At 56.9% G+C, this 200,368-nt stretch carries 188 protein-coding genes, 3 tRNA genes, 2 pseudogenes and 1 other annotated feature; of the genes and pseudogenes, 105 read left to right on the forward strand and 88 right to left on the reverse strand.

The window, feature by feature from the left end:
* The first annotated feature begins 585 nt into the window (after positions 1 to 585).
* From leuL to aroD, 6 genes are all read left to right on the forward strand, one after another.
* Positions 586 to 672, forward strand: coding sequence for a leu operon leader peptide (gene leuL / locus AC007G_RS16370; RefSeq protein WP_049267590.1), 87 nt, complete (start codon positions 586 to 588; stop codon positions 670 to 672).
* 96 nt (positions 673 to 768) lie between these two features.
* The gene (gene leuA / locus AC007G_RS16375; protein WP_032697254.1) at positions 769 to 2,340 is read left to right on the forward strand and encodes a 2-isopropylmalate synthase; all 1,572 of its coding nucleotides are present in this window, start codon (positions 769 to 771) and stop codon (positions 2,338 to 2,340) included.
* Entirely contained in the window at positions 2,340 to 3,431 is a 1,092-nt protein-coding gene (gene leuB, locus AC007G_RS16380; protein ID WP_032689491.1) for a 3-isopropylmalate dehydrogenase, read from the forward strand. Before leuA ends, leuB begins: the two co-directional genes overlap by 1 nt.
* Positions 3,432 to 3,433: 2 nt before the next feature.
* Complete coding sequence (gene leuC, locus AC007G_RS16385) at positions 3,434 to 4,834, forward strand: 3-isopropylmalate dehydratase large subunit (protein ID WP_032689492.1); 1,401 nt, start codon at positions 3,434 to 3,436, stop codon at positions 4,832 to 4,834.
* 10 nt (positions 4,835 to 4,844) lie between these two features.
* Complete coding sequence (gene leuD, locus AC007G_RS16390) at positions 4,845 to 5,450, forward strand: 3-isopropylmalate dehydratase small subunit (RefSeq protein WP_032689493.1); 606 nt, start codon at positions 4,845 to 4,847, stop codon at positions 5,448 to 5,450.
* A gap of 111 nt (positions 5,451 to 5,561) precedes the next feature.
* Positions 5,562 to 6,317 (forward strand): type I 3-dehydroquinate dehydratase, encoded by a 756-nt coding sequence (gene aroD / locus AC007G_RS16395; RefSeq protein ID WP_142630736.1) that lies wholly within the window; start codon positions 5,562 to 5,564, stop codon positions 6,315 to 6,317.
* A gap of 40 nt (positions 6,318 to 6,357) precedes the next feature.
* On the opposite strand, the gene AC007G_RS16400 is transcribed toward aroD, so the two are convergent.
* Both AC007G_RS16400 and sgrT read right to left on the reverse strand, forming a co-directional pair.
* Complete coding sequence (locus tag AC007G_RS16400; RefSeq protein WP_032698168.1) at positions 6,358 to 7,542, reverse strand: sugar efflux transporter; 1,185 nt, start codon at positions 7,540 to 7,542, stop codon at positions 6,358 to 6,360.
* A gap of 188 nt (positions 7,543 to 7,730) precedes the next feature.
* The gene (gene sgrT, locus AC007G_RS16405; protein ID WP_004857824.1) at positions 7,731 to 7,883 is read right to left on the reverse strand and encodes a glucose uptake inhibitor SgrT; all 153 of its coding nucleotides are present in this window, start codon (positions 7,881 to 7,883) and stop codon (positions 7,731 to 7,733) included.
* 87 nt (positions 7,884 to 7,970) lie between these two features.
* Here sgrT and sgrR point away from each other — a divergent pair, with 87 nt between their 5' ends.
* The 4 genes from sgrR to thiQ all read left to right on the forward strand — a co-directional run bounded on the left by sgrR (position 7,971) and on the right by thiQ (position 13,194).
* A complete protein-coding gene (sgrR, locus tag AC007G_RS16410; protein WP_064384852.1) occupies positions 7,971 to 9,626 on the forward strand; it encodes an HTH-type transcriptional regulator SgrR in 1,656 nt (551 codons plus the stop codon).
* A gap of 313 nt (positions 9,627 to 9,939) precedes the next feature.
* Entirely contained in the window at positions 9,940 to 10,923 is a 984-nt protein-coding gene (gene thiB / locus AC007G_RS16415; RefSeq protein ID WP_032697251.1) for a thiamine ABC transporter substrate binding subunit, read from the forward strand.
* Positions 10,899 to 12,509: a thiamine/thiamine pyrophosphate ABC transporter permease ThiP gene (gene thiP, locus AC007G_RS16420; RefSeq protein WP_142630737.1), complete on the forward strand. Its 1,611-nt coding sequence runs from the start codon at positions 10,899 to 10,901 to the stop codon at positions 12,507 to 12,509. Before thiB ends, thiP begins: the two co-directional genes overlap by 25 nt.
* Positions 12,493 to 13,194, forward strand: a complete 702-nt coding sequence (thiQ, locus tag AC007G_RS16425) for a thiamine ABC transporter ATP-binding protein ThiQ (RefSeq protein ID WP_047664033.1) — start codon at positions 12,493 to 12,495, stop codon at positions 13,192 to 13,194. The genes thiP and thiQ overlap by 17 nt, the downstream gene beginning before the upstream one ends.
* On the opposite strand, the gene AC007G_RS16430 is transcribed toward thiQ, so the two are convergent.
* Positions 13,181 to 13,945 carry a DedA family protein gene (locus AC007G_RS16430; protein ID WP_032689573.1) on the reverse strand — a complete coding sequence of 255 codons (765 nt, stop codon included), beginning with the start codon at positions 13,943 to 13,945 and terminating at the stop codon, positions 13,181 to 13,183. The genes thiQ and AC007G_RS16430 overlap by 14 nt on opposite strands.
* Before the next feature lie 128 nt (positions 13,946 to 14,073).
* Entirely contained in the window at positions 14,074 to 14,919 is an 846-nt protein-coding gene (gene araC, locus AC007G_RS16435; RefSeq protein ID WP_004857813.1) for an arabinose operon transcriptional regulator AraC, read from the reverse strand.
* 337 nt (positions 14,920 to 15,256) lie between these two features.
* Between araC and araB the strand changes: the two genes are divergently transcribed.
* The 6 genes from araB to rluA all read left to right on the forward strand — a co-directional run bounded on the left by araB (position 15,257) and on the right by rluA (position 25,580).
* Entirely contained in the window at positions 15,257 to 16,966 is a 1,710-nt protein-coding gene (gene araB / locus AC007G_RS16440; RefSeq protein WP_142630738.1) for a ribulokinase, read from the forward strand.
* A 10-nt stretch (positions 16,967 to 16,976) separates the two neighbouring features.
* Complete coding sequence (araA, locus tag AC007G_RS16445) at positions 16,977 to 18,479, forward strand: L-arabinose isomerase (protein ID WP_032697249.1); 1,503 nt, start codon at positions 16,977 to 16,979, stop codon at positions 18,477 to 18,479.
* Positions 18,480 to 18,578: 99 nt separating this feature from the next.
* Positions 18,579 to 19,274, forward strand: coding sequence for an L-ribulose-5-phosphate 4-epimerase (gene araD / locus AC007G_RS16450; RefSeq protein WP_032689502.1), 696 nt, complete (start codon positions 18,579 to 18,581; stop codon positions 19,272 to 19,274).
* Between the two features lie 181 nt (positions 19,275 to 19,455).
* Positions 19,456 to 21,813, forward strand: a complete 2,358-nt coding sequence (gene polB, locus AC007G_RS16455) for a DNA polymerase II (RefSeq protein ID WP_032689503.1) — start codon at positions 19,456 to 19,458, stop codon at positions 21,811 to 21,813.
* Positions 21,814 to 22,001: 188 nt separating this feature from the next.
* A complete protein-coding gene (gene rapA / locus AC007G_RS16460) occupies positions 22,002 to 24,908 on the forward strand; it encodes an RNA polymerase-associated protein RapA (protein WP_032689505.1) in 2,907 nt (968 codons plus the stop codon).
* A gap of 12 nt (positions 24,909 to 24,920) precedes the next feature.
* The gene (gene rluA, locus AC007G_RS16465; RefSeq protein WP_032689506.1) at positions 24,921 to 25,580 is read left to right on the forward strand and encodes a bifunctional tRNA pseudouridine(32) synthase/23S rRNA pseudouridine(746) synthase RluA; all 660 of its coding nucleotides are present in this window, start codon (positions 24,921 to 24,923) and stop codon (positions 25,578 to 25,580) included.
* Positions 25,581 to 25,698: 118 nt separating this feature from the next.
* On the opposite strand, the gene citX is transcribed toward rluA, so the two are convergent.
* Together citX and AC007G_RS16475 are read right to left on the reverse strand one after the other, a co-directional pair.
* A complete protein-coding gene (gene citX, locus AC007G_RS16470) occupies positions 25,699 to 26,229 on the reverse strand; it encodes a citrate lyase holo-[acyl-carrier protein] synthase (RefSeq protein ID WP_032697244.1) in 531 nt (176 codons plus the stop codon).
* A gap of 170 nt (positions 26,230 to 26,399) precedes the next feature.
* Positions 26,400 to 27,764 (reverse strand): 2-hydroxycarboxylate transporter family protein, encoded by a 1,365-nt coding sequence (locus tag AC007G_RS16475; RefSeq protein ID WP_032689508.1) that lies wholly within the window; start codon positions 27,762 to 27,764, stop codon positions 26,400 to 26,402.
* Positions 27,765 to 28,215: 451 nt separating this feature from the next.
* Here AC007G_RS16475 and AC007G_RS16480 point away from each other — a divergent pair, with 451 nt between their 5' ends.
* Positions 28,216 to 29,841, forward strand: a complete 1,626-nt coding sequence (locus AC007G_RS16480) for an ATP-binding protein (RefSeq protein ID WP_032697242.1) — start codon at positions 28,216 to 28,218, stop codon at positions 29,839 to 29,841.
* Entirely contained in the window at positions 29,831 to 30,529 is a 699-nt protein-coding gene (locus AC007G_RS16485) for a response regulator (RefSeq protein WP_032689511.1), read from the forward strand. Before AC007G_RS16480 ends, AC007G_RS16485 begins: the two co-directional genes overlap by 11 nt.
* 30 nt (positions 30,530 to 30,559) lie before the next feature.
* On the opposite strand, the gene djlA is transcribed toward AC007G_RS16485, so the two are convergent.
* Complete coding sequence (djlA, locus tag AC007G_RS16490; RefSeq protein ID WP_032698180.1) at positions 30,560 to 31,387, reverse strand: co-chaperone DjlA; 828 nt, start codon at positions 31,385 to 31,387, stop codon at positions 30,560 to 30,562.
* Positions 31,388 to 31,631: 244 nt separating this feature from the next.
* On the opposite strand from djlA, the gene lptD reads away from it, so the two are divergent.
* The 6 genes from lptD to apaH all read left to right on the forward strand — a co-directional run bounded on the left by lptD (position 31,632) and on the right by apaH (position 38,478).
* On the forward strand, positions 31,632 to 33,977 hold the full coding sequence (gene lptD, locus AC007G_RS16495) for an LPS assembly protein LptD (RefSeq protein ID WP_015585172.1): 2,346 nt from the start codon (positions 31,632 to 31,634) through the stop codon (positions 33,975 to 33,977).
* A 54-nt stretch (positions 33,978 to 34,031) separates the two neighbouring features.
* The gene (gene surA, locus AC007G_RS16500; protein ID WP_032689512.1) at positions 34,032 to 35,318 is read left to right on the forward strand and encodes a peptidylprolyl isomerase SurA; all 1,287 of its coding nucleotides are present in this window, start codon (positions 34,032 to 34,034) and stop codon (positions 35,316 to 35,318) included.
* Positions 35,319 to 35,437: 119 nt separating this feature from the next.
* Complete coding sequence (pdxA, locus tag AC007G_RS16505; RefSeq protein WP_180888722.1) at positions 35,438 to 36,427, forward strand: 4-hydroxythreonine-4-phosphate dehydrogenase PdxA; 990 nt, start codon at positions 35,438 to 35,440, stop codon at positions 36,425 to 36,427.
* Positions 36,424 to 37,245 (forward strand): 16S rRNA (adenine(1518)-N(6)/adenine(1519)-N(6))-dimethyltransferase RsmA, encoded by an 822-nt coding sequence (rsmA, locus tag AC007G_RS16510; RefSeq protein ID WP_004857784.1) that lies wholly within the window; start codon positions 36,424 to 36,426, stop codon positions 37,243 to 37,245. The genes pdxA and rsmA overlap by 4 nt, the downstream gene beginning before the upstream one ends.
* Before the next feature lie 2 nt (positions 37,246 to 37,247).
* Positions 37,248 to 37,625: a Co2+/Mg2+ efflux protein ApaG gene (gene apaG / locus AC007G_RS16515; RefSeq protein ID WP_004857782.1), complete on the forward strand. Its 378-nt coding sequence runs from the start codon at positions 37,248 to 37,250 to the stop codon at positions 37,623 to 37,625.
* Positions 37,626 to 37,629: 4 nt separating this feature from the next.
* Positions 37,630 to 38,478, forward strand: a complete 849-nt coding sequence (gene apaH, locus AC007G_RS16520; RefSeq protein WP_142630740.1) for a bis(5'-nucleosyl)-tetraphosphatase (symmetrical) ApaH — start codon at positions 37,630 to 37,632, stop codon at positions 38,476 to 38,478.
* A gap of 82 nt (positions 38,479 to 38,560) precedes the next feature.
* Here apaH and folA read toward each other — a convergent pair whose 3' ends face one another.
* The 6 genes from folA to AC007G_RS16550 form a co-directional block, all read right to left on the reverse strand.
* On the reverse strand, positions 38,561 to 39,040 hold the full coding sequence (gene folA, locus AC007G_RS16525) for a type 3 dihydrofolate reductase (protein ID WP_004857778.1): 480 nt from the start codon (positions 39,038 to 39,040) through the stop codon (positions 38,561 to 38,563).
* A 197-nt stretch (positions 39,041 to 39,237) separates the two neighbouring features.
* Positions 39,238 to 41,103: a glutathione-regulated potassium-efflux system protein KefC gene (kefC, locus tag AC007G_RS16530; protein ID WP_032689514.1), complete on the reverse strand. Its 1,866-nt coding sequence runs from the start codon at positions 41,101 to 41,103 to the stop codon at positions 39,238 to 39,240.
* Positions 41,096 to 41,626: a glutathione-regulated potassium-efflux system oxidoreductase KefF gene (gene kefF / locus AC007G_RS16535; protein ID WP_032697241.1), complete on the reverse strand. Its 531-nt coding sequence runs from the start codon at positions 41,624 to 41,626 to the stop codon at positions 41,096 to 41,098. The genes kefC and kefF overlap by 8 nt, the downstream gene beginning before the upstream one ends.
* A 95-nt stretch (positions 41,627 to 41,721) precedes the next feature.
* Positions 41,722 to 43,026 carry an MFS transporter gene (locus tag AC007G_RS16540; RefSeq protein WP_032689516.1) on the reverse strand — a complete coding sequence of 435 codons (1,305 nt, stop codon included), beginning with the start codon at positions 43,024 to 43,026 and terminating at the stop codon, positions 41,722 to 41,724.
* Positions 43,027 to 43,098: 72 nt separating this feature from the next.
* Positions 43,099 to 44,049: a 2-hydroxyacid dehydrogenase gene (locus AC007G_RS16545; protein ID WP_080724360.1), complete on the reverse strand. Its 951-nt coding sequence runs from the start codon at positions 44,047 to 44,049 to the stop codon at positions 43,099 to 43,101.
* Positions 44,050 to 44,259: 210 nt separating this feature from the next.
* Positions 44,260 to 45,252 (reverse strand): LacI family DNA-binding transcriptional regulator, encoded by a 993-nt coding sequence (locus AC007G_RS16550; protein ID WP_142630741.1) that lies wholly within the window; start codon positions 45,250 to 45,252, stop codon positions 44,260 to 44,262.
* A 287-nt stretch (positions 45,253 to 45,539) separates the two neighbouring features.
* On the opposite strand from AC007G_RS16550, the gene idnO reads away from it, so the two are divergent.
* The 3 genes from idnO to AC007G_RS16565 are packed head-to-tail and all read left to right on the forward strand — an operon-like array spanning position 45,540 to position 47,313.
* Complete coding sequence (gene idnO, locus AC007G_RS16555; RefSeq protein WP_032689519.1) at positions 45,540 to 46,304, forward strand: gluconate 5-dehydrogenase; 765 nt, start codon at positions 45,540 to 45,542, stop codon at positions 46,302 to 46,304.
* Between the two features lie 14 nt (positions 46,305 to 46,318).
* On the forward strand, positions 46,319 to 46,849 hold the full coding sequence (locus AC007G_RS16560) for a gluconokinase (protein ID WP_228724112.1): 531 nt from the start codon (positions 46,319 to 46,321) through the stop codon (positions 46,847 to 46,849).
* Positions 46,846 to 47,313, forward strand: coding sequence for a NanQ anomerase/TabA/YiaL family protein (locus AC007G_RS16565; RefSeq protein ID WP_004857760.1), 468 nt, complete (start codon positions 46,846 to 46,848; stop codon positions 47,311 to 47,313). The genes AC007G_RS16560 and AC007G_RS16565 overlap by 4 nt, the downstream gene beginning before the upstream one ends.
* Positions 47,314 to 47,366: 53 nt before the next feature.
* On the opposite strand, the gene AC007G_RS16570 is transcribed toward AC007G_RS16565, so the two are convergent.
* The 5 genes from AC007G_RS16570 to AC007G_RS16590 all read right to left on the reverse strand — a co-directional run bounded on the left by AC007G_RS16570 (position 47,367) and on the right by AC007G_RS16590 (position 54,615).
* Positions 47,367 to 47,600: a YgdI/YgdR family lipoprotein gene (locus AC007G_RS16570; RefSeq protein WP_032689522.1), complete on the reverse strand. Its 234-nt coding sequence runs from the start codon at positions 47,598 to 47,600 to the stop codon at positions 47,367 to 47,369.
* Positions 47,601 to 47,769: 169 nt separating this feature from the next.
* The gene (gene carB / locus AC007G_RS16575; protein ID WP_032689523.1) at positions 47,770 to 50,994 is read right to left on the reverse strand and encodes a carbamoyl-phosphate synthase large subunit; all 3,225 of its coding nucleotides are present in this window, start codon (positions 50,992 to 50,994) and stop codon (positions 47,770 to 47,772) included.
* Positions 50,995 to 51,010: 16 nt separating this feature from the next.
* On the reverse strand, positions 51,011 to 52,159 hold the full coding sequence (gene carA / locus AC007G_RS16580; RefSeq protein ID WP_032689524.1) for a glutamine-hydrolyzing carbamoyl-phosphate synthase small subunit: 1,149 nt from the start codon (positions 52,157 to 52,159) through the stop codon (positions 51,011 to 51,013).
* A 458-nt stretch (positions 52,160 to 52,617) separates the two neighbouring features.
* Complete coding sequence (gene dapB / locus AC007G_RS16585; protein WP_032689525.1) at positions 52,618 to 53,439, reverse strand: 4-hydroxy-tetrahydrodipicolinate reductase; 822 nt, start codon at positions 53,437 to 53,439, stop codon at positions 52,618 to 52,620.
* A gap of 144 nt (positions 53,440 to 53,583) precedes the next feature.
* Positions 53,584 to 54,615: a LacI family DNA-binding transcriptional regulator gene (locus AC007G_RS16590; protein ID WP_032689526.1), complete on the reverse strand. Its 1,032-nt coding sequence runs from the start codon at positions 54,613 to 54,615 to the stop codon at positions 53,584 to 53,586.
* A gap of 189 nt (positions 54,616 to 54,804) precedes the next feature.
* On the opposite strand from AC007G_RS16590, the gene AC007G_RS16595 reads away from it, so the two are divergent.
* The 5 genes from AC007G_RS16595 to AC007G_RS16615 are packed head-to-tail and all read left to right on the forward strand — an operon-like array spanning position 54,805 to position 59,115.
* The gene (locus tag AC007G_RS16595; protein ID WP_142630743.1) at positions 54,805 to 56,550 is read left to right on the forward strand and encodes a class I mannose-6-phosphate isomerase; all 1,746 of its coding nucleotides are present in this window, start codon (positions 54,805 to 54,807) and stop codon (positions 56,548 to 56,550) included.
* Between the two features lie 4 nt (positions 56,551 to 56,554).
* Complete coding sequence (locus tag AC007G_RS16600; protein WP_032689529.1) at positions 56,555 to 56,983, forward strand: PTS sugar transporter subunit IIA; 429 nt, start codon at positions 56,555 to 56,557, stop codon at positions 56,981 to 56,983.
* Positions 56,984 to 56,994: 11 nt separating this feature from the next.
* The gene (locus AC007G_RS16605) at positions 56,995 to 57,489 is read left to right on the forward strand and encodes a PTS sugar transporter subunit IIB (protein ID WP_032689531.1); all 495 of its coding nucleotides are present in this window, start codon (positions 56,995 to 56,997) and stop codon (positions 57,487 to 57,489) included.
* Between the two features lie 10 nt (positions 57,490 to 57,499).
* Positions 57,500 to 58,297, forward strand: a complete 798-nt coding sequence (locus AC007G_RS16610) for a PTS mannose/fructose/sorbose/N-acetylgalactosamine transporter subunit IIC (protein WP_004857742.1) — start codon at positions 57,500 to 57,502, stop codon at positions 58,295 to 58,297.
* The gene (locus AC007G_RS16615; protein ID WP_099973342.1) at positions 58,297 to 59,115 is read left to right on the forward strand and encodes a PTS system mannose/fructose/sorbose family transporter subunit IID; all 819 of its coding nucleotides are present in this window, start codon (positions 58,297 to 58,299) and stop codon (positions 59,113 to 59,115) included. The genes AC007G_RS16610 and AC007G_RS16615 overlap by 1 nt, the downstream gene beginning before the upstream one ends.
* Positions 59,116 to 59,230: 115 nt before the next feature.
* Here AC007G_RS16615 and AC007G_RS16620 read toward each other — a convergent pair whose 3' ends face one another.
* The 3 genes from AC007G_RS16620 to AC007G_RS16630 form a co-directional block, all read right to left on the reverse strand.
* Entirely contained in the window at positions 59,231 to 60,013 is a 783-nt protein-coding gene (locus AC007G_RS16620; protein WP_032689534.1) for a glucose-6-phosphate isomerase family protein, read from the reverse strand.
* Entirely contained in the window at positions 60,000 to 60,569 is a 570-nt protein-coding gene (locus tag AC007G_RS16625; RefSeq protein WP_032689535.1) for a glucose-6-phosphate isomerase family protein, read from the reverse strand. Before AC007G_RS16625 ends, AC007G_RS16620 begins: the two co-directional genes overlap by 14 nt.
* 117 nt (positions 60,570 to 60,686) lie before the next feature.
* Positions 60,687 to 61,316 carry a serine-tRNA(Ala) deacylase AlaX gene (locus tag AC007G_RS16630; RefSeq protein WP_046853112.1) on the reverse strand — a complete coding sequence of 210 codons (630 nt, stop codon included), beginning with the start codon at positions 61,314 to 61,316 and terminating at the stop codon, positions 60,687 to 60,689.
* Positions 61,317 to 61,410: 94 nt separating this feature from the next.
* On the opposite strand from AC007G_RS16630, the gene AC007G_RS16635 reads away from it, so the two are divergent.
* Positions 61,411 to 62,358, forward strand: coding sequence for a LysR family transcriptional regulator (locus AC007G_RS16635; protein WP_032697302.1), 948 nt, complete (start codon positions 61,411 to 61,413; stop codon positions 62,356 to 62,358).
* On the opposite strand, the gene rihC is transcribed toward AC007G_RS16635, so the two are convergent.
* The 7 genes and pseudogenes from rihC to AC007G_RS16670 form a co-directional block, all read right to left on the reverse strand.
* Positions 62,319 to 63,233 (reverse strand): ribonucleoside hydrolase RihC, encoded by a 915-nt coding sequence (gene rihC, locus AC007G_RS16640; RefSeq protein WP_142630981.1) that lies wholly within the window; start codon positions 63,231 to 63,233, stop codon positions 62,319 to 62,321. The genes AC007G_RS16635 and rihC overlap by 40 nt on opposite strands.
* 66 nt (positions 63,234 to 63,299) lie before the next feature.
* Positions 63,300 to 64,250, reverse strand: a complete 951-nt coding sequence (gene ispH, locus AC007G_RS16645; RefSeq protein ID WP_032689538.1) for a 4-hydroxy-3-methylbut-2-enyl diphosphate reductase — start codon at positions 64,248 to 64,250, stop codon at positions 63,300 to 63,302.
* Between the two features lies 1 nt (position 64,251).
* Entirely contained in the window at positions 64,252 to 64,701 is a 450-nt protein-coding gene (fkpB, locus tag AC007G_RS16650) for an FKBP-type peptidyl-prolyl cis-trans isomerase (RefSeq protein WP_032689539.1), read from the reverse strand.
* 118 nt (positions 64,702 to 64,819) lie between these two features.
* Positions 64,820 to 65,320 (reverse strand): signal peptidase II, encoded by a 501-nt coding sequence (gene lspA, locus AC007G_RS16655; protein WP_032689540.1) that lies wholly within the window; start codon positions 65,318 to 65,320, stop codon positions 64,820 to 64,822.
* Positions 65,320 to 68,136: an isoleucine--tRNA ligase gene (gene ileS / locus AC007G_RS16660; protein ID WP_032697301.1), complete on the reverse strand. Its 2,817-nt coding sequence runs from the start codon at positions 68,134 to 68,136 to the stop codon at positions 65,320 to 65,322. The genes lspA and ileS overlap by 1 nt, the downstream gene beginning before the upstream one ends.
* A 44-nt stretch (positions 68,137 to 68,180) precedes the next feature.
* Positions 68,181 to 69,119, reverse strand: a complete 939-nt coding sequence (gene ribF / locus AC007G_RS16665) for a bifunctional riboflavin kinase/FAD synthetase (protein WP_004857719.1) — start codon at positions 69,117 to 69,119, stop codon at positions 68,181 to 68,183.
* Positions 69,120 to 69,126: 7 nt separating this feature from the next.
* Positions 69,127 to 69,330 (reverse strand): annotated as a pseudogene (locus tag AC007G_RS16670) (DUF2575 domain-containing protein); the annotation flags it as partial.
* A gap of 119 nt (positions 69,331 to 69,449) precedes the next feature.
* Here AC007G_RS16670 and rpsT point away from each other — a divergent pair.
* Positions 69,450 to 69,713 (forward strand): 30S ribosomal protein S20, encoded by a 264-nt coding sequence (gene rpsT / locus AC007G_RS16675; protein ID WP_003018940.1) that lies wholly within the window; start codon positions 69,450 to 69,452, stop codon positions 69,711 to 69,713.
* Positions 69,714 to 69,775: 62 nt separating this feature from the next.
* On the opposite strand, the gene nhaR is transcribed toward rpsT, so the two are convergent.
* From nhaR to dnaK, 4 genes are all read right to left on the reverse strand, one after another.
* The gene (gene nhaR, locus AC007G_RS16680; RefSeq protein ID WP_479466630.1) at positions 69,776 to 70,675 is read right to left on the reverse strand and encodes a transcriptional activator NhaR; all 900 of its coding nucleotides are present in this window, start codon (positions 70,673 to 70,675) and stop codon (positions 69,776 to 69,778) included.
* 52 nt (positions 70,676 to 70,727) lie between these two features.
* Positions 70,728 to 71,900: a Na+/H+ antiporter NhaA gene (gene nhaA / locus AC007G_RS16685; protein WP_032697235.1), complete on the reverse strand. Its 1,173-nt coding sequence runs from the start codon at positions 71,898 to 71,900 to the stop codon at positions 70,728 to 70,730.
* Positions 71,901 to 72,123: 223 nt separating this feature from the next.
* Positions 72,124 to 73,260, reverse strand: coding sequence for a molecular chaperone DnaJ (dnaJ, locus tag AC007G_RS16690; protein WP_032697234.1), 1,137 nt, complete (start codon positions 73,258 to 73,260; stop codon positions 72,124 to 72,126).
* Positions 73,261 to 73,347: 87 nt separating this feature from the next.
* On the reverse strand, positions 73,348 to 75,264 hold the full coding sequence (gene dnaK / locus AC007G_RS16695; RefSeq protein ID WP_004857708.1) for a molecular chaperone DnaK: 1,917 nt from the start codon (positions 75,262 to 75,264) through the stop codon (positions 73,348 to 73,350).
* 439 nt (positions 75,265 to 75,703) lie between these two features.
* Between dnaK and satP the strand changes: the two genes are divergently transcribed.
* A complete protein-coding gene (gene satP, locus AC007G_RS16700) occupies positions 75,704 to 76,270 on the forward strand; it encodes an acetate uptake transporter (RefSeq protein WP_004857706.1) in 567 nt (188 codons plus the stop codon).
* Between the two features lie 47 nt (positions 76,271 to 76,317).
* Here the strand turns inward: satP and AC007G_RS16705 are convergent, their stop codons facing one another.
* The 3 genes from AC007G_RS16705 to tal form a co-directional block, all read right to left on the reverse strand.
* Complete coding sequence (locus tag AC007G_RS16705; RefSeq protein ID WP_032698194.1) at positions 76,318 to 77,628, reverse strand: MFS transporter; 1,311 nt, start codon at positions 77,626 to 77,628, stop codon at positions 76,318 to 76,320.
* 122 nt (positions 77,629 to 77,750) lie between these two features.
* On the reverse strand, positions 77,751 to 78,338 hold the full coding sequence (gene mog, locus AC007G_RS16710; protein WP_032689545.1) for a molybdopterin adenylyltransferase: 588 nt from the start codon (positions 78,336 to 78,338) through the stop codon (positions 77,751 to 77,753).
* A gap of 110 nt (positions 78,339 to 78,448) precedes the next feature.
* Positions 78,449 to 79,402: a transaldolase gene (gene tal, locus AC007G_RS16715; RefSeq protein ID WP_004857701.1), complete on the reverse strand. Its 954-nt coding sequence runs from the start codon at positions 79,400 to 79,402 to the stop codon at positions 78,449 to 78,451.
* Between the two features lie 204 nt (positions 79,403 to 79,606).
* Here tal and AC007G_RS16720 point away from each other — a divergent pair, with 204 nt between their 5' ends.
* The gene (locus AC007G_RS16720) at positions 79,607 to 81,037 is read left to right on the forward strand and encodes an alanine/glycine:cation symporter family protein (protein ID WP_142630980.1); all 1,431 of its coding nucleotides are present in this window, start codon (positions 79,607 to 79,609) and stop codon (positions 81,035 to 81,037) included.
* Between the two features lie 77 nt (positions 81,038 to 81,114).
* Entirely contained in the window at positions 81,115 to 81,891 is a 777-nt protein-coding gene (gene yaaA, locus AC007G_RS16725; RefSeq protein WP_032698197.1) for a peroxide stress protein YaaA, read from the forward strand.
* Between the two features lie 41 nt (positions 81,892 to 81,932).
* On the opposite strand, the gene AC007G_RS16730 is transcribed toward yaaA, so the two are convergent.
* The 7 genes from AC007G_RS16730 to yjjY form a co-directional block, all read right to left on the reverse strand.
* Positions 81,933 to 82,220: a DUF2502 domain-containing protein gene (locus tag AC007G_RS16730; protein WP_032697231.1), complete on the reverse strand. Its 288-nt coding sequence runs from the start codon at positions 82,218 to 82,220 to the stop codon at positions 81,933 to 81,935.
* Between the two features lie 226 nt (positions 82,221 to 82,446).
* Positions 82,447 to 83,733, reverse strand: a complete 1,287-nt coding sequence (gene thrC / locus AC007G_RS16735) for a threonine synthase (protein ID WP_032689549.1) — start codon at positions 83,731 to 83,733, stop codon at positions 82,447 to 82,449.
* Positions 83,734 to 83,736: 3 nt separating this feature from the next.
* Positions 83,737 to 84,666, reverse strand: a complete 930-nt coding sequence (thrB, locus tag AC007G_RS16740; protein ID WP_032689550.1) for a homoserine kinase — start codon at positions 84,664 to 84,666, stop codon at positions 83,737 to 83,739.
* 1 nt (position 84,667) lies between these two features.
* On the reverse strand, positions 84,668 to 87,130 hold the full coding sequence (gene thrA, locus AC007G_RS16745) for a bifunctional aspartate kinase/homoserine dehydrogenase I (protein ID WP_032689551.1): 2,463 nt from the start codon (positions 87,128 to 87,130) through the stop codon (positions 84,668 to 84,670).
* Positions 87,131 to 87,155: 25 nt separating this feature from the next.
* Positions 87,156 to 87,273: a sequence feature (Thr leader region), on the reverse strand.
* A complete protein-coding gene (gene thrL, locus AC007G_RS16750) occupies positions 87,212 to 87,280 on the reverse strand; it encodes a thr operon leader peptide (RefSeq protein ID WP_071824685.1) in 69 nt (22 codons plus the stop codon). Its footprint overlaps the feature before it by 62 nt.
* Before the next feature lie 212 nt (positions 87,281 to 87,492).
* Positions 87,493 to 88,179: a tRNA/rRNA methyltransferase gene (locus tag AC007G_RS16755; protein WP_032689552.1), complete on the reverse strand. Its 687-nt coding sequence runs from the start codon at positions 88,177 to 88,179 to the stop codon at positions 87,493 to 87,495.
* A gap of 396 nt (positions 88,180 to 88,575) precedes the next feature.
* Positions 88,576 to 88,716, reverse strand: coding sequence for a YjjY family protein (gene yjjY, locus AC007G_RS16760; RefSeq protein ID WP_049268126.1), 141 nt, complete (start codon positions 88,714 to 88,716; stop codon positions 88,576 to 88,578).
* Positions 88,717 to 88,811: 95 nt separating this feature from the next.
* Here yjjY and arcA point away from each other — a divergent pair, with 95 nt between their 5' ends.
* The gene (arcA, locus tag AC007G_RS16765; RefSeq protein ID WP_002887843.1) at positions 88,812 to 89,528 is read left to right on the forward strand and encodes a two-component system response regulator ArcA; all 717 of its coding nucleotides are present in this window, start codon (positions 88,812 to 88,814) and stop codon (positions 89,526 to 89,528) included.
* 87 nt (positions 89,529 to 89,615) lie between these two features.
* On the opposite strand, the gene creA is transcribed toward arcA, so the two are convergent.
* The gene (gene creA / locus AC007G_RS16770; protein ID WP_004857687.1) at positions 89,616 to 90,089 is read right to left on the reverse strand and encodes a protein CreA; all 474 of its coding nucleotides are present in this window, start codon (positions 90,087 to 90,089) and stop codon (positions 89,616 to 89,618) included.
* A gap of 213 nt (positions 90,090 to 90,302) precedes the next feature.
* Between creA and robA the strand changes: the two genes are divergently transcribed.
* Positions 90,303 to 91,172, forward strand: coding sequence for an MDR efflux pump AcrAB transcriptional activator RobA (gene robA / locus AC007G_RS16775; RefSeq protein WP_004857685.1), 870 nt, complete (start codon positions 90,303 to 90,305; stop codon positions 91,170 to 91,172).
* On the opposite strand, the gene gpmB is transcribed toward robA, so the two are convergent.
* Positions 91,169 to 91,816 carry a 2,3-diphosphoglycerate-dependent phosphoglycerate mutase GpmB gene (gene gpmB / locus AC007G_RS16780; RefSeq protein ID WP_004857683.1) on the reverse strand — a complete coding sequence of 216 codons (648 nt, stop codon included), beginning with the start codon at positions 91,814 to 91,816 and terminating at the stop codon, positions 91,169 to 91,171. The two genes, robA and gpmB, sit on opposite strands and share 4 nt — an antisense overlap.
* 113 nt (positions 91,817 to 91,929) lie before the next feature.
* Between gpmB and yjjX the strand changes: the two genes are divergently transcribed.
* The gene (yjjX, locus tag AC007G_RS16785; RefSeq protein ID WP_032689554.1) at positions 91,930 to 92,445 is read left to right on the forward strand and encodes an inosine/xanthosine triphosphatase; all 516 of its coding nucleotides are present in this window, start codon (positions 91,930 to 91,932) and stop codon (positions 92,443 to 92,445) included.
* Here the strand turns inward: yjjX and trpR are convergent.
* Positions 92,432 to 92,758: a trp operon repressor gene (gene trpR / locus AC007G_RS16790; protein ID WP_015585187.1), complete on the reverse strand. Its 327-nt coding sequence runs from the start codon at positions 92,756 to 92,758 to the stop codon at positions 92,432 to 92,434. The genes yjjX and trpR overlap by 14 nt on opposite strands.
* Positions 92,759 to 92,911: 153 nt before the next feature.
* Complete coding sequence (sltY, locus tag AC007G_RS16795) at positions 92,912 to 94,849, reverse strand: murein transglycosylase (protein WP_032689556.1); 1,938 nt, start codon at positions 94,847 to 94,849, stop codon at positions 92,912 to 92,914.
* A gap of 233 nt (positions 94,850 to 95,082) precedes the next feature.
* Between sltY and ettA the strand changes: the two genes are divergently transcribed.
* Complete coding sequence (gene ettA / locus AC007G_RS16800) at positions 95,083 to 96,750, forward strand: energy-dependent translational throttle protein EttA (RefSeq protein ID WP_032689558.1); 1,668 nt, start codon at positions 95,083 to 95,085, stop codon at positions 96,748 to 96,750.
* A 68-nt stretch (positions 96,751 to 96,818) separates the two neighbouring features.
* Here the strand turns inward: ettA and nadR are convergent, their stop codons facing one another.
* The 3 genes from nadR to serB form a co-directional block, all read right to left on the reverse strand.
* Positions 96,819 to 98,051 (reverse strand): multifunctional transcriptional regulator/nicotinamide-nucleotide adenylyltransferase/ribosylnicotinamide kinase NadR, encoded by a 1,233-nt coding sequence (nadR, locus tag AC007G_RS16805; RefSeq protein WP_032689559.1) that lies wholly within the window; start codon positions 98,049 to 98,051, stop codon positions 96,819 to 96,821.
* A 148-nt stretch (positions 98,052 to 98,199) separates the two neighbouring features.
* On the reverse strand, positions 98,200 to 99,582 hold the full coding sequence (gene radA / locus AC007G_RS16810) for a DNA repair protein RadA (RefSeq protein WP_004857671.1): 1,383 nt from the start codon (positions 99,580 to 99,582) through the stop codon (positions 98,200 to 98,202).
* A gap of 10 nt (positions 99,583 to 99,592) precedes the next feature.
* On the reverse strand, positions 99,593 to 100,564 hold the full coding sequence (gene serB / locus AC007G_RS16815) for a phosphoserine phosphatase (protein WP_004857669.1): 972 nt from the start codon (positions 100,562 to 100,564) through the stop codon (positions 99,593 to 99,595).
* Between the two features lie 103 nt (positions 100,565 to 100,667).
* On the opposite strand from serB, the gene AC007G_RS16820 reads away from it, so the two are divergent.
* Both AC007G_RS16820 and lplA read left to right on the forward strand, forming a co-directional pair.
* Positions 100,668 to 101,309 carry a YtjB family periplasmic protein gene (locus tag AC007G_RS16820; protein WP_032689562.1) on the forward strand — a complete coding sequence of 214 codons (642 nt, stop codon included), beginning with the start codon at positions 100,668 to 100,670 and terminating at the stop codon, positions 101,307 to 101,309.
* An 11-nt stretch (positions 101,310 to 101,320) separates the two neighbouring features.
* Complete coding sequence (lplA, locus tag AC007G_RS16825) at positions 101,321 to 102,337, forward strand: lipoate--protein ligase LplA (protein WP_142630979.1); 1,017 nt, start codon at positions 101,321 to 101,323, stop codon at positions 102,335 to 102,337.
* Positions 102,338 to 102,433: 96 nt separating this feature from the next.
* Here lplA and deoD read toward each other — a convergent pair whose 3' ends face one another.
* From deoD to AC007G_RS16885, 12 genes are all read right to left on the reverse strand, one after another.
* The gene (deoD, locus tag AC007G_RS16830; protein ID WP_004857662.1) at positions 102,434 to 103,153 is read right to left on the reverse strand and encodes a purine-nucleoside phosphorylase; all 720 of its coding nucleotides are present in this window, start codon (positions 103,151 to 103,153) and stop codon (positions 102,434 to 102,436) included.
* A 103-nt stretch (positions 103,154 to 103,256) separates the two neighbouring features.
* A complete protein-coding gene (gene deoB / locus AC007G_RS16835) occupies positions 103,257 to 104,480 on the reverse strand; it encodes a phosphopentomutase (RefSeq protein WP_004857660.1) in 1,224 nt (407 codons plus the stop codon).
* Positions 104,481 to 104,532: 52 nt separating this feature from the next.
* Positions 104,533 to 105,855 carry a thymidine phosphorylase gene (gene deoA / locus AC007G_RS16840; protein ID WP_032689576.1) on the reverse strand — a complete coding sequence of 441 codons (1,323 nt, stop codon included), beginning with the start codon at positions 105,853 to 105,855 and terminating at the stop codon, positions 104,533 to 104,535.
* A gap of 143 nt (positions 105,856 to 105,998) precedes the next feature.
* Complete coding sequence (gene deoC, locus AC007G_RS16845) at positions 105,999 to 106,778, reverse strand: deoxyribose-phosphate aldolase (RefSeq protein ID WP_004857657.1); 780 nt, start codon at positions 106,776 to 106,778, stop codon at positions 105,999 to 106,001.
* A gap of 493 nt (positions 106,779 to 107,271) precedes the next feature.
* Positions 107,272 to 108,051, reverse strand: a complete 780-nt coding sequence (locus AC007G_RS16850) for a TatD family hydrolase (RefSeq protein ID WP_354634419.1) — start codon at positions 108,049 to 108,051, stop codon at positions 107,272 to 107,274.
* Positions 108,048 to 109,121: a patatin-like phospholipase family protein gene (locus tag AC007G_RS16855; protein ID WP_032689578.1), complete on the reverse strand. Its 1,074-nt coding sequence runs from the start codon at positions 109,119 to 109,121 to the stop codon at positions 108,048 to 108,050. The genes AC007G_RS16850 and AC007G_RS16855 overlap by 4 nt, the downstream gene beginning before the upstream one ends.
* Before the next feature lie 250 nt (positions 109,122 to 109,371).
* Positions 109,372 to 109,533: a DUF1328 domain-containing protein gene (locus AC007G_RS16860; protein WP_004857650.1), complete on the reverse strand. Its 162-nt coding sequence runs from the start codon at positions 109,531 to 109,533 to the stop codon at positions 109,372 to 109,374.
* A 254-nt stretch (positions 109,534 to 109,787) separates the two neighbouring features.
* Complete coding sequence (gene osmY, locus AC007G_RS16865) at positions 109,788 to 110,399, reverse strand: molecular chaperone OsmY (protein WP_032689579.1); 612 nt, start codon at positions 110,397 to 110,399, stop codon at positions 109,788 to 109,790.
* Positions 110,400 to 110,616: 217 nt separating this feature from the next.
* On the reverse strand, positions 110,617 to 112,206 hold the full coding sequence (prfC, locus tag AC007G_RS16870) for a peptide chain release factor 3 (RefSeq protein WP_004857644.1): 1,590 nt from the start codon (positions 112,204 to 112,206) through the stop codon (positions 110,617 to 110,619).
* Between the two features lie 91 nt (positions 112,207 to 112,297).
* On the reverse strand, positions 112,298 to 112,975 hold the full coding sequence (gene yjjG, locus AC007G_RS16875) for a pyrimidine 5'-nucleotidase (protein ID WP_032689580.1): 678 nt from the start codon (positions 112,973 to 112,975) through the stop codon (positions 112,298 to 112,300).
* A gap of 101 nt (positions 112,976 to 113,076) precedes the next feature.
* Positions 113,077 to 113,523: a ribosomal protein S18-alanine N-acetyltransferase gene (gene rimI, locus AC007G_RS16880; RefSeq protein WP_032689581.1), complete on the reverse strand. Its 447-nt coding sequence runs from the start codon at positions 113,521 to 113,523 to the stop codon at positions 113,077 to 113,079.
* The gene (locus AC007G_RS16885) at positions 113,492 to 113,905 is read right to left on the reverse strand and encodes a DNA polymerase III subunit psi (protein ID WP_032698206.1); all 414 of its coding nucleotides are present in this window, start codon (positions 113,903 to 113,905) and stop codon (positions 113,492 to 113,494) included. The genes rimI and AC007G_RS16885 overlap by 32 nt, the downstream gene beginning before the upstream one ends.
* A 205-nt stretch (positions 113,906 to 114,110) precedes the next feature.
* Here AC007G_RS16885 and rsmC point away from each other — a divergent pair, with 205 nt between their 5' ends.
* The 4 genes from rsmC to AC007G_RS16905 all read left to right on the forward strand — a co-directional run bounded on the left by rsmC (position 114,111) and on the right by AC007G_RS16905 (position 115,628).
* Positions 114,111 to 115,139 carry a 16S rRNA (guanine(1207)-N(2))-methyltransferase RsmC gene (rsmC, locus tag AC007G_RS16890; RefSeq protein WP_032697940.1) on the forward strand — a complete coding sequence of 343 codons (1,029 nt, stop codon included), beginning with the start codon at positions 114,111 to 114,113 and terminating at the stop codon, positions 115,137 to 115,139.
* Positions 115,140 to 115,308: 169 nt separating this feature from the next.
* Positions 115,309 to 115,395 (forward strand) — tRNA-Leu (locus tag AC007G_RS16895).
* A gap of 28 nt (positions 115,396 to 115,423) precedes the next feature.
* Positions 115,424 to 115,510: transfer RNA gene (locus AC007G_RS16900), tRNA-Leu, on the forward strand.
* Between the two features lie 31 nt (positions 115,511 to 115,541).
* Positions 115,542 to 115,628: transfer RNA gene (locus AC007G_RS16905), tRNA-Leu, on the forward strand.
* A 21-nt stretch (positions 115,629 to 115,649) separates the two neighbouring features.
* Here AC007G_RS16905 and AC007G_RS16910 read toward each other — a convergent pair.
* Entirely contained in the window at positions 115,650 to 115,889 is a 240-nt protein-coding gene (locus AC007G_RS16910) for a DUF1435 domain-containing protein (protein WP_032689583.1), read from the reverse strand.
* A gap of 263 nt (positions 115,890 to 116,152) precedes the next feature.
* Here AC007G_RS16910 and AC007G_RS16915 point away from each other — a divergent pair, with 263 nt between their 5' ends.
* Together AC007G_RS16915 and fhuF are read left to right on the forward strand one after the other, a co-directional pair.
* Positions 116,153 to 117,199, forward strand: a complete 1,047-nt coding sequence (locus AC007G_RS16915) for a GGDEF domain-containing protein (RefSeq protein WP_032689584.1) — start codon at positions 116,153 to 116,155, stop codon at positions 117,197 to 117,199.
* Positions 117,200 to 117,316: 117 nt separating this feature from the next.
* Positions 117,317 to 118,111 (forward strand): siderophore-iron reductase FhuF, encoded by a 795-nt coding sequence (gene fhuF, locus AC007G_RS16920; RefSeq protein ID WP_032689585.1) that lies wholly within the window; start codon positions 117,317 to 117,319, stop codon positions 118,109 to 118,111.
* A 43-nt stretch (positions 118,112 to 118,154) separates the two neighbouring features.
* Here the strand turns inward: fhuF and AC007G_RS16925 are convergent, their stop codons facing one another.
* The gene (locus AC007G_RS16925; RefSeq protein WP_032689586.1) at positions 118,155 to 119,498 is read right to left on the reverse strand and encodes a PTS sugar transporter subunit IIC; all 1,344 of its coding nucleotides are present in this window, start codon (positions 119,496 to 119,498) and stop codon (positions 118,155 to 118,157) included.
* A 339-nt stretch (positions 119,499 to 119,837) separates the two neighbouring features.
* Between AC007G_RS16925 and AC007G_RS16930 the strand changes: the two genes are divergently transcribed.
* Positions 119,838 to 120,296 carry a YbaK/EbsC family protein gene (locus AC007G_RS16930; RefSeq protein ID WP_032689587.1) on the forward strand — a complete coding sequence of 153 codons (459 nt, stop codon included), beginning with the start codon at positions 119,838 to 119,840 and terminating at the stop codon, positions 120,294 to 120,296.
* Positions 120,297 to 120,312: 16 nt separating this feature from the next.
* On the opposite strand, the gene bglJ is transcribed toward AC007G_RS16930, so the two are convergent.
* The 4 genes from bglJ to pobA all read right to left on the reverse strand — a co-directional run bounded on the left by bglJ (position 120,313) and on the right by pobA (position 124,029).
* Positions 120,313 to 120,990, reverse strand: coding sequence for a DNA-binding transcriptional activator BglJ (gene bglJ / locus AC007G_RS16935; protein ID WP_032689588.1), 678 nt, complete (start codon positions 120,988 to 120,990; stop codon positions 120,313 to 120,315).
* The gene (locus AC007G_RS16940; protein WP_064385483.1) at positions 120,939 to 121,691 is read right to left on the reverse strand and encodes a helix-turn-helix domain-containing protein; all 753 of its coding nucleotides are present in this window, start codon (positions 121,689 to 121,691) and stop codon (positions 120,939 to 120,941) included. The genes bglJ and AC007G_RS16940 overlap by 52 nt, the downstream gene beginning before the upstream one ends.
* Before the next feature lie 261 nt (positions 121,692 to 121,952).
* The gene (locus AC007G_RS16945; RefSeq protein ID WP_032689590.1) at positions 121,953 to 122,822 is read right to left on the reverse strand and encodes a helix-turn-helix domain-containing protein; all 870 of its coding nucleotides are present in this window, start codon (positions 122,820 to 122,822) and stop codon (positions 121,953 to 121,955) included.
* Positions 122,823 to 122,844: 22 nt separating this feature from the next.
* Positions 122,845 to 124,029 (reverse strand): 4-hydroxybenzoate 3-monooxygenase, encoded by a 1,185-nt coding sequence (gene pobA / locus AC007G_RS16950; RefSeq protein ID WP_032689591.1) that lies wholly within the window; start codon positions 124,027 to 124,029, stop codon positions 122,845 to 122,847.
* A gap of 286 nt (positions 124,030 to 124,315) precedes the next feature.
* Here pobA and AC007G_RS16955 point away from each other — a divergent pair, with 286 nt between their 5' ends.
* From AC007G_RS16955 to opgB, 6 genes are all read left to right on the forward strand, one after another.
* Positions 124,316 to 125,092 carry a threonine/serine exporter family protein gene (locus tag AC007G_RS16955; protein WP_032689592.1) on the forward strand — a complete coding sequence of 259 codons (777 nt, stop codon included), beginning with the start codon at positions 124,316 to 124,318 and terminating at the stop codon, positions 125,090 to 125,092.
* On the forward strand, positions 125,083 to 125,556 hold the full coding sequence (locus AC007G_RS16960) for a threonine/serine exporter (RefSeq protein WP_032689593.1): 474 nt from the start codon (positions 125,083 to 125,085) through the stop codon (positions 125,554 to 125,556). The genes AC007G_RS16955 and AC007G_RS16960 overlap by 10 nt, the downstream gene beginning before the upstream one ends.
* Positions 125,557 to 125,757: 201 nt before the next feature.
* Complete coding sequence (gene dnaT / locus AC007G_RS16965) at positions 125,758 to 126,297, forward strand: primosomal protein DnaT (RefSeq protein ID WP_032697935.1); 540 nt, start codon at positions 125,758 to 125,760, stop codon at positions 126,295 to 126,297.
* Positions 126,298 to 126,299: 2 nt separating this feature from the next.
* Positions 126,300 to 127,037: a replicative helicase loader DnaC gene (gene dnaC, locus AC007G_RS16970; RefSeq protein WP_015585195.1), complete on the forward strand. Its 738-nt coding sequence runs from the start codon at positions 126,300 to 126,302 to the stop codon at positions 127,035 to 127,037.
* Positions 127,038 to 127,102: 65 nt separating this feature from the next.
* Positions 127,103 to 127,597 carry a YjjA family protein gene (locus tag AC007G_RS16975; protein ID WP_032689595.1) on the forward strand — a complete coding sequence of 165 codons (495 nt, stop codon included), beginning with the start codon at positions 127,103 to 127,105 and terminating at the stop codon, positions 127,595 to 127,597.
* A 256-nt stretch (positions 127,598 to 127,853) separates the two neighbouring features.
* Complete coding sequence (gene opgB / locus AC007G_RS16980; RefSeq protein WP_032689596.1) at positions 127,854 to 130,145, forward strand: phosphatidylglycerol--membrane-oligosaccharide glycerophosphotransferase; 2,292 nt, start codon at positions 127,854 to 127,856, stop codon at positions 130,143 to 130,145.
* Positions 130,146 to 130,204: 59 nt separating this feature from the next.
* Here opgB and AC007G_RS16985 read toward each other — a convergent pair whose 3' ends face one another.
* On the reverse strand, positions 130,205 to 131,023 hold the full coding sequence (locus tag AC007G_RS16985) for a GNAT family N-acetyltransferase (protein ID WP_142630976.1): 819 nt from the start codon (positions 131,021 to 131,023) through the stop codon (positions 130,205 to 130,207).
* 32 nt (positions 131,024 to 131,055) lie between these two features.
* On the opposite strand from AC007G_RS16985, the gene AC007G_RS16990 reads away from it, so the two are divergent.
* Positions 131,056 to 131,589, forward strand: coding sequence for a GNAT family N-acetyltransferase (locus tag AC007G_RS16990; RefSeq protein ID WP_032689598.1), 534 nt, complete (start codon positions 131,056 to 131,058; stop codon positions 131,587 to 131,589).
* 280 nt (positions 131,590 to 131,869) lie between these two features.
* Here AC007G_RS16990 and AC007G_RS16995 read toward each other — a convergent pair whose 3' ends face one another.
* The 5 genes from AC007G_RS16995 to AC007G_RS17015 all read right to left on the reverse strand — a co-directional run bounded on the left by AC007G_RS16995 (position 131,870) and on the right by AC007G_RS17015 (position 138,028).
* Complete coding sequence (locus AC007G_RS16995; RefSeq protein WP_032698211.1) at positions 131,870 to 132,880, reverse strand: Ldh family oxidoreductase; 1,011 nt, start codon at positions 132,878 to 132,880, stop codon at positions 131,870 to 131,872.
* 11 nt (positions 132,881 to 132,891) lie between these two features.
* A complete protein-coding gene (locus AC007G_RS17000; protein WP_046853121.1) occupies positions 132,892 to 134,493 on the reverse strand; it encodes an APC family permease in 1,602 nt (533 codons plus the stop codon).
* A 15-nt stretch (positions 134,494 to 134,508) separates the two neighbouring features.
* Positions 134,509 to 136,113 (reverse strand): aldehyde dehydrogenase (NADP(+)), encoded by a 1,605-nt coding sequence (locus AC007G_RS17005; RefSeq protein WP_142630975.1) that lies wholly within the window; start codon positions 136,111 to 136,113, stop codon positions 134,509 to 134,511.
* 14 nt (positions 136,114 to 136,127) lie between these two features.
* Positions 136,128 to 137,048 carry a dihydrodipicolinate synthase family protein gene (locus tag AC007G_RS17010; protein WP_032689600.1) on the reverse strand — a complete coding sequence of 307 codons (921 nt, stop codon included), beginning with the start codon at positions 137,046 to 137,048 and terminating at the stop codon, positions 136,128 to 136,130.
* 152 nt (positions 137,049 to 137,200) lie between these two features.
* A complete protein-coding gene (locus tag AC007G_RS17015) occupies positions 137,201 to 138,028 on the reverse strand; it encodes an AraC family transcriptional regulator (RefSeq protein WP_032689601.1) in 828 nt (275 codons plus the stop codon).
* A 310-nt stretch (positions 138,029 to 138,338) separates the two neighbouring features.
* On the opposite strand from AC007G_RS17015, the gene AC007G_RS17020 reads away from it, so the two are divergent.
* The 4 genes from AC007G_RS17020 to AC007G_RS17035 are packed head-to-tail and all read left to right on the forward strand — an operon-like array spanning position 138,339 to position 141,898.
* Positions 138,339 to 139,286, forward strand: a complete 948-nt coding sequence (locus AC007G_RS17020) for a 4-hydroxyproline epimerase (RefSeq protein WP_142630974.1) — start codon at positions 138,339 to 138,341, stop codon at positions 139,284 to 139,286.
* Positions 139,283 to 140,392: an NAD(P)/FAD-dependent oxidoreductase gene (locus tag AC007G_RS17025; protein ID WP_032698214.1), complete on the forward strand. Its 1,110-nt coding sequence runs from the start codon at positions 139,283 to 139,285 to the stop codon at positions 140,390 to 140,392. The genes AC007G_RS17020 and AC007G_RS17025 overlap by 4 nt, the downstream gene beginning before the upstream one ends.
* Complete coding sequence (locus tag AC007G_RS17030) at positions 140,389 to 140,652, forward strand: 2Fe-2S iron-sulfur cluster-binding protein (RefSeq protein WP_142630973.1); 264 nt, start codon at positions 140,389 to 140,391, stop codon at positions 140,650 to 140,652. Before AC007G_RS17025 ends, AC007G_RS17030 begins: the two co-directional genes overlap by 4 nt.
* Positions 140,633 to 141,898 (forward strand): FAD-dependent oxidoreductase, encoded by a 1,266-nt coding sequence (locus tag AC007G_RS17035; protein ID WP_128319381.1) that lies wholly within the window; start codon positions 140,633 to 140,635, stop codon positions 141,896 to 141,898. The genes AC007G_RS17030 and AC007G_RS17035 overlap by 20 nt, the downstream gene beginning before the upstream one ends.
* A 1-nt stretch (position 141,899) precedes the next feature.
* Here the strand turns inward: AC007G_RS17035 and hpaR are convergent, their stop codons facing one another.
* Positions 141,900 to 142,346: a homoprotocatechuate degradation operon regulator HpaR gene (gene hpaR / locus AC007G_RS17040; RefSeq protein WP_032689606.1), complete on the reverse strand. Its 447-nt coding sequence runs from the start codon at positions 142,344 to 142,346 to the stop codon at positions 141,900 to 141,902.
* Between the two features lie 289 nt (positions 142,347 to 142,635).
* Between hpaR and AC007G_RS17045 the strand changes: the two are divergent.
* The 4 genes and pseudogenes from AC007G_RS17045 (at position 142,636) to AC007G_RS17060 (ending at position 146,811) form a co-directional block, all read left to right on the forward strand.
* Positions 142,636 to 144,029 (forward strand): annotated as a pseudogene (locus tag AC007G_RS17045) (fumarylacetoacetate hydrolase family protein).
* Positions 144,026 to 145,492, forward strand: coding sequence for a 5-carboxymethyl-2-hydroxymuconate semialdehyde dehydrogenase (gene hpaE / locus AC007G_RS17050; protein WP_032698218.1), 1,467 nt, complete (start codon positions 144,026 to 144,028; stop codon positions 145,490 to 145,492). The pseudogene AC007G_RS17045 and the gene hpaE overlap by 4 nt, the downstream one beginning before the upstream one ends.
* Positions 145,493 to 145,563: 71 nt before the next feature.
* A complete protein-coding gene (hpaD, locus tag AC007G_RS17055) occupies positions 145,564 to 146,421 on the forward strand; it encodes a 3,4-dihydroxyphenylacetate 2,3-dioxygenase (RefSeq protein ID WP_032689610.1) in 858 nt (285 codons plus the stop codon).
* 9 nt (positions 146,422 to 146,430) lie between these two features.
* Positions 146,431 to 146,811: a 5-carboxymethyl-2-hydroxymuconate Delta-isomerase gene (locus tag AC007G_RS17060; RefSeq protein WP_032689611.1), complete on the forward strand. Its 381-nt coding sequence runs from the start codon at positions 146,431 to 146,433 to the stop codon at positions 146,809 to 146,811.
* Between the two features lie 188 nt (positions 146,812 to 146,999).
* Here the strand turns inward: AC007G_RS17060 and AC007G_RS17065 are convergent, their stop codons facing one another.
* Positions 147,000 to 147,131, reverse strand: coding sequence for a hypothetical protein (locus AC007G_RS17065; RefSeq protein ID WP_260612556.1), 132 nt, complete (start codon positions 147,129 to 147,131; stop codon positions 147,000 to 147,002).
* A gap of 32 nt (positions 147,132 to 147,163) precedes the next feature.
* On the opposite strand from AC007G_RS17065, the gene hpaH reads away from it, so the two are divergent.
* From hpaH to yjiA, 9 genes are all read left to right on the forward strand, one after another.
* A complete protein-coding gene (gene hpaH / locus AC007G_RS17070; protein WP_032689612.1) occupies positions 147,164 to 147,967 on the forward strand; it encodes a 2-oxo-hept-4-ene-1,7-dioate hydratase in 804 nt (267 codons plus the stop codon).
* Positions 147,968 to 147,977: 10 nt separating this feature from the next.
* Complete coding sequence (hpaI, locus tag AC007G_RS17075; protein WP_064793504.1) at positions 147,978 to 148,775, forward strand: 4-hydroxy-2-oxoheptanedioate aldolase; 798 nt, start codon at positions 147,978 to 147,980, stop codon at positions 148,773 to 148,775.
* A gap of 21 nt (positions 148,776 to 148,796) precedes the next feature.
* Positions 148,797 to 150,155 carry a 4-hydroxyphenylacetate permease gene (gene hpaX, locus AC007G_RS17080; protein WP_032689614.1) on the forward strand — a complete coding sequence of 453 codons (1,359 nt, stop codon included), beginning with the start codon at positions 148,797 to 148,799 and terminating at the stop codon, positions 150,153 to 150,155.
* 9 nt (positions 150,156 to 150,164) lie between these two features.
* Entirely contained in the window at positions 150,165 to 151,055 is an 891-nt protein-coding gene (gene hpaA / locus AC007G_RS17085) for a 4-hydroxyphenylacetate catabolism regulatory protein HpaA (RefSeq protein WP_047663958.1), read from the forward strand.
* A 323-nt stretch (positions 151,056 to 151,378) separates the two neighbouring features.
* Positions 151,379 to 152,941, forward strand: coding sequence for a 4-hydroxyphenylacetate 3-monooxygenase, oxygenase component (hpaB, locus tag AC007G_RS17090; RefSeq protein WP_032689616.1), 1,563 nt, complete (start codon positions 151,379 to 151,381; stop codon positions 152,939 to 152,941).
* Between the two features lie 20 nt (positions 152,942 to 152,961).
* The gene (locus AC007G_RS17095; RefSeq protein WP_032689617.1) at positions 152,962 to 153,474 is read left to right on the forward strand and encodes a 4-hydroxyphenylacetate 3-monooxygenase reductase subunit; all 513 of its coding nucleotides are present in this window, start codon (positions 152,962 to 152,964) and stop codon (positions 153,472 to 153,474) included.
* Positions 153,475 to 153,808: 334 nt separating this feature from the next.
* On the forward strand, positions 153,809 to 155,959 hold the full coding sequence (gene btsT, locus AC007G_RS17100; protein WP_032689618.1) for a pyruvate/proton symporter BtsT: 2,151 nt from the start codon (positions 153,809 to 153,811) through the stop codon (positions 155,957 to 155,959).
* 95 nt (positions 155,960 to 156,054) lie between these two features.
* Positions 156,055 to 156,258, forward strand: a complete 204-nt coding sequence (locus tag AC007G_RS17105; RefSeq protein ID WP_004857555.1) for a YbdD/YjiX family protein — start codon at positions 156,055 to 156,057, stop codon at positions 156,256 to 156,258.
* 11 nt (positions 156,259 to 156,269) lie between these two features.
* Complete coding sequence (gene yjiA / locus AC007G_RS17110; RefSeq protein WP_032698225.1) at positions 156,270 to 157,226, forward strand: GTPase; 957 nt, start codon at positions 156,270 to 156,272, stop codon at positions 157,224 to 157,226.
* 49 nt (positions 157,227 to 157,275) lie between these two features.
* Here yjiA and AC007G_RS17115 read toward each other — a convergent pair whose 3' ends face one another.
* Complete coding sequence (locus AC007G_RS17115) at positions 157,276 to 157,755, reverse strand: Hcp family type VI secretion system effector (protein WP_032689619.1); 480 nt, start codon at positions 157,753 to 157,755, stop codon at positions 157,276 to 157,278.
* Positions 157,756 to 157,995: 240 nt separating this feature from the next.
* Entirely contained in the window at positions 157,996 to 158,688 is a 693-nt protein-coding gene (locus AC007G_RS17120) for a hypothetical protein (protein WP_046853132.1), read from the reverse strand.
* Between the two features lie 575 nt (positions 158,689 to 159,263).
* On the opposite strand from AC007G_RS17120, the gene AC007G_RS17125 reads away from it, so the two are divergent.
* On the forward strand, positions 159,264 to 159,809 hold the full coding sequence (locus AC007G_RS17125; protein ID WP_032689621.1) for a YfaZ family outer membrane protein: 546 nt from the start codon (positions 159,264 to 159,266) through the stop codon (positions 159,807 to 159,809).
* A gap of 66 nt (positions 159,810 to 159,875) precedes the next feature.
* Here the strand turns inward: AC007G_RS17125 and AC007G_RS17130 are convergent, their stop codons facing one another.
* The gene (locus tag AC007G_RS17130; protein ID WP_142630971.1) at positions 159,876 to 161,246 is read right to left on the reverse strand and encodes an NAD-dependent succinate-semialdehyde dehydrogenase; all 1,371 of its coding nucleotides are present in this window, start codon (positions 161,244 to 161,246) and stop codon (positions 159,876 to 159,878) included.
* 212 nt (positions 161,247 to 161,458) lie between these two features.
* Here AC007G_RS17130 and AC007G_RS17135 point away from each other — a divergent pair, with 212 nt between their 5' ends.
* From AC007G_RS17135 to AC007G_RS17145, 3 genes are read left to right on the forward strand one after another with little or no spacing between them, the layout of a single operon-like run.
* Positions 161,459 to 162,274: an AraC family transcriptional regulator gene (locus AC007G_RS17135; RefSeq protein ID WP_032698231.1), complete on the forward strand. Its 816-nt coding sequence runs from the start codon at positions 161,459 to 161,461 to the stop codon at positions 162,272 to 162,274.
* A 46-nt stretch (positions 162,275 to 162,320) separates the two neighbouring features.
* The gene (locus tag AC007G_RS17140; RefSeq protein WP_142630970.1) at positions 162,321 to 162,986 is read left to right on the forward strand and encodes a LysE family translocator; all 666 of its coding nucleotides are present in this window, start codon (positions 162,321 to 162,323) and stop codon (positions 162,984 to 162,986) included.
* On the forward strand, positions 162,979 to 164,262 hold the full coding sequence (locus AC007G_RS17145; protein WP_074398969.1) for a DUF445 domain-containing protein: 1,284 nt from the start codon (positions 162,979 to 162,981) through the stop codon (positions 164,260 to 164,262). Before AC007G_RS17140 ends, AC007G_RS17145 begins: the two co-directional genes overlap by 8 nt.
* 43 nt (positions 164,263 to 164,305) lie before the next feature.
* Here the strand turns inward: AC007G_RS17145 and metC are convergent, their stop codons facing one another.
* A complete protein-coding gene (metC, locus tag AC007G_RS17150; protein ID WP_032689625.1) occupies positions 164,306 to 165,496 on the reverse strand; it encodes a cystathionine beta-lyase in 1,191 nt (396 codons plus the stop codon).
* A 37-nt stretch (positions 165,497 to 165,533) separates the two neighbouring features.
* The gene (locus tag AC007G_RS17155; protein WP_047663951.1) at positions 165,534 to 166,766 is read right to left on the reverse strand and encodes a dicarboxylate/amino acid:cation symporter; all 1,233 of its coding nucleotides are present in this window, start codon (positions 166,764 to 166,766) and stop codon (positions 165,534 to 165,536) included.
* A 224-nt stretch (positions 166,767 to 166,990) separates the two neighbouring features.
* On the opposite strand from AC007G_RS17155, the gene AC007G_RS17160 reads away from it, so the two are divergent.
* The 5 genes from AC007G_RS17160 to AC007G_RS17180 all read left to right on the forward strand — a co-directional run bounded on the left by AC007G_RS17160 (position 166,991) and on the right by AC007G_RS17180 (position 170,484).
* On the forward strand, positions 166,991 to 167,917 hold the full coding sequence (locus tag AC007G_RS17160) for a LysR family transcriptional regulator (RefSeq protein WP_032697909.1): 927 nt from the start codon (positions 166,991 to 166,993) through the stop codon (positions 167,915 to 167,917).
* Between the two features lie 51 nt (positions 167,918 to 167,968).
* On the forward strand, positions 167,969 to 168,208 hold the full coding sequence (locus AC007G_RS17165; protein ID WP_032689628.1) for a DUF2164 domain-containing protein: 240 nt from the start codon (positions 167,969 to 167,971) through the stop codon (positions 168,206 to 168,208).
* A 96-nt stretch (positions 168,209 to 168,304) separates the two neighbouring features.
* Positions 168,305 to 169,456 carry a double-cubane-cluster-containing anaerobic reductase gene (locus tag AC007G_RS17170; RefSeq protein ID WP_032697908.1) on the forward strand — a complete coding sequence of 384 codons (1,152 nt, stop codon included), beginning with the start codon at positions 168,305 to 168,307 and terminating at the stop codon, positions 169,454 to 169,456.
* A gap of 9 nt (positions 169,457 to 169,465) precedes the next feature.
* Positions 169,466 to 170,233, forward strand: coding sequence for a putative 2-hydroxyacyl-CoA dehydratase activator YjiL (gene yjiL, locus AC007G_RS17175; protein ID WP_136894979.1), 768 nt, complete (start codon positions 169,466 to 169,468; stop codon positions 170,231 to 170,233).
* Positions 170,230 to 170,484: a putative Se/S carrier protein gene (locus AC007G_RS17180; RefSeq protein ID WP_136894977.1), complete on the forward strand. Its 255-nt coding sequence runs from the start codon at positions 170,230 to 170,232 to the stop codon at positions 170,482 to 170,484. The genes yjiL and AC007G_RS17180 overlap by 4 nt, the downstream gene beginning before the upstream one ends.
* 215 nt (positions 170,485 to 170,699) lie before the next feature.
* Here the strand turns inward: AC007G_RS17180 and AC007G_RS17185 are convergent, their stop codons facing one another.
* The 4 genes from AC007G_RS17185 to AC007G_RS17200 form a co-directional block, all read right to left on the reverse strand.
* The gene (locus AC007G_RS17185; RefSeq protein WP_032689632.1) at positions 170,700 to 171,764 is read right to left on the reverse strand and encodes a DUF2955 domain-containing protein; all 1,065 of its coding nucleotides are present in this window, start codon (positions 171,762 to 171,764) and stop codon (positions 170,700 to 170,702) included.
* Positions 171,754 to 172,821, reverse strand: a complete 1,068-nt coding sequence (locus AC007G_RS17190; RefSeq protein ID WP_032689633.1) for an HlyD family secretion protein — start codon at positions 172,819 to 172,821, stop codon at positions 171,754 to 171,756. Before AC007G_RS17190 ends, AC007G_RS17185 begins: the two co-directional genes overlap by 11 nt.
* A gap of 6 nt (positions 172,822 to 172,827) precedes the next feature.
* Positions 172,828 to 173,292: a MarR family winged helix-turn-helix transcriptional regulator gene (locus tag AC007G_RS17195; RefSeq protein ID WP_032689634.1), complete on the reverse strand. Its 465-nt coding sequence runs from the start codon at positions 173,290 to 173,292 to the stop codon at positions 172,828 to 172,830.
* Positions 173,293 to 173,582: 290 nt separating this feature from the next.
* Positions 173,583 to 173,747, reverse strand: a complete 165-nt coding sequence (locus AC007G_RS17200; protein ID WP_064497381.1) for a DUF1127 domain-containing protein — start codon at positions 173,745 to 173,747, stop codon at positions 173,583 to 173,585.
* Positions 173,748 to 173,924: 177 nt separating this feature from the next.
* Between AC007G_RS17200 and AC007G_RS17205 the strand changes: the two genes are divergently transcribed.
* Positions 173,925 to 175,337, forward strand: coding sequence for an aminotransferase-like domain-containing protein (locus AC007G_RS17205; protein WP_032697905.1), 1,413 nt, complete (start codon positions 173,925 to 173,927; stop codon positions 175,335 to 175,337).
* Positions 175,338 to 175,500: 163 nt separating this feature from the next.
* Here AC007G_RS17205 and AC007G_RS17210 read toward each other — a convergent pair whose 3' ends face one another.
* Together AC007G_RS17210 and AC007G_RS17215 are read right to left on the reverse strand one after the other, a co-directional pair.
* The gene (locus tag AC007G_RS17210) at positions 175,501 to 175,944 is read right to left on the reverse strand and encodes a FosA family fosfomycin resistance glutathione transferase (protein ID WP_047663948.1); all 444 of its coding nucleotides are present in this window, start codon (positions 175,942 to 175,944) and stop codon (positions 175,501 to 175,503) included.
* The gene (locus AC007G_RS17215) at positions 175,938 to 176,846 is read right to left on the reverse strand and encodes a LysR family transcriptional regulator (RefSeq protein WP_032689638.1); all 909 of its coding nucleotides are present in this window, start codon (positions 176,844 to 176,846) and stop codon (positions 175,938 to 175,940) included. Before AC007G_RS17215 ends, AC007G_RS17210 begins: the two co-directional genes overlap by 7 nt.
* 87 nt (positions 176,847 to 176,933) lie before the next feature.
* Between AC007G_RS17215 and AC007G_RS17220 the strand changes: the two genes are divergently transcribed.
* From AC007G_RS17220 to trpS, 18 genes are all read left to right on the forward strand, one after another.
* Positions 176,934 to 177,737: an NAD(P)H-dependent oxidoreductase gene (locus tag AC007G_RS17220; RefSeq protein WP_032697902.1), complete on the forward strand. Its 804-nt coding sequence runs from the start codon at positions 176,934 to 176,936 to the stop codon at positions 177,735 to 177,737.
* A 126-nt stretch (positions 177,738 to 177,863) separates the two neighbouring features.
* On the forward strand, positions 177,864 to 178,442 hold the full coding sequence (locus AC007G_RS17225; protein WP_032689640.1) for a TetR/AcrR family transcriptional regulator: 579 nt from the start codon (positions 177,864 to 177,866) through the stop codon (positions 178,440 to 178,442).
* 142 nt (positions 178,443 to 178,584) lie between these two features.
* Positions 178,585 to 179,397: a winged helix-turn-helix domain-containing protein gene (locus AC007G_RS17230; RefSeq protein WP_046853150.1), complete on the forward strand. Its 813-nt coding sequence runs from the start codon at positions 178,585 to 178,587 to the stop codon at positions 179,395 to 179,397.
* The gene (locus AC007G_RS17235) at positions 179,394 to 179,912 is read left to right on the forward strand and encodes a FidL-like protein (protein ID WP_032689643.1); all 519 of its coding nucleotides are present in this window, start codon (positions 179,394 to 179,396) and stop codon (positions 179,910 to 179,912) included. The genes AC007G_RS17230 and AC007G_RS17235 overlap by 4 nt, the downstream gene beginning before the upstream one ends.
* Before the next feature lie 405 nt (positions 179,913 to 180,317).
* Complete coding sequence (locus tag AC007G_RS17240) at positions 180,318 to 180,596, forward strand: BMC domain-containing protein (RefSeq protein ID WP_010634659.1); 279 nt, start codon at positions 180,318 to 180,320, stop codon at positions 180,594 to 180,596.
* 16 nt (positions 180,597 to 180,612) lie between these two features.
* Positions 180,613 to 180,897, forward strand: a complete 285-nt coding sequence (locus AC007G_RS17245) for a BMC domain-containing protein (protein ID WP_004857488.1) — start codon at positions 180,613 to 180,615, stop codon at positions 180,895 to 180,897.
* 14 nt (positions 180,898 to 180,911) lie between these two features.
* Positions 180,912 to 181,190, forward strand: coding sequence for a BMC domain-containing protein (locus AC007G_RS17250; RefSeq protein WP_015585230.1), 279 nt, complete (start codon positions 180,912 to 180,914; stop codon positions 181,188 to 181,190).
* Positions 181,191 to 181,243: 53 nt separating this feature from the next.
* Positions 181,244 to 182,854, forward strand: a complete 1,611-nt coding sequence (locus tag AC007G_RS17255; protein WP_132467427.1) for an acetaldehyde dehydrogenase (acetylating) — start codon at positions 181,244 to 181,246, stop codon at positions 182,852 to 182,854.
* A gap of 26 nt (positions 182,855 to 182,880) precedes the next feature.
* Positions 182,881 to 183,138, forward strand: a complete 258-nt coding sequence (locus tag AC007G_RS17260) for a EutN/CcmL family microcompartment protein (RefSeq protein ID WP_004857483.1) — start codon at positions 182,881 to 182,883, stop codon at positions 183,136 to 183,138.
* 15 nt (positions 183,139 to 183,153) lie between these two features.
* Entirely contained in the window at positions 183,154 to 184,296 is a 1,143-nt protein-coding gene (locus AC007G_RS17265) for a 1-propanol dehydrogenase PduQ (protein WP_032689644.1), read from the forward strand.
* Positions 184,297 to 184,445: 149 nt separating this feature from the next.
* Entirely contained in the window at positions 184,446 to 187,838 is a 3,393-nt protein-coding gene (gene cutC / locus AC007G_RS17270) for a choline trimethylamine-lyase (protein WP_032689645.1), read from the forward strand.
* A 56-nt stretch (positions 187,839 to 187,894) separates the two neighbouring features.
* On the forward strand, positions 187,895 to 188,842 hold the full coding sequence (gene cutD / locus AC007G_RS17275) for a choline TMA-lyase-activating enzyme (RefSeq protein ID WP_004857478.1): 948 nt from the start codon (positions 187,895 to 187,897) through the stop codon (positions 188,840 to 188,842).
* Positions 188,843 to 188,854: 12 nt separating this feature from the next.
* Positions 188,855 to 189,295 (forward strand): BMC domain-containing protein, encoded by a 441-nt coding sequence (locus tag AC007G_RS17280; RefSeq protein WP_032697898.1) that lies wholly within the window; start codon positions 188,855 to 188,857, stop codon positions 189,293 to 189,295.
* Positions 189,292 to 189,912 (forward strand): phosphate propanoyltransferase, encoded by a 621-nt coding sequence (locus tag AC007G_RS17285; protein WP_032697897.1) that lies wholly within the window; start codon positions 189,292 to 189,294, stop codon positions 189,910 to 189,912. The genes AC007G_RS17280 and AC007G_RS17285 overlap by 4 nt, the downstream gene beginning before the upstream one ends.
* 12 nt (positions 189,913 to 189,924) lie before the next feature.
* Positions 189,925 to 190,617, forward strand: a complete 693-nt coding sequence (locus AC007G_RS17290) for a hypothetical protein (RefSeq protein ID WP_318328542.1) — start codon at positions 189,925 to 189,927, stop codon at positions 190,615 to 190,617.
* A gap of 14 nt (positions 190,618 to 190,631) precedes the next feature.
* Positions 190,632 to 191,051 carry a DMT family transporter gene (locus tag AC007G_RS17295; protein WP_032689651.1) on the forward strand — a complete coding sequence of 140 codons (420 nt, stop codon included), beginning with the start codon at positions 190,632 to 190,634 and terminating at the stop codon, positions 191,049 to 191,051.
* A 17-nt stretch (positions 191,052 to 191,068) separates the two neighbouring features.
* On the forward strand, positions 191,069 to 191,398 hold the full coding sequence (locus tag AC007G_RS17300) for a DMT family transporter (protein WP_004857466.1): 330 nt from the start codon (positions 191,069 to 191,071) through the stop codon (positions 191,396 to 191,398).
* A 275-nt stretch (positions 191,399 to 191,673) separates the two neighbouring features.
* The gene (gene trpS / locus AC007G_RS17305) at positions 191,674 to 192,681 is read left to right on the forward strand and encodes a tryptophan--tRNA ligase (protein ID WP_032697894.1); all 1,008 of its coding nucleotides are present in this window, start codon (positions 191,674 to 191,676) and stop codon (positions 192,679 to 192,681) included.
* A gap of 18 nt (positions 192,682 to 192,699) precedes the next feature.
* On the opposite strand, the gene AC007G_RS17310 is transcribed toward trpS, so the two are convergent.
* Positions 192,700 to 194,109, reverse strand: a complete 1,410-nt coding sequence (locus tag AC007G_RS17310; protein ID WP_318328541.1) for a diguanylate cyclase — start codon at positions 194,107 to 194,109, stop codon at positions 192,700 to 192,702.
* Between the two features lie 415 nt (positions 194,110 to 194,524).
* Here AC007G_RS17310 and AC007G_RS17315 point away from each other — a divergent pair, with 415 nt between their 5' ends.
* The 3 genes from AC007G_RS17315 to AC007G_RS17325 are packed head-to-tail and all read left to right on the forward strand — an operon-like array spanning position 194,525 to position 199,454.
* Positions 194,525 to 195,592 carry an HlyD family secretion protein gene (locus tag AC007G_RS17315; RefSeq protein WP_032698244.1) on the forward strand — a complete coding sequence of 356 codons (1,068 nt, stop codon included), beginning with the start codon at positions 194,525 to 194,527 and terminating at the stop codon, positions 195,590 to 195,592.
* A complete protein-coding gene (gene rbbA, locus AC007G_RS17320; protein ID WP_318328540.1) occupies positions 195,589 to 198,330 on the forward strand; it encodes a ribosome-associated ATPase/putative transporter RbbA in 2,742 nt (913 codons plus the stop codon). Before AC007G_RS17315 ends, rbbA begins: the two co-directional genes overlap by 4 nt.
* Positions 198,330 to 199,454, forward strand: a complete 1,125-nt coding sequence (locus AC007G_RS17325) for an ABC transporter permease (protein WP_032689657.1) — start codon at positions 198,330 to 198,332, stop codon at positions 199,452 to 199,454. The genes rbbA and AC007G_RS17325 overlap by 1 nt, the downstream gene beginning before the upstream one ends.
* A gap of 53 nt (positions 199,455 to 199,507) precedes the next feature.
* Here AC007G_RS17325 and AC007G_RS17330 read toward each other — a convergent pair whose 3' ends face one another.
* A complete protein-coding gene (locus AC007G_RS17330; RefSeq protein ID WP_032689658.1) occupies positions 199,508 to 199,825 on the reverse strand; it encodes a hypothetical protein in 318 nt (105 codons plus the stop codon).
* Between the last annotated feature and the right edge of the window lie 543 nt (positions 199,826 to 200,368).

Here is a 200,368-nt window from a genome sequence, read left to right on the forward strand (position 1 = left end):
TGCGGCAATCAATAGAGGAAATATCATTTACCATACATATGTCATTTACAAAAGAGCAGGCGCGCATTTTAGGAATTTATCAAAATTATAAGTGAAGCCAGATCCGCTAAATTATCGGGAAAATTCCTAACTCACTTAAACCCTATCCGTTACTTGATAATGTAAAGTGTACCCATAATTAGCAAAAACAAACAATACCCACCGCAATTAACTTTAATTTAAGTATGATTAACACATTATTTCGCCGTCTGTTTTAAATGAATACTCTGTTATCATTGATGATTCACATGCTCTCAAGACAAAATGTTCATAAAATCAATAAATCTGGCGACTTCATTTCGATATACACTCCCACTTATTCACGTTTTTCCCCTCCCGGATGAAACAGAATAGCGGTGGCCCGTTTACTTTCATTCCTGACAACTTCACCTCCTGATACTATCGTCGGCAAAAATGCGCGATCGCCAGCACAATTAGCTAATACCTCCCGACAGCAAACAGGTGTTTTTCTTTATCAGGGGTTGACATCAAAACGCGTATCCAGTAACTCTAAAAGCATATCGATTTCATCTGGAGCATGACGCAATGATTCGCACCACTCGTTTCACCGGCCTACTACTACTAAACGCATCCACTATGCGCGGTAGGCTGTTGGGCGACGTTCAGCGTTAAGTCATCTTCCAGCAAGACTATAAAACCCGCGCCATTGCGCGGGTTTTTTTATGCTCGTCAGCAAGGCGCCCAGGACACCGATTAAGGATCTAAACCATGAGCCAGCAAGTCATTATTTTCGATACGACCTTACGTGACGGGGAGCAAGCGTTACAGGCCAGCCTGAGCGTGAAAGAGAAGCTGCAGATTGCGATGGCCCTGGAGCGGATGGGCGTTGATGTGATGGAAGTCGGCTTCCCGGTCTCATCTCCTGGCGACTTCGAGTCCGTACAAACCATCGCGCGTACCATCAAAAACAGCCGCGTCTGCGCCCTGGCCCGCTGCGTCGAGAAAGACATTGATGTGGCGGCAGAATCCTTAAAAGTCGCTGAAGCGTTCCGCATTCACACTTTTATCGCCACCTCGCCGATGCACATCGCTACCAAGCTGCGTAGCACCCTGGATGAGGTCATCGAGCGCGCAATCTATATGATTAAACGCGCACGAAATTATACCGACGACGTCGAATTCTCCTGTGAAGATGCGGGCCGTACGCCGATCGCCGATCTGGCGCGCGTGGTAGAAGCCGCCATCAACGCCGGCGCCACGACGATTAATATCCCGGACACCGTCGGCTACACCATGCCGTTCGAGTTCTCTAACATCATTACCGGCCTGTACGATCGCGTCCCTAATATCGACAAAGCCATCATCTCCGTGCACACCCATGACGACTTAGGTCTGGCCGTCGGCAACGCCATCGCTGCAGTCCACGCCGGCGCGCGTCAGGTCGAAGGCGCCATGAACGGCATCGGTGAGCGCGCGGGCAACTGTTCGCTGGAAGAAGTGATTATGGCCATCAAGGTGCGCAAAGACATTATGAATGTCCGCACCGGCATTAATCACAATGAAATCTGGCGTACCAGCCAGACGGTCAGCCAGATTTGCAACATGCCGATCCCGGCGAACAAAGCCATCGTCGGCACCGGCGCCTTCGCCCACTCCTCCGGTATCCACCAGGACGGCGTGCTGAAGAACCGCGAAAACTACGAAATCATGACCCCGGAATCCATCGGTCTGAATCAGGTGCAGCTGAACCTGACTTCCCGCTCCGGCCGTGCGGCAGTGAAACACCGTATGGAAGAGATGGGCTACAAAGATACCGACTACAACATGGATCACCTCTACGACGCATTCCTGAAGCTGGCAGACAAAAAAGGCCAGGTCTTTGATTACGATCTGGAAGCGCTGGCGTTCATCAACAAACAGCAGGAAGAGCCGGAGCATTTCCGTCTGGATTACTTCAGCGTGCAGTCAGGCTCCAGCGATATCGCCACGGCCTCGGTAAAACTGGTCTGCGGTGAAGAGACCAAAGCGGAAGCCGCTAACGGCAACGGTCCGGTCGACGCTATTTATCAGGCAATCAACCGTATCACCGGCTATGACGTTGAGCTGGTCAAATATGACCTGAACGCCAAAGGTCAGGGCAAAGACGCGCTGGGTCAGGTAGATATCGTCGTGACCTACAACGGTCGTCGCTTCCACGGCGTTGGTCTGGCGACGGATATCGTTGAATCCTCCGCGAAAGCCATGGTTCACGTGCTGAACAATATCTGGCGCGCAGCAGAAGTCGAAAAAGAATTGCAACGCAAAGCTCAAAATAACGAGAACAAGAAGGAAACCGTGTAATGTCGAAGAATTACCATATTGCTGTTTTGCCAGGTGATGGCATTGGCCCGGAAGTCATGAACCAGGCGATGAAAGTACTGGAAGCCGTTCGTCACCGTTTTGATATGCGCATTACTACCAGTCAGTATGACGTCGGCGGCATCGCTATCGACCGTCAGGGCACCCCGCTGCCGCAGGCAACCGTAGAAGGCTGTGAGCAGGCCGATGCGATTCTGTTCGGCTCCGTAGGCGGCCCGAAATGGGAACATCTGCCGCCGGCCGGTCAGCCGGAGCGCGGCGCGCTGCTGCCGTTGCGTAAACATTTCAAACTGTTCAGCAACCTGCGTCCGGCGAAGCTGTACCAGGGGCTGGAAGAGTTTTGCCCGCTGCGCGCGGATATCGCGGCAAACGGCTTCGACATTCTGTGCGTCCGCGAATTAACCGGCGGCATCTACTTCGGCCAGCCGAAAGGCCGCGAAGGCAGCGGTCAACACGAAAAAGCGTTTGATACCGAGGTCTATCATCGCTTTGAAATCGAGCGCATCGCGCATATCGCGTTTCAGTCCGCGCGCAAACGTCGTAATAAAGTGACTTCTATCGATAAAGCGAACGTTCTGCAGTCATCCATTCTGTGGCGCGAAGTAGTCAGCGAAGTCGCCAAAGAATACCCGGACGTTGAGCTGGCGCATATGTACATCGACAACGCCACCATGCAGCTGATTAAAGACCCGTCCCAGTTCGACGTTCTGCTGTGCTCCAACCTGTTCGGCGACATCCTGTCTGACGAATGCGCCATGATCACGGGTTCAATGGGCATGCTGCCGTCGGCCAGCCTCAATGAACAAGGTTTTGGTCTGTATGAACCGGCAGGTGGCTCAGCCCCGGATATCGCTGGTAAAAATATCGCTAACCCTATCGCGCAGATCCTCTCTCTGGCGCTGCTGCTGCGCTACAGCCTGGATGCCGATAACGCGGCAACCGCGATTGAAAATGCGATCAACCGTGCATTAGAAGAAGGCGTGCGTACCGGCGATTTAGCGCGGGGAACGGCAGCGGTCAGTACCGATGAAATGGGCGATATCATTGCCCGCTATGTCGCTGAAGGGGTGTAATCATGGCGAAGACCTTATACGAAAAGTTGTTTGATGCGCATGTCGTTTATGAGGCGCAAAACGAAACCCCGCTGCTGTATATCGATCGTCATCTGGTGCATGAAGTGACCTCGCCACAGGCCTTTGACGGCCTGCGCGCGCACAACCGTCAGGTTCGTCAGCCGGGGAAAACCTTCGCTACCATGGACCATAACGTTTCCACTCAGACGAAAGATATCAACGCGTCCGGTGAAATGGCGCGCATTCAGATGCAGGAGCTGATCAAAAACTGCAAAGAGTTCGGCGTTGAGCTGTACGATCTGAACCACCCGTACCAGGGTATCGTCCACGTGATGGGGCCGGAACAGGGCGTCACCCTGCCGGGGATGACCATCGTCTGCGGCGATTCCCACACCGCCACTCACGGCGCGTTTGGCGCGCTGGCTTTCGGTATCGGCACCTCCGAAGTTGAGCACGTCCTGGCGACTCAGACCCTGAAGCAGGGCCGCGCCAAAACCATGAAGATTGAAGTTAATGGCAAAGCGGCGCCGGGCATCACCGCCAAAGATATCGTGCTGGCCATCATTGGCAAAACCGGTAGCGCCGGCGGCACCGGTCACGTGGTGGAGTTCTGTGGTGAAGCCATTCGCGATCTGAGCATGGAAGGTCGTATGACGCTGTGCAATATGGCCATCGAAATGGGTGCGAAAGCCGGTCTGGTCGCGCCGGATGAAACCACGTTTAACTATGTGAAGGGCCGTTTGCATGCGCCAAAAGGCCAGGACTTCGACGCTGCCGTTGAATACTGGAAAACCCTGAAAACCGACGCTGACGCCACCTTTGATACCGTCGTGACCCTGCAGGCTGAAGAGATTGCCCCGCAGGTTACCTGGGGCACCAACCCCGGCCAGGTCATCTCCGTCACCGAGATGATTCCCGACCCGGCCTCTTTCGCCGATCCGGTCGAGCGGGCGAGCGCGGAAAAAGCGCTGGCCTATATGGGCCTGAAGCCGGGTATCCCGTTAACCGACGTAGCGATCGATAAAGTGTTCATCGGCTCCTGTACCAACTCGCGTATTGAAGATTTGCGTGCCGCGGCCGAAGTCGCTAAAGGCCGTAAGGTCGCGCCGGGCGTACAGGCATTAGTGGTTCCGGGTTCTGGCCCGGTGAAAGCGCAGGCGGAAGCCGAAGGCCTGGATAAGATCTTTATCGAAGCCGGTTTTGAATGGCGCCTGCCGGGCTGCTCCATGTGCCTGGCCATGAACAACGATCGCCTGAATCCCGGCGAGCGCTGCGCATCAACCAGCAACCGTAACTTTGAAGGCCGTCAGGGCCGCGGCGGACGTACCCACTTAGTCAGCCCGGCTATGGCCGCAGCGGCAGCCGTGACCGGCCATTTTGCCGATATCCGCGACATCAAATAAGGAGACCATCATGGCAGAGAAATTTACCCAACATACGGGCCTGGTGGTTCCGCTGGATGCCGCAAACGTCGATACCGATGCGATCATTCCTAAGCAGTTCCTGCAGAAAGTGACGCGCACCGGTTTTGGCGCGCATCTGTTCAACGACTGGCGTTTTCTTGACGATCGGGGACAACAGCCCAACCCGGAATTCGTCCTGAACTTCCCGGAGTATAAAGGCGCATCGATCCTGCTGGCGCGGGAAAACTTCGGCTGCGGCTCCTCCCGTGAGCATGCGCCGTGGGCATTAACCGATTACGGTTTTAAAGTGGTTATCGCCCCCAGCTTCGCCGATATCTTTTACGGTAACAGCTTTAACAACCAGCTGCTGCCGGTGACGCTGAGCGATGAACAGGTCGACGAGATGTTCAAGCTGGTCCAGGCAAACCCCGGTATGACGTTCGAAGTGGACCTGGAATCCGAATTGGTGAAAGCGGGTGACAAAACCTACAGCTTTAAAATTGATGCCTTCCGCCGCCACTGTATGCTCAACGGACTTGATAGCATCGGCCTGACGCTGCAGCACGAAGAGGCGATTTCAGCCTACGAAAACAAACTGCCGGCCTTTATGAACTAACCACGCCGTTGATACCCGAGCCCGGTCCTGTGACCGGGCATTTTTTTAGCTTTTTTCGCGCGGATGATGACCCGAAATACGCCCGCCCGGCCCTGACCGATGGACCCTCACATGACGACAGCTGTCACCATTAAAAATATCACCTTTCAGGAAGGCGCTACGTTAATCTGCGTGCCGCTCATCGGCCAGACGCTCGATGAGCTGAAAGCCCATGCCCTTACGCTGGCGGAGGCCGGGGCCGATCTTATCGAATGGCGCGTCGACCACTTTATCCGCGTCCATGACCAGCAGCAGGTCCTGCTGGCGCTGACGGAGATTCGCCGGCTGCTCACCGATATACCGCTGCTGTTCACGTTCCGTAGCCACAAAGAGGGGGGTGCAACGGAGCTCGGCGATGACGCGTACTTCGCCCTCAACCGCCTGGCCGTCGCCAGCGGGCTGGTGGACATCATTGATATTGAGCTCTTCAATGATGAAGCGCCGATCCGGGCGTTGATCGCCGAAGCTCATACTGCCGGGGTGAAAGTGATTATGAGCAATCATGATTTCCAAAAAACACCGCCGCAGGAAGAGATCATCGCCCGGCTACGCCGCATGCAGGAGCTGGGCGCCGATCTGCCGAAAATAGCGGTCATGCCTCAGTCGCCACAAGATGTGCTGACATTACTGTCCGCCACGCTGGTCATGAAAGAGCAGTACGCCACTCGCCCGTTAATCACGATGTCGATGGGCAAACTGGGCGGCGTCAGCCGGGTCACCGGGCGCCTGTTCGGCTCAGCGATGACGTTTGGCAGCGTGGGCCAGGCGTCGGCGCCCGGACAAATTGCCGTGCGTCAGCTGGGGGAAATGATGAATATTCTGTCCTGAAAGCACGCCGCATCACAGCAGTCTGCGGTGCGGCGTCTGGCTAAATATCTTTGACTTTGCTGGTCAAAAACAGCGTCAGCAGCGAGATGGCGGCAATGACCCAGTACACGCTGGCGTGGCCGTAGTTTTGCGACAACGCTCCCTGCAGCACGCCGGCGAGAATCACCCCGGTGGAAATACTGTTGGTAAACAGCGTCGTGGCCGCCCCGGCCCGCCCCGGCATCAGATCCTGGAACCACAGCATGCCAATCCCGGCGACAATACCGATAAAAATGGCGTTAAACAGCTGCAGCGCCAGCAGCGCGCTACGATCGTGAAACACGATCAGACCAAGATAAAACAGCACGCCGGCAGCCACCGCAGCGACCATCATTTTACGTTTACCCCAGCGCTTGACGTAATACCCCGCCAGGATCATCGCCGGGATCTCCAGCCCGGCCGCCGTCCCCATCAGGATCCCGGCCAGACTATCCGGCAAGCCAAGATCGCTACTGATCCACAGCGGCATATCGATGATATACATGGTGTTGCAGGTCCACATCAGCGTCGACGCGATAAACAGCATACGCACGTTTTTATCTTGCCAGCCGCCGGCCTGCGCTACGACGCCCGCCGCTTCCGTGGGCTGTTCCACCCGGGCAACCGACGGCAGCTTAACGGCAATTAACGCCAGGCTAATCACGAAAATACCGGCCGCAATCGCGAACATGGTGGTAAAGCCATAGTTCAGCGCCAGCATGAAGGCCAGCGGCGGCCCGATCACCCACGCCAGCGACAGCTGGGCACGCATGACCGAGCTGAACATCACCACTTCCCGCGCCGAACTATCGGCATATTCCCGCGCCAGGGCGAACAATTGAGGCATCGCGGCATTGGCAATCGACGCCAGCATCACCCCGCAGGTGATCAATGTTAAGTAGTGACGGTTAAACGCAAACAGCAGCGCGTTGCCCACCGCCATCAGGCAGCAGAACATGATCAACCGCCGACGATCCCCCCGGCTATCGGAACGTTTCGCCAGCGCCAGACTCACCAGAATACCGGCGATCGCGTTCACGGTATAAAACAGGCCGACCCAGAAAGGCTGTGCGCCCACCTCGCGGCTGAGGAACAAGCTGAGGGTTGGCGCCTGCAGCGCGCCCGCAATACCCATCATAAAAGCGACCAGCATAAACGCCGCGTATACACCGTTAAGCCGCCGTCCCATCGTCATCAACCAGAGCATGTCATGTCCTTAAAGCACGCGAAGAAAACGAAAAAAGCCAGCAGAAGTCATCTGCTGGCGGGTGATTTTATACTCTATCTATTTCAAGTGACAGGCTGGCGACCGAAACGTTATGGCTCAGTCAACTGGCCTGGGTCTGAAAGAGGATAAGTACACACCAATACTCAGTCACACATGATGTGGGCAAGTCAATGATCAGAGGTCTGTGACGTAACTCCCCACTGCATCAGCTCGCCAAGAATCTTCTGCTGTCTCCCTGCCATCAGGCGGGCCAGCCATGACGCGTCCTGCGTCGCAGAAAAGTAGCGTTGGTAGAACTGTTTCGCGGTAGACCTCATCATATTCACCTCCTCGCTTCATCGGAATGCATTATTGGCCTAATATAGGGATTAATAAATTGCTGAGTTTTCATCAGGAGTTCCCCTTTTATGTCTTCTGCTCGTCTGCAACAACAGTTCATCCGCTTATGGCAGTGCTGCGAAGGTAAATCGCAGGAGACAACCCTTAACGAACTGGCGGAGATGCTCTGCTGCTCGCGCCGCCATATGCGTACGCTGTTGAATATGATGGAAGAACGCGGCTGGTTAACCTGGGAAGCGGAAGCCGGGCGCGGCAAGCGTTCAAAGCTGGCTTTCCTGTATACCGGCCTGGCGCTGCAGCAGCAGCGGGCCGAGGATCTGCTGGAACAGGATCGTATCGATCAGCTGGTCCAGCTGGTGGGCGATAAGGCCGCGGTTCGTCAGATGCTGGTCTCGCATCTGGGCCGCAGCTTCCGTCAGGGGCGGCATATTCTGCGCGTTCTCTACTACCGGCCGATGAAAAACCTGCTCCCCGGCAGCGCGCTGCGCCGCTCGGAAAACCATATCGCCAGGCAGATCTTTAGCGCCCTGACGCGGGTAAATGAGGAAAACGGGGAACTGGAAGCCGATATTGCGCACCACTGGCAGCAGCTTGCGCCCACCCACTGGCGTTTTTTTCTCCGCCCCGGCATTCATTTTCACCACGGGAGAGAGCTGGAGATGGAGGATGTCATTGCTTCGTTGCAGCGCAGCAACAATCTGCCGCTCTACTCACATATTGAACGTATTGCCTCCCCCACCGCCTGGACGCTGGATATACATCTGACGCAACCCGATCGCTGGCTACCGTGGCTGCTCGGCCAGGTGTCGGCCGTCGTCTTGCCGCGTGAATGGCAGTCGATGGAGAATTTCTCGGCAATGCCGGTAGGTACCGGGCCTTATGCGGTGGTGCGCAACAATCAAAACCAGCTGAAGATCCATGCTTTTGACGATTATTTCGGTTACCGGGCGTTAATTGATGAAGTTAACGTCTGGGTCCTGCCAGAGATTAGCGAAGAGCCCAACGGCGGCCTGACGCTACAGGGGACCACGCAAAGTGAGAAAGCGGTTGAGAGCCGGCTGGAGGAAGGGTGCTACTATTTGCTGTTTGATGCCCGCACTCCCCTCGGCAGCAATCTCGCGGTTCGCCAGTGGCTCAGCTATCTGCTACAGCCCGCCAATCTGCTGTATCACGCCGGTGAACAGTACCAGGGCAACTGGTTCCCGGCCTATGGTCTGCTGCCCCGCTGGCACCACGCTCGCAGTCATGCCTGTGAAAAACCGCCGGGGCTGGAGTCTGTCACCCTCACCTACTATCGGGATCACGTCGAACACCGCGTGATGGGCGGGATCATGGCAACACTGCTGGCGGAGCATCAGGTCAAGCTGGAGATTCAGGAGCTGGAATACGAAGAGTGGCACCGTGGCGAGGTGGTCAGCGATATCTGGCTAAACAGCGCCAACTTTACCCTACCGATTGATTTTTCTCTGTTTGCCTTACTGTATGAGGTCCCGCTGATACGACATTGTATTCCTGTCGACTGGGAGCAGGATGCCCGTCGCTGGCACGCAGGCGAGCTCAACCCGGCGACCTGGAGCCAGCAACTGTTGGCCAATCAAACCATCGTGCCGCTGATCCACCACTGGCTGATGATCCAGGGGCAGCGCAGTATGCGTGGCGTAAGAATGAATACGCTCGGCTGGTTTGATTTCAAATCCGCATGGTTTGCGCCGCCGGATCCCTGATAGCCCTCCCGGCAGGCGCTGAAGCGCTTTCCGTCAGTTCACAAAATCATTACACTATCGCCGTTCTCAACGGGGTGCTGATATACGTACACAATTTCATTCGGGTTGCATCAAGACGGCAAGCAAGTGAATCCCCAGCAGCATAGAAAACTATGTGACTGGGGTGAACACGCGATGCTAACGCAGAGGCAGCGCGAAGGATGAAGTGTATAGGCTGAGAAAATACCCGTCGAACCTGATCCGGATAACGCCGGCGAAGGGATTTGAGGCCTACTCAAAATCCTTTGCCCCCCCTTTGTTTATGAGGTGCAAAGTGTTGAAAAAATTACTCCCGCTGCTGGCGCTGGTCGCCGCTCCCGCGTTTGCTAAACCTGTACTCACCGTCTACACCTATGACTCCTTTTCGGCAGACTGGGGCCCTGGACCGGTAGTGAAAAAAGCCTTTGAAGCCGACTGCAACTGTGAACTGAAGTTCGTGGCGCTGGAAGATGGCGTTTCGTTGCTTAATCGTCTGCGGATGGAAGGTAAGAATAGCAAAGCCGATGTGGTACTCGGCCTGGATAACAACCTGCTGGAAGCGGCTACGCAGAGCAAATTGTTCGCCAAAAGCCAGGTACCGGCCAGCGCGGTCACGGTCCCGGGCGGCTGGGATAACGACACTTTTGTGCCGTTTGATTACGGCTATTTCGCCTTTGTCTACGACAAAAACAAGCTGAAAAACCCGCCGAAAAGCCTGAAAGAGCTGGTGGAAAGCGATCAAAAATGGCGCGTGATCTACGAAGATCCCCGCACCAGCACCCCGGGTCTGGGGCTACTGCTGTGGATGCAAAAAGTGTATGGCAAGCAGTCGCCGGAAGCCTGGCAAAAACTGGCGGCGAAAACCGTCACCGTCACCAAAGGCTGGAGCGAGGCCTACGGTCTGTTCCTTAAAGGGGAAAGCGACCTGGTTCTTAGCTACACCACATCGCCGGCCTACCACATCATTGAAGAGAAAAAAGACCAGTACGCGGCCGCCAGTTTCGCCGAAGGCCACTATCTGCAGGTTGAAGTCGCCGCGCGCACCGCCGCCAGCAAACAACCGGAGCTGGCGGAGAAATTCCTCAAGTTTATGGTATCTCCGGCGTTCCAGAATGCCATCCCGACCGGCAACTGGATGTATCCGGTCACCCAGGTTGCGCTACCCGCGGGCTTTGAGACATTACCGAAACCGCAAACCACGCTGGAATATACCCCGCAGCAGGTCGCCGCAGAACGTCAAAACTGGATTAATGCATGGCAACGCGCCGTCAGCCGCTAAATATCGGCTGGCTGGAGCCGGGTCTAACGGCCGCTGCGCTGCTGGTCGCCGTCGCACTGGCCGCATTCCTCGCGCTCTGGGGCAGTGCGCCGGAGGCGTCGTGGCGTTCGATTTTCAGCGACAGCTATCTGTGGCACGTTATCCGTTTCTCTTTCTGGCAGGCGTTTCTCTCCGCGCTCTTCTCCGTCGTACCGGCGATTTTTCTCGCCCGCGCCCTCTATCGTCGTCGCTTCCCGGGGCGTACGCTGCTGCTGCGCCTGTGCGCCATGACGCTGATTCTGCCGGTACTGGTGGCCGTCTTTGGTATTCTCAGCGTCTATGGCCGTCAGGGCTGGCTGGCGACACTGTTTAACGCCGTCGGCTGGCAGTGGGATTTCTCGCCGTATGGACTGCAAGGCATCCTGCTGGCGCACGTTTTTTTCAATATGCCGATGGCAACCCGGCTGCTGCTGCAGGCGCTGGAGAATATCCCCGGAGAGCAGCGCCAGATCGCCGCCCAGCTGGGCATGCGCGGCTACCACTTTTTCCGTCTGGTGGAGTGGCCCTGGCTACGGCGGCAAATTCCCCCGGTCGCGGCACTGATCTTTATGCTCTGCTTCGCCAGCTTTGCCACCGTGCTGTCGCTCGGCGGCGGCCCACGGGCCACAACGATTGAGCTGGCAATCTACCAGGCGCTGAACTTTGATTATGACCCGGCCCGTGCGGCGATGCTGGCGCTGATCCAGATGGTCTGCTGTCTTGGGCTGGTGCTTCTCGCCCAGCGCCTGAGCAAGGCCGTTGCTATCGGCACCACGCAAGTTCACGGCTGGCGCGATCCGGACGATCGCCTGCACAGTCGCCTGAGCGATACCGCGCTGATCGTTCTCACGCTACTGTTACTGCTGCCCCCGCTGCTGGCGGTCGTGGTCGACGGTCTGAATAACAACCTGCTCAGCGTCCTGGCGCAGCCCGCGTTGTGGCAGGCATTCTGCACTTCGTTACGCATCGCGGTTTCCGCCGGTCTGCTCAGCGTCATGTTAACGATGATGCTGCTGTGGAGCAGCCGTGAATTGCGTCTTCGTAAGCGACCGCTGGCGGGCCAGACGCTGGAACTCAGCGGTATGCTGATCCTTGCAATGCCGGGAATCGTGCTGGCGACCGGCTTCTTTTTATTGCTCAATAACAGTATTGGACTGCCGGCTTCCGCCGACGGGATTGTGATCTTCACCAATGCGCTGATGGCTATCCCCTATGCCCTGAAGGTGCTGGAAAACCCGATGCGCGATATTGCCGTCCGCTACGGTATGCTCTGTCACTCTCTGGGCATGAGCGGTTTTACCCGCTTGAGGGTTATCGAGCTGCGCGCATTAAAGCGTCCGCTGGCCCAGGCGCTGGCGTTTGCCTGCGTCCTGTCCATCGGCGATTTCGGCGCCGTGGCGCTGTTCGGTAACGAACAATTCCGTACGCTGCCGTTCTATCTGTACCAGCAAATTGGCTCTTATCGTAGCCAGGATGGCGCCGTCACTGCCCTGCTGCTGCTACTGCTGTGCTTTTTACTCTTTACCGTGATTGAGAGACTTCCGGGACGTGATGTTAAAACTGAATGATGTGACCTGGCTTTACCAGCATCTGCCGATGCGCTTCACGCTCTCCGTCCAGCAGGGTGAACGCCTCGCCGTGCTCGGCCCCAGCGGCGCGGGCAAAAGCACGCTGCTCAATCTGATCGCCGGCTTTCTCCCCCCGGTGAGCGGCACGATTCTGATTAACGACCAGCCTCATACCACTACGCCGCCGGCCCGGCGTCCGGTATCGATGCTGTTTCAGGAAAACAATCTCTTTCATCATCTTACCGTCCGCCAGAATATCGCTCTCGGGATGCATCCGGGGCTGAAGCTTAACCCGGCGCAGACCGCCAGCCTGCAGACGATAGCCGGACAAATGAGCATCGATTCACTGCTGGACAGATTACCGGGCGAGCTCTCCGGCGGACAGCGCCAACGCGTGGCGCTGGCGCGCTGTCTGGTCCGGGAACAGCCGGTCCTGCTGCTGGACGAGCCTTTTTCTGCACTCGACCCCGCACTGCGCCAGGAGATGCTGACGCTGGTGAGCGATGTCTGTCAGCGTCAGCATCTGACGCTGCTGATGGTGTCACATAGCGTGGAAGATGCCGCCCGCATCGCGCCGCGCTCGCTGGTGGTGGCCGACGGGCGGATAGCCTGGGACGGCGCGACCGAAACGTTGCTCAGCGGCAACAGCAGCGCCTCTCACCTGTTAGGTATTAGCGCGCGATAACCTTGTGCAGAATATCGAGATAGACAGGCATCAGAGGATGGCGAATCACCAGGGTTAGCGCTGCGCCGGCGAGAACCACCGTCACCGGCGTCAGCCACAGCAGACGCGAGCGAGGTAAGAGCCGCGTCAGGCGATCGCGCATTTTCGCGCTGCGCCACAATCGCCAGCACAGCCAGCCCGCCAGCCAAACCAGCAGCGCGGCAGCCAACAGCAGCCACTTGAAGCTGCCGCTGTGCTCATTGGTGGGAATATCAATCGCCGCGCCGGCCAGAATACCCGGCAAGAAGTACAGCGGCGGCCACAGCAGGCAACCAATAATATTGGGCAGAATAAACTTCGCCAGCGGGAGATCGAGCATGCCGGCGACCATCGGCACCAGCGGCCGCGTCGGGCCAACAAAGCGGCCGATAAGAATCGTGATCATGCTGTGCTGATGCAACGCATGTTCCGTTTTATCCAACAGCGCCTTGTTTTTCTTCATAAAAGACCAGCGATGGAGCGGTTTTTTAAACCGCCAGCCGAGCCAGAAAGAGATCCAGTCGCCGAGTAAACACCCGATAATCCCCGCCAGCCACGCCTGCCAGAAATTGACGTCTCCGCTGCCAATCAGCGCCCCCAGCCCGGCCATCATCACCGTTCCCGGTAATATCAGCCCCACCAGCGCCAGTGATTCAAGGAAGGCGACCAGCATCACGGCTATCAGGGAATAGACCGTAGACTGGGTGATAAAATGTTCCAGCAATGCTTGCATAATGTGCCCGGTATCAAAACGAAGCACGGATTCTCCGGAGCCGTCGCGCCTTCGTCAAGTCATCAATTGTCTGGATAGTTTACTGGTTGTGACAATTATCCGGCGCAACATTTCATTTTCTTTACGTTTTATTCACACCCGGCACGGAATTCACTGGGGCTGGCCCCGGTGCATTTCTTAAACACCCGCGAAAAGTAGAGCTGGTCTTCAAACCCGACGTTGCGCCCTACCGTGGCGATGGGCATACGCGTGGTGCTGAGCAGCAGCTTCGCCTGGCTGATGCGCTGATCTTCCCGCCACCCCAGCACGCTGATTCCCAGCTGCTGGCGGAACAGATGAGACAGGCGCGAAGGCGACAGGCAGACATGCTGGGCGACGCTGGCGATATCGAAATGGCTATCCGCGAGGTGATCGCTGATGTACTGGCAGGCATCGCGCACGCGATTGTCCAGCGGCGGATGCAGAGACTCATTAATCGCCTCCATGCGCCGTAACAGCAGCTGCTCGAGCAAATTGATCGCCAGCAGCTCCGAATAGCGTCCGGCCCCCTGACCCGCCTCAACGATCTGGCCAAACAGCTCGCAAAAACGCGCCTGCCACTGCTCATCAGGACGGAAAAAGCCGGTCTGGGCGAATATCGTCGGCCAGTTCAGCCATTCATGCCAGTAGGCGCGCGGCCGGAAGTAGACCCACTGGTGATACCATTCGCGGGCATCGGGATGGCGGCCATAGTGATGAATTTCTCCCGGCGGAAAAAGCAAAATATCCCCCGGCCGGCAGATAAACTGCTCATCGTGATTGTTAATCACCCCTTCACCGCGCACCGTCAGGTTCAGAATATATCCCTTCATCCCGAGCGGACGGTCAATAAAGAAATCCAGATAGCCATCGGCATCAATCGGCGTCAGCCCCGTCACCAGATGGGCATTAAACGAGTAGCCCGGCAGCAGCGGATCGTTTTGTGTTTCAGCCATAGGCTCAGCTCTCCTGGATATATTATGGAAACCAATTGTCCATATTCAACATTGTACTGCTAACGCGGGTCGCCGTACTGGGACGGCGGTTGAAATTTCGATCAAAACCCGCCTCGTCACAGCAAAAATCGATGATAGCGCACAATGAAAGCACTTTTATCGCATAACAGAAGTGTCTATAAATACGGCAGAAAAGTCCACATTGAATATTTGCACGGCGTCACACTTTGCGATGCAATAGCAAAATAGTCCATAAGATTAGCGAATACGGCCTGACGGTTTTTGGCGTGAATATCTACTGTTTCACCATGAATGGTTTTCTGCATGGAGTAACAGCATGGCAATTGCGATTGGCCTCGATTTTGGTAGTGATTCCGTACGCGCACTGGCAGTGGAATGCGCCACCGGCGAGGAGCTGGCCACCAGCGTAGAGTGGTATCCGCGCTGGCAGGAGGGGCTGTTTTGCGATGGCCCGAATAACCGGTTTCGCCACCATCCGCGCGACTACATTGAATCGATGGAAGCCGCGCTGAAAAGTGTGTTGGCATTGTTAAGCGCCGAACAGCGTGCCGGGGTCGTGGGTATCGGCGTCGATAGCACCGGCTCAACGCCGGCGCCGGTCGATGCCGACGGCAACGTGCTGGCGCTGCGCGAAGAGTTTGCCGATAACCCCAACGCCATGTTCGTGCTGTGGAAGGACCACACGGCGGTCGAAGAGGCGGAAGCCATTACTCGTCTGTGCCATCAGCCGGGTAAAGAGGACTACTCCCGCTACATTGGCGGCATCTACTCCAGCGAGTGGTTCTGGGCCAAAATACTCCACGTCACCCGTCAGGACAGCGCCGTCGCCGAGGCAGCCGCTTCGTGGATTGAGCTGTGCGACTGGATTCCCGCCCTGCTTTCCGGCACCACCCGCCCACAGGATATTCGTCGCGGCCGCTGCAGCGCCGGCCACAAATCACTGTGGCACGAAAGCTGGGGCGGACTGCCGCCGGCCAGCTTCTTCGATGAACTCGATCCGATTATCAACCGGCACCTGAGCTGGCCGCTGTTTAGCGACACCTGGACCGCCGATGTACCGGTCGGCACCCTCTGCGCCGAATGGGCGCAGCGCCTGAGCCTGCCGGAAACCGTCATTCTGTCCGGCGGCGCCTTCGACTGCCATATGGGCGCAGTCGGCGCCGGCGCGCAGCCTAACGCCCTGGTCAAAGTCATCGGCACCTCCACCTGCGACATTCTGATCGCCGATAAACAGAGCGTGGGCAATCGCACGGTCAAGGGGATCTGCGGCCAGGTCGATGGCAGCGTCGTCCCTGACTTTATTGGTATGGAGGCCGGACAATCCGCCTTTGGCGATATCTACGCCTGGTTTGGCCGTATTCTCGGCTGGCCGCTGGAACAGCTGGCACAGCAGCATCCGGAGCTGAAAACACAGATTGCTGCCCAGCAAAAACAGCTGCTGCCATCGCTGACCGAGGCCTGGGCCAAAAACCCGTCGCTGGAACATCTGCCGGTGGTTCTGGACTGGTTTAACGGCCGTCGCACCCCCAATGCCAACCAGCGCCTGAAAGGGGTCATTACCGATCTGAATCTCGCCACCGATGCGCCGGCGCTCTTTGGCGGTCTGGTGGCGGCCACCGCCTTCGGCGCACGCGCCATTATGGAGTGCTTCACCGAACAGGGTATCCCGGTTAACAACGTGATGGCGCTGGGCGGTATTGCGCGGAAAAACCCGGTCATTATGCAGGCCTGCTGTGACGTGCTGAACCGGCCGCTGCAAATCGTCGCCTCCGATCAGTGCTGCGCGCTCGGCGCGGCTATCTTCGCTGCCGTCGCCGCAGGCGTACACCAGGATATCCCGACCGCCCAGCACAGCATGGCAAGCGAGGTCGAAAGCACCCTGCAGCCGCGTCCTGCCCAGGCTCAACGCTTTGAACAACTTTATCAGCGCTACCAGCAGTGGTCGGTCAGCGCCGAGCAACAGTATCTCCCTTCGGCTGCGAAGGCGGACAAAGCCCCGCTTTCTCAGGCAGCTCTCACCCATTAAGGACACCAAAATGACGATTTTTGATAACTACGAAGTATGGTTCGTGATTGGCAGCCAGCATTTGTATGGCCCGGAAACGCTGCGTCAGGTCACGAAGCATGCCGAGCATGTGGTGAACAGCCTGAATGCGGAAGCAAAGCTGCCGTGCAAGCTGGTGTTAAAGCCGCTGGGCACCACGCCGGATGAGATTACCCATATCTGCCGCGACGCTAACTATGATGATAAATGTGCCGGCATGATGGTGTGGCTGCATACCTTCTCTCCGGCCAAAATGTGGATTAACGGCCTGACTATCCTCAATAAGCCGCTGCTACAGTTCCACACGCAATACAACGCGTCGCTGCCGTGGGACAGTATCGATATGGACTTTATGAACCTGAACCAGACCGCGCACGGCGGCCGCGAGTTCGGCTTCATCGGCGCGCGCATGCGCCAGCAGCACAGCGTGGTCACCGGCCACTGGCAGGACCAGAGCGCCCATCAGCGCATCGGCTCCTGGATGCGCCAGGCGGTTTCTAAGCAGGATACCCGTCATCTGAAAGTCTGCCGCTTCGGCGACAACATGCGTGAAGTCGCGGTCACCGATGGTGATAAAGTTGCCGCCCAGATCAAATTCGGCTTTTCGGTCAATACCTGGGCGGTGGGCGATCTGGTTCAGGTGGTCAACAGCATCAGCGAGGGGGAGATCAGCGCGCTGGTTGATGAGTATGAAAGCAGCTATCGCCTGACCCCGGCGGCGCAAATCCACGGTGATAAGCGGCAGAATGTGCTCGATGCCGCGCGCATTGAGCTGGGGATGAAACGCTTTCTTGAACAGGGCGGTTTCCATGCTTTCACCACCACCTTTGAAGATTTGCACGGCCTGAAGCAGCTCCCGGGCCTCGCCGTACAGCGTCTGATGCAGCAGGGCTATGGCTTTGCCGGCGAAGGCGACTGGAAAACCGCCGCCCTGCTTCGCATCATGAAGGTGATGTCAACCGGTCTGCAGGGCGGCACCTCCTTTATGGAGGACTACACCTACCACTTCGATAACGGCAACGATCTGGTGCTGGGCTCGCATATGCTGGAAGTGTGCCCGACTATCGCCACGGCAGACAAACCGATCCTCGACGTTCAGCCGCTGGGCATCGGCGGTAAAGCCGATCCGGCGCGCCTGATCTTCAATACGCAGACCGGCCCGGCCCTCGTCGCCAGCCTGATCGATCTTGGCGATCGTTTCCGCCTGCTGGTTAACACCGTGGAAACGGTACCGACGCCGCACGATCTGCCGAAGCTGCCGGTTGCCAACGCGCTGTGGAAAGCCCAGCCGGATCTGCGCACCGCGTCTGAAGCCTGGATCATCGCCGGTGGCGCGCATCACACCGTCTTTAGCCACGCGCTGACGCTCGATGATATGCGCCAGTTTGCCGAGCTACAGGATATCGAACTGGCGGTAATCGATAACGAAACCCGTCTGCCTTCCTTTAAAGACGCGCTGCGCTGGAACGAAGTTTATTACGCTGCAAAACGTTAACCACGGCAGCCAATTGCCCGGCGGCACTTCGTTTGCCGGGCCTACAAACTGCGGTTTGGTAGGCCCGGTCAGGGAAGCGCCATCGGCAAGGAGAACGCAATGCTCGAAGCCTTAAAGCAGCAGGTGCTTGACGCTAACCTGGCCCTGCCGAAACACAATCTCGTCACCCTCACCTGGGGCAACGTTAGCGCCGTCGATCGCGAGCGCGGCGTGCTGGTGATTAAGCCATCGGGCGTCGACTACAGCGCAATGGGCGCCGACGATATGGTGGTGGTGAGTCTTGAAAGCGGCGAGGTGGTCGAAGGGAAAAAGAAACCCTCTTCAGATACACCGACCCATCGCCTGCTCTACCAGGCCTTCCCGTCATTGGGCGGGATTGTCCATACCCATTCGCGCCACGCCACCATCTGGGCGCAGGCCGGGCAAGCGATTCCGGCGACCGGTACCACCCATGCCGATTATTTCTATGGCCCGGTGCCCTGCACCCGCCTGATGACCGATGAGGAAATCAACGGCGAATATGAGTGGGAAACCGGGCGCGTCATCGTCGAAACGTTCCGCGAACAGGGCATTGATCCGGCGCAGATGCCCGGCGTGCTGGTGCATTCGCACGGCCCCTTCGCCTGGGGGAAAAACGCCGAAGATGCGGTACATAACGCCATCGTGCTGGAAGAGATCGCCTATATGGGGATTTTCTGCCGCCAGCTGGCGCCGCAGCTGCCCGCGATGCAGCAAACGCTGCTGGACAAGCACTACCTGCGCAAACACGGGGCCAAAGCCTACTACGGCCAGTAAGCCTCGCCTCGCCGGTCGCGCTGCGTTTACCGGGGTAACCTCATTCTACCCCGTAGCCCGGATAAGGCGTCCCGCGCCGCCATCCGGGATTTCCCCGGTCGCGCCATACCTGTATAAAACCCCAGCATTATCAGTTGAACCAGGCTATAATCAGGCCTGGTTTATTTGATGAGAACACGGCGTGACCCAGCCACGAGAAGGTTTCTTACTGACCCGTCACTGGCGGGATACCCCGCAGGGCACCGAACTGTCCTTCTGGCTGGCGACAGACGACGGCCCGCTTCAGATCACCCTCCCGCCGCAGGAGTCGGTGGCGTTTATTCCCGAGGCGCAACGCGCCCAGGCAGAACGCCTGCTGCAGGGCGAAAACGGCCAACGCCTTGCCCCGCTCAGCTTAAAAGACTTCCACCGTCAGCCGGTTTTTGGCCTCTATTGCCGCGCGCATCGTCAGCTGATGCGTCTGGAAAAGAAGCTGCGTGAAAACGGCATCACCGTCTATGAAGCCGATATCCGCCCGCCGGAACGCTACCTGATGGAGCGCTTTATTACCGCTCCGGTTTGGGTCGAAGGCGACGCGCGCGGGGCGCAGTTGGTCAACGCCCGCATGAAGCCCAACCCGCACTATCGGCCGCCGCTGAAGTGGGTGTCGCTGGATATTGAAACCAGCCGCCACGGCGAGCTGTACTGTATCGGGCTGGAAGGCTGCGGGCAACGGGTGGTCTACATGCTCGGGCCGGAACCGGCGACCTCTCCCGCCGTCGATTTCCAGCTGGAGTACGTCTCCAGCCGCCCGCAGCTGCTGGAAAAACTCAACGCCTGGTTTGCCGAACACGACCCGGATGTCCTGATCGGCTGGAACGTTATCCAGTTCGACCTGCGGGTCCTGCAAAAGCATGCCGAACGCTATCGCATTCCGCTGATGCTCGGCCGTGGGAATACGGAACTGGAGTGGCGCGAGCACGGCTTTAAGCAGGGCGTCTTCTTTGCCCAGGCCAACGGCCGGCTGATTATTGACGGTATCGAAGCATTGAAATCGGCCTTCTGGAACTTCTCCTCTTTTTCCCTTGAGGCGGTAGCGCGTGAGCTGCTCGGCGAGGGGAAAGCGATAGATAATCCCTGGGATCGGATGGACGAAATCGACCGCCGCTTCAACGAAGATAAACCGGCGCTGGCGACCTATAATCTGCAGGACTGCGAGCTGGTCACGCGTATCTTCCATAAAACGGAGATCATGCCGTTTCTGCTCGAGCGGGCCACGGTCAACGGCCTGCCCGCCGACCGCCACGGTGGTTCCGTTGCCGCCTTCAGCCATCTCTATTTTCCACGCATGCACCGGCTGGGTTACGTCGCCCCTAACCTGGGCGAAGTGCCGCCGCAGGCCAGTCCCGGCGGTTACGTCATGGACTCGCGCCCCGGTCTCTATGATTCGGTGCTGGTTCTGGATTATAAAAGCCTCTACCCTTCGATTATCCGCACCTTTTTGATCGACCCGGTCGGGCTTATCGAAGGGATGGCGCAGCCGGACAATGCGCACAGCACCGAGGGTTTTCTCGGCGCCCGTTTCTCGCGGCAGAGCCATTGTCTGCCGGGGATTGTCGGGCAAATCTGGCACGGCCGCGATGATGCCAAACGGCACCAGAATAAACCCCTTTCTCAGGCGCTGAAGATCATTATGAACGCCTTCTATGGCGTGCTCGGCACCAGCGCCTGTCGTTTTTTCGATCCCCGTCTGGCCTCTTCTATCACCATGCGCGGGCATGCGATTATGCGCCAGACCAAAGCGCTGATTGAGTCGCAGGGCTATGACGTTATCTACGGCGATACCGACTCCACCTTCGTCTGGCTTAAACGTCCTCATCGCGAAGAAGAGGCGACGCAAATCGGCCGCTCGCTGGTCGCTTTCGTCAACGACTGGTGGGCCGCTGAGCTGAGTAAAGACCAGCTCACCAGCACTCTCGAGCTGGAGTTTGAAACCCACTTCAGCCGCTTTTTAATGCCGACCATTCGCGGCGCCGATACCGGCAGTAAGAAACGCTACGCCGGAATGATTCAGGAGGGAGAGGCGCAGCGAATGGTCTTCAAAGGACTGGAGACGGTGCGCACCGACTGGACGCCGCTGGCCCAGCAGTTCCAGCAGGAGCTGTATCTGCGCATTTTCCGCCACCAGCCCTATCGCGACTATATTCTGGAAACCATTGCTAAGCTGATGAGCGGTGAGCTCGACGATCGCTTGATCTACCGTAAGCGCCTGCGCCGCCCGCTGGCCGAATACCAGCGCAACGTGCCGCCGCATGTCCGTGCCGCACGGCTGGCCGATGAGCAAAACGTCAGGCTGGGCAGGCCGCAGCAGTACCAGCAGCGCGGCAGCATCCAGTATGTCTGGACCACCAGCGGCCCGGAGCCGGTGGATTATCAGCTGTCGCCGCTCGATTATGAGCACTATTTGTCAAAGCAACTTCAGCCGGTCGCGGAAGGAATACTTCCCTTTGTCGACGATGATTTTGCTACAATAGTAACAGGGCAACTGGGGCTATTTTGATTTCCTCGCCATTTCAATTTCCAGCCACCATATCTGCAAATTGAAGGGCGACGAGGACGTGACGAACGCGCTGCCATCCAGTAATATAGCGCCCTTTCCATTCCTGGACCCAATCTTGATCTCTCTCTGGCTTGCCTGGAGAAGATTAACTATTGCCTGCAATTTAAGAACACAAGAGCTGAACATATATGCCTTTTACACTTGGTCAACGCTGGATTAGCGACACAGAGAGCGAACTGGGATTAGGGACGGTAGTTGCGCTGGATGCGCGCATGGTGACCTTGCTTTTCCCCGCCATCGGCGAAAACCGTCTGTACGCGCGCAATGATTCCCCGATCACCCGCGTGATGTTTAACCCGGGTGATACCATCACCAGCCATGAAGGCTGGCAGCTCCAGGTTGACGAAGTTAATGAAGAAAACGGCCTGCTGGCCTACACCGGTACCCGTCTCGATACCGAAGAAACCAACGTCACGCTGCGCGAAGTGCTGCTCGACAGCAAACTGGTGTTCAGCAAACCGCAGGACCGCCTGTTCGCCGGTCAGATCGACAGGATGGACCGTTTTGCGCTGCGCTACCGCGCCCGCAAATACCAGAGCGAGCAGTATCGGATGCCGTGGAGCGGCCTGCGCGGACAGCGCACCAGCCTGATTCCCCACCAGCTGCATATCGCCCATGATGTCGGCCGTCGCCACGCGCCGCGCGTCCTGCTGGCCGATGAAGTCGGTCTGGGTAAAACCATCGAAGCCGGGATGATTCTGCATCAGCAGCTGCTTGCCGGCGCCGCCGAACGCGTGCTGATCATCGTCCCGGAAACCCTGCAGCATCAGTGGCTGGTCGAGATGCTGCGCCGCTTCAACCTGCGTTTCTCGCTGTTTGACGATGAGCGTTATGCCGAAGCCCAGCACGATGCCTATAACCCGTTCGAGACCGAACAGCTGGTGATCTGCTCGCTGGATTTCGTGCGCCGCAGCAAGCAGCGCCTGGAACACCTGTGCGATGCCGAATGGGACCTGATGATCGTCGATGAAGCGCACCACCTGGTGTGGAGCGAAGAGGCGCCGAGCCGCGAATATCAGGCAATCGAGCAGCTGGCCGAACGTGTGCCGGGCGTGCTGCTGCTGACCGCTACGCCGGAACAGCTGGGTATGGAAAGCCACTTCGCCCGTCTGCGCCTGCTGGATCCCAACCGCTTCCACGATTTCGAGCAGTTCGTTGAAGAACAACAGAATTACCGCCCGGTGGCCGATGCCGTCGCCCTGCTGCTGGCCGGCAACAAGCTGAGCGATACCGAGCTGAACACCCTCGGCGATCTGATCGGCGAGCAGGATATCGAACCGCTGCTGCAGGCCGCTAACAGCGATCGCGACGATGCCCAGGCCGCTCGCCAGGAGCTGGTCTCGATGCTGATGGATCGCCACGGCACCAGCCGCGTACTGTTCCGTAATACCCGTAACGGCGTCAAAGGCTTCCCGAAACGCGAGCTGCACACTATTCGTCTGCCGCTGCCCACCCAGTATCAGACGGCGATTAAAGTCTCCGGCATTATGGGGGCGCGTAAAACCGCGGAAGAGCGCGCGCGCGACATGCTCTACCCGGAGCAGATTTATCAGGAATTTGAAGGTGATACCGGTACATGGTGGAACTTCGACCCGCGCGTTGAGTGGCTGATGGGCTATCTCACCAGCCACCGCTCGCAGAAAGTGCTGGTGATCTGTGCGAAAGCGGCCACCGCCCTTCAGCTGGAGCAGGTTCTGCGCGAGCGCGAAGGGATCCGCGCAGCGGTCTTCCATGAAGGTATGTCCATCATTGAGCGCGACCGTGCCGCCGCATGGTTCGCCGAAGAAGATACCGGCGCCCAGGTGCTGCTGTGTTCTGAAATTGGCTCCGAAGGCCGTAACTTCCAGTTTGCCAGCAACCTGGTGATGTTCGATCTGCCGTTCAACCCGGATCTGCTGGAGCAGCGTATTGGCCGTCTCGACCGTATCGGTCAGGCGCACGATATTCAGATCCACGTTCCGTATCTGGAAAGAACCGCGCAGTCCGTACTGGTTCGCTGGTACCACGAAGGGCTTGATGCGTTTGAACATACCTGCCCGACCGGTCGCACCGTGTACGACAGCGTGCACAACGAACTGATTAATTATCTTGCCGCACCGGAAACCAGCGAAGGCTTCGATGAGCTGATCAAAGCCTGCCGCCAGCAGCACGATGCGCTGAAAGCACAGCTGGAACAGGGGCGCGATCGCCTGCTGGAGATTCACTCCAACGGCGGCGAACAGGCGCAGAAGCTGGCCGAAAGCATTGAAGAGCAGGATGACGATACCAACCTGATCGCCTTTGCCATGAACCTGTTTGATATTGTCGGCATCAACCAGGACGATCGCGGCGAAAACCTGATCGTGCTGACGCCATCCGACCATATGCTGGTTCCGGACTTCCCGGGTCTGCCGGAAGACGGCTGCACCATCACCTTTGAACGTGATGTCGCGCTGTCCCGCGAAGATGCGCAGTTCGTCACCTGGGAGCACCCGCTGATTATCAACGGTCTGGACCTGATCCTGTCCGGCGATACCGGCAGCAGCACTATCTCACTGCTGAAGAACAAAGCGCTGCCGGTCGGTACACTGCTGCTGGAGCTGATTTACGTGGTGGAAGCTCAGGCGCCGAAGCAGCTGCAGCTTAACCGCTTCCTGCCGGCGACGCCGGTGCGCATGCTACTGGATAAAAACGGCAATAACCTCGCCGGTCAGGTGGAGTTTGAAAGCTTCAACCGCCAGCTGAGCGCCGTCAACCGCCATACCGGCAGCAAACTGGTCAACGCGGTGCAGCAGGACGTGCATGCGATCCTCCAGCTCGGCGAGGCGCAGGTTGCCAAAGCCGCGCAGGCGCTGATCGACGCGGCCCGCGATGAAGCCAACGACAAGCTGTCGGCGGAACTCTCTCGCCTGGAAGCATTAAAAGCGGTTAACCCGAACATCCGCGACGATGAACTTGCTGCGATTGAGAGCAACCGTCAGCAGGTGATGGACGCGCTGGCGCAGGCGGGCTGGCGTCTCGATGCGCTGCGCTTAATCGTGGTCACCCACCAGTAACGGAACGCGAATATGGCGATGGAAAACTACAATCCGCCACAGGATCCCTGGCTGGTTATCCTCTATCAGGATGAGCACATCATGGTGGTCAACAAGCCGAGCGGCTTGTTGTCCGTCCCGGGGAGACTGGAGGAGCATAAAGACAGCGTGATGACGCGCGTTCAGCGCGACTTCCCGCAGGCCGAGTCGGTGCACCGCCTCGACATGGCCACCAGCGGCGTGATTGTGGTGGCACTGACCAAAGCGGCGGAACGCGAGCTGAAGCGTCAGTTTCGCGAGCGTGAGCCGAAGAAGCAGTACGTCGCCCGCGTGTGGGGACATCCGGAAAAAGCGGAAGGGCTGGTGGATTTACCGCTCATCTGCGACTGGCCGAACCGGCCAAAGCAGAAGGTGTGTTACGAAACCGGCAAAGCGGCACAAACTGAGTATCACGTGCTGGAGTATGCGGACGATAACAGCGCCCGCGTGCGCCTGAAGCCGATTACCGGTCGTTCTCATCAGCTGCGCGTGCATATGCTGGCGCTGGGCCATCCGATTCTTGGCGATCGCTTTTATGCGACGCCAGAGGCGCTGGCGATGGCGCCGCGGCTGCTGCTGCACGCCGAAACGCTGACCATTACCCATCCGGCCTTCGGCAACGCGATGACCTTTCGCGCGCCCGTCGATTTCTGAATCCCGGTATTCCCGGCGCAGCCTAACCCGTAAGCCCTGGAAGCCGCGTGCGACCGGGATATGACCCCGGATGATGCCTTAGCGGCTTATCCGGGCGACATATTCACGATTTCATCCGTTAATCGCGGGCAAACCACCCATCGATCATCTGCTCAACGCGAGCGACAACCTCTTCGGCATCATGGCGATGCAGGCTCTCACAGGTCTGAGCGGCGTCATCGCACAGCAGGCAACGACGAGTGCCTTCATCCTGTACCTGGCGCCCTTGTTGCGGACAAATCACCTCGATATTCCATAAGCGGCCAAGCGGATGCGTCTGCAGCAGCTCCGTGCATAGCGCATTGACTTCGCTGGCAGGATGCTCAACGCACCACAGTGCCTCCGGCCCGGTTGGCAACCACAGCACCTGACGGTCCAGCGTTTTCCAGCGGCGTTTCCACAGCAGCTGGTCGCAGGCCTGCAGCGCCACGCCCATCATATTGCGATAGCGGATGCTGTCTTTTACCACGCCCGGCGTCACCAGCGTCAGCGCAATGACCGGTTGTTGATAATGGCCGAGCCACTCGGCCTGGCGGGCTGCACGCTGCGCTTTCGTCGCCAGCTCGGTTTCTACGCTGGCGCCCGCACGGGCGGGAGTATCCACAGACATTAATTCCTCTCCTTCACTTGATAAAATGACGGCGGCAAAGCCGCCGCCGCGATAGCGGATTACGGTGCTGATTGTATCGCTAAACGAACAGAATTTAGGACACAGGACAAAGAAATTTTCTTCGTCCTGTGGAGGAAAATTGCAGATTTTCCTGTTAGCGCAGAGCTAAATCATGCAAGGAAATGACTGAGGAACAGCAGACCCAATGAAACATTAATCGCGCCGCCGATACGGGTGGCGATTTGGGCGAACGGCATCAGGCTCATGCGGTTGCCGGAGGTCAGAATTGCCACATCGCCGGTGCCTCCCTGACCACTCTGGCAGCAGGAGACAATCGCCACATCAATCGGGTGCATACCAATCTTTTTACCCACCAGGAACCCGGTCGCCACCAACGCGGAGACGGTACTGACGATCACCAGCAGATTCGTTATCGTAAAGGCGTTCACCAGCTCCTGCCACGGCGTAATGGCGACGCCCACGGCAAACAGAATCGGGTAGGTCACCGCGGTGCGGAAGAATTTGTAGACCATCTGCGACCCTTCCTGCAGGCGCGGCGAGACGCCGTTAACCAGCTTGAGCAGTACCGCCAGAAACAGCATACCCACCGGCGCCGGTAAACCGGTCATTTTCTGTCCCAGCATCCCCAGCATATACAGCAGCACCGCCAGAAGAGCGCCGGAGGCCAGCGTCGTCACGTCGGCCTTGCCGCCGGATGTCTCAACGTCGTCTGCACGATGCGTTTCATTGCTGCGGTTCGGCATCAGTTGGCCTTCACCGGTCAGGTGCGGGAAGCGCTTGCCCAGTTGGTTCAGGCAACCGGCAATCACTATTGCCGTCAGGCTGCCCAGCATCACCATCGGTAACACGCGGCCTAATGCCACGCCCTGATCCATATGCATCAGGGCGGCATAGCCGATTGACAATGGAATCGCCCCCTCTCCTACGCCACCGGCCATAATCGGCAGCACGATAAAGAAGAACACCTGAAACGGCTCCATCCCCAGAGCCGTACCGACGCCGATGCCCACCAGCATGCCAACGATTTCACCGCACAGCATCGGAAAGAAGATACGCAGAAAGCCCTGAATCAGGGTCGTACGGTTCATGCTCATAATGCTGCCGACGATAATGCAGCAGATATAGAGATAAAGAATATTGGTCGATTTGTAGAATTTGGTCGTGGATTCCACCACCACGTCCGGCAGCAGACCGTAATGTACCAGCGCGGAAGGGATAAAGGTGGCGCAGATCGCGGCCGCGCCCAGTTTACCGAGGATCGGCAGACGCTTGCCAAACTCACCGCAGGCAAAACCGAAAAAGGCCAGCGTCGCGACCATGACCACGATATCGCTCGGCAACTTTCCGCCCAGACAGTCGAGGGCGATCAATCCACCGGCCAGCAGGAACAAAGGCAGCGGGATAATCCCGACTTTCATATTATCCATCACGTGCCACCAGCGTTGTTTCAAGGTGGCTTTCGGGGTGTCGATGGGATCGAGGGTCGCAGAGAATGCATTGTCAGTGGTGCTCATAGGTTTGGCCCTTTCGTTATTATTCATTTTTGAGATTAGGGGGCCTGATGCAGACTTAATGTGAGGCGTGACGAATTAGAAATGAAGTTTTAATGGTCATTATGGTTTTTATGGTTTCTATTCCAGGGCGTGATATCTCTCTGATTTATTAGCGTGGTTTTTATGGTTTTTATCGCCAGGCCCGTGCGGAATTGGACAAAGAGCGGCTCGGCAACGCCTCGCCACCGCTGACCACAGCGGGCTCCGGCGGATTGAGTGATCGCCGGCTTGCTCGTCCGCCGGGCGATCTGGCGGAATGGGCGGCCTGCCGTGGCGTCTTGATAAATCATCGTCAGTAGATGATTCTGGTTTCTCATCGCCTGCGGTAACGCTCACCACGTTCCCGCCTAACCCATGTCGGCACCAGGACTATGTGACAGTTCCGGCGCCGTAGAGACGTTGCACACGACTTATGAAGGTTTCCTTTCAATTTAAGCTGTTTATTTCGCTGGTCGCCTTTTTCTCCGTATTATTCGCGCTGCTGGGCGTCTATTACTACATCGATGCCAGCCATCAGCTGTATCAGGAAATGAGTACCCGCGCCAAAATACAGGCTGAAGAGATCGCGCTGATGCCGGATTTACGCCAGCAGGTTATCGAGGAAGACCCGCAGTCGCTAACGTCATTTATGCAAAAAATCGCCGCCCGCAGCGACGCGAGCTTTATTGTCATTGGCAATGCGCAGGGCGTACATCTGTTTCATTCCGTCCACCCGGAGTGGGTCGGTACCCGGCTGGTGGGCGGTGATAACCAGGCGGTGCTGGAAGGGAAAAGTATCACCACTATCCGTAAAGGAGGGCTCGGGGTGTCGCTGCGCAGCAAGGCGCCGATCTTCGACCCCTCCGGCCGGGTTGTGGGCATCGTCTCCGTGGGCTACCTGACCAGTTATCTCGATAGCATCACGCTGACAAAGGTCATTAATATCTTCATCGCCGCCGTGCTGCTGCTGATCGCGCTGTTTATTTTTTCCTGGTATTTTACCCGCAGCATTAAAAAACAGATTTTTTCGCTGGAACCGCGAGAAATCGGCCTGCTGGTGCGTCAACAAAAGGCGATGATGGAATCAATCTATGAGGGGGTTATCGTTATCGATCGCCACCGGCGTATCGAGGTGATCAACCACGCCGCGCGCAGCCTGCTGGGACTGAGCCAGCCCGCGCGTCTGCTGCGCGGTCAATCGATCGATAGCGTCATCGCCCCGCAGCCCTTTTTCGCCAGCGGTGAAATGCTGGAAAACGACACTCACGATGAGCTGTGTCGCTTCAACCAGCTGACCGTACTCGCCAGCCGGGTGCGTATCATGCTGGAGGAGTCGCTGCAGGGCTGGGTGATTACTTTCCGCGATCGTGATGAAATCAACTCCCTCAGCGCCCAGCTAAGCCAGGTTAAACGCTATGTTGATAACCTGCGCATCATGCGCCATGAACAGCTGAACCGAATGACCACCCTCTCCGGCCTGCTGCATATGGGTCACTATGACGAAGCGATTCGCTATATTCAGGCGCAGTCAGAACACGCGCAGGAGCTGCTGGACTTTATCTCTTCCCGTTTCAGCTCGCCAACGCTCTGCGGCCTGCTGCTGGGTAAGGCGGCCCGCGCCCGTGAAAAAGGGGTGGCGCTCAGCTTTGACCCCGCCTGTCAGCTCGACCGGCCGCTGCCTTCATTAATTGAATCGGAGCTGATTTCGATTATCGGCAACCTGCTGGATAACGCGATTGAAGCCACCCAGCGCGCCGAGCTGCCGCACGAACCGGTGGAAGTACTGATTCAACTGAATGCCCGCGAGCTGATGATTGAAGTTGCCGACCGCGGCATCGGCATTGACCCGGCTATCCGCGATCATATCTTTGAACGCGGCATTACCACCAAAACCCGTGGCGATCACGGTATCGGCCTGTATCTTATTGAACATTATGTGACACAGGCTGGCGGCACCATTGAAGTCGCCGATAACTCACCGCGCGGCGCGATCTTTACCCTGTTTATCCCCGCCGACGGCCCTGTTCATTCCCGACACGAGGCGAACTATGCATCATGATCTGGTCGATGTGTTGATCATCGAAGATGAAAGCGAACTGGCGAGGCTGCATGCCGAGCTGATTCAGAAGCATCCGCGTATGCGGCTGACAGGCATGGCCGCCTCCCTCTCCCAGGCGCGGCAGATGCTCAATAGCCAACCGCCGCAGCTGATACTGCTCGATAACTATTTACCTGACGGTAAAGGGGTCACATTGATGACCGACCCGATTCTGGCAGAGGCCAACTGTTCGGTGATTTTTATTACCGCCGCCAGCGATATGGAAACCTGTAGCCAGGCGATTCGCAACGGCGCCTTCGACTACATTCTTAAACCCGTCTCCTGGAAGCGCCTGAGCCAGTCGCTGGAGCGTTTTGTGCAGTTTTACGATCAGCAGCGAGAATGGAAAATCGTCGATCAACAAAACGTTGATTCGCTGTACCAGCTGCAGGCGAAGAACTATCGCGCCGATAGCGGCAGTAAAGGGATCGAGGAGAAGACGCTGGCGCTGGTGCAGAATCTGTTCAACGGCCGGGAAGAGCACAGTTTTTCCGTGGATGAGGTGGTAAACGATGCCGGGTTAAGTAAAACCACCGCCCGCCGTTACCTGGAACACTGTGTGGAAATCGGTTATCTCGAAGTCGAGATGTTGTACGGAAAGATTGGTCACCCGCGACGGATGTACCGACGCGCTCAGCGCGCATCATGAGGCCTCTCCCGCCAGGGAGAGGCCTGCGGCTCAGAACCCGCGCTGCTCTTTGATCAGCTCCCAGGCCTTCTGAATATCCTGTGCTTTCTGCTTCGCCATCTCCATCATTTCCGGCGGCAACCCTTTTGCCACCAACTTATCCGGATGGTGCTCACTCATCAGCTTGCGATAGGCGCGCTTCACCGTCGCGGCATCATCGGTAGGCTTCACCCCCAGCACGTTGCATGCATCTTCCAGCGTGGGTCCGCGCTGCGCCTGCTGCCAGCCGGCATTTCCACCGCCCTGGCCGTAAGAGCCTTGCTGAGAACCGCCGCCAAACTGAGCACCGCCCTGCATCATTCGCAGGAACTGCTCGAACTGCGCGCGGGAAATCCCCAGCTCATCGGCAATCACAAACAGAACTTCACGTTCATTAGGATGTAATTCGCCATCGGCGAAGGCCGTCTGCAGCTGAATTTCCAGAAACATCCGAATCAAATCGAAGCGCCCGAAACAGACGCTGCGCAGCTGGCGCATTTTTTCACGCAGCGGATAATCATCGGATTTCCCCACGCGAAAGGCCTGCTGTGCCGCCGTACGCGACTCGCCATGCAAATTCATGCGATCCATCAGGATGCTGGCGACATGAATATCGGCTTCGGTGACGCGACCTTTGGATTTGGTTAAATGGCCCATCACCTCAAAGGTGGTGGAGAAAAACAGCGCCTGCCGCTCCTGCTGATTGGCAAACACATTGATACGGCGGCTTCGCGCCCGGTCAAATATATGGCCGACCAGCAGGCCCAGCACCAGTCCCCAAAAGCCTGCGCCCATCATCAGCGCGACCGCAACCCCAATTATTTTTCCCAAATACTGCATAGACTCCCCAATCTTTACGCCGCCAGTTAAGCTATATATGACCGCACGTTACAAAGCGCTGACGCTTAGGTCAATTGTGGGACATAGCCTATATTTTGCTTTATCATACTCGTCATTCTACACGGTGCCTAACGCTCGGGATTCAAACCGGCAGGATTAACACTAGCGCGATGAAGATGAGTACGTTAGGCTCTGACCGTTTGCAAGCCGCTGCCACAAGATGACGGAACAACAAATACAACGTATGAAAAAACGTATTCCCAGCCTCCTGGCCACCATGATCGCCAGCGCCTTGTATAGCCAACAAGGCCTCGCCGCCGATCTCGCCACGCAATGTATGCTTGGCGTACCAAGCTATAATCGTCCCCTCGTTGAAGGTCAAACTAACGAGCTGCCGGTGACGATCAACGCCGATCATGCGAAGGGCAATTATCCTGATAATGCCGTATTTACCGGTAATGTTGATATTAACCAGGGTAATAGCCGTCTCCAGGCGGATGAAGTCCAGCTTCATCAGCAGCAGGCTGCTGGCCAGCCGCAACCCGTTCGCACGGTTGACGCGCTCGGCAACGTTCACTATGACGATAATCAGGTTATCCTGAAAGGCCCGAAAGGCTGGTCAAACCTGAACACCAAAGATACGAATATCTGGCAGGGCGATTACCAGATGGTTGGTCGCCAGGGCCGCGGTACCGCCGACCTGATGAAACAGCGCGGCGAAAATCGCTATACCATTCTGGAAAACGGCAGCTTTACCTCCTGTCTGCCGGGTTCTGACACCTGGAGCGTGGTTGGTAGCGAAGTGATCCACGACCGCGAAGAGCAGGTCGCAGAAATCTGGAACGCCCGTTTCAAACTCGGTTCGGTCCCTGTTTTTTATAGCCCCTACCTGCAGCTGCCGGTGGGCGACAAACGTCGTTCAGGCTTCCTGATTCCTAACGCCAAATACAGCACCAAAAATGGCGTAGAGTTTTCACTGCCGTACTACTGGAATATCGCGCCAAACTTCGACGCCACCCTGACGCCGCACTACATGAGCAAGCGTGGCGGCGTGATGTGGGAAAACGAATTCCGCTATCTGACCAAAGCGGGCGCGGGTCTGTTCGAATTTGACTACCTGCCGTCCGATAAAGTCTACCAGGACGATCACTCCAGCGACAGCAACAGCCGCCGCTGGTTGTTCTACTGGAATCATTCGGGTGTCATTGACCAGGTATGGCGCCTTAACGCCGACTACACCAAAGTCAGCGATCCGGACTACTTTAACGATTTCAGCTCGAAATACGGCTCCAGTACCGACGGCTACGCCACGCAGAAATTCAGCGCGGGCTACGTCAACCAGAACTTCGACGCCACCGTGTCAACGAAACAGTTCCAGGTCTTCAACCGTGAGTCGAGCAACTCCTACGCCGCTCAACCGCAGCTGGACGTGAACTATTACCAGAACGATGTCGGTCCGTTCGATACCCATCTCTATGGTCAGGCGGTGCACTTCGTCAACACCAACGGCAACATGCCGGAAGCCACGCGCGTTCACTTCGAGCCGACCATCAACCTGCCGCTGTCTAACGGCTGGGGCAGTATTAATACCGAAGCCAAACTGCTGGCGACCCACTACCAGCAAAGCAACCTCGACAATTACAATTCCACCAATAATGCGGACTTAAAAGAGTCTGTTAACCGCGTCATGCCGCAGTTTAAAGTCGACGGTAAAATGGTCTTCGAGCGCGATCTGCAGGAGGGGTTCACCCAAACCCTGGAGCCGCGCATGCAGTATCTGTATATCCCGTATCGCGATCAGAGCCAAATCGGTTCCTATGACTCCACGCTGCTGCAGTCAGACTACAGCGGCCTGTTCCGCGACCGTACCTACAGCGGCCTGGACCGTATTGCTTCCGCGAACCAGCTCACTACCGGCGTGACCTCGCGCGTATATGATTCCGCCGCCGTTGAACGTTTTAATATTTCCGTTGGTCAAATCTATTATTTCACCGAGTCCCGGACCGGTGATGACAACATCAACTGGGAGAACAACGACACAACGGGTTCACTGGTATGGGCCGGCGATACTTACTGGCGCATCGCTGATAACTGGGGTTTACGCGGGGGAATTCAGTACGATACGCGTCTGGATAACGTCGCTACCGGTAACGGCACCGTGGAATACCGTCGCGATGAAAACCGTTTAATACAGCTTAACTATCGTTATGCCAGCCCGGAATACATTCAGGCCACGCTGCCGTCGTACTCCACCGCTGAGCAGTACAAAAATGGTATTTCTCAGGTGGGCATGACCGCCAGCTGGCCGGTTGTCGATCGCTGGTCGGTGGTCGGTGCATACTACTTTGACACCAATACCAGAAAGAGCGCCGACCAGATGTTAGGGGTCCAGTATAACTCCTGCTGCTACGCGATTCGTCTCGGCTATGAACGCAAGATCAACGGCTGGGATAGTAACGGCAACGGCGAGAGCAAATACGATAATACCTTTGGCATCAACATTGAGCTACGTGGCCTGAGCTCCAACTACGGTCTCGGCACTCAGCAGATGCTGCGTTCGAACATTTTACCGTACCAGAACTCCCTGTGATGTGGCTGGTTTAAAACGTAATCCGCATTTGCGGTTAATTGAAATGGAAAAAGTATGAAGAACTGGAAAACGCTGCTTCTCGGTATCGCCATGATCGCGAATACCAGTTTCGCTGCCCCACAGGTTGTCGATAAAGTAGCGGCTGTCGTCAATAATGGCGTCGTTCTTGAAAGCGACGTCGATGGCTTATTGCAATCGGTTAAGCTCAATGCTGGCCAGGCCGGTCAACAGCTGCCGGATGACGCGACCTTACGTCATCAGATCCTCGAAAGACTGATCATGGACCAGATCGTTCTGCAGATGGGCCAGAAGATGGGCATGAAAATCACTGACGATCAGGTCGATCAGGCGATTGCCAACATCGCGAAACAGAACAACATGACCATGGACCAGATGCGCAGCCGTCTGGCCTATGACGGTCTCAACTACAACACCTACCGTAACCAGATTCGTAAAGAGATGCTGATTGCGGAAGTGCGCAACAACGAAGTCCGTCGTCGCATTACCGTGCTGCCGCAGGAAGTCGAATCGCTGGCGAAACAGATTGGCGATCAGAACGATGCCAGCACCGAGCTGAATCTTAGCCACATCCTGATTCCGCTGACAGAAAACCCGACCTCCGACGACGTAGCGAAAGCGCAGGAACAGGCTAACGCGATCGTTGAGCAGGCGCGCAGCGGCGCTGACTTCGGCAAACTGGCTATCACCTACTCTGCCGACCAGCAGGCGCTGAAAGGCGGCCAGATGGGCTGGGGTCGTATTCAGGAACTGCCGGGGATCTTCGCCCAGGCGCTGAGCACCGCGAAGAAAGGTGATATTGTCGGCCCGATTCGCTCTGGCGTCGGCTTCCATATCCTGAAAGTGAACGATATGCGCGGCGGCAGCAAGAACATCTCCGTCACCGAAGTTCACGCGCGTCACATTTTGTTGAAGCCATCGCCGATCATGAATGACGATCAGGCGCGGGCTAAGCTGGAGCAGATCGCCGCGGATATTAAGAGCGGAAAAACCACCTTCGCTAAAGCAGCAAAAGAGTTCTCTGAAGATCCGGGTTCCGCAAACCAGGGCGGTGATTTAGGCTGGGCAACGCCTGATATCTTCGATCCGGCGTTCCGCGATGCGCTGATGCGTCTGAACAAAGGCCAGACCAGCGCGCCGGTTCACTCCTCCTTCGGCTGGCACCTGATTCAACTGATGGACAGCCGTCAGGTAGACAGAACCGACGCCGCGCAGAAAGACCGCGCGTACCGGATGCTGATGAACCGTAAGTTCTCTGAAGAAGCGGCAACCTGGATGCAGGAACAACGCGCCAGCGCTTACGTCAAAATTCTGAGCAACTAATATCACGGCCTCATACACAACGGCACTCAGGGTGTATTGAGGCGGCAAGCCGTCGAGCCCGGATAACTCACGATGTGAGCGGACCCGACGGCGTTGCCAACAGAAAGACGTCCTGAAGGATGAAGTGTATGAATCGAGTTGTTATCACTCCCGGCGAACCCGCCGGTATCGGCCCCGACCTTGTTGTACAGCTTGCGCAGCGCGACTGGCCGGTAGAGCTGGTGATTTGCGCCGACGGCGCCCTGTTATCCGACCGAGCTCAACAGCTCGGTCTTCCTTTATCTCTCCTGCCCTACGATCCTTCTCTTCCCGCAGCGGCACAACGCGCTGGCACTCTGACGCTCCTCCCGGTCGCGCTGAACGCCCCCGTCGAACCCGGCGTGCTGAACGTGCGCAACGGAAGCTATGTGGTTGAGACGTTGGCTCGCGCCTGCGACGGCTGCCTGAGCGGCGAATTTGCGGCGTTGATTACCGGGCCGGTCCATAAGGGCAATATCAACGACGCGGGGATCGCTTTTACCGGCCATACCGAGTTCTTTGAAGAGCGCGCCCACGCCAGCAAAGTGGTCATGATGCTGGCGACGGAAGAACTGCGCGTCGCCCTGGCAACCACTCATCTGCCGCTGAAAGCGATCAGCGACGCGATCACCCCGGATTTGCTCCGTGAAGTGATAACGATTCTGGACCACGATCTGCGCCATAAATTCGGTATCACCCGGCCGCACGTGCTGGTCTGCGGTCTGAACCCCCACGCCGGCGAAGGTGGACATATGGGGACGGAAGAGATCGATACGATTATTCCCGTGCTGGAAGAGATGCGCGCCCGGGGGATGAATCTGAGCGGCCCGCTGCCGGCAGATACCCTTTTCCAGCCCAAATATCTCGACAATGCCGATGCGGTACTCGCGATGTACCACGATCAGGGCCTTCCCGTGCTAAAATACCAGGGCTTTGGCCGTGGCGTGAACATTACGCTCGGTTTACCTTTTATTCGCACCTCTGTTGACCACGGTACCGCGCTTGAACTGGCGGGCCAGGGAAAAGCGGATGTCGGCAGTTTTATCACGGCGCTTAATCTCGCCATCAAAATGATTGTTAATACGCAATGAATAATCGAGTCCATCAGGGCCACTTAGCCCGTAAACGCTTCGGGCAAAACTTCCTCAACGATCAGTTCGTGATCGACAGCATTGTCTCGGCCATTAACCCCCAGAAAGGGCAGGCAATTGTCGAGATCGGTCCGGGCCTGGCGGCGCTGACCGAGCCGGTCGGTGAACGCCTGGACGCACTTACTGTTATCGAGCTGGATCGCGATCTGGCCGCTCGTCTGCAGACGCATCCGTTCCTCGGGCCGAAGCTGACCATTTATCAGCAAGATGCCATGACCATGAACTTCGGCGAGCTGTCGCAGACTATGGGTCAGCCGCTGCGCGTGTTCGGCAACCTGCCGTACAACATCTCGACGCCGCTGATGTTCCATCTGTTCAGCTATACTGATGCCATCGCCGACATGCACTTTATGCTGCAAAAAGAGGTCGTCAATCGCCTGGTTGCCGGACCGAACAGCAAGGCGTATGGTCGACTGAGCGTTATGGCGCAGTATTACTGCCAGATTATCCCGGTACTCGAAGTGCCGCCGGGCGCCTTTACGCCGCCGCCTAAAGTGGATTCCGCCGTTGTGCGTCTGGTGCCTTACCGCACGCTGCCGCACCCGGTGAAAGAGGTTCGCGTGCTGAGCCGAATCACTACCGAGGCCTTCAACCAGCGTCGTAAAACGATTCGTAACAGCCTCGGCAACCTGTTCAGTGTTGAGGTACTGACCGAGCTGGGCATCGACCCGGCAAAACGTGCAGAGAATATTTCCGTGGCGCAATACTGTCAGCTGGCTAACTGGCTATCTGACAACTCGCCCACCAAGGAGAGCTAACCATGATTAATTCGCCTCGAGTTTGCGTGCAGGTGCAAAGCGTCTATATCGAATCGCAGTCTTCCCCGGAAGAAGAGCGCTACGTTTTCGCTTATACCGTCACGATTCGCAATCTGGGGCGGACTCAGGTTCAGCTTCTTGGCCGCTACTGGCTTATCACCAACGGCCACGGTCGTGAGACTGAAGTGCAGGGTGAAGGGGTTGTCGGCGAACAGCCACATATTCCCGCAGGCGGTGAATTCCAGTATACCAGCGGAGCCGTCATTGAAACGCCGCTGGGCACCATGCAGGGACATTATGAAATGATCGATGTGAACGGCGCGCCGTTCTCGATCGATATCCCTGTTTTCCGTCTCGCAGTACCAACGCTCATTCACTAAAACAATGTCTACATACCTTATTGGCGACGTTCACGGTTGCTACGATGAACTGCTCGCATTATTAAAGCAGGTGGAGTTTACCCCAGGGAACGATACGCTGTGGCTCACGGGCGATTTAGTCGCACGCGGCCCGGGTTCGCTGGAGGTTTTGCGCTACGTTAAATCTCTTGGCGATAATGTGCGTCTTGTCCTCGGCAATCACGATCTGCACCTGCTGGCCGTCTTCGCCGGCATCAGCCGCAACAAACCCAAAGATCGCCTGAAATCGCTGCTCGAAGCCCCGGATGCCGACGAGCTGCTCAACTGGCTGCGCCGTCAGCCGCTGATGCAGGTTGATGAAGAGAAAAAGCTGGTGATGGCCCATGCGGGTATCACGCCACAATGGGATCTGGAAACGGCAAAACAGTGCGCGCGCGATGTTGAAGCCGTGCTTGCCAGCGACTCCTATCCGTTCTTCCTCGACGCGATGTATGGCGATATGCCGAATAACTGGAGCCCTGAGCTGAGCGGTCTCGCCCGCCTGCGCTTTATCTCCAATGCCTTTACCCGTATGCGCTACTGTTTCCCGAACGGGCAGCTGGATATGTATGCCAAAGAAGCGCCGGAAAACGCCCCTGCGCCGTTAAAACCGTGGTTTGCCATTCCCGGCCCGGTGAGCAACGAGTACAGCATTGTGTTTGGTCATTGGGCTTCGCTGGAAGGCCGCGGTACGCCGGAGGGGATATACGCCCTCGATACCGGCTGCTGCTGGGGCGGGGATCTCACCTGCCTGCGCTGGGAAGACAAGCAGTACTTTACTCAGCCCTCAAACCGGCAGAAAGAGCCGGACGAAGGCGAGGCGGTCGCCTCCTGAAAAAAATCCCGGATAACGGTAAGCGCTATCCGGGATATCATCATGTTGCCCCGGCCAACGCTACGCGCTGCCCGGAATGCCATCAGCGACGTTCGAGAATCTCGAAGCAGTAGCTATGCGAGTTCTGCGCATCGGCATCGTGAAATTCGCTGAATACCGACTCCCACTGGTCCGGATCGTAGTCCGGGAAATGGGTATCCCCTTCCACTTCGGCATCAATGTGCGTCAGATAAAGCTTCCGGGCCTTCGGCAGGAACTGCTCATAGACACGACCGCCGCCGATCACCATTATCTCTTCAACGTCGCCGCAGGCGGCGATCGCTTCATCAACCGACTTCACCCACTGCACGCGATCGTCGGTGCCCGGCTGGCTGCTGATAACGATATTCTTACGCCCCGGCAGCGGGCGACCAATAGACTCCCAGGTCAGACGCCCCATCACCACCGGCTTGTTTAAGGTATTACGTTTAAACCAGGCGAGATCGGCAGGCAGGTCCCATGGCATGGCGTTTTCCATACCAATGACGCGATCTACCGCTAACGCCGCAATCAGACTGATCATTGAAAATTTCCCGAATGCAAAAAATTGCCGCCACTATACGTAAAGCGTAATACTTCGTCGACTGCGCGGAGAGTAAAGAATAAGAAAATTTTCGGATTTGCAGGCGGGCCCACGTAAGCTACGTGAGCCGCCTGCTGAGGATCTAAATTGAAAACAAAATGTTAACTGTAAACAAAACGTAACGGCAGCCTCACGACTCAGGCAGAAGGTTTACTCTCCGGTTCATCGGCAATATCTCCGGTGTGTCTCCCCTCTTCCGTTCCCTGCCAGCCATGCCGCTGAACCAACGACAGATGATTGCGATCCTCGTTAATAATGGTGGTCAGCATGTCGCTGGTGCGTTTAAAGACCGCCAGGCGGGAAGCCGCGTCGTTTTCCGCCATCGCCACCATCTCCTCCACCATTTTCTGGTTGAAGCGACGAAACAGGTCGGCGCGCTCGCGCGCTTCATAAGCGCCGAGGCCCAGAGCCTCCAGCGCCGTTCGCCCGGATTTCAGCGCCGCCTCGAAGGTTTCACGCTCCGGGGCCTCCACGCCGGCCTGACGCAGCTGGATATAGTGATCCACATCGCGGGCGCGGGAGATAATCTGCAGATGCGGGAAATGCTCTTTTGCCAGCTCAACCAGCTGCAGACTGACCTGCGGATCGTCAATCGCATTGATCAGCACCTCGGCTTTTGCCGCCCCCGCAGACTCCAGCATATCCACGCGCGTGGCATCGCCGTAAAACACTTTCATATCAAATTTACGCAGCGTATCCACGTGGTCAGGATCGTGATCGAGGATCACCATCTTCACCCCGCCGGAGAGCAGCACACGACCGGCGATCTGCCCGTAACGGCCGAAGCCGGCGATAATCACCCGCGGCTGCTCTTCATCAATCTCATCCGCTTCGCGTTCCTGGCCGCCGGATGATTTCTCCAGGCGGGTCAACAGCACCAGCAGGATCGGCGTTGCCGCCATTGACAGCGCCACCGCCAGCGTCAACGCTTTCGCCCAGTCGCTATCCAGTACGTCGGCCATCTGCGCCGCGCCGAAGACCACAAAGGCAAACTCACTCCCCTGCCCCAGCAGAACCGCAAACCAGCGGCGCTGGGCGCGCGGCACCCCGAGCGGCTTCGCAATCAGCCACAGCATCGCGCCTTTAATGATCAGGAAGCCGACCAGTAAAACCAGAATGCGCAGCGGATGGCTCATCAGGGTACCGAAATCAATCGACATCCCGACGCCAATGAAGAACAGCCCCAGCAGCAGCCCCTTAAACGGCTCGATGTCGCTTTCCAGCGCGTGGCGATATTCCGAGCTCGCCAGCAACACGCCGGCGAGGAAGGCCCCCATCGCCATCGACAGTCCAACCTCCTCCAGCAACAGGCCAAAGCCGAAGACCAGGAACAGGGCTACGGCGCTGAACACTTCGCGCAAACCGGAACGGGCCACGAAGCGCAGTACCGGACGGGTCACATAGCGGCCGAGCGCCACCACCAGGACCAGCGCGCCAGCCACCTTAAGCGCGGACAGGGCAAATGCCGCCAGCGTCGTGGAGCCACCGCTGGCGGCCAGCAGCGGGATCATCGCCACCAGCGGGATCGCCGCGATATCCTGAAATAGCAGGACGGCAAATGCGCTCCGCCCCAGCTGTGAGACCGTCAGATTACGTTCATTCATCGCCTGCATGGCGATCGCCGTCGACGACAGCGCCAGCGTCATGCCGATTAGCTCCGCCACCTGCCAGCGCATCCCCAGCAACATGCAGAACAGGCCAATCAGCGCGCCGCACACCACCATCTGCAAGGCGCCGCCGCCAAACACCGACGCGCGCAGCTTCCACAGGCGCTGCGGGTCGAGTTCCAGACCAATCACAAACAGCATCAGGACCACGCCGATTTCGGCAAAGTGCAAAATCGCCTCGGCGTCGGTCACCAGCCTCAGCCCCCACGGCCCGATAATACAGCCGGCAATCAGATAGCCGAGCACCGACCCCAAACCAAGGCGCACGGCGATCGGCACAATCAGCGCGGCGGATCCCAGATAAATCAGCGCCTGTATCAGCGTATGGCTATCCATGATGCGTCTCCTGCCATTCGATCAGGCGTTGTCGGTAGCGGCGCGCCTGCGCCTGAAGGGTTTCATCGTCGCAGATAAACGTGCAGTGCATGGCGAAAGGTGGCAGCCACTTCATTCCACAGTACAGACCGGTCGCCTGGAGCGGTTGGGAAAGCACATCAAACCCGGGAAATGCGCCGATATCAAAGTGGCTCTCGCCGCCGCCGGTGGTCACCGCCCACAACAGCGATTTACCGCGCAGGGCGATGCCGTTATGCCCGTAGGCCCAGCCGTGCGACAGCACTTTATCCATCCACAGTTTCATTAGCGGCGGCACACTGTACCACTGCATCGGATGCTGCCAGATAATCAGCTCGGCTCGCGCCAGCGCCGCCTGTTCGGCGGCGACGTCGATATTAAAATCGGGGTAAAGTTGATAGAGGGAGCGTATTTCTACGCCATCCAGCGTCCTTGCCTGCTCAAGCATCCGCTTATTCGCATGCGAGTGATGCGGATAGGGATGGGCATAAATTATCAGAATCATTGATTAGCCTGCGTTAACTCTCGTTGTAATCAGCAAGAGTGTAGTCAGTTAATCGAAGTGCTTACAATCACAACCTGCTTTTATCTCAATACCCTTCAGGCATTTCGCGGCTGCTTGCTGACGACGGCAGCGGGCTCGCCGATCTCAAGATCGCAGCGTTTCGGCAGCAGGAAGGTCATGGTCCCGGCGATGATGAGCGATCCTGCCAGCGCGCAGACCGCCACGTTCTGGCCATACAGATAGATCATCACCCCAACCAGATAAGGACCGCAGAAGCCGCCGAGATTGCCCAGGCCGTTAATCACACCCCGTGCGCTACCGGCAACTTCCGCGGCCGCGATACGCCCCGGCATCGACCAGAACGGGCTGGTCGCCGACTTAAGGAAGAAACCGCAAATCACCAGCGCAATATAGGCCGCCACAACGTGCTCACGCAGTACCACCGAGGCCACCAGCGCCGCAGCGAAGCTGTAGAGCGAGAAGCGTACCCACAGGCGACGTTTGCCGCTGCGATCGCTGAACAGCGAAATCACATAAATGCCCGCCAGCGTGGCCACAAACGGCAGCACCGCCAGGAAGCCGACGCTGGCCATACTGCCGCCGGTCAGGCCCTTCAGAATAGTCGGCAGCCACAGGGTGTAACCGTAATCGCCGGTCTGATAAAAGAAGTTAAGGATAACCAGTTTCATCAGCCCGCTATTGCGGAAAACATCTTTGACCGGTGCGTTGCTGACCGCATCTTCCGCCAGCTTTGCCGCCCGCTCTGCGGCCAGCGTGGTAACCAGATAGTGGCGCTCTGCCTCCGGCAGCCAGCGCGCCTCTTCCGGACGGTCGCTGATCATAAACCACCACACCGCCAGCACCACCACGGACAGCAGGCCTTCGATAATAAACAGCCAGCGCCAGTCGAGCGCGGCAATAATCGCCCCGGAGACCGGTGCGGTCAGCATGCCGCCCAGCGGAGCAAACATCATGACGAAGGCATTGGCCCGCCCCAGCTCTTTTTCCGGGAACCAGTTACTGACCATCGTCAGCACCACCGGTAGCATCCCGCCTTCGGATACGCCGAGAATAAAGCGCAGCACCAGCAATTGATATTCATGGGTCACAAAACCGGTGGCAATCGACACCACCGCCCAGGCCATCAGCGACCACGCAATAAAGCGTTTACCGCTGCCATTTACCGCAATACGCCCGCCGGGTATTTGCAGAAATAAATAACCAATAAAAAATATTCCGCTGGCCACACCGGCCATTTGACTGGTAATACCTAAATCAGCTTCCATGCCACCGGGCAAAGCAAAACTAATATTCACCCGATCCATAAACGAAATAATACAGGCAATCAACACCGGCGTGATAATACGTAGCCAGCGGGTGCTGGGAATTTTATCATTCATATTTCGTACTCTCTATGCAGAGGTTATTGTTGTCATTAAATTAGAGCCGGGCACAGAAATAAGAGATGAACATTAATTAATGGCATTCGGCAATACGTTACCGGAGAAATAAGCGGTGACGTTTGCAAAAACCACTTCGCTCATTTTCTGTCGGGTTTCATGGGTGGCGCTGGCCACGTGCGGTTGCAACACCACATTATCCAGCGCGATCAATGCTGCCGGAACATGAGGCTCATCTTCAAAAACATCGAGGGCAGCGCCGGCGATAACACCGTTTTGTAACGCCTGAATCAACGCCTTTTCATCCACCAGCGAACCGCGAGCGATATTAATCAGCCACGCATGTTTCGGCATGACGTTGAAGACTGAAAAATCGATCAGCCCGCGGTTTGCTTCACCGCCGGAGGCGGCAAGCACCAGAAAATCACTCTCATGGGCCAGGGTATGCAGATCGGCGCACCACTGGTAATCCAGCCCCGGAACCGGTTTACGGTCATGGTAAAGCACCTGCATATCGAAACCGCGGGCGCGGCGGGCAATCGCCTGACCAATATTGCCCATCCCCAGCAGGCCGATACGTTTACCGCTCACCTGGGTGGCCAGCGGCATGCCCCCCTTTTCCCAGCGGCTTTCTCGTACAAAACGATCGCCCTGACACAGATTGCGGGAACCGGCCAGCAGCAGCCCCATTGCCAGGTCCGCCACGTCGTTAGTCAGCACGCCGGAAGTGATGGAAACCTGAATCTGCCGGGAGCGAACATACTCTAAATCCACCGCATCGGTGCCCACGCCGAAAATGGCAATCAGACCCACGTGCGGCAGCAGTTCGAGGACGCTGTTCTGCACTCCGATATCCCCTCGGGTGACAACGGCTGCAATATTCTCTCCCTGCTCACGCAGAAAACCGATGGGATCCTCCTGCTCGTACAGACGCAGCAGCGGGAAGTCGGCCGCCAGCTGTTCCTGCAAGGCATCAATAACGGGGGCCACTAAGAGGATGGCGCGGGTAATAGTACTCTTCATCAGATCACCTGTTTGACGGTTCATTACGACGGTAGCCACTATCAAACGGTTTTTTAGCCGAACGTTTTGCGATCTGCATCACGCTGAATCGTGTTAAAAATTGCTGTTACGGTGTCCGTGATCGCTAAGACAAAAACCCGGTTTTACGCGGGGACAAGCGACGAAGCGTTAACGTTCTGCTAACAGGGCTGCGCCGCCGTTCAGGCAGGATTAAATGGTTTCGCCCATCGACAGGCGATAGTGCAGATCGACTTTCTCTATGGTTGGCAGTCCTTTGATTTTCTTAATTAAAATTTCAGTGGCCACCTTACCCATTTCATAGCGTGGAGTCAGAACGCTTGCCAGCCGCGGGGTGACGATCTGGCCAATCTCCAGACCATGAAAACCGGCGATCGCCAGCTCCTGCGGCACCGCGATACCCGATGCAAGGCACTCCTGTAACACGCCCACCGCCAGGTCATCATTAGTGCAGAGAATCCCGTCCATAGCGGCGTACATCTGCCGCGCCAGATTCATCATGCCGGTGCCAATCGACACCGACGACACCTTATTGGGGGCAATGCGCCCCGTCGGCAGTCCGGCATTCTCCATCGCCTGACAATAGCCGGCGTAGCGCTGCTCATCGCGGACATCGGACATCGACCCAAAATAGATAATGTGCCGCTTGCCGCTCGCCAGCAGCATCGTGGTCATGTCAAAACCGGCTTTGAAGTTGTCAAACCCGACGTTGATTCGCCCCGGGTTCTCCGCCAGTCCCATCACCTCCGCGATCGGGATTTTCGCCGCATTGAGGTATTTGTCCGCCCGCAGCGTATGGAGCGACTCAGTCAGCAGCAAGCCTTTGACATGAAAGGCCAGTACGGCGGCAATCTGCTCCTCTTCACGCTGGCGGTCGTAATCGTAATTGACCACCAGCGTCTGATAGCCATGAGTCGCGGTCACCGACTCGATGCCGGCCAGCAGGTCGGCGAAGATTTGATTATGAAAAGAGGGAATCAGCACGCCGATGCGCGGGACGGCGACGCTGGTCATCGCCGGATTGTCGGGATCGGGCTCGTAACCAATTTCCGCAATCACGCTGGCGATACGCTCCGCCGTCTCCGGTTTTACTTTATCCGGCGTACGTAAATAGCGGCTGACGGTCATTTTGGTTACGCCAGCCAGCGCTGCAATATCATTGAGCGTAATGCGTTGTGCTTTCATCTATCGACCCGTCAAATACATCCACTGCATCAGGCCATTATGCCTGCCGCTGAAGAAAAAGAGAATCGAACCCTTCCCCCGTTAACCCCTTGAGCAGCGGTAATTTCCACGCGGCTTCACGTTTAACGTAACCCCTTTTCGTAACACTATTTTGAGTGATCTCCATCACAGATTTAAGCGGCGAAAATCCGTGATATAGAGCACAGGTTGTTGCGGTTTGTTTTTTGCCAGTCAGGAATTAAAACGCCCAGCATCATTTATATTCAGCCGTTAATCAGGATATCAAGATGAAAGATCTTTTCAGCTTACAAGGCAAACGTATTTTAATTACTGGCGCAGGACAAGGCATTGGTTTTGTCATGGCGCAAGGCCTTGCACAATATGGCGCAGAAATTATTATCAACGATATTTCAGCGTCCCGGGCAGATGATGCGGTGATGAAATTACGTGATGAAGGTGCGATTGCCCATTCGGCCGTATTTAATGTGACCGATGCCGATGCGGTCGAAAATGCGATTGCTAAAATCGAAGAAGAAACCGGCGCTATTGATGTGTTATTCAATAATGCGGGTATTCAGCGACGCCATCCGTTTACCGAATTTCCGGTCCAGGAGTGGAATGATGTTATTTCCGTTAACCAGACCGCGGTATTTCTGGTTTCGCAGGCCGTGGCTAAACGCATGGTCAGCCGTCAGCGCGGAAAAATCGTCAATATCTGTTCCATGCAGAGCGAGCTGGGACGCGACACCATTACGCCTTATGCCGCCGCCAAAGGGGCGGTCAAAATGCTGACCCGCGGCATGTGCGTCGAGCTGGCGCGCTATAACATTCAGGTCAACGGTATCGCACCGGGCTACTTTAAAACCGCCATGACCCAGGCACTGGTGGACGATCGCGCCTTTACCGACTGGTTGTGCAAACGCACGCCTGCTAACCGCTGGGGCGATCCGCAAGAGCTGGTCGGTGCGGCGGTGTTCCTCTCCTCCAGAGCATCCGATTTCGTCAATGGTCATCTGTTGTTTGTCGACGGCGGCATGCTGGTTGCCGTCTGATTAAGGAGCGCATTATGGCAGGGCAATGCATTATTTTGATGGGCGTCTCAGGCACCGGCAAAACCACCGTCGGGCAGGCGCTGGCCCAGGCGCTTGGCGCGAAGTTCATCGATGGCGACGATCTGCATCCACGGCAGAATATTGTCAAAATGGCCGCCAGCCAGCCGCTCGATGATGACGATCGCCGGCCCTGGCTGGAGCGGATTGCCGACGTGATTTTCAGCCTGGAGCAAAAGAATGAATCCGGCGTGCTGGTCTGCTCGGCGTTGAAAAAACGCTATCGCGATCGCCTGCGTGAAGGCAGCGGTCATCTGCGTTTTCTGTGGCTGACCGGCGACTATGAGTGCATTCTGCAGCGGATGCAGCAGCGTAAAGGCCACTTTATGCCGGAAGCGCTGCTGCGCAGCCAGTTTGCCGCCCTGGAAACGCCGGACGCCAGCGAGCGCGATATCATCGCCGTTGATATCGCCCCCGACGTGGCGACTATCGTCGCGCAATCCATCACCTTACTTACGCCTCAATCAGCACAGGGAGTTCCGGCATGATTATCGATACCTTAAGCGCCGCCGCCAAAAATGCGTTCTATCCAGCGGTGATTAAAAAAGCGCTACAGGCCGTTGCGCAGCAGGATCCCCACACCCTGCCTCCGGGCAAATATACGGTCGATGGCGATAACCTGTTCTTTACCGTCGTCGAGGGCCAGACGCGCCCGCTGTCGGAGCAGCGCCCGGAATTTCATCGTCAGTATATTGATATCCATATTGTCCTGGCGGGCGTTGAGATAATCGGTGCCGGTAACAAAGGCCTGCCGATCGCGCCGGATGGGCCGTTCAAGGAGGCCCACGATATTGGCTTTTGTGAGGCAATCAGCAGCGAAACGCTGATTCATCTGCATCCGGAAGAGCTGGCCATTTTGTTTCCGGGCGAACTGCACCGTCCGATGGGCGCGATGGATGCCGGCGCGCCGCTGCGCAAAATTATCGTTAAGATAGATAACGCTCTGCTGTAGCTGTCCCGCCGTACTCAGCCCCACGAGATCCTTCGCGGGGCCCCGGATAACCCTTAGTTATCCAGTTCGTCCATCGACTTCACCTGATCGCGATTGATCTGTTCAGTCCGGCCGGTTTCCGCATTTTTGTATGACACCATACCGGTGTCATCATCCACCTGCGGCTTACCATCAGTGACGATCGTTTTACCGTCGGTCGTTTTCAGCGACTGGTTCGATGAACAGCCCGCCACAAACACCATTGCCGTCGCCGCCAGCGCGGATGCCATCAGAATTTTGTTCCGCATTGTATCCTCCTGTCTTTCCGTCAATTGATATCGTTATGATGCTAACTATAGTTAGCCTCACCAGACGGGCAGTGAAAAGCAGAACTCTCCGAAGATGGCGCGGATAAAAAAAGGCCGACGATTTCTCGTCAGCCCTTGTTGTTCCGCGACCCGGTATTAACGAGGCGGCTTACTTTTTAATTTGCGCGTGCATTTCCTGAACCGAGGTCACTTTCTCGATGGCGTTAGCGTTGAGCGCCATCGCCGTGGCGAAACCGCCGTTCAGGGTGGTGTCGTAATGCACTTTGTACTGCAGGGCGCTGCGGCGAATCAGCTTGGAGTCTTCAATCGCCTGACGACCTTCGGTGGTGTTGATGATGTAGGTGTATTCGCCATTCTTGATACGGTCCTGAATGTGCGGACGACCTTCATGCACCTTGTTCACCAGACGTGGGTTGATCCCCGCCTCACCCAGCACAATCGCAGTACCGTGAGTCGCATCCAGTTCGAAGCCGAACTTCAGCAGTTTCGCCGCCAGGTCAACAACACGCTCTTTGTCGCCTTCGCGAACGGAGAGCAGCGCGCGCCCCTGTTTTTTCATCGTGGAGCTGCTGCCGAGCTGCGCTTTAGCGAACGCTTCGGCAAAAGTACGGCCCACGCCCATCACTTCCCCGGTAGAGCGCATTTCTGGCCCTAACAGCGGGTCAACGCCCGGGAATTTGTTGAACGGCAGCACCACTTCTTTCACCGAGTAGTACGGCGGGATAATTTCTTTGGTTACGCCCTGCTGTGCCAGAGTCTGGCCAGCCATCACGCGCGCCGCGACTTTGGCCAGCGGGACGCCGGTGGCTTTCGAGACGAACGGGACGGTACGCGCCGCACGCGGGTTCACTTCAATCAGGTACACTTCATTGTTTTTCACCGCGAACTGGACGTTCATCAGGCCACGGACCTGCAGTTCAAAGGCCAGCTTCTGTACCTGCTCACGCATCACATCCTGAATTTCCTTGCTCAGGGTGTAGGCCGGCAGAGAACATGCGGAGTCGCCGGAGTGCACGCCCGCCTGTTCGATGTGCTCCATGATGCCACCAATCAGCACCATTTCGCCGTCGCAGATAGCATCAACGTCGACCTCGACCGCATCGTCAAGGAAGCGATCCAGCAGAACCGGTGCGTCGTTCGAGACGCTGACCGCGGTCTGGAAGTAGCGCTTCAGGTCGGCTTCGTCGTAGACGATTTCCATCGCCCGCCCGCCCAGGACGTAGGACGGGCGCACCACCAGCGGGTAGCCAATCTCTTTCGCCTTCTCAACGGCCATCTCAATGGTCGTTACGGTCGCGTTCGCCGGCTGTTTCAGCTTCAGACGGTCAACCGCCTGCTGGAAACGTTCACGGTCTTCGGCACGGTCAATCGCATCCGGGCTGGTACCGATAACCGGTACGCCAGCCGCTTCCAGCGCACGCGCCAGTTTCAGCGGCGTCTGGCCGCCGTACTGGACGATAACGCCCTTCGGCTTCTCGATGCGGACGATTTCCAGCACGTCTTCCAGCGTCACCGGCTCAAAGTACAGACGGTCGGAGGTGTCGTAGTCGGTAGAGACGGTTTCCGGGTTACAGTTAACCATAATGGTCTCGTAACCGTCTTCGCGCAGCGCCAGCGAAGCATGTACGCAGCAGTAGTCAAATTCGATACCCTGGCCGATACGGTTCGGGCCGCCGCCGAGGACCATGATTTTATCGCGGTCAACGGACGGGTTCGCTTCACACTCGTCTTCATAGGTGGAGTACATATAGGCGGTATCGGTGGCGAATTCCGCCGCGCAGGTATCCACACGCTTGTAGACCGGGTGCAGGTTGTACTGGTCACGCAGCTTGCGGATTTCGCCTTCACGAACGCCCGCCAGTTTGGCCAGACGCGCGTCGGCAAAGCCTTTGCGCTTCAGCTGGCGCAGGAAGTCAGGCGTCAGACCGGTGATGCCGAGGTCAGCCACTTTCTCTTCCAGACGGACCAGCTCTTCAATTTGTACCAGGAACCAGCGGTCGATGTTGGTCAGGTTGAAGACGCCGTCCACGGACAGCCCCGCGCGGAACGCATCGGCGATGTACCAGATACGCTCGGCGCCGGCATCTTTCAGCTCACGGCGAATTTTGGTCAGCGCTTCCGGGTCGTCGAGACTGACTTTCGGGTCGAAACCGGTAGCCCCCACTTCCAGGCCGCGCAGCGCTTTCTGCAGGGATTCCTGCTGGGTGCGGCCAATCGCCATCACTTCGCCCACGGATTTCATCTGAGTAGTCAGACGGTCGTTAGCGCCAACGAATTTTTCGAAGTTGAAGCGGGGAATCTTGGTCACGACATAGTCGATGGACGGTTCGAACGAGGCCGGCGTACGGCCACCGGTGATGTCGTTCATCAGCTCATCGAGGGTGTAGCCGACCGCCAGCTTGGCCGCCACTTTGGCAATCGGGAAACCGGTCGCTTTCGATGCCAGCGCGGAGGAGCGTGATACGCGCGGGTTCATTTCGATAACAATCAGACGGCCGTCTTTCGGGTTAACGGAGAACTGAACGTTAGAGCCCCCGGTTTCCACGCCAATTTCACGCAGCACCGCCATCGATGCATTACGCATCACCTGGTATTCTTTATCAGTCAGGGTTTGCGCCGGCGCGACGGTAATGGAATCGCCGGTGTGGATCCCCATGGCGTCGAAGTTTTCGATCGAGCAGACGATGATGCAGTTATCGTTCTTATCACGCACCACTTCCATTTCGTACTCTTTCCAGCCGATCAGCGATTCATCGATCAGCAGTTCGTTGGTCGGAGAGAGGTCCAGCCCGCGGGCACAAATTTCTTCGAACTCTTCACGGTTGTAAGCGATACCGCCGCCGGTGCCGCCCATGGTGAAAGACGGACGGATGATGCATGGGTAGCCCACGTCTGCGGCCACCGCCAGCGCTTCTTCCATGGTGTGCGCAATGCCGGAACGCGCGGTATCCAGACCGATTTTCTTCATTGCCACATCGAAGCGACGGCGGTCTTCCGCTTTATCAATCGCGTCAGCGGTAGCGCCGATCATGGTGACGCCGAATTCGGCCAGCACGCCCTGACGTTCCAGCTCCAGCGCGCAGTTCAGCGCCGTCTGACCGCCCATGGTCGGCAGTACCGCATCCGGACGCTCTTTTTCGATAATTTTGCGCACGACTTCCCAGTGAATCGGCTCAATATAGGTCGCATCGGCCATTTCCGGGTCGGTCATGATGGTGGCCGGGTTGGAGTTCACCAGAATGACACGGTAACCTTCTTCGCGCAGGGCCTTACAGGCCTGAGCGCCAGAGTAGTCAAATTCGCAAGCCTGGCCGATAACGATCGGGCCAGCGCCAAGAATCAGGATGCTTTTTATGTCTGTACGTTTTGGCATGGCTCTTTTCTCCTGATTATTTCGCGGACTGGCGGTACTGCTCAATTAATGCAATAAAATGGTCGAACAACGGCGCGGCATCGTGCGGGCCTGGGCTCGCTTCCGGGTGGCCCTGGAAGCTAAACGCCGGTTTGTCCGTGCGGTGGATGCCCTGCAGCGTCCCGTCGAACAGCGACTTGTGGGTCACGCGCAGGTTAGCCGGCATGGAGGCTTCGTCGACCGCAAAACCGTGGTTCTGGGCGGTAATCATCACCACATTATTATCGATATCTTTAACCGGGTGGTTGCCGCCGTGGTGGCCGAACTTCATCTTAACGGTCTTCGCACCGCTCGCCAGCGCCAGCAGCTGATGGCCGAGGCAGATGCCGAATACCGGAATATCGGTCTCGAGGAATTTCTCAATCGCGGTAATGGCGTAATCGCACGGCGCCGGGTCGCCAGGGCCGTTGGACAGGAAGATACCGTCCGGATTCATCTTCAGCACCTCTTCGGCGGAGGTTTTCGCCGGCACCACCGTCAGGCGGCAGCCGCGGTCAACCAGCATGCGCAGAATGTTGCGTTTAGCGCCAAAATCGTAGGCCACAACGTGGAACGGCAGCTCGCTTTCCGCCTTCGCTTCCGGCAGGTCGCCCGCCAGCGTCCAGCTGCCTTGCGTCCAGCTGTAGGTTTCTGAAGTGGTGACTTCTTTCGCCAGGTCCATGCCGTTCAGGCCAGGGAACGCTTTGGCTTTTTCCAGCGCCAGCTGCGCATCCAGGTTATCACCCACGATGATGCAGCCGTTCTGTGCGCCTTTTTCACGCAGCAAACGCGTCAGCTTACGGGTATCGATATCGGCAATCGCCACGATGTTATGGCGCTTGAGGTAAGAAGAGAGGTCTTCGGTATTGCGGAAGTTGCTGGCAATCAGCGGCAGGTCGCGAATGACCAGACCCTGCGCATGTACCTGAGAAGATTCTTCATCGCTGTCGTTGGTGCCGACATTACCAATATGGGGATAAGTAAGAGTGACAATTTGGCGGGAATAGGAAGGATCAGTGAGGATTTCTTGATAACCGGTCATTGAAGTATTGAAAACGACTTCCCCAACCGCCGTGCCCGTTGCCCCGATGGCCCGACCGTGAAACTGGGTTCCGTCTTCCAGAACCAATAGCGCTGACTTAATCAAAACACCCTCCAGAGAATATTCACTCACTTTATTTGCATATTAATGCATGTGCATGACATGAATCAATGCAAATTTGCTTACCTATGGATTTCTGGCAAACGGCGGCATTCTGGAGAGATGTCGGGTAAAAGTCAACTTAAAGCCGATATTTTTTATCTCTTTTTACGTCACTGACCTCTCAGCACTGCGTTAGCAGGTAAAAAGATCAACAAACTATGCAGAGAAAACGCTTGCGGACCAGGAAGATTGCAAAACAGCGCGCGCAGGAACAAAAAAGTAGACCGGATGGTCAAAATTTACAATAACACAACAAAAAATGGATGGATAATTTAAGATTATAGCTATTTCATCAATTTTAATTGATGAAATGATAAAAAATAAAAAGGGCAATAAAACATTGCCCTTTGCAATCAATTACATATTGAATGCAATAACCACATCACGATGGGTAATAAAACTTATAAAGCATTGAGCTCAAGCACATCACGCATGTCGAAAAGGCCTGATTTCTTATCTTTTAACCACAATGCAGAACGAACGGCACCATTAGCAAAAGTCATCCGGCTGGATGCCTTGTGGCTGATTTCAATACGCTCACCAATATCGGCAAACATGGCGGTATGCTCGCCGACGATATCTCCGGCGCGCACGGTGGCAAAGCCAATGGTCCCCGGGACGCGTTCGCCGGTATGGCCTTCACGGCTGTAGACCGCGCAATCCTTCAGATCTTTGTTCAGTGCGCCGGCAATCGCCTCGCCCATCGCCAGCGCGGTGCCTGACGGTGCGTCCACTTTGTGACGGTGGTGCGCTTCAATAATTTCGATATCGGTGTAGTCGCCCATCACCTTCGCCGCTTTTTCCAGCAGCTTTAACAGGACGTTGACGCCAACGCTGAAGTTGGCCGCGAAAACGATCGCAATCTCCTGCGCCGCATCGCGAATGGCCTGTTTCCCGGCCTCATCAAAACCGGTGGTACCAATCACCATCCCTTTGCCGTGTTCGCGACAGAAAGCAAGGTGGTTTAACGTCCCTTCCGGGCGGGTGAAATCGATCAGCACATCAAAATCATCTTTGACCGCCGCAAGACTGCTTTGCACCGTGACACCGGCTTTACCGGCACCGGCCAGCTCACCGGCATCGCTGCCAAGGAGGGAAGAACCTTCGCGCTCCAGCGCCGCGCCCAGCGCCACGCCGTCCATCTGCTGTACGGCCTGAATTAACTGGCGTCCCATCCGGCCGCCCGCGCCTGCGATGGCCACGCGGATTTGTGCATCATGCATAGCTATTCTCTTTTGTTAACTTAACGTAAATTGTTTCCAGATTAACCAGCCCGTCGATGAGCCGCTACTGTAAAACACCGATAATTAGAAATTTATGACAAACGGCGTTCGATATCAGTAAAAACTATACGCCGGCGTCGTTTCTCACTCGCCCGGAGCGTTAACCCTGTGCCGAAAACCACAGGATTCGCGGACCACCAGAGCCGGCGGCAAAATAATGCGTTTCGGCGGTTCATCATTGCCCTGAATGCGGCTATACAGCAGTTCGCCGGCTTTGCGGCCAATCTCCTTCGCCGCCACCGAAACGGTCGTCAACGCCGGCTGAACCAGCGCGGCTTCAGTAATATCGTCAAATCCCACCAGCGCAAAATCACGGCCCGGCTCACGCCCGGTTTTACGCAGCGCCTGCATCACGCCCAGCGCGACAATGTCCTGGTAACAAACTGCGGCCGTGATTTGCGGATAGCGGGTCAGCAGCGCTTCGGCCACTTTCGCGCCGTCGATCTGGCTGGCCTGGGCCGTGACGATCCACTCCGGCCGCGGCGAGAGCCCGCTCTCGAGGAGCGTACTGGTGAATCCGCCAATACGCTGTGCCCGAGTACCAGAACTCAGGCTGCCGCCGATAAAGGCAATCTGTCGGTGGCCCATTTTCAGCAAGTGCGCCGTGGCCATCTGCGTGCCGAGAAAGTTATCGGTACCGACAAAATCAAAATCCGGATCGCTGAGCGGGCGCACCACCATAATGGCGGGAATATTGCGTCTTTTCAGCGCATCAAAAAATGAGGCCGGCGTTTCCCGCGCCGCGCACAGCACCATGCCGCAGGCGCTATTGCGCATCAGCGAGTCGACAAACTTTTGCTGCCGCTCGCCTGACTCTTCGCTGTTTGCCAGGAATAACAGCAAATCATGCCGCTCCATTTCATGGCTTAAGCCTGCCGTCATCTCACCGTAAAACGGGTTGGTGATGTCATGCAGCAGCAGTCCAACCTGGTTGCTGCTGCGATTACGCAGATTGGCGGCGGTCTGATTGTAGACATAGCCAGTTTCATCCAGCGCCTTCAGCACTCGTTCGCGCGTAGCTTGCGAAATCCGCCCGCGGTTACGCAATACCATCGAAACGGTGGCCGTAGATACTCCTGCCCGTTCAGCCACCTGTGCCAGCGTCACTGTTGTCATGATCTCTCCCGTTCGTTTACCGAAGGTTAATCGAATAACCTAAAAATTGCATTTTTCCTTGTGACAGGACTCACAATAACGCCCATTTTGTCGCTTTACTTGCGCATTATGGCGGGTTAATCGCGTTAACCACACTATCAAAATAAGGTTAATCGATTAATCTTTATTTAGCCAATACGGAGACAGATAATGCAAACGACCTATGATAAATTCCCTGAAGTGACGGTTCAGGGTTATGACGACCAGGCCTGGCAGGGCTGGGAATCCCTCTCTGCGACGCTTCGCCTCAGGGCTTCAGCCGCCTCCAGAACCGTGCTGGTTGTGGACTGCTATCCCGGCGTCCGGCTTGACGAACTGGAGCAGCGACTGCTGCCGTCGCTGAACGCTACGCGGGTGCTGAACGTCGAATCCGCCCGCCGCGATGAACAGGCGCTCCACGATTTGCTGGCGCGTAACCTGACCGACGACCGTGTTTTTGGGGTCCTCTCCTGTCATCATCTGGAAGAGTTTTTTAACGCCGACAAGTTACATCAGCTGCGCCAGCAGGTCGATGCCGTGACCGAAGGCCTCATCGTTATTTATGGTCCCGGCGCCGCGCTCGTTCATCCGGGCGATGTGCTGGTCTATGCCGATATGCCGCGCTGGGAAATTCAGCAGCGCATGCGCCATGACGGCCTCGGGAACTGGGGGGCGGACAACCAGGACGAGGACATCCTCCGTCGCTATAAGCGCGCCTTTTTTATCGAATGGCGCGTCTTCGATCGCCACAAAACACCGCTGCTCAAACGCGCCGACTATCTGCTCGATACCACGCAAAAAGAGTCACCGACGCTGGTCAGCGGCGAAGCGCTGCGCGCCGCCCTCCAGCAAACCACCACCCGTCCGTTCCGCGTCGCCCCGTTCTTCGATCCCGGCATCTGGGGCGGCCAGTGGATGAAACAGCAATTCGATCTCGATCCCGCCGCGCCCAATTACGCATGGTGTTTTGATTGCGTGCCCGAGGAAAACAGCCTGTTACTGCGCTTTGGTCAGGTGCGGATCGAGATCCCCTCACAAAACCTGGTCTTACTTCATCCTCGCGCGCTGCTTGGCGAGAAGGTTCACGCCCGGTTTGGCGCTGAATTTCCCATCCGCTTTGATTTTCTCGACACCATCGGCGGCCAGAACCTGAGCTTCCAGGTTCATCCCGTCACCGAGTACATCCAGCAGCAGTTTGGTATGCACTACACCCAGGATGAAAGTTATTACATTCTCGAAGCGGAACCGCAGGCGGTGGTCTATCTGGGAACCAAAACCGGAACCGAACCGCAGGCGATGCTGGACGATCTTAAGGCCGCGGCCCGCGGGGAAAAAACCTTCGACGATGCCCGCTTTGTTAACCAGATCCCGGCCCGTAAGCACGATCACTTCCTGATCCCTGCCGGCACGGTTCACTGCTCGGGCAGCGGCACGATGGTCCTCGAAATCAGCGCCACGCCGTACATTTTTACCTTCAAGCTGTGGGACTGGGGACGTTTAGGTTTAGATGGCCTGCCGCGCCCCGTCCATCTGGAGCACGGTGAGCAGGTTATCGACTGGCAGCGTGACACCCGCTGGGTTGCCGACAACCTGGTAAACCAGGTCGAACCCGTGGCCGAAGGCGAAGGCTGGCGTGAAGAACGGACCGGGATGCACGAGCGTGAATTTATCGAAACCCGCCGCCACTGGTTCACCGCGCCGGTGACTCATCATACTCAGGGCGGGGTGAACGTTCTCAACCTGGTCGAAGGTGATGAGGCCATCGTTGACAGCCCGAGCGGCGCCTTCGCGCCTTTCGTCGTCCACTATGCCGAGACCTTTATTATTCCCGCCGCAGTGGGCGAGTATCGCATTTCACCGTCGGGCAAAGGCACAGGACAGCCGCTCGCCACCATTAAAGCCTGGGTAAGAGGATAAGCGCATGATCAACGTAATTGTTGCCACCCACGGCCCGCTGGCGAACGCCCTGCTTGCAAGCGGCCGCATGGTTTACGGCGAATTACCACATGTTTTCGCCGTGACGCTCGACGAGCAGGCTGGCATTGAAGGCTTCAGACAGGATTTCGCCCGCACGCTGGCCAGCGCCGGGCAAAACGCCGATGGCGTGCTGGTACTGTGCGATATGCAAAGCGGTACGCCGTGGAACATCGCCTGCCAGCACGCGTTTTCCACTCAGACGATCCCCCCGGTCGCCGTCGTGGCGGGAGTCAATTTCCCGATGCTGCTGCAAAGCGACGAGGTTCACCATTTAACGGATGTGCACGATGCTGCCGCACAGCTGCTGGCGTTAACCGTACCGACACTGGTCATGGCTGCCCCGACGATATCCGTTCAGTCCGATGATTTTTAAAGGAAACCGCTATGAGTATCTCTTTTGTACGTATCGACGACCGCGTTATTCATGGGCAGCTCGTGACACGCTGGGCCAAAGAGCTGCCCTGCGATGGTATCGTCGCCATTGACGACGCCGTCGCGGCCGATCCGCTGCTCTCATCAGTGATGAAAGGCGCGGTCCAGGACACCAAAGTCTGGCTGTTCGATACCGCGACAGCTATCGAAAAATTGCCCAAAGTGATCGCCAGCGATAAGCGTTACTTCGTGATTGGCAAATCCCCCGTTACGCTCCAGCGCATCGAAGAAGCCGGTATCAGCCTGAAAAATGCCAACGGCAAAATTAACGTTGGTCCAATGAGCGCCCGCGCCGATACCCGAACCATTGGCCCGAATCAATCGGTCAACGCGGAGGAGATAGCCGCCTTTGACTGGCTGGTGCAGCACGGACATCTTGTTGAGTTCCGCCTGGTCCCGGATGCCGGCTGTTACAGCTGGCAGGACGCCCGGCAGAAGCTGAAATAAGGAGCGGATGATGATTATCGAAGCGACATTGATAGGCTTTCTTTGCTATCTGGGCGCCCTCAGTAGCCCCTGGCTTTTAGGGCTGACCGGCGGCTGGTATCTGATCACCCGGCCGCTGGTTTCCGGCATGCTGGTCGGGCTTATTCTCGGCGATGTGAAAACCGGCATTATGATCGGCGTGGCGGTCCAGGCCGTCTATATCGCCATGGTGACACCGGGTGGGTCGATGCCGGCCGACCTTAACTTTGTCGCTTACCCGGCCATCGCCCTCGGGATCCTGTCAGGAAAAGGGCCGGAAGTGGCGGTAGCGCTGGCGGCCACCATCGGTATCGCCGGGACCATTCTGTTTAACGCCATGATGGTGCTGAACTCTTTCTGGAACCATCGGGCCGATGTTGCGCTGGATCGTGGCGACGAACGCGGAATTTATCTCAACAGCGCCATCTGGCCCCAGGCCACGAACTTCGTTTTACGCTTCGTACCGACTTTTATCGCCGTCTATTTCGGTGCGCAGTACATCAGTAGTTTTATGGACAGTTTGCCCAAAATCATTCTGTCGACGATGAATGTGCTGGGCGGCATTCTGCCTGCGGTGGGGATCGCTATCCTGCTCAAACAGATCATCAAAAACTACACCATGCTGATCTATTTTCTCGTCGGTTTCGTCTGCATCGTCTTTTTAAAGCTCAATATGGTCGCGCTGGTGATCGTGGGCTCGCTGCTGGCGCTAATCCATTACAACTACAAACCGGAGCCGCAGCAGAGCACTGGCGCAAAACCGGTCGTCGATGATGAGGATGAATTCTGATGGAAGAACGTACCCTGACCCGCAAAGACCTGCGCCGCTGCTGGCGCGCGTGGATGATGCACAACCTGTCCTCAATGAGCTTTGAACGCCTGGAATCCTTCGGCTTTTGCCTGAGCATGCTGCCGGTGGCGAAAAAACTCTATCCCGATGCCGCCCAGCGCACCGAAATGCTGCGCCGTCACGCATCGTTCTATAACACCGAGCCACAGATCGGCGCGATCGTCAACGGTATGGCGCTGGGGCTGGAGGAGAAAAAAGCCAACGGCGAACCGATCGATGGTGAAACGATCAATACCCTGAAAGTCGGCCTGATGGGGCCGATCGCCGGGATCGGTGATTCAATGATCCCCGGCATGCTTATCCCGATTTTGCTGAGTATCGGTATGGCGCTGGCGGCCGGCGGCAGCATTCTCGGGCCGCTGTTCTATACCGTCGCCTGGCTGGGCATCATTATTCCCGGCTCGTGGTTTCTGTTTCTCAAAGGCTACAAAATGGGTTCCGGATCGGTAGAGATGCTGGTCAGCAGTCAGTCTACTCGCCTGCGTGAAGCCTTGTCGCTACTGGGTGTTTTCGTCATGGGCGGCGTTGCGGCAAGCTACGTTAAACTCGCAACCGGGCTGGAATTCGTCACCAAAGACGGGGTCAATATTCACGTTCAGCAGATGCTGGATGGCATCTTCCCGCAGCTGCTGCCGCTGGTGGTGGTGCTGGGGACGTGGTATTTGATGGCCAAACGCGGGGTTTCACCGGTAAAAGCGATGGTGCTGCTGCTGGTACTGGCCGCACTCGGCGTGATGAGCGGTCTGTTTGCCGGCTGATATCGGATGGTGTTGTGAAAACGCCCCGCTCGCGTCGCGCAGAGCGGGGCGAACGCAGCGGATCGCGTGAAGATCCGCCCAACGTCAAAAAAACCGGGGCTATGCCCCGGTTGTGCTATGGATGGAAATTCCGCCATAGTTCCGCCGTCTTATCCGGACGGGAGATAAACTGGAAGCGGGCAGGATCGTCAATAAACTGCTGATAAACTGGCGCGGAGGTAATGCCAAACTCCGTATACTGCCGGGGGGTAATAGCCTGCAACCGCCCGGGAATATAGTGCGAATTATGCAACCAGATAATCTGTTCATCCTGCAGCAGCGGATACCAGGCCAGCCCTTTTCGGGCGCGCACGGCATCATATTCAAAACCGTACTCGCGATCGCACCATGCGCCAAAAGTTAAGGGTTCATCCTGGCTCGCCGAAATGGTGGCATGCCCCCAGCCGGGCGGTACCAGTACCTTTTCTCCCGGCCCGGCGATGACCGCAAAGCAGCGTCCGGGGTCGTCCTCCACGTACTCTTGCATGTAGATAATGGCTTTCCCCTGCCAGATTTCATACAGCTCCGGCGGCGACCAGCCGCTGTGCTGGCTGATGCGATGGACATGTCCCTGACTGCGAATCGGTTCTTCCCCCAGTCGCCCGGCGGCATAGGTCACCACGCCAAACAGCAGCATCCGTTTTTTCAGCTCTTCACGATCCTGCATCCGCGCCACATCCATGGCGATGGCATACACCTCCTCCGGCCCTTCACAGTGGGGATCGCGCAGAGAAGCGCGAATCTGATCGAGACGACGGATTTCCGGCATCGGTCCGGTGACATCATTGCCGTAGCTAAAACCCAGCGGCCGCTGATGAATCGCCATATCCAGCCCGTAACAACCGTCAGATTTCGCCATTCTGCACCGCCTTGACCTGGAGAGTCCGATTCTCTTCAAAGACCCGCAGCGCAAAGCCGTTTGCCAGCGCAGCGTAATCGTGTCCCGCCACGCCGGGCCAGACCGCCAGCGCGGAAAGCGTATCGCCACCGGTATTAATCAACCGGTGCGCGGTAAACCCCGGAATAATATGTACTGACCCGGCAAAAACCTGCTCAAAGCGCGCTTGTCCTTGCTCATCTTGCAGCAGCAGTAAACCACTCCCGCGCAGACCAAAGTAGACTTCGCCTTGTTCACGACGGGCATGGAAATGCCCGCGGGTCATAAAATACTCGTTGCCCACCTTCCCGGGATAAAGATGGGTGACGCCGGTATACAGCGCCCCTTCCGCTGAAGAGGTATCAAGCATTTCCACATCATAAACGACCAGCTCGCCCACCATTCCCTGACGCGCGCGCTCATCGGCGAATACCCGCGCAAGATCCGCAATGCGCGTTGATTTACGTAACAACGGGCCATCGGCAAGTGCGCCGCTGGCCCAGACCACCTGCGGTGGCTGAATAAAGGAAGGATTCATATTTGTCTCCGGCCCGAGGAGAACAACAGGATCAGATTAGCAGATTAATCGATTAACCTCAGAGGGGCCGGGTGACTTTGTAACTGATATCACACAAAAGTTCGGCAGCGTCGCCGCTCACTCCAGCGTATAACTTACGATCAGCTGGCCTTTTTTGATTTTCACCTGGGTGATCGTCACCACACCCAGCTCAGACAGGCTGGCAACATGCGTTCCGCCGCAGGGATAGGCCGGTAATGGACCAAACTTGACCTGCCGCAGCCCATCCTCATAAGCCAGATGCCGCGGCAGATTTTCCGCTTGCCAGCCCGCGATCGTCGCCAGAAGCGCGCTGGCCTCCGGCACGATGGCGGGCGCGGTGGCGGTGAAAGTTATCCGCCCTTCTCCAGGCCAGTGGTGCGCTTTGATGGGATGCCAGCCGGCGCCTTCGCCCGCCAGGCCGATCAGATGTCCCGCAGAGTGCAGCCGCGAATGCAGACGCCGGGCAGCGTCATCCACCCGAATCGTCACCTCTCCAGGCGGCAGCGGTTGTGCGACAATGTGCATGACGCTGTCGCCTCGCGCCACCACGCCTTCAACGGCAATACCGTCAATCCAGCCGCGGTCGGCCGGTTGCCCGCCGCCCTGCGGGTGAAACAGGGTCTGGTCCAGCTCAATGGCATAGCGGCCGTCGGCTTCGGCCAGGCAGCTCAGTACCCGCGCGCGGCCTTCGGTCGCATCGCTGGTGTAATAAAGACGTTCAGTCATGGGGTTGTCCTCTTCTCTGTCAGGACAGTATATTGATATTACGCATGACGATAATCCCGTCATCCATCAATGCACTTTTGCTTTATGGGCACAAATGAATCTCAATTTACTCCCCGACCTTGCCCTGTTCGTGCAAATTGTCGACCAGGGCAGTTTTTCTGCCGTCGCCCGCCTTTCCGGGGCAACGCCTTCGGCGGTCAGTCGCAGCGTCTCGCGACTGGAACACGAACTGGGCTGTAAGCTGCTGCACCGCAGCACGCGTAAATTACGCCTGAGCGATGCCGGAAAAACGGTGTATGCGCACGCGCAGGAGATGCTGGAATCGGCGCGCCTGGCGATGGACTCCGCCAGCAGTACGCAGGAGGTGGCGCAGGGAAAACTGACCCTCAGCGTGCCAAAAGCCGTCGGGCGTTTTGTGATTCACCCGTTGATGACGGAATTTCTCACCCGCTACCCCGGCGTGGATGTCTGTCTGCGGCTTGAGGACCGCTATCTGGATCTGATTGATGATGGTATTGATCTGGCGCTGCGTATTACCCACAGCCCCTCTCCCGGGCTACACGGCAAGCCGCTGATGCCGGTGACCCACGTGATCTGCGCCACAGCGGACTATTTGCTGCAGCACGGCACGCCGCAAACGCCGGCAGAGCTGCGCGCCCACAGCTGCATCAGCCTCGGCGAAACGCCGGCCGACTCACGCTGGAAATTCCGACGGGCGGGTAAAACGGAAACTATCCAGACTCACGGACGCTACGCCGCCAACCATACTGCCGTACGCCTTGATGCGGTGAAGCAGCATTTAGGTATCGGCAGCCTGCCGCTGTTTACCGCTCGCGACGCGCTGGCCCGGGGCGATATCGTGCAGGTTCTGGCAGAATGGGAGTTTATCAGTAGCTATAGCGGACAGCTGTGGCTGCTGTGGTCGGGCAATAAACATATGCCCGCCAGAATGCGGGCCATGATTGATTATCTGAGCGAGAAAATTGACGGTCGCCAGGCCGCTTACGGCGCCAGGGCCAACACTTCCGCCACCCAGCGCTGAAAACCGCCCACATCCAGCTCCAGCGCAACGCGAGCGTTCGCCGGCTGCCCGAGCCGCCCTTCGATATCGACGACGGTGGTACCGGATGTCCAGGTCCCCTGCGTTTCCACCGCCACAAAGCACGGTTGTAGGGTAAACAGCTCGGGGCGCACCAGCCAGGCAATGGCGCACAGGTCATGCATACGTAGCCCGCTGCTCATGCTGCCGCTGCGATAATGGCTGAACAGCGCGTGGAGCATCTTTCCGGTTTTGTTCAGCGCGGGCAGCGTGGCGAGGTACTCCGGCGTCAGCATCGCCCGGTTCGTCACGTCGAGACCGCACATCACGATCTCCAGACCGCTGCGAAATACGCTGGCCGCGGCTTCCGGGTCGATAGCAATATTGAACTCCGCATTGGGCGTGAAGTTACCGCGCCCGGCAGAACCGCCCATGATCACCAGCCGGCGAATATTAAAGCGACATTCCGGATACTGCGTCAGGAGCAGCGCAATATTGGTCAACGGACCAATCGCCACCAGCGTAATGGGCTCCTGAGCATGCATCAGCGCGTCGCGAATGGCCTGAAAGGCCGGTTTCGGCAATGGCTGGCAGTCATGCTCGACAAAATCATACCCTTCCATACCGGACTCACCATGCACGGAGGCCGCATCGCGCAGCGGGCGCAAAAGCGGCATCGACGCCCCTTGAGCCAGCGGAACCTTCGCCTGCCAGAAATGCAGTAGCTGCAGGGCATTACGGGTGGTTTTTTCCACCGACACGTTCCCCGCCACCGTCGTCATCAGCTGCAGATCGAGCTCGGGGGCAAACAGCGCAGCGGCGATCGCCGCCGCGTCGTCAATGCCGGGATCGGTATCAAGAATGATCGGTAAGCGCATCGTTTCTCCCAAAAAAAATGCCAGACGTTAAGTCTGGCATCTTCTCACATTCGCTGGCGAAAGAACTTAGTCTACTTCACGGACATCAACCCGCAGCTCTTTCGGTACTTCGAAAACGATATTCTCTTCACGCCCTTCCAGCGGGACGGCTTCTCCACCGCCCAGCGCCTGCAGACGCGCAATCACGTTCTGCACCAGAATATCCGGGGCCGATGCGCCTGCGGTCACGCCAACGCACGCGGCCTCTTTGACCCACGCTTCCTGAATATCCGTCGCGTCGTCAATCAGATAGGCTGCTTTCCCCATCCGCTGAGCGAGCTCCGCCAGACGGTTGGAGTTAGAGGAGTTTTTCGACCCCACCACCAGCACGACATCGGCCTGTTCCGCCAGCGCACGCACCGCTTCCTGACGGTTGGTGGTTGCGTAACAGATATCGTCTTTGCGCGGCCCGACGATTTTTGGGAAGCGTTCGCGCAGCGCGTCGATCACATCCGAAGTGTCATCTACCGAGAGGGTGGTCTGCGTCATAAACGACAGCCGGGCGTCGTTTTTCACCTCCAGCTTCCAGACGTCATCGGGCGATTCCACCAGATACATTCCCCCTTCCGGGTTGCTGTACTGGCCCATCGTCCCTTCGACTTCCGGGTGACCGGCATGGCCAATCAGGATCGACTCTTCGCCACGACGACTGGCGCGGGCGACTTCCATATGCACTTTGGTCACCAGCGGACAGGTCGCGTCAAAGACCGTCAGATCGCGGTTTTTCGCTTCATTACGCACCGCCTGAGATACGCCGTGCGCAGAGAAAATCAGGATCGCGCCATCAGGCACTTCGCTAATCTGTTCGATAAAAATGGCGCCGCGCTTGCGCAGGCTATCGACCACATAGCGGTTATGCACCACTTCATGACGCACATAGATCGGCGCGCCGTAGAGCGTCAGCGCGTTTTCGACAATGCTGATAGCGCGGTCAACGCCGGCGCAGAAGCCGCGCGGGTTAGCCAACAGGATCTGCATTTCACTCCTCCAGCGCCGGATCGATTTCCAGCACTTCAATATCAAAATGGACGGTGCGCCCGGCCAGCGGGTGGTTGAAATCCACGGTGATCGAATCGCCGTTCACTTCACGAATCACGCCGGGCATTTCGCTGCCATCCATTGCGGTAAAGAGCATAATCGCGCCAATTTCCGGCTCGCCCGCATCGATAAATTCACGACGGGAAAAATACTGGATAAGATCCGGGCTTGGCACGCCAAACGCGGCATCGGGCTCCAGCGAAAATACCTTTTTCTCACCCTCTTTCAGACCCAGAAGCTGTTGTTCAAGACCTTCAGACAGGGAGGTGTCGCCAAGGCGAAACAGGGCAGGTTTGCCGTTATTGCGGGTGGATTCAGCCGTTGAGCCATCATCCAGTTTCAGCGTGAAGTGAACGAGGATCGCGCTGTTGCTCTGTACGGATTTAGACATGCAAATTGCTCGCTTGTTTTGGCCCGCCTGTTTGCCCGGTGACGCTACGCTTACCGGGCCTACGGAAGGGCACAAATTCTGTAGGCCGGGTAAGCGCAGCGCCACCCGACATTTACATTTACACCGGCTCTTTCGCCGAAGGTTTTGGCAGGAAGCCTTCCAGCACAATCAGCGCCGCGCCGATACAAATTGCGGTATCGGCGAGGTTGAAGGTAGCGAAATGCCAGTCCCCGACGTAGAAATCAATCATATCGACGACAAAACCATGCCATAGCCGATCAAACAAATTCCCCAACGCGCCGCCAATAATCAGCGCGTAGGCAATGTTGTTCAGCTTTTGCGTGGCTTTTGAGCGATACATCAATACCGCCAGAATCACGCAGATACCAATGGCAATGCCGGCAAAGAACCAGCGCTGCCAGCCGCCGCTATCGGCAAGGAAACTAAAAGCCGCGCCATAGTTACGCGCATAATGCAGATTAAGCGACGGGAACAGCGATACCGTATCCCCCAGAGCAAAGTTCTGGAGGATCAGGAATTTACTGCCCAGGTCAATAATCAGCACGGCTACAACGACCCAAAGCCAGCGTAGCCCCGTTGAACAGACAGATTTACTCATCAGGCAAACTTACGTTTTTCGCCGTCACCGGCGACGTTGCTGACACAGCGACCGCAGATTTCCGCGTGTTCCGCCACCTTGCCGACATCGCTGGTATAGTGCCAGCAGCGTGGGCATTTCTCGCCTTCGGCTTTACTCAGCACGACTTTCAGACCTTTCAGCAGTTCACTCTGCCAGGCATCCGCCGGCGCCTGTGCATAATCGGCAACCGTCGCCCCGGAGGTCAACAGGACAAATCGTAATTCGCTGCCCAGCGCGTTCAGCTTCGCGGCCAGATCGGCATCGGCATACAGCGTGACCGCCGCTTCCAGAGAACCGCCCACCAGCTTGTCGGCACGCGCCTGCTCGATGACCTTGTTGACTTCGCCACGTACCTGCAGCAGGTCGTCCCAGAAGTCGTCGTTCATCGCTTCGTCATCGGCCAGGCCGAACAGACCTTCATACCACTCACCGGTGAAGACGTATTTCTCGCGGGAACCCGGCAGGTAGCCCCAGATTTCGTCTGCGGTGAAGGACATGATCGGCGCCATCCAGCGAACCAGCGCTTCCACAATATGGAACAGCGCGGTCTGGCAGCTGCGACGCGCCACGCTGTCCGCTTTCGCGGTGTACTGGCGATCTTTGATGATGTCGAGATAGAACGAGCCCATTTCGATGGAGCAGAAGCGCATCAGGCGCTGCACCACTTCGTGGAAATCATACGATTCGTAGGCCTTCAGGATATCTTCCTGCGCCGCTTGCGCGCAGCCTACCGCCCAACGATCGAGCACTACCATCTCTTCCGGTTTCACCATATCTTTTACCGGATCGAAACCGTTGAGGTTCGCCAGCAGGAAGCGTGCGGTGTTACGGATACGACGATAGCTGTCGGCAGCACGTTTAAGGATCTCGTCAGAGACCGCCATTTCGCCGGTGTAATCGGTAGATGCGACCCACAGACGCAGGATATCCGCGCCCAGTTTATTCATCACATCCTGCGGAGAGACGGTGTTACCGATGGATTTGGACATTTTACGTCCCTGACCATCCACGGTGAAACCGTGCGTCAGCACCTGGCGGTACGGCGCTTTGCCCTTCATCGCCGTGGAGATCATCAGCGAGGACATGAACCAGCCGCGATGCTGGTCAGAACCTTCCAGGTACATATCGGCGGCGTGACCGGAGAATTCAGGGCGTACGTCAACGACGGAGGAGTGGGTAGATCCGGAGTCGAACCACACGTCCAGGGTATCCGGCACTTTCTCGTAGTTGTCCGCGTCAGCGCCCAGGATGTCGCGGGAATCGAGATCCCACCACGCCTGAATGCCGTCAACTTCAACGCGCTTCGCCACTTCTTCCATCAATTCCAGGGTATTCGGGTGCAGTTCCTGCGTCTCTTTGTGCACAAACAGAGACATCGGCACGCCCCAGGTACGCTGACGGGAGATACACCAGTCAGGACGGTTAGCAACCATGGATTCGATACGCGCCTGGCCCCAGTCCGGGATCCACTGCACGCCTTTGATCTCTTTCAGCGACTGCGCGCGCAGACCTTTCTGATCCATGCTGACGAACCACTGCGGGGTCGCACGGAAGATGATCGGCGACTTGTGACGCCAGCAGCACGGATAGCTGTGCTGCATTTTCTCAACGTGCAGCAGCGCACCGCTTTCGCGCAGCATTTCGACGATGATGTCGTTCGCTTTAAAGACGTTAATACCGTCCAGCGCCGGATAGGTCCCCGGCAGGTAGGAACCGTCCGGGCCGACCGGATTGGCAATTTCCAGGCCGTATTTCTGGCTGATGGTGTAGTCGTCCGGACCGTGGCCGCCGGCGGTATGGACCGCACCGGTACCGGCATCCAGAGTGACGTGATCGCCGAGGATGGCCGGTACGTCGAAGTCGAGGAACGGATGCTTAAAGCGCATCAGTTCCAGTTCATCACCTTTCACCGCCGCCAGGATGGTGTAATCCGCAATACCCGCGCGTTTCATCACGCTTTCAACCAGATCTTTCGCCAGGATCAGCGCCTGGTCTGCGACCTGCACCAACGCATAGTCGAATTCCGGCGACAGGGAGATGGCGCGGTTGGCTGGCAGGGTCCACGGGGTGGTGGTCCAGATGACCAGTGATACCGGGCCGGTGACATCGGCAACGCCGAATTTCGCCAGCACAGCGGCTTTGTCTACCGCGTGGAACGCTACGTCGATAGAAGGAGACGTTTTGTCGTAATACTCGACTTCCGCTTCAGCCAGCGCAGAACGGCAGTCGACACACCAGTGCACCGGCTTCGCGCCTTTGTGCAGGTGGCCGTTACCGATGATTTTACCCAGCGCACGGATAATGTTGGCTTCGGTTTTGAAGTCCATGGTCAGGTACGGACGCGACCAGTCGCCCAGCACCCCCAGGCGGATAAAGTCTTTACGCTGGCCGTCGATCTGCTCAGCGGCATATTCGCGGCACTTGGCGCGGAATTCAGCAGCGGTGAATTTCTCACCCGGCTTGCCATATTCCTGCTCCACTTTCAGCTCGATCGGCAGACCGTGGCAGTCCCAACCTGGAACGTAAGGCGAGTCATAGCCCGTCAGTCCTTTGGACTTAACGATAATGTCTTTCAGAATCTTGTTAACCGAGTGACCAATATGAATGCTGCCATTCGCATAAGGAGGGCCATCATGCAGAATGAAGGTTTTTTTGCCTTTTTTCGCTGCACGGATGATGCCGTACAGGTCATCATCGGTCCAACGCGCCAGCATTCCCGGTTCGCGCTTGGCGAGATCGCCACGCATCGGGAACCCTGTTTCCGGCAAATTCAGGGTGGATTTATAGTCACTCATCAGATTCTCGGTTCCGTATTTCGGTTTGATAAACACCAACAGGCTTATGCCTGCCTGGCCAGCCCAAAGAACTCGCGGGCCGTTAACTCATCACGTGCAATTTGCGCTTTCAGCTCATCAAGCGACGCAAATCGCTGCTCGTTACGTATTTTTTTACGCAGTATTACATCTATATGGCGACCATAAAGGTCCATTACAACGTCCAGCAAATGCACTTCCAGCTGCTGGCGAACGCCAGCAACCGTTGGACGGGTGCCAATGTTGGCGACGCCCACCAGCGGTTTGTCGCCCAGTCCTGTCACTTCCACCGCATAGACCCCTTTTACCGGGGAAACCTGACGACGTAGCGGTAAGTTCGCCGTCGGAAAACCAATAGTACGCCCCAGCTCATCGCCGTGGACCACGCGTCCGGAGATCGTAAAGGGATGGCCCAGCAGGTTTTCCGCCTGCACAAGGTCGTCATCCGCTAGCGCCTGGCGCACCGCCGTGCTGCTGATACGTACGCCGCCCTCGCAGAAAGTTTGGGTGCTGGTTACGTCAAAACCGTATTCCGCCCCGGCTTTCTGTAATAACAAGAAATCCCCCTGGCGACCAGCGCCAAAGCGGAAATCATCACCCACAGCAAGGAACTGCACGCCTAAACGGCGCACCAGCAGTTCGCTGATAAAATCCTGGGCGGTCAGGGCGGCGAAGCGGCGGTCAAAGCGCACGCACAGCACATAGTCGACGCCGCTTTCAGCCAGATAGCTCAGCTTTTCCCGCAGACGCGTTAAACGGGCTGGCGCCTTATCGGCGGCAAACAGCTCCAGCGGCTGTGGTTCGAAAATCATCACCACCACCGGTAAACCACGCTGGCGGCCCTCGGCGCGCAAACGCTGCAGCAGCGCCTGGTGCCCGCGATGTACACCGTCAAAATTACCAATGGTCAGCACGCACCCGTGCGGTGCCTGACTGAGATTATGTATGCCGCGTATCAGCTTCATGTCTGGCTCAAAACAGTGAAAATCGTCCGAGTATACCTTGTACAACTGACGACGTTAACCAGCGATTGCACCTCTTAACCGAAAGATCCCGGGAATTCATCAACTCAGCGCGGGAATGCGGCAAAAACTACCCGGGCCCAGCGATTTTTATGGTGGAAAGGCTGTATTCGCCAGCAACAAGCTGGTAGAATCTTGCGCCATCACTACGTAATAAAGCGTCGTTGTTTTAAGCGGCGCTTATTTGCACAAATCCATTGACAAAAGAAGGCTAAACGGGCATATTCCTCGGCCTTTGAATTGTCCATATAGAACACATTTGGGAGTTGGACCTTGGCTAATATCAAATCAGCTAAGAAGCGCGCCGTTCAGTCTGAAAAGGCCCGCAAGCACAACGCTAGCCGTCGCTCTATGATGCGTACTTTCATCAAGAAAGTATACGCAGCTATCGAAGCTGGCGACAAAGCTACTGCACTGAAAGCATTTAACGAAATGCAACCGATCGTGGACCGTCAGGCTGCTAAAGGTCTGATCCACAAAAACAAAGCTGCGCGTCATAAAGCAAACCTGACCGCTCAGATCAACAAACTGGCTTAATCGCCTGCTTGTTATCGCTTTGTAAAAAAACCCGCGAAAGCGGGTTTTTTTATGCCTGTCAGTTACGCCTGCGGCGTCGTGAAGAGTGACGAATAGTCGCGATTGCAAATCCGTTGCACCGCCGGATGCTGAATCATTCTTTCGGCAAAAATGGCGTGATACTCCTCCATCACATTCTCCATCCGTCCGATCTCAATAATCGTCTCATCCTGATAGAAGTCATGCGCGTAAAGCGTCGGCGCGACAAAAATCGCATTATGCGCCGCACCGAACGCCTTCATCAGCGCCGCATCATCAAACTCACCAAGAATCTCGACCTTCAGCCCCTGCGAGTTGAACCAGTTCAGAAGCTTGCGTCCCAGCATCGAGCGCCGGCTGGGGATCAGCAGACGACGCTCCTCCAGACAGGCGGGGAACGGTTTTTCCGGCGGCGGGTTCATACACCAGAAGCTCACGCTGCACTCGCCGATACGCACAGAGAACAGCCCTTCCTGCTGGGTGGAATCGATGGGGCAGTCTGAGATGATCATATCGAGCTTGTGCTGGCTGAGCTGCTCAAGCAGCATTTCGTGGGTCGACTCAAAGCAACGCAAATGAATCTGTTCATTATCCACTACCGCCGCATCCAGCACCCCGCTCACCAGCCTTTTCGACAAAGCATCGGCAACACCGACATCGAACAGCAGGTTAGACTCTTTGCGGTAGTTCACAATATCGAGCATCTCCTGGCTTAGCGTGAACATGCGGTCTGCATAGCGGAACACCAGCTCGCCCAGTTCACTCGGCTCCAGCCCCCGCCCTTTGCGTTTAAACAATTTTCCCTGCAAACGCTCTTCAAGCGCTTTAATTTGCCCGGTAATGGTCTGCGGCGTCAGGAACAAAGCCTCCGCGGCGCCGACAACAGAACCTTCTTTGTAAACGTGCCAGAAGTAATACAGGTGGTTGTAATTAATATGCGACATGTTTCTCTCCCTGATAATGCCAGGGGAGCCCTTGCAGGCTCCCCATCGAATGTTAAGCCGTCGTGGTATCCGCAATACGCCTGCGTAGTATCATATACCCGGTCACGGCCGACAGAACTGATCCAATCAGGATGCCTAGCTTGGCCCAGTTGATTAAGCCAGGATTAACGCTGCTGAAGGCCAGACTGGCGATGAAAATCGACATCGTGAAGCCAATCCCGCACAGAATACCGACCGCCACTATCTGCTTGCAGGTCGTCCCTTCCGGCAGCGATGCCCATTTCAGTTTTAACGCCAGCCAGCAGAACAGGCTGATACCCAGCGGTTTGCCGATAAACAGCCCGGCAATAATCCCCAGCGGCAGCAGTGACGTCAGTCCTTCAATCGTTACGCCTTGCAGCGAGACGCCTGCGTTAGCGAAGGCGAAAAGCGGCAGAATCAGGTAAGCCACCCACGGATGCAGGACATGCTCAAGCTGCTTAGCCGGTGATTTACCGCCCTGCTCCTTCAGCGGGATCATAAAGCCAACGATCACCCCGGCTAACGTCGCATGAACCCCGGACTTCAGGACCGCAGTCCATAGCACCGCGCCGACCAGGATATAGATACCGGTGCGTCGGACGCCGCAAAGATTGAGCGCGACCAGCACGGCAATCGCCCCTGCCGCCACGCCCAGCGACAGGACGGAAAGGTCGCTGGTATAAAACAGGGCAATGATGATAATGGCGCCCAGGTCGTCGATAATCGCCAGCGCCATCAGGAAGATTTTCAACGCCGGCGGTACGCGACTGCCCAACAGCGCCAGCACTCCCAGCGCAAAAGCGATATCGGTCGCCGCCGGAATCGCCCAGCCCTCGCGGGTAATCGGATCCTGAGCATTAAACGCCAGGTAGATCAGCGCCGGGACAATCATCCCACCTAAGGCCGCCACGACCGGGAAAACGGCCTGACGGCGGCTGGCCAGCGCCCCCTGAATCATCTCACGCTTCACTTCCAGGCCAATCAGCAAGAAGAAGACGGCCATGAGCGCATCGTTAATCCACAGCAGCATGTTCTTATTGATTTCCAACGCGCCCACACGCAGCTGAACGGGTGTTTCCAGAAAGGAGTGGTAAATACCGCTGGTTGCGCCAGTATTAGCCAACAGCATAGCCAACGCGGCCGCGAAAATGAGGATAACGCCCCCTGAAGCATCGCTACTGAAAAAACGCTGCAGATGTTTCACTTTTACTCTCTCTATAAGGCTAATTCATCGATGAAACTATTCTAGTCGCCATAACACTTCGAAAAAATAAGATTATTATTGCGTTATAGCTCGATTTTTACGATATAAAGCAAACGGCAAAGCGCGACTCTGACCGGAGGGATTCAGTCATCATTAACAGATAGCGGGTTGGAAACAAAAAAGCCACTTTAACAATAAAGTGGCTTTTCAGAATCGCAGTAGATTAGCGCGTCAGGTCGTCGAAGAATTTCTTCACGCCATCAAAGAAACTTTTGGAGCGCGGGCTGTTTTTTTCACCCGTTGGGCCGCCAAAACTTTCCTGAAGATCCTTCAGCAGCTGTTTCTGTTTTTCATTCAGCCCTACCGGCGTTTCAACCACCACGCGGCACAGCAGATCGCCCTGCGCGCCACCACGTACGGATTTCACCCCTTTGCCACGCATGCGGAAGAGCTTACCGGTCTGCGTTTCGCCAGGCACTTTCAGATTGACGCGGCCATCCAGCGTCGGGACTTCAATCTCGCCGCCGAGGGCAGCCATGGTGAAGTTGATCGGCACTTCGCAGTACAGGTTATTGCCTTCACGCTCAAAGATAGCGTGCTGCTTAACCTGGACCTGAACGTACAGATCGCCCGCCGGAGCGCCGTGCTCACCCGCTTCGCCTTCGCCTGAAAGACGAATACGATCGCCGGTATCCACACCCGCCGGGATTTTGACCGACAGGGTTTTGGTCTTCTCGACCCGGCCGTGACCGTGGCATTTGTTGCACGGATCTTTAATCAGCGTACCGCGTCCCTGGCAATGCGGACAGGTTTGCTGAACGGCGAAGAAGCCCTGACGCATCTGCACCTGACCGGCACCGTGACAGGTTGGACAGGTTTGCGGTTTGCTACCGGCTTTCGCGCCGCTGCCGTGGCAGACGTCACACTCTTCCAGCGTCGGGATGCGAATCTCTTTAGTCACGCCGCGAACGGCTTCTTCCAGCGTCAGCTCCATGTTGTAGCGCAGGTCAGCGCCACGCGCCGCACGCTGACGGCCACGACCGCCGCCAAAGATATCGCCAAACACGTCGCCAAAGATATCGCTGAAATCTGCACCGCCGCCAAAACCACCGCCGCCGCCGCCCATGCCACCTTGTTCAAAGGCGGCGTGGCCGTACTGATCGTAGGCCGCACGCTTCTGGTCATCAGTCAGGATTTCATACGCTTCTTTAATTTCTTTAAACTTCGCTTCGGCTTCTTTATCACCCTGGTTACGGTCCGGGTGATATTTCATGGCCAGGCGCTTGTAAGCCTTTTTGATTTCACGCTCTTCCGCTGTTTTGGAAACGCCCAAAATCTCGTAATAATCTTGCTTTGCCATTGGTGTTTTTCAGCCCCTTAACATGCGTGCACGGGCGGAGAGGAAACCTCTTCGCCCGTGCCAGTGTTTTACCCGTTCAAAGGGCGATTATTTTTTGTCTTTCACTTCTTCAAACTCGGCGTCAACGACATCGTCGTCTTTCGCGTTGCTTTCAGAAGCTTCAGCACCGCCAGCCTGCTGCTGAGCGTGTTGCTGCTGAGCAATTTCCATCAGCTTCTGGGAAGCCTGAGCCAGCGCCTGCATTTTCGCTTCGATGTCCGCTTTGTCTTCACCTTTCAGCGAAGTTTCCAGCGCGGTCAGCGCAGACTCGATGGCAGTTTTGTCGTCAGCCGGCAGTTTGTCGCCCGCTTCTTCAACCTGCTTACGCGTGCTGTGCAGCAGATGGTCGCCCTGGTTACGGGTCTGAACCAGCTCTTCGAACTTACGGTCAGATTCAGCGTTCGCTTCCGCATCACGAACCATTTTGGCGATCTCTTCTTCGTTCAGACCAGAAGAGGCTTTAATGGTGATTTTCTGCTCTTTACCGCTGTTTTTGTCTTTCGCGGACACGTGCAGGATACCATCAGCATCGATGTCGAAGGTGACTTCGATCTGCGGCATACCGCGCGGTGCCGGGTTAATCCCATCCAGGTTGAATTGACCCAGTGATTTGTTATCGGAGGCGCGTTTACGCTCACCCTGAATCACGTGGATGGTTACCGCAGACTGGTTGTCTTCTGCAGTAGAGAACACCTGGCTATGCTTGGTCGGGATAGTGGTGTTTTTGTTGATCAGCGCAGTCATCACGCCGCCCATGGTTTCGATACCCAGCGACAGCGGGGTAACGTCCAGCAGCAGAACGTCTTTAACTTCACCGGTCAGTACACCACCCTGAACCGCAGCGCCGATCGCCACAGCTTCATCCGGGTTAACGTCTTTACGCGGCTCTTTACCAAAGAACTCAGCCACTTTCTTCTGCACCATTGGCATACGAGTCTGACCACCGACCAGGATAACGTCCTGGATGTCAGACACGGAGAGACCAGCGTCCTGCAGAGCAACTTTCAGCGGCTCGATAGAACGGTTAACCAGGTCTTCAACCAGGCTTTCCAGTTTCGCACGCGTCACTTTGATGTTCATGTGTTTCGGACCGGTGGCATCTGCAGTGATGTACGGCAGGTTCACGTCGGTCTGCTGAGCGGAAGAAAGCTCGATTTTCGCTTTTTCAGCCGCTTCTTTCAGGCGCTGCATGGCCAGCGGATCGTTACGCAGGTCAATGCCCTGATCTTTCTTAAACTCATCAACGAGGTAGTTGATCATACGGCTGTCGAAGTCTTCACCACCCAGGTGGGTATCACCGTTGGTTGCCAGAACTTCGAAGGTTTTTTCGCCGTCAACTTCGTCGATTTCGATAATAGAGATATCGAAGGTACCACCACCGAGGTCGTAAACCGCGATAGTACGGTTGCCGACTTCTTTATCCAGACCGTAAGCCAGTGCAGCGGCGGTCGGTTCGTTGATGATACGTTTGACTTCCAGACCTGCGATACGGCCGGCATCTTTCGTTGCCTGACGCTGAGCATCGTTGAAGTATGCAGGTACGGTGATAACCGCTTCAGTTACCGGCTCACCCAGGTAATCTTCAGCCGTTTTCTTCATTTTTTTCAGCACTTCAGCAGAAATCTGCGGCGGTGCCATTTTCTGACCTTTCACATCAAGCCATGCGTCGCCGTTGTCGGCGCCGATGATTTTGTACGGCATGATGGATACGTCACGCTGAACTTCTTCGTCCTGGAAGCGGCGACCAATCAGGCGTTTAATCGCAAACAGGGTGTTTTGCGGGTTTGTCACTGCCTGACGTTTAGCCGGCTGACCAACCAGAGTTTCACCATCCTGGGTATAAGCAATGATAGAAGGCGTGGTGCGATCGCCTTCGGCGTTCTCCAGCACACGTGCAGTAGTGCCATCCATAATCGCTACACAAGAGTTGGTAGTACCCAGGTCGATACCAATAATTTTACCCATCTAAACGTCTCCACTAAAAATTCGATCAACATGTGGTTGTAAACCTGTAATAAGGGCGAAACCTATGGTTTCAACTGCCCAGACATCATTTTTTTCAGGTTCATTCACTGCGGTTGACTACAAGATGGGGTCGCCCACCGCTTCCTCAAGGGGGCAAGCAAAAAAATTTTTCACTTTCTTGCCGGGTAAAGAGAGGAATAAAGAAGGCAGACTGAATAAACCGGTAAAAAAGCGGCTTTTATCGATAACCCGCGTCCCGCCGGGCGCCCCGTCCCCGCCTGCCGATAGCGAACGATCGCCATTTATCCGCGCCAGCGTAAATTGGCGAAAAATACCCCGCCAGATCATAGACAGTTACCCTGCGCCTCATTATGATGCCGCGCCCCGTCCCCGAGTGGCGGGGTAATGCTTCCCTTTCTAATCATTATTCTGAGGAATTATGGGCAACACTAAGTTGGCTAATCCGGCACCGCTGGGCCTTATGGGCTTCGGCATGACCACTATTTTGCTTAATCTGGCAAATAGCGGCCTGTTCGCGTTTGATGTAGCTATCCTGGCGATGGGCATTTTTTACGGCGGTATTGCGCAGATTTTCGCAGGCCTGCTGGAATTTAAAAAAGGTAATACCTTTGGTTTAACTGCTTTTACGTCCTACGGCGCCTTCTGGCTGACGTTGGTCGCTATTCTTCTCATGCCGAAAATGGGCCTGGCAGAAGCGCCTGATGCGCACTTCCTGGGCATGTACCTCGGTCTGTGGGGAGTCTTCACGTTGTTTATGTTCTTCGGTACTCTGAAAGCCGCACGAATGCTGCAATTCGTTTTCCTCAGCCTGACCGTTCTGTTTGCGCTGCTGGCAATCGGCCACCTGGCAGATAATGAAGGTCTGGTAAAAATCGCGGGCTGGATTGGTTTAGTCTGCGGCGGTAGCGCTATTTATCTGGCGATGGGTGAAGTACTGAACGAACAGTTTGGTCGCACCGTACTGCCGATCGGCGCACCTCATTGATAAAAGATACCCTCGTCCCGACGGGCGAGGGTATTGCTCGCGGAACGTTAAGGCAGGCGCTGCAACTCCCCTCCTGCGGCAGCCACTTCACGGTCCATCCCCTGGCGCAGCCAGATCCCTAATCCCAGCCCCATCAGCGAAAGTGCCAGCACGTACCACGCAGGTGCCATCGGCGAAACCCCCATCAGCATGGTCACGGCAATCGGCGTCAGGCCGCCAAAAATGGCGTAAGAGACGTTATATGAAAAGGAAATGCCGGTAAAGCGAACCTCCGCCGGGAAAGCGCGCACCATGACGTAAGGCACGGCGCCCACAACCCCAACGCACAATCCCACCGTGCCATACAGCAGGAACAGCTGCTCGGGACTGCTGCCGGAAAGGTGATAGAACGCCCAGCTGGAGACCGCCAGGAGCAAACTGCCGACGATGAAGGTGCGACTGGCGCCAAAACGATCCGCCGCCAGCCCCGCCAGCAGACAACCGATGCAGAGCATAATGGTGGCAATACTGTTGGCCTGCAGGGTGATCGCCGGGGCAAAACCGTAGTGCTTTTGTAGCCAGACCGGTGACATGAGGATCACCACCACCACGCCGGCGGATAACAGCCAGGTCAGCAGCATGGAGACCACCACCGCTTTCTGGTGTTTCAGCACCACCGATTTAACCGGCAGCTCCTGCGCTAACGCCTTACGCTGCTGCATTTCGAGAAATATCGGCGTCTCCTGCAGCCAACGACGCAGATACATGGCCACCAGACCAAATACGCCGCCTAACAGGAAGGGAATACGCCAACCGCCGTCGTGAATCCCCTGCGGCGTCAGGCTGGTATTAATCAGCGTCGCGACCACCGATCCCAGCAGAATGCCAACCGTCAGGCCGGCAGTGAGGGTGCCGCAGGCGATACCAATGCGCTTTTCCGGCACGTGTTCGGCGACAAAAACCCAGGCGCCGGGGACCTCCCCTCCGATAGCCGCCCCCTGCAGAATGCGCATCAGCAACAGCAGCAGCGGCGCGGCAATGCCTATCGACGCGTAGGTCGGCAGCAGACCAATCGCCAGCGTCGGCAATGCCATCAGCAGAATGCTCAGGGTGAACATCTTCTTGCGCCCGACCAGATCGCCGAAGTGGGCCATGATAATGCCGCCCAGTGGACGCGCCAGGTAGCCCGCGGCAAAGATGCCGAAGGTCTGCACCTGGCGCAGCCATTCCGGGATATCCGCCGGGAAGAACAGTTCGCCAACGACGGCGGCGAAGAAGACAAAGATAATGAAATCATAAAACTCCAGCGCGCCGCCAAGGGCGGCCAGCGTCAGGGTTTTATAATCTTGTCGATTCAGAGGTCGAGTATGTTGTGACATAACGAGCAATTCATCCAGAGGTGTGTAGGTGTCATCACGGAATGTGTAAAGTAAAAAACACTATATCGTAAATAAAACGGCACACCACCGACAATGCAGGTTATGTCAGGAAAGCATCAAATTCAGGATAAAGTTTCGCGTCTCGCGCTTTTTGGGCGAAAAGCCGCTACAACTTCCGCGTTCGTCTCCACATACGGCCCCTCCAGCAGCTGTACACAATAAGGTACACTTGCGAAGATCCCGTGCACCAGAACCTTGCCGTCCGCATCTTTAACGCCTTCAAGGGTTTCCTGAATGGCTTTCGGCTGGCCCGGCAGATTCAAAATCAGCGCCTGCTTGCGGATAACGCCAACCTGACGAGAAAGGATAGCCGTCGGAACGAAGTGTAGGCTAACCTGGCGCATTTGCTCACCAAACCCCGGCATAACGCGGTCAGCTACGGCCAGGGTGGCATCCGGCGTCACGTCGCGTCGGGCAGGACCGGTCCCGCCGGTAGTCAACACCAGATGGCAAGCCATCTCGTCAACCAGCTCACACAGCGTTTGTTCGATAATCACCTGTTCGTCAGGGATCAGACGGGTCTCGAGCTCAAAGGGGGTCGTCAGCGCACGCGCCAGCCACTCTTCAAGTGCCGGGATGCCTTTATCCTGATAGACGCCGCTGGAGGCGCGATCGGAGATGGAAACTAAGCCGATTCGTAAGGTATTCATCGTTATTCCGTTCAAACTGTACAATTAGACGGAATGATACACGCTGGAAGGAAATACAGACAGAGTTCAGGAGAAGTAGCGTGACCGGGAGCCCGGCCACGCCCAAATGATTACAGCAGGTCGCCGATCATTTTTTCCAGTTTTTCCTGGTCGATAGCAAACTTACGGATACCTTCCGCCAGCTTGTCCACCGCCATCGGATCCTGGTTGTGCTGCCACAGGAACTGGGCTTCGGTGATGCGTTCCGGACGTGCTTTCACTTCGCCGCTGAACGCCAGTTTACGTTCGATAGCCCCTTCGCTTTCCGCCAGCTCTTTCAACAGAGCCGGAGCGATAGTCAGGCGATCGCAGCCAGCCAGCTCAAGGATTTCACCGACGTTACGGAAGCTTGCGCCCATTACGACAGTTTCATAACCGTGCTGCTTGTAGTACTCGTAAATCTCACTGACGGAAACGACGCCCGGATCTTCAGCCGGCGCGTACTCTTTCTTATCGGTGTTCGCTTTGTACCAGTCGAGAATACGGCCAACGAACGGAGAGATCAGGAATACACCCGCTTCAGCACAAGCGCGAGCCTGAGCGAAGGAGAACAGCAGAGTCAGGTTACAGTTGATGCCTTCTTTTTCCAGCTGCTCGGCGGCGCAAATACCCTGCCAGGTCGAAGCCAGTTTAATCAGAATGCGATCGTTGCCGATGCCCGCATCGTTGTACAGTTTGATGATGCGCTTCGCTTTCGCGATAGATGCCTGGGTGTCATAGGAGAGGCGCGCGTCAACTTCGGTCGAAATACGGCCTGGAATCAGCTTAAGAATTTCGAGACCAATGTTCACCGCCAGCTTATCGGAAGCATCGATAATCTGCTGAGCGCGATCGCTGCTCTGGCCGCGGGCCCACTCGACAGCGTCATCAATCAGCTTACGGTACTCAGGAATCTGAGCCGCGCCGAGAATCAAAGAAGGGTTAGTCGTGGCATCCTGAGGCTGATACAGCTTCATTGCCGCAATATCTCCGGTATCAGCTACGACAGTGGTGTACTGACGCAGAGAAGTCAATTTATCCGTCATGATAGTGTTTCTCTTAAACAGCAGTTAAGGGGATGTAACCGGTCTGCCAAGATGATAACACGCTGCATGTTCAGCGCAACTGCGGACCATGCAAGAGCGCAGAGTGTGATAAACTGGATGAATTAATTCTCTGAAAGCTAAGGGATTGTCACTTGAATTGGTAACGCTTACACTAGCGTTCCGGCATGGACAAGAGGATGGTTAATGCCTGATTTTTTCTCTTTTATCAATGAAATACTCTGGGGCTCGGTAATGATTTATCTGTTACTGGGCGCCGGCATCTGGTTTACCTGGCGAACAAAATTCATTCAGTTTCGTTATGTTCGTCAGTTTGGGAAAAGTCTAAAGAAAAGCCTCCAGCCTCAGCCCGGCGGGTTAACCTCTTTCCAGGCCCTGTGCACCAGCCTCGCGGCGCGCGTGGGCAGCGGCAACCTGGTCGGTGTCGCGCTGGCTATCTCCGCCGGCGGACCCGGCGCCGTCTTCTGGATGTGGGTTTCTGCGCTGCTCGGCATGGCCAGCAGCTTTGCCGAATGTTCTCTTGCCCAGCTCTACAAAGAACGCGATGCCCACGGGCAATTTCGCGGCGGCCCGGCCTGGTATATGTCACGGGGTTTAGGAATGCGCTGGATGGGCATCGTGTTTTCTATCCTGCTCCTGCTGGCCTATGGGGTTATTTTTAACACCGTGCAGGCCAACTCTATTGCGAAAGCGATGACCTATGCCTTTGACCTTCCCGCTATCGTTACCGGCTGCGCGCTGGCACTGGTGATCCTGCTGGTTATCGTACGGGGTTTGCGGGGCGTGGCGAAGCTATTGCAGTGGATTGTGCCGCTGATGGCTCTGCTTTGGGTGACCACCAGCCTGCTGATTGGCCTCTGGCACATTACGGCGCTGCCGGCCATTTTCGAGTCCATTTTCCGCAGTGCGTTCGGCTGGCAGGAGGCCGCCGCCGGCGCAGTGGGCTATACCATCAGCCAGGCGCTCACCAGTGGCTTTCAGCGCGGTATGTTCTCGAACGAAGCGGGGATGGGGTCAACGCCTAACGCCGCGGCGGCAGCGGCTTCCTGGCCTCCGCATCCGGCTGCGCAGGGGATCGTGCAAATGATTGGCGTCCTCATCGATACGATAGTTATCTGCACCGCCAGCGCCGTCATCATCATGCTGGCGCCGCTGGACGAGGCGGAAGATGCCGTGAATGGTATCCAGAGTATCCAGCATGCCATGACATCACTGGTCGGCGGCTGGGGGGCGGGATTCGTGGCAATCGTCGTGCTGCTCTTCGCCTTCAGTTCTATCGTCGCAAACTACATCTATGCTGAAAATAACCTGATATTTCTACGTATTAACAGCCCTCGTCATGTCTGGGCGCTACGGATCCTCACCCTGGTCATGGTCATCACCGGCGCGCTGGTCGGTTTGCCGGTTGTCTGGCAGCTGGCGGATACCATCATGGCGCTGATGGCCATCACTAACCTGACCGCTATTTTACTGCTGTCGCCTACGGTACGGATCCTGGCCAGTGATTATCTCAACCAGCGACGGCTGGGCGTGCGGCCGACCTTTGACGCCACGCGCTACCCGGAAATTAACCAGCAGCTGGCGCCAGGTGCCTGGGATGAGCTGCCGCGTGAATAGCGCGGCAATCGCAGCTATCGATCCCACCGCGGTGTTTTTTTGTTAAAGTCACGGAAAATCCCCTGCAAGGACCGGATATGCTGATTCTTATTTCACCTGCCAAAACACTCGACTACCAAAGCCCGCTGGCCACAGCACGCTACACCCAGCCTGAGCTGCTGGAATATTCCCAGGAGCTCATCGGCGTCGCGCGCCGGCTATCGGCGCCGCAGATCGGCAAACTGATGAGCATCAGCGATAAGCTGGCGGATCTGAATGCGACCCGCTTTCATGACTGGCACCCGGACTTCACGCCGCAAAACGCGCGCCAGGCGATTCTGGCTTTTAAAGGCGATGTTTATACCGGACTGCAGGCGGAAAGCCTCAGCGAAGACGATTTCGATTTTGCTCAACGGCATTTGCGTATGCTTTCCGGCCTCTACGGCGTGCTGCGCCCGCTGGATCTGATGCAGCCCTATCGCCTGGAAATGGGAATTAAGCTGGAAAATAGCAGAGGCAAAGATCTCTACCAGTTCTGGGGCGAAGTGATTACCGATAAACTCAATCAGGCGCTGAAAGCCCAGGGCGACGATATCGTGATTAACCTGGCTTCTGACGAATACTTCCGGTCGGTGAAGACAAAACAGTTGCAGGGTAGAATCATTAAGCCCGTGTTCCTCGATGAGAAAAACGGTCAGTTTAAAGTGATCAGTTTCTATGCCAAAAAGGCGCGCGGGTTAATGAGCCGCTATATCATTGAAAACCGTTTAACCCAGCCTGAGCAGCTAACCCGTTTCAACAGCGAAGGCTATTTCTTCGACGCCGAAGCCTCCGCTAAGAAAGATGAGATGGTCTTTAAACGTCACGAACGCTAATCCCCTTCCCGGCCGCCCTCGCGGCGACCGGGACGGAAGATTTAGTGATGGCGCCAGTCACGATCCGGGCCGCGGCCACGATCGTGGTCATCATGATGATCATGGCGATGTTCATCATGTGCGCGCCAGTGGTTATCGCGCCAGTCGTAATGACGGCCCCACCATTCGTGGTCGCGCCAATGACCGCCGTCCCAGTAGTTACCGTAATTGTCGCGATCGCCAATTTGCAGTTTGACTGCCGGCACCAGCGTTATTTCCGATGCGTGGACCACCGCAGGAGCCACCAGCGACATCGAAAGCGCAAGGATCACAGACTTCAGCGTTGACATAGGTTTCCCCTTCATTAACAGTCCCCGCACGGGGGCGATAACCAAAGATTACCCCTGAGCAACACCGCGGGTTATTCTCCGCAATCCTAATCTTTGCCTCCCGGCATTTATTGGTAATTCATCCATTTTCCCTGCCTTTTTTCTGCATAATTCCTCCTTTTTCGCCGATAAAAAAGCCGGGCGTTAAAGCCCGGCCTGAGAACATCATACGGCGATAAAAGTCCCGTTATGCTTTGCCCATCATCAGCTGGCGCAGCGCGGCAAAATCCGCCGGCAGATTATGCGACAGCAGCGGCAGGTCAGCGCGATCGGCCAGCTCTTTCGGCAGCGGCAGCGTCTGCTGGAGGATCTCCTCGACGCTCTCCTTGAACTTCGCCGGGTGCGCGGTACCGAGGAACAGACCGTATTCGCCCGGCTGCAGCTGGTCGCGCAGCGCGCGCCAGGCGATGGCCGCGTGCGGCTCTGAGGTGTAGCCAATGGCTTTCAGCTCGCGCATCGCCTGTTTGGTGGTTTCATCGTCCACGGCTGCATAGCCCAGCTCGTTCAGACGCCAGACTTTGCGACGGAACAGCTCTTCCACGCGCGGCCAGTTGTTCGGCTGACTGACGTCCATCGCGTTAGACAGCGTCGCCTGGGTCGCTTTCGGCGCCCAGTTGCCGTCCTGCAGGAAACGCGGCACGGTATCATTGGCGTTGGTGGCGGCAATAAAGCGCTTAATCGGCAGACCTAAAGACTTCGCCAGCAGACCGGCGGTCAGATCGCCAAAGTTCCCGCTCGGCACGGAAATGACCAGCTGGTTGCGGGCTTCCTGCGGCAGCTGCGCGACCGCTTCGAAGTAATAGCAAATCTGCGCCAGCAGACGGCTGATATTGATGGAATTCGCCGAGTTCAGGCCCAGAGCGACCTTCAGTTCTTCATCGTCAAAAGCCTGTTTTACCAGCGCCTGACAGGCATCGAAGTCGCCATCAATCGCCACGGTTTCAATGTTGCCGCCCAGGGTGCAGAACAGTTTTTCCTGCAGCGGGCTGATCTTGCCGCGCGGATACAGAATAACGACTTTGACATTCGGCAGGCCGTAAAACGCATGCGCCACTGCCGCGCCGGTATCCCCGGAGGTGGCGGTCAGAATCGTCACCGGTTTGTCGCCGGCGATATGAGTCAGCATCTGCGCCATAAAGCGGCCGCCGAAATCCTTAAACGCCAGCGTCGGGCCGTGGAACAGCTCCAGACAGCCGATATCATCCTGCACCTTGCTGACCGGAGCCGGGAAGGTGAAAGCGGCGGCGATGCGCTCTTTGAGGATCTCCTGCGGGATCTCGTCGCCAATAAAGGCCGACAGAATTCTGGCGCTACGGGAGGCCAAATCCATCTCCAGCATGTCGTCAATTTCAGTCAGGCTAAATTCCGGCAGGTCGTGCGGAAAGAACAGCCCCTGTTGCTTGCCAAGCCCCTGCGTCACGGCCTGCGCAAAGCTGACCTGTTCGTTATGATCTTTTAAATTATAGAGTTTCATTGGTTATCCCACTACTCGTGCGCCCGCCGTATCCAGCCGGCAAATATGAACGAAGCCTTCCTGATTCTGCAGATAATGCGTGCCCAGCCAGTCCGCAACGCGCTGCGCGGTTTCCGGCTTATCGCACAGCGCAAACAGCGTCGGGCCAGAGCCTGAGATGCCGCACGCCTGCGCACCGATCTCCATCGCCGCCTGACGCGCTTCGCTGAAGCCCGGCAGCAGTTTGGTGCGATACGGTTCGGCAATCACATCTTTCATCAATTTCGCTGCCAGCTGCGGCTGGCGGGTGTAGCAGGCATGAATAAAGCCCGCCAGATGACGACCGTGAGCGATACAGTCCTGGCGGCGATACTGCGCCGGGAGGATGGCACGCGCTTCCGCCGTCGAAACTTTAATTCCCGGATAAGCCAGTACCCACAGCCATTCGTCGAAACCCGGAACCTGCTGGCTGATGATGCCATTCTCTTCAATCATCAGCTGCATGCCGCCCAGGTAGCAGGGCGCAACGTTGTCATAGTGGATACTGCCGGAAATACGCCCTTCCATCTCCCCCATCAGCGCCAGCATACGCATCTCATTCAGCGGCTTACCGCAGAATTCATTCATCGCCACCAGCGCGGCGACGACAGAGCAGGCGCTGGAACCGAGCCCGGAACCAATCGGCATATTTTTTTCCAGCACCATCGACACCGGAACTTTTTTGCCGATCTCCTGGCAGAAACGCTCCCAGCACTGGTAAACAATGTTCTCCTGCGGCACGGAGGGCAGCTTGCTGGCAAAGCGGCCAACGTTTTGCAGGCTGAAGCTGTCCGCCGCCTCGACCGAAACGTTGTCCCCCAGCAGGGTGCCATCGACCGGCGTTACCGCCGCGCCCAGCACATCAAACCCGACGCTCATATTGGCACTGGAAGCCGGGGCATATACTTTGACCATCTTAAACTCCTAACTTCCATGACAGGGTGCGCAACAGGTCAGCAAACACACCGGCCGCCGTGACGTCGTTACCTGCACCATAGCCGCGCAGCACCAGCGGCAGCGGCTGATAATAATGGCTGTAAAAGGCCAGGGCGTTTTCACCATTTTTCACTTTGTACAGCGGGTCGTTACCGTCAACGGCGGCAATTTTCACGCGACAGGTCCCATCCTCTTCGATGTTACCGACGTAACGCAAGACTTTACCTTCATCACGTGCCTGGGCAACCCGGGAGGCAAACTCGTTATCCAGCGAAGGCAAGCGCGCCATAAAGCTCTCAACGTCGCCGCTGGCATCAAATTGTGCAGGCAGTACCGGTTCGACGACAATGTCAGACAGCTCCAGCTCACGGCCGGTTTCACGGGCCAGAATCAGCAGCTTGCGCGCAACATCGACGCCTGAAAGGTCGTCTCGCGGATCCGGTTCGGTATAGCCCATCTCGCGCGCCAGCGTTGTTGCCTCAGAGAGATTCATTCCCTCATCCAGCTTACCGAAAATAAACGACAGGGAGCCGGAAAGAATACCGGAGAAGTGCAGCAGCTCATCGCCGGCGTTCAGCAGGTTTTGCAGATTTTCAATTACCGGCAGACCGGCGCCAACGTTGGTGTCGTAGAGGAATTTACGTCGCGAACTGCTGGCGGCATGGCGCAGCTGATGGTAGTAATCCAGCGAAGAGGTATTGGCCTTTTTGTTCGGCGTCACCACGTGGAAACCTTCGCGCAGGAAATCGGCGTACTGATCGGCGACCGCCTGGCTGGAGGTACAGTCGACGATAACCGGGTTCAGCAGATGGTACTCCTTGACCAGGCGAATCAGACGGCCCAGGTTCAGCGACTCTTTCGCTTCGGCCAGCTCCGCGCGCCAGTTCTCGAGATTCAACCCGTGCACGTTAGTCAGCAGGGCCTGTGAATTCGCCACGCCGCAGACGCGCAGGTCGATATGTTTGTTCTTCAGCCAGCCCTGCTGACGCTTGATCTGTTCAATCAGCGCGCCGCCGACACCGCCGACGCCGATAACAAAGACCTCAATGACCTGATCGGTGTTGAACAGCATCTGATGGGTCACGCGCACCCCGGTGGTCGCATCATCATTGCTGACCACCACGGAGATAGAACGCTCAGAAGAGCCCTGGGCAATCGCCACGATATTGATATTAGCGCGGGCCAGCGCGGCGAAGAACTTCGCCGAGATGCCGCGCAGCGTGCGCATACCGTCACCCACCACGGAGATAATCGCCAGACGATCCATGATCGATAGCGGCTCCAGCTGGCCCTCTTTCAGCTCCAGATAGAACTCATCTTCCATTACCCGTTTTGCGCGCGCGCAGTCGCTCTGCGGTACGCAGAAACTGATGCTGTATTCCGATGACGACTGGGTAATCAGCACAACCGAAATTCCGGCGCGGGACATGGTGGCAAACACGCGAGCGGCCATACCGACCATGCCTTTCATCCCCGGGCCGGAGACGTTGAACATCGCCATATTATTGAGGTTGGAGATGCCTTTGACCGGCAGACCGTCTTCATCAAGGCTGGCGCCGATCAGCGTACCTGGCGCCTGCGGATTACCGGTATTCTTGATCAGGCAGGGAATCTGGAACTGAGCGATAGGAGCAATGGTGCGCGGATGCAGAACTTTCGCCCCGAAGTAGGATAGCTCCATCGCTTCCTGATATGACATCGACTTCAGCAGACGCGCATCGGGAACCTGACGCGGGTCGCAGGTATATACCCCATCGACGTCGGTCCAGATTTCACAACAGTCGGCGCGCAGGCAGGCGGCCAGCACGGCAGCAGAGTAGTCTGAGCCATTGCGTCCCAGCACCACCAGTTCCCCTTTTTCGTTACCGGCGGTAAACCCGGCCATCAGCACCATATGGTCGGATGGAATATGGCTGGCGGTAATGCGGCGGGTCGATTCAGCGATATCGACAGTGGATTCGAGGTAATGGCCAACGGCCAGCAGTTTTTCGACGGGGTTAATCACGCTAACTTTGTGACCGCGTGCTTCCAGCAGCCCCGCCATCACGGCGATAGACAGCTTCTCGCCGCGGCAAATCAGCGCGGCGTTGACGCTATCGGGGCACTGACCAAGCAGGCTGATACCGTGCAACACGTGTTTAATCTGGGCAAACTCTTGCGCGACAAAGGCTTTCAGCTGTGCCAGCGGGAACCCCGGTTGCGCGTCGGCGAGGCCCTGCAGCAGTTCAGCAAAAATGCGTTCAGCGTCGGAGATATTGGTGAGCGCGTCCTGGCCGCCGATGGTTTTTTCAATCATTGCGACCAGATGGTTGGTAATTTTCGCCGGGGCAGACAGGACGGTTGCTACCTGCCCCTGCCTGGCATTGCTCTCCAGAATATCGGCAACCCGCAGAAAACGTTCTGCATTTGCCACTGATGTACCGCCGAACTTCAACACGCGCATGGTTGTTACCCCTAGATTTTTTGTCGAAAAAAAAGCCCGCACTGTTCAGGTGCGGGCTTTTTTCTGTGTTTCCTGTACGCGTCAGCCCGCACCGTTACCTGTGGTAATGGTGATGGTGATAATGGTTGTCATCATGCTGATGCGTTTCATGGATGTTGTGTACTCTGTAATTTTTATCTGTCTGTGTCCTGTGCCTATATTGGTTAAAGTATCTGCCGGTTTAAGTCAACGAATTTTTACATTTCACCCGTTTCACTGCAGCGGGTCAATGCGCCACAATGACCTGACAATTCACCTGAATTTGCGATACACCGCGCTTGATGCTGGCAGATATAACCATACTTAAAACTTATATCAGAACTTTACTCTGGCAGGTTTTTTTCAATGTCGTGCAGTAATCGGTGCAACATTGCCGTGTCTCGCTGCTCTAAAAGCCCAATTCGCTGCTGGAGCCAGTCGGTCAGTTTGAGGTCTTCAGCCACGCCCAGTCGGGTCAATAAATCGAGCGCCCGCAGACGCAATGCCTGCAGCTGATTTTCATCGACGCTGGCAGAAACGGCCGACGCCTGCTGAACCAGGGTACTCAATTGATAGCAATAGACCATCACCGACTGCCCTAAGTTAAGCGAAGGATAGTCGGCCACCATCGGCACGCCTGTCAGCACATCGGCAAGAGCCAGCTCTTCGTTGGTAAGTCCGGAATCTTCCCGACCAAAGACCAGCGCCGCATGGTTCATCCACCCGGCTTTCTCCGCCATCAGCGGCAGCAGCTGCTGCGGCGTGGCGTAGTAATGGAAACGCGCCCGGCTACGGGCCGTGGTCGCCACGGTAAAGTCAACGTCATGCAGCGCCTGTTCCAGCGTTGGATAAGTGCTTATGTTATCGAGAATATCTCCGGAACCATGCGCAACCCAACGCGCCGCAGGCTGAAGGTGGGCATCGCTGTCAACGATACGCAGGTCGCGAAAACCCATCGTTTTCATCGCGCGTGCCGCCGCGCCAACGTTTTCTGCCCTGGCCGGGGCGACTAATACAATAGATACGTGCATGCTGGCTCTCTTCTACTCTCTCACGCGGCGAAAATGAAAATTATCCCCATTTTACGCGGCGAAAATTTACAAATTTGCAACAAAAATCACTAAAATTGCGCGTTATTACCCATAAAAAAGCCTAAACTGTTTCCAACGAACCACGGGACGGAGTATGTTAACAGAACGCATTTATCCATATGTTTGCCAATGATATTTGTCGCAACCGCGCTGAACGTTCATTGGATTCAACATGTTTATCAATTTACCAGCGCAACCATTTGAGCAGTGTAAGATTTGTGACTATAAATAGCATTTCAATGCAATGATTTCACAAGACTGTTAACGTGCTACAATTGAATTTGATATATGTCAACGAAGCGTAGTTTTATGGGGTGTTCAGCCTCTCTTAGCCTGTTATATTGCTGTTAAAATGGTTAGGATGACAGCCGTTTTTGACACCGTCGGGTCCAGAGGGAAAGTACCCACGACCAAGCTAATGATGTTGTTGACGTTGATGGAAAGTGCATCAAGAACGCAATTACGTACTTTAGTCATGTTACGCCGGGCATGTTAATTTGCGACATGTACCAGGCAGGTCAGGGACTTTGGTACTTCCTGTTTCGATTTAGTTGGCAATTTAGGTAGCAAACATGCAGACCCCGCACATTCTTATCGTTGAAGACGAGTTGGTAACACGCAACACGTTAAAAAGTATTTTCGAAGCAGAAGGTTATGATGTGTTCGAAGCGACCGATGGCGCGGAAATGCATCAGATCCTGTCTGAAAATGATATCAACCTGGTGATTATGGATATCAACCTGCCAGGTAAAAATGGTCTCCTGTTAGCGCGTGAACTGCGTGAACAGGCTGACGTCGCGCTGATGTTCCTGACCGGCCGCGATAACGAAGTTGATAAGATTCTGGGCCTCGAAATCGGCGCTGATGACTATATCACTAAACCGTTCAACCCTCGTGAACTGACCATTCGCGCACGTAACCTCCTCTCCCGTACCATGAATCTGGGTACCGTGAGCGAAGAGCGTCGCAGCGTAGAAAGCTACAAGTTCAACGGCTGGGAACTGGATATCAATAGCCGTTCGCTGGTCAGCCCGAATGGTGAGCAGTACAAGCTGCCGCGCAGTGAATTCCGCGCGATGCTGCACTTCTGCGAAAACCCGGGCAAGATCCAGTCACGTGCTGAACTGCTGAAGAAAATGACCGGCCGTGAGCTTAAGCCGCACGACCGTACCGTTGACGTGACCATCCGTCGCATTCGTAAGCATTTCGAGTCTACTCCGGATACTCCGGAAATCATCGCCACGATTCACGGCGAAGGTTATCGCTTCTGCGGCGACCTGCAGGAATAACATTCGTTTTCCTGCTCCCGCAACGTAAAAACGGCGCTTAATGCGCCGTTTTTTTTATGTGCGAATCGGATGCTACGATGCGCCGCGTTATTTATTCCACGGCATGATAGGCACGGCGCTGAGCGCATTCTTCGGTGAACCGTCAACGACTTTATCCGAATAGCTCAGGTAGATCAGCGCATTACGTTTGCTATCGTAAAAACGGACCACCTGCAGCTTTTTAAACACCAGCGAAGTACGTTTCTGGAAAACCACGTCGCCCTGCGACTTACCGTTTTTGATTTTATCGTTCAGTTCGATCGGCCCTACCTGCTGGCAAGAAATCGCCGCATCTGACGTATCTTCCGCCAGACCCAGACCGCCCTTAATCCCGCCGGTTTTCGCCCGGCTGATATAGCACGTCACGTTCTGCACATCCGGATCGTCGAAGGCCTCAACGACGATTTTATGATCCGGACCAAAGAATTTGAATACGGTATCTACGGAGCCAATTTGTTCCGCCTGTGCCACCTGACATCCCGCCAGTAAAAGCAGCCCCGCAACTAACCTCTTGTATTTCATATTGTTACCATTTTCTTAAAATTTTGCTGAGCGATGATTATAGACTCAGCGGAAAAGGTTTATAGATCACAGCGTTACCAAAACAGCTAAAAAACCTGCTGACAAATCGCATTTATAAGCAAAAAAAACACTGAATGCTAAAACATCAAAAAATGCTATTATCCGCTACCTTACTTAGTAGCAGGCACCTGAGTTTAAGGATGAGGACATTTTATGGATCAAGCAGGGATTATTCGCGATCTCCTTAGCTGGCTGGAAGGTCACCTGGATCAACCGCTCTCACTAGATAATGTGGCAGCCAAGGCCGGTTATTCCAAGTGGCATTTGCAAAGAATGTTTAAAGACGTGACCGGCCAAGCCATCGGTGCCTATATTCGCGCTCGCCGTTTATCAAAATCAGCGGTCGCCCTGCGCCTGACCGCCCGCCCGATTCTCGACATTGCGCTACAGTATCGTTTTGACTCGCAGCAGACCTTCACCCGCGCGTTTAAAAAGCAGTTTTCGTTAACGCCGGCGCTGTACCGCCGCTCTCCTGACTGGAGCTCTTACGGGATGCGTCCCCCGCTGCGCCTGGGTGAATTCACGATGCCGCAGCATGAGTTCGTCACCCTGAGCAATACCCAGCTGATTGGCATCACTCAGAGCTACACCTGCAAGCTGGAGGAAATCTCCGACTTCCGTAACCAGATGCGCGTTCAGTTCTGGCGTGATTTCCTCGGCAATTCACCGTCGATTCCGCCCACGCTGTACGGTCTGCACGAACCGCGTCCTAGTCTCGAGAAAGATGACGAGCAAGAGGTCTTCTACACCACTGCGCTGACGCCGGAGATGGCCAACGGCCACCTGCACAACTCCCATCCGATCATTCTGGAAGGCGGCGAGTATGTGATGTTCACTTATGAAGGGTTAGGAAGCGGACTGCAGGAGTTTATCCTGACGGTGTACGGCACCTGCATGCCAATGCTGAACCTTACCCGCCGCAAAGGTCTGGATATCGAACGCTTCTTCCCTGAGGATGAAAGCCGGGATCAAGAAACGCCGATTCAGCTGCGTTGCGAATACCTGATCCCGATTCGTCGTTAACGCTGTAGTTCATCCATCGCGGGGGCGTCAAGATGCGACACATCCCCCGCGGTTTCCACGACCCAGCCCGATGCCAGCCACAGACTCTGCTGATAATCAACGCGAGAAATTGAGCAGTTACGCAGACGCAGGCGGCGTTCCGCGTGTGCCGGCAGCCCCAGAATCGTACTGACCAGACAGCCCAGCGCAATACCGTGGCTCACCAGCAGCGGCCTGCTTCCGGCAGGCAGTTCCAGGCAGGACGCCAGTGCCGCGTGCATACGCTCACTCAGCTCCAGCATCGACTCCCCCTGTGGGATACGGCCGTCCGGGGTCCCATCAACCAACCGGCGACGCCACTCTTCTTCTTCCTCGCTCAGCGAGTCGATATGACGTTTTTCAAGAACCCCCATATCCAGCTCACGCAGCCGTGAATCAAGGATGACATCGCAACCGCAGGCTTCCGCGATAATCTCTGCCGTCCGGCGCGTGCGCCCCAAATCGCTGGCAATGATATGCGTAATGCCCAGCGTTCTGGCACGTTCGCCGACCTGCCAGGCCTGGCGCTCGCCGTGAGGGGTTAACGGGCTGTCTGACTGGCCCTGAATGCGCCGCTCGGCGTTCCACTGCGTTTCGCCATGGCGAACAAGGTGTACCTGTAACATGCTATTTTTCCGTTCTGTGCTCTTCACAATTTCGGTTGCCGGCGTCGCGCGCTGCAACGAAAACGATTTGGAGTATACTGCGATGACGTAAATTTATTCTGAGTTGTTTGATTATGCACCATGTTGTCTCAGCTACCACTAATCCCGCCAAAATTCAGGCAATTCTACAGGCTTTTAACGAGATCTTCGGCGAAGGATCCTGCCACATTGAGTCCGTCTCCGTCGAGAGTGGCGTGCCGGAACAGCCGTTTGGTAACGAGGAAACGCGTGCTGGCGCACGAAACAGGGTCGCCAATGCGCGCGCCGTGCAGCCAAATGCCGACTTCTGGGTCGCCATTGAAGCCGGGATCGACGAAGGCAGCACCTTTAGCTGGGTAGTGATTGAAGATCATCATCAGCGCGGCGAAGCGCGCTCGGCGACGCTGCCGCTGCCGGCGGTGATTCTGGAAAAAGTGCGTGCCGGGGAAGCACTAGGGCCGGTGATGTCACAACATACCGGCATCGATGAAATTGGTCGTAAAGAAGGGGCTATCGGCGTCTTTACCGCCGGGAAGCTCACGCGCAGCAGCGTCTACCACCAGGCGGTAGTACTGGCATTAAGCCCGTTCCATAACCTTATTTACCGTTAAGCAGCGCCTGCTCCAGCCACTGTCGCAGCTCGGGTGGCGCGGATTTCAGACTGTTAGAACCACGGGTAATGGTGGCAATCCCGGCGCCGAGCTCGCTTTTGAGCTCGCGCTGGCTCATCTCGCCACGCAGCAACTCTTCAATGATCCGTACGCGCGTGCCCAGCGCCTCGCGCTCGTCGGGCGTCAGCATTAATTGCAGCAATGGCAGATGCAGATCGTCGGCGTACGCCTGCTGGAGTAACGCTACAAAGCGAAGCCATTCCTGATGACGCTGTTCGGCTACAGCCGCTGAATAAGGGGATTGTTGGGTCATGTTACGCCGCCATGTTGAGACAGGCGACCAAGGCCGCCTGTCGAATGTACTCATTAACGAGTACAAAGCATAACATACTCCGGTCAATACTCTATGGGTTTCGCGTCACAGCGCGGCGTTCAGCCCGTTTTGTCCCGCGCAATCCGCTGAGTATCAGTAACGCTGCTGCCACTCTGCATCGCTCAGCATGGGGGCTTTCTGCCCCATAAAGTAACGGTAATAGGCATCGTAGGAGAGCACGTTCTTCACATAACCCCGCGTTTCCGAGAACGGGATACTCTCGATAAATGCCACCGCATCGATTCGCCCGGCGCTATTGCCCTGCCAGGTCCGAACCCGCCCCGGACCGGCGTTGTAGGCCGCGGAAGCATAGATGCGGTTATTGCCAAACTGCTGGTAAACATACTGCAGATAGCTGGTGCCGATATTGATATTGGTCTCGGGATCCAGCAGCTGCGACGGGCTGCTGTAGCCAGGGATACTGAACATACTCACCGTATGGGTCGCCGTACCCGGCATGATTTGCATCAGGCCGCTGGCGCCAACCGGAGAGCGGACTTTCGGGTTCCACGCGCTCTCCTGGCGAGCAATCGCCATCGCATAGCTCTGCGGGATAGCTTTGCCGCTGATATAGCGCGCGAAGAGATCGTTGTAGGCCAGCGGAAAGCGTTCTTCCAGCTGGTCCCACAGCTTCCCGGCGATAGTCGCCTGAACGCTGAGATCCCACCAGTGCTGGTTGAATGCATAGCGCGCCAGCTGCGCCTGCTGATCTTTCGTCCGGCTGGTCACCAGATTTGCCCATTCGCTGCGGGCGGTGTTGTCCATATTCCAGTACATCAACTCGCGTACCCGGGCCATTTCCGGCCCGGAGGTCAGCGCAGGATCGAGATTCTCTGGCGCTTTATCGATCCGGAAGGTGAAATCCTCTCCCAGACGCTGAGCGGCAATCATCGGGTAGAACCCGCGCTGCTGCATCAACGAACGGAGGATCGCTTTTGCTTCGTCGTCACGCCCGCGCTCCAGCAGCAGATCCGCCTGCCAATAGCGCCACTCATCTTTCTCTTTCGCTTCCATCGGCAGGCGCGCCAGCCAGGTATTCAACCCGTGGCGGTCCCCGGCGCCCAGCGCCATTCGCACCCGGCGCTCTACTAGCGCAGTGGATTGCGAGCGCATAATAGCGTCATCGCGCCAGACGGCCTGCTCTTCGGTCACATCGTTGCCCATCAGGCGCCAGGCAACGATATCCCGCAACTCCTGGGTTTGATCTTCATTCAGCTTCTGTGCCTGCACCAATGACGGAATCATCAGCCGGGCGTTTTCGACATCCTGGCGCGCCACGCTGGCGAAGGCCACCGCCGCCATCTGGCGGGTGAAGTCCGTCGCCCCGGTGGTACGGGCGAAGGTCATCACGGTATTCGGATCGTTTGCCAGCGCCACCACCGCTGACGAAATCGTCTGGTATTCAGGCGGCATCTGCTGCGCCAGCACGCTAACCAGGCCGGTGTTACCCGCCTTCATCGCCAGGCGGATACGCTCAAGATATGCCAACGGATCCTGCTTGCCGGAGGAACGCCAGGCGCTAAACAGCGCATCGCAGGCATTAGGCTGGCTTTTACCGCTCAGCCACAGCGTTTTCGCGCCGTCCCAGGCTTCCTGCGCCTGGCCCACGCTCAGCTTCGCATAGTAGTAATTACATTGCGCTTCGGTGCTGGCGGGTTTTTCCGGGCTAAACGCCAGCAGTCCGCTCCAGTCGGTACGCCGCGCCAGCTCGTTAACAAAGCGCGATTTCAGGGTGCGCGCCGGCGGCAGCGTCGGGTTCGCTTCAATGAAGTTTTTCACCACCAGCGTCGGCTGGTTCATCAGATCGTCGGTGATCTGCCGGTATTGAAGATAGGGGTACAGCGGATAGGTGGTCAGCGTAGGCATAAGCTGTTCGACAACGGACATCTGCCGGCTATCCCATGCCTGCTTAATTTGAGCGTAGCGGCTGCGCTGTTCATCCAGTGAATCCGCATGTGCCAACTGGCTGAGCGTCAGCAGACTCACGCTGGCCGCCAGAAGACGCCATGCCATCGTTTTGGCTTTTTCCACAAGCTCTTCCTCTGTTAAAAGTACATCTCACTACATCAGAGCAGCATCATGCCGCTTTTTAAATGTCCCAGTGTCGCTATAGATATGCTAACCAGACAACGCCAAACGTGCCACGTCCTGGACATTTTTTTACTCTTCTGTGAATCCCATCGCCTCTCTGGGCTTAACGCGTGAAAAAGGCTACACTTCGCCTTTGAAAACTATTCATCAAAATAAAAGAGGCGAAGTCCACCGTGGCTCAATTCGTTTATACCATGCATCGTGTCGGCAAAGTGGTTCCGCCGAAACGTCATATTTTGAAAAATATCTCCCTGAGCTTCTTCCCTGGCGCGAAGATCGGCGTTCTCGGTCTGAACGGTGCCGGTAAATCTACCCTGTTACGTATTATGGCCGGCATCGATACCGACATCGAAGGCGAAGCCCGCCCGCAGCCTGGCCTGAAAATTGGCTATCTGCCGCAGGAACCGCAGCTGAACCCGGAGCAGACCGTACGTGAGTCGGTAGAAGAAGCGGTAGCCGAAGTGGTTAACGCGCTAAAAGGCCTGGATGAGGTGTATGCCAAATACGCTGAGCCAGACGCCGACTTCGATAAACTCGCGGCGCAGCAGGGCAAGTTTGAAGAGATCATTCAGGCTCACGACGGCCATAACCTGAACGTGCAGCTGGAACGTGCGGCCGATGCCCTGCGTCTGCCGGACTGGGATGCGAAAATCGCCAACCTGTCCGGTGGTGAACGCCGCCGCGTGGCGCTGTGCCGCCTGCTGCTGGAAAAACCAGACATGCTGCTGCTCGACGAACCGACCAACCACCTGGATGCTGAATCCGTGGCCTGGCTGGAACGTTTCCTGCACGACTTCGAAGGGACCGTCGTGGCGATTACCCACGACCGTTACTTCCTCGATAACGTGGCCGGCTGGATCCTCGAACTGGACCGCGGCGAAGGGATTCCGTGGGAAGGCAACTACTCCTCCTGGCTGGAGCAGAAAGATCAGCGTCTGGCGCAGGAAGCCTCTCAGGAAGCGGCGCGCCGCAAATCCATCGAGAAAGAGCTGGAGTGGGTACGCCAGGGCGCGAAAGGCCGTCAGTCTAAGGGCAAAGCCCGTCTGGCGCGCTTTGAAGAGCTTAACAACGTTGAATACCAGAAGCGTAACGAAACCAACGAACTGTTTATTCCGCCTGGAGCCCGTCTGGGGGATAAAGTGGTTGAAGTCAGCAACCTGCGTAAGTCTTACGGCGACCGCGTGCTGATTGACGATCTGACCTTCTCGGTACCGAAAGGGGCAATCGTCGGGATTATCGGGCCTAACGGCGCCGGTAAATCGACCCTGTTCCGCATGATGTCCGGTCAGGAACAGCCTGATGCCGGTTCTATTACCCTGGGTGAAACCGTGAAGCTGGCTTCCGTCGATCAGTTCCGCGACGCGATGGATAACAGCAAAACCGTCTGGGAAGAAGTCTCCGGCGGGCTGGATATCATGAAGATCGGCAACACCGAAATGCCTAGCCGCGCCTACGTCGGTCGCTTTAACTTTAAAGGCGTCGACCAGGGTAAACGCGTGGGCGAACTTTCCGGCGGTGAGCGCGGTCGTCTGCACCTCGCGAAGCTGCTGCAGGTTGGCGGTAACGTGCTGCTGCTCGATGAACCGACCAACGACCTGGATATCGAAACCCTGCGCGCGTTAGAAAACGCCCTGCTGGAGTTCCCGGGATGTGCGATGGTTATCTCGCACGACCGTTGGTTCCTCGACCGTATCGCGACCCACATTCTGGATTACCAGGATGAAGGTAAAGTCGAGTTCTTCGAAGGTAACTTCACCGAGTACGAAGAGTACAAGAAACGCACCCTCGGCGCCGATGCGCTGGAGCCAAAGCGTATCAAGTACAAGCGTATTGCGAAGTAATAAAAACGGGTGGCCCAGGCCACCCGTTTTTTTATGCTCAGCGCGCGCCAGAACTCCTCTGGCGGTGGTTAGCCCGGCTCACCCATCAGCTGCTTGACCAAATCAACGCAGCGCAGAAAGCGCGTGTCGTAATCCGACTCTTTCACATGCACAAAGTCGATCTCATTTTCTTTGAGCAGCGACACCAGCAGCGTCTGGAACTCCTTGCGGTCCACCGAACTGCCGAGGCTGCGTAAACCATCGGCCACCCACGGGGTATTGTTCTCCAGCAGAATCACCAGATCAAAACGGTACTCATCGATCAGCGCCTGCACGAAGGGATGTTCACGCCCTTCATACTTCAGGCAAAAGGCCTGGGTGCTGACGAAATCGGTGTCGATAAACGCCACCTTATTGGCATATTTAACCGCAAAATCAATATACTGTGCGTGGCCAAGCGCAATTTTGTCATAGTCGGAATACTGTAGCGCCATCTCATCGCCGCCGAGGTGCGAGAAGACGTAATCGCGACCATACTCCCAGGCGCTGGTGGTGTTAAAGATATTCGCGAGCTTATTGACCAGAGTCGATTTCCCGCTCGATTCGCCGCCAAGAATCGCCACCGTACGCACGAAGAACGGTTTCACTTCCGTCGGGATGTACTCCCAGTAGCGGAACGGGTTTTCACGGATCTGTCCGCCGCTGATGCTCATAAAGGTTCGTTTCGGATCGATCAGCACGGTTTCGATCGCCAGATGCTGCAGATATTGCTGCGCATCCGCCTCTTCCGAGGTGTAGATCCAGTTCGGCTGGATCCCTTTATCGCTCATAAATGCGCGGATCCCGCGGCTCCAGACATCCCAGCCGTGGGGATAAGGTTCCATCCCCTCTTCATTAAACGCATGAATACGGATATTTTTCTGATATTTGAAGGTTTGCAGCAGCCAGCGCAGACGATCGGATACCGTCGGCTGTTGCGACATCGCGCTGTCTTCAAACAGCTGACGATCGCGCGTATCGTCGTAACCCATGATGATATGCAGCTCATCCACCTGGCTACAGGCGCGCTGAATCAGATAGATATGTCCGGTGTGCAGCGGATAGAACTTACCAAATACCACGCCGACGCTCTTTTGCCGACGCGGGAATTCCAGGCCAAGAAAACGGTGCAGGGCTTCCAGCTTCTGCGCGCTTGGGCTTTTGATTTTGGCATTCAGCAGCTGGCTCAAATAGCCTTTGGTCATTCCGCTGGCTTCCGCGACCTGTTGCAGCGTACAGCCCTTTTGCTTAATCGCGGTTTTGAGATAGTCGAAAGATGACACAAGAGCCTCCTGCTTTAGCAAAACTGAAGAAATACCCTGTTGGTTACGGGAAGCAGGCGGGCGAAGCCCGATGAACGGAAGCAACTCAGCCATTCATACGGCCCCACGCGGCCAGCCCTCTGCCGCCGAACAGGCGGCGGGTATTTAATTATAAGTCGTCAAACACGCTTAGCGCGTCTGAAAGCTTTTTCACACCAAAGATTTGCATCCCTTCTGGTGCTTTTTTCGGCACGTTGGCTGCCGGGACGATGGCGCGACGAAAACCATGTTTCGCCGCCTCGGAGATGCGCTCCTGGCCGCTGGGCACCGGACGGATTTCGCCGGACAGCCCCACTTCACCAAACACCACCAGATCGTGCGGCAGCGGACGATCGCGCAGACTGGAAACCATTGCCAGCAGCAGCGCCAGGTCGGCGCTGGTTTCCGCTACCTTCACCCCGCCGACGACGTTAACAAAAACGTCCTGATCGGCCATCTGCAGGCCGCCGTGACGGTGCAGTACCGCCAGCAAAATCGCCAGGCGATTCTGCTCCAGCCCTACCGCGACGCGACGCGGGTTAGACATCATTGAATGATCGACCAGCGCCTGAATCTCCACCAGCAGAGGACGGGTGCCTTCCCAGACCACCATCACCGAGCTGCCGGAAGTCACTTCATCGCCGCGGCTGAGAAAAATCGCCGAAGGGTTACTGATTTCACGCAGCCCCTGCTCGGTCATTGCAAACACCCCCAGCTCATTCACCGCGCCAAAGCGGTTTTTATGGCTGCGCAGGGTACGAAAGCGAGAATCGGCATCGCCATCCAGCAGCACCGAGCAGTCAATACAGTGCTCCAGCACCTTTGGCCCGGCCAGCGAGCCATCTTTGGTCACATGACCGACCATGATGATCGCGACATCGCGCGTTTTCGCAAAACGGGTCAGATAAGCCGCCGTTTCGCGTACCTGGGCGACGCTGCCAGGCGACGACTGAACGTCAGCCATATGCATCACCTGGATCGAGTCGATAACCATCAGCTGCGGCTTTTCGTCATCGGCTATCTGGCAGATTTGTTCAATGCTGGTCTCGGAGAGCATGTTGAGATTAGCGGTCGGCAGCCCCAGGCGATGAGCGCGCATCGCCACCTGCTGCAACGACTCTTCCCCGGTGACGTACAGCGTTTTCATGTTTTCCGACAGGCGGCACAGCGTCTGCAGCAGCAGCGTCGATTTACCCGCCCCCGGACTGCCGCCAATCAGAATGGCGCTGCCCGGCACCACGCCACCGCCGAGCACGCGGTCAAACTCTTTAAAACCGGTGGAGAAACGCGGTAGCGCCTCAAGGCTGATCTCCGACAGCTTTTGCACCTTCGACGCGCCGGCATTCCCGGCGTAGCCCGTCAGACGCTCGTTTCTCGCCACCTGCGGCGAAGCGGCAATACGCACCTCGGTGATGGTATTCCAGGCATGACAGGCGCTGCACTGCCCCTGCCAGCGCGGGTAATCCGCACCACATTCATTACAGACAAATGCGCGTTTTGGAGCTTTCGCCACGTGTTACCTCTTACTTTTGATTCATGCTGCCTGAGAGAATACAGAAGACTCCCATCAGGTCAGCGTGACGGATCGTCACTTCCGCCTGCTCATTCACTTTTGGCTTAGCATGATACGCGATCCCCAGCCCCGCCGCTTTGATCATCGGAAGATCGTTGGCGCCATCGCCGATCGCCACGGTCTGCGCCGGCGGGATTGCATATTTTTCCGCCAGTTTTCGCAGCGTGGCGGCTTTATATTTGGCATCGACAATATCGCCAATGACGTTTCCGGTCAGCTTGCCGTCCATAATCTCCAGCTCATTGGCGACCACGGCGTCAAGATGCAGCTTGTCGCGCAGGTATTCGGCGAAGAAGGTGAATCCGCCGGAGGCAATCGCGACTTTCCAGCCCAGCGTCTCCAGCTTCAGCACCAGCTGCGCCAGCCCCGGCATCAGCGGTAGCGATTCACGCACCTGCAGCAGAATATTGGCATCGGCATCTTTCAACGTCGCCACCCGCTGACGCAGGCTGGCGGTGAAGTCCAGCTCACCGCGCATCGCCCGTTCGGTCACTTCCGACACCATTTCGCCGGTTCCGGCCAGTTTGGCGATTTCGTCAATGCACTCGATTTGAATCGCCGTGGAGTCCATATCCATCACCAGCAGCCCAGGCGTGCGCAGATGCGGGATTTTCCCCAGCGGGGCGACATCCAGCCCCGCTTCGTGCGCCAGCCGGGTTGCCCGCAGCGTCAGAGAGCCCGCCAGACGAATAACCTGATAATCTTCGACAACCCAGGAGGCAACGATAACCAGCGCCGCTCCCAGCTCACGCTGCCAGGCCGTCAGCCGGCGTTTATCAAGGCCGCGCCCGTAGAGCAGCCAGCCGCTGCGTCCGGCATGATAATCCAGCGGCATGACCTCATCACCGCTCAGCGAAAGCGGTAATCCAGGCCACAGGGAAACATCTTCGGGCAGATCGCACCAGGTCAAACTGTTTGGCATTACGGCTCCACATTTCTTTATTCAGGCCAGGAAAATAACGCATGAGGCTACCTTGTAACCAGCGCTTCTGGCAACATTAAGCTGTAAATATTAAAGGTGGAATATGGTACGCGCAAAACTGAAATTCCGACTGCATCGCGCCGTCATTGTTCTTATCTGCCTCGCGCTTCTCGTTGCCCTGATGCAGGGAGCGTCGTGGTTCAGCCAGAACAGCCAAAAGCAACGTAATCCACAGTTAGAAGAACTGGCTCGCACCCTTGCGCAGCAGGTTACGCTGAATCTGGCGCCAATGATGCGCAGCGAGACCCCTGATGAAAAACGGATCGGTGAGCTGCTGGAGCTGCTGACCCGCCAGAGCCGGGTCCTCGATGCCGGAGTCTATGATGACCAGGGCGATCTGGTCGCTCGCTCGGGCGAAGGGGTCAACGTGCGCGACAGGCTGGCGCTGGACGGCAAAAAAGCGGGCGGTTACTTCAATCAGCAGATCGTGGAGCCGATTCAGGGTAAAAACGGGCCGCTGGGCTACCTGCGCCTGACGCTGGATACCCATACGTTAGCCACCGAGGCGAAACAGGTGGATAATACCACCAATATTTTACGTCTGATGCTGCTGCTGTCACTGGCTATCGGCGTGGTGCTGACCCGCACTCTGCTGCAGGGCAAGCGCACCCGCTGGCAGCAATCGCCCTTCCTGCTCACCGCCAATAAGCCGGTGCAGGACGAAGACAAAGATGAATCAGAATAAGGAAATCGCTGATGTCGACGCTACGCCTGCTGCTCTCAGATTCTACGGTTCCCTGGTTCAACCTCGCGGTTGAAGAGTGTATTTTCCGCCAGATGCCCGCCACCCAGCGCGTGCTGTTCCTGTGGCGCAATGCCGACACGGTGGTCATTGGGCGGGCGCAAAACCCGTGGAAAGAGTGCAACACCCGCCGGATGGAAGAGGATAACGTCCGTCTGGCCCGCCGCAGCAGCGGCGGCGGCGCGGTATTCCACGATCTCGGCAACACCTGCTTTACCTTCATGGCAGGTAAACCCGAGTACGATAAAACCGTCTCCACCCGGATTGTACTGGCTGCGCTGGAGGCGCTGGGCGTCACGGCTGAAGCATCCGGGCGCAATGACCTGGTGGTCAAAACTGCCGAAGGCGATCGTAAAATCTCCGGTTCGGCCTACCGAGAAACCCTTGACCGCGGTTTTCACCACGGAACGCTGCTGTTGAATGCCGATTTAAGTCGTCTGGCAAACTATCTCAACCCGGATAAAAAGAAGCTACAGGCGAAAGGTATCACTTCGGTACGCGGCCGCGTAGCCAATCTGGTTGAGCTGCTGCCGGGTATTACGCACCAGCAGGTCTGCTCGGCGATTGAAGAGGCCTTTTTCGCCTACTACGGCGAGCGCGTCGCCGCGGAAGTGATTTCGCCCGATAAGACGCCGGATCTGCCGAACTTTGCCGAAACCTTCGCCCGCCAGAGCAGCTGGGCATGGAATTTTGGCCAGGCGCCGGCCTTCTCGCACCAGCTGGATGAGCGCTTTGTCTGGGGTGGGGTTGAGCTGCACTTTGACGTTGAGAAAGGCCATATCACCCGTGCGCAGGTCTTTACCGATAGCCTGAATCCGGCACCGCTGGAAACGCTGGCTACGCGATTGCAGGGCTGCCCGTATCGTGCTGACGTGCTACAGCAGGCGTGTGAAGCATTATTAGTGGATTTCCCGGAGCAGGAGAAAGAGCTGCGGGAGCTGTCGGCATGGATTGCCGGCGCGGTGCGCTGATAAAAAAGCCGGATGGCGGCTACGCCTTATCCGGCCTACAGATTTCGCACGGTTTGATTGACCCGGTAAGCGCAGCGCCACCGGGCAATACAACCTTTACTCTTTATCGCCCAGCAGAACGGATTCCAGCGCGATTTTGATCATATCGTTGAACGTCGTCTGACGCTCAGCCGCGGTCGTTTGCTCATGCGTACGAATATGATCGGAAACGGTGCAGATAGTCAGCGCTTTCGCCCCGAACTCCGCCGCTACGCCGTAGATACCAGCGGCTTCCATTTCCACGCCCAGGATGCCGTATTTTTCCATCACATCGAACATGGACGGATCCGGGGTATAGAACAGGTCTGCGGAGAAGATGTTGCCGACACGGGCATCAACGCCCAGCGCTTTTGCAGCATCAACCGCGTTACGCACCATGCCGAAGTCAGCGATAGCGGCGAAATCATGATCTTTAAAGCGCAGACGGTTAACTTTGGAGTCGGTGCACGCGCCCATGCCAATCACCACATCACGCAGTTTGACATCAGCACGTACCGCGCCGCAGGAGCCCACGCGAATAATCTTCTTCACGCCGAAATCGGTGATCAGCTCTTTGGTGTAGATGGAGCAGGACGGGATCCCCATGCCGTGGCCCATGACGGAGATCTTGCGGCCTTTATAGGTACCGGTGAAGCCCAGCATGCCGCGCACGTTGTTCACTTCGCGCACGTCTTCAAGGAAAGTTTCCGCGATGTGCTTCGCGCGCAGCGGGTCGCCCGGCATCAACACGACGTCAGCGAAATCACCCATTTCTGCATTAATATGAGGAGTTGCCATCTTCAGTTCCTTTTATATTGTTGTTTTTGCCGGGCGGCGGCTACGCCTTACCCGGCCTACAAAACCACAGGCCCGGTCAGCATAGCGCCACCGGGCAATGACCTTAGAACATGGCCTTGCCATATTCCATGTCGGACGTACCAAAGTATTTCGCCAGGGTCTGGCCGATATCCGCGAAGGTTTCACGGTGGCCCAGCGAGCCCGGTTTAACTTTCGGGCCGTAGACCAGTACCGGGATATGCTCACGCGTATGATCAGTACCCTGCCAGCTCGGGTCACAGCCGTGGTCAGCGGTCAGGATCAGAATGTCATCTTCACCCACCAGCTCCATCAGCTCCGGCAGACGGCGGTCGAACAGTTCCAGACCCGCAGCATAACCGGCGATATCGCGACGGTGCCCCCAGGAAGAGTCGAAGTCCACGAAGTTAGTGAAGACGATGGTCTTATCACCCGCTTCTTTCATCTCTTTGATGGTCGCGTCAAACAGCGCATCCAGGCCGGTCGCTTTCACTTTTTTGGTGATCCCGCAGTTGGCATAGATGTCGGCGATTTTCCCAACGGAAACCACGTGGCCGCCTTTCTCGTCAACCAGCTTTTGCAACACGGTCGGCGCAGGCGGTTCAACGGCCAGATCGTGACGGTTGCCGGTACGCTGGAAGTGGCCCGGTTTATCACCCACGAACGGACGCGCGATAACGCGGCCAATGTTGTAGCCACCTTCAGTCAGCTCCTCACGGGCGATTTCGCACAGCTCGTAGAGTTTATCCAGACCAAAGGTCTCTTCGTGGCAGGCAATCTGGAACACGGAGTCAGCGGAGGTATAGAAAATCGGCTTGCCGGTTTTCATATGTTCTTCGCCAAGCTCATCCAGAATCACCGTCCCGGAAGAGTGACAGTTACCGAGGTAGCCCGGCAGGTTTGCACGTTTAACCAGTTTATCCAGCAGTTCCTGCGGGAAGCTGTTCTGATGGTCACTGAAGTAGCCCCATTCGAACAGAACCGGTACACCGGCGATTTCCCAGTGGCCGGACGGCGTATCTTTACCGGAAGAGAGCTCATGCGCCCAGGCGTATGCACCAATGACGTCCGCACTGGCGTCCATCCCGGCAGCAATCTTACCGGTCGAGCCCTCGTGAGCTTTGACCAGCCCCAGACGGGTCAGATTAGGCAAATTGAGTGGGCCTTTACGGCCATGGTCAGCCTCGCCCTTAGCGCAGGCTTCAGCAATGTGGCCCATCGTGTCTGAGCCGACGTCGCCAAAGCGAGCGGCATCTTCAGTCGCACCGATGCCGAAAGAGTCCAGCACCATAATAAATGCACGTTTCATATTATTCTCCGTACCTTTTGCGCTGCAAAAAAGCGATCAGATCAGTATACCGTTATTCGGTGATTCGGCGATAGACCGTCGGGGTTTCTTTCGGCGCCTTATCGTCCAGTTTAATTGCCGCTTTAACGGCTTTCGCCGCATCCTGCCAGCTGGCTTCATCTTTGGCATGGATAACCGCGAGCGGACGCTGCCCGTCAACGCTGTCGCCCAGGCGCGCCATGTCGGTAAAGCCGACGCTATAGTCAATCGGATCGGACGCCTGGCGGCGACCGCCGCCCATCGACACCACCGCCATACCCAGCGCACGGGTGTCCATTTCAGCGACAAACCCTTCACCATCAGCGTAGACCGCTTTGCTCAGCATGGCGGTAGGCAGATAGTTATCGTAGTTCTCGACGAAATCAGTCGGCCCTTTTTGCGCGGCAACCATCCGGCCAAAGACTTCCGCCGCTTTGCCGTTGTCCAGCACCGCCTGCAGTTTCGCCCGCGCATCGGCGTCATCCTGGGCCAGCTTGCCGGAAATCAGCATTTCCACGCACAGCGCCATGGTCACATCAAACAGACGCGGATTGCGGTATTCGCCGGTCAGGAAGCGAACCGCTTCACGGACTTCGACGGCATTACCGGCGCTGGATGCCAGCACCTGGTTCATATCGGTCAGCAGCGCGGTAGTACGCACGCCGGCACCGTTGGAAACGCCAACGATCGCTTCGGCAAGCGCTGCGGAGAGTTCGTAGGTCGGCATAAAGGCGCCGCTGCCTACTTTGACGTCCATCACCAGCGCATCCAGGCCTTCCGCCAGTTTTTTCGCCAGAATCGAGGCGGTGATGAGCGGGATGGAATCCACCGTCGCGGTAATATCGCGGGTGGCATAGAAACGTTTGTCGGCAGGGGCCAGCGAACTGGTCTGCCCAATGATGGCGACGCCAACATCTTTAATAATGCCGCGGAAACGGGCGTCATCCGGGAAAATATCGAAACCTGGAATGGCTTCCAGTTTGTCGAGGGTGCCGCCGGTATGACCGAGGCCGCGCCCGGAGATCATCGGCACATAGCCGCCGCAGGCGGCGACCATCGGACCAAGCATCAGCGAAGTCACATCGCCCACGCCGCCGGTGGAGTGTTTATCGACAATCGGGCCATTCAGATTGAGGCTTTTCCAGTCCAGAACGGTTCCTGAATCCCGCATTGCCATGGTTAACGAGACGCGTTCTGGCATAGACATATCGTGGAAAAAGATGGTCATCGCCAGCGCCGCGATCTGCCCTTCAGAAACGGTGTTATCGCGGATCCCGTTGATGAAAAAGCGAATTTCGTCATCGCTCAGCGCATGGCCATCACGTTTTTTACGAATAATTTCTTGTGCGAGAAACAAGGTAACCCCCTGAGGAATAAGGTCAAATTCGGCGGGCGGCGTTGTCTGCGCCCGCGCTAAGATCCTGTAGCCCGGCCGAGCGTCGCGACGCCGGGAATCTCCCGGGGTCGGCGTCCGGGCTACGGTTTTGTCGCCGTTACGCCTTAGTAGCTGCTGGCGCTCTTACCGTCGCCGTGACCCAGCGCTTTCAGCAGGCTTGCCAGCAGGCTGGAGGCGCCGAAACGATAGTGGCGAGAATCCGCCCAGTCGGCACCAAACAGTTCATCGGCAATCGCCAGGAACTGCTGCGCATCTTCAGCGCTGCGGACGCCGCCCGCAGGCTTAAAGCCAACGGTTTTCTGTACACCCATATCGCGGATCACTTCCAGCATGATACGTGCGCTTTCCGGCGTCGCGTTTACCGGAACTTTACCGGTCGAGGTTTTGATGAAATCCGCCCCGGCTTTAATAGAAATTTCAGAGGCTTTGCGAATTAACGCTTCTTCTTTCAGCTCACCGGTTTCGATGATCACTTTCAACAGCACGTTGGCCGCCGCGCAAGCCTCTTTACAGGCCTTCACCAGATCGAATCCAACCTGCTCGTTACCCGCGATCAGCGCGCGGTACGGGAATACCACGTCAACTTCGTCCGCGCCGTAAGCGATGGCCGCACGGGTTTCCGCCAGCGCGATATCGATATCATCGTTACCATGCGGGAAGTTTGTGACCGTGGCGATACGGATATCCGGGGTGCCTTGCGCGTTCAGCGTTTTACGCGCAATCGGGATAAAGCGCGGATAGATGCAGATAGCCGCTGTGTTCCCTACCGGCGTTTTTGCCTGATGGCACAGAGCGATCACCTTTTCATTGGTGTCATCGTCATTCAGCGTGGTCAGGTCCATCAGTTTCAACGCGCGCAGGCTGCTTGCAGATAAATCAGTCATTTTACACTCCGACGGCTTATTGCCGGTTCAATAGTTTGTTCACCTTGCGAGTCTGTTACTATTGTAACATCACCTCGCCGTTACACTTCGACATTCATCACAGTTAATGAAAACTCATAGAGAATTTGCATTACTGTAATGTGACAGTGATCACCTTTATGGCTGCGGTATTACGCTGAAAGACGCCAGGTTTACTTTAAGCATAATCAAAATCCTCAGACACAAGGGAATGTTAATATAATAACATAAAACCACAAGCCACCTCGACAAAAGCGAATGCATATTGTGCTAAAAATTGAAAAACAGGCAATAATCATTGAAAAATAAGCAGGTTACTGAAAACAGACGATGATGGAATTATAACATTTACAGGGAGTATGAAAGGGAGGGGATCCGGGCAGCGAGGCAGTACGCCATTGCCGGCGATGATGCCGCAACCTCTTAGCCGCGGCGGACTCACGAGCGTCATCACTGACAGTGCGCTACGCCTACGTCACAGGTTACAGAACAACGCTTTCGTATTGTCTAACAACGCATTCGCAATGACATCCGCAGGTTCCTGCCGCAGTTCACATAACGAGGCAAAGACGCGGGCCACCTGCTCGGGTCGATTTGGCTGCCCCTGAAAACCATTGAGCGGCATATCCGGCGCATCCGTCTCCAGCAGCAGTGCCGATAGCGGCAGACGCGCCATCACATCACGCGTTTTACTGGCACGTGGGTAGGTTATGGTCCCGCCGACGCCAATTTTATAACCTGACTGAACAAAACGTTCCGCTTGCTGCAGGCTTCCCGCGAAACCATGCACCACGCCGGTTCTCGGCAGGGCATGTTTTTTCAGCAGCATCGCCAGCGTATCGTGAGTACGGCGGGAGTGGAGAATCACCGGCAGATCGTACCGCTTCGCCAGCCGCAGCTGCGCTTCCAGCATGCTCTTCTGGCGCTCAAACTGCGGATCTTCACGATACAGATCGAGCCCCGTCTCCCCCACGGCGACCACCTTTCGGTAGCGTTGGCGCAGGCACTCTTCCAACTGCTCAAGACTGCGCTCATCATGCCGTTCGATCGCAATGGGATGCAGTCCTACGGCGGCATAAATCGCTTCATGCTGCTCCGCCAGCGCTAATACGCGGGGGAAATTTTCCGCTTCAATGGCCGGGACAATTATCTGCGTCACCCCGGCTTGCGCCGCCCGGGCAAGACTCTCGGCCACATGGCCGGCGAAGGGCGGGAAATCAAAATGACAATGCGTATCGATAAACGTCCACGTCATGCCAGATCCTCGTTATCAAAGCTGGCATCATTAGCCTGCGGGGCGGTAACGAAAGTGGCCGGATGGGAATCGTTGGCGACGGAAGCCGCCGGCACCACAACCGAGGCCGGCTGCGTGACTCGCGGCAAATGACGCACCAGCGGTGGACGGTCTGCCAGCAGTTTGCCGACCGTCGCCAGGAAATAACGCCCGCACTGCCGCCCGGTCTTGTAGTCTTCCAGCAGCGCCGGTAGACGGCTTCCCAGCGCCATACTTTTAAGCGGTTTCTGCGGATAAATTTCCAGGATGCGCAGCTTACCCGGCGGCTTCTCAATAAACTGTTGGGTAGTGCGATAGGTGGCCTCGTGATGCTGGACCAGGTTCACAAACGGCTGCAGGCTGCTTTCCCCCAGCCAACGCTCCATTCGTTTAAACCACTGCGGGGTATAGAACATCTGTGAAGGCACCGTACGGATAACCACGATGGTTTGCGCCCCGCGTCGGGCCGCCTCCTGTACGGGAATCGCATCGCTGACGCCGCCATCCAGATAGCTGATGCCATCCAGCATGACGCCGCTGCGATAAAAGCCGGGGATCGCGCTGGAAGCGCGGATCAAATCGAGCCACGTGGTCTGCGTGGGGGCAAAATAGTCTGGCGTATAATCATCGCCCCGGCAGGCGCACATCCACAGCTCTTTCCCCAGAGCGAACTGCTCTTCCGCATAGCTCATCGCCAGCGGCATTTTTTGCGCCGTGGTCTCCACCAGCCAGTCAAGGTCGATAAGATTGCCGCCGCGGACAAAACGCATAGGATCGAAAAATTGCCGGGCCGTGGTGTAACGGGTGATGACCTTGCGGGCGTAGCCCTGCTGGTTGCACATGTAGGCCGACAGGTTCTGCGCCCCGGCGGATGTCCCCAGCATAATGTCAAAGGGGTTGAATCCCGCGCGCATGAACTCATCCAGTACTCCGGCGGTAAAGATACCTCGCTGACCGCCACCCTCGCACACCAGGCCAAGCTTGCCCGGAAGAAATGGTTTGACCGACAGCGGCGCAATATTGCCAAGCGTTACGGGAATTCGATGTCCCACCCTGCTTTCCTGTTATGTTTTATTGTACCAGCCCAAAATAATCCGGCGGGGTCTCTCCCCAGCGCTCCCGGCCCGTCGGGCGACGTTCACCGCCCGCAAGGGATCTGAAATCCTGGCGTCCATCGCCGCGCCGTCCTGCAATTATTACCCCCCTGAAACCACGAAAGCCAGTCCTGAGGACTGGCTTTATGTAAAACGCTATGTCATTAAAACGCCTTTCGCGTCCTGCGCGGCAGGGAAAGACCGCTTTCTATGGGCGCCGGCGCCCGGTAAACAGGCTAACCAGGAACAGAATAATACCGACGACAAAGACGATTTTTGCAGCCCAGGCAGCCGTACCCGCCAGGCTACCAAATCCTAACGCGGCGGCAATCAGTGCAATGACCAGAAAAATAATGCCCCATCGAAACATAATGTGCTCCTTACCATAGTGGATAACGGTCGCTTTTCTGCGCGCTCAGGCCGCGCATAAATCAACCCTGTCATGCTCTTTTTCTTAACTCGTCATACGTCGAATTGCTGGTGCTCGGGCGATGCCCGTGTTCCTCGATAAAATGACCTGAATAAGCGCCAGAGGATTCATTTGTTTACCTCCCGCATGTCATTCAACGCGCAATTCAAAGAGTTGAATAGTTAACGGGAAATAACGTTATTAAATGAATGGGTTTATTTAACGCTAAGATTATTTTCTACGTTTTTTACACCCGAAACGGCTTTGGCAATGTCTGCCGCGCGATCCGCCTGCTGACGAGAATCAACGGTTCCGGATAAATGTACGGTCCCGGCACGGGTTTCAACCGTGACCTTTCGCGACGGTACAATGTCATCCGCCAACAGTTTGGCTTTGACTTGACTGGTAATGGCCGTATCGCCTGCGTACCCCTTCAGGCTAGCAGACTTCTCTGCGACCACGTTCAACTGGTCATGCACGGTGGTCACGCCTTTGACCGTTTTCGCGGCATTCACCGCCAGATCTTTTTGCTCCGCACTGTCAACCGAGCCGCTCAGCGTCACCACTTTATTCTCGGTTTTCACAGAGATATCGCTGCTGCGAATATTTTTATCGTCAATCAGCGCCGCTTTCACCCTGGCGGTGATAGTGCTGTCATCCATAAAATCGCCAACTTTGTTCAGCGAGCTGTCGACGGCCTGCCCGGCGCTGGAGGCAACCGATTGTGCGCTGTTCGCCGGCGGATTTTCTGCATATGCCGAGGCGCTTATCATGGCTGAGCCTAAGAAGAGAGCCAGCAACGTCCCGGCATCCTTTAGTCTTGTCATCTCTCTGTCCTCGTTATTTCTATATCGCTAAAGCAAAATAAGTAGCTTATTAAGCCAGAATCTTAAAAATTACTTATTAAATATAGTAGAAGGTCATGAAAGAGACGGAAAATATGCACAAAAAGTCACGCTGACGGGATCTTTAAGAACTTTCTATAACGCAGGAAACAACAACAAAATAGCGTGGAGCGCGGTGAGAGCCGCGCTCCGGAAGGGATTAGTGCTCGCGAGTTTTACGGAACAGAACGTCAGGATAGCGTTCCTGCGTCAGGTTCAGGTTAACCATCGTTGGCGCGATATATGTCAGATTATCACCGCCATCAAGGGCCAGCTGAATTTCGTTTTTACGCTTAAATTCCTCAAATTTTTTCACGTCGGTGGATTCCACCCAACGTGCGGTCGCCACGTTCACCGATTCGTAGATCGCTTCCACGTTGTATTCACTCTTCAGACGAGCCACGACCACATCAAACTGCAGCACCCCGACCGCGCCGACAATAAGATCGTTATTGGCGATCGGACGGAAGACCTGTACCGCGCCCTCTTCAGAAAGCTGTACCAGCCCTTTGAGCAGCTGCTTCTGCTTCAGCGGATCCTTCAGGCGAATACGACGGAACAGCTCCGGTGCGAAGTTCGGGATACCGGTGAACTTCATCATCTCGCCCTGGGTGAAGGTATCACCGATCTGAATCGTGCCGTGGTTGTGCAGACCGATAATATCGCCCGGCCACGCCTCTTCCACATGAGAACGGTCGCCGGCCATAAAGGTCAGCGCATCGGAAATCACCACGTCTTTGCCCGTACGGACCTGACGCAGCTTCATGCCCTTCTCATACTTACCGGACACCACGCGCATAAAGGCCACGCGGTCACGGTGTTTCGGATCCATGTTGGCCTGAATTTTAAAGACGAAACCGGTAAATTTCTCTTCTTCCGCCGTCACTTCACGGGTATCGGTTTTGCGCGGCATCGGCGCCGGCGCCCACTCAACCAGGCCATCCAGCATATGATCCACGCCGAAGTTACCTAAGGCCGTACCAAAGAAGACCGGGGTGATTTCACCGGCGAGGAACAGATCTTTATCAAACTCGTTTGAAGCGCCCTGTACCAGCTCCAGCTCATCACGCAGCTGCTGCGCCAGATCTTCGCCGACGGCCAGATCGAGATCCGGGTTATTCAACCCTTTTACGATCCGCACTTCCTGAATCGTGTGGCCCTTACCGGTCTGATAGAGATAGGTCTCATCTTTGTAGAGATGGTACACGCCCTTAAACAGCTTACCGCAGCCAATCGGCCAGGTGATCGGCGCGCAGGCAATACGCAGCTCGTTCTCCACTTCATCCAGCAGCTCCATCGGATCGCGGATATCACGGTCGAGTTTGTTCATGAACGTCAGGATCGGCGTATCGCGCAGCCGGGTCACTTCCATCAGCTTACGGGTACGATCTTCAACGCCTTTTGCCGCATCGATGACCATCAGACAGCAGTCCACCGCCGTCAGGGTACGGTAGGTATCTTCGGAGAAGTCTTCGTGGCCCGGGGTATCCAGCAGGTTAACCAGGCTGTTGTGATACGGGAACTGCATCACCGACGTGGTAATGGAGATACCACGCTGCTTTTCCATCTCCATCCAGTCTGATTTTGCATGCTGGCTCGAACCACGGCCTTTCACGGTACCGGCGGTTTGAATCGCCTGTCCGAACAGTAATACCTTCTCGGTGATGGTCGTTTTACCGGCATCCGGGTGAGAAATAATGGCAAAAGTGCGGCGTTTAGCCACCTCTTGCAGATAAGGAGACAACGTCATAATTGATTCTTCTTAGTAAACGCGGCAACCGGCCACGCATGTGGAATACGAAAAATTGCGGCTATTTTACCCATCAATGGGGGGGAGGCAATCAGTGTTTACACAGGAGCTGCTCCAGGTCGCTTAAAGAGGTCACCGTCCAGTCGGGGTGAAGATCGGCAGGCAGTTCACGCTGATGAGCGTTCAGCCAGCAGGTGGCAAGGCCGGCATTCACGCCGCCGCGGATGTCGGACTCTGCCGTATCGCCGACCATCAGTACGCGGGAACGATCGGGATGACCCGCCTGCGCCAGCGCGTATTCGAAAATGCGCGCGTCCGGCTTCGCCACGCCGACCTCTTCAGAAATAATCAATAAATCAAAGTGATCGCGTAAGCCGGTGCGTTCCAGACGGATCTGCTGCAGCGAGGTAAACCCGTTGGTGATGATCCCCATTTTTACCTTCCCCTGCAGGGCATTCAGCAGCGATATCGCCCCCGGCAGCGGCGAGCAGATCTCGGCCATCGCATTCATAAAGGCGTCGTTGAGTTCGCCCGGCGGCACGCTGAGGCGCTCCGCCCAGCTATTAAAACGCTGATGTTGCAGCTGCAGCGAAGTGATCGTACCGTTCTGATAATCCACCCACAGTGGTTTATTCACGGCCTGATAGTCCTGAAAATCTTCAGCGCTAAAGGTCACGCTATAGTCGAGAAACATTCGCTGCAGACCGGTAAAAGAATCAAACGTAAACAGCGTTTCGTCGGCATCAAAGAAAATCCAGTCCCACTTCATCGTATCACCCTGTCATTGCCCGCCCTACAGGCGTCTTGTTACAGCAGATCTGAGCATCGCAGCGTCAGACCTACCCTTAAAAAAGCCTGGCGAACAGGCTGTTACATACTGACTGGCAACGCCATTATGATCGCATCCTCACGCCCGTCGGCCGTGGGATAATAGTCACGACGAATGGTTGCCTCGTTAAAACCTAAGCTCTCGTACAGTGCGAGAGCGGCTACGTTCGACGCACGCACTTCCAGCCACAGCGTCACGACCCCGCGTTTCTCAACCTCATCAATCACCTGCTCCAGCAGCGCTCGCCCAAGGCCGCGCCGCTGAAAAGCCGGGTCGACGGCGATGTTAAACAGCGTCGCTTCATCGAGGATAATTTGCGTAATCGCAAAGGCCGCCATCTCGCCATCAACCGTCAGTTGAAGGTTCAGATAACGCTCGCCCTGATTACTGGCAAAGGTTTGTTCGCTCCACGGAAAAGCGTGGGCGCGTTGTTCTATTTGCCATGCACGGGGCAAATCAGCCGTGTTGAGGGTAGAAATCGTGTTCATGAGCGCAGATTTGTTGCCAGAGCGCCATACGGGCAGGCGCGCTGGTCTGGAGTTCATCAAAAGCGGGCGTCGAAAGCTGCGCGCCCGCCAACGGTAACGGTGCGTCAGTACCCAGCCGCCAGCTGTTGCAGCGGCTATCCTGCGGCAACATAGCCACGCGATCCGGCGTGAGCTGCAGTACCTGATCCGGCGACAGCGCCAGAGCACGCAGAATATCTCTGGCGAGCGGTTCAGTCAGCGACGGCGGGTTTTCCGCCACCATCACCAAACGAATATGCCCAGGAAGCGAGATAGCGATTTCACCCTGTAACACCCCGGGGCGACGCAGCGACCACCGGGTGATACCCAGCTGCTGTAATTGCCACTCTCGTCGGGAAGTCATAGCGAAACACTCCTGTTAATTAAGCGCGCAATATAGCAAATCCCGCTTATCTGCGCCAACAAACTACGTACGACGTGCCTGTCGCTCGGTCAGAGATGAGGTGTATCGCGTTATCCGCGCGCAGGCGGCCCCAGCAGCGCCAACAAAGAGGCAGCATTCTGGATAACGTGTATAATCGGCGCCAGTCTTAATGAAGGAGTGTTTCATGTCTGCTTTTACCCCGGCAAGTGAAGTCTTGCTGCGCCACAGTGATGATTTCGAACCCGCACGCGTTCTGTTTGCCGGTGACCTGCAGGATGACCTGCCCGCACGTCTGGACACCGCGGCCAGCCGCGCCCACACCCAACAGTTTCACCACTGGCAAGCCCTGAACGGCCAGATGGGCGAAAACGTACGTTTTAGTCTGGTAGCCGAAGCCAGCGACGTTGCCGATTGCGATACGCTGATTTACTACTGGCCAAAGAACAAACCGGAAGCGCAGTTTCAATTGATGAACCTGCTGTCGCTGCTGCCGGTCGGGATTGACGTTTTCGTCGTCGGTGAAAACCGCAGCGGCGTTCGCAGCGCCGAACAGATGCTGGCCGAATATGTCCCCCTGACGAAAGTGGACAGCGCACGTCGCTGCGGGCTGTATCACGGGCGTCTGGAAAAACAGCCGACGTTCGATCCGCAGCAGTACTGGGGCGAATACGCGCTGGAAAATCTGACCATTAAAACGCTGCCAGGCGTATTCAGCCGTGACGGACTGGACATTGGCAGCCAGCTGCTGCTCTCAACGCTGACGCCGCACACCAAAGGTAAAGTGCTCGATGTTGGCTGCGGCGCAGGCGTGCTGGCGACCGTACTGGCCAGCCACTCGCCGAAGGTCCGCCTGACGCTCTGCGACGTCAGCGCGCCAGCGGTCGAAGCGAGCCGCGCAACGCTCGCCGCCAACGGCATTGAAGGTGACGTGTTCGCCAGCAATGTGTTCTCCGAAGTGAACGGTCGCTTCGACATGATTATCTCCAACCCACCGTTCCATGATGGCCTGCAGACCAGCCAGGAAGCTGCGCAAACGCTGATTCGCGGCGCGGTCCGTCATCTGAACAGCGGCGGGGAGCTGCGTATTGTCGCCAACGCCTTCCTGCCGTATCCGGATGTGCTGGATGAAGTCTTCGGCTTCCATGAAGTGATTGCCCAAACCGGTCGCTTTAAGGTTTACCGTACCGTCATGACCCGTCAGGCGAAAAAATAATTTTTTGTCTTCTCCGGCGGCAGGGCAACCCCGCCGCCGGTTCTCCCTCCGCAAATTCGACCATTTTTGCAACAATCAATCCAGGCCACACAATTAACTATTGACGAATAGCTGAAAACCACTAGAATGCGCCTCCGTGGTAACGATACTTTCATAGTGTCGATGGTATGCGAAGGTGGCGGAATTGGTAGACGCGCTAGCTTCAGGTGTTAGTGTCCTTACGGACGTGGGGGTTCAAGTCCCCCCCCTCGCACCATAAACCACGCAGATATCGCTCGCACTGTGCGAAGGTGGCGGAATTGGTAGACGCGCTAGCTTCAGGTGTTAGTGTTCTTACGGACGTGGGGGTTCAAGTCCCCCCCCTCGCACCAACGAGGCGATATCAAAAATTAAGAATACTGTGCGAAGGTGGCGGAATTGGTAGACGCGCTAGCTTCAGGTGTTAGTGTCCTTACGGACGTGGGGGTTCAAGTCCCCCCCCTCGCACCAATATTCTTACCCTTCTCTGTATTACCCCATCAGTTTCAAATTCAACGCCATCAGCATGATTCCACTGATTAACGCCACGCATGACGGTAACAGTACGAAATGCCGTAAGCGCCGGTGCCAGATCATCAATGCCGTCATCAATAGCCCGACCGTAACCAGCCCACGCCAGGCATCTACCGACAGACCAGCCCCTCCCAGTGCAGCAACCAGTATCCCAGGCAACAGCACTGCCCATCCACTGCCCAAAGCTCGCTGCAACATGTTCTCACCTTTCCAATCGATAATGATAACCAATATCATATGATAGCCTTTATCATTTTTCATGTTTTGCCTGTCAGGATATTTCGTTCTTTACGTTCGGCCTGATGACATAGATCGGTGAAGGTGATAAATTAAACGCGCCGTACTAATGTATTAAAATATTTGATTATTTCGCAAAAACCGCACTGTGTGCAGTGCTTTTTATCGTTCATTTTTGGCAGCCATCATTTTGAAATTTAATGACTAATAACGACACGCCCAATATGACTGCACAATCCTGGCAAAAACATTATGACAAAAAATATCAATATTCCTTACGGCTCTTTTTGCTGCTGACTTTTATTTCTGCGGTTTTCTCGCTAGTCAGTCCGCTGTATACCCCTGTCAGCTTTACCCTTCCCTGCGTCCTGATCGTTATTCTCAGCGCCGCCCTGGCGCTATGGCACTGGAAGTTTTCACAGCGCAAAATAAATATTCCTTTTATTTCTCTGATATTTGGTGTGCTGTGGGCCTCGCATATAACGGAAAAAGCATTGTTACTGCCAGCGCCTCATTTTAACTTTCTGGTCATTGCGTTATTAAGCATATTGTTTATTGGCGCTATTGCATTCCCCAATAATATCACTGCCTTTACCCTGCACTCTTTACCCACATTTATCGCCTGTCTGTTCCTTGCCGAAGGTGAACAGTGGTTACGTATGTTGTATTGTCTCACGCTCCCCATTGCCGGCATTACGTTGCAAAACATCATTCAAAAACGCAGCGATGCCTTTACCCAGGGGCTGATGGATAAATTACTGCAGGAACGCAACACCCTGAACGATCTGAGTATGCTGGACCCTCTCACCGGCTTATATAACCGGCGCGGCCTGCAGAACCGCCTGGATACCCTTCTGGCGGTGAGTGACAGTGACCATCATGTACTGCTGCTGGATATTGACCACTTTAAAGCCTACAACGACCACTATGGCCATATGATGGGCGATCAGGCATTGATTCAGGTCTCCGCCGCGATTCGCAATGCCGTACGATCGCGTGATATTGTCGCGCGCTTTGGTGGTGAAGAGTTTATGGTGCTGTTAACAAACAGCACCACGGAAGCGGCTTCGCTGGCCGCAGAGCGTATCCGCCAGCAGGTCTACGATTTGAAAATTCCCCATATGTTTAATGAAAGCGTCGCCACCAATGTCACCATCAGTATTGGCATGACGCCTCTCATGGATTCCGATATCGATGGCGCCCTGAAAAGAGCCGATACGGCGCTCTACGAAGCCAAAGGCCAAGGCCGCAACATTATTCTCGCCAGCTGATCCCGCCCCGCCGCCGCGTGGTACAGCGCACGCGGCGCAGACAAATATCTTGCCATCGCCCGGACAACTAACTAGTATCACTAATCATTCTCATTTAGATTCATATCTGGCGATTTGATGGTTTACCGTTCTGCTTCATTCCGCAATGACATCGACATCATCTGGCAGGCTCCGTTGCTGCCGGCCGAAGATGCGTTGGCGAATGCGATTCGGGAAAAAATCACCACCCTTCGTCCTCATCTGCTGGATTTTCTTCGCCTGGATGAAGAGGCCCCGCCATGCGCATTGACGCTCGCTGAATGGTCTGCGCCCACGGTACTCAGCTCCCTGCTGGCCACCTGGTCCGATCATATCTATCGCAACCAGCCGACGATGCCGCGTGAACAAAAGCCGCTGCTCTCACTTTGGGCGCAATGGTACATCGGCCTGCTGGTGCCTCCGCTGATGCTGGCGCTGCTCAGTGAAGAGACCGCTATCAGCGTCGCGCCGGAGCGTTTTCGCGTTGAATTTCACGAAACGGGCCGCGCGGCCTGCTTCTGGATCGATGTCAAGGCAGACTCCTCCGCCAGAAGCCATTCGCCGCAAACGCGTATGGAAACGCTGGTGACCAACGCCCTGCTGCCGGTGGTACAGGCGCTGGAAGCAACCGGAGATATCAATGGCAAGCTTATCTGGAGCAATACCGGCTATCTGATCAACTGGTATCTGGGGGAAATGAAAGCGCTGCTGGGTGACGAGCAGGTTACAGCCCTGCGTCAACACTGCTTCTTTGAAAAGCAGTTTGCCGATGGCCAGGACAATCCGCTGTGGCGAACGGTGATTTTACGCGAAGGATTGCTGGTGCGCCGCACCTGCTGTCAACGTAATCGTCTGCCAGACGTTCATCAGTGCGGGGACTGCACGCTGAAATAATGCCATTCACGGCGGGCGGCATGCGGACCGCCCGCCGGTTATCTTATGCTGTCTGTTGGCTCTCTTCTTCCATGCGCTGAGCTTCTTCAGCCTCCTGCGCCAGCAGCTGTTTCTCATATACCTTAAAGAACGGGAAGTAGATAATCGCCGAGACGCAGGCCAGAATAACCACCAGTATTGCCGCCCGGAAATCCCAGCCCAATGCCCACGCGCCGCCAATTGGCGCCGGAGCCGTCCACGGTACAACTGAAATCACTCGCCCAATCAGATCCAGCTTCATCGCCGCCCAGGCCAATATGGCGTTAACCATCGGCGCCAGCAGGAACGGAATAAAGAAGACCGGGTTCATGACGATAGGGGTGCCGAAAATAACCGGCTCATTAATATTAAACAGGCTTGGCACGACGCTCAGTCGACCGATTGAACGCAAATGCGCCGACCGGCTGCGCAGGTAGCAGAAGACCAGCCCCATTGTGGCGCCAGACCCCCCGATAACAATAAAGAAAGTCCAGAACGCCTCCATAAAGATATGCGGCAGCGGCGCGCCCTGAGCCAGCGCCTGCTGGTTCATCCCGAGGTTAGTCAGCCAGAACATTTGCAGCATGCCAGAGACAATCGCCGCGCCGTGGATCCCGGCGAACCACAGCAAATGGCCGATCAGCACCGCCAGTAAAATCGCCGGCAGCGAGTCCGCTGCGGATACCAGGGGTTTAAAGATGGCCATGATGGCCTGCGGAATAAGCATGTCAAAATGGTGCTGAATAAACAGGCTGAGCGGATAGAGCGTCAGCACCACCACCAGTACCGGAATGAGCAGATCAAAGGAGTTTTTGATCATCGGCGGCACCTGATCCGGCAGGCGAATACCGATATTGTGCGCCTTCAGGAAACGCATCATTTCAACGCAGTACACGGCCACCAGAATCGCCGTAAAAATCCCCGTGCCGCCGAGGCTGTCGACCGGCAGGGTGCCGTTCGTTTTTGGCGCTGCCACCAGCAGAAAAGCCATAATGGACAACATGCTGCACATAAAGGGATCGAGCTGATTGGTCTTCTCATAGTGCTTGCCGAGGTTATAAGAGATCGCGGCACAAATGTAGATAGACATAATGCCCATCGTCATATCGAACGGCGTCAGAATCCGCCCTTCAAACTCTTTCGCCAAATCCAGCCAGGCGCGCGCAAACCCCCAGGTCGTATCTGGCGAAAACGGCGGGTAGGCAAAGACCAGCAGGAATGACCCGACAATCATAAACGGCATTGCCGAGATAAAACCGTCACGGATAGCCATCACGTGGCGCTGCGACGAGATTCGCCCGGCGACAGGGCTTATATAATTTTCTACAAAGCGAAATATCAGATTAAACGCAGCATGGTTAGCAGACATAGCAGCCCTCCTGACAGGCTTTAGATACTGGCCCAACAACGATTATTCTGCCGTTGTGATGAAAGTTGTTCTGTGAACGGACAACCACGCCGGCCATTCCATTCTCTATACTGTTCAAGTCAGCACGATTCATACACGGCTCTTTGTTATATGTGATACAGGGAAGTTACCCATCCAGTATTCATCTGAGCGAGCAGAACAGCAACCGGTTACAGTAACCGGTTACGGTGATTGTGAAGAAGATCCAGAAATTGGAATAATTCCTGATTCTCAATCAACAATATTTACACTCCACCGGGCTTGTGACAGATTAAATCGGTCATTAATCAGGAGATCCCAATGAGCCTGCAGTCCGTGCGGCAGTTTTTTGCCGAACATGCCCCCGATATCGACATCATCGAACTGAATCAAAGTACGGCCACCGTTGCCCAGGCAGCCGCCGCGCATCATGTCGAACCAGGGCAAATCGCCAAGACCCTTTCATTAAAAGTGAAAGAACAGGTCATCCTTGTCGTCGCCAGCGGCAACGCCCGGCTGGATAATAAAAAACTGAAGGACGCATTTGGCGCGAAAGCGCGCATGCTCAGCAGTGACGAGGTGGTGATATTGACCGGGCATCCGGTGGGCGGCGTGTGCCCTTTCGGGCTGGAAAATCCGCTGGCGATCTACTGCGATATTTCGCTAAAACAGTACCCGGAAGTCTTACCGGCCGCAGGCGCTATCCATAGCGCAGTACGCATTTCACCGGACAGAATGGCGCAGTTGACCGAAGCCACCTGGATTGATGTTTGCCAGTAGAATCCCTGAAGCACAGCTACGCTATCCCTGCCTCCGCAGCATCTCCGCCGCACGGCGGCGGGAGATGGATCAGAATATCGGCTGCGCTCAGCAGACCGAGAGCTGAGCTGATGCCCAGCCTGGCCATCGCATTGTATTTGTGGGCATGAATGGTTTTGATATTCCGGTCCAGCTGAACCGCTATCTCTGACAATGAATGGCCGCAGGCGATATAGCGAAGGATTGTTTGCTCGATTGAACTGAGGCGATGACCGTATAGCGCCTTGCGGCTGGCTGGTTCGTTAAGAGGGGCGAGTTGCTGCTCAAGTAGCTGAAATAGCTGCTCCTGCAACGTTTCACGACCGCAGGATTTATTTAACACGCCGTGCAGGTGAAATGGCACCAGTTGAGTAATTAAGTCACGCTCTTCTCCGCTATTCGCCAGAATAATTCGCAGAATATTCGGATGGGTATAAGCAGCCTCCTGAAAAAAAAGTAAACTATCCAGTCGCAGCTGACGATGACCGGAAAGTGAAAAAATAATCGCAGTGACATGCCTGATATTCATCATTTGCGTCAATGACTGAACATCTTTGAAAAAATGAACGCCACTATTTTCGTTATAACGATCGTTTAAGATAAAACGAAGCGCCGTCTCGGTCATCACGCACTGTTCGATGACAGCAATGCGTTGCGCTTCGTTACGCTTCTCCATTCCTGCGACTCTCCATATTCTGAGGATATATTTAACTCTTTCATCCCTTGTTCGCTATTAATCCAGGCATACATCTGCGCATTGCCATTCAAGGATAAACGGCGCATGGCGCTATTCTTTTGCGCGCTAATCGTTTTATTACTTTTTTTCAATAAGAAGGCTATTTGATTAATTTCCCAGCCCTTTGCCAGCAGCCGTAAAACCTTGCGTTCAGATAAAGTCAAAGTGCTTACCATCTCCGGGCTCATCGACACCGTATCGGTTTGCGTATTGAGAAAAGTCGCTTTAGTACTGGAGGCAGACGACTCCTCCGGGCGCCTCGCTCCTCCCGTGCATATCGCTGCACCTAAACGTGCCACCGGCGCCGTGTCGGAAACTAATGTACTGTTATCGCGAGCTAAAAATATCTGAGCCTCGCGATCGCTGGCGCGTCCGATAATATAAACCCAATGAATATCTTTATACTGAGTCATTAAAAAACAATAATATTCACAAACTTCCTGAGGCTGGCTGAGAACGCCGGACAGGTCGACAATGACCAGCCGGGTTCGACCCAGTTCGGTTAGCGTGAGTTCCTCCGGCGAACGGCAGCGGCTGAATATATAGTCGGGGAGACATTCACTGGTGATTGTTTTTAAACCGGACTGCATAACCGGAAGTTTGCTGATGATGATGCCGTACTGATCATGTCCTGGTAACATAAATCCTCCGTTTTCTGTAGAAGATTCACGTCTGGCATAAAACAGATGGCCCCCTGGCAACCATAATATTATTTTGCCAGGTGAATCTGTGTCACCCCTGGCGAACGTTTCGGCCCTACGCTCTGTACCAAATGTTAGTGTGGGGAATTGCATTGCTGGCCTTCGCAATAAACGACATTAGCATACATAAAGAGCAACAATAAATTAGAAAAAATGAAAGCAGACTTTAGAAAGAATTACGCAAACCTATCACATCAGAGTTTATTTAATTTCATTCCTGAATGTTTTTGGCGACACGCCACTATAGCGACGAAAAAAACGGGAAAAATAAGTTGCATCTGAAAACCCTAAGTAATCAGAAAGTTGAGTCACAGTCATCGTGGTATATTGCAAATTACGCCGCGCCTCCAGCATCAGTCTTTGGTGCAAAACACCCAGAGCACTGCAGCCATGAAATTCACGGCACAAATAATTGAGGTGCGTCGCCGACAGCCCAACCTGGCGGGCATATTCTGCCAGCGGCAGATGTTCCCGGTAATGGCTTTCAATAAGGCGAGAGAAATGACGCATGACGCTGCGCTTTCGTTCCGCTTTCCCTTCGGCGACCGACGTCGGGAGGCACTGCCGGTTCAGCCAAACCAGCAGCGCGCCTAAGAGCGAGTGCAGCATCATTTCCCGGGCATCCAGCTCTTCGCAATACTCTTCCCGTAGTGCTGTAAACAGCGCACGGATATGCCCGCGAGAGTGCTTTACGGGCACGCACTGCGGCTGAGCGAGAACATCAAGCTGGCGGCCAAACTGGCGTTCAAAATGGCTGAGCAGCGGCAGCGCCAGCGACAGAACATAACCCTGAGTGCCGGGTGAAAAACGAAACCCATGAATGCACAACGCCGGTACCACCTGAATACAGGATTCGGTCATCACGGTAGTTGTCCCTTCAATTTCGATCTCCGCCCTGCCTTTATGTAAATAGAGCAACTGCACCATCTCCGCATGCTGATGCATGCGGATATGCCACTCATACAGGCTGCTGCGCTGCACAATCGACTCGCAGTGCAGGAGATCGGGCGTAGGCCAGTCGCGCTCTTCGCCATATAATTTAAAAACGGGAACGGTATTGGTGTCCTGCATGACAACTCCAGCTGTTGATTACCTACGCCACTCGCTCCATGGGCAAACCCACATAGTTTTCTGCTATGGTGGTCAACCCGGCGCGCGATCCGAGGTAATAGCGACGGTCTGCCGCCTGCATTTTTTTATCGAACTCGCTTTGCTGCGGAAAATCATGCAGCAGGCGAGTCATGAACCAGCTGAACCGCTCCCCTTTCCACACCCGATCAAGAGCAAAACGAGAATAGCTCGCCAGCAGATCGGTGCGGCCGCGGTGATAATACTCCCGCAGAATGCGCCACAAATAGTTCACATCGGAAGCGGCCAGATTCAGCCCTTTTGCTCCGGTCGGCGGCACGATATGCGCCGCATCGCCCACCAGGAACAGCCGCCCGTACTGCATCGGCTCCACCACGTAGCTGCGCAGCGGCGCAATACTTTTCTCAAGTGAGTGACCAGTCACTAACTTGCCAGACAGCTCATCCGGCAGGCGGCGCTTCAGCTCGTCCCAGAAACGTTGGTCCGACCATGCGTCAACCTTGTCGCTCAGCGGCACCTGCAAATAGTAGCGGCTTCTTGTTAGTGAGCGCTGACTACATAAAACAAATCCCCGTTCATGGTGAGCATAAATCAGCTCCGGGTTAACCGGCGGCGTGTCTGACAACAGACCCAGCCAGCCAAACGGCCAGACGCTTTCATACTCTTTAAGAATCTCACGCGGGATGCTTTGTCGCGAGACACCGTGAAAACCATCGCAACCGGCGATAAAATCACACTCCAGGCGGCAGATTTCCCCGCCGCTGACGAAGGAGACTGACGGCCGATCGCTCTTCGCATCCTGAATCATCACCTCGCTGACGCCATAAATGATCGGTGCGCCGCAGTCAGCCCGAGCCGCCATTAAATCCCGGGTCACTTCGGTCTGGCCGTATACCATCACGCTTTTTCCACCGGTCAGCTCCGTCAGCGCAACCGGTACCCGCTGCCCCTCAAATAAAAACTCAACCCCATGATGCACCAGCCCCTCTGCATCCATGCGCTGCGATACTCCGGCCTCTCGCAGTAGACCGACGGTGCCGCTTTCCAGAATCCCCGCCCGAATACGCCCCAGCACATAGTCCGGCGTTTGCCGCTCGAGAATAACGGTTTCGATCCCGGCACGATGCAACAGTTGCCCCAGCAGCAGCCCGGAGGGGCCAGCCCCGATAATCGCGACCTGTGTTTTCATAGGATTGCCTCACTCTCAGCAGTTAATTATTTGTTTGTTTTTTGTTTAATAAAAGTTCCCTCCTGCATTTTTGATAACCCGGGCGAGAAAAAGAAGGCAAAAATCCGTGCAAAAAATGCACTTTTCAACAGTTTTAAAGAAGTGTGGCGGAGTTCAAATTCTATTTCGGCCGCCTGCGGAGACTTTTTGCACATTGTTTGATCCGCTCCCCCTCAGAGAAAGCGCGAGTTCAGGTTAAAGTATCAACAGACATGACGGCATCGGATGTGACGGACAGCGGGTACTTATGCAAGCAGATCGGGCAGTTCAGCGCACAATTACGCGACTATGTATTCAGTGTGGACTTTTCTTGTTACAGCATGGCGCAGAGAGCGCGCTGGTTGAGGAGCTCTCGACTCGTCTGGGGCGGGCGCTCGGCATGGACAGCGTTGAAAGCGCCATCTCCTCGAATGCAATTGTGCTCACGACGATTAAAGACGGCGAGTGCCTGACCTCTACGCGTAAAAACGTCGATCGCGGCATCAATATGCACGTAGTGACGGAAGTGCAGCATATTGTGATTATGGCCGAGCATAAGCTGCTGGATTATAAAGATGTGGAGAAGCGCTTTACGCAGATTAAGCCGCTGCGCTATCCGCGCTGGCTGGTGGTTCTGATGGTGGGACTCTCCTGCGCCTGTTTCTGCAAGCTCAACAACGGCGGCTGGGACGGTGCGCTGGTCACCTTCTGCGCCAGCACTATCGCCATGTATATTCGTCAGCTCCTGACCCATCGCTCGATGCATCCGCAGATAAACTTCTGTATCACCGCCTTTGTCGCCACCACCATCTCCGGGTTGATGCTGCGCCTTCCCGCCTTTACCAACACGTCAACGGTGGCGATGGCCGCCAGCGTGCTGCTGCTGGTGCCCGGCTTCCCTCTGATTAACGCCGTTGCGGATATGTTTAAAGGGCATATCAATACCGGCCTGGCGCGCTGGGCGCTGGCCAGCCTGCTGACGCTGGCCACCTGTATTGGCGTGGTGATGGCAATGACCATGTGGGGGCTACGCGGATGGGCATAATTTCGTATCTGTTCACGCTGCTTCAGGATATGGCGCTGTCGGCCATTCCGGCCGCCGGGTTTGCTATGGTGTTTAACGTACCGCAGCGCGCGCTGCGCTGGTGTGCGCTGCTGGGAGCAATCGGCCACGGTTCGCGCATGGTGATGATGACCGCAGGGTTCAATATTGAGTGGGCAACGTTCCTCGCCGCTCTGCTGGTTGGCAGCATCGGCATTCAATGGTCCCGCTGGTACCTGGCGCATCCCAAAATTTTCACCGTCGCGGCCGTGATCCCGATGTTCCCCGGAATTTCCGCCTATACGGCAATGATCTCGGCGGTGAAAATCAGCCATTTTGGCTACTCGGAAGAGATGATGATCATGTTGCTGAGTAATTTCCTCAAGGCCTCCTCCATCGTTGGCGCCCTCTCTATCGGTCTTTCCATTCCGGGTCTCTGGCTGTACCGTAAGCGCCCACGGGTATAGCAGGGATTTGGCCCGACGCTGTGCTACTATAGCCAATGGATTTCAGTTTGCTTTACTGCGACAGCAGAGGCGATCCCGACCCGCTGCCTGAAGCCAGCGGGTCGGATTAACGCCCGTAGTCAGCAATAAAGCGCCTGAAAGACGACAGGTATCCGGGGGCGATGACCCCTCTCTATTGTTGTTCAGAATTGAGATAGTGTTATGTCTTCGCGAATATTAACCACCGATTTTAGCGGCCTGGATGATTTTATTCAGGACCACGCGGCCGTTCTCGCAAAATCGGCCAGCGGCGCGGTTGCCGTGTTTGCCAACAATGCCCCGGCGTTCTACGCGCTCACGCCGGAACGCCTGGCGCAACTGTTGGAACTGGAAGCAAAACTGGCTCGCCCCGGCAGCGATGTTGCGCTCGATACGCAGTTTTTCGACGAACCCAGCGCAGCGCCAACCGCTATCCCCGTGGGGAAATTCGCCATGTATGCCGACTGGCAGCCGGACGCGGATTTCCAGCGCATGGCCGCGCTCTGGGGCATCGCCCTCAGCCAACCGGTGACGCCGGAAGAGCTGGCGGCGTTTGTCGCCTACTGGCAGGCGGAAGGCAAAGTCTTTCATCATGTGCAATGGCAGCAAAAGCTGGCGCGCAGCGTACAGATCGGCCGGGCCAGCAACGGCGGCCAGCCGCGGCGCGATGTGAATACGGTCAGCGAACCGGATAGCCATATTCCACGAGGTTTCAGAGGATGAGCATGAAAAACGTTGGCGACCTGATGAAGCGTCTGCAAAAAATGATGCCAGCCCATGTCGAACCGGCGTTTAAAACCGGCGAAGAGCTGCTGGCCTGGCAAAAAGAGCAGGGCAAACTGCGTTCTGAAGCGCTGGAGCGCGAAAACCGCGCCATGAAAATGCAGCGGACGTTTAACCGCTCCGGCATCCGTCCGCTGCACCAGAACTGTTCGTTTGAAAACTACCGGGTCGAGTGCGAAGGCCAGATGAACGCGCTGTCCAGGGCACGCCAGTACGTTGAAGAGTTTGATGGCAACATCGCCAGTTTCATCTTTTCCGGCAAACCCGGCACCGGCAAAAACCATCTGGCTGCCGCCATTTGCAACGAGTTGCTGCTACGCGGGAAATCGGTATTGATCATCACCGTCGCTGATATTATGTCGGCGATGAAAGAGACGTTTGGCAATCGGGAAACCAGCGAAGAACAGCTCCTTAACGATCTGAGCAAGGTCGATCTGCTGGTGATCGATGAGATCGGGATGCAGACGGAGTCGCGCTACGAAAAAGTGATCATCAACCAGATCGTCGATCGCCGATCCTCCTCAAAGCGCCCGACCGGGATGCTGACCAACAGCAACATGGACGAGATGAACAAGCTGCTCGGCGAGCGCGTCATGGATCGTATGCGTCTTGGCAACAGCCTGTGGGTCATCTTCAACTGGGACAGCTATCGTCATCGGGTCACCGGCAAAGAGTATTGAGATATTTCCGAACCCTGCCGGGGTTATACTGCAGAAATGCTTAAGTAACCATGATGAGTACACTGATGAAATCTGCAAAACTCTTATTCCGCACGACCTTGATTGCCGGCGTATTTTTTACCGCCGGCGCCCACGCGGCTTCCTGGCAGGACTCCCTCTCCAGCGCCGCCAGCCAGCTTAGCAGCCAGAGCGGCTCTCAGGAAAGCGGCGCCCTGTCGATGTCCTCGCTGACCAGCCTGCTGAACGGCGGCAATCAGTCCCTGACCGCCAGCAGCATGAACAATGCCGCCGGGATTATGTCCTACTGTGCCAAACAAAAACTGGCCTCGGTCACCAACACGGAAAACGTCAAAAATCAGGTTCTGGATAAACTCGGCCTCAGCACGCCGGAAAAACAGAAAGAGGACACCAGCTATCTGGAAGGGTTGCAGGGGCTTCTGAGCAATAATAGCGGTCAGCAGCTGAACCTCAACACGCTCGGCAGCAGCCCGCTGGCGGAGAAAGTAAAAACCAAAGCCTGCGATCTGGTCTTAAAACAGGGCGTTAACTTCCTCTCCTGATTTTTTTCACTGATGCCGCGTTTACTGCCTTAGCGCTGTTAACGCGGCCGCAGCCATGATTTTCGTCATTCTTCAGCACACAATCCCGTGGTTGAGGGATGTGACCCCGATCAAAAATGACCATTTCTAAACCAATTCTGAACTACTGCACAGTTTCATGACTCTACAATTGCAGCCATATGGCACTGCAATTACAGTGTAGCGTGGAAAATAGTCTATCCTGCCAGCGGTCAACTGGCGCTAATGAGGATGAATTGTGTCAGAGTTGTTATCCATCGCCTTGTTCCTCACCTCGGTGGTGATTTATGCCTTAAAAGCCGGTCGTAACACCTGGTGGTTTGCCGCCACGTTAACGGTGCTGGGGCTGTTTGTGGTTCTTAATATTACCCTCTATGCCAGCGACTACTTCACCGGGGACGGTATTAACGACGCGGTCCTCTATACGTTGACCAACAGCCTGACCGGGGCCGGCGTCAGTAAATATATTCTTCCCGGCGTCGGGCTGGTGGCGGCGCTGGTGACCGTATTCAGCGCGCTGGGATGGGTGTTGCGTCGTCGCCGCCACCATCCTCATCACTTCGGCTACAGCCTGCTGGCACTGGTGCTGGCGCTGGCCTCCGTGGATGCCAGCCCGGCGTTTCGTCAAATCAGCGAACTGGTCAAATCGCAGTCCCGCGACGGCGATCCCGATTTTATCGCCTATTACAAAGAGCCGGCGAAGAGCATTCCGAACCCGAAGCTGAACCTGGTCTATATCTACGGGGAAAGCCTCGAACGCACCTATTTTGATAACGACGCCTTTCCCGACCTGACGCCCGAACTCGGCAAACTAAAAAACGAAGGACTCGATTTCAGCAACACCACCCAGCTTCCGGGTACCGATTACACCATCGCCGGCATGGTGGCTTCCCAGTGCGGTATTCCGCTGTTTGCGCCGTTTGAAGGCAACGCCTCCGCCTCGGTCTCCAGCTTCTTCCCGCAGAATATCTGCCTCGGCGACATTCTGAAAAACTCCGGCTATGAAAACTATTTCGTGCAGGGCGCCAACCTGCGTTTCGCCGGCAAAGATGTGTTCCTGAAATCCCACGGTTTTGACTACCTGTACGGCGCTGAAGAGCTGAAAAGCACGGTTGCCGACCCCGCTTACCGCAATGACTGGGGCTTCTACGATGACACCGTTCTGGATGAAACCTGGAAAAAATTCGAAGAGCTTTCTCAATCCGGTAAACGCTTCTCGCTCTTTGCGCTGACGGTCGACACCCACCATCCGGACGGCTTTATCTCCCGCACCTGCCAGCGTAAAAGCTATGATATCGGCGGGAAAAAGAACCTCTCCTTTAGCGCGGTCACCTGTAGTCAGGAGCATATCGCGGCGTTGATTGAGAAAATCAAAGCCTCCCCGTATTTCAAAAATACGGTCATCGTGGTCTCTTCCGATCATCTGGCGATGAAAAACACCGCCTGGGACTATCTCAACAAGCAGGATCGCAGCAACCTGTTCTTTGTTCTGCGCGGCGACCAGCCGCAGCAGGAGACGCTGGCCGTGAAGCGCAATACCATGGACAACGGCGCCACGGTGCTGGACATCCTTGGCGGCGATAACTTTATCGGTCTGGGCCGCAGCAGCCTGTCCGGGCAATCGCTGTCCGGTATTTTCATGAATATGAAAGAGAAAGTGCTGGCATGGAAACCGGATATCATCCGCCTGTGGAACTTCCCGAAAGAGATGAAAGACTTCACCATCGACAGCCAAAAGAACACCATCTCATTCTCCGGCAGCCATTTCCGCCTCCCCCTGCTGCTGCGGGTATCCGATAAACGCGTTGAGCCGCTGCCGGAGAGCGAATATTCCGCCCCGCTGCGCTTCCAGCTGGCCGATTTTGCCCCACGGGATAACTTCGTGTGGATCGATCGCTGCTACAAAATGGGCCAGCTGTGGTCCTCTGAACTGGCACTCTCCACCGACTGGTGCGTTTCCCAGGGCCAGCTCGGCGGCGAACAGAAGGTGCAGCATGTTGATAAGCCCCGGTGGCAGGGAAAAACGGCGTTTAAAGATACCGTTATCGATATGGAGCGCTACAAAGGCAACGTCGATACCCTGAAGATCGTCGATAACGATATTCGTTACAAAGCCGACAGCTTTGTCTTTAACGTTGCCGGAGCGCCGGAAGAGGTCAGGCAGTTCAGCGGGATTTCCCGTCCGGAATCGTGGGGCCGCTGGTCCAACGCCCAGCTCGGCAGCGAAGTGAAGATTGAATATAAAGAACCGCTACCGGAAAAATTCGATCTGGTGATTACCGCCAAAGCCTACGGGCCGAACGCCAATAAACCGATCCCGGTCCGCGTGGGCAACAGTGAACAGATCCTCACCCTGGCCAACGAGGTCTCCACCACCACGCTACATTTCGACAACCCGTCACGCAGCGATACGCTGATTATCGTCCCGCCGGATCCGCAGTCCACCAACGAAGGGAATATCCTTGGCCACGCGCCGCGTCAGCTGGGAATCGGCATGGTGGATCTTAAAGTGGTAAAAAGCGACGGTTAACTCTGCCGCCCCGGCTCATGACCTGAACCGGGGCGCATTCGCTAGCATTCGGCAGGCGGTTACCCGCTGAACTCCGCGCACATCTCATACTGCTTTAGCGCCAGGGTCGCATACCCCGCCGCGCTAAACAGCGGCGTAAATGATTCGGGAATGATCACCGAAGTACTCAGGCCGGGGAACTGCCGGGCCAGCGCCCTCAGCATCTCATGCGCCAGTCCGCGGCCGCGAACGGAGGGCTCAACCCACAAAAACTGTAGCTGCGGCGTGGAGGTTAAGGTTGCCAGCACCGCAAAAGCCTGCTGATTCAGAGTGAGCGTCCGGCATGGCAGCGTAGCGAAGGTAAACGGGTCCATCAGCCACGGCAGACGACCATTGATCTCCGCTCCGGCTCTGCGCAGCAGAGGGAGCACATCGCCCTCTTCCAGCACCGCTGCCGCGGCATCCTCTGCCCGGGTACTGACAAATCCGCATAGCCCATGATGTACAACAAAGCCTAACGACTGGTACAGCGCCACCGCCGCATAGTTTTCGCGGATCACCTCCAGCCACATCCGCCGCACGCCCTGCTCGCGTAGCGAGGTCATGAGCGGTGTCATCAGCCGACGGCCCATGCCTTTTCCACGCCAGGCCGGACGCACCGCAAAGGCCGCCAGCCTCGCCTCATCGCCGCGCCGGGCCACGATGGCGATTGCCGCCGGCGTCTCGCCATCCAGCCAGACGCAGGAATCAAGCAGGCTCAGCCCCTCAGAGCTGAAGCGCTGAACGAACACCGCCAGCGGCAGCGAAACCGGCACCAGGTAATCTTCAAAACAGTCGCTGAGGATCGTCGTGAGTTGCGCAACGCTGAACTGGGTAGCGGAAACGGCGGTAAGCTCCATACATTTCTCCCGGAGGCTGCTATGCTGAGGTGATGAAAACTAACACTATAACTGCCGCCGCGACGTTACGCCTGACTCAAGAGCGCGACATACCTCTCCTGCCCGCGATTGAGCGCTCGGCGGCCCAGTCTTTTCGCCAGATCCCGGCGCTAGCCTGGCTGGCGGAAAGCGAAGTAATAAGCCCCGAGCGCCACCGGCTGTTCCTTGAAACTGACCATAGCCTGCTGGCCGTGGCCGATGAACAACCGATAGGCTTCCTGCTGAGCGAACCGCTGGATGATGCGCTGTTTATCGTCGAGATCGCCGTTCATCAGGCGTGGCAGGGACGAGGCATTGGCCGCATGATGCTGGAGCAGGTCATTAAGACCGCCCGGCAGGCGGCGTATCCGGCGGTCACGCTCACCACCTTCCGCGACGTGCCGTGGAACGCGCCGTTTTACACGCGTCTGGGATTTTCAATGCTGAGCGAGCTAAGGCTGCCGGCGGGACTGGCGGCGAAAAGGGAGCTGGAAACGGAACACGGTCTGCCGCCGGAAACGCGCTGCGCCATGCGCCTGACGCTGTAAGCCGTTTCCGGTCAGGGCTGCGATATGCAAATCGGCGGCATGGTGGTGTTTGGCACCGCCATCCGTGTCTGAGCTTCGACAAGGTGACCCCCTGCGGCCGGTCGATGACGAGCCCCCCGTCCGAGGAGCTGGACACCTTGTTCTGATGACGTTCCCGGATAGCGGCTGACGCCTTATCTGGCTGCCAGAAAACCCATTCTCCCGTCGCCAGGCATCGCGCCACCGGGGAAACCACCGCCCTCCCGTTGCCCGGGCCCCGACAAATCCGCAGGCGGCTCAACTACTCGCTCAACGCGGAAATCTCATCAAATAACGAACGGCTAATGGTGACGCCCTGCCGTTCACTCTCCTGACGGCAGAGATAGCGCCGTTCGCCCGGGAGTCTCGCCCCTTGCGCCTGCATGCTGTTAAACAGCGTCTCCGCGCGAGCCAGATGCGCATCAGCCTCCGCGCCGAGGAACCGCTGCGGATCCAGCGCCAGAATCAGCTCTCCGCCATAGGGTAGCCCGCCCGCGCCACCGTCCCACGCCAGCGATTCCGCACTGGTCATATCGCCAATCAGCGGCCCGGCAAGCAGCTCGACCATCGCCGCCAGCGCTGAGCCTTTGTAGCCGCCAAAGGTCAGCATCGCCCCGGCCAGCACCTCTCCGGCGTCCGTGGTCGGCTGACCCTGGCTATCAATCCCCCATCCTTCCGGCAACGCTTTCCCGGCACGTTGATGCAACTGAATCTCGCCGCGCGCCGCCACGCTGGTGGCCATATCAAAAATAAACGGCGGCTTATCTCCCCGCGGCCAGCCAAAGGCGACGGGATTGGTGCCAAACAGCGGCAGGCTGCCGCCCGCAGGCGCCACCCATGCATGGCCCGGCGTACAGGCCAGTCCGACCAGGCCGGCATCCGTTAACGGTTCAATATCGGCAAACAGCGCCGAAAAATGCACGCAGCGGTTGATGGCCAGCGCGGCGATACCGCTGCGGCGAGCCTTCTCCACCAGCAGCGGCAACGCCCGCTCAAACGCCAGCAGCGAAAACGCGCCGCCGGCATCGACGCGAACAATCCCCGGCGCCCGGTCGTCAATCTGCGGCCCGGCATCCGGGGAGACCTTACCTTTACGCAGGGTGTCAACGATTCCCAACAGCCGCCACAGGCCGTGGGAAGCGCAGCCATCGCGCTCCCCACCGGTGACGTTGCGCGCTACCGCCGCCGCGTGATCCTCGTTGAATCCATTAGCGCTCAGCGCCCGCATCGCCAGCGCATAAGCTTCGGGTAACGACAGGGTTACCGTTTCCATGACCTTCTCCTCTACTCTTCTTCGTCTCCGCTAAAATTAGCCTGGGGGAGACAGCTGCGCGCGCCCCAGTAATAAATTGCCAGCGACATCACCGCGACCAGCACCGTATCCCAGGGGTGAGGTATCTCATTAGTACCACCAAAACTGCCCAGCCAGGAAAAAAGCATGATCAGCGCATAGAAGACGATCAGCCACAGCGAGGATTTCACCTGTTGCGCCAGGCTGACGGTATGTACCGGCACTTTACCTTTGCACAGGATGTAGACCACAAACATGACGATTTGCAGCCCCAGCAGCCAGGAGAGCGTGGTCCAGCCGGACCAGTACACGATCAGCGCGGAGATCATGAACGACACCGGCCCAATAATCGCGAACGCCCGCACGCGGAAGGGACGCGGCAGATCCGGCGCGTTACGGCGCAGCCCTGCGGCGGTCACCGGCGCGATCGCATAGCTCAACACCAGCGCGGCAGAGACCACGCTGATCAGCTGCTCCCAGGAGGGGAACGGCAGCGTCCAGAAGATGGACAGACCGAAGGTCAACCACAGCGCCGGACGCGGAATGCCGGACTCTTTATCAATGTGGGTAAAGGCTTTAAAGAAGGTTCCGGCTTTCGCCCAGCCGTAGATAACGCGCGGCGTCGCGTTCATGTAAATATTGCCGGTACCGCTCGGGGAGATGATCGCATCGCTAATCACCATAAAGGCCAGCCAGCCCATACCGAGGGTGATAGCGATATCGCGATACGGCAGCGAGAACTGTTTACTCACTTCCGCCCAGCCGCCGCTTAACATTTCCGTCGGAATACTGCCGAGAAACGCTAGCTGCAGCAGCACGTAGATAATGGTCGACAGCACCACCGACAGAATCAGCGCCACCGGAATCGTACGCTGCGGATGCTGAACCTCGCTGGCGACGGAAATAATCGGCGTCAGGCCCAGATAGGCAAAGATAATCCCGCCGGCGCTGATCGCCGCTTCTACTCCGGACATACCGAACGGCGCAATCCCCTGAGTATGCAGGTTTTCCGGCTTAAAGAAGGTGAACAGGGTAATCACCACCAGCAGCGGCACCAGGAACTTGAGCACGCTGATAAAGTTATTCGAGCGGGCAAAGGTTTTGACGCTGTAGTAGTTAAGAGCAAAGAAAAAGCACAGCAGCAGGAACTGCACCACCCAGCCCAACAGGGTCGGCGAGCTGGATCCCGGCTGGGTCAGCGCCGGGAACCAGGCGGCGGCATACTGACGGGCGGCGACAATTTCGATAGAAATGAGGCTTGAGAAGGCAATCAGCGTAATAAAACCCAGCAGATACCCCATCAGCTCACCGTGCGAAAAGACCGGATAACGAATAATCCCGCCGGCGCGCGGCAGCGCCGCCCCCAGTTCGCAGTAAACGATACCCAGCAGCAAAACCGCAAAGCCGCCGATCACCCACGAGGCGATCCCGGCGGGCCCGGCAATCGACGCGACGTGGCTGGCGGCAAAGAGCCAGCCGGAACCGAAAATCGCCCCCAGGCCAATAAACGTCAGATCGGTTAAGGTCAGCTGCTTTTTAAACTTACCCGACTCAGCAACGCGGGTTTGACTGTTATGCGTAGTGTGAATAGTCATCGTGATGCCCTTCCGTCAACATGAGGGGGAAATCGCTTCCCGGGTCCACTGGCCGTTCACCAGGCGCAGCAGGTTCAAAGGGTTAGCATCCTGCAAGGCCGGCGGCAGCAACGCGGCAGGGGCGTTCTGCAGGCAAACCGGCCGCAGAAAACGTTCGATCGCCCGGGTCCCTACCGATGTGCCGCGCGCGTCGGTGGTGGCCGGCCAGGGGCCGCCGTGCACCATCGCATCGCACACTTCCACGCCGGTGGGATAACCGTTAAACAGCACCCGCCCGGCTTTATCGCTGAGCAGCGGCAGCAGACGCGTCGCCAGGGGACGATCGTCCGCATCGGCATGCAGCGTCGCCGTCAACTGCCCCTGCAGCGTACTCACCAGCGCCATCATCTGCGCCTCGTCCGCCACTTCCACCAGCACCGACAGCGGGCCAAACACCTCGGTTTGCAGCACGCTATCCGGTGCCATGAACGCCTCCGCCGTCGCCAGGTACAACAACGCCTGCGCCCGCCGGCCGCCGGCCGCTTCACCGCTGGCCAGCCGCTGCACGCCCGGACAGGCGTCGAGCGTCTCGACACCGGCGCGATAGTGGTGCAGGGTCGGCGCGTTGAGCAGAACCTGAGCGGGCGCGGCCTGAACCTGTTCACATAACGCGGCTTTAAAGCGCGCCAGCCCTTCGCCCTTGAGCGCCAGAATCAGGCCCGGGCGGGTACAAAATTGCCCGCCGCCAAGGGTAAACGACGCCACCAGATCTTTGGCCAGCGACGCCGCACGCGCGGCGAGCGCCTGGGGCAGAATAATCAGCGGATTAATCGCCGACATTTCCGCAAACAGCGGGATTGGCTGCGGGCGCTGCTGCGCCAGCTGGAGTAGAGCTTTTCCTCCCGTCAGCGAGCCGGTGAATCCCACCGCCTGAATCGCCGGATGACGCACCAGTTCGGCACCGATATCGGTACCAAAAATCATGTTGAACACCCCGCCGGGCAAGGCGCATTTCTCCACCGCCCGCACGATGGCCAGCGCCGTCTGCTCTGCGGTTGCCATATGCCCGGGATGAGCCTTAACCACCACCGGGCAACCGGCCGCCAGCGCCGAGGCGGTATCGCCGCCGGCGGTAGAGAAGGCCAGCGGAAAGTTGCTGGCGCCGAATACCGCAACCGGGCCAAGCGCCACCTGGTACTGGCGCAGATCCGCTCGCGGTAAGGGTTGACGCGTCGGCAGCGCCGTATCAATGCGCGCCCCCAGAACATCGCCGCGCCGCAGCAGACCGGCAAACATTCGCAGCTGACCGCTGGTGCGCGCCCGTTCGCCCTGTAAACGCGCCAGCGGCAGTGCGGTCTCAGCATGGGCAATGGCAAAAAAGGTCTCGCCCAGCCGGTCCAGTTCATCGGCAATGGTCTCCAGAAAGCGCGCGCGCGTCTCTGGCGAGGTTTCGCAATAGGCGGCAAAAGCCTGCGCCGCCGCCTGCGCCGCCAGTGCGGCCTCCTCCCGGGAGGCCGGATAAAAACGGTGGCCGGTGGCATCGCCATCCTCAGCCTTCAGGCTGAGGAGCGTGGCTTCGCCGCTGGCGACGCGACGCCCGGCGATAAACTGCCGACCCGCCGTCATTTCTGTTTCGCTCATCGTCGCTCCCCGCCTCACAGGCCCACGTCCGGCAGCACAGGACGCGTCGCCAGCGCCTGTTCCACGATGTTCACCACCTGCTGACGGGTCTCCCCTTCCAGCGCCAGGCGCGGCGGACGGGTGACGGCGCTGCCGCGTCCCAGCAACTCTTCGCACAGCTTGATGCACTGCACCAGATCCGGGCGCGCATCCAGGTGCAGCAGCGGCATAAACCAGCGATACAGCGCCATGGCTTCGTCATAACGTTTCTGTGCGGCAAGACGGAACAGGGTTTCGCCCTCACGCGGGAAAGCGTTCGACATTCCGGAAATCCACCCTTCCGCTCCCACGGCGATGCTCTCCACCACCACGTCATCCAGCCCGGCGAACAGCACGAAGCGGTCGCCGACGGTGTTACGCAGATCGACGAAACGACGGGTGTCCCCGGATGAGTCTTTGAAGCAGACGATATTGTCGCAATCGGTCAGGGTGGCGAGGATATCTGGCGTGACGTCGTTCTTGTAAATCGGCGGGTTGTTATAAACCATAATCGGCAGGTCGGTGGCGGTGGCCACGCTGCGGAAGTGAGCGGCGGTTTCGTGCGGCTTCGAGGAGTAGACCAGCGCCGGCATCACCATAATCCCGTCGACGCCAACGCGCTCGGCCTCTTTCGCCATCTTCTGCGCGAACGCGGTAGTGAACTCGGCGACCCCGGCAATCACCGGAATTTTGCCGCCCGCCGCATCCTTTGCCACTTCAATAATCTGCAGTTTTTCCTCGGTTGTCAGCGAGGTATTTTCCCCGACGCTGCCGCACACCACCAGCCCGGAGACACCGTCTCTGACCAGGTTTTTCATCACCGCATGGGTGGCGTCTAAATCGAGGGAGTAATCATGACGAAACTGCGTGCTGACTGCCGGGAATACGCCGCTCCAGTGAATCGCTTTTTTGCTCATGCTCGGTTCCTTGTCGTCATTTTGTTAAGTCAAAGTGAATGAATGGTGAATTTTCACTGACAGATTGACGTTTCATGGACCCGGCGGCTTGTCGGTTTTCTTCCAATACGATGACGAAATTAGCACAGTCGCACAAAAGTGTGAGCCGGCGATTATCCCGCCAGCGTCAGGCGAAAATCACGCGGCGTAGAGCCGGTCATCGCTTTAAACTGACGGCTGAAGGCGCTGTGATCGGTATAGCCGCACTGTAGCGCAATATCGGTAATCGGCGTCTCTCCCGCCAGCAGCTCGGTGGCTTTTTCGAGGCGGACCTTATGGATCATTTGCCGCGGCGTGAGGTGAAAGATCCGTTTGCAATAGCGTTCGATCTGCGCCACGGACATGCCGCTCAACCCGGTCAGCTCTTCCATGGTGATCGGTCGATGGTAGTGGCGACGAATATGATCGTCGACGATCGCCAGCCGCTGCCACGCCGGGTGTCGGGCATGCGCCTCCTGAAGATCGTGCGAGATCCCCGCCATGCCGATCACCTGACCGTGAACATCGCGCAGCGCCAGCTTTTGCGTCAGACACCAGCCGCGCTCACGTCCGTTATAGAGGTGCATTTCGAGCTGGTCGCGCAGGGTCACCCCCTCTCTCAACACCCGCAAATCCTGTTCGGTATAGCCCTGCCCCAACGCCGATGGAAAGACGTCGGCCGAGGTTTTGCCTAACAGCGAGGAGACGCTTTTAAAGCCGCAGCGACGGGCCAGCGTCAGGTTCGCCAGCAGGTAGCGCGCCTGGGCATCTTTGATAAAAAAGACCACATTGGGAATCGCGTTCAGCAGCGGCGCGATAAGCGCCAGCGCATTGAGCAACGACGGCATGTTTTCCGGACGCTGGCGCGCCAGACCTTCGCAAATCTGGCTCAGCTCATCCACGGCCAGATCCGTATCCTCAACCGGAGCGTGCTCCGAAGCAGCAGCAGTAACGCAGAACATAAGGCTTCCTCATGGCGGGTGACGGGAGGATATTTATTCACCTTCTGGTAACACATCAAGCAGCAATACCGCGTTTTGCGATCCTGACTCCGGTTTATATTTTCCCCTGAGTACGCCGCTGGCGCGATCGCGACTTTCGGTTTACCACAGCAATAAGCAAATGATTAATAAGAAATAACTATGCCATCCATAAACAGGCGCCGCCGTTTACTGTGCCGATTTCGTCATTTCCTCTGATGAAAGCGTTCAAGCCGGAGGCGGTCTGTTGCGCCAGCATGATGAAACAAATCGTTAACCTCCGGAGATAGCCATGACTGTGCCACGTCACCCCATTGAACTCAGAGCCATTGATTCTCATACCGGCGGTGAACCGACCCGCCTGATCGTGGACGGTTTTCCGGATCTCGGGAACGGCAGCATGGCGGAGCGCCGCCAACGCTTCGCCCGCGAATTCGATCGCTGGCGCCAGGCGGTTATCCTGGAGCCGCGCGGCAACGATGTGCTGGTGGGGGCGCTGCTGTGCAAACCGGTCTCACCGCAGGCAACCGCCGGGGTGATTTTCTTCAACAACGCCGGCTTTCTGAACATGTGCGGGCATGGCACCATCGGGCTTATCGCCTCGCTGGCATGGCTTGGTCGCATCAAGCCGGGCATCCACCTGATTGAAACGCCGGTGGGCAACGTCAGCGCGACGCTACATGAAGACGGCAGCGTCTCGGTGGAAAATGTTCCTGCCCGGCGCGGCAAAAAGCAGCTCAGCGTCAACACCGCGGTGGGTACCGTCAGCGGTGATATTGCCTGGGGCGGCAACTGGTTTTTCCTCATCAACGATCACCCTTTCACCCTCGAACCCGTCCAAATTCCGCAGCTCACCGAGTATGCGTGGGCCGTACGTGAAGGGCTGGAAGCCGCCGGGATCCGCGGCGATGACGGTGGCGAAATCGACCATATCGAACTCTTTGCCGATGATGCCGATGCCGACAGCCGCAGCTTCGTACTGTGCCCGGGGAAAGCCTGGGATCGTTCGCCGTGCGGCACCGGAACCAGCGCCAAACTGGCCTGTCTGGCCGAAGATGGCAAGCTGCAGCCCGGCGAACTCTGGCAGCAGGCCAGTATTATCGGCAGCCAGTTTACCGCCAGCTATACGCGCAGCGACGTCGGTATCATTCCGACGATCCGCGGCGCAGCCTGGGTGTGCGGCGATACCCGGCTGATCCTCAACCCGGACGATCCCTTCTGCTGGGGGATCGTGCCGTGAACCACGGCGACGTCATCGTGATCGGCGCCGGGATCGTCGGTGCCGCCTGTGCGTGGCAGCTGGCGAAACGCGGGCAAAAAGTGATTCTGCTCGACGATCGCCAGCCGGGCGCCACCGCAGCCGGAATGGGACATCTGGTGTGTATGGATGACGATCCCGCCGAACTGGCGCTCTCCGCCTGGTCACTGGCACGCTGGCGCACCCTCACGCCGCAAATGCCCGAGCGCTGCGCCTGGCGCGGCTGCGGCACTCTGTGGCTGGCGGAAACCTCCCAGGAGCTGGAGATCGCCCGGGAAAAACAGCGGCGGATGGCCGCATATCAGGTCTCCAGCGAGATGCAGACCCCTTCACAGCTGACGCAGCGAGAACCGCTGCTGCGGGCAGGCCTACAGGGCGGACTGTGGGTTCCCGGCGATGGTATCGTCTACGCTCCTGAAGTTGCGCGCTGGTTTATCGCCGACGCGGGAGACAACCTGACCTGCCTCACCGAAGGCGCCATGGAAATCGCCGAGCCGGCGGTGACGTTGACCTGCGGAAAACAGCTGCGGGCACCGGCTATCGTTGTCGCCTGCGGCCTCGGCGCCAATGGGCTGCTGGGGGAAAACTGGCTGCGGGCAAAGAAAGGCCAGCTGGCGATCAGCGACCGCTACGGCCCGTTACTCCATCATCAGCTGGTCGAACTGGGCTACGGTGCCAGCGCCCACGGCGGCGGCACCTCGGTGGCGTTTAACGTCCAGCCGCGCCCCACCGGACAGCTGCTGATCGGCTCTTCGCGGCAGTTTGATAACTCAGAACGCCAGCTGGATTTGCCGCTGCTGGCGCAGATGCTCGACCGCGCCCGGCACTTCCTGCCCGCCCTGGCCGGGCTGAATATTATCCGCTGCTGGAGCGGCTTTCGCGCCGCGTCAGAGGACGGAAATCCCCTGATAGGCCCCCACCCGTCGCGCCCCGGCCTGTGGCTGGCGCTGGGTCATGAAGGGCTCGGCGTCACCACCGCCCCCGCCAGCGCAGAGCTGCTCGTCGCCCAGTTATTGGGCGAGCGCTGCCCGTTAGCCCCCGACGCGTGGCTACCGGCCCGCCTGCTGAAAAAAGAGGCTATCGCATGAGCCAGACTATCCCGGTGATGATTGGAGGTGAAACACGCGACGTTCCGGTGGGAATCAGCGTCGCGGCAGCGCTGTCGTTGACGGCGAATCCCACCACACGCGTGGCCGTCGGCGGACAGCCCCGCGCCCCTTTTTGCGGAATGGGTATTTGCCAGGAGTGCCGGGTGACCGTCAACGGACGGCGGGTGCTGGCCTGCCAGACGCTGTGCCAGCCCGGAATGACGATTGAAAGGAGCTGCCATGCAAACCCTGCGCTGTGACATTCTGATTCTCGGCTGCGGCCCGGCGGGTCTCGCCGCCGCACTGGCGGCCGCGTCCTGCGGTAAGCAGGTCGTTATCCTCGACGATAATCCGCGCCCCGGCGGGCAGATCTGGCGCGAGGGTCCGCAGGTGCAGCTCCCTGCCCTGGCGCGCCGCTACCGGGAAGCCGTTGCTGCGGAGAAAAACATCACCTCGCTGAACGGTGCCCGGCTTATCGCCCGCCCCTCGGCGCATAGCGTCCTGTTCGAAACCGCCGACGACAGCGGGCTTGTCGAATGGCAAAAGCTGATCCTCTGCTGCGGCGCACGGGAACTCTCGCTGCCTTTCCCCGGCTGGACGCTGCCCGGCGTCACCGGCGCCGGCGGGTTACAGGCGCAAATCAAACACGGTCTGACGCTCCGGGGGCAAAAAGTGGTGATTGCCGGCAGCGGTCCGCTGCTGCTGGCGGTGGCCGCGACGGTGAAAAAAAGCGGAGGTGAAGTACGACAGATTGTTGAGCAGGCCCCGCTCAGCGCATTACTGCGTTTTGGCAGCAGCCTGTGGCGCTGGCCGGAAAAACTTCGCCAGCTGGCTACCCTCGCCCCGCGACGCTATCTGAGCAGTAGCCAGGTGATTCGCGCCCACGGCGAGACGCAGCTCGAAGCCATTACGCTGCGCGATGCCCGCGGCATTGAACGGACAATCGCCTGCCAGCGGCTGGCTATCGGTTACGGCCTGGTAGCCAATATTGAAACCGCGCTGCTCTTCGGCTGCGCGCTGGCTGACGAGGCAATAGCGGTGAATCGCTGGCAGCAGACCAGCATCGCGAACATCTACGCCGCGGGCGAATGCACCGGTTTTGGCGGCAGCGAACTGGCGCTGGCAGAAGGTGAAATTGCCGGCTTTGCGGCAGCTGACGCCGAGGCTTGCGCCCAGGCCCTCTTCGCCCGTCGCGGGCGCTGGCAGGCATTTGCTCATGCGGTCAACCGCACATTCACCCTGCCAGAGAGCCTGAAAAACGCCGCCACGCCGGATAGCCTGCTGTGCCGCTGCGAAGATGTGCGCTGCGGCGACGTTGCCGATGCCGATAGCTGGCACCAGGCAAAACTGACCCGCCGCTGCGGAATGGGCGCCTGTCAGGGAAAAACCTGCGCGACCACCGCCCGCTGGCTGTACGGCTGGCCGCTACCGCAGCCGCGCGAGCCGCTCTCTCCCGCCAGAGCCGAAACCCTTATCGCGCTGGCCGATACCCGAACAATGCGCTGATCTACTCTTCCTCATCACTGTGCCCGGCACCCTGACGGTTGCCGAGCGCAATAAACTCTTCCAGCAGCGCAGTCAGTTGCTGCATCTTTTCACTGGTGAACTGGGCTTCAATCAGGCGATAGGCCTCTTCCACCTGCGCCTGCGCGCTTTCATACAGCGTGTAGCCCGCCGGCGTCAGCGAAATATACAACTTGCGCTGATCGTTGACCGGCTTGAGACGCAGCACCAGACCGTCACGCTCCATACGGGTCAGAATACCGGTCAGGCTGGGGCGCAGGATGCAGGCGCGGAACGCCAGATCGTGAAAGTCCATCGACGGATTTTCCGCAAGGATGCGCACAATACGCCACTGCTGCTCGGTGAGATTATGGCGTTTAACGATCGGTCGGAAATGGCCCATTGCCGCTTCCCGCGCCTGCAACAACGCAATGGTTAACGAATCATGCATCACATACCCTCGACATCGCACTCTTAAGTTTATTAATAAGTTAATAATTAGCGCCTATCCTGCCATGACGCAACCGGTTTCTGCACCTGAAAAGTACCAGTCGAGACAATAAAAAACGACAACTAACTGATTAATAACACATAAAGAATTACACTGTAAATTTATTGTTAATCAGATCACAAAACATTCACTTCTGTTTGCCAAACCCCGCCACAAGGAATAAAAGATGATCATTAACATATTAATGAATATCCCTTAGCATCCGACATCAGTACCAGAGGAGTGGTGAATGAAAGGTACCATCTTCGCCGTTGCGCTTAACCATCGCAGCCAGCTTGACGCCTGGCGCGACGCGTTCCAACAGGCCCCTTACAAAACCCCGCCGAAGACCGCGGTCTGGTTTATCAAACCGCGCAATACCGTCATCGGTGCGAACGAGGCCATTCCCTATCCGCAGGGTGAAACCGTGCAGAGCGGCGCCACCGTCGCGCTGATTGTCGGCAAAACCGCGCGTAAGGTTTCCGCCGCCGACGCGGCCTCTTTTATCGCCGGCTATGCGCTGGCCAATGACATCAGCCTGCCGGAAGAGAGCTTCTACCGCCCGGCGATTAAGGCCAAATGTCGCGATGGCTTCTGCCCCATCGGCACCCTCGCCCCGGTGCATAGCGTGGACAATCTGACCATCATCACTGAAATCAACGGCCGCGAGGCCGACAGCTGGAACACCGGCGATCTGCAGCGCAATGCCGCCGAACTGTTAAGCGCGCTGAGCGAGTTTGCCACCCTGAATCCCGGCGATGCCATCCTGATCGGTACCCCTCACGCCCGCGTCACGCTGCAGCCCGGCGATCGCGTGCGGATCCTCGCCGAAGGTTTCCCGGCGCTGGAAAACCCGGTTGTTGCAGAAGGAGAGCTGGCATGAAACAGGCACGTATTGAATGGCAAGGTACCCGCTACGACGCACAGATCGATGAACGCGACCAGCTTCGCCTCGCCGATGGCACCCTGCTTAAAGCAGGCGACTTTCGCTGGCTGCCTCCCGCCGACGGAACGCTGTTCGCGCTGGGTCTGAACTATGCCGACCACGCCAGCGAGCTGGAGTTTAAGCCGCCGGAGGAGCCGCTGGTGTTTATCAAAGCGCCGAACACCTTTATCGGTCATCAACAAGAGTCGGTACGCCCGGACAACGTGGAGTACATGCATTACGAAGCCGAACTGGTGGTGGTGATAGGCAAAACCGCGCGCCGCGTCGCCGAAGCCGATGCCATGGACTATGTCGCCGGCTACACCGTCTGCAATGACTACGCCATTCGCGACTATCTGGAAAACTACTACCGCCCGAACCTGCGGGTGAAAAGCCGCGACACGCTGACGCCCATCGGGCCGTGGATCGTCGCGAAAGAGGCGATCCCGGATCCGCATAATCTGACTCTGCGCACCTGGGTCAACGGCGAGCTGCGCCAGCAGGGTACGACGGCCGATCTGATCTTCAGCGTTCCGTTCCTGATCGCTTACTTAAGCGAATTTATGACCCTGCAACCGGGCGACATGATCGCCACCGGCACGCCGAAAGGGCTGTCCGATGTGGTGCCGGGTGACGAAGTGATCGTCGAAGTCGAAGGCGTCGGCCGCCTGGTCAACCGCATCATCAGCCAGCAAGCGTATGAGGAGAAGCTGTCATGAAAAAAATTAACCATTGGATCAACGGCAAAAACGTCGCGGGCGCAGAGTATTTCCACACCACCAACCCGGCCACCGGCGAAGTGCTGGCGGAAGTCGCCTCCGGCGGTGAAGCCGAAGTGAATCAGGCCGTTGCCGCCGCGAAAGAAGCGTTCCCGAAATGGGCCAACCTACCGATGAAAGAGCGCGCGCGCCTGATGCGCCGGCTGGGCGATCTGATCGATCGCGACGTCCCGGAGATCGCGGCAATGGAGACCGCCGATACCGGCCTGCCGATCCATCAAACCAAAAATGTGCTGATCCCGCGCGCTTCGCACAACTTCGAGTTTTTCGCCGAAGTGTGCCAGCAGATGAACGGCAAGACCTATCCGGTTGACGACAAGATGCTCAACTACACCCTCGTGCAGCCGGTCGGCGTGTGTGCGCTGGTCTCGCCGTGGAACGTGCCGTTTATGACCGCCACCTGGAAGGTGGCGCCGTGTCTGGCGCTGGGCAACACCGCGGTGCTGAAAATGTCAGAGCTGTCGCCGCTGACCGCCGATCGTCTGGGCGAACTGGCGCTGGAAGCCGGTATTCCGGCCGGCGTACTCAACGTGGTGCAGGGCTACGGCGCCAGCGCCGGCGATGCGCTGGTGCGTCATCACGACGTCCGCGCGGTGTCGTTTACCGGCGGTACCGCCACCGGGCGCAACATCATGAAAAATGCCGGTCTGAAGAAATATTCCATGGAGCTGGGCGGCAAATCCCCGGTGCTGATTTTTGAAGATGCCGATATCGAGCGCGCGCTGGATGCCGCCCTGTTCACCATCTTCTCAATCAACGGCGAGCGCTGCACCGCCGGGTCGCGCATCTTCATTCAGCAGAGCATTTACCCGGAATTCGTTAAACGCTTTGCAGAACGCGCCAACCGCCTGCGCGTGGGCGATCCGACCGATCCGAATACCCAGGTCGGGGCGCTGATCAGCAAGCAGCACTGGGAAAAAGTCTCCGGCTATATTCGCCTCGGGATCGAAGAAGGCGCCACCCTGCTGGCCGGCGGCCCGGACAAGCCGTCCGATCTGCCCGCGCATCTGCAAGGCGGCAACTTCCTGCGTCCGACGGTGCTGGCAGACGTGGATAACCGGATGCGCGTCGCGCAAGAGGAGATTTTTGGCCCGGTAGCCTGCCTGCTGCCGTTTAAAGACGAAGCGGAAGGGCTGCGCCTGGCGAACGACATCGAATATGGTCTGGCGTCCTACATCTGGACCCAGGACATCAGCAAAGTGCTGCGTCTGGCGCGCGGCATCGAAGCCGGCATGGTGTTCGTCAATACCCAGAACGTCCGCGACCTGCGTCAGCCGTTTGGCGGCGTGAAAGCCTCCGGCACCGGCCGTGAAGGCGGCGAGTACAGCTTTGAAGTGTTCGCCGAAATGAAAAACGTCTGTATTTCCATGGGTGACCACCCGATCCCGAAATGGGGCGTATAACCGTCATCCGTCGAGCCGCGCCCAGGCTGGCTGCGGCTCACACTATTCAGGTTATGTAAGGAGAACACCGCATGGGCAAATTAGCGTTAGCCGCCAAAATCACTCACGTGCCATCAATGTATCTCTCTGAACTACCGGGGAAAAATCATGGTTGCCGTCAGGCTGCCATCGACGGCCATAAAGAAATTGGCAAGCGCTGCCGTGAAATGGGCGTCGATACCATTATCGTTTTCGATACCCACTGGCTGGTCAACAGCGCCTACCACATTAACTGCGCCGACCATTTCAAAGGCGTCTATACCAGCAACGAACTGCCGCACTTTATCCGCGACATGACCTACGACTACGACGGCAACCCGGAGCTGGGTCAGCTGATTGCCGACGAAGCGGTCAAACTGGGCGTGCGGGCGAAAGCGCACAACATTCCCAGCCTGAAGCTGGAGTACGGCACTCTGGTGCCGATGCGCTACATGAACAGCGATAAGCATTTCAAAGTGGTGTCGATTTCCGCGTTCTGCACCGTTCACGATTTTGCCGACAGCCGCAAGCTGGGCGAAGCCATCGTCAAGGCGATTGAAAAATATGACGGTACCGTGGCGGTGTTCGCCAGCGGCTCACTGTCGCACCGCTTTATCGACGACCAGCGCGCCGAAGAGGGAATGAACAGCTACACCCGCGAGTTTGACCATCAGATGGATGAGCGCGTGGTGAAGCTGTGGCGTGAAGGCAAGTTTAAAGAGTTCTGCACCATGCTGCCGGAATACGCCGACTACTGCTACGGCGAGGGCAATATGCACGACACGGTGATGCTGCTCGGCGTGCTCGGCTGGGACAAATATGACGGCAAGGTGGAGTTTATTACCGACCTGTTCGCCAGTTCCGGCACCGGCCAGGTGAACGCCGTGTTCCCGCTTCCGGCCCAGGCGTAAGGAGCCACTATGCCGCATTTTATCGCTGAATGTACCGACAACATCCGCGAACAGGCTGATTTACCCGGCCTGTTCGCCCAGGTTAATCAGGCGTTGGCCGCCACCGGCATCTTCCCGATTGGTGGCATCCGCAGCCGCGCCATCTGGCTGGACACCTGGCAGATGGCCGACGGCAGGCAGGATTACGCCTTCGTGCATATGACGCTGAAAATCGGCAGCGGGCGGAGTATGGAGAGCCGTGAAGAGGTCGGCGAAATGCTGTTCGGGCTGATTAAAAGCCACTTCGCCGCTCTGATGGAGAGCCGCTATCTGGCGCTGTCATTTGAGATTGAAGAACTGCACCCGACGCTGAACTACAAACAGAACAACGTCCACGCCTTGTTTAAATAGCGCGCCTTTTCGCCCGGTGGCGCTGCGCTTACCGGGCCTACAAAAGGCTAACTGATGCCGAACCGTAGGCCGGGTTAGCGCAGCGCCGCCGGCCAGAACAATGCACCAACCGTAGGCCGGGTTAGCGTAGCGCCACCCGGCGCCGTGACACCGCGACATCGAACGAGGTAACAGCACCGTATGCCGGGTCAGCGTAGCGCCACCGGCCAGAACAATGCACCAACCGTAGGCCGGGTCAGCGCAGCGCCGCCGGCCAGAACAATGCACCAACCGTAGGCCGGGTCAGCGTAGCGCCACCCGGCGCCGTGACACCGAGACACCGCGACACCGAACGAGGTAACAGGAAGCCACTATGCTCGATAAACAAACCCGCAGCCTGATCGCCCAGCGACTGAATCAGGCCGAAAAACAACGTGAGCAGATCCGCGCGATCTCGCTGGATTATCCGTCGATCACCATTGAGGACGCCTACGCCGTCCAGCGCGAGTGGGTCGAGATGAAGATCGCCGAAGGGCGGGTGCTGAAAGGCCATAAGATCGGCCTGACCTCAAAAGCGATGCAGGCCAGTTCGCAAATTAGCGAGCCGGACTACGGCGCGCTGCTCGATGATATGTTTTTTCACGATGGTAGCGACATTCCAACCGATCGTTTTATCGTGCCGCGGATTGAAGTCGAGCTGGCTTTCGTGCTGGCGAAACCGCTGCGTGGCCCGAACTGCACCCTGTTCGACGTCTATAACGCCACCGACTATGTGATCCCGGCGCTGGAGCTGATCGACGCCCGCTGCCACAACATCGATCCGCAGACCCAGCGCCCGCGCAAAGTCTTCGACACCATCTCCGATAACGCCGCCAACGCCGGGGTGATTCTCGGCGGGCGTCCGATTAAGCCCGACGAGCTGGATCTGCGTTGGATCTCCGCTCTGCTGTACCGCAACGGGGTGATCGAAGAGACCGGCGTTGCCGCCGGGGTGCTGAACCATCCGGCAAACGGCGTCGCCTGGCTGGCGAATAAGCTGGCGCCATACGATGTCCAGCTGGAAGCCGGGCAGATCATCCTCGGCGGCTCGTTTACCCGCCCGGTACCGGCGCGCAAGGGTGACACCTTCCACGTCGATTACGGCAACATGGGCGCAATCAGCTGCCGCTTTGTGTAAGGGGAAGATGATGAATAACACGTTTAAAGAGGCGCTGCAGGCCGGGCGGCCACAAATCGGCCTGTGGCTGGGGCTGTGCAGCAGCTACAGCGCCGAACTGTTAGCCGGCGCCGGGTTTGACTGGCTGCTGATCGACGGCGAACACGCGCCGAATAATGTACAAACGGTGCTGACCCAACTGCAGGCGATCGCCCCCTACTCCAGCCAACCGGTGGTTCGCCCGTCGTGGAATGACCCGGTGCAGATCAAGCAATTGCTGGACATCGGCGCACAGACGCTGCTGGTGCCGATGGTACAAAACGCCGATGAAGCGCGGCTGGCGGTGAAAGCCACCCGCTATCCGCCGGCCGGTATTCGCGGCGTCGGCAGCGCCCTGGCGCGTGCTTCCCGCTGGAACCGCATTCCGGACTATATCCATCAGGCCAACGATGCCATGTGCGTGCTGGTACAGATTGAAACCCGCGAGGCGTTGAAAAATCTGCCGCAGATTCTCGCGGTAGAAGGCGTCGACGGTGTGTTTATCGGCCCGGCGGATCTGAGCGCGGACATGGGCTTCGGCGGTAATCCGCAGCATCCTGAGGTGCAGGCGGCCATTGAAAGCGCCATCGTCCTGATTTGCGAGGCGGGTAAAGCCCCGGGCATTCTGATGGCCAATGAACAGCTAGCGAAACGCTACCTCGAGCTGGGGGCGCTGTTCGTCGCCGTCGGCGTCGACACCACTCTGCTGGCCCGCAGCGCAGAAGCGCTGGCAGCACGGTTTACCGACGCAATCACCACCACAACTGATAACAATAAATCTGTCTACTGAACGGATAATGTGGAGCGCATCATGACGACCTCTACCCTGCAACATAATGAAAATAAAGTCGTTGAAGTAGAAAACCGGGTGATCAAAAAGCTGTTCCGCCGCCTTATCACCTTCCTGTTCGTGCTTTTTGTTTTCTCATTTCTGGACCGCATTAATATCGGCTTCGCCGGGCTGACGATGGGCAAAGATCTCGGTCTGACCTCCACCATGTTTGGTCTGGCCGCGACGCTGTTTTACGTCACCTACGTGATGTGCGGGATCCCCAGCAATATCATGCTGGCGAAGGTCGGCGCCCGCCGCTGGATCGCCGGGATCATGGTGGTGTGGGGGATCGCGTCAACCTGTACGATGTTTGCCACCAACCCGCATACGCTGTATATCCTGCGCATGCTGGTCGGTATCGCTGAAGCCGGCTTCTTGCCAGGGATCCTGGTCTATCTGACCTGGTGGTTCCCGGCCTTTCACCGCGCCCGCGCCAACGCCCTGTTTATGATAGCGATGCCGGTGACCATGATGCTTGGCTCTATCCTCTCCGGCTATATTCTGGCGCTTGATGGCCTGTGGAATCTGAAGGGCTGGCAGTGGCTGTTCCTGCTGGAGGGGCTGCCGTCGGTGGTGCTCGGCGTGGTGACCTGGTTCTTTCTCAACGATACCCCGGATCAGGCCAGCTGGCTGGATAAGGAGGAGAAGCAGGCGCTGAAAACGATGATTGAACGCGAGCGCGAAAGCGCCAGCGTTATCCCAACTTCCGCACGCTCTACCCTGCGGGAAGTGCTGACGCCGGCGGTGCTGATGTACACGCTCGCCTACTTCTGTCTGACCAATACCCTGAGCGCTATCAATATCTGGACTCCGCAGATCCTGCAAAGCTTCAATACCGGCAGTAGCAACATTGTGATCGGCATGCTGGCGGCAATTCCGCAGTTCTGTACGATTTTCGGGATGATCTGGTGGAGCCGGCGATCCGACCGGCGTAAAGAGCGCAAGATGCATACCATCCTGCCCTATCTGTTCGCCGCTGCCGGATGGTTGCTGGCCTCTGCCACCCACCACGGTCTGATCCAGCTGATCGGCATCATTATGGCCTCCGTGGGTTCTTTTACCGCGATGGCGATTTTCTGGACTACCCCGGATCGGGTGATCAGCCTGCAATCGCGGGCGGTGGCGCTGGCGGTCATCAACGCTATCGGCAACATCGGATCCGCCGTCAGCCCGCTGCTGATCGGTATTCTGCGTGATGCCACCGGCAGCTTTAGCTCCGGACTGTGGTTTGTCGCCGGACTGCTGATCGTCGGCGCGTTGGTACTGACCCGGATTCCGATGAGTGCGCGGGAAGACGCCGCCACCGAGGCAGGACTCGCCGCACAGAAAAGTCATTAAGGAGTGCCCATGTGTCAGCCCTCAATCGCCAATATCGATATCAACAAAGATTACGATGAGAGTCTGGGGACCGAGGATGTGCACTATCAGTCGTTTGCCCGCATGGCGGCCTTTTTTGGCCGCGACATGCAGGCGCATCGACACGACCAGTACTTTCAGATGCACTTTCTCGATACCGGGCAGATTGAACTGCAGCTCGACGATCACCGCTACTCGGTGCAGGCGCCGCTGTTTGTCCTGACGCCGCCGTCGGTGCCGCACGCTTTTATCACCGAGTCCGACAGCGACGGGCATGTGCTGACCGTGCGCGAAGATCTGATCTGGCCGCTGCTGGAGGTCCTCTATCCCGGCACGCGGGAAGCGTTCGGGCTGCCGGGTATGTGTCTGTCGCTGGCGGATAAACCCGATGAACTGACGGCGCTGGCGCACTACTGGCAGCTGATTAAACGCGAATCGACCGCCCAGTTGCCGGGGCGCGAACATACCCTGGCGCTGCTGGCGCAGGCGGTGTTCACGCTGCTGTTGCGTAACGCCAGGCTCGACGACCATGCCGCCAGCGGGATGCGCGGCGAGCTGAAGCTGTTTCAGCGCTTTAACCAGATGATCGACAGCCACTACCACCAGCACTGGGCGGTACCGGAGTATGCCAACGAGCTGCACGTTACCGAATCACGGCTGACCGATATCTGCCGCCGCTTTGCCAACCGACCGCCGAAGCGGCTGATCTTCGATCGCCAGCTGCGCGAGGCCAAACGGCTGCTGCTGTTTTCCGACAGCGCGGTCAATGAGATAGCCTGGCAACTGGGGTTTAAAGACCCCGCCTATTTCGCTCGTTTTTTTAGTCGCCAGGTCGGCTGCTCGCCCAGCAGCTACCGTGCGCAAAAAGTACCGGTGTCTTAATTCCCCGCTGGCGGGCTACGATCCGTAGGGCGGGTAGGCCCTAAAAACCGCCCGTAACGTCACCCGGCCAGCGTAGCACCGCCGGGAAAAAGGCTGGCTTCTACAGCGAAAACACCCTCTCGATCACAGAACCGCACTCCCCCTGAAAAGTACCTGCCGTTGTCGCAAACGTCCCTTCACGAATGGCGCAATAACCGCTTCAATTGAACAACAAAAACAAAACATAAATTTAACATTGATGCCCAAACTCATTCGCAGGCAGCCGCCAGACAGGCAGCCCGAAGCAGGGACGGGATATTCCGATAAATACTGAAGAGGCCCCTATGAAACCTGAAGATTTCCGCGCAGACGCGAAACGCCCGTTAACCGGTGAAGAGTACCTGAAGAGCCTGCAGGATGGCCGCGAGATTTACATCTACGGCGAGCGCGTCAAAGACGTCACCACGCACCCGGCCTTCCGCAACGCCGCCGCCTCCGTCGGCCAGCTGTACGATGCGCTGCATAAACCAGAAATGCAGGACTCCCTGTGCTGGAACACCGATACCGGCAGCGGCGGCTATACCCATAAATTCTTCCGCGTGGCGAAAAGCGCCGATGACCTGCGCCAGCAGCGCGATGCGATCGCCGAGTGGTCGCGCCTGAGCTACGGCTGGATGGGCCGCACCCCGGATTACAAAGCCGCCTTCGGCTGCGCGCTGGGCGCGAACCCGGCCTTCTACGGCCAGTTCGAACAGAACGCCCGCAACTGGTACACCCGCATTCAGGAAACCGGCCTGTACTTTAACCACGCGATCGTCAACCCGCCGATTGACCGTCATAAACCGGCCGACGAAGTGAAAGACGTCTACATCAAGCTGGAAAAAGAGACCGATGCCGGGATCATCGTCAGCGGCGCGAAAGTGGTCGCCACCAACTCGGCGCTGACCCACTACAACATGATCGGTTTTGGTTCTGCGCAGGTGATGGGGGAAAACCCGGACTTCGCCCTGATGTTCGTCGCGCCAATGGATGCCGAAGGGGTCAAACTGATCTCCCGCGCCTCCTATGAGATGGTTGCCGGGGTCACCGGATCGCCGTACGACTACCCACTCTCCAGCCGCTTTGATGAAAACGATGCGATCCTGGTGATGGATAAGGTGCTGATTCCGTGGGAAAACGTGCTGATCTATCGCGATTTCGATCGCTGCCGTCGCTGGACGATGGAAGGCGGCTTTGCGCGTATGTATCCGCTGCAGGCCTGCGTACGCCTGGCGGTCAAGCTCGACTTTATCACCGCCCTGCTCAAACGCTCGCTGGAATGTACCGGCACCATGGAGTTCCGCGGCGTACAGGCCGATCTCGGCGAAGTGGTCGCCTGGCGCAATATGTTCTGGGCGCTGAGCGACTCCATGTGCTCCGAAGCGACGCCGTGGGTGAATGGCGCCTGGCTGCCGGATCACGCCGCGCTGCAGACCTACCGCGTCATGGCGCCGATGGCCTACGCCAGGATCAAAAATATTATCGAACGTAACGTGACCAGCGGTCTGATCTATCTGCCATCCAGCGCACGCGATTTGAACAACCCGCAGATCGACCAGTATCTGGCTAAATACGTTCGCGGCTCCAACGGCATGGACCACGTTGAACGTATCAAGATCCTCAAGCTGATGTGGGACGCGATCGGCAGTGAATTCGGCGGCCGCCACGAGCTGTATGAAATCAACTATTCCGGAAGTCAGGACGAAATCCGCCTGCAGTGTCTGCGTCAGGCGCAAAGCTCCGGCAACATGGACAAAATGATGGCGATGGTCGACCGCTGCCTGTCCGAGTACGACCAGAACGGCTGGACGGTGCCGCACCTGCACAACAACTCTGATATCAATATGTTGGATAAGCTGCTGAAGTAATTCGGCAGCGGGAGGTCACAATGCAATTAGATGAACAACGTCTGCGTTTTCGCGATGCCATGTCCAGCCTGTCGGCGGCGGTCAACGTCATTACCACCGAGGGCGACGCCGGCCGCTGCGGCATCACCGCCACAGCCGTGTGCTCGGTAACCGATACGCCGCCGTCGGTGATGGTGTGCATCAATGCCAACAGCGCGATGAACCCGGTATTCCAGGGGAACGGCAAACTGTGCGTTAACGTACTGAACCATGAGCAGGAAGTGATGGCTCGCCATTTCGCCGGCATGACCGGGATGGCCATGGAAGAACGCTTTAGCCTCTCCTGCTGGCAAAAAGGAGCGCTGGGACAGCCGGTTCTGCAAGGGGCGCTGGCCAGCCTTGAAGGGGAGATAAGCCAGGTGCAGACCATCGGTAGCCACCTGGTCTATCTGGTCGAGATCAAGAACATCACCCTGAGCCAGGAAGGCCATGGGCTGATTTACTTTAAGCGCCGTTTCCATCCGGTGATGATGGAAATGGAGGTTGCGGTATAACGTTCTGCTACCTTCGCTTCTGACATTCTCTTTTCTGTCCCCCTTTCTCTGTCCTCCTCTCTTTTTCCTCTCCCCTACGGGGAGGAAAAAGAGGTGGAAAAAATCTTGTGATCTCAATCACATGTTTACCCGCTGCTCATTTCCTGGCCAACCGCTTATCCCGCCTGGTAACCGCTTAACCCCACATAGAACCACTCACAGATTTACCCAACTTTACGCGCGCGGAGTTCTGGCAAGATCGTCCCCAGCATAGCTAACCAATACCTCCTCAACCCCTAACTTAAACCCAGACGGCTTCGGCCCATTATTCATCTTATTAACGCCAGGTTTTACTATGGATACTAAAAAGTTATTCAAGCACATACCCTGGGTGATTCTTGGAATCATCGGGGCATTTTGCCTCTCAGTCGTCGCTCTGCGCCGCGGTGAGCACGTCAGTGCGCTGTGGATCGTGGTGGCGTCAGTTTCCGTCTACCTCGTCGCCTACCGTTATTACAGCCTGTATATCGCGCAAAAGGTGATGAAGCTCGATCCTACGCGTTCTACGCCGGCGGTCATTAACAACGATGGTCTGAACTACGTCCCGACCAACCGCTACGTGCTGTTCGGCCACCACTTTGCCGCTATCGCCGGCGCCGGTCCTCTGGTGGGCCCGGTTCTCGCCGCGCAGATGGGCTACCTGCCGGGTACCCTGTGGCTGTTGGCGGGGGTGGTGCTGGCCGGGGCGGTACAGGACTTTATGGTGCTGTTTATCTCCTCGCGCCGTAACGGCGCCTCGCTGGGTGAGATGATCAAGCAAGAGATGGGGCCGGTTCCGGGTTCCATTGCGCTGTTCGGCTGCTTCCTGATTATGATCATCATCCTCGCGGTGCTGGCGCTGATCGTGGTAAAAGCGCTGGCAGAAAGCCCGTGGGGCGTCTTTACCGTCTGCTCGACCGTTCCGATCGCCCTGTTTATGGGGATCTATATGCGCTTCCTGCGCCCGGGTCGCGTGGGTGAAGTGTCGGTGATTGGTATCGTCCTGCTGGTGGCGTCCATTTACTTCGGCGGCATCATTGCCCACGACCCGTACTGGGGCCCGGCGCTGACCTTTAAAGACACCACCATCACCTTTACCCTGATCGGCTACGCGTTTATCTCCGCGCTGCTGCCGGTGTGGCTGATTCTGGCGCCGCGTGATTACCTCGCGACCTTCCTGAAAATCGGCGTTATCGTTGGCCTGGCGCTGGGCATCGTGATCCTCAACCCGGATCTGAAAATGCCGGCGGTCACCCAATACATCGATGGTACCGGTCCGCTGTGGAAAGGTGCGCTGTTTCCGTTCCTGTTTATCACTATCGCCTGCGGCGCAGTGTCTGGCTTCCATGCGCTGATCGCCTCCGGCACCACGCCGAAGCTGCTGGCTAATGAAACCGACGCCCGCTTTATCGGCTACGGCGCGATGCTGATGGAGTCCTTCGTGGCGGTGATGGCGCTGGTTGCGGCGTCGATCATTGAGCCGGGCCTCTACTTCGCGATGAACACCCCGCCGGCAGGCCTGGGCATCACCATGCCGAACCTGCACGAAATGGGCGGTGAAAACGCCGCGTTGATTGCCGCACAGCTGAAGGATGTGACCGCTCACGCAGCGGCGACCGTCAGCTCCTGGGGCTTTGTGATTTCACCTGAGCAAATCCTGCAAACGGCGAAAGATATCGGCGAGCCGTCGGTACTGAACCGCGCGGGCGGCGCGCCGACTCTGGCCGTGGGTATTGCTCATGTGTTCCACAAAATCATGCCGATGGCGGATATGGGCTTCTGGTACCACTTCGGTATTCTGTTTGAAGCGCTGTTTATCCTTACCGCGCTGGATGCCGGTACCCGCGCAGGCCGCTTTATGCTGCAGGATCTGCTGGGCAACTTCGTGCCGTTTCTCAAGAAAACCGACTCGCTGGTGGCGGGCATTATCGGCACCGCGGGCTGCGTCGGGCTGTGGGGCTACCTGCTGTATCAGGGCGTGGTCGACCCGCTGGGCGGCGTGAAGAGCCTGTGGCCGCTGTTCGGTATCTCTAACCAGATGCTGGCCGCCGTGGCGCTGGTGCTGGGTACCGTGGTACTGGTCAAAATGCAGCGTACCAAATACATCTGGGTTACCGTGATCCCGGCCGCATGGCTGCTGCTGTGCACCACCTGGGCGCTGGGTCTGAAACTGTTCAGCACCAACCCGCAGATGGAAGGCTTCTTCTTCATGGCTCAGCAGTATAAAGAGAAGATTGCTTCCGGCGGCGAACTGACCGCGCAGCAGATTGCTAACATGAACCATATCGTGGTGAACAACTACACTAACGCCGGTCTGAGTATTCTGTTCCTGGTGGTGGTATACAGCATCATCTTCTACGGCATCAAAACGTGGCTCAACGTGCGTAACAACAAAGTCCGCACCGACAAAGAGACCCCGTACGTGCCCGTTCCGGAAGGCGGCGTGAAAACCTCGTCACATCATTAAAAAAACGGCGGGTGGCGCTACGCTGACCCGCCCTACAAGGTTCTGTAGGCCCGGTCTGCGTAGCGCCACCGGGCTTTTTCTTATCAGGATGAGTTATGTTTGGTAACTTAGGCGAAGCAAAAAAATACCTGGGTCAGGCAGCCAAAATGCTGATAGGCATTCCGGACTACGACAACTATGTCGAACATATGAAAGCCAACCACCCGGATAAGCCTTACATGACCTATAACGAATTCTTCCGCGAACGCCAGCAGGCCCGCTACGGCGGCGACGGCAAAGGCGGCGTACGCTGCTGTTAATGGAGGCAAACATGGCACCGATTGCAGTCACCCTGTTGACCGGTTTTCTTGGCGCGGGTAAAACCACCCTGCTGCGCCATATTCTTAACGAACAGCACGGCTTTAAAATCGCCGTGATCGAAAACGAATTTGGCGAAGTTGCCGTTGACGATCAGCTGATTGGCGACCGCGCCACGCAGATCAAAACCCTGACCAACGGCTGCATCTGTTGTACCCGCTCCAACGAGCTGGAAGACGCACTGCTCGACCTGCTCGACAGCCGCGATCGCGGCGACATTGATTTTGACCGGCTGGTGATTGAGTGCACCGGCATGGCCGACCCCGGCCCGATTATTCAGACCTTCTTCTCTCATGAAGTTCTCTGCGAACGCTATCTGCTTGACGGGGTGATTGCGCTGGTGGATGCGGTCCATGCCGATCAGCAGATGAACCAGTTCACCATCGCCCAGTCGCAGGTGGGCTACGCCGATCGGATTCTGCTGACAAAAACGGACGTGGCGGGCGACAGCGACAGGCTGCGCGAACGGCTGGCGAGGATTAACGCCCGGGCGCCGGTTTATACCGTGATCCACGGTGATATCGACCTGAGCCAGCTGTTTAATACCAGCGGCTTTATGCTGGAAGAGAAGGTGGTGAGCAGCGCGCCGCGCTTTCACTTTATCGCCGATAAGCAAAACGACGTCGCGTCTATCGTGGTCGAACTGGATTACCCGGTCGATATCAGTGAAGTGTCGCGGGTGATGGAAAACCTGCTGCTCTCTTTCGCCGAGCAGCTGATGCGCTACAAAGGGATGTTATGGATTGACGGTGAGCCAAATCGCCTGCTGTTCCAGGGCGTCCAGCGCTTATACAGCGCCGACTGGGATCGCCCGTGGGGCGATGAAACGCCCCACAGCACGCTGGTGTTTATCGGCATTAATTTGCCGGAAGAGGAGATTCGCGCGGCGTTTGCCGGATTGCGCAAGTAACGGTTCGGACTTCTCCCTCTCCCGGAGGGAGGAGGTCAGCATGAAGGCATCAGGCGGTACAGAATTCATTCCAGGTATCACGATAAATAATGTTCCCTTCGGTGTGCTTCCAGACGATGGCCTCATAACGCAATTCGAGTGTTTCAAGGTGCGTGCTGCTCAGACCGGTGGGTGAAAGGTACGGTGCAATCGTGGTGATTTTGACGTTGTCGAGGACGATATTGAAATACTCGGCTTCAAGGCCTGATTCCATAATACGGTACATCCTGATCGTCGCTTTTTTCAGGGTACGACCTTCGCACACCGCGCGATACAGAACGGGGGTCGTCTGGTCGAACTCTTTCACTATGGCGATCGGACGATGAACGCGCGTACCGGTAAGTTTACCCCAGTGCGGATCAACGGGAATGGTGATGCCGTGCGAGAATGATTTTAATTCGATAGAACCTGCACGCAGGGGCATTAAACAGCCGCCAACAATCGGCGAACCGTTTTCATCCTCAAGCCAGAGATGTGCGGGAGTAGACATATATAACTTCCTTATAAATAAATGTAATAAACCGTTTTTTTTCTGGCGTTTACCATTTCACATAACGTGCAAATATATATATTATGAATATAGCGAACCCCCCCACAGGCCAGAGGGGACCAGAGGGAAAAAAATAAATAAATGCCATTGCGAATAACAAAGTCAGCAATCCAGGCCCATGGAGCGAAACCAAGGACCTAAATATCCTACAGAAAATCCTTTTAATAATATTCATCACAATTATTGAATCATCCTGGTAATAATTTCTGCAATGTCACTGTCCGATGCCCATTGTGCCTTAAGCGCCCCAACTCGCTCAAACAATGGTTCTATCAGAAAATACATCATCTCCAGTCCCTGAGCGTAGAGTACAGAGTAATAGGCCGGCCAGGTAAACTGGAGTCGATGAGCGCTATCTGCTGCCTTCTGGACAATCCCATATATGCCAGAGAGTGTAATCGCCATCCCCGTCGCACGTCCCGCTAAGACTCGCATATCAAGGTTTAGGTTCATACCGACCGTAACTGAGGAGGTGACCGCTAATATGAAACCATAACCGGTCAGAGAACTCGCCGCAATGTGTATATTGACCGCCATCAGCATTTTTTTGATATGCTCTAGTTGATCGGACGTTTTATATTTAAATATTTCTTCAAAATATACTTTGAACATTTCATAAACAACATCGTCATGTTGAAAAAGGTGAATGACCGCGAGAGTAAATCGTCCATCTTCATTTTTTTGCCGCTGACAAACATCCTGATATTCATCAGTAAAGCAGGATGCGTAATACAACGCGCGTTTTGCGCCAGCACCGGTCAATGCAATCTGATCTGCCACCGCGTTTTCAACGCCCGCCAGCGCATGATCAAGTTTCAATGCGAGAATGTTATTGGATTGCAAATAACGGATGACTTCATTTCTGTAGTACATAGCCGCTCCTGGCCATTATGGATTCCGCAAAAGGTCGTCGGAAGGCTATATTGACAAGAAATGCCCACCAGAAGATATATTCGTTCTCAACGATTTTATTTTAATTCAAAAAAAATCAGTTAAATTCATTAAACATTACAGAACTGTCGCTCCGCTTTTCTGCGTATCACACGGTAATACGCTGATCGAAAACGGGGTGAGCATAATCTTCCCCCTGACTCAGCAATACCGCGTTGAATATGAACGACCGCCCGCTCAATTCATCAGCAAAAGTGTAAATTAAAATTTTTATTGGTAACAATTGAAATACTTTCAAGAATAATCACAGAGGTAGACTATTTTCTCTGCAACTCATTTTCCCCGTTTGTTCAATTCAGGTTTAGCCAAACAGCTAAACTGACCCTAAACGGTAAAACGTTAATGATTGACGCCGCGACAAAGAAACTAATTCACAACATCTGCAGATGTATTTCAATAACAAACCCAGAATAAAAAATCGAAAATAGTCATATTTGCAGTTGTAAAAATCGTTTGATAGGGTATCCGCAGATTAGTTTTACGACGAGGCATCTACTATGAAAAAGCTCAATATCCTTATCCTTTCTGCGCTAACCGCGGTTTCTGGCTCCGCAATGGCGATGGGCTTTACCGTCGAGCAGGGTAAAAACTTTACCAACCTTAATATGGAACTGGGTAAATCCTCCTCCGGCCTTTATGCCGAAAGCAACTGGCTGAAAAATACCGATGACGGTACCCAGACCGGCGGCGTTGGCGCAGGTTATAACCTGGAAGTTGGCCCGGTGATGCTCAATGCCGGCGCGAAAGCCATCTACCTTGGGCCGAAAAAAGGCGATAACGGCGTGGCGTTCCCCATCGGCGGCGGCGTTAACGTTGCGCTGACCGACAGCATCCACGTCTTCGGCGAAGGTTATGCCGCGCCGGAAGGCCTGAATAACAGCGTGAAAAACTACGTTGAAGCCAACGGCGGCGTGAGCTGGACGCCCATTACCCCGGTGACGCTGAAAGTGGGTTACCGCCATGTCAGCGTTGACGGCAAAGACGGTCGTCCGAACCACACCCTGATTGATGGTGCCTATATTGGCGGTGGGGTCACCTTCTGACCCGCCGGTAAGCGTAAAAAAACCTGCCATCCGGCAGGTTTTTTATTCACGGTTCACAACGTCCGATTACCGGCGAATCACCACCAGCTTCTGGTTCACAAACTCTTTAATCCCCAGATCGGACAGCTCACGGCCAAAGCCAGAGCGCTTCACGCCGCCGAACGGCAGCTCCGGCGCGGTATCGGTTAACCAGTTGATATAGACCATCCCGGTTTCGATCCGCGACGCCATCCGTTTCGCCCGTTCGATATCCTGGCTGAACACGGCGCCCCCCAGACCATAGTGCGAATCGTTCGCCAGCTTCACCGCCTCGTCGTCGTCCTTCACCACGTAGATTTGCGCCACCGGGCCGAAAAACTCTTCAAAGTACGCCGGGTTATCACGGGTAATGCCGGTCAGAATGGTTGGCTCGAAAAAGCTGCCTTCCCGCGGCGCTGGTTTACCGCCCAGATGCACTCTGGCACCGTTTTTCACTGCCTCATCCACCTGTCTGGTCAGCGTTTGCAGCGCATCTTTCGAGGAGAGCGGGCCCAGCGTCGTACTCTCGTCCAACGGATCGCCGATTTTCACCTGGCGGAAGGCTTCAGTGAACTGGCTCAAGAACTGGTCGGCAATGTTTTCGTGCAGGATAAAACGTTTCGCCGCGGTGCACACCTGGCCGGCGTTGTTGAGTCGCGCCTGTACGCCAGTCTTCACCGCCTTCTCCAGACTGGCATCATCCAGTACCACAAACACATCATTGCCGCCCAGTTCGAGGGTCGCCTTTTTGATGTATTTTGCCGCCTGGGACGCCACCACGCTGCCGGCTTTTTCCGAACCGGTCAGCGCTGCCCCCTGGACGCGATCGTCGGCGATGATTTTCGCCACCTGCTCCTGGGAGATAAAGAGGTTGGTCCACGCCCCTTCGGGCGCTCCCGCCTCACGCACCAGATGGGCGAAGGTCTCTGCACAATGCGGAACGATACTCGCATGTTTGGCGATAACCGGGTTCCCCGCCGCCAGGTTTGGCGCCAGTACCCGCATCAGCTGGTAGTAAGGAAAGTTCCAGGGTTCCACGGCCATCAGCACGCCGACAGGATGGTGTTCAACCCAGGCCTCACCGATGTCGGAGGGATATTTCACCGGAGCCAGAAACGATTTCGCATTATCGGCATAGTAGCGGGCGATTTGCGCACAGAGCTTCACCTCACCGCGGCTTTGCGCAATCAATTTCCCCATCTCCTGACTGGCGATTTTCGCCAGCTCGTCAACCCGGCTGTCGATAAGATCCGCCAGCCTGTGCAGAACGGGTAGGCGCCGGTCGATATCCCCCTCCGACCAGGCGGAATGGTAGAGCGCATCCGCCTTCTGCAGCGCCGCTTCGACGTCCGCATCGCTGTGCGCAGCGTACTGTTTAATCAGCTGATTATTTGCAGGATTCACCGTCTGATAAGCCATATCGTATGTCTCCTTGTTATCGCTATTTATGTAGTCATAAAAACTACTCAGGGTATTAAGGGTAGTAGAGATGGCTAATCGCGCGGGTAAAGTTAGGTATATACGGAGGATTCTGGAGAGATATCGCCGCCGATGACGCGAGAGTCGCGCCCGCAGACAGACCCGGACGGGCGTGCTATAAACCCCCTATCCCCTTCGCTAAGGAGTCTTTCGTGAGCCATACGCGCGATATCCTGCAAACCTTCTGGCGCGACGAACAGCTGCCCTGGCTGGAACTGCGCAGCACCCGGCAAAGTCGCCAGTCCTATAAACGGCACCGCCATCCGCAGCTCTCTGTAGGAGCGATTATCGAAGGGGAAACGTGCTGTTTGTGCAACGGCCGGGAATATCTGCTGCGTCCCGGCGATCTGATCATTATCCCCGCTCAAGCGCCGCACAGCTGTAACCCGCGCGATGGCCGGCCGCGCAGCTACCATATGCTGTACCTCGACATGACGTGGTGCCGGCAACGGCTGCCGCTTTTCCCGAGTCAGGCGCAGGTGCACGCGCCGCATCCCGTGATCCGCGATCCTGAGCTTTTCGCACAATATCAGCAGATTGTGGTGCTAATGGAGCAGCAGAAAACGGCAGCGCTCCCCGAACAGGTTGCACAACTGCTGCGGGCGCTCCCGCTATGCCCCGCCCCGCCACTACCGCTGCGCGCTACCAGTTCGCAGCTCTTCCGTCGCCTGGCGGCCGATTTACAGGAACCGCCCACCCTTGATGCGCTGGCCCACGAGTTCGCCCTGCGCAAAGAGACGCTGATTCGCACCTTTAAGCAGGACACTGGCCTGACGCCCGCCAGCTTTATGAATATGGCACGCATCGAATTTGCCAAAACGCGCCTGCGCGCCGGAGATGAAATCGCCGACGTCGGCTACCAGGCCGGATTTGCCGACCAGAGCCATTTCCACAAAACCTTTGTCAGCTACACCGCCGCTACGCCGCGCCAGTACGCGCTAGGCCGATCAATATCAGACAATAATTAGCGCCCCTCTTGCCATAGGCTGATCTCAGGTTCTTTGTGAGGTCGCTATGGACATGTTGACGTCGTTTTTCCCGCCCGCGTTTCCCGCGCTGGCGCTCTCCCACTTCGTTGCCCTGCTTAGCCCGGGGCCAGATTTCTTTTTACTGATGGGCTACGCCATCCGCTATCGCCTGCGCGGCAGCGTCGGCCTGTGCGTCGGTATCGCCGCCGGAAACGGGCTGTACATTGTGCTGGCGATTATCGGCTGGGGGATACTGCGTCAGACGCCGCTGCTGTTTACCGTCGTCGAGCTGTTGGGCGCCGCATATTTGCTGTGGATTGGCAGCCTGCTGCTGAGAAGCCGCCCGACGACGCTGGATGTCCACAATAGCGCCTCGGCTTCACGCCCGTCGCTGGTAAAACAGCTTCTTCTGGGGCTGGGTTCTTCACTGCTCAATCCTAAAAACGCCCTGTTTTATCTGGCGCTGATGACCTCGTTGCTGGGCCCGGACGTCACGCTGGTGCAGCAGATCGTCAGCGGAGTCTGGATGACCAGTATCGTGCTGCTGTGGGATCTCCTGCTGGTGACGATGATCGCCCTACCGGCGGTGCAGCGTCGCCTTTCCGCCGTAGTCTGGCGCGTTGAGCGAGCGGCGGGCGGCGTACTGATGGCTTTTGGTTGTTGGATTGTGTGGCAGTTTTTGCACGAGTCCGCCGTCAGGCTATATGCTTAAGCCTATGGAAAAAATTGCTGAACTGAAACGCGCCAAACTGCTGGCGCTGTCGCTACTGCTGATTGCGGTCGCCATTTTTATCACCACGCTGCTACTGCCGCCGACGCCGTGGGTCAGCGCGCTCAAGGCTATCTCCGAAGCGGCGATGGTCGGAGCGCTGGCCGACTGGTTCGCGGTGGTGGCACTGTTTCGTCGTATCCCGCTGCCGTTTATCTCCCGACATACGGCGATTATTCCCCGCAATAAGGACAGGATCGCCGATAATCTTGGCTATTTTGTGCAGGAAAAATTTCTCGATACGCCCTCGCTGGTGGCGCTCATCCGTCGCTATGAACCTGCCCTGATGCTCGGCAACTGGTTCAGCCAGCCGGAAAATGCCCGCCGGGTGGGCCACCATCTGCTGCAGGTGATGAGCGGCTTTCTGGAGCTGACCGATGACGCCCGTATTCAGCGCCTGCTGCGCCGGGCGGTACATAAGGCGATTGATAAAGTCGATCTGACGCAGACCAGCGCCATGATGCTGGAGGGATTAACCCGCAACAATCGCCATCAGAAGCTGCTGGACTCGCTCATTACCCAGCTCATTGCATTGCTGCAGCGCGACAGCTCGCGCGCGTTTATTGCCCGTGGCATTGTCCACTGGCTGGAGACCGAGCATCCGCTGAAGGCCAAAATTCTGCCCACCGAATGGCTGGGCGAACACAGCGCCGACATGGTGACCGACGCGGTGAATACGCTGCTCGACGAAGTCACCCAGGATCGCAGCCATCAGATCCGCCAGGCGTTCGATCGCGCCACCTTAAAACTGATCGATAACCTGAAAACCGATCCGCTGCTGGCGGAAAAAGCGGAGGGCATCAAGGCCTACCTGAAAAATGATGAGGCCTTTAACCGCTACCTCAGCGAGGTATGGGCCGACCTGCGGGCGTGGATCAAAAACGATGTCACCCGCGACGACTCGCGGATTCAACAGCGGATTGCCGATGCCGGGCAGTGGTTTGGCGAAACGTTGCTCCACGATGACGCGCTGCGCGAGTCGCTAAACGAGCACCTGGAGCAGGCGGCCCATCGAGTGGCGCCAGAGTTTGCCGCCTTCCTGACTCGTCATATCAGCGATACGGTCAAAAGCTGGGATGCGCGGGATATGTCGCGGCAAATTGAACTCAATATCGGTAAAGACCTGCAGTTTATCCGCATCAACGGCACCCTGGTCGGCGGCTCTATCGGCCTCGTACTGTGGTTATTCTCGCAGATCCCGGCGCTGTTTGTGCATTAAGCGAGCGCAAAACAGGGCCCCGCACGCTGGCGGGGCCCGGTGTTTAGCCGATGCGGGTAAACCCGGCCTCCAGATCGGCAATCAAATCGCCGACATCCTCCAGCCCGATATGTACCCTGACCAGCGTCCCGCTGAAATCCACCTCGCCAGCTGGACGAATACTGTTCAGCTCTTCCGGCTGGTTAGCCAGAATCAACGACTCGAACCCGCCCCACGAGTAGGCCATATGGAACAGCGAGAAGTTGTCGAGGAACATCGACATTTGCTCATCCGTCAGGCGCTTTTTCAGTACGAAGGAGAACAGGCCCGAGCTGCCGGTGAAATCCCGCTGGAAATATTCATGGCCCGGACACTCTGCTAAAGCCGGATGATTCACCCGCGCCACTTCCGGCCTCGCCGACAGCCAGCGAGCAATGTGGATACTGCTCTCTTGATGCTGTCTGAGGCGTACCGCCAACGTGCGCAGCCCGCGGCTGCCGTTATAGGCGGTATCCGCATCCAGCGTCTGCCCCATCAGATAGGAGTTTTCGCGCAGACGATCCCAGCAGCGGGCGTTGGAGACCGCCGTACCCAGCATGGCGTCGGAATGGCCAATGGTGTACTTGGTGCCTGCCTGAATCGAGATATCCACGCCGTAGTCCAACGCCTTAAACAGCACGCCCGCCGCCCAGGTGTTGTCGATCATGATAACGATCTGCGGATTTACCGCGCGGATCGCGTTGACCATTCCCGGTACATCCTGGACTTCCATGGTGATTGAGCTGGGGGACTCCAGAAAGACCACTTTGGTTTCCGGGCGGATCAACCCGGCAATCCCGGCGCCGATCAGCGGATCGTAATAGGTGGTTTCAACGTTGAATTTGCTGAGGATCTTATTGCAGAAGTCCTGCGTTGGCTCATAGGCCGCGCCGGTCATCAGGATATGGTCGCCGCTTTGCACGAACGCCAGAATCGCATTGGTCACCGCCGCTGCCCCGCACGGATAGAGCGCGCAGCCCGCGCCACCTTCCAGTTCACTCATCGCTTTCTGAAACGCGAAATGGGTGTAGGTCCCGCGACGGCCGTAGAACAGCTCGCCGTTGGCGCGATTGGCGGTAGCAAATTTTTTATCTTTCACCGTCTCAAAGACCAGCGAAGAAGCGCGCTGGATAACCGGGTTTACCGCCCCCTGGGTGTAGCGTTTATCGCGTCCGGCGATAATTAACTGCGTGTCGAGCTTGAGTGAATTCTTCATAACGTCTCCTGTAATATCCTTATATCCGTGCGAAAGCTTATACGGCGGCAGCCGTGGATTTCAGTTCAGCCGGTGCCGGCTTTTTTCCGGCGAAGCGTTCCACAATCTGCGCGGCGTTCAAATCATGAATCACGTTGATCAGAGTAGCCGGGGCATCGGTGATGGTGCCCAGTACCACCAGCATCGGGATCGCCTCCATCGGCAGCCCCAGCGTGGTGACGATAAAAATTTCACCGAGGAATGCGCCGCCCGGTACGCCGCCAACGATAATGGCGGAGAGCACGGCGATCAGCATGGTCAGAAAGAAGGTTTCGCTGGTGAACTCCATCCCCAGCACCGAATAGATAAAGACGATCTTCAGCGCGGCGATCATGGCCACACCGCCCTTATTCAGGTTAACCAGCAGCGGAATAGAGACATCGACGATTTCCGGGTTAATGCCCATCGCTTTACCAGCGCGCAGGGTGACGGGCAGCGTCCCTAATGAGGAGCAGGTCCCGAGCGCGGTCGCCGACGGTTCAACCGCATTGCGCCAGAATGCTTTCACCGCCGGCATGCCGCCGCCGATATATGAATAGAGAATCGAACCGAAGATAAAATAGGCCAGCGTGGCAACCATAAACAGGCCGATTGCCCGGGCAAAGGTCAACAGCAGCCCTGAGTCCTGGCTGGCCATCGTCGCGGCGAAATAGCAGCCCAGACCTATCGGCGCGACTTTCATAATGATCGAGACGATCTTCATGATGACGGTATTGGCATCTTCCAGCAGCGAGGCTATGCGTTTACCCGCCTGTTCCGATTGCCCGATGGCCACACCGGCAATAATCGCCATCACGATCAGCGCCAGAATATTGGACTTCGAGAACAGCCCGATAAAATCGCTGGTGGTGATCATGCTGACAAAATCCATCTGCCCGCTGCCCGCCTGCACCGACTGTGACAGATCGATGGTGACCCCCTGCGCCGGGTTGTACCATAAGGCGAGCGCGACGATGCCGGCCGCGGGAATAAAGGCCATCGCAATCGAAACAATGAAGATAATCGCCATAATGCGTCCCAGCCTTTTCAGGTCGGTCATACTGGCGATCGATGACATCACGCTGATGCCCACCAGCGGGACAATAATCATAAATAGCAGGTTAAGGAATATCTGACCTATCGGCTGTAATTTAACCGCCAGTCCTGGGGCGTAAATACCTGTCAGGCCGCCGATCACCAGGGCAATTAATAAAATAATAGAGGATTTGTAGGGTTCGAGTCGTGACCACATAACCGGTACCTTTTAATTAAAATTATATTAAATGAGATTAAATTCACAATTTAATGACTTTCTGCGGTGCCTCCTTTTATTTTGTGATGCAACTCACTTAAGTTGTTATTTTTTCATTTTGCCAGCAAGTTGTTTCCTGTGATTCAATAGTTGCATGTTTCAGATACGAATGTAACGGCTCATTCGTACCGTTTTTGCAAATCACTTGTGAATTTAAGGAAAAAATGAGCACGCCAATTTCACTCAAGCATCTGGAGTTTTTTATCAAAATTGTCGACTGCGGAGGATTATCCGAGGCCGCCGCACAGCTTAACGTCTCGCCTTCTGCGGTCAGTAAAAGCCTCTCGGCAATGGAAGATACGCTGGGCACGACATTAATTAAGCGTACCACCCGCAGTATTACCTTGACCGACGCCGGGCAATATCTATTTAATCGCGCCAATAAGTTACTAAAAGAGTTTGATGATACGTTAAATACCACTTCCGGCTATTATCATAATCCGCAGGGTGAATTACGAATTACCTGCTCCATTGCCTTTGGCTACTCCCGGTTGGTCAACCTGGTGGATAAATATCGTCAGCAGTACCCGGATGTGAATCTGTATATTGATTTGAACGATAATTTCGTCAACCTCAATGAAACCGACTTCGATATCGCTCTGCGTATCTCCACCGCACCGCCGCAAAACTACGCCATGCGCAAACTGGTTTCGATTCGCTGGGCTTATTGTGCGTCACCCGGCTATCTGGCTAAAAAAGGGATGCCGGTGCGGCGCAGCGATCTGGTGAATCATGATTGCCTGGTTTATCCCGGCTTGACGCCGGTGCTGAAGGTGACCGACGAGCACGATCGCCCGCATCAGCTTAAGCTGCACATGCCTATCCAGGCCAACAGCAGCCTGGTGCTGTTAAAATCGGTGCTGGAAGATCAGGGCGTTGCCTACCTGCCGACCTATCTAATCGGCGATCATATTCAGAAAGAGGAGATCACGCCGCTGATCCTCGATGGGACGATCGCCTGCGAGACGCACGCGCTGTATGCGCTCTATTTCCCCAGCAAATACAGCAATCCTAAAGTACGATCGTTTATCGATTTCCTGGTGGCAGAACTCGGCCCGGTGCCCGCGTGGGATAGCTGGATCCCCAGCTAACCTTATCTCCTCTGCCTTTTGATGCATTCAGAGCCCATTTAAGGAGCAAAAATGGCTGACATTACCCTGACTCCCGGCGAACGCGATCTGCTTCGCGAAAAGCTATGCGCATACTGCGAACAGAATTTTGACCTTGAACTGGAGCAGTTTGACGCCGAGTTCTTTGTCGATTTTATCGCGAAAGAGCTCGGCCCTATGTTCTATAACGCCGGGATTGAGGAGGCGATCCGCACCCACGTGGCTTACAGCGAGCGCATTCAGGAAGAGATGGATTTGAAGAAGGTCTACTAACGCCGCGGGATGCGTGGAAGATCAACAAACACACATAAATAACAGGGCTATAATGGCGACTCTTTCATCATCTCCCGTGTACGGGGAAGGAAAATCATGTCGCTCATCACCGCTCTACCCGCCATCTTCGACCAATTCTCGGAAGCTCGTCAGCAGGGTTTTCTCACCGTCATGGACCTTAAAGAACAGAATGTGCCGCTAGTCGGCACCTACTGTACCTTTATGCCACAGGAGATAGCCATGGCGGCGGGCGCTGTCGTCGTCTCGCTGTGTTCCACTTCCGATGAGACCATTGAAGAGGCGGAGAAAGACCTGCCGCGCAACCTCTGCCCGCTGATTAAAAGCAGCTATGGCTTCGGCAAAACCGATAAATGCCCCTACTTTTACTTCTCTGACCTGGTGGTCGGCGAAACCACCTGCGATGGCAAAAAGAAGATGTACGAGTACATGGCCGAGTTCAAGGCGGTACACGTGATGCAGCTACCGAACAGCGCCAGCGACGCCGCCTCCCGGGCGCTGTGGAAAGCGGAGATCAAGCGCCTGCAGCAGGTGATTGAAACGCGCTTCGCTACGCCAATCAGCGAGGCGGCGCTGCGCGAAGCCATCGTGTTGAAAAATCGCGAACGCCGGGCGCTGGCCAATTTCTATCGCCTCGGGCAGTTAAATCCACCGGCGCTCAGCGGCGGCGACATTCTGAAAGTGGTTTACGGCGCGACCTTCCGCTTCGACAAAACTGCGCTGATTGATGAACTCAACGCGATGGCAGAACGTATCCATCAGCAATGGCGCGAAGGTCAACGACTGGAGGCCCGCCCGCGTATTCTGATCACCGGCTGCCCAATCGGCGGTGCGGCGGAAAAAGTGGTCCGCGCCATCGAAGACAACGGCGGCTGGGTGGTGGGTTATGAGAACTGCACCGGCGCGAAAGCTACCGAGCACTGTGTGGCGGAAGACGGCGACGTCTACGATGCCTTAACCGATAAATATCTCGCTATTGGCTGCTCCTGCATTTCGCCCAACGATCGGCGCCTGCAGCTGCTGAGCCAGATGGTCGAGGAGTATCAGGCCGATGGCGTGGTCGACGTCATCCTGCAGGCCTGCCATACCTATGCCGTTGAATCGCTGGCGATTAAGCGCCACGTACGTCAGCGGCACGACATCCCCTATATCGCGATTGAAACCGACTATTCGACGGCAGACCTCGGCCAGCTCAGTACCCGCGTCGCCGCATTTATCGAAATGTTGTAAGGAGCGCGCGTGATCTACACGGTAGGCATTGACTCCGGCTCCACCGCGACAAAAGGTATCCTGCTGGCAGACGGCGTCATTGCACGCCGTTTCCTCTGCCCGACCCCCTTTCGCCCCGCCGACGCCATCAATGACGCCTGGGAGACGCTGCGCGCAGGCCTCGCGGAAACGCCCTTTTTAACCCTCACCGGCTATGGTCGCCAACTGGTCGATTTTGCCGATAAACAGGTGACGGAGATTTCCTGTCACGGGCTCGGCGCACGTCTGCTGGCGCCGGAAACCCGCACGGTGATTGATATCGGCGGCCAGGACAGCAAAGTCATCCAGTTGGATGCGCAGGGCAACCTCAGCGACTTTCTGATGAATGACAAATGCGCGGCCGGTACCGGTCGTTTTCTGGAGGTGATTTCGCGAACCCTCGGCGCCAGCGTCGAGCAGCTGGACGCCATTACCGAAGGCGTTGAAGCGCACGCCATCACCAGCATGTGCACGGTATTCGCCGAATCGGAAGTGATCAGCCTGCGTTCAGCCGGGGTCGCACCGGAGGCGATTCTGGCCGGGGTGATCAACGCCATGGCCCGGCGCAGCGCGAACTTTATCGGCCGCTTATCCGCGCAGGGGCCATTGCTGTTTACCGGCGGCGTCAGCCACTGCGCGACGTTCGCCGCGATGCTGGAGCGTCACCTCGGCCTGACGGTGCACAGGCACCCGGACGCCCAGTTTGCCGGCGCCATCGGCGCGGCGCTGATCGGCCAACGCCTGAGGCGGCGAGGATGACGACATATCTGTTTTTATTTCATTCGACGGTAGGGGTGGTACGGATGCGCAAAGCCCTACAGGCGGCGGGATTACCCTTTCAGGTCAAGGACATTCCACGTCAGCTGCGCGGCGGCTGCGGGCTGTGCATTTATCTGCACTGTCTGCCGGGAGAAGAACAGAAGTGGGTTATCCCCGGCCAAACGGAAGCCATATTTCGCGTTGCCGGGGATGATTACCAGCTGCTGGCTAACTTTCCGCAGCAGGCATAAAGGCTATCCCTGCCAGGGCGTCAATCATCGCCCGGCGGCGCTTCGCTTGCGCGGGCCTACAGCCGATCGCGGATCGCCCAGCCCCGGTCTTGTTTGCAGGCCGGGTAAGGCGCCAGCCGCCACCCGGCATAACGCGCGCGCAGTGGCCGTAGCGCTCGCCCATGGGATCCCTATCAATCCCCCGATCGCCAGCAGAGCGCGTTGGCGGCCTGAGGCTATTCCGTGATGACGAACCGCGTCGGCGCAAAGCAGTTCAGAATCCGGTGCACAAGGAAAACCAGCGTCAGCGTAACGATAAGCGAGGCGGTCACCGAGGTAATACGGTACAGATCGCTGAAGATCAGATCCTGGTCCGGGTGCAGGTTCTGGCCGAACATGATCCCGATGGTGGTGATGCTGGCGAAGCCCACCCCGGCGCCAACCTTTTCCATCACGTGCAGGCGGGCGCTAAAGGCCAGACCCAGGCCAATCAGCGGCATCATCAATACCATATGGTTGCTGAAATCGTAGATAAGCAGCTGCACCACCAGAATATACAGGCAGGACAACACCACCCCCGCGACACGCCACACCGAGCTTATCACCGCGCCGCGATAGTGCATCGGGAACAGGATCAGGATCCCCGCCATCAGCGCCGAAAGAGAGTCACTGAGATCGCAGATCTGGAAGACCACGAAAATCAGGGTGGCGACGGTGCCGGAGAGCAGCGATTCATGGCGCACCCTGGCGGCGTCTTTCTCGATTCGCGGCGGCGGCTTACGCGGTTCGACGTCCGGAATCAGGTAATTCATTAACGCGCTGAGCGCCACCGCCATCACGCAGGCTTCCATATTAGAGAACAGCAGCGTGTGCCAGTTGCTGGTGGGATAGCTCATAAAGTTGAGCATCGTGCTCTGACAGACCACCCCCATCGACCCCAGCAGAAACAGCGGCCCCTGGCTCATGAAGCGAAAACGCATCACGTAGAGGCCAAAAACCACCAGCGTCATCACAATCGGCCATTGCGACAGATAGCCGACGATCAGCACCATTTCAACGCAGTTTACCGCCGCACTGAAGATAAACTGCCTGGCGACGTGACGATTAAAAACCGGCACCAGCGACAGCAGCATCAGCGGATAGACCACAAAGAAGACGCCGTACTGCACATCGTAGAAGGTCGAGATACTCAGCGCTATCATCCCGGCAAAGGCGATCCGCAGCGTCTGACGAAAGTCATTCGCCGTGTAAACGATATTACCGTGCGGGGTAAAAACGCGAGCCAGCGTATTAATAGACATAATGCAGCAGGCTCACCAGATGGATCTGCAGGCCGGCAAAGGTGCGGGCAAACGGACCCTCGCTGTTATAGAGCTGAACCGTGGCACGGGCGCCGGTCGGCAGCGGTTTATCCAGCGGTTCATCAAGAGCGACGTGGATCCGCATCCGCTGGGCATCGCGCACCCAGCGGGTAGACTGCTCCGGCTGCGATAGCTGGCCGTTAACCTCTTCCTGGCCGGCTAAAATCCCGGCGTCGCTGCTGGTCACGTGCGCCGGAAAGACTTTCCCCGGCAGGGCATCGAAGACCACCGCGGCATCGGTATTCACCCCGGTGTGGCGCAGGCTCTTCTCACGAAAATCAGCGACAATATCGGTATGGTTGCTGACCAGCGCCAGCAGCGGCGTGGCGGCAGTGGCATACAGACCCGGATTGAGCTGCAGGTTGCTCACCATCCCGTCCGTTTCGGCGTAGACTTTGCTCCAGCCAAGGTTGAGCTGCGCCTCTTCCAGCGCGTTGCGGTATTTTTGCAGCGTCACGTTACGGTTATCGTCGCGCTCCCCGCGCTGGATCAGCAGATTCTGGATACTGGCATTCAGCGCGCTGACCGACTGTTCGCTGGTCTGCCAGGTGGTGCGCACCTTATCGAGATCCGATTGCGAAACGTTCTGCATGGTGCTCAGGCGCTGATAGCGATCCAGAGTCACTTTATCGTTGCGGGCGGTGAACTGTGCGGTGCGCAGGTTGGCGCGCGCGGCGGCAAGCTGGGCATCAAGCTGCTGATTGCTCAGCTTCGCTTGTTCATAGGCTATCTGCGCGGCCTGGACTTTGTTGATAAACGGCGTCGGATCCAGCTCATAGAGCAGGTCTCCTTTCTTCACCTGGCTATTGTTGTGCACATAGACCTGCGACACATAGCCGGAGACGCGCGGTGAAACGGGCGTCACGACCCGCATGACGGTCGAGTCCGGCGTCAGCGGGATCCAGATATCGGCAACGATAAACCAGGCGAATATCGTCAGGAACGCGACAATACTTACCCTTACCCAGCGGGCAAATTTTTGTTCAGGGGTCATCATAGTTTTTTAGATCTTGTTATCTTCTTCGCGGATTGTCCGCAAATTGCAGGCGATGTGATTTAAGGTAGCGCTGAAGGTGGCGAGATCCGCCGCAGGAATGGTCCGGGTGACGCGGGATTGATAGGTCTCAATCACACGGTTCAGATCTTCCAGTATCGACCGGCCTTCCGCCGTCAGCGTCAGCAGGCGTATGCGTTTGTCATATGGCGATGTTGAACGCACCAGATAGCCCTGGTTTTCCAGCTGCGTGAGGGTGCGCATCAGCGGCGGCAGTTCAATACCCTGCACCTCCGCCAGCTCGCTGACCGACACGTTGTCCCCCAGCTGATGCAGCTGCATCAGCACCGTCCAGCTCGACTGGGTCAGGCCGGTATCGGTGATAGCAGAGTCGATGGTCGCGCGCCACTGGCGGACCACCATCGCCATCCGCATCCCCATCGGGCGGCGGGCGAACAGTTCGTCTTCGGTCATGTTTCTTTCCTCAGTTAGCTGAGAAGAAAATAATACTTATCAGGGTAAGCATCAAGAAACAGTGGGCGCAGAAGCATTAATTGATAAATATTGTGAATGTAATAATCCTGGCGGACATTTCCCCGGTCGCGCTATTGCTTTCCGGGGCTATGGCATCGTGCGGTTTTGTCGCCCGGACAGCTGTGCAGCACCGTCGCCGGGGAGATCCCGGCTGCGCGGCGCTTACCGGGGCTATGGAGTGGTCGCCCGGATAGCGTGTTTAGGCCATCATCCGGGGAAAAACGCATTTTTTAATTGAGCTGATCTCGCCTCAGCCCGACATCCTTGAGCTGTTCATCGCTCATTCGCTGCAAAACCCGTCGCGTTTGCTGCCGTAACCACCATTTTCTTATCATGCGGCCCAGTAATACGAAGCCGATAAACGGCTGTTTTGCCCGGTTCTCGTGAAATTCCATCCTCTACCTCCTCGCCTTGCCAGAGGCTTTATCTTCGCGGATCTGAAGCCCAACAATACAGATGCACAAAATACTTTTCTTTAACATACAGATTGGCTAAAACGGTATCTGCGTGGCTTTTTTTTCATCCATCTGTACTGGTTTATCTATCTGTATGGCGGCAATAAGGGATACAGCATGACGCGTTACCAACATCTGGCCAGTCTGCTGGCAGAACGTATTGAGCAAGGGCTGTATCGCGATGGCGAAAAACTGCCGTCGGTACGCAGCCTGAGTCAGGAGCACGGTGTCAGCATCAGTACCGTGCAGCAGGCCTACCAGACGCTGGAACAGCAGCGGCTGATCACCCCGCAGCCGCGTTCCGGCTATTTTGTCGCCCCGCGTAAAGCCCAGCCGCCGGTACCGCCGATGTCGCGCCCGGTTCAGCGCCCGGTGGAGATCACCCAGTGGGATCAGGTGCTGACCATGCTCGACGCCCGTAACGACAAAACCATCATCCCCTTCGGCGGCGGCTCACCGGACGTCACTCAGCCGAGTCTGAAACCGTTGTGGCGTGAGCTTAGCCGGGTGATTCAGCATAACCTCAACGAGGTGCTGAACTACGACGAGCTGGCCGGACGCCGCGAACTGCGGGAGCAGATCGCCCGCCTGATGCTGGACGGCGGTTCCGTCGTCACCGCCAACGATCTGGTGATCACCAGCGGTTGTCACAGCGCGCTGTCGCTGGCCCTGCTGTCGGTGTGCCAGCCTGGCGACATCGTCGCGGTGGAGTCGCCGACCTATTACGGCACCATGCAGCTGCTGCGCGGTCTGGGGATCAAAGCCATTGAGATCCCGACCGATCCGGACAGCGGGATCAGTATTGAAGCGCTGGAGCTGGCGCTGGAGCAGTGGCCGATCAAAGGCGTTATCCTGGTGCCGAACTGTAATAATCCGCAGGGTTTTATCATGCCGGACGCCCGCAAGCGCGCGGTGCTGACCCTTGCCCAGCGGCACGATATCGTCATTTTCGAAGATGATATTTACGGCGAACTGGCCACCGACTACCCGCGTCCGCGCACCATTCACTCGTGGGATATCGACGGCCGGGTAATGCTGTGTAGCTCGTTTACCAAAACTATCGCTCCAGGCCTGCGTATCGGCTGGATCGCGCCCGGCCGCTACTACGATCGTCTGCTACAGATGAAATACGCCGCCAGCGGGACCAACGTTCCTTCAACCCAGCTGGCCGCCTGTAACTTTATCCGCGAAGGCCACTACCATCGCCACGTGCGGCGGATGCGGCAGATTTATCAGCGGAATATGGAGATCTACACCTGCTGGCTGCGGGAATACTTCCCCTGCGGGATCTGCGTCACCCGACCGAAGGGCGGCTATATGCTGTGGGTTGAGCTCCCCGAGCACGTCGATATGGTCTGCGTCGCGAAGCAGCTGTGCCGCCTGAAAATCCAGGTCGCGCCGGGTTCGCTGTTCTCGGCGTCCGGGAAATACCGCAATTGCGTCAGGATCAACTGCGCCCTGCCGCCGATCGAGAAGCATCGGGAGGTGATGGTGAAGCTGGGGGATGCGGTGAAGGTGGCGATGGAGTGAGTTTTTCACCGTCGCGAACTGGCTTGTCCCCCGGTGGCGCTTTGCTTACCGGGGCTACAGGTTTGCAGCCGATGGAGCCAGTAGCCCGGACAAGGCGCGTCAGGCGCCGCCTCCGGGGAGCAACCGCAGGGCGATTCAGGCGGTGGCGCAGCGCTCAGCCGGGCTACGGGTTCCGGCTCGCCTGCGGCTCCTCGCCATAAAAAACCATCCCTTTATACGGCTGCTCGCGGCAGGCGGCCAGGCGCTGAGCGAGGCTGCCGACGTGCAGCTCCAGCTTGTGGCCATCGGGATCGAGGAAGTAATAAGACGCCCCTTCGCTGCGGTTCACCTTCCACATCGTCACCCCGGCCACTTCCAGACGGGCGGCAAACCCGGAGAAGTCAGCTTCGGCAATGCTAAAGGCGTAGTGGGTATAATCGCTCTCCTCCGGCGGAGTGATGCGCCGCTGCGGATCGAGGGACAGGCACAGCCACAGATCGCCGCAGGCAAGATAGGCTCCGCCGTCCCAGCGGGCGTGCAGCGTCATCCCCAGCAACTGGTGATAAAACGCCACGCTCGGCGCCAGGCGGCTGACCGCCAGGGTCAGGTGATTCAATCCGCTTAACATGACTTATCCTCTAATGACATCACGATTTGCTGACGCAGCCATTGATGGGCAGGGTCGCGATGCCAGCGCTCGTGCCACAGCATCAGCATATCAAACCCGGCCACCGCCAGCGGCGGCTCGACGACCATCAGACCACTTACCCCACGCGCCAGCCGCTCCGGTACCACCGCCACCAGCTCGCTGTTGCGCAGCGTCTCCAGCATAAACAGGAAATGTGGCACCGAAAGGACAACCCGTCGCGCCAGGCCAAGATTAGCCAGCGCGATATCGGTCGCGGCATGAAAACCGCCGCCGTCCGGCGAAACAATCACCTGTTCCAGCTGGCAGAACTGCGCCAGGCTGAGCGCCGATTGCAGCGCCGGATGCCCGACTCTGCCCGCCAGCACATAGCGTTCACTGAACAAGACGCGCTGATGCAGCTCCGCCGGCGCGCCGTCACGGGTATGGAAAAACAGATCCACTTCGTCACGCTCTGCCTGCGACACCAGCCGCGAGGGCTGCAGCTCAAAGACCGCCAGGCGGCTGCCTGGGGAGGCCCGACGCAGCGTGTGCAGCGCCGGAAGTAAAATCGCCGAGGCCATATAATCTGTCGCCGCGACGCGCCAGGTTTGCGCCGCCGTCGCCGGATCAAAATGGCTGGCAGGCGCCACCGCCAGCTCGAGTGCGGCGAGCGCATCGCGCAACGGTCCGCGCAGTTCATCAGCGCGGGCGGTCGGCAGCATCCCGCGCGGCCCGGGCAGCAGCAGCGGGTCGGCAAAAATTTCCCGCAGGCGCGCCAGCTGAATGCTGACCGACGGCTGCGACAGGTTGAGCCGCTGCGCCGCCCGCGTGACGTTATTCTCACTTAGCAACACGTCGAGGGTGCGCAGCAGGTTGAGATCCAAACGATGTAAATTAATCACGGCTATACCTGAGATTTAAGCAATTAATTTCTACTATAGCGTCAGCTTGCTTACTCTGCAGCTCTCCATCGCTCAGAGGTGATTTTTATGAAAGTACTGCTGATTTACGCCCATCCGGAACCGCGCTCGCTGAATGGCGGTTTAAAAGATTTTGCCGTGCAACATCTGCAGCAGGCCGGGCACGAGGTGCAGGTCTCCGATCTCTACGCCATGCGCTGGAAAGCGGGCTTTGATGCTGACGACAGCAGTGCCCCGCCGGTTGGCGAGTTCTGGCGCTCGACGCTCGATTCAAAGCAGGCTTTTGAACAAGGAACCCAAAGCGCAGATATCGTTGCGGAGCAAGAGAAACTGCTGTGGGCGGATACGGTGATTTTTCAGTTTCCGCTGTGGTGGTTCTCGATGCCCGCCATTATGAAAGGCTGGATCGACCGGGTTTACGCCTATGGTTTTGCCTATGGCGTCGGCGAGCACAGCGACCGCCACTGGGGCGACCGCTATGGTGAAGGGACGCTGGCGGGCAAACGGGCGATGCTGATCGTCACCACCGGCGGCTGGGCGGAGCATTACGCCCCGCGCGGTATCAACGGCCCCATCGACGACATCCTGTTCCCCATCCAGCACGGAATGCTGTTCTACCCCGGTTTTTCGGTGTTGCCGCCGCTGGTGTTCTATCGCACGGAGAAAACGGACGAGCAGCGCTTTGCCCGGCAGTGCCGCGAGCTGGGGCAGCGGCTGGATACGCTGGCGGAAACGCCCCCCATCCCGTTCCGCCGGCAAAACCACGGCGACTATCTGATCCCCTCCCTGACGCTGCGCCCGGAGCTGGCGCCTGGCGAATGCGGATTTGCGCTGCATCAGACGACAAAGTCATGTCTTCCCGGTGATTGCTGAGATACCGCAGATATCACCGGAATTCATATGACGAATTGTGACCCCCCGCGCAATAACGACAATCCACGGCGCGACACCGCCCCGCATCTTGATCGCTATCAAAAATAATCATACCGTCTGGTCGGTATGATTCGGGCCATGAATATGGAAGCCCAGCACCGAAAAAAAGATCCTGCCCGCCGGCATCAGCAGCTGCTGGAGTCGGCGGCAATGATTGCCGGCCGGGATGGCATCGCGTCGCTCTCGCTGAATGCCGTCGCCCGTGAAGCAGGCGTCAGTAAAGGCGGGTTGCTGCATCATTTCCCCAACAAGCAGGCGCTCATTTTTGCGCTGTTCGCCCGTCTGCTGGCCATTATGGAAGAGGCCATCTCGGGGCTGATGGCGGCCGATAATGTCTCTTATGGCCGTTTTACCCGCGCCTACCTGCACTATCTCTCTGACCTGACGGATACCGACGAAAGCCGGCAGCTGATGGTGTTGTCCCTGGCGATGCCGGATGAGCCGGTGCTGAGAAAATGCTGGCGAGACTGGATGCTGGGGCATCTGGCGCAGGGCGATGCGCTGGATAATAGCCATACCGGCACCCTGGTGCGCTATGCGGCGGACGGTATCTGGCTGTCGGAACTGACGGAAGGACGCACCATGGGCGCCGACCACCGCCGATCGCTGGTGCGCGATCTGACGCGGATGACGCTTCCGGCGTGATGCCGGAAAAGCCTGCCCCGTCAGGCGTTATGGATGGTTGCAGGCCGTCTGGGCACCCGGGCATACGTGAAATATGTAGACGCTCCCTGGGCCAGACTGACAAATAAAATAGCCTCATGTAGGCTCTTAGATTGAGGCCGCGATGCGCTACAACATCAATGCCCGTCTCATTTATGATGCAACGGACGGCACACTCACCCTACCGGGAAGCACCGAACCGGACAGCCAGCTGTCTATCACTGCCAGCGCGCTGCTCTACTATTTCCTGCGCCATACCGATGTTATCAGCCGCGATGAGGTACTGAAAAAAGTCTGGGATGACAACGGATTAACGTCATCCAATAGCAACCTCAACCAGTATCTGAGCATGCTGCGCAAAACCTTCCGTCATTACGACATCGAGAACATCATCGTCACGGTGTCGCGCGGTATGCTGCAGCTCAACCCCGAATTAACCATCGCCATCATTGACGACATACCGGAGGCACCGCCCGCGCCCGCGGCAGAAGTCGCGCCGGTGCAGGAGTGCGAGCCCCCCTTCGCCTGCGCCGAGGAAGCGCCCGCCCTCTCACGGCATGCGCGGGGCACCTGCTGGTATATGGCCGGCGCCAGTCTGCTGGCCATCGCGCTACTGTTGCTGACGTTTGCTTTCGTCGGCGGCAGTGAATCCCGTCCCATCACCCTGACGCAGATGACCCACAGCCAGTGCGAGCTGCTGGCCAGTGACGAGATGCTGCGCTCGGTCTCCGCCAGCGCCTACGGTAAGAATTTTGATGAGGTACGCCAGCGGCTGAAGCTGGAGTGCAAACCCGGCGAGCGTCTGGTCTTCTTTTATGGCGACAGGCTGGAAACCAACGGGCTGGGCCGGGTGTTCCTCGCCCACTGCGCCATGCATGAAGACAACCCGTTCAGCTACTGCGATAACTATTTCTACTACTCCTGGAAGCCGCAATGAGACTCGCTCCTCGCCCCTTTTTCGCCCTCTCTACGCTGGTATTTATCGTCGCGACCGGGGTCAGCGCCTGGAAACTGCTGCCCGTTGAAAAAGACGGGGTGATGAGCTGCTCAACCAAAGCCATTATGCGTTTTGAGAACATGGAGAAAGAGAACGTCAACGGCAATATTCATTTTAATTTTACCGCCAACGGCAAGGGTTCGATGGTCGTCGAAGGCTATACCGACTCCGCGGCCGGCTGGCTCTATCTGCAGCGCTACGTCAAGTTTAACTGGACCAGCCAACGCATCTCATCTACCGAACGCCACTACCGCATCAGCAAGTGGGAATCCAGCGCCTCGTCAATCGATGAGTCGCCGGACGTGATCTTTGCCTACTTTATGCGTGAAATGTCCGACAGCCATGATGGCCTGTTTCTCAACGCCCAGAAGCTCAACGAGAAAGCAATTCTGCTGAGCTCCATCAACTCTCCACTCTATGTCTGCACCCTGAAATCCGGCAGTCAGTTCGATTAATCCCACTCCCCTGCTTTCCCGGTATCGCCTCGCCGCGAAACCGCACTTTTTGCATTTATCTGGCGGTAAAAAACATGACCATACCCACACTTAATGGAGGGTAATATTACCCCGCGTCCGCAATAAATTAGCACCCCATTAACATTCCCCGCGGCGCGTCTCAACGCGCTAAAAACCACCCGTGACAACGCCAAATCCCGCACGCTAGATCAGCATAAACAGATAAATCAGCGGCTATAAAAGGCTAAATCACAGAGTAAAAATCTAAAAATAAAACTTTCACGGATTTAAATTTCACTCCATCTGCGTTTCCCTATAGTGGACGTCGAACGCCGCTGCCGCGTGTTGACGCCGTTACGCGGACGGTTTTCCCGAATCACAAAACCTGTTCTGGAGGAGATCACAATGGGTGATGCATTGGGGCTTATTGAAACCAAAGGCCTGGTGGCCTGCATTGAAGCAGCGGATGCCATGTGCAAATCCGCCAACGTCGAGCTGATTAGCTATGAAAACATCGGCTCCGGCCTGGTCACCGTCATGGTGAAGGGCGATGTCGGCGCGGTAAAAGCGGCGGTGGATTCCGGCGTGGAATCGGCGCAACGCATCGGAGAAGTGGTGACCTCGCTGGTGATTGCACGTCCGCATAACGACATCAACAAAATCGTCATTAAACACAAGGCTTAAGGCCAGGAGAACGCAAATGGGTGATGCATTAGGTCTGATTGAAACCAAAGGTCTGGTGGCTTGTATCGAAGCGGCGGATGCGATGTGTAAAGCCGCCAACGTCGAGCTGATCGGCTATGAAAACGTCGGTTCCGGGCTGGTCACCGCGATGGTGAAAGGTGACGTCGGCGCGGTGAAAGCGGCGGTGGATTCCGGTGTGGAATCGGCACAGCGCATTGGGGAAGTGGTGACCTCGCTGGTTATCGCCCGTCCGCATAACGACATCAACAAGATCGTCGCACATTACAAAGTGACGGAATAACGGGAGACAACATGATGAAAGAAGCGCTTGGTCTGATCGAAACCAAAGGTCTGGTGGCCTGTATTGAAGCCGCCGATGCGATGTGTAAAGCCGCCAACGTCGAGCTGATTGGCTATGAAAACGTCGGCTCCGGGCTGGTCACCGCGATGGTAAAAGGCGACGTCGGTGCGGTCAATGCGGCCGTTGATTCCGGTGTGGAGGCGGCAAAACGCATCGGTGAAGTGGTCACCTCTCGCGTCATTGCGCGTCCGCATAACGATATCGAAAAAATCGCGTCGCAGCATAAAGCATGACCTGACAGGGCGCGCCCCGTCCCCACTCTTTTAGTCTGATGAAGGATAGACTCATGATTGAACTGGATAACGATTTGCAGTCCCGCCAGAACGCGCGGGAACTGGTGCGCAGCGCCAAAAAGGCTCAGGCGATTCTGGCCACCTTTTCGCAGCAACAAATCGACGCCATCGTGAAAAACGTGGCCCAGGAAGCCGCGCACCACGCCGAAGCGCTGGCGAAAATGGCTGCGGAAGAGACCGGATTTGGCAACTGGCAGGATAAAGTGCTGAAGAACCGTTTCGCTTCGCTGCGCGTTTACGACGCCATCAAAGATATGAAGACCGTCGGCATCATTCATGACGATCCGCTAAAAAAAGTGATGGACGTGGGCGTGCCGCTGGGCGTGATTTGTGCGCTGGTCCCGTCAACAAACCCAACCTCTACCGTGATCTACAAAACGCTGATTGCCCTGAAAGCCGGCAACGCGATTATCTTCTCCCCGCATCCGGGCGCGCGTCAGTGTAGCTGGAAGGCGATTGAGATCGTCAAGCGCGCCGCCGAAGCCGCAGGCGCGCCGGCAGGCAGCGTTGATGCCATTAGCCAGCTGACCCTCGAAGCCACTTCAGAACTGATGCACAGTAAAGACGTCTCGCTGATTCTGGCCACCGGCGGCGAAGGCATGGTGCGCGCGGCCTATGCTTCTGGCACCCCGACCATCAGCGGCGGCCCGGGAAACGGACCGGCCTTTATCGAGCGCAGCGCCGATATTCATCACGCGGTGAAAGATATTATCACCAGCAAAACCTTCGATAATGGCGTGATCTGCGCCTCCGAGCAGTCGATCATCGTTGAACGCTGCATTTACGACGAAGTACACCGCGAGCTGGAAGCCCAGGGCGCCTACTTCATGAATGAAGGTGAAGCGGCCAAAATGGCGGCTCTGCTTCTGCGCCCGAACGGCACCATCAACCCGAAAGTGGTGGGTAAAACTGCGCTGTATCTCAGCCAGCTTGCTGGCTTCAGCGTTCCGGCCAGCACTAAAGTGCTGATCGCCGAGCAGACCACCGTCTCTCACCAGAACCCTTACTCTCGCGAAAAACTGTGTCCAGTTCTCGGCCTGTATGTGGAAGAGGACTGGAAAGCGGCCTGCCACCGGGTGATGGAACTGCTGACCAACGAAGGCCTCGGCCATACGCTGGTAATCCATACCCGCAATCAGGATGTGATTCGTCAGTTCTGCCTCGAAAAACCGGTTAACCGCATTTTGATTAACACCCCGGCGGCGTTAGGGGGCATCGGTGCAACCACCAATATCACGCCGGCGCTGACGCTCGGCTGCGGCGCCGTTGGCGGCGGTTCCAGCTCCGATAACGTCGGCCCGATGAACCTGCTCAACATCCGCCGGGTCGGCTACGGCGTACGTTCCATCGATGAACTGCGCGCGCCGGGCAGCCGCCCTGAACCGCAGCCGACCATCGTCACGCCGGCAGCTAACCCGCAACGCAGCATTCTCGACGACGTGCGCTTCACCTCTCCTGGCGCCGCGACCCCCGTCGCGACCACCGGCAGCGCAGGGGCAGATAACCGTTTTGCTGTCGCCGCCGCCGTCGAAGCGGAAGGCGAGATCAACGAGCAGAACGTGGAACGCATCATCCGCCAGGTGCTTGAGCGCTTAGGCCAGTAACGCATTGAAATAAGGCGATAAAAACAATGATTCTCGCAAAGGTAGTCGGACATGTCGTCGCCACGCAGAAATGCGCTGAGCTACGCGGCAGTAACCTGCTGCTGATCGTCAAACTGGACGATGACCAGCAGCCCATGAAGGACCAGACCTGGGTCGCCGTCGATAGCGTCGGCGCCGGCATGCACGACATCGTTCTGGCTGAAGAGTATTTCGCGCTCAACGCCGAGCGTTACAAAGCCATGTCGGTGGTTGCCATTGTCGAGAACGTGTTTCGGGACGCTTAAGGAGTGAATAACCCAATGAGTGAATTTTTGCTGAAACCCCGGATCCGCTTTGGCCAGGACGCGCTCGCGGTTCTGGACGAGCTCCCCGCCCGCAACGTCCTGCTGGTGACCGACAAGGCGATGGTCAAATTTGGTCTCGCCGAACGCGTGACGGGCCCCTGGCGCCAGCGCGGCATCACCTTCCAGGTCTGGGATGACGTGGTAGCGGATCCGGATATCGCCACTATCGTCCGCGGGATGAAGTTGATGGATGCCAGCTATCCGGATCTGGTGGTGGCGTTGGGCGGCGGGTCGGTCATTGACGCGGCCAAAGCGGTTATTTTCGCCCTGGCGCAGACCCGTCCGCAGGCCGGACGCCAGCGTCCCTGCTTCGTGGCGATCCCGACCACCAGCGGTACCGGTTCCGAAGTGACCGCCTTTTCGGTCGTCAAGGCCGATGCCGAAAAACTGGTGCTGGTGGATCCGACGCTGCTGCCGGATATCGCCATTCTCGACCCGGCGCTGGTGGCTTCGGTCCCGCCGGCGATCACCGCCGATACCGGAATGGACGTTCTGTGCCACGCGCTGGAGGCCTACGTCTCCCGCGCCGCCAGCGACTTTTCCGATGCGCTGGCTGAAAAAGTGGTGCAGCAGGTTTTCCGCTATCTGCCCACCTGCTGGCGCAGCGGCGACAACCTGCTGGCTCGCGAAAAGATGCACAACGCCTCCTGCATGGCGGGCATGGCGTTTACCAACGCCTCGCTGGGCATTACCCACAGTCTGGCCCATGCGCTGGGCGGCGTTTTTCGCGTCCCCCATGGCCGTGCGAACGCGCTGTTAATGGCTGAGGTAGTGGCCTGGAACGCCGATTATCACGGGCAGTGCGCGACCGACGCCGCGCGCAAATATGCGCGCTTAGCCCATCTGCTGGATCTGCCTGCGGCCAATACCCGCCAGGGCGTCGCCAGCTTACTGGTCGCTATTCAGACATTAAAAGACGAGATGACGATGCCGACCGGCATTAGTGACACCGGCATTGCCAGTGCTGAGTTTGAGCAACGCCTGACGGAGATGGTTGGCCAGGCGCTACGCGACAGCTGTACACCGACCAATCCACGCACGCCGGACGCCAACGCGTTGATCGAGCTTTATCGCCGGGCCTGGAGCGGTAGCCGGTAATTGCCCGGCGGCGCTGCGCTTGCGCGGGCCGACAAGGGGCCGAATGTCAGGCCGGGTCAGGCGTCAGCCGCCACCCGGCAGAAACACAGACACAGTACTCACCGCAGGGTTGCTATCAGCCGCGGAACAGAACATCTGGAGAATACTACATGGCACACTACAGCTTAACGCCGCGCGTCCACGTGCTGGCTGAACGTTTACTCTCACAAAAAAGCACCCTGTGCACCGAACATGCCGCCACGTTGAACGCCCTTGATGGCGATATCGCGGGCATTCCTGCCGCCGTCAAGCCGGCGCGTCGTTTCTATGAGTTGATGCGCCAGCTGCCGCTGTGCATCAGCCCCGATGAGCTCATTGTCGGCGACCAGACCCGCAAACCGCACGGGGCAATTTTTCACGATGAAAGCGCCGCGCAGCGTCCGTCGGCATTCCGTTTCCTGAATCTCAGCAGCGACCTGGACTCCCCGGATTACCGGCTGATTATTGAAAAAGGCGTGCTGGCGATTAAACACCAGCTGGAAGAGAAAACCCGCAGCCTGGGTAGCGCCGTCAGCCGCAGCGGTATGGATGAAGTCAACGGCTGCCGCGCCGCCATTTACGCCTGCGACGCCCTCCTCGCCCTGGCGCAGAATCTGGCCACCAGCGCCGAAACGCTCGCGGCGGCGGAAAGCAACCCGTATCGCCAGGCCGAACTGCTGGAGAGCGCGGCGATTCTGCATCACGTTCCGGCCCACCCGGCACGTAACTTCAAAGAGGCCTGCCAGGCATTTTATCTGTTTCAGCTGGCGCTGCAGCTGGACAACGGCAGCTATGCGGTGAACCCGGAAGGTGCCGATAAGGCGCTGCTGCCGTGGTATCAGCGCGACATCGCCAACGGCACCCTGACGCCGCAACGGGCCTATGAAATCGTTGAGTGCCTGTGGTTCAAGCTGGCACAGCTGAGCGAAGTCCGCGCCGCCTGCGCCATCGACGGCTACCCGATGTTCGACGCCCTGCGCCACGGCGCCAGCCTCGATGACCCCAGCACGATCATCAACGAACTGTCCGCGCTGTTCCTCTGCGCACAACGCAATCTGAGCGCGCTCAATCTGCCGGTGCGCCTGTTCCACGGCGTACAAAAGGTCTCCGCCGCGCCATTTGCCGCCTGTAGCGAAACCACAACAGCAGAAGGGCTGACCCCGCGCATGCAGCGCCTGCGTAACCACTACCTGACGGTGCGCCCGAGCGTCTCTATTTACCGCGCGCTGGCCTTTACCGAGGTGGTGAAAGCGAATCCGGGTATGCCGACCATTCTGCTGCGCGCCAAAGCTTTCCGTCACGCCTGCGAAACCGCGCCGATTCTGATTCAGGACGATGAGCTGATCGTCGGCCATCCGTGCGGCAAGCCGCGCGCGGGGGCCTTCTCGCCGGATATCGCCTGGCGCTGGGTGCGCGACGAGCTCGATACCATGAGCACCCGTCCGCAGGATCCGTTTGAGATCAGCGAAGCAGATAAGAAAACTATCCGCGAAGAGATCGTACCGTTCTGGGAAGGCCGCTCGCTGGATGAGATCTGTGAAGCCCAGTACCGCGAAGCGGGCGTGTGGGCGTTCAGCGGCGAAACCTTCGTCAGCGACCTCTCCTACCATCAGATCAACGGCGGCGGCGATACCTGCCCGGGCTATGACGTGCTGCTGTTCACCAAAGGGATGAACGGCATTAAAGCCGACGCTGAGGCGCATCTTGCCAGCCTGAGCATGGAAAACCCGGAAGATATCGACCGCATCTACTACTACAAGGCGGCGATTGAAACCTGCGAAGGGGTGATCAACTACGCTCACCGCATCGCCGCGCGCGCCCGCGAGCTGGCCGCTATTGAGCAAAACGCCCAGCGCCGCGCCGAGCTGTTGACCATTGCCGAAGTGAACCAGAACGTCCCGGCGAACCCGCCGAAGACCCTGCAGGAAGCGCTGCAAAGTATCTGGACCGTGGAGTCGCTGTTTGAAATTGAAGAGAACCAGACCGGGCTGTCGCTGGGCCGCGTAGACCAGTACTGCTACCCGATGTTTGAAGCCGATATCCGCGAAGGCCGCCTGACTCACGAAGCTGCGCTGGAGCTGCTGCAGGCGTTTATCATCAAATGCGCCGAGCTGATGTGGATGTCGAGCGAGCTGGGGGCGAAATACTTCGCCGGTTATCAGCCGTTTATCAACCTGACCGTTGGCGGACAGAAGCGCTCCGGCGGCGATGCCTGTAACGACCTGACTTACCTGATTATGGACGCCGTGCGCTTTGTGAAGGTTTACCAGCCGTCGCTGGCCTGCCGTATCCACAACCAGTCACCGCAGAAATATATGGAAAAAATCGTCGACGTCGTCAAGGCGGGGATGGGTTTCCCGGCCTGCCACTTCGATGACTCCCATATCAAAATGATGCTGCGTAAAGGCTTCGATTTCGAAGACGCGCGCGACTACTGCCTGATGGGCTGCGTCGAACCGCAGAAATCCGGCCGTATCTATCAGTGGACCTCTACCGGTTACACCCAATGGCCTATCGCTATCGAGTTCGTCTTAAACCGCGGCCGGATGGTGCTGTTTGATAGTTATCAGGGGCTGGATACCGGCGACCTGCGCGAGCTGCGCACCTTCGAAGCGTTTGACGCGGCGGTGAAACAGCAGATTGCCCATATCGTCCGTCTGTCGGCCATTGGCACAGTGATCAGCCAGCGCGTGCACCGCGACGTGGCGCCGAAACCGCTGATGTCGCTGCTGGTGGAAGGCTGCATGGAGAGCGGCAAAGACGTCGCCGCCGGCGGCGCGATGATCAACCACGGCCCGGGGCTGATCTTCTCCGGTCTGGCGACCTACGTCGATTCGATGGCGGCGATTCGTAAGCTGGTATTCGAAGATAAGAAATACACCCTCGAGCAGATGCGCGATGCGATGCTGGCGAACTTCGAAGGCTTTGAAGCCCTGCGCCGCGACTGCCTGAACGCGCCGAAATACGGTAACGACGATAACTACGTTGACCAGTACGCACTGGATATTACCGAGTGGACCGAGCGCGAGTGCCGCAAGTACAAAATGCTCTACTCCACGCTGAGCCACGGCACCCTCTCTATCTCCAACAACACGCCGATTGGCGAGCTGACCAACGCCACGCCGAACGGCCGCCTGGCATGGATGCCGCTTTCCGACGGCATCAGCCCGACGCAGGGGGCGGATAAGCAGGGGCCAACCGCCATCATCAAGTCAGTCAGCAAGATGAATGTGGAGACCATGAACATCGGCATGGTGCATAACTTCAAGTTCCTCCAGGGGCTGCTGGATACTCCGGAAGGTCGTCACGGCCTGATTACCCTGCTACGCACGGCGTCGATTCTCGGCAACGGCCAGATGCAGTTCAGCTATGTCGATAACGAAGTGCTGAAAAAAGCCCAGCAGGAACCCGAAAAATATCGCGACCTGATCGTCCGCGTCGCCGGCTACAGCGCCTACTTCGTTGAGCTGTGCAAAGAGGTACAGGACGAAATTATCAGCCGTACGGTGATTGAGAAGTTCTGATAAGGACACGGACGTTTTTGGACACGGATGTCCCGATCGTTTTACTGGAGGTAGCTGTGAGCGCAAAACAAGAATTAACCGGGCGAATATTCAATATTCAGAAATATTCGATCTACGACGGCGATGGAATTCGCACACTGGTTTTTTTCAAAGGCTGCAATATACGCTGCCCATGGTGCGCTAACCCGGAGGGGCTGAATAGCCAGTTCCAGGTCATGTTCTCGCACGACAAATGCATTAACTGCGGCGACTGCGTCAATGTCTGCCCGGCCGGCATTCACTACCGGGCAGAAGAAAACGGCGAGATGAAGCATTTTGTCGACCGTAATAAAGACTGTATTGGCTGCCGCAAATGCGAAGAGATTTGCACCCAGAACGCGCTGGATATTATGGGTAAAGATGTCACCGTCAGCGAGCTGATGGATATCATCATGCAAGATTATGACTTCTACATCGCTTCCGGCGGCGGCGTGACCATCGGCGGCGGCGAAATGAGCCTGCAAACCGATTTTGCCGTGGCGCTGTTCAGCGAATGCAAAAAGATGATGCTCAATACCGCCATCGAAACCCAGGGTACGACCCCGCTGGCCAATTATCAAAAGCTGGCGCCGGTAACCGACACCTTCTTATTCGATATTAAGCAAATCAACAGCGAACACCATAAAGCGTTATTTGGCATCGGCAATGAAGGTATTCGCCGCAATCTGGAATGGCTGGTGGACTCCGGCGCTAACGTGATTATTCGCATGCCGTTGGTTCGCGGATATAACGACTCATTCGATGCCATTACCGGGGCTATTGATTACGTGCAGAAACTGGCGAAGCGCGGAAATATCCGCCGTATCGACATGCTGCCGTACCACCAGTTGGGCCGCAAAAAATACGAGCGCCTGGATATGCCCTACCCCATTACCCAGGACCCGTCTTATTCGTCCGAAGAGCTGAACCAGCTGGAGACGTTCTTCACGCAGTTTGATTTTGATATTCGCTTAGTCCGCCATTAACAGGAGCCGACAATGAAAAGTTTAGGCGTAATTGAAACGCGAGGGCTGGTCACCGCCATTCAGGCCGTAGACGCCGCTTGTAAAGCCGCAGGCGTGACCTGCATTGGCTATCGCAAAATCGGATCGGGGCTGGTCAGCGTCTGCTTCGAAGGCGAGATCAGCGCCATCCACACCGCTATTGAGCGCGGCGTTGAGGTGGCGGGCGCTGCGCAGCACGTCAAGTCGCTGGTCATCGCCCGTCCGGAACCCAGCGTGGTGGCGGCGCTGAGTCATCTGAAAGGTCGCCCGGAGGCAAAACCGCCCGCGAACCACGCTGACATGAAAAACGTGGACGAGAAAAACGCAGTACCGCTACCGATGGAAAAAGTCGCGCCGCAGACGCCGCCTTCCCCGCCAGCACCGGGGGAGCCTGAAGATAAAAATGCCGCGATGAAGAAAGGGAAGAAGGCATGATCGACACCCTGCTACATGAAAAAATCACCGCCCGGCTGACGCGCTCCGCGCCCGATATCCCGGTCGGTATCTCTAACCGCCATGTTCATCTGTCTCAGCAGGATGTCGAGACGCTGTTTGGCCAGGGTTATGCGCTGACGCCGTTTAAACCCCTGCGCCAGCCGGGGCAGTTTGCCGCCCAGGAGTGCGTTACCGTCGTCGGCCCGAAGGGCTCGCTCGCTCAGGTTCGCGTCCTCGGGCCAACCCGCCCGGTGACTCAGCTGGAAATCTCCCGCGCCGACTGCTTTACCCTCGGCATCAAAGCGCCGGTTCGCGAATCTGGCCAGCTGGAGAACGCGGGTAACGCGCTGCTGATCGGCCCGGCAGGCCACGTCGAATTGCGTTCTCAGGTGATCTGCGCCTGGCGGCATATCCATATGTCGCCGCAGGATGCGCGGCAGTTGAACGTCGCCAATGGCCAGAAGGTGAGCGTTCGCAGCAACGGCGAACGCCAGTTGACCTTCGACGAAGTGGTGGTGCGGGTGCGCGAGGACTTCGCGCTGGAATTTCATATTGATACCGAAGAAGCCAATGCCGCCGGACTGAAAAACGGCGCGCAGGTCACGCTCATCGCTTAACGGAGGCCAGCCATGACCGACGAACAGATGGAATACCTGGTGGAACGCATTATTCAGCGCCTGCGGCCGCCGGTACTGGTGATGGTTGGCCCGGCCGCGGGCTATCGCCAGGCCATCCGCAGCCGTCTGGCGGGATGCGGACAGCGTCTGCAGCTGGCGCTGGACGAAGGTGTGCCGGATGCCGCGCAGTGGCAGGCGGTCGGTGAAACGCTGCCGGGCGATACCTGGCAGGAAGCGCTGCCGTCGGCAAGCTGGCGGGCCGTGGTGGTGCCGTTTCTCGACTATCCGCTGGCGGCCGATCTGGTGAACGGCACCTTGCAAAACCCACAAGCCAGGCGGTTGCATGCAGCTCTGCTTGCCGGCCTGCCGGTACTGGCGCTGGGCTATCACTGCGATCCGGCCAGCGAGTTAAACCAGCTGCGCGGAGCAGACAGCGCTACGCCCTACGCCGAACATATGCAGTCCACGTTGACGAGGCTGACGGCATGCGGTGTCACGCTGTGCACCATGAATGAGCTACTGGCGAAGCTGGCGGCAGGAACGGAGGCGCTCGCTCAGGTACCCACCGCCGGCACGCGGCGTTATCTCACTGTCACAGACATCGTGAATAATCCGGCGCTGGCCTGCGCACCCGAAGCGCAGTTAACCGATGCCGCTATCGATTTTTTGAAAAACAGAAAAAAAGAACCCTACCTTAATAAATAGATCCGGAGTTTATTATGTCTTCAAAAACAAAATGTTGGCTATGGATGCTGTTGGTTATCCTTTCGGAAACCTCGGCCACTTCCACCCTGAAAATGTTCGGTAGCAGCGAAGGGAGCACCAAAATGCTGCTGCTCGGGCTGCTGGTGCTGCTGTACTGCACCTGCTACTACTCCCTTTCCCGCGCGGTGAAAGATATTCCCGTTGGTCTGGCATACGCCACCTGGTCCGGTACCGGAATTCTGGTGGTGTCGACGCTGGGAATGGCATTTTACGGTCAGCATCCGGACACCGCGGCGATTATCGGCATGGCCGTTATCGCCAGCGGCATCGTTATCATGAATCTGTTTTCCAAAATGGGTAGCGAAGAGAGCGAAGATACGCCAGCTAAACCGGTTGCTTCACCCTCATCTCTGGACAAAAAAGTCGCCAACTAACGCAAAAGGAATCGCATATGTTTAATCTCGGATTTTTATGGTTGGCGCTGTCTATCGGCTCCGAAATCACCGGTACCTCGATGATCAAAAAGACCAACGGCTTTAGCAAACTGGCGCCATCGGTACTGGTGGTCTGCGCCTACGGCCTGTGCTACTTCGCCCTCACTCGCGCGATGAGCACGATTCCGGTGGGCGTCGCCTACTCGCTATGGTGCGGCTTTGGTATCGTCGGCGTCACCATCTGCTCGATGATCCTCTACAAACAAAAACCGGATCTGCCGGCGATCCTCGCCATGGTGCTGATTATTTCCGGCGGCATCATCATGAACGTCTTCTCCAGCATGTAAGTCCCGCCTGCGCCTTCATTGAGTTCCATGAGGGCGCAAAACCGCACTCTGTAAACCGTTATTGCCGCAATAAAAAAAACCGCTTTCACTGCCGCCGCGTTTCGTGGCAGGATAGTCTGATGAACAGAATCGTCGTCATTGCCCGCCCATATCGTTGGTGGCTGCCTGCATAACAGGCGGCACGATTCACTTTTCCATTTTTAAAGCCGCCGGAAGGCGGCTTTATCGTTTCACAGCGACGTCTTTCGGCTTAATAGCATCGTAAGGAGTCTCTGATGAACACCAACCCGACCATTCTTACCGGCGATCGCCCCACCGGCCAGCTGCATCTCGGCCACTACGTGGGATCGCTACGTCAGCGCGTGCAGCTTCAGCACGATCATCAACAGTTTATCCTCATCGCCGATCTGCAGGGATTAACCGATAACGGCAGCGACCCACAGAAAATCAGCAGCAATATCTTTGAGGTGATGGCCGATTATCTGGCGGTAGGTATCGACCCGCACAAGACCACGATTTGCCTGCAATCGGCGCTTCCCGCCCTGGCGGAGCTGAGCGCGCTGTATATGAATATCGTCACCGTCGCCCGCGTCGAGCGTAACCCGACGGTCAAAAGTGAAATCGCCCAGAAGGGATTCTCCCGTTCACTACCGGTCGGTTTTCTGGCCTACCCCATCAGCCAGGCGGCCGATATCACCGCGTTTAAGGCGGGTCTGGTGCCGGTCGGCGACGATCAGCTGCCGATGATCGAACAGACCAATGAGATCGTCCATAAAATGAATAGCCTGACCACGACGCCGGTACTGCAGCACTGTCGGGCGCTGCTCAGCGATGTCAGCCGCCTGCCCGGCATTGACGGCGGCGCCAAGATGTCAAAGTCGCTGGGCAATACGCTCACGCTCTCGGCCAGCGAAGAGCAGATTCATCGTGCGGTCGGCGCAATGTATACCGACCCGACCCATCTGCGGGTCAGCGATCCTGGCCAAATCGAAGGCAATGTTGTCTTTACGTACCTCGATGCTTTCCATCCCGACCCTGCCTTCGTCGCCGAGATGAAGGCGCATTATCAACGCGGCGGACTGGGTGACCGACAGTGCAAAAACGCGCTGGAGGAGTGTCTGCAGACGCTGCTGGCGCCCATTCGCCAACGGCGGGCAACGTATATTGCGGATAAAGGAATGTTGCTGGAGTTGCTGCGCCAGGGTAGCGAGCGGGCGCATCGTCTCACGCAGCAAACGTTGCATGAGGTGATGCGCGGATTAGGATTGCCGGTTCTGTTCTGAGCGCCGGGGCGCGACGCCTTAATGCTGCGGGTCCTGCTCACCCTGGTGCATCTTCACGCAGTCGCGCCCGCTGCGCTTGGCCACGTACAGCGCGCTGTCAGCGTTGCGCAGCAGCCGGTTATAATCCGGATGGCCGGTATGCACGGCAAAGCCTGCACTGGTGGTAATCGCGATATTGGTCTCGCCGCCGACGTTAAACGGGAGGTGGCTAATGCTTTTACGTAAGCGCTCAAGGAGCGCAAAAGCCTCGGCCGCGCCGGTTTCCACCAGCACCAGCAGAAACTCTTCGCCGCCGTAGCGAAAGATATAATCGCTGGAGCGGATGTTATTGCTGAGCAGGTCGGCAACGTGCTTGATTGCCCGGTCGCCCACCATATGGCCCCAGTTATCATTAATCTCTTTAAAATGGTCAATATCCACAATCGCCACCGTCATCGGCAGTTCATGTTCCATAGCGAGCGTGACCTCATGCTTGAGGACGACCGGCAGATAACGGCGGTTTAGCAGGCTGGTCAGGGTGTCTTTGCCGTTCTGCATCTGCGACAGACTGCTGAAGATAACCCCGAGCTGGCTGCTGATTTTCTGGCAATGGATGTGGATGCTCTGGAGCAAAGTTTGCGTATTTTTATATTCTGCGCTGCTGTCTGAGGATTTCCAGCCGGCAATTAAATTGTCTACCTGCGTAATCAAGTCGGCGATCTCCTCCATCTGCGCGTTCTTGTTAAAATAGCGCACGCATTTATGACGGAACCACAGGCCAAACTCAGATTCAGATAATAACGTCCCGTTAATATCGCTCTTATTTTCACTGACAATATTAAAAATCGCGCTATTTTCCCAGCCGGAGAGCGAAACCTGCTGTTTGCCATATTCCATTGGCACATTATCCATCAGGCTATACAGACGAAAGGCTTCTTCATTTTTCGTCGCCCGATAGTGCGATAAGGTGTAGGCATGGCACATCATCTCGATCGCCATATTAATCGCCATTACCGCGTAGTGGATGGTCGCAAGCCCGGTCTGGTGATCAATCTTATCGTTATCCCGCACATATTCAATCAGCCCGGCCTTGAGCTGGCGCGCGCCGCGCAGTACGGCCTCGGCGGGGATGCCGATGCGCGCATGAATACTGCCAATATGGTATTGCCTTTCTGCCAGCGCCTGCAGCTGTTCTTTCTCGCTGGTCAAAATGTCGTTGACCCACACGGCCAGCGAACGGCTAAGACGTTCCTGAACCAGATCGTAAGTCAGGTGGCGGGCGATATCGGGATCCTGAAAAATGAAGTCATAAAAACGAGCGGCCAGCGCCTCAGACTGCTCAGCGGCAATATTTTTAAGAATCGCCTTCACTTCCGGCTTCAGGCCGTCATACAACGGCAACCACTCCTTAAAAATAACTGAGATATATTTCTTGCTTTCATCGCTCATTAAATAAAGCACTCGCCGACATAAGTCTATTTTCAAGGCCGCAAATCATACAACAGTTCGCCCTGGTCAACCAGATTAAAAATTCAGCAACCGGGCTTCCCGCTCGCCTGTCCAACCGTTTGCGGCGATTGGCGCTGCGACAGCAATAACCCATGTTAATCGTATGGACATACTCGCGGTAAATGCTAGTATCCCATAGACAGTAGCTATATTTATGCGTGTTTCATTTAAGGCCAGGATTGCTGATGATGACCACATTCATAGCACATCTATTTCACCGGGTAGTCGCGCAGCTGGACGTGCGCGCCGGTCGGCCTTGCCCCTCCCCACCTCTGTCTTTCAAAGGGATAACGCTCCGTACGACGGAGAGAAGAAACGCGCATCACTCAGCAATATGGAACAGAGCGAGTAGCGTATGGACAAAATCAAACAGCACTGGGCCTGGTGCCTTATCGGCCTGCTGGCGGTTATCGCCGCCCTGATATGGTGGGCATTGCGTCCGCCGGGACTTCCGCAGGGCTTTGCCGGCAGCAACGGCAGAATAGAAGCCACCGAGGTGGATATCGCCACCAAAACCGCCGGACGCATCGACGCCATTCTGGTCAAAGAGGGGCAGTTTGTGCGCAAGGGCGAGGTGCTGGCGCGGATGGATATTCGGGTGCTGAACGAACAGCGCCTCGAAGCGGCCGCCCAGATTAAAGAGGCGGAAAGCGCGGTCGCCGCCGCCAAAGCGCTACTGGATCAGCGCCAAAGCGAAATGCGCGCCACGGAAGCGGTGGTGAAACAGCGGCAGGCGGAGCTAAACTCCACCGCCAAACGCCACGTGCGCTCCAGCGCGCTGTCACAGCGCGGCGCGGTGTCAGCCCAGCAGCTTGACGATGATCAGGCGGCAGCGGAAAGCGCCCGGGCAGCGCTCGAATCCGCCAGAGCCCAGGTCTCAGCGGCAAAAGCGGCAATTGAAGCCGCCCGTACCAGCATTATTCAGGCCCAGACCCGCGTTGATGCCGCTCAGGCAACCGAACGGCGCATCCTCGCCGATATTGACGATAGCGAACTCAAAGCGCCGCGCGACGGCCGCATTCAGTATCGCGTCGCCGAACCGGGCGAGGTCCTGGCCGCCGGCGGCCGGGTGCTGAATATGGTCGACCTCTCCGATGTCTATATGACCTTCTTCCTGCCTACCGAGCAGGCAGGCCTGCTGGCGCTGGGCAGCGAAGCGCGCATCGTGCTGGACGCGGCGCCGGGCCTGGTGGTGCCTGCCCATATCAGCTTTGTCGCCAGCGTCGCGCAGTTTACGCCAAAGACGGTAGAAACCAGCGATGAACGCCTGAAGCTGATGTTCCGCGTGAAGGCCCGCATCCCGCCGGAGCTGCTGGAGCAGCATCTTGAGTATGTGAAAACCGGTCTGCCCGGCATGGCGTATGTCCGCCTGGATAGCCAGCGGGCGTGGCCCGATACGCTCACGGTGAGGTTACCGCAATGAGAGGCGTTGAGCAGGATACTCACCCACCGGTCGCCCTGCTGGAACACGTCGGCCAGCGCTTTGGCACCACCGTCGCGCTGCGGGATATCACGCTAAGCATCCCCGCTCGTCAGATGGTCGGCCTGATCGGCCCTGACGGCGTCGGCAAATCCAGCTTACTGTCGCTGATTTCCGGCGCGCGGGTCATTGAGCAAGGTAACGTGATGGTGCTCGGCGGCGATATGCGCGATGCGCGTCACCGCCGGGATGTTTGCCCCAAAATCGCCTGGATGCCGCAGGGGCTGGGTAAAAACCTCTATCACACCCTGTCGGTGTATGAAAACGTTGATTTCTTTGCCCGCCTGTTTGGTCATGACAAAGCCGAACGCGAGAACCGCATCGATGAACTCCTGCGCAGCACCGGACTGGATCCTTTCCGCGATCGCCCTGCCGGGAAATTATCCGGCGGGATGAAGCAGAAGCTCGGCCTGTGCTGCGCGCTGATCCATGACCCGCAGCTGTTGATCCTTGATGAACCCACGACCGGCGTTGACCCACTTTCTCGCGCCCAGTTCTGGGAGCTGATTGACAGCATCCGCCAACGCCAGCCGGAGATGAGCGTACTGGTCGCCACGGCCTATATGGAAGAGGCGGAACGCTTCGACTGGCTGGTAGCGATGAACGCGGGGGAAGTACTGGCGACCGGTAGTGCCGCAGAACTTAAAGCGCAAACCCGCACTCAGACCCTGGAGCAGGCGTTTATCGCCCTGCTGCCGGAAGCCCAGCGCAAGGCGCATAAAGAGGTGATCATTGCGCCGCGTAACGCTCAGGAAAATGACATCGCGATTGAAGCCCGTGGCCTGACCATGCGCTTCGGTAACTTCGTGGCGGTCGACCATGTGAACTTCCGCATCGCGCGCGGCGAGATTTTTGGTTTCCTCGGTTCGAACGGTTGCGGTAAATCAACCACCATGAAAATGCTGACCGGCCTGCTGCCCGCCAGCGAAGGCGAAGCCTGGCTATTTGGTCAGCCGGTCAATCCCAGGGATATCGAAACCCGGCGCCGCGTCGGCTATATGTCGCAGGCTTTCTCCCTCTACAGCGAACTGACCGTCAGGCAGAACCTCGAACTGCACGCCCGTTTATTTCACATTCCGGATGCCGACATCCCCACTCGGGTGGCGGAAATGAGCCAGCGTTTTATGTTAACGGAGGTTGAAGATGCGCTGCCCGCCTCTCTGCCGTTAGGTATTCGCCAGCGCCTTTCGCTGGCCGTGGCGGTGATCCATCGTCCGGAAATGCTGATCCTGGATGAACCGACTTCCGGCGTCGATCCGGTCGCCAGGGATATGTTCTGGCAGCTGATGGTCGATCTCGCCCGCCAGGATCGGGTGACGATTTTTATCTCGACCCACTTTATGAATGAAGCCGAGCGCTGCGATCGCATTTCGCTGATGCACGCCGGGAAGGTACTGGCCAGCGATACGCCGCAGGCGCTGGTTGCGCAGCGTGGAGCGGCAAACCTTGAAGAGGCGTTTATCGCCTGGCTGCAGGATGCCCAGCGGCCCGTCGAACAAATACCGCCCGCCCCGCCGGTTAGCGCTCCCGCCGGAACGACGGCCCCAAGCCAGGCGTTCAGCCTGCGGCGACTGTTTAGCTACAGCCGACGTGAAGCGCTGGAGCTGCGGCGCGATCCGGTACGTTCGACCCTGGCGCTGCTGGGTACCGTGATTCTGATGTTCATCATGGGATACGGCATTAGCATGGACGTGGAAGATCTGCGCTTCGCGGTCCTCGATCGCGACCAGACCCTCAGCAGTCAGGGCTGGTCGCAGAATATCGCTGGTTCGCGCTACTTCATTGAGCAACCGCCGCTGCAGAGCTATGACCAACTGGACAAACGGATGCGCAACGGCGAGCTGGCCGTCGCCATTGAAATTCCGCCTGATTTCGGCCGTGATATTGCCCGCGGCACGCCGGTAAAAATTGGCGTCTGGGTGGACGGCGCTATGCCTAACCGGGCTGAGACAGTGCGCGGCTACGTCCAGGCGATGCATCTGGCCTGGCTGCAGGAGATGGCCGGACGGCAGGCGACGCCCGGTCGCGATACCTCGCTGATATCCATCGAGACGCGCTATCGCTATAACCCGGACGTGAAAAGCCTACCGGCCATTGTTCCGGCGGTGATCCCGCTGCTGTTGATGATGATCCCGGCGATGCTCAGCGCGCTGAGCGTGGTACGTGAAAAAGAGCTGGGTTCAATCATCAATCTGTACGTCACGCCGACGACCCGCAGCGAGTTTCTTCTGGGCAAGCAGCTGCCGTATATCGCGCTGGGCATGTTTAACTTCTTCCTGTTGTGCGCGCTGTCGGTCCTGGTGTTTGGCGTGGCGCATAAGGGGAGTTTTCTGACCCTGACGCTGGCGGCGCTGCTGTATGTCACCATCGCTACCGGATTAGGGCTGCTGATCTCGACCTTTATGAAAAGCCAGATTGCGGCCATCTTTGGCACCGCCATTATTACGCTGATACCGGCCACGCAGTTTTCCGGGATGATTGACCCGGTCGCTTCGCTGGAGGGGCCAGGTCGCTGGATTGGGCAGATTTACCCGACCAGCCACTTCCTGACCATTGCCCGCGGCACATTTTCAAAAGCCCTGAATCTGACCGATCTGTGGGCGTCCTTTATACCGCTGCTGATAGCCATCCCGCTGGTGCTTGGCCTCAGCGTGTGGCTACTGAAAAAACAGGAGGGATGATGCGCGGATTACGCAATATCTATCATCTCGGCATCAAGGAGCTGCGCAGTCTGCTCGGCGATAAGGCGATGCTGACCTTAATCCTGTTCGCCTTTACCGTATCGGTCTATTCCTCAGCGACCGTGATGCCGGGGTCGCTGCATTTGGCGCCTGTCGCGATTGCCGATATGGATAAATCGCAGCTCTCTTCGCGAATTATCAACGGCTTTTATCGGCCGTGGTTTTTACCGCCTGAGCTGATTAATGAAGATGAGATGGATGCCGGGCTGGATGCCGGGAACTATACCTTTGCCATTAATATCCCGCCCAACTTTCAGCGTGATGTGCTCGCCGGACGGCAGCCGGAAATTCAGGTGAACGTCGACGCCACGCGTATGAGCCAGGCGTTTACCGGCAATGGCTATATCCAGAATATTATTAGCGGGGAGGTGAACAGCTTCGTAGCTCGCTATCGGGGTAACGATACCCTACCGGTCGAGCTGGCGGTGCGCATGCGCTTTAACCCCAATCTCGAACAGGAGCGTTTTGGCGCGGTCATGGCCATCATCAATAACATCACCCTGCTGGCCATCGTGTTGACCGGCTCGGCGCTGATCCGCGAGCGCGAGCACGGTACGATCGAACACCTGTTGGTCATGCCAGTAACGCCGTTCGAAATTATGCTGGCAAAAATCTGGTCGATGGGGCTGGTGGTGCTGGTGGTTTCCGGGCTGTCGCTGCTGCTCATGGTCCAGGGAGTGCTGCAGGTGCCGATTGAAGGTTCCATCCCGCTGTTTATGCTGGGCGTGGCCCTGAGCCTGTTTGCCACCACGTCCATCGGTATCTTTATGGGAACAATAGCTCGCTCGATGCCGCAGCTGGGGCTGCTGATGATTCTGGTGCTGCTGCCGCTGCAGATGCTGTCTGGCGGCTCGACCCCGCGGGAAAGCATGCCGCAGGCGGTGCAGGATATTATGTTAACCATGCCGACCACGCATTTTGTCAGCCTGGCGCAGGCGATTCTGTATCGGGGGGCTGACTTTGCCATCGTCTGGCCGCAGTTTTTAACCCTGATGGCCATCGGCGGCGTGTTCTTCACTATCGCATTGCTACGTTTTCGTAAAACAATTGGTACGATGGCGTGAGTGGCGCACGGTGGCCGTCCGTCAGGTGGCGGCCACCGGCGATAAGGACCCAGTTAGTGCTTGCGGTTAATCACGCGACGTAGCAGCCAGGTAAAGCCCATCGCCATGCTGAACAGAATAAACAGCAGAACCACCCAGCTCAGCGAAATACGCACTAACGCGCTGAACGTCATCAGCGGCTGCAGGTAGACGGTAAAGGATTCGCTTACCGGTTTCCCCATCAGCAGCATGACGCTGTCAACGGCCCAGACGCACACCCGGCAAGCAACCCAGATAATCGCCGGCCAGCACAACAGAACCAAAAAGGTGAAGCGTTCCTGCAGGTAACGGATGAACCGGCGCAAAGGCGACCATTTTAAAAGGATCTTCATTTATATTCTCATCGTGCCGCTCGATAACATTGATGCCACACCCATTAGACTGCGTGGGGGGAGGGGTATCTCAGCGACATCGGGATAGCATTAATACAGATCGTACGCGCTACATTATATCGATATTACAGTGACACGAACTCGATCGAGTTAACAAACTGTTAATGACACTAAAACATTTCCCTGCGAAAGTCCAGTTACAACAGCACGTGTCGTTAAATATAAACCAACTATTTTAACATGCTGATAAATAATGATTAAAATAAAAAAATATCAGTCAAATAAATATTTTTAAATATAAATCTGGATTTTTTATTCTGTGTTTTTACGTCATTAATAAGCGCAGAAAATAATATTTTCTATTAATAAATAAAGTGTCATAAAAAGAAGCGGGATATATTCAGCACCGCGAGATATGAAAAGCGATATGTACCGACAACCGCCAAAACGCAAAAAGCCCGTCCTCACCGACGGGCTTTTTACTGAATGGTGGCTGGCCGCGGTGCATGCGTCGTCGTATCACTGATGCTCCTCCCTCCGGGG

The sequence above is a fragment of the Klebsiella sp. CSG-1 genome (assembly GCF_056521145.1).

Coding starts and splice junctions, on each gene's coding strand:
- trpR (WP_015585187.1), bottom strand. CDS start 92,758: ATGACCCAACAATCCCCTTATTCAGCGGCTGTAGCCGAACAGCGTCAT.
- AC007G_RS17230 (WP_046853150.1), top strand. CDS start 178,585: ATGCGCTACAACATCAATGCCCGTCTCATTTATGATGCAACGGACGGC.
- AC007G_RS17285 (WP_032697897.1), top strand. CDS start 189,292: ATGATCGACACCCTGCTACATGAAAAAATCACCGCCCGGCTGACGCGC.
- AC007G_RS17180 (WP_136894977.1), top strand. CDS start 170,230: ATGACGACATATCTGTTTTTATTTCATTCGACGGTAGGGGTGGTACGG.
- pobA (WP_032689591.1), bottom strand. CDS start 124,029: ATGAAAACACAGGTCGCGATTATCGGGGCTGGCCCCTCCGGGCTGCTG.
- AC007G_RS16570 (WP_032689522.1), bottom strand. CDS start 47,600: ATGCGGAACAAAATTCTGATGGCATCCGCGCTGGCGGCGACGGCAATG.
- prfC (WP_004857644.1), bottom strand. CDS start 112,206: ATGACGTTGTCTCCTTATCTGCAAGAGGTGGCTAAACGCCGCACTTTT.
- AC007G_RS17310 (WP_318328541.1), bottom strand. CDS start 194,109: ATGAGCGATGAAAGCAAGAAATATATCTCAGTTATTTTTAAGGAGTGG.
- robA (WP_004857685.1), top strand. CDS start 90,303: ATGGATCAAGCAGGGATTATTCGCGATCTCCTTAGCTGGCTGGAAGGT.
- osmY (WP_032689579.1), bottom strand. CDS start 110,399: ATGACAAGACTAAAGGATGCCGGGACGTTGCTGGCTCTCTTCTTAGGC.
- creA (WP_004857687.1), bottom strand. CDS start 90,089: ATGAAATACAAGAGGTTAGTTGCGGGGCTGCTTTTACTGGCGGGATGT.
- AC007G_RS17225 (WP_032689640.1), top strand. CDS start 177,864: ATGATTCGGGCCATGAATATGGAAGCCCAGCACCGAAAAAAAGATCCT.
- AC007G_RS16705 (WP_032698194.1), bottom strand. CDS start 77,628: ATGTCACAACATACTCGACCTCTGAATCGACAAGATTATAAAACCCTG.
- AC007G_RS17035 (WP_128319381.1), top strand. CDS start 140,633: ATGCAAACCCTGCGCTGTGACATTCTGATTCTCGGCTGCGGCCCGGCG.
- dnaC (WP_015585195.1), top strand. CDS start 126,300: ATGAAAAACGTTGGCGACCTGATGAAGCGTCTGCAAAAAATGATGCCA.
- AC007G_RS16565 (WP_004857760.1), top strand. CDS start 46,846: ATGATTATCGATACCTTAAGCGCCGCCGCCAAAAATGCGTTCTATCCA.
- AC007G_RS17140 (WP_142630970.1), top strand. CDS start 162,321: ATGGACATGTTGACGTCGTTTTTCCCGCCCGCGTTTCCCGCGCTGGCG.
- AC007G_RS17005 (WP_142630975.1), bottom strand. CDS start 136,113: ATGAGCGAAACAGAAATGACGGCGGGTCGGCAGTTTATCGCCGGGCGT.
- hpaX (WP_032689614.1), top strand. CDS start 148,797: ATGACGACCTCTACCCTGCAACATAATGAAAATAAAGTCGTTGAAGTA.
- surA (WP_032689512.1), top strand. CDS start 34,032: ATGAAGAACTGGAAAACGCTGCTTCTCGGTATCGCCATGATCGCGAAT.
- AC007G_RS17010 (WP_032689600.1), bottom strand. CDS start 137,048: ATGAGCAAAAAAGCGATTCACTGGAGCGGCGTATTCCCGGCAGTCAGC.
- AC007G_RS17260 (WP_004857483.1), top strand. CDS start 182,881: ATGATTCTCGCAAAGGTAGTCGGACATGTCGTCGCCACGCAGAAATGC.
- ileS (WP_032697301.1), bottom strand. CDS start 68,136: ATGAGTGACTATAAATCCACCCTGAATTTGCCGGAAACAGGGTTCCCG.
- lptD (WP_015585172.1), top strand. CDS start 31,632: ATGAAAAAACGTATTCCCAGCCTCCTGGCCACCATGATCGCCAGCGCC.
- AC007G_RS17130 (WP_142630971.1), bottom strand. CDS start 161,246: ATGGCTTATCAGACGGTGAATCCTGCAAATAATCAGCTGATTAAACAG.
- AC007G_RS16730 (WP_032697231.1), bottom strand. CDS start 82,220: ATGTCAACGCTGAAGTCTGTGATCCTTGCGCTTTCGATGTCGCTGGTG.
- AC007G_RS16635 (WP_032697302.1), top strand. CDS start 61,411: ATGAATCTCAATTTACTCCCCGACCTTGCCCTGTTCGTGCAAATTGTC.
- AC007G_RS16560 (WP_228724112.1), top strand. CDS start 46,319: ATGGCAGGGCAATGCATTATTTTGATGGGCGTCTCAGGCACCGGCAAA.
- AC007G_RS17185 (WP_032689632.1), bottom strand. CDS start 171,764: ATGTCTATTAATACGCTGGCTCGCGTTTTTACCCCGCACGGTAATATC.
- fhuF (WP_032689585.1), top strand. CDS start 117,317: ATGGTTTACCGTTCTGCTTCATTCCGCAATGACATCGACATCATCTGG.
- AC007G_RS17120 (WP_046853132.1), bottom strand. CDS start 158,688: ATGTACTACAGAAATGAAGTCATCCGTTATTTGCAATCCAATAACATT.
- djlA (WP_032698180.1), bottom strand. CDS start 31,387: ATGCAGTATTTGGGAAAAATAATTGGGGTTGCGGTCGCGCTGATGATG.
- bglJ (WP_032689588.1), bottom strand. CDS start 120,990: ATGGAGAAGCGTAACGAAGCGCAACGCATTGCTGTCATCGAACAGTGC.
- AC007G_RS16630 (WP_046853112.1), bottom strand. CDS start 61,316: ATGACTGAACGTCTTTATTACACCAGCGATGCGACCGAAGGCCGCGCG.
- AC007G_RS16930 (WP_032689587.1), top strand. CDS start 119,838: ATGAGCCTGCAGTCCGTGCGGCAGTTTTTTGCCGAACATGCCCCCGAT.
- yaaA (WP_032698197.1), top strand. CDS start 81,115: ATGCTGATTCTTATTTCACCTGCCAAAACACTCGACTACCAAAGCCCG.
- yjjG (WP_032689580.1), bottom strand. CDS start 112,975: ATGAAGTGGGACTGGATTTTCTTTGATGCCGACGAAACGCTGTTTACG.
- AC007G_RS17190 (WP_032689633.1), bottom strand. CDS start 172,821: ATGATGACCCCTGAACAAAAATTTGCCCGCTGGGTAAGGGTAAGTATT.
- AC007G_RS17000 (WP_046853121.1), bottom strand. CDS start 134,493: ATGACTATTCACACTACGCATAACAGTCAAACCCGCGTTGCTGAGTCG.
- hpaB (WP_032689616.1), top strand. CDS start 151,379: ATGAAACCTGAAGATTTCCGCGCAGACGCGAAACGCCCGTTAACCGGT.
- AC007G_RS17030 (WP_142630973.1), top strand. CDS start 140,389: ATGAGCCAGACTATCCCGGTGATGATTGGAGGTGAAACACGCGACGTT.
- thrB (WP_032689550.1), bottom strand. CDS start 84,666: ATGGTCAAAGTATATGCCCCGGCTTCCAGTGCCAATATGAGCGTCGGG.
- AC007G_RS16545 (WP_080724360.1), bottom strand. CDS start 44,049: ATGAAGAGTACTATTACCCGCGCCATCCTCTTAGTGGCCCCCGTTATT.
- thiQ (WP_047664033.1), top strand. CDS start 12,493: ATGTTAAAACTGAATGATGTGACCTGGCTTTACCAGCATCTGCCGATG.
- AC007G_RS17195 (WP_032689634.1), bottom strand. CDS start 173,292: ATGACCGAAGACGAACTGTTCGCCCGCCGCCCGATGGGGATGCGGATG.
- araC (WP_004857813.1), bottom strand. CDS start 14,919: ATGGCTGAAACACAAAACGATCCGCTGCTGCCGGGCTACTCGTTTAAT.
- AC007G_RS16850 (WP_354634419.1), bottom strand. CDS start 108,051: ATGACGTGGACGTTTATCGATACGCATTGTCATTTTGATTTCCCGCCC.
- hpaD (WP_032689610.1), top strand. CDS start 145,564: ATGGGCAAATTAGCGTTAGCCGCCAAAATCACTCACGTGCCATCAATG.
- AC007G_RS16610 (WP_004857742.1), top strand. CDS start 57,500: ATGATTATCGAAGCGACATTGATAGGCTTTCTTTGCTATCTGGGCGCC.
- AC007G_RS16430 (WP_032689573.1), bottom strand. CDS start 13,945: ATGCAAGCATTGCTGGAACATTTTATCACCCAGTCTACGGTCTATTCC.
- AC007G_RS16485 (WP_032689511.1), top strand. CDS start 29,831: ATGCATCATGATCTGGTCGATGTGTTGATCATCGAAGATGAAAGCGAA.
- thiP (WP_142630737.1), top strand. CDS start 10,899: ATGGCAACGCGCCGTCAGCCGCTAAATATCGGCTGGCTGGAGCCGGGT.
- AC007G_RS17210 (WP_047663948.1), bottom strand. CDS start 175,944: ATGTTAAGCGGATTGAATCACCTGACCCTGGCGGTCAGCCGCCTGGCG.
- ribF (WP_004857719.1), bottom strand. CDS start 69,119: ATGAAGCTGATACGCGGCATACATAATCTCAGTCAGGCACCGCACGGG.
- rsmC (WP_032697940.1), top strand. CDS start 114,111: ATGTCTGCTTTTACCCCGGCAAGTGAAGTCTTGCTGCGCCACAGTGAT.
- AC007G_RS16885 (WP_032698206.1), bottom strand. CDS start 113,905: ATGACTTCCCGACGAGAGTGGCAATTACAGCAGCTGGGTATCACCCGG.
- AC007G_RS17015 (WP_032689601.1), bottom strand. CDS start 138,028: ATGTTCTGCGTTACTGCTGCTGCTTCGGAGCACGCTCCGGTTGAGGAT.
- hpaA (WP_047663958.1), top strand. CDS start 150,165: ATGTGTCAGCCCTCAATCGCCAATATCGATATCAACAAAGATTACGAT.
- leuA (WP_032697254.1), top strand. CDS start 769: ATGAGCCAGCAAGTCATTATTTTCGATACGACCTTACGTGACGGGGAG.
- deoC (WP_004857657.1), bottom strand. CDS start 106,778: ATGACTGATTTATCTGCAAGCAGCCTGCGCGCGTTGAAACTGATGGAC.
- deoB (WP_004857660.1), bottom strand. CDS start 104,480: ATGAAACGTGCATTTATTATGGTGCTGGACTCTTTCGGCATCGGTGCG.
- AC007G_RS17105 (WP_004857555.1), top strand. CDS start 156,055: ATGTTTGGTAACTTAGGCGAAGCAAAAAAATACCTGGGTCAGGCAGCC.
- fkpB (WP_032689539.1), bottom strand. CDS start 64,701: ATGTCTAAATCCGTACAGAGCAACAGCGCGATCCTCGTTCACTTCACG.
- leuL (WP_049267590.1), top strand. CDS start 586: ATGATTCGCACCACTCGTTTCACCGGCCTACTACTACTAAACGCATCC.
- citX (WP_032697244.1), bottom strand. CDS start 26,229: ATGTCTGTGGATACTCCCGCCCGTGCGGGCGCCAGCGTAGAAACCGAG.
- btsT (WP_032689618.1), top strand. CDS start 153,809: ATGGATACTAAAAAGTTATTCAAGCACATACCCTGGGTGATTCTTGGA.
- AC007G_RS16925 (WP_032689586.1), bottom strand. CDS start 119,498: ATGTCTGCTAACCATGCTGCGTTTAATCTGATATTTCGCTTTGTAGAA.
- AC007G_RS17220 (WP_032697902.1), top strand. CDS start 176,934: ATGAAAGTACTGCTGATTTACGCCCATCCGGAACCGCGCTCGCTGAAT.
- dapB (WP_032689525.1), bottom strand. CDS start 53,439: ATGCATGATGCACAAATCCGCGTGGCCATCGCAGGCGCGGGCGGCCGG.
- AC007G_RS16625 (WP_032689535.1), bottom strand. CDS start 60,569: ATGAATCCTTCCTTTATTCAGCCACCGCAGGTGGTCTGGGCCAGCGGC.
- metC (WP_032689625.1), bottom strand. CDS start 165,496: ATGAAGAATTCACTCAAGCTCGACACGCAGTTAATTATCGCCGGACGC.
- aroD (WP_142630736.1), top strand. CDS start 5,562: ATGACGACAGCTGTCACCATTAAAAATATCACCTTTCAGGAAGGCGCT.
- AC007G_RS17200 (WP_064497381.1), bottom strand. CDS start 173,747: ATGGAATTTCACGAGAACCGGGCAAAACAGCCGTTTATCGGCTTCGTA.
- AC007G_RS17165 (WP_032689628.1), top strand. CDS start 167,969: ATGGCTGACATTACCCTGACTCCCGGCGAACGCGATCTGCTTCGCGAA.
- folA (WP_004857778.1), bottom strand. CDS start 39,040: ATGATCAGTCTGATTGCGGCGTTAGCGGTAGATCGCGTCATTGGTATG.
- rsmA (WP_004857784.1), top strand. CDS start 36,424: ATGAATAATCGAGTCCATCAGGGCCACTTAGCCCGTAAACGCTTCGGG.
- yjjY (WP_049268126.1), bottom strand. CDS start 88,716: ATGACTAAAGTACGTAATTGCGTTCTTGATGCACTTTCCATCAACGTC.
- AC007G_RS16595 (WP_142630743.1), top strand. CDS start 54,805: ATGCAAACGACCTATGATAAATTCCCTGAAGTGACGGTTCAGGGTTAT.
- AC007G_RS17250 (WP_015585230.1), top strand. CDS start 180,912: ATGAAAGAAGCGCTTGGTCTGATCGAAACCAAAGGTCTGGTGGCCTGT.
- thrA (WP_032689551.1), bottom strand. CDS start 87,130: ATGCGCGTGTTGAAGTTCGGCGGTACATCAGTGGCAAATGCAGAACGT.
- satP (WP_004857706.1), top strand. CDS start 75,704: ATGGGCAACACTAAGTTGGCTAATCCGGCACCGCTGGGCCTTATGGGC.
- AC007G_RS16945 (WP_032689590.1), bottom strand. CDS start 122,822: ATGCAGGACACCAATACCGTTCCCGTTTTTAAATTATATGGCGAAGAG.
- idnO (WP_032689519.1), top strand. CDS start 45,540: ATGAAAGATCTTTTCAGCTTACAAGGCAAACGTATTTTAATTACTGGC.
- AC007G_RS16480 (WP_032697242.1), top strand. CDS start 28,216: ATGAAGGTTTCCTTTCAATTTAAGCTGTTTATTTCGCTGGTCGCCTTT.
- AC007G_RS17235 (WP_032689643.1), top strand. CDS start 179,394: ATGAGACTCGCTCCTCGCCCCTTTTTCGCCCTCTCTACGCTGGTATTT.
- AC007G_RS17205 (WP_032697905.1), top strand. CDS start 173,925: ATGACGCGTTACCAACATCTGGCCAGTCTGCTGGCAGAACGTATTGAG.
- rluA (WP_032689506.1), top strand. CDS start 24,921: ATGGCGATGGAAAACTACAATCCGCCACAGGATCCCTGGCTGGTTATC.
- AC007G_RS16915 (WP_032689584.1), top strand. CDS start 116,153: ATGACTGCACAATCCTGGCAAAAACATTATGACAAAAAATATCAATAT.
- yjiA (WP_032698225.1), top strand. CDS start 156,270: ATGGCACCGATTGCAGTCACCCTGTTGACCGGTTTTCTTGGCGCGGGT.
- AC007G_RS17155 (WP_047663951.1), bottom strand. CDS start 166,766: ATGTGGTCACGACTCGAACCCTACAAATCCTCTATTATTTTATTAATT.
- AC007G_RS16990 (WP_032689598.1), top strand. CDS start 131,056: ATGAAAACTAACACTATAACTGCCGCCGCGACGTTACGCCTGACTCAA.
- lplA (WP_142630979.1), top strand. CDS start 101,321: ATGTCGACGCTACGCCTGCTGCTCTCAGATTCTACGGTTCCCTGGTTC.
- AC007G_RS16720 (WP_142630980.1), top strand. CDS start 79,607: ATGCCTGATTTTTTCTCTTTTATCAATGAAATACTCTGGGGCTCGGTA.
- hpaI (WP_064793504.1), top strand. CDS start 147,978: ATGAATAACACGTTTAAAGAGGCGCTGCAGGCCGGGCGGCCACAAATC.
- deoD (WP_004857662.1), bottom strand. CDS start 103,153: ATGGCAACTCCTCATATTAATGCAGAAATGGGTGATTTCGCTGACGTC.
- lspA (WP_032689540.1), bottom strand. CDS start 65,320: ATGAGTAAATCTGTCTGTTCAACGGGGCTACGCTGGCTTTGGGTCGTT.
- AC007G_RS16605 (WP_032689531.1), top strand. CDS start 56,995: ATGAGTATCTCTTTTGTACGTATCGACGACCGCGTTATTCATGGGCAG.
- arcA (WP_002887843.1), top strand. CDS start 88,812: ATGCAGACCCCGCACATTCTTATCGTTGAAGACGAGTTGGTAACACGC.
- AC007G_RS16995 (WP_032698211.1), bottom strand. CDS start 132,880: ATGGAAACGGTAACCCTGTCGTTACCCGAAGCTTATGCGCTGGCGATG.
- nhaR (WP_479466630.1), bottom strand. CDS start 70,675: ATGTCGCATATTAATTACAACCACCTGTATTACTTCTGGCACGTTTAC.
- AC007G_RS17300 (WP_004857466.1), top strand. CDS start 191,069: ATGTTTAATCTCGGATTTTTATGGTTGGCGCTGTCTATCGGCTCCGAA.
- AC007G_RS17295 (WP_032689651.1), top strand. CDS start 190,632: ATGTCTTCAAAAACAAAATGTTGGCTATGGATGCTGTTGGTTATCCTT.
- AC007G_RS17280 (WP_032697898.1), top strand. CDS start 188,855: ATGAAAAGTTTAGGCGTAATTGAAACGCGAGGGCTGGTCACCGCCATT.
- araB (WP_142630738.1), top strand. CDS start 15,257: ATGGCAATTGCGATTGGCCTCGATTTTGGTAGTGATTCCGTACGCGCA.
- hpaH (WP_032689612.1), top strand. CDS start 147,164: ATGCTCGATAAACAAACCCGCAGCCTGATCGCCCAGCGACTGAATCAG.
- AC007G_RS16400 (WP_032698168.1), bottom strand. CDS start 7,542: ATGCTCTGGTTGATGACGATGGGACGGCGGCTTAACGGTGTATACGCG.
- AC007G_RS17290 (WP_318328542.1), top strand. CDS start 189,925: ATGACCGACGAACAGATGGAATACCTGGTGGAACGCATTATTCAGCGC.
- AC007G_RS16820 (WP_032689562.1), top strand. CDS start 100,668: ATGGTACGCGCAAAACTGAAATTCCGACTGCATCGCGCCGTCATTGTT.
- AC007G_RS16860 (WP_004857650.1), bottom strand. CDS start 109,533: ATGTTTCGATGGGGCATTATTTTTCTGGTCATTGCACTGATTGCCGCC.
- dnaK (WP_004857708.1), bottom strand. CDS start 75,264: ATGGGTAAAATTATTGGTATCGACCTGGGTACTACCAACTCTTGTGTA.
- AC007G_RS16955 (WP_032689592.1), top strand. CDS start 124,316: ATGCAAGCAGATCGGGCAGTTCAGCGCACAATTACGCGACTATGTATT.
- cutC (WP_032689645.1), top strand. CDS start 184,446: ATGGCACACTACAGCTTAACGCCGCGCGTCCACGTGCTGGCTGAACGT.
- AC007G_RS17125 (WP_032689621.1), top strand. CDS start 159,264: ATGAAAAAGCTCAATATCCTTATCCTTTCTGCGCTAACCGCGGTTTCT.
- AC007G_RS17115 (WP_032689619.1), bottom strand. CDS start 157,755: ATGTCTACTCCCGCACATCTCTGGCTTGAGGATGAAAACGGTTCGCCG.
- AC007G_RS16590 (WP_032689526.1), bottom strand. CDS start 54,615: ATGACAACAGTGACGCTGGCACAGGTGGCTGAACGGGCAGGAGTATCT.
- AC007G_RS16475 (WP_032689508.1), bottom strand. CDS start 27,764: ATGAGCACCACTGACAATGCATTCTCTGCGACCCTCGATCCCATCGAC.
- dnaJ (WP_032697234.1), bottom strand. CDS start 73,260: ATGGCAAAGCAAGATTATTACGAGATTTTGGGCGTTTCCAAAACAGCG.
- araD (WP_032689502.1), top strand. CDS start 18,579: ATGCTCGAAGCCTTAAAGCAGCAGGTGCTTGACGCTAACCTGGCCCTG.
- leuC (WP_032689492.1), top strand. CDS start 3,434: ATGGCGAAGACCTTATACGAAAAGTTGTTTGATGCGCATGTCGTTTAT.
- AC007G_RS16540 (WP_032689516.1), bottom strand. CDS start 43,026: ATGAATGATAAAATTCCCAGCACCCGCTGGCTACGTATTATCACGCCG.
- AC007G_RS17170 (WP_032697908.1), top strand. CDS start 168,305: ATGTCGCTCATCACCGCTCTACCCGCCATCTTCGACCAATTCTCGGAA.
- carB (WP_032689523.1), bottom strand. CDS start 50,994: ATGCCAAAACGTACAGACATAAAAAGCATCCTGATTCTTGGCGCTGGC.
- AC007G_RS17325 (WP_032689657.1), top strand. CDS start 198,330: ATGCGCGGATTACGCAATATCTATCATCTCGGCATCAAGGAGCTGCGC.
- AC007G_RS16940 (WP_064385483.1), bottom strand. CDS start 121,691: ATGTTACCAGGACATGATCAGTACGGCATCATCATCAGCAAACTTCCG.
- yjjX (WP_032689554.1), top strand. CDS start 91,930: ATGCACCATGTTGTCTCAGCTACCACTAATCCCGCCAAAATTCAGGCA.
- apaH (WP_142630740.1), top strand. CDS start 37,630: ATGTCTACATACCTTATTGGCGACGTTCACGGTTGCTACGATGAACTG.
- trpS (WP_032697894.1), top strand. CDS start 191,674: ATGAACACCAACCCGACCATTCTTACCGGCGATCGCCCCACCGGCCAG.
- hpaE (WP_032698218.1), top strand. CDS start 144,026: ATGAAAAAAATTAACCATTGGATCAACGGCAAAAACGTCGCGGGCGCA.
- AC007G_RS16620 (WP_032689534.1), bottom strand. CDS start 60,013: ATGGCGAAATCTGACGGTTGTTACGGGCTGGATATGGCGATTCATCAG.
- dnaT (WP_032697935.1), top strand. CDS start 125,758: ATGTCTTCGCGAATATTAACCACCGATTTTAGCGGCCTGGATGATTTT.
- rimI (WP_032689581.1), bottom strand. CDS start 113,523: ATGAACACGATTTCTACCCTCAACACGGCTGATTTGCCCCGTGCATGG.
- pdxA (WP_180888722.1), top strand. CDS start 35,438: ATGAAGTGTATGAATCGAGTTGTTATCACTCCCGGCGAACCCGCCGGT.
- AC007G_RS17145 (WP_074398969.1), top strand. CDS start 162,979: ATGCTTAAGCCTATGGAAAAAATTGCTGAACTGAAACGCGCCAAACTG.
- AC007G_RS16600 (WP_032689529.1), top strand. CDS start 56,555: ATGATCAACGTAATTGTTGCCACCCACGGCCCGCTGGCGAACGCCCTG.
- thrC (WP_032689549.1), bottom strand. CDS start 83,733: ATGAAACTCTATAATTTAAAAGATCATAACGAACAGGTCAGCTTTGCG.
- AC007G_RS17255 (WP_132467427.1), top strand. CDS start 181,244: ATGATTGAACTGGATAACGATTTGCAGTCCCGCCAGAACGCGCGGGAA.
- rihC (WP_142630981.1), bottom strand. CDS start 63,233: ATGCGCTTACCGATCATTCTTGATACCGATCCCGGCATTGACGACGCG.
- AC007G_RS17060 (WP_032689611.1), top strand. CDS start 146,431: ATGCCGCATTTTATCGCTGAATGTACCGACAACATCCGCGAACAGGCT.
- AC007G_RS17315 (WP_032698244.1), top strand. CDS start 194,525: ATGGACAAAATCAAACAGCACTGGGCCTGGTGCCTTATCGGCCTGCTG.
- sgrT (WP_004857824.1), bottom strand. CDS start 7,883: ATGATGAGGTCTACCGCGAAACAGTTCTACCAACGCTACTTTTCTGCG.
- rbbA (WP_318328540.1), top strand. CDS start 195,589: ATGAGAGGCGTTGAGCAGGATACTCACCCACCGGTCGCCCTGCTGGAA.
- leuD (WP_032689493.1), top strand. CDS start 4,845: ATGGCAGAGAAATTTACCCAACATACGGGCCTGGTGGTTCCGCTGGAT.
- ispH (WP_032689538.1), bottom strand. CDS start 64,250: ATGCAGATCCTGTTGGCTAACCCGCGCGGCTTCTGCGCCGGCGTTGAC.
- AC007G_RS16985 (WP_142630976.1), bottom strand. CDS start 131,023: ATGGAGCTTACCGCCGTTTCCGCTACCCAGTTCAGCGTTGCGCAACTC.
- apaG (WP_004857782.1), top strand. CDS start 37,248: ATGATTAATTCGCCTCGAGTTTGCGTGCAGGTGCAAAGCGTCTATATC.
- gpmB (WP_004857683.1), bottom strand. CDS start 91,816: ATGTTACAGGTACACCTTGTTCGCCATGGCGAAACGCAGTGGAACGCC.
- AC007G_RS16975 (WP_032689595.1), top strand. CDS start 127,103: ATGAAATCTGCAAAACTCTTATTCCGCACGACCTTGATTGCCGGCGTA.
- AC007G_RS16550 (WP_142630741.1), bottom strand. CDS start 45,252: ATGAAAGCACAACGCATTACGCTCAATGATATTGCAGCGCTGGCTGGC.
- mog (WP_032689545.1), bottom strand. CDS start 78,338: ATGAATACCTTACGAATCGGCTTAGTTTCCATCTCCGATCGCGCCTCC.
- AC007G_RS16615 (WP_099973342.1), top strand. CDS start 58,297: ATGGAAGAACGTACCCTGACCCGCAAAGACCTGCGCCGCTGCTGGCGC.
- AC007G_RS16755 (WP_032689552.1), bottom strand. CDS start 88,179: ATGCACGTATCTATTGTATTAGTCGCCCCGGCCAGGGCAGAAAACGTT.
- rapA (WP_032689505.1), top strand. CDS start 22,002: ATGCCTTTTACACTTGGTCAACGCTGGATTAGCGACACAGAGAGCGAA.
- araA (WP_032697249.1), top strand. CDS start 16,977: ATGACGATTTTTGATAACTACGAAGTATGGTTCGTGATTGGCAGCCAG.
- AC007G_RS16910 (WP_032689583.1), bottom strand. CDS start 115,889: ATGTTGCAGCGAGCTTTGGGCAGTGGATGGGCAGTGCTGTTGCCTGGG.
- AC007G_RS17160 (WP_032697909.1), top strand. CDS start 166,991: ATGAGCACGCCAATTTCACTCAAGCATCTGGAGTTTTTTATCAAAATT.
- AC007G_RS17240 (WP_010634659.1), top strand. CDS start 180,318: ATGGGTGATGCATTGGGGCTTATTGAAACCAAAGGCCTGGTGGCCTGC.
- tal (WP_004857701.1), bottom strand. CDS start 79,402: ATGACGGATAAATTGACTTCTCTGCGTCAGTACACCACTGTCGTAGCT.
- kefC (WP_032689514.1), bottom strand. CDS start 41,103: ATGGATAGCCATACGCTGATACAGGCGCTGATTTATCTGGGATCCGCC.
- AC007G_RS17095 (WP_032689617.1), top strand. CDS start 152,962: ATGCAATTAGATGAACAACGTCTGCGTTTTCGCGATGCCATGTCCAGC.
- kefF (WP_032697241.1), bottom strand. CDS start 41,626: ATGATTCTGATAATTTATGCCCATCCCTATCCGCATCACTCGCATGCG.
- serB (WP_004857669.1), bottom strand. CDS start 100,564: ATGCCAAACAGTTTGACCTGGTGCGATCTGCCCGAAGATGTTTCCCTG.
- AC007G_RS17245 (WP_004857488.1), top strand. CDS start 180,613: ATGGGTGATGCATTAGGTCTGATTGAAACCAAAGGTCTGGTGGCTTGT.
- AC007G_RS17265 (WP_032689644.1), top strand. CDS start 183,154: ATGAGTGAATTTTTGCTGAAACCCCGGATCCGCTTTGGCCAGGACGCG.
- AC007G_RS16960 (WP_032689593.1), top strand. CDS start 125,083: ATGGGCATAATTTCGTATCTGTTCACGCTGCTTCAGGATATGGCGCTG.
- AC007G_RS17020 (WP_142630974.1), top strand. CDS start 138,339: ATGACTGTGCCACGTCACCCCATTGAACTCAGAGCCATTGATTCTCAT.
- leuB (WP_032689491.1), top strand. CDS start 2,340: ATGTCGAAGAATTACCATATTGCTGTTTTGCCAGGTGATGGCATTGGC.
- hpaR (WP_032689606.1), bottom strand. CDS start 142,346: ATGCATGATTCGTTAACCATTGCGTTGTTGCAGGCGCGGGAAGCGGCA.
- sgrR (WP_064384852.1), top strand. CDS start 7,971: ATGTCTTCTGCTCGTCTGCAACAACAGTTCATCCGCTTATGGCAGTGC.
- AC007G_RS17330 (WP_032689658.1), bottom strand. CDS start 199,825: ATGAAGATCCTTTTAAAATGGTCGCCTTTGCGCCGGTTCATCCGTTAC.